We start from the raw sequence: 230,686 nt of genomic DNA on the forward strand, positions 1-230,686 counted from the left end.
CTACCCCCTTTGCCTTTATTCGGCTTTTCGTCTTTTATACTCATTTTTCTGTTTTGAAAAACTTTCTTATGTAAACTCTTTTCAGGAACGGACAATCTTTAACTTATCAAGCTCAATTGACCGATTAATGTTATTACTTTGTAACAAAAATCTGTTTAAATGAATAAAGTTACGCCTAAGATCGATCAGGATATTAAAGTCACAGTTGATGCTATTGTTTTTGGATACAATCAGGAAAACGGTATTTCTGTACTGCTGATCAAGCGTAAAATTGAGCCCTTTCTTAACGAGTGGGCACTTCCAGGTGGTTTTGTACTGAATCATGAAACATTGGAAGAAGCTGTGGAAAGAGAATTACTTGAAGAAGCAGGAGTCTCTATAAATTATCTGGAACAACTCTTTACTTTTGGTAAGCCATCCCGTGATCCACGGATGCGTATTATTTCGGTAGCTTATTTTGGGCTGGTTAAGTCTTCAGACTTCAGTTTGTTTGCTTCCACAGATGCGTCCGAAGCGGCCTGGTTTAATATCTATGACCTTCCACCATTAGCTTTTGACCATAAAGAAGTGGTTGAAAAAGCTATTGCCCGTTTAAGAGCAAAAATTACCTATGAGCCAATCGGCTTTGAACTGCTTGATCCTAAATTTCTTTTCTCTAACCTGGAACAATTATATATGGAATTGTTAGGCCATGATATTGACCGCCGCAATTTTAAACGTAAAGTGATGTCTTTAGGCCTGGTTATTGAACTGGATGAAAAGGCTCCGGCTTTAAGTGCCGGACGGCCAGGAAAACTATACTCTTTTGACAAAGAAAAATATAAGCAGCTTAAAGTTAATGGTTTCGATCTTAATAAACTCCTTTAATACAGTTGTTTATGAATTTTAAATTTAATTTGTGTTAAAATAACGCAAATTAAATTTGCATAAGAAATAATAAAGACTTTAATTTGTGTCATTATAACGCAAATAGATATGAAAGTATTAAATTTATCAACCGGATTTAAACCCTTCAATTCCTCTTTAGAGGAAATAGATGCTAAAAGCTTTTTATTTAGCGGTGGGGAAGTACACATTAAGTTACAGGGCAAGGCAGAAGAAGTGATGATTTCTGCAAGACTAAATGATTCAAATGACGTCATGAAGTTGTTGCTGGCTGTAGACGCATTACGCCGCAACGGCAGTAAAAATATCAGCGTATTGATTCCCTATTTACCTTATGCCCGTCAGGATAGGGTGATGGTAGGAGGTGAGCCCTTATCAATTAAGGTAATGTGTAACCTGATTAACAGCTGCGGCTTTGATAAGGTATATATCTTCGATGTACATTCAGAAGTATCACTTGCTTTACTGGACAATTGTGAACTGATCACTAACTCAAGTCTGGCTAAACAAGTACTCCATGACCAAACTGATTACCTGTTGGTTTCTCCTGATGCTGGTGCGTTGAAAAAAATATATAAACTAGCCGAAGCTTTACAATATACCAGTGATATCGTTTTATGTAATAAGGTGAGAGATGTCAGCAACGGAAAAATCAAACAGATTACAGTTGATCAGGATGACCTGGAAGGTAAAGATTGTTTTATTATAGATGATATCTGTGATGGTGGTGCAACCTTTATAGGAGTCGCTAAAGAATTAAAAAAACGTAATGCTGGTAAAGTCAGCCTGATTGTTTCACACGGCATTATGTCTCATGGAGAAACAGAGCTTGCGGAGTGGATAGATCATATCTATACGACAGACTCTATTAAAGATAGTGAATCAACATTGATCAGCAGGATTCCACTGGCTGATCTGATCGAATTATAACTTAAAGAAATTAAAGATGAATAATATCCTCTTACAAACAGATGTTTACAAAATGGGTCATATGGAGCAATATGCTCCCGGATGTAATAAAGTATATTCTTATTTGACTGCAAGAAGTGACAAGAATTTTAATGAAACCGTATTTTTTGGACTTCAATATTATATCAAACAATACCTGTCAGCACCAATCACCAAAGAAATGGGTGAAGAATTTCTGACTTACCGCAAACTGATTTTAGGAAGTAACTCTCCCGAAGTAGAAGATAAAATCAGAGCACTTTGTGCGTTAGGTTATTTGCCAATAGAAATTAAAGCCGTTGAAGAAGGTACAATTATGCCTGTTCAAAATGTGTTGATGACAATTACTAATACACATCCTGATTTTTATTGGGTAGTCGGGTTTATGGAAAGTCTACTGCTAAAATTATGGTACACGATTACCGTAGCTACTTGCAGCCATCAGTACCGTAAAATTGTAACGCGTTATTTCAATGAAACCGATGAGGTTGAAATGGAAGGTGCAAAAGATTTCCAGGTGCATGATTTTGGATACCGTGGAGACGCTTCTGAAGAAGGTGCAGCAATTAGTGGGGTTGCGCATTTATTATCATTCCTGGGCAGTGATAATGTACCTGCTTTGCCTTGTGCGGTTGAATATTATAACGCTGATATCAAAGGAGCTCCAATTATGCTTTCTGTACCAGCCAGTGAACACAGTGTAATGTGCTCTTTTGGCAGAGAAGATGAAATCGGTGCTTTCCGTCATATGCTGGAGTTATATCCTACAGGAATTGTATCTATTGTTTCTGACACTTTTGATGTCTATAAAGTATTAACAGAGTTTGCTGAAATCCTGAAAGAAGATATTCTGAAAAGAGATGGTAAGGTTGTTTTCAGACCAGATAGTGGAAATCCTGAATATATTATTTGTGGAAATCCTGAGGCAGAACCCGGAACTAATGAGTGGAAAGGTGCCATTCGTTTACTGGATGAAAAGTTTGGATCTTCTTTGAACAGCAAAGGATACAAAGTATTGAATCCAAAAGTAGGGTTGATCTATGGAGACGGGATGTACCTGGAAAGATATATCAGAACGCTCGATCGTTTGAAAGAGATGGGCTATGCGGCCAGCAACCTGGTTATTGGAGTTGGGGGTATTTTAAGAAACCATAGCCGTGATACTTTAGGTTTCGCTATCAAAGCAACTTATGTTGAAGTTAACGGAGAACCAAGAGAAATTGAGAAAGATCCGATAACTGACCATAAAAAGAAATCATTGAAAGGAATGCTTTGCCTGAAAAGAGAAGGAAATGAATACCTGACTAAAGATCAATGCAGTGTGGCTGAAGAAGCTGATTCTTTATTGCAGGTGGTCTACAGGGATGGGGAATTAGTGAAAGAAACCAGCTTATTGGCTATAAGAGCGTTAATTAAAGCACAGGAAGAGGTTTTAACCGGCCAGTTATAATTCTGTATATAAAAAAGAGCAAATAACTTCTTCAGCTATTTGCTCTTTTTTATAACGTCCCATTAACTCAATGGGATGTTTTTATTTCAATATCTCGCTCAAACGCTCAGTCTGATGATCTGCAAGTTTCTTTAAAGGCCCCGCAGCCAGCATTTTCATCATCATATTCAGATCTGCTGAAATGATATGTGTAGCTGTTGTTGTACCATCACCATTATCCGCTACTGTCCATTTCAATTCTAAATCGAAAGGAGCTTTCTCAGAAGGAATTGCAATCAACTCCTGGTTTTCCACTCTGCTGGAAATCTTAATCGCCAGTTTAGCCATATTCTGGATGGTAAAACTAGCATCATCGGTTGTAGAAGACCAGTTGTAAATGTTTTCAGGCATTAACTGCTGATGATTGTTCATATCGGCTAAAAAAGCGTAAACTTTAGCTACCGGTTGGTTTACTGTGGTGGCACTTTCAATAACGGTCATTTTATACTGGGTTTTGGTCAAAATTCTGTCCCCACTCTGATGGGTTTCTGCGCCATTGGTTAAGAATATCTACATCACTTTGTGCAATAAAGCTATTCTCGGCTGCGTACTGTATCAAAGTATTGTAGTTAGATAACGTTGCAAAACGACATTTAGCCTCTTTAAAGTTTTCTTCAGCTATATCAAAGCCATAGGTGAAGATAGAAACTAAACCTGCAACAGACAAACCAGCATTTTTTAATGCATGTACCGCCTGTAAACTACTTTTACCAGTAGAAACCAAATCTTCTACCACAACTACGCGCTGACCTTCAATGATTTCTCCTTCAATCAGGCTACCCGTTCCATGTTCTTTAGCTTTTGCTCTTACATAAACAAATGGTAATCCTAATTCCTGAGCAACTAATACACCCTGAGGAATACCAGCAGTTGCAACTCCGGCAATTACATCAACAGAACCAAATTCTTCCTGTATCAACTGCGTAAGTTTCTGTCTGATGTATGTTCGAACTGACGGATGGGAGAGCGTTATCCTATTATCACAATAAATTGGAGATTTCCAACCTGAGGCCCAAGTAAAAGGGTTATTCGGCTGTAATTTTATTGCTTTAATTTGAAGTAAAAATTCAGCTACCTTTAATTCAATATCACTTTTATTATACATGCTCCAAAATTACTCAAAATAATACCTTTATTACACAAAGGATTTGTCCTTTTTTTGCCACCGATTGATAATCAATGCGATAATTAGAAACAAGGGTGGTTTAAACTAAATAATATTCGATTCCTCTTTGTATCGTACATAATTTTTATACTTTTATTTCATAAACAAGCATACCCAACCAGCTTTTGAAAGCTGACATACTAACGATCATACCAATGAAAACTTACACCATTTACATCAACGACAATACACTGCTCATCGCGAACAAAGAGCCATCACACACGGAACCTGTTGAGCTGGTGGAGGAAAACGGATTTAACTTTGAAGCTTTCTATGAAGGCTTAAGTAAACTATCCGCAAAACAGTACGTATTAATTACTGCTGACCCAAAGTCACTTTTTAAACAAATGAAAGCAGGCTTAACTGTTATCAAAGCAGCTGGTGGCCTGGTGATGAATGCAAAAGACGAATACCTGTTTATTTTTAGAAATAAAAAGTGGGACTTGCCAAAAGGTAAAGTTGAAAAAGGAGAGGGCATTAAAGATGCGGGAAGGCGCGAAGTGGAAGAAGAATGCGGCGTAAAAATCAATACAAACGATGAAAGGTTATGCAAAACCTATCATGTTTATGAGATGGGGGCAAAGTTAGTCCTGAAAAGAACCAACTGGTATAGCATGACTGTTAAAGGAAGCCCTAAATTGATTCCACAGAAAGAAGAAGGGATTACTAAAGCAGAATGGCTTACAGCAGCTGACCTCAAGCCAGTGCTGAAAAATACTTACCCTTCTATCATTGACGTATTGAAAGCAGGCAAACTGATCAAAGAGAAAGTTTCTAAAGAAAAAATAAAGCTTCCTTAGGAAGAAAAGGCGTTACATCACCATGGTTACGGAGAATATCCCGTACTATGGTGGAGCTAATGGCCGAATATTCAGGTTTACTCAAAATAAAGATGGTCTCCATTTCTGGCATCATCGTCTGGTTAATCTGCGCGATTGCCCTTTCATATTCAAAATCACCCACAGAGCGGATCCCGCGGATCATATAAGAAGCATTGATCTTTCTGCAAAAATCAACCGTCAGACCTTCGTAAGATTGAACTTCAATATTATCATAACCTGCAAATACCGCTTTAACGATTTCTTCGCGCACTTGTCCGGATAAAAAGCTTTGTTTAGAGCTGTTAAGCCCTATACCCACAATTACTTTGTCAAATAATGGCAAAGCACGCTTCAAGATATCAGCATGTGCGATGGTTAATGGGTCAAACGAACCCGGGAACAGGGCTATTTTCATAGTCTACGGCGTATAGTTAAAAAAGCTGAAAGAAGAATTACCATAACGGCGGGTTTCTTTATAGCCTGGCTGATCTTTTAATTTTAATAAAGAAGGGTGTTCTACCACTAGTAATCCATTTTCAGTCAGTAACTTGTTTTTCGCTACCAATTGCGGGATCAGTGGAATATTTGTCAAATCATAAGGCGGATCTGCAAATATAATCTGATAACTTTTGGTATGTTGTTCCAGGAATTTAAATACATCTGCTTTTTGCAGCGTGATTTCATTCAGCTCATATTTTTCAATAACTGATTTGAGCCAGAAAATACAACCAGAATGTTTATCTACAGCAGTCACTTCTTTTATCCCGCGTGAAGCGAATTCAATACTGATATTACCGGTGCCACTGAATAAATCAAGTACACTGCAGCTGTCAAAATCGTAGGTATTGTATAAAATATTGAAAAGGGCCTCTTTGGCCATATCTGTAGTAGGTCTTACAGGAAGACTGGCAGGCGCATTCATGCGGATACCTTTTAATTTACCGCCAATTATACGCATAAGTCCAGGGCTAATAAGCTGCTGTAATAGTGAGCAGGCATATCATCTAAGATAGCGTGATCAATATCACTGGCAGGAGGAAGGTTAAAATGGATGTGATTGAAATATTTATGCAGACAGGTATGATAACCATCGTTCTGATGAATAATCCCACTGATTAATACAGGTGTTTTTGCCGGATCTAATTTTAATTCCTGAATTAATAAAACCAGGTAATAATTAAATTCGTCCGGATTCTCCATCTGATAGGTATTCTGGAAGCGCATTTTGCCCTCATCCAGTAATAAGGCATTAAAAGAACCAACCGTAAAGTCCAGTAATAAAGCATTGCCTTCCACACTTGTTGCCAATGCCAAAACTGGCGCATTCTGCTCATAACGTGCAGCACTGGCCAGGAAAGTGTTTAAAGTCTGCGCTGTGAATTTCTCCAGGTTGAATACAGAAGTAAAGCCAAAGCGCGCAAATGCACGCGTATATAAAGTTTCTGATTGGTCTTCGCTGAAAAAGTTGGCGTAGGCATTCAGATCTTGTTTACAGAAAAATTCATTGGGAACTGCAATAGTATTCGGCGTATACACAGAAACCTTGATCTCCCTGAATGGTAACTTAAGATAACTGTCATTTTTTAAAATAGTGGCCAGGTCAGTACTGATATCATCACACTCCTGCTGATCAAACACGGCTTTTAACTGCTTGCTGTTTTTATCAATTATGGCATATGAAAAACTATCGCCAGTAATTTTTAACAACAAATTACAGGCTGAGGCAGTATTAGGATCAAATTCCGGATCCACTAATAAAATGCTGTTTTTACTATTGTTCATCTTAGCAAAATTAATTCTTTTTTCTATAACAACACCATTGCATATTTGTAAAATGGATAAAGCCTCAATAATTGCCCAGTCTTACCAATTTCAACCCACTGCTGAACAGTTTGTTTTTTGCCAGCAAATGGCTGATTTTTTGTCTGGAGAGCTGAATAACAGGTGTTTCATCCTTAGAGGATATGCGGGTACAGGTAAAACTACTTCCGTTGCTGCACTGGTAAAGGTTTTACCGAAATTCAGGCTAAGATCTGTTTTACTCGCTCCAACAGGCCGCGCTGCGAAGGTGATGACCAGTTATTCGGGCAGAACAGCCTTAACTATTCACAAAAAAATATATAGAAAAAGGTCTGCCGTAAGTCTTGATATGTCATTTCAGCTGGCGCCAAACCTTGCAGAAAACACTTTATTTATTATTGACGAGGCATCAATGATTGCCGATGAGTGGAATACCCAGAATGGATCTTCTTTTTTGAAGGATGTGATGGAGTTTATCTACAATGGTAAAAATTGTGCTGTACTATTTGTTGGTGATACTGCCCAGCTGCCACCGGTAGGCAGTCTGGATTCTCCAGCATTGAATAAAGATTATGTTGCTCAGAATTTCGGATTAAGAGTCACAGAAACAGAATTGAGAGAAGTTGTCCGTCAAGGCAGAGAATCTGGGATATTAGCCAATGCTTCCATGCTGCGGGATCTGATCAATACCCATATTGAAAATATAGCAGAAGGAAATGGAGAGGAAAAAGTAGCCTTACCACAGTTTTTCACTAAAGGGTACAAAGATATTTTCAGAATGACAGGTGTAAAACTTGTCGAAGGACTGGAATATGCTTACAGGAAGTTTGACATTGAAAATTCTCTGGTGGTTTGCCGTTCTAACAAATCTGCAAATGTCTATAACCAGCAAATCAGAGCGAGATTATTATATCGGGAAGAAGAGCTGACAGGCGGAGATCAGATTATGGTGGTCCGGAATAATTATTTTTGGTTGCCAGACAATGAATCGACATCTTTTATCGCCAATGGTGATATGGCCAGGATTGTCAGGGTAAGAAATGAAGAGGAGCGGTATGGTTTCAGGTTTTCTGAGGTACAGCTTGAATTTTTGGATTACCCGGAAGCAGGTCAGGTCACTTGTAAAGTTATGCTGGATACCTTACAGGCAGAAACACCTAATTTACCTTATGAAGACAGCAAAAAGTTATTCGAGGGCTTAGTCGAAGATTACGAGCATATTTCGAATAAACGGGAGCGGATGCTGGCGATTAAAGAAGACCCTTATTACAATGCATTGCAGATTAAGTTTGCTTATGCAGTGACCTGCCATAAAGCACAGGGTGGTCAATGGGATGCGGTATTTGTAGATCAGGGATATCTGACCGACGAAATGGTAGATCTGGAGTTTCTGCGCTGGTTATATACTGCCATTACCAGGGCTAAACAGGAATTATTCCTGGTTAACTTTGCGCAGAACTTATTTAGAGATCCATCCGAAGAGCAGTACTAAATATCAGCAAACAGCTTAGTGTTTTGCGTCTTCAGTATGAGCAGCTTTTCTAAGAAAAGAAAAGTAAATTGCAGTGGTTGCTATAATTACGCATAAAGCAAGAACTATGAAAGTAACTTCTGCCGTTCCTAAACGTTCCGTATGTGCTGAAATCTCGTGATTTTCTAAAACTGTGGAAATAGTCATATTGTTTTTTTTTGTGAAGGTAATAAATATAAATTATTACCCCGTCATAAATAATGCAATATGGGTATCGCAGAGAACAGAATGGGTAATAAAATCAACGGTATATGGTTGATTACGATCTAGTTCACTATACCCAATTTTTCCTCTATTGCTTTCCCAATTGGCGCAATTGGTAAGGTTACTGACTTATTTGTCTGAAGCAAAACCTTCCATTCTCCGGTGTATCTTCTCCTTGTAATCTCAAATGAGCCCTTTGGATGTACGATTTTGTAAAGATTGATGGTTGATATTGGGTGTAATATACTGTAGACATCGTCTTCGATATTGATTTTTAGACTTCTCATAAGTAATTGTTAATAAATTGGTTCCCATTGATATACGCAGGAACCTTGCCATGATCAGATTTCTTAATATGACTGCTACAGAATATTAGTATTAATTTACGCATTTTTGTTACAAGTATTTTTAAGCTACAATGATTTAGCTGCTTATTGAAATCAAACCGCGCAAATCATTTATAAAACTATAAAGATAAATTGGAATTTTATCAAATGTGATCAACCTATGAATAAGAAACTATACTTTCTCCTTTTACTTTTATCAAACCTTGTTTTTATCCAGGGTTACGCACAAAATCAAAAATATTTTAAAGTTATCCCATTAGGTACCAAGGGCGGACTGGACGAAAGTAATTTGTCAGCTTACCTGGTTGCACCAATAGGCAGCGATAACTTTATTGCAGCAGATGCCGGAACACTAAGACATGGAATAGATGTAGCAATCAGCAATCAATTATTGAAAGGGCCTGCTGACGAGGTTTTGAAAAATAACATTAAAGGTTACCTGGTTTCCCATGCACACCTGGATCATGTGGCAGGATTAATCATGAACTCTCCCGATGATTCCAAAAAAAATATTTATGCCTTTCCATCTGTTATTGAGGTCTTGAGGGACAAATACTTTACCTGGAAAGCCTGGGCTAATTTTGCAAATGAAGGGGAGATGCCAAGGTTGAATAAATATACTTATGTACCGCTTGAAGCGCAGGTAAAGAAAGAATTAACCGGCACAGAAATGCAGGTCACGGCTTTTCCTCTGAGTCACGGGCCTGGTTATGAAAGTACTGCTTTTCTAATCAGCCATCAGGAGAATTCTTTGTTATACCTGGGAGACACAGGAGCAGACGAAATAGAAAAAAATACGCAATTAGAGAAACTTTGGAAACAAGTAGCTCCACTGATCATAAAGAACCAGCTAAAAGCAATATTCATAGAAACATCTTTTTCTGATAAACAACCGGAGAATCAATTATTCGGGCATTTAACTCCGCGTTTGCTCATGGTAGAATTAAGCAAGCTGAATAAATTAACAGGAATTGAGGCTTTGCAAAAAGTTTCCATTGTAATAACGCACATCAAGGCATGGGATAAAGAAGAAGCATACCTGGTTAATGAACTGAAACAGAAAAATCAACTGGGTTTGAAGCTTGTTTTCCCGGAACAGGGGAAATACCTGGAGTTTTAATTGATCCGAATGGCAATTGTTATTGAATAAAAAAAGATAAAGCGGCCAAATCATAGCCGCTTTATCCTTCTTATGCTGTCCCGGCAGCAAAAAAACGGGAAGAGCTATGAATTAAAGTTTTTCTAAACGTGATAAAGAAGAGATTCCTTCCAGTTTCAAACCTCTGGTTACCGCAGAAGTTGACGGGTTATATTGGTAGATGTAATATCCATCTGCCGTTTGTGCTGCAATAGAAACTATTCCATTTTCAACCAGTACATTTTCTATAAAACTACCGCTGATACTTTTTGGGATGTTTAACTTGGTTTTAGTTTGGTTCACAACGTCTACTACATAGTAATCTGCGATAAATCCAACACTATAAGATTTATAGTCGGTAATCTGAGTTTTATCGATGAATTTTACGATAGCTTTTCCATTACCAATGTAGAATAATCCCATTGCTTCCTCTTTATTTCTATCTGTTATTTCATAGAAATAATCAGGATCAATTTGTGAAGCTCCATTTTTTACACGGTAAATACCGAAGGGCTTATTTTTATTTGAAGTTGTCCAGATATTTGGAGATGCGATAAAGTAAGAGTTGCCATTTTCTACAAATGAGTTTGGCATATTTAAAGAATAATGTTCAGGTAAAGTGAATCTTATATCTTTTGTTACCCTCACGTTATTCATTGCAGGATAATCAAATGTAGCCAGGTAAGTTGTATCTACTGATAGGTTGTCACCAGCATTTGCATTTTGTGTATAGGTAAGATTTACTTTGTTGTCAGTAATCGTGGCTGCATATCCCCAAAAATAGTGATCCTTAAGTAAGCCAGGGACATTTATTTTACCACTGCCAGTAAAGGTCATCGTCTCTACATTAAGAATGGCATATTCAAATTGAACCGATCCATTCGAACTGAACAGGACAAGCGTTTTATCATCTTTCCATTTGTAGAAACTAGCATAATATGCCCAGCTGATTTGAGTAAAAGGAATTTCCTTAACAACAGTATTGATCTTATTGTTAGAGGTGTACTTAACCAGGTTACCTGCATCGTTCAATCCGTAATAAAATCCGTTTCTGGCGGTTATCGTAGTCAAAGTTGTCGCTACTCCAGTTCCTACCAGGGTTGCGGTACCACTTGTTAAAGAGCCTGTTTGTAAAATATATTCAGCAGCAGGTGATCCGGAAGATACCCTTAAACTGTAAGTACTTTGAACTACTGGAGGTATTTCATCCGTTGTTTTGCTTTCATTTTTTTTACAAGCGGAGAGTCCTGAGATAAGTACGACTGATGCAAGTAATGGGAGAAATTTATTAACTGTTTTTAACATGATATTGAGTTGGTTTTAAGAATAAAATGGTGTTTGTTTATTGATTATTTAATGAAGTAGCGCAGTTTTACATAAAATGATCTGCCTGGTTTTTGCAATCTGAAATTATCGTAAGCAATTACATTGGTTACATTAAAAGACTCGGCAGAAATATTATACTTGCCATTTTTAAATGAATAAGCCAGGCTTGCATTGTGCGTTAACTGACCCGGTATTTTATTATTGGACTCCTTGCTGCCCAGTGATTCCCAGGTCAGGTAAAACCAATGTACATACTGAGTTGACCAGTTAAATTGCAGGCGTGAATCTTTGCCCAGCAGATCATTTTTACCAATGCCGATATTGGCATTTCCATATACCCAGGGTTGGTTAGGTATTTTATCTCTGTAAGTGATATCCTTGATAGTCGTGCTACCGGCCTGAAATTCCTGGTTATTTCTTGCATTCTGATAAGTTGCATTCACAGAAACCTCTAATAGCTGACGGTAGTTATAGCTCACTTCTCCTTCTACTCCACTAATTTCTGCTTTGCCTACATTCAGATAGTTAGAATATCTGCCAGCAGGTACAGCCATATAAATAAAGTCTTTAGCATTTCTATAGAAATAAGAAGCATCAAAAGCAATTCTATGATCATTCAGCTGATAATGATAATATAAGCCGACATTGATATTATCACTTTTCTCAGGCTTTAAGGCCGTATTTGAAACCACATTTATACCATCACCAAATAGCTCATCAGGCTCCTGCAGACGATAAGCGTGTTCAAAAGAAGCCTTGATCCCTGCATTTTCATTGAGCTTGAATCTGGAAGCTACTCCATAACCGAAATTATCCTGATGCGTCCGGCTGTCTGCATTTTCCCATCCGTTGGAACCCCCTAAAGAAACTGCATTGGGTACAAAAGCACCATAGCCATAGTATTTTGCAAAAGGTGTAATGGTCAGTTTGTCGTTCCATAAAGTACGCTGATAAGCCAGGCCCACTATGTTTTTTGTGATCGTATTCGGAGTAGCGAATGGATTATCTTTTAGTCTGCCCAGCTCTTCCTTAGCGGAACGGCTGAAATGGCTATAACTATAATTTAGATTAATACTTTGCTGGTCATCAATCTTATAGGCCATATTTATTCTTCCGATAGCCGTATTGTTCTTATAGCGGTAAATAGTTTTTACACCTCCGATTTCGCCCGCAATCTCTTCTGGTTTTACAATTCCTCCCCATCCATATTTATAACCCGAAGTGTCTGTTACGTGTGATTTTGTAGTGGAATAAGAGGCTGTTGCATTTACTGACAAGCCCTTTAACAGAAAATCATTTTTCTTGTATTTAAGGCTCGGCATGAAGAATTGCTCATTATTAGTAGCCCCGCCGTAAACAATATTCTGACTTGCACCTGTTTGTATCTCTTTATATAAAGAAGAATAAAGGAAGCCAAGAGACAATTGGTCAGCCCATGATTTATTAACTACACCCACGTCCATTTGCCCCATTGCAGACTTATAAGCGTCATGGAAACGATAGGCATCTTTCTGTACAACAACGCCACCTTCATTAACTTGTATTGGTGCACCATACTCCGGATTATTACGCATTAAATAATCATTGTCAGAATAATTATGGTACCCACTGAAGTTGAAGATAATCCCGCTTTTATCCGTCGTAAATCTACCTGCAAGTGCAGCCCGGCTCGTATTGAAAGAACCATAACTATAACTCGCGTCCAGAAACTTTTTGGTATGCTGATCGGTGACGATATTTATAGCACCTCCCAGCGCATCAGAACCCAGCTCTACAGGTACTACACCTTTATAAACTTCAATTCTTTCAGCAAGATTAACCGGTATATTATTGAGTGACATAGCGCTTCCGAAGGTTTCCATTGGAATACCATCCAGAAAGAATTTAACTTGTTTACCAGAAAGGCCATTCATTGTGAATTTGAAATCAGAACCTAATCCGCCCTGCTCTCTGATTTTAATACCAGCACTTCTGTTCAGCACCTGGTTAAGATCAGCGGTGGTATTTGCGAACTTTTTAAGATCGATCGCATTTACAGCAAAACCAGATTCCTTGATTTCCTGACTTTTTGTTTTCCCGGTAATAGCAACATTATCAAGTTCCTGAAAATTCTTTTTTAAGGTAAATGATAAGGTGAATTGCTGACCAGGCCTTAATAATACTTGCCTGGAGCTGGATACATAGCCCATGTAAGAAGCGATAATCGTATAATTACCTGGCGATACTCCTTTAAGCTCATAGTATCCGTCACTGCCAGTAACAGCTCCGGTTTTCGTGTTCTTTAAGAGCAGGGTTGCACCTGCAATTACCGAAGTGCTGTCTTTGACATATCCAGAAATTGTAGCTGAGTTTTGTGCATAAGTTGCGAAGGATAACGCACTTATGGCTAATAAAAGTAGAATTTTTCGAAATGACATTATTTTAATATGGGTGTGTTTATACTGTTAGTAGCATAAGAACTACTTTTCCGAAGGTGTAACAGTAAAAAAATATTAAAATAAATTAAGGGACTAATTGAGTTTGTCTGCCCTCATGATAAAATCTGTGTCCCCTGCTAATTGAAGTCCCTTTTTAAGCGTTCCATTACTGATATTATAGCTCCAGATATAATTGCCATTTAAGGTAGAGTTTACTGCGATATAAGCTAGATTATCTTTAACAATTACGCATTCTCTTCTAGTTCCTTTATCCAAAGGAAGATCAAGTTTTTTTATATCCTTTTTTAACAGATCGAGTATATAAAATTCAAAATGTGCTGTACTGTAATGATCACTTAAACCTTTAAATAAGTCCTTTCTTTCACTTCTGATAATAGCTTTATGATGACCAAGATACCAGATACCATAAGCATGGTTTTTGATTACAGATCCGGAAATATCAAAAAAGTATGATTTATCTATAGTTTCCCGGGCCGCATTGATCCGGAATATTCCTGTAGGTAATTCCGGGCGGTTACCTAGTGCAATTCCAGGACAGGACATAAAATAGTAGTTTCCCTGTTCATCATTGAAAGCATACGACTGTATCGTATTGGTGCCTCCCGGAGAAGTGGAGCGGGTATCTTTATCCGTTTTGATTAACTGCATTCCGGGATATTTGATCACAGCTACATAAGTGGTGTCACTTGTACTATAATTTGAAGAACTCAATTGCTCATTGTAAGTATAACCCAATAGCATTTTACCTTTTCTTAGTTCAGCGAAGCCAATGGAGACCGAAGTGAACTTTCCGGAAGGACGGGGGATATTAATTTCACCTGCTGATGTCTGCTGCATCTTGTCCGTATTCAAACTGATATATTTGACTTGTGTATAATCAGCTTTGTTCAGGCCAGTCAGTAATAAAGTGTCGTTAGCAATCCAATTGTAATTCTCTATAGAAAAGTCTTTCAAAGGCATAGCAGCCAAAAGAGTCAATGTACTGCCATTCAGTTTGTATTTTTCAAAGGATGCTTTTTTCCGGCTTAAATGATAGTAATATCCTTGGTGTACAATGACATCCCGGTCCATTACATCCCCGTCCAGTAAAGCACCTTCCTCCTCTGGCCGCACCGACCCACTGTTTAAAGAATCCGTTTCCAGTAAATATTCTTTCCCATCTTTACCGAGTATATATAGGCTGTATTTTTTCTTTGACGGACTTAAATCCTGGTGGTTATTTTGATTGCAGGAGGTGCAAAAGAACAGGACCAATAAGCAAGACAGCAGAAAAGTTTTTACCGGATGATGCATTATATTTATTAGAAAAGAATTAGATACTAAACTTATTCATAAGTTGTTTTTGAAGTACCGGTGGAAGATCCATCAGGTTTCTTTGATTGATCAGGATAAACCTGTCATATCCTGATTTACCATTCATCGCGATGTAGGTTTGTCCTGTTTTAAAGGTCATTTTCCCTTCGCTTCCGCCAATGCTTAATTCAATATCTTTTTTGGGCGAGATGATAATACTTCCGGAGAAATCGATATTCCCTGTCTGGTAGTTAATTTTTGCAGTGGATTCTGGTGCCAGCGAAATACAATAAGCTCTGGAATCAATATGTCTTACTTTTAGTAAAGAAGTATTATTTACGGAGACTAAACCTAATGGATCCTGAGGAGTATAGTATAAATGATAGCTGATCAGTGAAGAAAGCCCTACAACTAAAACAGCTGCTATCATTTTTGTCCATTGGGTCAATTTGAAAGATTTGGTAAGGATAACTGCAGGTTCTTCTTTAACTGTATTTAATCCGGTTGGGAGGATCTGCTGAATTTCTTCCCACATTTGTGCCTTGAGTTCAGCCTTGTTTTCTTGTACAGGAAGTTGCAATTCCTGATCAGTTTCTTCAGAAAACAGCCATTCCTCCACGAATTTGCTTTCTTGCAGATCGCATTCGCCAAGGTGATATTTTTCGATAAGTTCTTTACTTATTTTCATACAGGCCATTCTTACTACAAACTTAGACAAAATATAAGAGCCTGTTTAAATTAATTAGTGTAATTGGCAAGATTGAGTTTAAGCATAGTGGTCGCTTTAGAGATGTGATACTCCACAGCTCTTTCTGAGATCAGCAGGTTAGAAGCAATTTCTTTGTTGCCTAAACCATCCTCTCTGCTCATTTTATAAACTCTTTTGCACTGACATGGCAGCCGATCGACCAGCAGGTTTACTTTCTCTTTTAAGCTATTGAAAAGGATATGTTCTTCGGTACAATTTGTGGACATTGTACAGCTTTGCATTTTCATGCCGATATGTTTTTCTCTGCTGACCTTATTTCTGATGTATTCAAAAGTCTTGAACTTTGCGGAACGAACAAGATAGTGCTCCGCTTTTTCAAGTTCGAGGTTTTCTCTTCTTTCCCAAAGTGATTTGAAGATATCCTGAACCATCTCTTTTGCAGGTTCCATTTCGCGAATGTTGTTGTAACAGATCGCATAAACTTTTTCCCAATAAAGCGTGTAAATCCATTCGAAAGTTTCCTTGTCGATATGAAGCGTACCGGATGAATTTATATCTTTTATTGTTGCCAAGTCAGGATTGGATAATGTCTGCCAAATATAGATTATTTATAATGATTATAAATAAATTAGTTAAATTATCTTGCCTGATGGCAGATGCGATTTATAGCACATTCATCTTTAACGAATTACGGGAATATTTGCAAAATCCTGAAGCCTAGTTATTAACAATAATTAACATTCAGGTTAAAAAGTGTTAATTATTGAAGGTGTTTTTTTTCTTCTGCCTATTTTTAGTGGATGAAATTAATTCTCGTTCAAATCTTATCGGCCTTTTTCGTAATAATATTCTTTTTGCCTGCGGAAGGCCTGGCCCAGCAAATGGTGAAAGGGGTTATATTTGAAGAAGGCACCAGGACAAGAGTAGCAGGAGCCTCAGTTCATAATCAAAGAACTGGCTATACGAATTCAACTAATAACTTTGGTTTATTCGATATTGTGGTACAAGAAGGGGATACACTTCAGATTTCTCTGGATGGATATTTGGATAAGCAAATTGAGGTAAGTAATTTGAAAGATCTGATTATCTATCTCAGAGCCTCATCGACCCAGTTAAAGGAAGTGAAAATAACCGGACAATCCAGGTTACAGGGGCTGCGTGAGGCTCAGGCTGATTTCAAAGCCAAAGGAATTTTTAATAATGGTAAACCATCAGCAGGAATGTTGTCGCCGCTGGGTGGTAGTCCGCTAACTTATTTATATGAAACTTTTAGTCAGGATGGTAAGCGTGCCAGAAGATTAGGGAAATTCATCGCACGCGAATCTGATTATACCGAAGTAGCCAGCAGGTTCAATAAGGAGAAAATTAAATCGCTTGTTCCTATCAAGGACGAGGATCTGGAAGAGTTTAAGTCAGCTTACTGGCCAAATAATGAAGATATCCGGAAATGGGGGGATTACGATCTTCATAATTATATTAAAAAATCTTTCGAAGAATTTAAAAAAACTAAGGGCTATATGTAATTACATTCACAGCCCGCACTTCAAAATAAGAAAATATAAGCTTCAATTTGAAGAAGCTTATATTCATTTCATATTATTTGTGGCCCGCTAAAAACTGCTGATAATTCTTTTCGTTCGCAAAGTAGGCTACACTACCTTCCTCATTGAGCAATACAATATAAGCCTCAGTTTTATCTACCTTTTTACCAGTTTGCGGATCAGTGGCCATGCGTACCGTTTTATCTTTTGGAATACGATCCACACACATCTCACAGCATCCATAATAAATTTTACCTTGATAAGGAACTTCGATTTGTTTTTTGCCCATATAAGCATCATTCACCATACAAACTTCCTGGGCCGGGACACGATCACCTACTTTGAAATCTTTTTTAGCTGCGGAAACAGGTTCTTCTTTTTTAACAGGCTTTATCGCTGGTGGCGCTGTCACTGGTGTTACTGTTGCTACTGCAGAAATTGATTCAGCAGGCTTACCTGATCCTGATAATTGTTCTGATGGCTGACTTGCAGAGTTACAAGCCGTAAAGAGTACCACGGATAATACCGCAATACAGAATAACTGATTGAATAATTTCATTGTGTTTTTATTTAACGGTTTTTAATTTTAATTGGAGTTTCGTCTTTGTTGAGCTAACAAATGAAATCTGGTGCTTACTGATGACGATAAACCTGTGAAAATTTTAAAAGACGATTGTCTATATCCGGTAAACGCAATGCATGAGGTAGAGTGGGGGATGCCAGACAGGCGTAGAAAAAAAGAATTGATCGGTTTGGAGCTTAATTAATGAAGTACTATACTCAAAAACGGCTCCTGAATAGCGATTTAAAAGAACCTCACCTGAAAATTTGAATGTGCTGTTTTTAAATGAGCTTTCTTGAACTTTTCCAGTAAGTTTTAGGTGTTCTGTTTTGTATTTACAGCAAGAATCTTTTTTATGCTGCTGATTATTCCGGTTTCCACAGATCGGGCATACCTCATGCTGATCTTTCATCAATAAACTTGTTTCCTGTTGTTTACCCTTGCAGAAATGTGTATTGACTGTAAACCCAACGGATACAATCAGGAGCAAAAGGGAAATAAACAGTGTAAACAGTCTTTTCATTTGAATAGACAAAGATGATCCTTCACTTAAAAAAATGGCTTACAGAATTTTGAAAATGTTTTATATAATTCGGAGACTAAGAAAAACTTTTGATTACGTCAGAAAAAAAATAGTATGGAATGGATTTATTAAAAACAATTTGCTGCTAATATTCTTATAGGGTTAGTTCGCGATTTGGTAAAGTGATTTTTTTAGTAAAGCTATTCCAGAAAGCGTTATGTATACTTTAAAATACTATTACTTGCTAGTCGATTACAGGTGACCCGATCCTTTTCTGCGAAGATATAGACTATTCAAAAAAACAGGCATAATAAGTCCTGCATTCTGCATTACCAGTAGCTTATGAACCTGGTAATTAATCTTAGAACATCCCTTCTCATTTTACAGTGCTCGCAATGACATGCTCATTAGCCTGCGTGTTGATCCTTTTTAGTGCCTGAAAACCAATTAATTATTCTCTTATAATTCTCACCAATCATTCAAAATAATATGAAGAAGTTCTCTAAAATCGAATTTGCCATTTTGACAATGACAATCATTGTCATTTTCTTATCTGAATACTATTTCATGGTGTTAAAAGACCACGATCGGGCAATATTTATTGGATTATGGCCTCCAACAATGATAGGCTTATTAATATATTTTAACATGAAAAAACCAAACTAAAATGGAAAACCTAGATCTGATTGTCCTGACAGCCATTGTATCAATTCTATATATCGGTTTTGCAATTACATTATTCTTTGCTCAAAACAGGCAGCAACATCATGATAAATAATTTAACAAGTTATCAATTAAAAAAATTAAGATAGTAAACCTGGACTAACCTAATCAAATCCAATGATTAACCTTTCTAATATTGCACAGCTCTTAATAGCATTGTCAATCAGCTTTGTCTGGATTGTCCGCTTTGATAACATTGTTAAAGAATTTAAGCAGTATGGCATTCCTGATCTTGTCAGGAATATGGTGGGAGCTAGTAAAATTGCTTTGTCCACCCTTTTAGTTGTGGGGATATGGTACGAGCCCCCCGTGGTCATATCCGCGTTATTGATGTCTTTATTGATGTTTTGCGCCCAAATTGCTCATTTTAAGATTAAAAATCCGTGGCGAAAATTCGTTCCATCGCTTATTTTGTTAATTCTTTCAATATTTGTCGCATTAGTTCATTCTGGTTATTTATTAAAATGTTATTGATCATTTTAACTATCATTTCAAGCTTCTCATTTCTTTATTATGGGATTATATTCTTTTTGAATGCTGGAATGAAAAATGAATTTGAGCGGTATGGATTGAGGAGATTCAGAAATTTGACAGGCGGTTTACAGCTCCTTGGAGGCATAGGTTTATTAGTCGGATTTGTATGGCAGCCAATCTCATTAATATCTTCTGGAGGACTTACGTTATTGATGTTATCAGGCTTAATTGTGCGCATTAAAATGAAGGACGGATTTTTACTTTCGCTTCCTTCATTTGGTTTTATGATTATAAATGGAGTTATCTTTCTGGTTAGTTTACTGGAAAATAAAAGATGATTAAGGAGATATAGGTTTGGTTTTTGGGTATTATTCTCTGTTAACCAGGCAATGTTATACACTTAAAGGAATAACTCTCCCTGGTGTGCAAACATTTTCGGCAGATTTTAGTTATATGATGATTCCATTATTTAATTCTAAACCGATTGGCTGCAGCACAACATCAAAATGTCGTTAAGGGATTTAACGCCACCAAATTATTACTAATCCTCGGCCTGGGTCTGCTTTTGGCTGGCGAAGGCTATTTTGGTTTCCGCTTGCATACACTTTCGAATCAGCAGGAAGAAATCAAAGAAGATTATTCCGATATCAATAATATCACTTTTGGGTTGTTTTCAGTAGATCAATGGCACGACAAGGTAGCGGGGATTATTAACCACCAGGTCCGCCATTTTACCATGACCCCGAAACAAAAAAAACAACTTAAGGTGGAAGTTGAACAAATCATTCTGGCATTGATCAACAAAGCAGAAGCGATGGTCAATAAACCACAGAAATCGATAGGTGGGAAAATAAAGAAACTGGCCATCAAAACGTTTGTAAATACTGATAAAATAAAAGCTCAGGTTCCTGATTTTGCTAAAACTATAATAGCAAAGATAGATAACCCGAAAAGTAAGAAGCAGTTGAGTGCAATGGCTATGGGGAAATTTACAGCTATTGAGAAAACAGACAGTACGACCAAGGCAAATAACATGGCGATCAGTAAGATGTACCGCAAGTATCATGTTTCTTCCCGTGATGAATTTAACGATAAACTTACTGCGTCGCTAGACAGCATCCGGACGGTTACTTATAATTATTCTTTTGGGATGTTAGGCTGCATTGTGATTGTGTTATCGTTATGGTGGATATTCCGTAAAAGAGTAGAGCTTCACGCTATTCTTTTTGTCATGTCGCTCATGTTTGCCTTTGTTCTTCTGGCAGTGGGTTTAACCGCATCAATGATCGAAGTTGACGCACGTATCAAATCGCTCGACTGTGTTTTGTTAGGAGAACACGTGATCTTCAAAAACCAGGTATTATTTTTTCAAAGTAAAAGTATCCTTGATGTAGTAGAAGTTTTGGTGAAGCAGCCTGCTATTGATTCGATATTAGTCGGCATTTTAATCCTTGTTTTTAGTATCCTGTTTCCGATCATGAAATTAAGCTCTACCGGGATTCATTTATTAAGTAAAAGGAAGCTGGCTGAAAATAAATTCATCAAATACTTTGCCTTTCAATCCGGGAAATGGAGTATGGCAGACGTCATTGTTATTGCCATATTGATGACCTATATAGGTTTAAATGGTTTATTAGAAAGTCAATTGTCAAGTCTGAACATTCAAAGTGATTTTTTAACCATCCTTACAACCAATAATACGGCTTTGCAGCCTGGCTATATCATATTTATCAGCTTTGTGTTATACGGACTTATTTTGTCTACCATTTTGAAGTTTATAACACCGTATGATTCGCACTAAATGCTATCAAATTCATAGATCATATTATAATCTAATTAATTAATACATTGATAACTCAGCAAAAAAATACATCGGTTAAAAAATTTGGCCTGCCCAATCTGATACTCATTCTTGGATTGAGTATACTGCTTTGTGGCGAAGCTTATTTCGGTTACCGCCTGCATAAAGATTCAATGGAGCAGGAGCAGATTAAAGAAGACTATAGCATGTCGAATAATATCACATTCGGACTGTTTTCTGTTGATCAGTGGCGTGATAGGATGACAGAAGTTATCAATCACCAGGTACGCGATTTTACGATGACGCGCGAACAAAAGAAGGACTTGCAGGAACAAGTTGAAGAAGAGCTTCACGGTCTCATTGCCAAGGCAGTTGCAGAGATTAACAAACCACAAAAGACTTTAGGTGGTAAGCTGAAAAAACTCGCATTCAATAGCTTTGTGGACGCTGATGATATACAAAAACAAGTGCCCTCATTTGCAAAAACAATCATTGATAAGGTGAATAGCCCCGCAAGTCACAAGAGGCTAAAGAGTATTGCTACCAGTAAAATTGACCAGCTTGCAGACGAAACTTATGATAGTACTGCTGTTGCTAATACTGCTGTTACCAGACATCTGTACAAGAAATATCACGTTGCTAACCCAACTGAATTTAATAAAGAGATTAATTCCCGTTTAGCAGCCATTCGCACTGTGACTTACAATTATGCTTATGCTATGCTGGGCTGCGTTTTGGTTGCACTTGGCTTATGGTGGCTTATGAGAAAGCAGGTGCAGCTGCAAACCACGCTTTTTGTCATGTCGCTATTATTTGCCTTTATCCTGTTAGCGGTAGGTATAACCGCCTCTATTATAGAAGTAGATGCACGCATCGAGACCTTGAACTTTATGCTGCTGGGCGAGAAAGTTACTTTTGAGAACCAGGTGTTATTCTTCCAGAGTAAAAGTATATTGGACATCATTGAAGTATTAGTGAAACAACCTAAGCCTGACGCTATTGTAGTAGGTGTATTAATGCTTGTATTCATTATTATTCTCCCTGTATTAAGAATAACTGCTAAGGGTATCCACCTCTTAAGCAGTAAAAAACTGGCGGAAAATAAAGTGGTAAAATATTTGACATTTGAGTCCGGTAAATGGGATATGGCCGATGTGATGGTAGTGGGTATCCTGATGACTTACATTGGTTTGAACGGAATTCTAAAAAGCCAGTTGTCTAACTTGAACATCCATAACAGTTTATTGACCACTACAACGGTCAATGATACCTCTTTGCAACCTGGATATTTCATATTTGTGGTTTACGTAGTCTTTGAAACTTTGTTGTCATACATTTTAAAACGAATGACAAATGATGAGGTGACCGATCAGGAGGGGGATCCTCTCAGTTAAATTGGCTTAAAGCATTGAATCAGCAGCTTGACTAAACTGCTGATTCAATGAAATGTGTTTTAAATCGCCTTTTTTTCCTTTTCAGCTTTTAGTGTGCGTTAGTTTTTGAAAAAACATTCATTACAATAACTCCGGTAATGATTAATAAAATACCAAGAATAGCAGGTAAATCGAGTGTCTGTTTAAAAATCACAACTGAAACTGCAGCTGTTAATACAATTCCTAATCCCGCCCAGATCGCATAAGCAATACCCAGTGGAATGGATTTTAATGCTTGAGAAAAGAAGAAGAAACAGCCAACAAGTGCAATAAATGTTATGATGGATGGTAGTAATTTAGAGAAACCATCAGATGCTTTTAAAAAGCTGGAACCTATAACTTCCAATGTAATAGCCAGTCCTAAAAATAAATACTTCATGTTGTTTAAAAATTATAATGCAAAGGAGGTATTTATTATGAGCCATTTTTTTGATGTATGTCAAAATCGACTATAGTTTTTTGATACTGCTTAACGTTTTCTGATCCTGCTTAACGTTTCCTGATCCTGCTTAACGTTTCCTGATTCTGCTTAACGTTTCCTGATCCTGCTTAACGTTTCCTGATTATGCTTAACGTTTTCTGATCCTGCTTAACGTTTCCTGATTATGCTTAACGTTTTCTGATTCTGCTTAACGTTTCCTGAGTTATGCCAAGGTAGGAGGCAATATGTCCCAGATTTACTCTTTGTAAAAGTCCCGGAAAAGAAGTGATCAGGGAATGGTAACGCTCTTCAGCAGATTCAGTATGTAAAGAAGTAATTCTTTCTTCCAGAATAACACAAAGTTCCTCGGCCATTTTTCTGCCAATAAGATTCAGTTCCGGAAATATCTTATAAAGTTCATTCAAATCTGTTACGGAAATAGAATATATAGTGGAATCTTCCAAAAACTGGATATTTTCAAAAGAAGGCTTTTCTGTATATAAGGGCAGTATCGAGCCTGTAATCATGTTTTCCAGACCAAACCATGTATTAACCTCTTTATCTTTCCTGATAAAATATGCCCGTACTAATCCTTTGTCCAGCATAAAAAGAGTTGACATTACCTGTCCTTGCCTTAATAAAAAGTCATCTTTCCGTTTCTGAAAACACCTGGTTCTTTTGTTCACTTCTTGCTCTGCTTCGGGAGAGAGGTCTCCATACTGTCGCAATCTATCTATTAGTGGATTCATTTTAAGCGCTTTTCTTTATGCTTTCTGGCTGTAATATACAAAACGTTTGTTTTGTGAAGAGTAAAGATAAAATACCAAAAATATGTTCTGGAATAACATACAATAGCAGTTTTTTCTGCTATTGTATGTTGGTTTACAATTTTATTTTCTAAGGATTATAAATCTCTTAAACCACCGTCCAACAATAGTTCAGTACCCAGCATAAATGCAGAATCGTCAGAAGCCAGGTAAAGTGCTGCGGCTGCCAGCTCTTCAGCGGTTCCTACACGTTTAACCGGAGTAAAACCAGCAAACGATTCCTTCATCGCTTTTGCCTCCTCTGCATTAGCCGTAACTGTATTGAATACAGGGGTGTCAACCGGGCCAGGAGTTAAGGCGTTTACACGAATTTTACGTTCAAGCAGGTCAGCAGAAAAGCTTCTGGCCAGTGAGCGTACGGCAGCTTTCGTTGCTGAGTAGGCAGCATGATTGGGGATACCTTTTCCATTTACAGTTGAAGATATCAATACAACTGAAGCACCGTCTTTTAGTACTGGAAGCGCCTTTTGAACAGAGAAGAATGCGCCTTTGAAATTAATGTCGCTCACGCTATCGAATTGCTCCTCAGTAAAGTCTGCCAATGGGCCAAGCACGTATACACCAGCATTAACAATCAGTACATCTACTTTTCCAAATTTCTCTTCCACTTATCATGATTTTTGATCACCCTTATGAATCAAATTGCTCATAATGATCAGTCATACGGCCAATAGCTTGGACTAATACCTGGTCTATATTGTCATTTGTTCTCCAGCCGATCTTGCGCGTAATCACCAGTAGGAGATGAAATCCAGTGACCTGGCCAGGATTTTCCAACGGTTCAAGATCTTCGTTGCGACTAGGTTTGGTTTTATAAGCATAATTAAAGTATTTAGTCTCCAAAACTACTATTTTAAAAAAAAGTATAAAACTAAATGAGTTAGTATTTTATCGTTTTATTACATCACTTTTCTTGTCTATACAGAGAATCCTTTACAATGTATGACATTGTAAAAACTCTTCTTATTACGCTTTATTACGCTCGGTAATTTAGCGCCATGCCGTAATTAAATTTTAAGATAAGTGGTGATGATACTGAACTAAAAAAACTTTAGCTAATACCAGCAAAGTAGTAGCTCAAGCAGGTGCATAGGCATCTAAAGAGGTCAGTAAAGGTGTTGATGGGGAAACTAAATCAAGGCAGAAGGCTGTAAAGGTAACTGAGGACCAGTCCAAATCCTCAAAGGTTGTTGTTAATGCAATTATTACATCAATAAAAGTCTATTTGATTTTTTAGCAAATATCAGCGCCAAATAATTATCATGTATAGAATTACCAGATTATGGACAGCATAATAAAAAGGCCTCTCAGATTTCCGAGAGGCCTTTTTATTATGGAGCTGAGGATGATTTAAACGAACCCTTTGTAAGGCTTTTAATTCTTATTAGGGCGGTTAATGCGGAAAATGTTTTGGTGAATCAGCCTAACGTAGAAATTGAAGTTTGAGTAGTTTAAGGAGGTGGGCGGGGCTGTGTCGAACTCTTTTTTGCGCTAAATATTAAAACTCTCACCAGTGGTGAGAGTTTTAATATTTATTTAGCTGTAAGCCAATGAAATGTATTTATAGATTGATAATTTATTCCAATAGCTTTTTTCTTTCAATTCTCTCCTTCGCATCGATTAAAATATTATGTATCTTCTTTTCAAGCTCTTTTTTACTAGGTAGCTCTGTCCAATATTCCGCGACCATAATACCGTCTTTGTGCATTTCTAAAAGTTCTACCTGCTCCCGGCTACTTTCAGCGCATAATATTAGTCCTACAGGAGATAATTCTCCTTCCTTTTTTTCATATTTATCCAACCATTTTAAATACAATTCCATCTGCCCTTTATGTTTAGCTTCGAACTTGCCTAATTTTAATTCAATAGCTACTAATCGTCTTAAATTTCTGTGATAGAATAAAAGGTCTAAATGAAAGTCCTGTCCATCAATAATCATCCTTTTCTGACGCTCTACAAATGCAAAGCCTTTACCTAATTCCAGAATGAAGGTCTCCAGTTCTCTAAGTATGGCTTCTTCTAAATCTCTTTCTAGATAAGTATCCTGAAGCCCAAGGAAATCTAAAAAATAAGGGTCTTTGAAATTGTCATGAATACCTGGGTGACTACTAGTATTTTGCAGATTGGCTATTGCTGTTCTTTCAAATTCCTTTTTGGCAATCTTTTTACGTAACTCCCTAACGCCTATTGTTTGAGCTGATACGGATTTTGCATAGAATAATTTTGCTTCTGCATTTTTTATAGGTAGCAACACAAGAAAATGTGACCAACTCAATTGTCGTGACAGCGTAACGACAATTTTCTCATCATTGAATTGATCTGCAAATTGTAACATTCGCCTAAGATTTTTTTCATCAAAACTCCGTCCATACTTATCCTTCATTTGTCGTGACAGCGTAACGACTATCTGCTTTCCATACTCTGCTCGTTTATTTTGAAGAATACTTTGATTAATACGGCTTCCGATATGCCAAAATAGCATTGTAAGAGAACTGTTTACCTGTGCCATAACTTCCTGTTGACTTTGTTCAATCAGCAGAGAAAGTTCATTGAATAATGATTGCTCAGGTGATAAAATGTCTTTATTTTTAGCCATTCGAATTATATAAATAAATATTTTCTAAACTATCGGCACATATGACTATTAGCTTGTGCAATAGTGACTAATAGTTCTTCTTTTTTCGTTTAACAAAAATAGCTAAATTTTCTCACCCGCATAAGATTTATGACATTGCTGGTTTGATAGAATGGATGAATTTAGGAAAGATATTATAGGGATATAATTTTACTAGAATTCAAAATAAAGGCAATGCTTCGCAGTCATTAGTACTTAAAGTTGATCAATTTAAGAGATACCACTTTTATGAAGAGTGGTAAAATATTCAAAAAAAGGCCCTTGAGAGTATCTCAAAGGCCTCTGTGGAGCCGAAGGGGTTCGAACCCTTGTCCAGTTGCGTGGCAAATTATGCCTTCTACATGCTTATTTTCCACTCTATTTTCGGGATCAGACGGGCCGGAAACCTACCTTGCCTTTCTCCTTAGGTATTTTATCTTACAACTGTACCATACCTTACAATTGCCAGCGTAATTATTTCGATGCCCCTGATTCCGGCCTAAAAACGCGGCAGCCAGAGGGACAAAAGCTATTTAATTCTAAATTAAGCAGCTAAGGCGTAGTTATTTTCGCCAATCAAAGTGTGAACGTTCACTTTAAAGTGCTCCCCGTACAACGCACTGCATGCTAACATACGTACCTCCGCCCTGTCAAATCCAAAACGGCCCCAATACGTACAAATATTTGTGGTTAACTACTCCTTTTCAAATATCCATTACAAATTTACGAAATATTATGCCAATTTCTATATAAAAGAGTCATTTAAGCCATTAATCGGGAATCCGGTTAATAATCAGTAGCTTACATTATAGACTTAAACTATTCGGTATAGAGATAATTGATTGTGATTATTTCATCCAATATCATAAATTTATACTGCTTTGCAATTACCGGGGCATAAGAAAGTACTTGATACCTAAACTTATATACATATGGAAAGAGAGTCAAATGACATCAGTAAATGCCCATTTCATAATGGGACTATGAAGCATAATGTTGGGGGTGGTGGCACCCGAAATAACGATTGGTGGCCTAACCAGTTAAAGCTGAGTATTCTGCGTCAGCATTCCTCTTTATCAAACCCATTGGGTGAAGATTTTAATTATGCCGAAGCTTTTAAAAGCCTCGATCTTGCAGCAGTGAAAAAAGACCTTCATGCGCTAATGACAGATTCGCAAGACTGGTGGCCGGCAGATTTTGGTCATTATGGTGGTTTATTCATTCGCATGGCCTGGCACAGCGCAGGAACCTATCGTGTTGGCGACGGACGCGGCGGTGCTGGTGCAGGGCTGCAACGTTTCGCACCTCTTAACAGTTGGCCTGATAACGTAAGTCTCGATAAAGCGCGCAGACTACTTTGGCCGATTAAACAAAAATATGGCAATAAGATTTCGTGGGCTGACCTGATGATCCTTACCGGTAATATCGCACTGGAATCAATGGGATTTAAAACCTTTGGTTACGCAGGTGGACGTGAAGATGTATGGGAAGCAGATGAATCTGTTTATTGGGGATCTGAAACTACCTGGCTGGGTGGTGACCTGCGTTATGCACATGGTTCATCCGGTGTGGAAGAGGGACATGGTGTATTAGTTTCAGACGATGATGCCGATGGTGATATTCACTCCCGTAACCTGGAAAAACCACTTGCAGCAGTACAAATGGGACTGATCTATGTGAATCCAGAAGGCCCTGACGGTAATCCTGATCCTGTGGCTGCGGCTAAAGATATCCGTGATACATTTGGCAGAATGGCCATGAACGATGAAGAAACAGTCGCACTCATAGCAGGCGGTCATAGCTTTGGAAAAACACATGGTGCTGCATCTGCTGATCATGTGGGTAAAGAGCCCGAAGCTGTAGATACTGAAATGCAAGGCTTAGGCTGGAGCAACAGTTACGGTTCTGGTAAAGGTGCCGACACAATTACCAGTGGGCTGGAGGTAACGTGGACTACCACGCCAACTCAATGGAGCAATAACTTTTTTGAAAACCTGTTTGGCTTTGAATGGCAATTGTCTAAAAGCCCTGCAGGTGCACACCAATGGGTAGCTAAAAACGCAGAAGCTATTATTCCGGATGCGTTTGATAGTTCAAAAAAACATTTGCCAACTATGCTTACTACCGATCTTGCTTTAAGACTTGATCCAGCTTATGAGAAGATATCACGACGCTTCTTCGAAAACCCGGATCAATTTGCAGATGCTTTTTCACGTGCATGGTATAAATTAACGCACCGCGATATGGGCCCGCTTACTCGTTATCTTGGCCCTGATGTGCCACAAGAAGAATTGCTTTGGCAGGATCCTATTCCAGCAGTTGACCACGTATTAATCGATGAAAGTGATATTGCAGCCTTGAAAGCAAAAGTCCTGGAATCAGGTCTGAACGTATCTGAATTAGTTTCTACAGCATGGGCATCGGCTTCTACGTTCCGTGGTTCTGATAAACGAGGGGGGGCAAATGGTAGTCGTATCCGTCTTGCTCCACAAAAATACTGGCAAGTGAATAATCCTTCACAATTGCAAAAAGTATTGGATATATTAGAAGGCATTCAAAAGGAATTTAACGGTGCTCAGGCAGACGGTAAAAAAGTTTCGCTGGCAGATTTGATTGTACTGGCCGGTTGTGCAGGCGTTGAGAAAGCAGCTGCGGAAAATGGCACTAAAGTTCCTTTTACACCTGGCCGTACAGATGCCTCACAGGAGCAAACTGATGTAGAGTCATTCGGTTATCTGGAACCTGCTGCTGACGGTTTCCGTAATTACCGCAAGACGAAAGTTCCTGTATCTACTGAAGAATTGCTGATTGATAAAGCTCATTTGCTTACACTTACAGCACCAGAGTTAACAGTGCTGGTAGGTGGTTTGCGTGCATTAAATACAAATTTTGATGGTTCTGACTATGGTGTCTTTACATCACGCCCAGGGCAGCTTACTAACGATTTCTTTGTAAACTTGCTCGACATGAATACGGTGTGGAAAGCAGCATCAGCAGATAAAGAAGCTTATGAAGGTCGTGATCGTTCAACAGGTGAAGTTAAGTGGAAAGCTAGCCGTGCAGACCTTGTTTTCGGCTCTAATTCGGAATTAAGAGCAGTTGCTGAAATTTACGGAAGTGCTGATGCTCAGGCCAAATTTACCAAAGACTTTGTAGCCGCCTGGAATAAAGTGATGAATCTGGACAGGTTCGATTTAAAATAATTATGTGATATTCTAAAAGTAAAAATGCCCCCAGAAAGTGTCTGACTTTTTGGGGGCATTGTATTTTATGATACAGGCTCTTTGTTGTTAAAAATGGAATCAGACTAGCAGAATTTTTTCAATATGGCAGATTTAAACTTCAGCCTGTCATTTTTGATTATAATATTTTAATGGTGTCGTGGGTAGAATGACAATATCCATACTTAGATTAGGAAGCACTTTTTTCATGGCAGCAAGATCTTTGTTTACAGCTGTTGCAAATAACCAGTTTTTTCCTCCGTCTGCTGATATAGCTATCAACGTAGAAGAATAGAAGCCTCTTTTTTTACCAAATACCATATTAACACGCTGTTGCAACGTACATTGAAGCTCATTATTCGTTTTTATAATTTTACCAGGATTACTGATCAGAAAACCAGCTATAAATGCACCTTGTTGTTTCAAAGTTTTATTAAGCTCAACAATAGATTTTATCATTTCACCTTTTCCACCTACTCCTTTGATGACAGATGGGTGCGTATATTTACAAAACGTGTCATAATCACTTCTCATTAAGGCATTACCCATTAAATTAGCTTGTGCTAATAACTGCTTCTTATATGGGTTTTCTGATGAAGAAGTACGCTGTGCGTAACAGATCACGGTAGCAAATACCAACAGATTAAATAGAATGATGAATCTTCTTATCATAAGTGTTTTCTGATGCTTTATTTTGTTATTAATATTATTATGCTTGGTGGTAATTTAAACCTTATCCCGCCTTCTCCACATATCCCTTCAAAGACTTGCCAATAATCTCGTTCCATCCACCAGCAAAACTTTCTTTAGCAAAAGAAGGATTATCTTGAGGAAATGTTTCCAACCCTTCATGAGTAAGCTTTAACCTGGTTTTTTCACCCTCTGGAAACAACTCAAAAGTAACCACAGAATCACCTGGATAATCTCTATATCTCCAGCTATAGCTGAGTTTCTGATCGGGTAAAGCCTCAATCACTTTACAGATATGAGTGTACAAAATATTCTTATCGCCCGCATCGAATGTAAACTCAAAACCTTTTTCCGGATTAAATTCTTCCAGATCAAAATACCATTGCTTCATCTCATTTTTATCCGTAATGGCTCGCCATACTTTTTCTACGGCTGCATTATAAGTTCTTTCAATTTCAAATGGTTGATTTTTCATGCTATTGGTTTTTAGATTTATTTTTAAGTGCTTCAAAAGCAGCAGGGCAGGGGCTTTAAAACCGCAAGCACTAATTTCAAAATTTCTATCCACAAATAGCAAATAAATATATTAATATATAAAAGATTCAAGATATCTAAGTATCAATACATCATAACAAGTCAGCTTACTATCAGTTAACAACTTATGATGATATTTTAATGATTATTTGATACTCAATCTCTATTTATTTTTCTTATGTTGCTATAAGAACCAACCTATGAACAGACAAACTGACCTATCCGCAACCGAACAACTAACTGATAAAAATCAGGAATCACCTAAGATCTCAAAGCAAAGGCTGAAAGCTATATTTGGAGGCTCCGTGGGGAATCTGGTAGAATGGTACGACTGGTACGCTTATTCTGCTTTCTCCATCTACTTTTCTTCCTCCTTTTTTCCCTCAGGTAATTTGACAGCCCAGTTAATGAATACTACGGGGATTTTTGCACTTGGCTTTTTGATGCGGCCAATTGGCGGATGGATGTTTGGCCGTATCGCCGATAAAGTAGGACGTAAACAGAGTATGACGCTATCCGTTTTACTGATGTCCATGGGGTCATTATTAATTGCATTAACCCCTACTTACAAAACAATAGGATTGGTAGCTCCGGTACTGCTGCTAACCGCCAGATTATTACAAGGACTTAGTGTTGGAGGTGAATACGGAGTTTCTGCTACCTATTTAAGCGAAATGGCAACCAAAAACAGGCGGGGTTTTTATTCCAGCTTTCAATATGTTACACTAATCGGAGGCCAGCTGATCGCATTAGGTATACAGATTATACTTCAAAGAGTCCTCACAGAAGACCAGCTGGTTTCCTGGGGATGGCGCATTCCTTTCGTCATCGGAGCTATACTGTCTGTTGTAGCCCTTTATCTTCGTAAAAGTCTGCATGAAACAAAGGCCTTTGAAGCTCAGAAAAGCAAAAAAGATAGTGGAACAATCAGAGAATTACTTAAACATCCCAGAGCTATACTTACTGTAGTAGGGATGACCTTGGGAGGAACCCTGGCATTTTATACGTACACTACATATATGCAGAAATTCCTGATCAATACCGTTCATTTATCGAAAGGGGATGCCACATTGCTATCTTTCTTCTCCCTGTTAATTTTCGCCTTATTACAACCAGTTTTCGGTACCCTTTCTGACCGTATCGGTCGTAAACCACTACTCATTGGTTTTGGCGTACTAGGAGCTATTTTTACCGTTCCGCTGCTCACCACCTTAAGTAATACAACTTCACAATGGAGTGCATTTTTTCTTTTACTGGCAGGTTTGATTATTGTGAGTGGATATACCAGTATTAATGCAATTGTAAAAGCAGAATTATTTCCGGCACAGATCAGGGCATTAGGTGTTGGTTTACCCTATGGAATCACGGTAGCTATATTTGGAGGAACTGTCGAATACCTGGCCCTATGGTTCAAAAAGATAGGACATGAACCTTATTTCTACTGGTATATTACTACCTGTATATTTCTCTCCCTGGTCGTTTACGTATTCATGAGGGAATCTAAAGAGACTTCAAAATTGAATGAAGACCCGGAGAACTAAAACAAAAAGAGGGACTAGCTATAAAGGCAGCCCCTCTTCCCGAATAAAAAAAATCAGAACTTATAAGTTACCCCAGCTCCAAAAATCTGTTTGACCTGTAGTGCCTTTTTGTCCCTGTTTACGCCATTATCAACGTATTGTATTTTAGTTTTATCATCATAAATCAACTGTATACCCGCATTTACGGTCACAAACCTGTTCACCTTCATGAAAAGATTAGCCGTATAATCGGTATAAATATTCCCTGGTTTATCCAGGTAATCAGAATATAGCTTTAAAGTGTTTTCCAAGCTGATATTCTCTACCAGGTTTACTTTATAGTAAGCATCTAACGAAGCACCAAACTGAAATTTACTCTTTTTACCAGGATCAACACCGAAAGCACCTTGAGCAGAAAGCGTATCATTTTGAACAATAATAATACGTGCAGCAGCAGGAGAAATATTAATCCTGAAATTATCGGAACGCTTATAGGCAAAACCAGGTCCGAAGGTCAGGTAGGCAGGTGAAAGAAAAGTTGAGATTAATTTTTGTGGAGTCGCCGAATAATTATAACCCTTTGCAAATTGCGTCTGGAAATTCGCATAGAAAGTATATAACCAATATTGAGACGCTTTACGGCCCAATAAACTGTTTAAAATAATCCTGTCATCATTTTTACGGGTACCGGCATCTTGCTGCTTACTTAACCCGTAACCTAAAATCACTTTATTATCCCAGCTCCAAACATCCTTCTTATAATTGAAATCATAATTAAACAGGATATTTCCTGCAACTGAATTTACACCACCAGATGACCAGTTGGAGAAAGAACTTTGATTAATTAACAATGTGTTTTCCCCATGAATAGTCCACCTTTTTGTCGTGTCGGCTTTTGGAGTGACCTGTGCATAGCCAATCAGGCTAATTGCGGTCAATGATAAGGAAAGAATAAGTGTTTTCATAAGTACATTTTATATATATAGATATACCCAATATCATCATTTAATACTATTTATCCCAATCAGGCCCCATCCTGAACAAGTTGCACGGCATATTTATCAAAGTTTCGTTAAAAAACGTTAAATTAACTGAAGCAAAGTGGCAGAAAGATACAGTCAATCCAAATTATGCTTATTTTTGTTATACTTTAAATTTAAGGTCATGAAAAGGAATTTAGTCATTATTTCAAGCCTGTTGTTCTGTGCTCTTTACGCTGGAACAGCAAGCGCACAACAGTCAGGTTTAGCTCCGGATCAAAACCCGCGGTATAAAGAAAGCCAGGAAAAATATTTTAAGGTTGCAGACTCGCTGACTAGTCAGCAGGGAACTACTGTTCAGAATACCTACAAAGCTTACGACTGGTATGAAGCCAAACTGGAACGTCGTCGTCAGCGCCGTGAATGGAGACATGAAGAAAGAATGAATGGTTACTACGGTGACTTTTATCCTTCATTAAGTTTCGGCAGCAGTTATTATCCTTATGGAGGATATAACTATGGAGGCTACTACGGCGGGCGTAGTAATTTCTGGTTCGGCTGGTAACAAATTTCCGGAAATACGATCTAACAATTATAAAAAAACAGAATAACACAGATGAAATTCAATAGATTATTAACGGTTACAGCGCTTGCCGCTTCAGGAATGATGATTGCGTCATGCTCATCCAGACAAGTAACACGTGTGAGTACAGATCAAACCATAGACATTAGCGGATCATGGAATAACAGTGATTCCAGAATGGTAGCAGATGAACTGACTAAGAACATTCTGACTGCAAACTGGCTAGGTACGCATCAGGATGAACATCAAGGCAAAAAACCAGTAGTAATTGTTGGATTTGTTCAGAATAAAAGTCATGAACATATCGATGCAGAGACCTTTGTAAAAGACATCGAAAGCTCTTTCATTCAGACACAAAGAGTACGTTTGGTACAGGGTGGTAAAAAACGCGAGGAATTACGTGCAGAAAAAGCAGATCAGCAAACAAACTCTTCTAACTCTACGATCAAAAAGTTCGGTTTAGAGAACGGTGCTGATTATATCCTTCAGGGATCAATTAACTCTATTGTAGATGCACACAAACGCCAAAAAGTGGTTTATTACCAGGTAAATCTTGAACTGACCAACATTCAGACTAATGAAGTGGTTTGGATCGGTGAGAAGAAAATAGCCAAATACGTTAAAAACTAATCCCGTAATTTCTCCTTGTCCTGAAGATCATATAACTGATGTTCAGGACAATTTATAACTCATATGACAACCATTCGTACGTATACTCTTCGGGCATCAGTTGTAGGATTGATGCTTTTTTTATTTGGTTGCGCAAGTTATAACGACCGTATTACCCCGTATTATAAAAACATTTCTACAGGGAATTACAAAGAGGCACAAATTGAACTCGACAAGAACAGCCTGATTCAGAAACCAAGAAATAAACTGCTTTTTTTGATGGAGAAAGGAAGAGTAAGTCATTTACTTGGAGATTATGAAAACAGTAACCGGTATTTTAACGAAGCCGATCAAATGCTGGAAATAGGGTTGACAGGTACGCTGGATGCAACTGTTGGCGTATTGGTAAATCCAATGACACAACGTTATAAGGGAGAGGATTTCGAGAAATTCATGATCCATTACTATAAAGCACTTAACTATTTGTATCTGCATAACACAGATGAAGCAGTCGTAGAAGCCAGACGGATCACCCTTCAGGCACAAGAACAAGGAGATAAATTCAATAATAAAGATAAACGTTACGCTCAGGATGCTTTTTCATTAATGCTGCAAGGCATGATTTACGAGAGCAATAAAGATGTCAATAATGCCTTTATTTCTTATAGAAATGCTGTTGAAATCTATCAAAAAAGCCCGGATAAAACCTATTACGGTACAAAAATGCCTTTAGGACTTCAACAAGATGTAATCAGAACCGCTTATTTAAACGGATTTACTTCAGAAGCTGTACAATTTGAAACTGCATTTGGCATTAAATATAAACCAGAGAAAGCACCAGAAGGCGGTGAACTGATCTTCTTTTGGGAAAATGGCCTGGCACCTGTTAAAAAACAAGAAGACTTATTCTTTACTTTAACCAGAGGTGATGGTGGAAATCTTTTTTTCAGCAACGCAGCTGGCGGATTACTTATTCCATTTGTATATAGCGGCGATCGCGATAAACTAAATATTAAAGCCGTAGAAAGCTTAAGAGCTTCCTTCCCTAAATATGTAGCACAACCTTCCTATTACGCTTCTGCAGTAATCAAGAATACGCAGGGCGATGTAACACTGGAAAAAGCAGAAAATATCAATGAACTTGCTTTCAGGACACTGCAACAGCGCACACTGAATGAAATGAGTAAGGTACTTTCAAGATTGGCAGTTAAGAAATTAGCAGAATATGCTTTACGCGAAAGTGCAAAAAGAGAAGGTCAGAAAAATAATACCTTACTGGAAGGTCTTGGCTATGGCATGCAGCTGTATAGCTTGCTGTCTGAGAAGGCCGATACCCGTAACTGGCAATCCTTACCGAGCAGCATTTCTTATGCCCGTATACCCTTAAAAACAGGTGAAAACGAAATTACGTTAACACTTAAAAATGCGCAGGGAGCAGATGAAACCAAAACCATTAAAGTGAATGGCAATGGTGGAATTCAATTCTATAACTATGCTACACTACGTTAAGTAGTTGATATACTGAATATTTTTGTCCGGAATACTTATATTTGTCAGGTATGATGAATATAAGTATTCCGGCTTTTATAACGAAGGTATCCCGTTGGATGCTTGTCGTTTTAATGTTGATTAGTGTATTCATCATCTCCAGCAGATCCGGACGCAGCCCGATAGCTATTTCAAAATTTACAACAAGTAAACTAGCGGGACAGACCTCTGCTGTACGTAGCAATCATATTTTTTATCGAAGCTTTATTCAGAAAATACGGACTGTAAATTTTCAGCGTATCTTTTTGTCTTGTTCCGGCAGCTTGTTGCTAATCATCAAGGACAGGCTGATACGCATACAGGCGGGCACAAATCTGATAAGCGTATTACATATCCTTCCTATAGGATGTTTTTTGTTCAGAAGAGTTATTGATTATACTCCTGAACAAGCTGAATCCTTTCTCTATTCAGCTTAAAAGTAACACCAAAAAAATTCATTCCTTTTTATTTTAATATGAAACGCATCAAGAAAGTATTGCGCTTTGCCGGTATGGTCATGCTGATTAGCTTAGCCTGTTTTGGATTGGGAATTAGCGGGCCTGCGCCAGTCTCTTCAGGCAGAGAAAAACATCCCTCAGAAAATGTAGAAACTAAAGAAGAGAAAGATCAGGAACTAAAACCTTGATTCAAGGGCATATTTCTCCTTTTCAGCTGTAACAATAAACGATTCGGGCATCTAAACCTGAGTCGCTCTTCACATTTTGTTAATTTTGATATGATGACAGGTTTATATAAAATAGAGAGTCCAAACGAATCTGAGTTCTTTGCAATGGGTGAATTATGGGAGGCTTCTGTTCGCGCTACCCATCATTTTTTAAATGAACAGGACATTACGTTCTTTAAATCATTGTTATTAAGTGAATACCTGAAGCTGGTTGAACTATTTTGCATCAGGGATACCAATGGGGCTATCCTCGGGTTTATGGGGATAGAGAGCGATAAACTGGAAATGCTGTTTGTGCATCCGCAGGCTATGGGGAAGGGGATAGGGAAAGCATTGCTGGAACATGCCGTGCAAACCCTTCAAGTGAATAAAGTCGATGTCAATGAAGATAACCAGCAGGCAGCAGGATTTTACTTGAAAATGGGATTTAAAACAATCAGCCGTTCAGCTTTAGACGGGATGGGAAAACCTTTTCCAATACTACATATGACCTTATAAAATATATCCCTGTAAAAGAAGAGTCCTGCAAATCAAATTTGCAGGACTCTTCTTTTACAGGGATATATTCTTAGTTCGTTTTACCAGGATATTGTTTCAACGCTAACGTTAAGCAATCCATTGCTTTGTTTAAATCATCAATATTTAATACATAAGCCATTCTCACTTCATCTTTACCTGAGCCAGGGCTGGAGTAAAAACCAGTTGCAGGAGCCATCATAACTGTTTCGCCATTGTTGTCAAAACTTTCCAGTATCCATTGGCAAAATACATCTGCATCATCAATAGGGAATTTGGCAACTACATAGAAAGCGCCACCCGGATTAGGGCAGAAAACACCATCAATAGCATTTAATCTGGATACTAAAGTATCTCTGCGTAAAGTATATTCCTTATTTACTTCTTCAAAATAACTATCAGGAGTATCAACAGCAGCAGTTCCAGCAATTTGTTCTACCATTCCAGGGCTTAATCTTGCTTGTGCAAACTTCAATCCTGACTTAATTACTTCCTTGTTTTTAGTGATTAAACATCCTAAACGCGCACCACAAGCACTGTATCTTTTAGAAACAGTATCCATGATCACTACATTTTCCTCTAAACCATCCAGGTGCATCGGAGAAATGAATTCTCTGCCATCATAGCAGAACTCACGGTAAGCCTCATCAGAGAATAAGAACAAATCATACTTTAAGCATAATTCTTTCAATGCCTGAAGCTCTTCTCTTGAATAAAGATAGCCTGTCGGATTATTTGGGTTACAGATAATAATCGCTTTAGTTTTATCAGTGATCAGCTTTTCGAATTCTGCAATCGCTGGTAAAGCAAAACCATTCTCAATATAAGACAGGATTGGTTTTACAACTACATTACTCATACAAGCAAATCCATTATAATTGGCGTAAAAAGGCTCAGGAATGATAATTTCGTCACCTTCATTCACGCAGGTCTGCATAGCGATTGTGATAGCCTCAGAACCACCTACAGTCACTAAGATATCCTCAGGAGTGATATTGTACCCCAGTTTATTGTAATATTCAGTAAGTTTTGTTCTATAGCTTAATGTTCCTTCAGAAGGCGTATAAGCCCAAACATCGAAATCAATATTTTTAATTGCATTTAACATGCCCTCTGGTGTGGCAATGTCTGGCTGGCCGATATTTAAATGATAAACTTTCTTACCGTCCTTCTTTGCCTGATCTGCAAATGGAGTTAGTTTTCTAATAGGCGATGCGGGCATTTGTATCCCTTTTTCTGAAATATGTGGCATGGGTCAAAAATAAAAAACCTCGTTGATTTAACGAGGTTTTATTGATAATAATATTTTTCTGCGGATTATTTTCCTGCTACTGTTTCTCCTTTAATGTATAACACTTTAGTAGGTGTTTTTGCATTAGAGTTGATCGTGATGCTTTTGCTGAAAGGCAATGGTGAACCTGCAGGCGTATAAGTAACTTTAATTAGGCCAGCTTCTCCTTTTTTAATAGGTGTTTGTGTGTAAGTTGGTACAGTACAACCGCAAGTAGTCTCTACTTTTGTCAAAATCAGAGGCTCATCACCGACGTTTACAAACTTAAATTCTACAGAAACAGGGCTTGTCAATGGAATTTTTCCAAAATCATGCGTCTCTTTTTCAAATTTAAATTCAGCTGGTTTGCTTTGTGCAAATGAAGTAACGGTAACACCTAAAACAAAGGTTAATAGTATAATTAGCTTTTTCATCAGTTATTTTTTTTTAAATGGTTATGAATCTTACATGAACCTGATAATCTAATGCAGTGAATTGTAGGCTCATGCAGGTTTCATATTTAAATCTTTTGAACAAATTTAATGTTTTCATTAACATTTCAAAGTCAAAAGCTAATATATATATTACACTTGGGTAAGGGACGGAAAATAGAAAATACGTATCTTTGCCCAATAAACTTTTGTGCTTATGATGCTAAATAACAAACTTACGACGAACCCCATCGATGCCTCAGAATTAAGTTTTGACGACTTCAAGACTATAGTAATCGATGATTACAGGATTGCATTCGAGAGCAGACAGGCTAGTTTACTAGGCCGTAAAGAGGTTTTAACAGGTAAGGCTAAGTTTGGCATTTTTGGCGACGGAAAAGAACTTCCACAAATTGCAATGGCTAAAGCCTTTAAAAATGGTGATTGGCGTTCTGGTTATTACCGCGATCAGACCTTTGCTTTTGCGACAGGTATTTGTACCATTAAGGAGTTTTTTGCTCAATTATACGCTAATCCAAGCGTAGAAGCAGACCCTGCATCTGCAGGCCGTCAAATGAACTGCCATTTTTCCACCCGTTCACTTAACGAAGACGGTTCATGGAAAAACTTAACAGAAATGAAGAATTCTTCTTCTGATATTGCACCAACAGGCGGCCAGATGGCACGTTTAGTAGGTTTGGCTTATGCTTCCAAATTATACAGACAAAATCCGGAATTAAATTACCTGAAAAACTTCTCCGTTAATGGAAATGAAGTTGGCTTTGGTACTATAGGAAATGCTTCTACTTCTGAAGGCGTGTTTTTTGAAGCGATCAATGCAGCAGGGGTTTTACAAATTCCAATGGCGATGTCTGTTTGGGATGACGCTTACGGAATTTCTGTTCCGGCTAAATATCAGACTACTAAAGAGGATATCTCAGAGATATTAAAAGGTTTCCAGCGTGATGAAAATAACGCAGGTTACGAAATATATAAAGTAAGAGGCTGGGATTATCCTGCCCTTTGTGAAACCTATCAGCAGGCTATTCAGATCTGCCGCGATGAACATGTGCCTGTTTTAATCCATGTAACTGAAGTTACGCAGCCTCAGGGACACTCTACTTCAGGATCTCATGAACGTTATAAAGACAAAGCAAGATTAGAGTGGGAAAAGGAATTTGACTGTATCCGTCAAATGCGTCTCTGGATGCTTGAATCTGCTATCGTGACCGAAGAGGAATTAGCTGTATTAGAAGATACGGCTAAAAAACTGGTTCGTGAAGCGCAGAAAGAAGCCTGGAATGAATTCCTTGGGGACATCAAAACAGAAAAAGATCAGGTGATCAGTTTGATCAATAACCTTTCTGATTCAAACCAGGCTTTATCAAAAATTGCAGGTACGCTGGGCGGAACACCGGATGCACAGCGTAAAGAAGTTATTTCTTCTGCTAGAAAAGCACTTCGCTTAACGTTAAACCAACCTTCTGAAGAAAGAAACCAGTTATTAAGCTGGTACCAGAAAGAAAAAGAAAACAACGAAGAACGCTATAACTCCAAGCTGTTTACAGACGGTAAGGAAAGCCCTTCTTTAGTGAATATCGTGCCAGCCTCTTACCAGGACAATAGCAAAATGGTCGATGGCCGCGAATTATTGAATGCTTGTTTTGATGCTAACTTTGCACGTGATCAGCGTTTAGTAGCATTTGGTGAAGACTTAGGAAATATCGGTGATGTGAACCAGGGCTTTGCAGGCTTGCAGGCTAAATATGGTGAATTAAGGATTACCGATACCGGTATCAGAGAAATGACTATTGCAGGTCAGGGTATCGGATTGGCATTGCGTGGTTTAAGACCAATCGCAGAGATTCAATACCTGGATTACCTGTTATATGCACTGAATGTTTTGAGTGATGACCTGGCTAGTTTGTCTTACCGTACCAAAGGCGGACAAAAAGCACCGGTAATTATCAGGACCCGCGGACACCGTTTAGAAGGCGTATGGCATTCAGGATCACCAATTGGTATGATCCTGGGCTCTTTGCGGGGTTTACACCTGTGTGTGCCCCGTAATATGACGCAGGCTGCGGGAATGTACAATACTTTATTCAGAGCGGATGAACCAGCTTTAATGATTGAATGTCTGAACGGTTATCGCTTAAAAGAGATGTTGCCTGATAACGTTGGGGAGTATACAGTACCTTTAGGAAAAGCTGAAATTGTAAGAGAAGGAACAGATATTACTGTGGTATCTTATGGCTCCACTTTAAGAATCGTAGAAGAAGCAGCTGAAGAACTGGCAGCTTACGGAGTTTCAGTAGAGATCATTGACCCTCAGACTTTACTTCCTTTCGATACAGATCATTTATGCGCGTCTTCTTTACAGAAAACGAATAAATTATTAGTGGTAGACGAAGATGTTCCGGGTGGCGGAACGGCTTATATCCTGCAACAGATTTTAGAGAATCAGGGTGGATATTACCATTTAGATGCACAACCACAAACTTTATCTGCAAAAGCTCACCGTCCTCCATATGGATCTGACGGAGATTATTTCACTAAACCATCAGTAGATGATGTAGTAGAGACAATTTACCAGATGATGAATGCACATAACGAAGCAAAATATCCTGCAATTTTCTAATTCAGAATTCGATATTTGAAATTTATTTTTTCAAGAAAAAGCCTGGTTCCCCTGTTGAAATTACAGGGAAGGACCAGGCTTTGTTGTTGATAGCGTTTTTAAGGCTGGACAGCCTTTAAAACATTGATTGGGCCATAGCCCAGTTTAGGATCTTTATTGGGATATAATTTAGCAGATTCTACCATTCTTTGTAATACCTGTTTATCATTCCATGATGGATGTGCAGACCAAACCAGTGCTGCGATACCCGCATTGATTGCTGTAGCTGCCGAAGAAGAGCCTGAGAAACCATATTGACCTGGTGTATCATGATAAACTGCTACGGCGTTATTTACGCCTGCTGAAGTTGCCGTAGTGGTCGTAAAATAAACTTTATCACCTTCATGACACTCCTTACAACTCACCAGGCTTCCCGTTGTGCTATAATCAGTACCCGTAACCGCAACAGTTTCACTCATTGAAGCCGGGAATATTACACCTACACTTTTAGGAATATCAATCACGAAAAATCCAAGATTGATTGGTTTAATAGAAGTTCCGGCAGCAGCAAAGATCAGCTTACCCTTGCTTTTAGCATATTTTACTGCGTCAGCTAAAACCGATACATTAAAGATCCAGCCATTGGACATGGATATCACTTTTACATTGTTATCATCAGCTAACTTAGTTAAAGCACTGGCTACACCTTGTTGCTGTTTAGAACTCCACAAAGCTACAAAATCAGTTGCCCTGTAGCTCACCAGGTTACAGTTATAGGCAATCCCGACAGGCAGGTTTACTTTTTTAGGTGCAGCAATCAATGAAGCCATACCCGTACCATGATCTGCGCTCATATCGTCTTTGTTTGCGTATACGTCATTTGCCCCCTTAAAAGTGCCAAAAAGTGTAATCGTTCTTCCAGCACCAAATTCTTGTGAACTAAATGCGGTTTGAGCTTGATAAACCCCATTATCAATTAAGCCGATAGTGATACCTTTTCCAGTACTTACTTTCCATGCATCCGGGATTTTCTGATCTCCGTAACTTTTAGGAATTAAAGGCTCACCGCTGCCTTGAATAAACCAGCCCGGAAGTTCAGCAGGATCCCCACCGCCACCAGAACTCAGACTTTCTGTAGCAATAGCTGACCTGCTTTTTAACAAGAACTTATTGTAATCAGCAGGTTCCAAATAACGGATAGCCTTAGATTTACGTAACTCCTGAAGCGTACTTAAATTTCCTATTTTAACCACCATATTGGTCAGTACAGGGCTTTCATATTGCAATACGTTCTCTTTGGCCTCAGCAGTTTTTACCTGCTGTAAAATGCCGCTTTTAATGCCATCGATATTTACTCCTGCTTTTTTTGCTTCTGATACACTGATGTTTGCCATTTGAGCTTCAGCATTCAAACTCTCGGTGACCGTATTGGACGATTGTGGATTTCCATACCCCACAGACAGCAAGCTATCCCCATGGATAACAGCACTATATAGCAATTCATCGCTTTGCTCATTCCATTTAAAATCGCCGGTTTTCTGCAAACTGGACTGAATTACGTTATTAATTTCCTGTACGGAATAGAGTTTGCCTTTTGGATGGAGCGCATCCTGACTGTTGGTGGTCAGGTTATCCTTTCGGCAGGATATCAAAACGACTAAAAATACGGCGCACAAAATTGCCGCCTTGTTTTTGTTTTTCATAATAGATTGTTTTTATAGGTTAGATGGTATTCAATAGATGTAGGTAAAGTAGAAATAATTATTCATTTAATTTAAATTAAAATAGTCTTAGTGAAAGATTTAACACAAAAAAAACGCCCTGTTATTTTTTAGATAACAGGGCGTCCGGATAAACAGGTTTTTAACTTATAACCTGCTTGATTTATTTCTTAATAATTGATCGGCAAGAACTAAAGCTGCCATCGCCTCAACGATCACAACTGCTCTTGGCACCACACAAGGATCATGTCTGCCTTTTCCTTTAATCTCTGCGGCCTCACCAGCAGCATTTACCGTTTGCTGATTATGCATAATGGTCGCTACAGGTTTAAAAGCTACTGTAAAGTTGATTTCCATTCCATTAGAAATTCCTCCTTGTATACCACCAGAGAAATTAGTCAGTGTTTTTGGTGCATGTGCTCCATCGGTCAGGAAGATATCATTGTGTGCTGATCCCCTCATCTCACTTCCTGAAAATCCTGAGCCATATTCAAAACCATGTACCGCATTAATGCTTAACATCGCTTTGCCTAAATCGGCATGCAGCTTATCAAAAACAGGCTCTCCTAATCCCGGAGGGCAATTGTGAATGATACAACTGATTTTTCCACCAACAGTATCTCCATCTTTTCTGACGCTGTCGATAAATTCGATCATTTCATTTGCTGTTGCCGGATCTGCGCAGCGCACGATATTTTCTTCGCGCTGTGCTAACAATTCAGCAATAGGCAAGGTTTGTAAATTAGGTGCATTGATGGTTCCTACAGCAGAAACATGTGCAAAAATACCGATCCCATAATGTTGAAGTAATAACTTGGCAATAGCACCTGCTGCTACCCGGGCAGCCGTTTCTCTCGCAGATGAACGTCCGCCACCACGGTGATCACGGATACCATATTTAGCATCATAAGTATAATCAGCATGCGAAGGACGATAAACAGTCTTATTGTGTTCATAATCTTTGGAACGGTGATCCTCATTCGGAATCAAAAGCGCAATTGGTGTACCTGTACTTTGTCCTTCGAAAATACCCGATAAGATTTGTACCGTATCGCTCTCTTTACGTTGTGTGGTTATCTTTGATTGTCCCGGACGGCGTTTATCTAACTCTGACTGGATAAACTCCAGATCAATAGGCAATCCTGCAGGGCAGCCATCTACAATAACGCCAATAGCCTCGCCATGTGATTCTCCAAAAGTTGAAATCCTGAATAAGTGTCCGAAGGTATTCCCTGCCATGTTTTTAATTTAAATTTGTAAGTTATTCTAATTATCAGGCTAATTCCTGAACCGTGAAACCTGCTTTTTGCAAATGTTTCCAGAAATCAGGATATGACTTCTCTACCACCTGGAAATCTTCAATTTCTACTTCTTTAATCAGCAAACTTAAAGGCGCAAAGGCCATAGCCATCCGGTGATCATCATAAGTAGCGAAAGTTACCTTTTCCGGGAAGTTTAACCTATCACAGTTTAAGGTATACACCTCATTCTCTTCATTTAAAGTAACGCCAATTTTAGCCAGCTCATTTTGTAAGGCCAGAATTCTGTTGGTTTCTTTAATTTTAAGCGTTTCCAGGCCAGTAAAAGCAAGGTTTAATCCCTTAGCAGCAGCACAAACAATAATAGTTTGCGCCAGATCAGGGCAGTCTTTTAAATTTAGAATAGCTGTAGTCTGTGGTTCGTTTTTATTGGCTTTTAAAGCTATACCATTTGTGGTTCTTTGTGTATTTACACCAAGGCCAATCATGATTTCCTGGATTTTACTATCTCCCTGCAAGCTTTCCTCTTTCAAGTTAGGCAGTTCAATAGCCGCCTGGTCAGCCAGTGCAGCTATGCTGTACCAGTAAGACGCAGCGCTCCAGTCAGGCTCAACAGTCAGTGTTGCCGCCTGATACTGCTGCGGGCCTATATAGATATTATCGCCTTTCCAGCTATGTGAAACCCCGGCTGAAGCTAATAAAGCCAGCGTCATTTCTACATATGGTCTGGAAGTTAATCCACCCTCAATATTCAGCGAAAGACCAGCAAGCAATTTTGGCGCAATAATCAGCAAGGCTGATAAATACTGACTGCTTACATTTCCTTTGATAGAAACCTCAGCACGTACATTATTTAAACCTCCATTGATGGACAAAGGAGGGAAGCCCTCATTTTTAGCATAAGATATATCCGCACCCAGACTTTTTAAAGCGTCCACTAAGATACCAATCGGGCGTTCCTGCATTCTGGCAGATCCAGTAAGTAGAAATTGCTGTGGAATTGTAGCTAAATAAGCTGTTAAAAAGCGCATTGCAGTGCCAGCATGTCCAACATCCACCGTTCTTCTTTCTTCAGTTTCAGTTGTACTCAGTTCCGTCAAAATCCTGTTCAAAGTCACTGTATCAGCAGCATCAGAAAGGTTATTTACCTTGACTAATCCTTTACTGATTGCAGCAATAATCAATGCCCTGTTGCTCTCACTTTTTGAACCCGTGAGGTTTATCGTCGCCTGGATATCTTTTTGTCCCTTAAAGGAAACAAGTGCATTCTTCTTCATTGGAGCATTCGTGTTAATATTTTGTATTCAGAATTTTCGGAAGCTTTTCCTAATCTGTGACTAAGAAAAGCTTTTGAAAATTCAGATGATTATGCTTTTGAAGCAGCAGAAGCTTCAACGATTTCTTCTTCAGTTTTGCCTTCGTTCATGATTGCAGTTTGTTTTCTGATAGACTCACCGTGAACTAATTCTAAGAACTTCTCTGTAAAACCAAGGTCTAATTTAAGTGCTTTAGCAAAAGCAGTTCCTTTTTTAAGGATTTCATCCCAACGGTTAACTTGTAAGATGGTTACTTTGCTATCTCTTTTGTATTGACCGATTTTTTCAACGATAGCCATACGCTCACTTAATTTCTGAAGCAGAACATCATCGATTTTATCAATTTGCTTACGTAATTCAGCTAATTTATCAGCAAAGGCTTCGTTATTAGACTCAGGATCACGTAAACTTAATTTAGCAATCAGTTCTTCTAAAGCAGCAGGGGTAACCTGTTGTTTGGCGTCAGTCCATGCTACAGAAGGATCAATATGTGACTCAATCATTAATCCCTGCATGTCAAGATCTAGTGCTTTTTGAGAGATGTAAGGGATTAATTCGCGATTTCCGCAGATATGTGAAGGATCATTAATGATTGGTAATTCAGGACAAAGCGTTTTCAACTGAATCGCAAGTTCCCACATGGGTTCGTTACGGAAAGAGCTTTTCTCGTAAGAAGAGAAACCACGGTGAATTGCACCTAATTTAGTGATACCTGCATTGTTGATACGCTCTAAAGCACCAATCCATAGAGAAATATCAGGATTTACAGGGTTTTTAATTAATACTGGGATGTCAACACCTTTTAAAGCGTCAGCAATTTCCTGTACTGTGAAAGGGTTTGCAGTTGATCTCGCGCCGATCCATAAGATATCTACGCCCGCTGCCAATGCTTCTTCCACATGTTTAGCGTTTGCTACTTCTACAGCTGTAGGTAATCCAGTTTCAGCTTTAGCTTTTTTCAACCACTCCAGACCGATACTTCCGATTCCTTCGAATTCTCCCGGACGGGTACGTGGTTTCCAGATTCCAGCTCTTAATACAGATACTTTACCAGTTGCAGCTAATAAATGTGCAGTAGATAACAATTGATCTTCAGTTTCTGCGCTACATGGTCCAGAGATGATAAGCGGCTCGTTTTTGACATTGATCCAGCTCGATAATGGCTGAATGTTTAAGTTTAATTTCATGATGAGGGGGATTTAATGTGTGTGTGGTATGTGTTAAATATTTTAAATACTGATTTGTGTGGTGTTAAACGATATCGTTCTTTAGATATTCGCCCATTATATTAAAATTTACTGTGTATTTCAGTGCTTTACGGATTGCGATATCATATTTTTCGCTTTCTGTCCATTCCATATCGACATAGAAATAATACTCACTTCTTTTACCTAAAACAGGCATAGACTGGATCTTGCTTAAATTCACATTTTGCTCTGCGAAGATGTTCAGCACTTTGGAAAGTGCACCTACATGGTTACCAACCTGGAAACAGATGGAGGATTTATTTATTTCAGTCAAATCTTCAGTTTTATCGTTTTGAAGGATCAGGAAACGGGTGTAATTCTTTTTATTCGATTCAATTCTTCTTTCTATAATGTTCAGGCCATAAAGCTCGGCAGCCAGTGTGTTTGCAATAGCAACAGTATCAGTCAATTGCTCGTCTCTGATTTTTTTTGCGCAAGCGGCTGTATCTACACTTTCCACTACTTTTAAGTGTGGAAATTCGTCAAAGAAATCAATGCACTGACGAATAGCAATAGGGTGGGAGGTTACATATTTTACGTCTTCCAATTTCACTCCTGGCAGGGCCATTAAATGTAATTGTATAGGAAGATAAACCTCTCCGGTCACTGCAAAATTATATTCTCTGATCAGCGTGTAATTTGGTAAAAGGCTACCAGCAATAGAGTTTTCAATAGCCATCACCACATAGTCAACCTCCCGTGCTTCAAGCACTTCGCATGTTTGTTTAAAGGAATTGCATTCGACAGTTTTAATGTCATTACCAAAGAATTTGAAAGCAGCTTCTTCATGAAAGGAGGCTTTAATACCTTGTATTGCTACTCTTGTTACTTTTTTCATTTTTATAATCTCCTGCGTTAATTTTTGCTTTAAACAAAAAAAGTCCCGGCAGGATGCCGGGACTTTTCATATACAATTTATGTTGATTTTTTTGATTGCATATCAGTCCCGGCTCTTACTAAAATAGTAGAAGTAGCTAAACCAATATGTAGTGATGTTTCTCATTTTTTTCTTTGGTGGCCTCTGCAAACAGAACCCTGTATTTTTAATCTTTGTTTTTTCAAATGTAGCAACAAAATTTAATTTGTCAAATTTAATTTAAAAAAAATTATTTATGGTGGCTTAACGGTGTTGAATGGGCATACGAAACAATATGAAGGCTTAGTTTTAAGGAGGATTTTTAGTTTTTTAAGCGTAAAGTTGAATTGTTATAGCAATAATTGTCTTTAATTAAAGCCTTAAATTCAGGAGTTTCCGTCTTGATAAAGTTAAAATTGTAATATACTTCCTCTTCTTCAGATTCAAATTCATTGGCATTTCCAATACAAATTTGAAAATGCAATAAGTGTTTTTATAACAATTCAAATCCTTCAAAATCATCATCAACCTCAATGCTATATAATTTATCTAAAAATGCATTAAGGCTATTGGATACTGGGCTCTATAACATATAACTCGAATTCGTTTTCAATATCCGGGTTTACTATCTGATCATCCTCAATTATAAATCTTTCTTCATGATTCCAAAATACTATTTGTGGATTTTTTGTATCAATTCTGTAATCAAAGCATATATAATTTCCTCCTGGATCAGCAGCAAAAGGAAAAACATCAGGTGGAAGCTGGTTCTTAATCGCTTTGTACTCAACTAATACATTATCCTTGTTTTCCAGGTTAAAGTTTAACAGTTCTCCAAAACTCTTACCTACTGAAAACTCTGTATCAAATGCTGTCTTTTCTGGAACGCCGGAGTTATAGTTTATGACCAGCTCAATAAAAGTCTCCGGAAGTTTTATACCCCATTCTTTTTCAACTAAAAGAATAGATGACTTGTCTTTTAAGGGCTTTACGAACTTCCAGGTTTTGTTTTTATAAGTCATTTCGCCAGGTATATCTTAGAAATTACTATTAGGACAGGATAGCTACTTTTTAAATGTTTCTATTTTATGACTTATAACAGCATCATTTGATGGAGTGTTTAAATGAACAATAAGGTCAGGCAAAGCCCCATCTTCAGGAGTTCCATCTTTCTTTGTCATTCCAGGTTCTTTTTTCCAGTCTATAATATCAATACTTACCAGATAAATATTTTGCGCTGTTTCAACTTCAGCTATAGGAGACTCATTTATAGTTTCTTCGATATATTCTATTCCGCTAACATTAAGAATTCCATCAGATTCGATCAAATAATTGTTGGACGTGTTTAAGAGATATTTAGCTTCTCTTTCACTCCATGTTTTTTGTGGTGCTATTCGAATAATGAATTCTAAAGCTCCATTATTTTGCAAATTAATTGGAACAAAGAGCTTTTCCTTTATAAGTTCTAAAAGAGAATCGTCCTCATAAAATTTTTCTTCCCAATCTTCATATGAATTTACTCCCTTTGCAATTTTTGGATTCCAGATACACCACATACCTGATCTGGTATCTAACACTTTTTTGATTTCTTTCATAGGTTTTTGAGTATTAATTACTCCAATAAATATAGAAAGGATTCAAAGGATTGGGCAATAAAATAAGTGTTCTCATCTTCATAAGATTGGTCAAAAGCAAACGCATGATCATAAAAATAAACACCATCGTTTTCTCCATCAAAAATCAAAAGAATAAACGCTCCACCCGGATCCCTACCTATTAATAGTGAGTTTTCTGGAATTTCATCTCCATACTCCTGATTCCAAAATTCAAGATTGAGTGCTTTTTTCTCCAGTTTTGTTCCAAAAAAAATATGTAGAAGTATATCTTCATCTAATGCCTTAACGTGAAAAATTCCATCATTAACTCTTGCCCCATTATTTTTGATCAGAAAATTTTTATAATCGTATGGAAGTTTAATATCTGATTTCTCTTCAAGTTCTTCAATGGTTTTAATATCTCCTTCTCCAAACCTTTCTATTTCCATTATTATCTATTTGTTTTAATCAGGTAATTTCATTTCTGTTTTTATCAATAAGTGAAAGACCTACTCTTTTTCTTCGCTCGTTAACTGAAGCGAGCTCATCCGCATATAATTCTGGCTGTTCTTCTTCCTCCTCGTCTTCTTGTCTGAGATATAAGTTATTAATAAACTCTTCAAATGAGTTTGCTATCAATGACTTATCCGCATTGATGTCTCCCTCATGATGCCAATAGTATATTTTTCCTTTTGTTTCTGGTTCCAGAGAATAAAATATGATATCTCCGGGATATCCCTCGAATAGAGGGAAAAACTTCCAATTCAATTGCTCTTCTATAAAGTAAGTATCGATAGCATCTTTTACGTTATCTGTTTCATCTCCAAAACCAAAGATCAATCCCAATTCGATCTCTCCACTAGATAAAAAAGAAGATTTCTCAATTGGCTTTATCATCACATAATTCTTGAAAGTAGAGAACCCATATTCCTTGATAAAATCTATCACCCGTTGTTCGGGTAAAGCATCCATCACACTTTTGATAAATTCTAAAGTGTAATGGGCATTATGTCTTTCTCTTTCTTCCCGAAAAATAATATCTCCTAGGCTTTTTATCTTTTGATGAATATCAATCATTTGAAAGGTATATCTAAGAAATTACTACTAATCTCATATCTAAGACTTTTTTGCTTTTTTTCATTGTTGCCACTTCATTATCATTAGATATTCTATATCTTATTAAATCTAATCTAGAATAATGCGATACCTAATCGTAAAAGCTATTTAGGAAATCAGTGAAGCTATTCGATACTTTATAATATTTTTTGTCTTCCACATTCAAAAATTCAGATTCAATGAGATATATAGTACCATAATCCTCATTGTCCAGAGATATTAAATAAATATTATCACCGTTATCAAACGCAAAAGGCATTTTTTTTCCGAAAGTAATACCACTTTTTTTATAGTCAGAAATAGTTTCTTCAATCGGTACTAAACCATATTTGATTGGTATAAAGCCATTTATTGTAAATTCATGATTTATTCCTTTGACATGTTCAAATGGAGGATAGCCACCATTATATTTTAAATAATGGCTCTTGAAGTCTTCAGGTAATGACAAATTTAACTCTACTTCAAAATCTTTTAAATCTTCAGCGGAAAGGTTTTGTGCTGTTTGTTCAAATTCCATATAACGTTTTATTACCAGGTTTTAAAAATATAAGAATTACCAGTTGCTTCTTTATACTGCGAGCAGCCGCCCACATGAGAAACACCTCTATGAGCTTCCACTTTTACAAGTTGCATTGTACCAGAATTAGTTTTAGGATTGTAATCATCAAGATGATGCCATACATATCCTTTAGGTGTACTTTTCTGGCCGAGAGCTTTGGAACTTGCTTTTTCAAAATCCTCTGCATAATTACCAGTATATTTTATTTTTACTATGTTTTTCTGCCCCTCTTTTATAGGGTACAAAGCATCACTTTTTGCATAATTAAGGCCTCCATTGGAAGTTGGTTTTACTCCTTTGAATCCCCGATCTTTTATCTTTTGTAATTCTGTTGGACTAGCATACCCATTATGTACCAATACCCCATCTTCGGTAACAAAGTAATTCTCATTGTCTAAAACATCGAAATTATAAACCACAGCACTTTTGCTGATCAACCCGATATTCTTAATCCTTACCCTTTCCCCGTCAATTCCTTCCAGTTCATCCAGCGCAGTAATCGACTGGATCTCGCGCCACTCATTTTCCACCAGGAAACGATGCTCCGGTGTTACTTCAAATATAGTTCCATTTCCCAATTCAACAACCATCATACTCAATGTTGTGCGGCGATGTGTTGCTGTAATCGGTTTCAGCTCTCTTTGTCCGTTTTCTTCATTCAGCGTCCATACTAATGTCCCAACAGCGATGTCCTCAATAGCCATCACCCCATTTCCTGTATGTACCGGAGTACCTGCAGGGAAACAAACCAGTGAAGCTCCTTTGGCTGCAAAAATTGCTAAGACCAGTTCCTGACCACTCGCCAATAACTTATCCGTAACACTCATCTCATCGTTCGTCCAGATATCAGCCTGGCCCTTATAAGCGCCGAACATACCGAATCCCCGCATTCCCCTGCAAAACCAGCTCATCTTACCAAACAAAGAAGCCGGGTTGAACATGGACCCCATTTCAGTACGCGCAACAGTTAAAAACTCTGCACCAGCAGCTCTGATACCTTGTGTACCTAACGTTCCCGCCATGCTGCCCAATCCTCTGCCCGCTAAAAATCCAAAAGCAAAGTTTGCAATATGCCCCACATTATTCATTGTGGTACTCATCATCGCTTCCCAGAAAGTAGCTTTAATATCAATCATCGCGCCTTCCGGAGGGCAACTCAGCTGACTTTGACCAACAACAAGCCCTTCATGATGATGTATCACCAAATTAGGAGAGGAATTGACCCAAATCCTTGCTGCTGCATTTGTTTTACACTTCATATAACCAGCACCTATAGCAAGTAATAAGGCACCGCCGATAATTAAAGCCAATGCCCAGCCTGCTACTGGTACAGCAAGTAATGCTAAAGCAGCAACTAGCAAACCTGCAATTGCCCCCGCCATAAATGCCATACTACCCAAACAGATAAATACATTGCCAATCATCTTATCCTCTGTTGTTGCTGCAAGATTGCCACTAAAAGTAACCTGCTTTTGACTGGTTACTTTCATCTGTTTGAACATTGCACCTTTAGGGCAAACTAAATAATGCTTTTCCGTTAACCATTGTAATTCCTCGTCAGCCATAACTTATACGCTTTCCAGATTTAGATATAAATCTGATTTATAGTCATTATTTATTTGCTCGAATACCTTCATTTCCGCGGATTGTAATACCCCCATATGGTCATAATTGAAACTGGCCTGTGTATAATGTTTCATATCAAATTCCTTTTGGCCAGTTACTTTTGATATCATCTGCTTATCAATTTTACCTTTCTCATCTAAAGAAGACTCCACATGAATGGTATACCCATTATCCGTCGTTTCAGAAGTATAAGTCTGATTCACCGGAATTAAAAAACCAATGCCCATCCGATCTCTTTCCTCCTTTTTCTGTTCATAAACAACCCCATCGGCGGTATAATTAAATGCATATAAAAACAAATGCATAAAATGTGTATTCTCCAGATTTTCAATTAATTCCGGAGGATTGGCCAGTTCACGTTCTTTATGCCTGATAATTTCAAAAGCAGCAATAGGATTGGTCTGCATGAGCTCCTTTTTAAGCTTATCCCATTTCGTTTTGATTTCAGGCATATTCAATAACCCTTTGATTACCCCACCGCTGTTGATACAGATATGCTGCCTGCTGTAGATATAAGCTAACTTATTTACATATTCTATCAGTTGATAAGTATTGGGATCATAATACTCCGTTAACTTGACGTCCCGCTCTTCCAGTACATATTCCTGCAGGTCAGGCTTAAATGCATTTTTTCCATAATGTGAAAGCACATAAGTTCCGGTTGTAGAAAAGCTATCCATCATGGTCAGCATTTTTACATTTCCCCTGACAACCAACTGATAACTCTTTTCTGATAGTTTATCCATAAAATTAAGAGTTGATTTTTACTGGTGAACCATCAATAACTGTATTGCTGCCAACTATGCTTACATTTTCACCATTTACATTGATTTTGCTTTCTCCGCTCATCGATAATTCATTTTTTGATGAGATTGATAACTTAGTCTCGAACTCCATACTTCCGTTCTTCGCAGGAGCACCATCACCAGTAAGCTTGAAATCATCAGCTGCACGTATTTCTATATTCTTTGCTTGTATGATAATTTTATCAGCGGCTTTATCCATAATGATCATTACATTACCTGTCTGCAGTTTGACTGTATTGTCAGAAGTAACTGTGATTGCATTATTACCATCAATCAAAACATGGTTTAAGCCCGTTTTGTCTTTCATCAGCATGCCACCTCCATCATCCAGGGTAATCGTATGCCCGCTTTTAGAAGTCAGGCTTTTGGTATTATTACTTCCACTACCTCCACTGCCGCTTTTACCATGGAATACACTGCCCATGACAATTGGACGCGCAATATTTCCTTCTTCAAAAGCAATCACTACCTGGTCACCAATTTCAGGGATAAATACAAAACCTCTGTTTTTGCTGACCTTTTCAGAACTTCCTGCATCTGGCGTTAATACCCTGAGCCACTCAGTGACATCATTACAACCACATTCCCATTTAAATTTAACCTTGATTCTACCATTGCCAGCGGGGTCATTGTTTTCTACTACATTAGCCAATTGTATATCTGGTTGTGGTTTCGTCGAATCCTTTACAGGAACACGATCTGTATCTGCAGATATCGCTTCAAAAGAATTCTGATAATGACCAACGCCATCTACATGGTGATAAACGGAGGTAACCAGGAATTTCCCGAAATCTTCAACTGCAAAATCATTTAACTTTCTGGTGCTCATGCTGATATCAGCTATGCAGCCTAAACTTACCTGTGGATTGTCACCAGTGCCATTGATATGCAAAAGACCAGCGATCAGTGAGTCCTGTTCATTTTTTACAAAAGTATCAATCTCCATTTTGTTATCAACGCGGGTAACCAATGGCTGATTAAAAGCTTTGCTGTAGACATTATTGGACGCGGCAATTGCATGGGCCATATCCGGCGGTCCGGCACTCTGACCTTCGCCACTGGCAGCTAATAACTCATCTTGTTTAGGGTTATAAGAGAACTTTTTATACTTCAGCGGGGCAATTTGTATCCCATATTGAATATTGCTGATATCCCGTCCGTAAATCAATTTTACTTGTTTTAAATCGTCTGGCTTTCCAAAAACCAGTGTTGTCCCATCGTAGAAAAACCACTCATGATATTGAGCAGCAAGCCTGTTGATGAATTCAAAATCACTTTCCCGGTATTGAATCAAATAATCAATAGGAGAGGTGCGGCTTGGCTTGACCTTCATATTCAGATCATTGACAGGGACTTCTTTTGTTGCCTGATCAATGATTGATTTAAGGTCTTTATTCAGGTAAGACCCCAGATCAGGGCCACGGTCAATCAAGATAGTCGGACTAAATCCTGAAAGGATAATATCGCCCATTAAGCCATGTGACTGCGCAATTTCAACCTTAGTAATAATCCCTGAAAAACGGTTTCCTGTACCCGGTATAGTGCCAAACTCTATCGCTATATTCTTACCTATAAAATCTTTGGAACGGTTCAGCGAAACTGAGCCAGGTAATTCAATCTGATCCTGATTAAAGCGAAGTTCGAACGTATGATGCTCATTAAACTTCTGATATAAATTGAAACTCGAAAAGGTCGGTATAGGTGTACCTTCAATATTGATTTCTACTTTTACTTTATTCTCCATGGTAGTAATTTGTAAATGCTTTATAAATATTTTAGTTTTTTACACTTACCCGGTAAATGGCAATTTTGAATAGGCCTGGATAAAAATGTACTTCAAATGGTGGTCTTGCAATGCTCCTTGTTAAACTAACCGGGATCATTCGTTCTGTATAGCTATGCACTTCAATAGTGTTCCCTTTTTTCAGATAACCATTACCAATCATCGTATCAATATCAAGTGGTTTGACATGGATACAACCATGAGATTCTGCCAATTTTATTTGGGAGCCTCTATTGATACTAGTCAAGTACTCATCGGGTGGGGTGGTATGAATAAAATCGCCAAGGACCTGTTCTTTGCCGTCGAGCTTCCAATTGTGATTGGTGTCTTTGAAATATTTAACTGAGGTATGGCCAAAATCATTGAAGATCCAGCGGTTTGGAAAGGCTTTGCTATTAGCAATTGCTGTGTATTGCTGCCGGATGTATTCGGTAACTTGTTTTTGCTGGGTTTTATATTTGCCCCATTGTGCATTAACGTCTGTTAGCCTCACCCACGCACCTCCATTCTTGACCATGGTAATGTCCCCATCCAAACGCATTTCTGTACCCCATGCCACACCTGACCAATACGCATATTTGCCGTAACTTACATGTTTACCAATACTATTGATCACATAACGGCCTTCGCGGGTAGCGGTTTTTGCATGACCATCTCCACCTGGTTTTTCGCTGGATGGACCGCCATGCGCATCATATTCATTTATTTTTGTAATGGAGTAAGAAGCCATAAATATTCCTCCGGTTATTTAGATCTGACTATTTTAATGGATGAAATTTGATTAGTGGGTGATTCCGGGTTATCAGAAGCTTGTATATTCAGAAATACATGGTTCTTTTGATTGGGAAAATGTTTTTTTAGTTCAATAATAACCGGAAAAGGCATTTTTGGGGCAGGAAACATCGTATCTCTTGCTGTTACCGGGCCAAAATGTGCAATCAGCTGTTTAAAGGAAAGTTTTGTTCCTATGTTTTCTGGTATAGAAAGATTGACGAAATCATGCTGGTCAACAGCAGAACTTATATTGATATCGGCAGCTATACTGCTGTCTGGTAATGAATTATCCCCTTTATATATGCCTGCTGGAAAGTAGCTGGAGAAACTATCAGTAAGTAGCTTTAGCTGCGTTGCATTAAATTTTTGACTATCAAATTTACTTGCGATACTATCTATGTAGATAATTACCTGATCATTTACCGGAAGTTTAACAGCTGTTGTCAGTTGGCTGGCTTTTACATTTTTAGATTCAGGCTGTTTACAGGCCAGACTCTGGCCTATAATTAAAATAACCACAAGCATTTTTATGCATGGGTATTTGATAACGCGATTTTTATCTGTTTGATCATCCATGTTTTTAGGTTGTTAATAGCCTGCAATTATTAATAGGGGGTTGCTTGCTCAATACGGTAATTTCACCCTTAGCAAAATGCTATTGATGCCGACCAATTAATTTTTTGGTAAGAACCGGAAACAGGACCAGTCAATCTGCTGGTATGGATGTTAATTGTGCTTTGAAAGCCATAATTTTAAGATTAATTGTTAAATAATTCAGAGAATATTCTTTACTCCTGAACTCTAATCTACAAATATAAAGCCAATAATGATCTATTTATCAGTTAGATAAGTCGTTTTATTTGTGTGATGTGGAAAAATAATGTTGTAAATAGCGATTTGGTATCGATTAAGGCATTATATAATAATTATTAATGTGAACTTTTTTTTAATCAATAAATAGCTGCTGATAGCTTCTGGAAAAATATACGGGATTGTCTGGTCAAACTGTATAAATATTGGACAATTAATAAAAAATAAAGCCGCTGTAAATGAAATTACAGCGGCTTTATTTTTCTATTATCAGCGTCAGGTAGCCTAAGCTTTAATCAGCTTTTCGCGTTCTTCAGCTTCTTTTAATTCTTGTTGCATCACTTTCGCGACTTGTGTACTTCCATCATGGCTCCATCCCGGAGGATTAAACATATACCCGAGTTTATTTTTAAATCCCGGAGCACGTTTCACATCTGCTGTCATGGCTTTAAACTCATGAAAAACGATGTTAACCGGGCCTGTATCCTCTGGTTGGTGTGTCAGTCCGTAGACAACTTCATCGTCAGGAAGTTCCTCCTGGAAGGTTCCGAACATCCTGTCCCAGATAATCAAGACCATGCCCATATTTTTATCCAGATAACGGATATTGCTGGCATGGTGTACCCGGTGATGAGACGGCGTAACCAGGAAATATTCTATGATCGGATGTAATTTTCCTACTGCCTGCGTATGCACCATATTTCCATACAATTGCGTAACCAGGTAGGCAAAAAGGATATCTATTGCTGAGAAACCCATAAATGCCAGTGGCAAATAAAAGAACACCCGGTACAGTGGTTCAAAAACCGTGGACCGGAATCCTGTAGTCAGGTTAAATAGGGGAGATGAGTGATGTGTCACATGCATCGCCCAGAAAAACCTGATATAATGACCTGAAGTATGTAATACCCAATACAACAGGTCTTGTGCAAGTACCAGCACTACCCAGTAAACAAAAATATTTTTGATTTCGAACAGGCGGAACTGATAACAGTAATTCAATAAAAAGAACGTGGCAGTTTTAGTCGATATATTGATTAAAAAGGCCAGTCCCATCAGGTATACGTTTGTCCACGTATCCCTTTTAGCATATAACTTCCTGTCGTGCATGTAACTGATGTACATTTCCACTATAGAAATCACAATCAGTAAGCCGAACAACAGGGAGAGCGTTATATTTCTAGGATCATTTAGCATAAGTTAAATTGTAATATTCCAAACTTTCGACGATGTCGCTTTCTGAAACTCTACAGTTGTAAGTACATTTTCCAATGCTTTGCAATAATGAAAACAGTACATTACCATGTTCATTTTTCTTATCGCTCTGCATTAATACAGAAAGTTGGGCGAACGATTTTTCTTTAATTTTATAAGCAGGATAAACTTTGGAGATATACTGACGTATTTCTTGCAGTTCTTCTGCGCTCAGGGTACTGTTTTTATGAGAAAGATAGGCTTCACATATCATGCCGATAGCAATTGCTTCTCCATGGGTAAGTGGCTTTTTATCTTTGCTCAATGAATAACTTTCCACAGCATGACCAATGGTATGACCAAAGTTTAAGATCTTGCGTAAGCCCTTTTCCTGCGGATCAGCGGTTACCACCTCATTTTTAATCTCTACCGAACGGTGTATAGCTGCAGTTGTTATGTTTTTATAGTCAGCAGCTTTTAATTGATGATAATATTCCTGATCTACAATTAATCCGTGTTTAATCATTTCTGCGAATCCTGAAAGCAATTCCCTTTGTGGTACTGTTTTCAAGAATTCTGCTTCAATAAATACGGCTTGTGGTAAACTGAAAGTACCGACCATGTTTTTCACATTATCGATGTCAATACCAGTTTTCCCGCCAACAGAAGCATCAACCTGCGAAAGTAATGTCGTAGGGATATTGATAAAATCGACCCCGCGTTTATACGTAGAGGCTACAAAGCCACCCATATCCGTAATTACACCACCGCCAAGGTTAATAACCAGGCATTTGCGGTCTGCGCCAAAATCAAGTAAAGTTTTCCAGATACCGATACAAAAATCAATGTTCTTGTTCTCTTCTCCCGGATCAGTCTCGATCAGGTCAAACCCACTGAAATCATCCAGCATCTCTCTGAATACAGGTAAACAGAGTTCAGCTGTATTCCGGTCTGCGAAAACAAATACATTACTGTATTTCCCGTTTTCAATGATTTCTGCCAATGGTGCTAACCTGGTATCAAAATATATGTTGTGACCAGCACTTTCCAGTTTATTCATTATACTATTTTAATTTGGTTACCCATAAAATCAACAACATCACCGATACGTACTTTTAAACGCTTGCGGTAATCTACATTGCCGTTATACTTCACCAGACCATCTTCTACTACTGTTTGCGCTTCGCCGCCACTTTGAACAAGTCCGGTCGCTTTTAGCAAAGAAATAAGGGGAATAAATTCGCCTTCTAATTTAAATTCTATCATTGTACTGCAAATTTACAATTATTTATAAAGGGTTTTGCAAATGATAGTCCCGGAATTTATATTTTTGCGTCCGTTTGACTAATACATCAATCCAAATGCAAGTATCCCCAGGGAAAAAACTAAATTTTGACAATACGGAGATAGCTTTTCGTAATAAATCAAAATCAGAACTAAACAGCGCGTACTGGTTATTCAAAATAATGAGTAGCAATTTTTTGACTCAGGTGGGCCCGCCTGTGACAAATTTATTTTTAAACATCGGATTACCGATTCAGGGTATTATCAAATCTACCATCTTCAAGCAATTTTGCGGTGGAGAGACTATCGCAGAGTGTGAGCGTACAATCGGTCTGTTAGCTGATGGAAAAGTAGGTACGATCCTGGATTATTCTGTAGAGGGTGAAGAAGAGGAGCACGTATTTGATTTTACCTGTGCAGAGATTATCAGAACGATAGACCGGGCTGCGGGAGATAAACGCGTACCTATTACTGTTTTTAAAGTGACGGGTATCGGACGTTTTGGTTTATTGGAGAAACTGGACGCTAAAGCTGAACTTTCAACTGAAGAGAAAGCTGAGTTTGAAAAAGTAAAGCACCGTTGTGAGCGGATTTGCAGAACAGCATTTGAAAAAGATGTACCTGTAATGATTGACGCGGAAGAAACCTGGATTCAGGACACGATCGATGCACTGGCTTTAGATATGATGATCTTATTCAACAAAGAGAAACTGATCGTTTATAATACTTATCAATTATACCGTCATGATAAACTTGCGCATTTAAAAGCTGATCATCTGGTTGCTAAAGAAGCTGGGTTTATTTTAGGTGCTAAAATTGTTCGTGGTGCTTACATGGAAAAAGAGCGTAAAAGAGCAGCCGAAAAAGGTTATTCTTCTCCGATTCAGCCAGATAAAGAAACTACAGACAGAGATTATAATGCGGCTATCACTTACTGTGCAGATCATGTAGAGCAGATTGGTGTAGTTTGCGGAACGCATAATGAAGCCAGCTGCAGAGTATTGGCAGAATTGCTTGATGCGCATCAAATTAATCATAACCACCCACATGTTTATTTCGCACAGTTATTGGGAATGAGCGATAACCTAAGTTTCAATTTATCTGACGCAGGTTATAATGTGGCTAAATATGTCCCTTATGGACCTGTTAAAGCTGTTATGCCGTATTTATTCAGACGTGCACAAGAGAATACTTCGGTTGCCGGACAAACCAGCAGAGAACTTGATTTAATTGCAAGAGAAAAACAAAGAAGAAACGGGTAATTCCTGAAATTATAAATGAAAACCGCCTTATATTAATTTATAAGGCGGTTTTTGCTGTTTAGAGGTTTTTGTCTGAATGTATTTAAAGTGTCAAGTAATTTCAGTATAAGACCTTGGTCCTATTAGCTTGTATAGCAGGTTGATAGCAATTCTTTAAACACTAAAAACCCCTGCTCACGTGAAGTAAACAGGGGTTTGGAAAAGGAACTAATTGGTGTGTTTTGGTGATAAATTTTGGTTTAATGCTTTTGTTGCTGCATAGCTTGACTAGCGTCAATGCCTAATCCGCTTGCAATAGCCATTCCTAAGCCTATATCAGCTCTGAACCAATGGCATAGCTGCAAGTTGATAATTTGATCCTTTCTAGGGCCGCTAATGCCGCTCATCGCACCAACAATGTTGCTGATTAAATTTTTACGGTCAGCATCACTCATTACTTTACGGTATAAATCGCCTGGCTGTGTATAATGGTCATTATCACCTGGACCTTCATTTCTATCAAACCAGTCTGCTACGTTAGATTCTAATTCCCAGGCTGGTTCTTTATAACTTTCATCAGGAATTACATCACCAAAGCTATTCGGATAGTAATTAGGTTCCTCATTTCCGTTATCATCTACACGCATTTGTCCGTCACGGTGATAGTTATTAACCATGAACGGGCAGGCGTTTACAGGTATTTGCTCGTAATTTACGCCTAAACGGTGACGGTGTGCATCCGCATATGATAATATACGACCCTGTAACATCTTGTCAGGAGAGAAACCAATTCCGTCAATCAGATTAGAAGGAGCGAACGCTGCTTGTTCCACATGTGCGAAATAGTTTCTTGGAACTTGATTCAATTCAATTTCACCTACTTCGATTAGTGGGAATTCTCCATGTGGCCATACTTTAGAAAGGTCGAATGGATTCCATCTGAAGGTTTTTGCTTCTTCTTCTGTCATCACCTGGATTTTCATGGTCCATTTTGGGAATTCTTTGTTGTCGATTGCTTCTACTAAATCACGTTGCGAGTGATCCATATCCTGTGTACGCATCGCATCTGCTTCGGGGCCTGTAAAGTTTTTGATCCCTTGCTGAGTTTTAAAGTGGAATTTAACCCATACGCGTTCGTTGTCAGCATTGATCATCGAATAAGTATGGCTACCAAATCCATCCATATGACGATAAGAGAATGGCGTACCTCTGTCGGACATCAGGATCATTACCTGGTGCAGACTTTCAGGGTTCAGCGACCAGAAATCCCACATCATTGTAGGGCTTTTCAGGTTTGTTCTTGGCTCACGTTTCTGCGTATGAATGAAGTCACTGAATTTTTTAGGGTCTTTGATAAAGAAAACAGGAGTATTGTTCCCTACTAAATCCCAGTTACCATCTTCTGTGTAAAATTTAAGTGCAAAGCCACGTGGATCTCTTTCAGAGTCAGCACTTCCTTTTTCGCCACCTACGGTAGAGAAACGTAAAAACATTTTACAGGTATTGCCAATCTGATTGAAAATCTTTGCCTTTGTATATTTTGATATATCATGGGTGATCGTCAAGGTACCGTACGCGCCTGTTCCTTTGGCATGTACCACTCTTTCAGGGATACGTTCACGGTTAAAGTGGGCCATTTTTTCATGTAAGACAAAGTCTTGTAATAATAAAGGGCCTCTTCTGCCTACAGACTGACTATTTTCATGTTCAGCATAAGGTCTGCCGGATGCAGTAGTTAATTTGCGCGTTGGTTTGTTCGTTTCTTCCATGGTTATTTCGTTTTGCTTGGCTAAAAGTAGCTAGTATTCTCCCGGTATCCCAACACCTAATTTCTATACTGATATAGAGTTTGTCTATTAAGATTTATAAGTGTTATCAATATCAGCTATTTAACTTTGAAGGGCTGCCTGCCCATCATTAAATCACCGAATAATAAAAAATCACTTGCCAGGCTAAATAAGGGATACTTAAAGGTAGCAGGTTTGTTTTTCTCAAAAAAGAAATGTCCTGCCCACGCAAAGCCGTAGCCGACAACTGGTATCAATGCGAAGAAGGTGAAAGCGTGGAAAAGCATGGCTGTAATAAAGCAGAGGCCAATAAGTGCTGTCCCTATAAAGTGTAATATCCTGTTTGTGGTATTCTGATGTTCCTGCAGGTAAAACGGGTAAAATTCTTTTAACGTTTTGTATTTATGATCGGGCATTTGTTGATTATTGTTCATCTATATTAATATACCATTACTTTTTAAGAATGCGCCCAGGTTTTCTGGTTTTTCTGTCATCAGTAAGGTTTGTAATCCTGCTTTCTTCGCACCTTCAAGGTGACCGGGAGTATCGTCTATAAATAACGTCTCTGCGGGATTAAGATTATTTTCTTTAATAACCTGTTCAAATATTTCTACATGTGGCTTACGAAATTTCATCAGCTGAGAGTAATAGGCTTTCTCAAACAGGTGATCATTGTTAGGTACATGATGTTCTTTTTGAAGATAATCCATAATATAGTCGTAATGGATCTGGTTCGTGTTGCTCAATAGAAATGTCCGGTAGTTTTTCTTTGCTTCGAGTAGTACTTTATGCGTTTCAGGGAGTACACCTATCAATAAACTGTTCCATGCAGCGTCAATTTGTTGGTCGGTTAGTTCAGAATTTTGTGCAATTTCTCTGATTCCGTCTCTAAATTGAGCAGGAGTGATGGCTCCGGTCTCTAATTCGTTAAATATTTTATGGTGTCCTGAATGCCCGAAAAAAGTTTCTATATTTGGTATACCGATTTGTGCCAGAGAGCTTTGTGTGATTCTAAAGTCAATTTCAAAGATCACATTTCCATAATCAAAGATTATATTCTTAATTTTTTGCATAAAGTATTTTTAAAATTCGATACAAATATGTAACATTGCACTCGCAAAATCTAATAGATTTTACGCGGGCCATTAGCTCAGTTGGTTAGAGTAGAAGACTCATAATCTTTTGGTCGATGGTTCGAGCCCATCATGGCCCACTGCTTAAAAAGCCGTTTTTCTTTATAGGAAAGCGGCTTTTTTCGTGTTTGTGAGCAAATGTTGGTACACAACAATGATACTGAAAGTTGTTTGGAAGTTAAGTTCAGCAGGAATTCTTGTTGAACTATACGTAAAACTGTTACGCAACTGTTACGGAAAAATAGGTGTAAAACAATTCTTTTTTTATAAAATAGCTAATATGAACGAATCTCTTTAAAACAATAAGAAGAGTTCTCAAAGGTTCAATCTATTTCTTTTTCGGCAGCCCAAGTTCTATAGATAAGAAATCAGATTATAATTTGAATAACAAGAAATTGGTTTCCCCATTTTACGAAGGCGGACTTTTTCTTTTGTATAACGCTTTATAGAACCAATTATGGGTATTATGGATAACCCATTGACAAAATCATCTACAGCCTTATGAGCTTTTTCTGGATTATCACTATTCTCAGCGCCAAATCTCAATTCTACAACAGTTATTTCAGAAATAAAGAAGTTCTTTCTTCCCTTCTCACGTATGATAGAAGCAAGATCAAGTTTACCTCTTAAATAGAATACGCAGGTACTAGTATCTAAGAGATATTGCATTAGAATTTAAGGTCTTTATCTCTGAAAGTTCTGGATGCTTTGATTTCTTCGTTAATCGCTTCAGCAGATTTGCCTTCGGGGAATGCGCCAAAAGATTTAAAAAATGCTTTTTCCTTAGTGTCCTTTTCCTTCTTTAGTGATCTTGAGAGACGTTCTATTAGTTCCAGTTTGGTAAATGAATCCAAACCCTCAAATAAGGAAGAATATGTATCAATAATATTTTTTGTCGCAACTGTCATAACTTTTAGTTTAACAAGCATGTTAACAGAAAACTGCTCTACACAAAAATAACAATAAAAATCTATAACCTTAAAATTTGATTAGGAAGATTAGAGGAAGTAGAAGAGAAAGTACTGTCAAGATATTATACGGCCTGGTAAATTTTCAAAGGGAATCCTGGGCGGTTTCATTTTTAAAGCAGCAGTTTGGAGTACTGGTTGTTTCAAAAGTTCTGTACCGGGCATAATGAAACAATCAATGGAAACCGAAAAAGGCATCAGAGAACTTTCGTAAAAGTAGCAAGCCTGTAAAAATCAGGATCTTTCCTCTCCCTAAGAATTCCGCTGAAGCGTTGGCCGATCTCTTATCAAAGTAATCAGGGTGTTTAATAATGATATATTGAACTATAAAATCAGGAAGTAATTAGCTTATTAAAGAATCGTAACCATCTGCTTTGAACTAAGAAAATATCAAACCCAAAACTTGAAATTTAATCCCTAATCCACAAGTTTATGACTTGATCCTATTATAGGGGATCAATACCAAAACTTGTAGAGCAATCGATAAAAGTATAGTTTTGTATTTTTATACAGTTTTATATTATAGTTTTTATTGGAGCTCTTAAAGAAATTTAGTTATATTTCATTATCATTGGCTGGAGTTGCTACCTTTGAGTAGACATTAAGTTAAGAGTTTTATATACCTTAACAGAAATTATGTCACGAGAAATAAAGTCGTATCCGAAGGAGTTCAAGTTGATGAGCGTTGAACTGAGTAAGACCAGATCTGATTTACCAGCTTTGGCCAAAGAATTAGATATTTCTCCCCAGATATTATACCGCTGGCGGAAAGAATTTACGGCAAAGCAAGGAAGTAGTTTTCCTGGGAATGGAAAAGTTATACTAACAGAAACAGAGCAGAAGTTAGCCCGATTGGAAAAAGAACTCCGTGAAACCCAGATGGAACGCGATATACTAAAGAAGGCTGTCGGCATCTTCTCCAAGAGCGACAACAAATATTCAGGTTCATAAAGAACCACTTGAAAATATTTCCAGTCGAGCAGATGTGTTCGGTATTTAGAGTAAGCAGAGGTGGTTTTTATACTTGGATGAAGCGTATTCCTTCTAACAGAAGTATTGAAAATCAAATGCTTGAGATTGAAATATTGGAAGCTTTTGTTAATAGTAAGAAGATTTATGGTAGCCCTCGAATTACCCATGAACTACATAAAAAAGACATCAAAGTATCCAAGCCCAGAGTGGCCAGAATGATGAAAAGGGCAAAACTGAGAAGTATCGTGAAGAAAAAATTTAAAGTCACCACCGACTCCACTCATAAATTCCCTGTACCGGAAAATATATTGGACCGAGACTTTAAACCAGGTGTATTAGGAGCGGTTTGGGTATCTGATATTACTTACATCAGGACTAAAAAAGGCTGGCTTTTCCTCACCACAGTGATTGATCTTGGTGACCGAAAAATTATAGGATGTGCATTGAGCGTAACGATGAGAGCAATTGATACAGTGATACTTGCATTTAAAATGGCTCGAAAAAAACGACCAATAACACAGCAATTGATCTTCCATTCTGATCGTTGAGTACAGTATGCCTGCAATGAATTCAGGTGTTTACTGGAAAAAAATCCATTGATCATCAGAAGTATGAGTAGAAAGGGAAATTGCTGGGACAATGCAGTAGCTGAAAGCTTCTTCAAATCACTTAAAGCTGAGTGCGTATACCAACATAAGTTTTCAGATAAAGAGCAGGCAGCACTCATTGTTTTTGAATACATAGAGACCTGGTACAACCGTAAAAGACTACATTCTGCACTGGGGTACATGTCCCCGGAGGAATTTGGAAGAAACTTAAATAAACAAAATATTGCAGCTTAACTAAATGTCCATTTTATTGTTGCAATTCCATATTGTGCTATGTATAGTCTTGTTTTTAATTGCTGTGATGCCCTCCCTCCATAAAACGGTGTTGCATTATAGTAAGTGTATGTTTATTTTGGTGCTTCACAGATAGCGCTGATCCTGGGCTATAGATTAGGTTTTCGCGTAAGTAACGGCTAAGAATTGAAAAACCAGATAGATTGGCGGCGTGTTTTATCGTTGTTTTCTGAACTTTTCATTTAACAAGCTATCGTTTAAAATTATATTTTTTGAAGGATCACCTTTATATAATTTGAAATCACCATCCATTATTTTATAGTTCTTTGTTTTTGCATAATTGGTTTGTTGTATTGCTTGAATATCTTTTGCTGCATCTTTATTGAAAATAAGCATTTTCAAATTAAAAGTCTGCTTAGTTTCTGTGTCTTTACCTGACATGGCCAAAATCGAGATACCTTTAGAATAATCAATCTGAATATAACGGTCTTTAGTGGTCCATTCATAAAAAACATCTTCAGTAGTTGCTGGCCTGAAACCAGGCGTTCCATATTGTTTGGTTAATTGTTTAACCAGATCATTGTATACCGTATCTGATTTAATTTCGGCATCGGCCAGAATAGCCACTGTTTTATTTTTATGCGTTAAAAAAGCTATTCTATTGAAATTTATGTACTGATAATAAGCGATGCTGTCTATTATTTTGCTGTAGTAAGCCTTTCCATAAAATGAATCTTTACCATTCCAGGAATCAAACTTATACCCAGCAGGGTAATCAAAGGGTGCAGAATAACCCTTTTTAACATATTCTTCCTGATCATTCACACTACTATCTATTTTCAATTTTAAAATTTCTAAAGGATTTTCGTGGAAATCAACCTTTTCTAAATCTAAACCCGCTTTATTTTGAAAAACAGCTGAACTCACTTTCTTTTGAGAACAAGAAAACATAAATATACTCAGCAACAAAAAGCAATAATTTTTCATAGTATTTCCGTTTAAAAACTAAATTTAGAATTTAAGATACCTAATAATTTCAATACATTCTCCGGGTATCGTCAATGTGCCCCTCCTGTACAGGTAGATTCTGAAGACTCATTATCTTTTGGTTGATGGTTCGAGCTTATCATCAAACTAACAGGACGAAACAATAACCAAATAGCTTAAATAAAAAATGATATTTTTGAAGTGAGGCAGAGGATAGCTTAAACTATGGAAATTTATATTAACAGAGAACATTTATTGAAGGAGATTGAATATCCAAACCGCTACTTTCCAGGTAATCTGCTCAAAAATTCGGCTGTTATCTTTAGTGTTATTCTACTGTTTCTTTTATTATTTAAGCCCTTCGGCGTGTCTGCACCAGAACAAAAGATAAACTATTTCTTTATATGTAGTTTCCATGCATTGTCACCGGCAATCATCATTTATATTTATTTTGGAACACTTAATTATTTAAGAAGGCGGTCACAATCAAAAGGCTGGACTTTACTTCAGGAATACAAGCATATTGGAATTGTTCTCCTGTTAACAGGAACAGCCGGCTTTTTTATGCGCGACATAATTTATCATAACGCCGATAATTTGTCATGGTATTATTTGTGGGAAGAATTAAGGAATAGTTTAGTGGCAGGTAGCTTCTTTTATCTTATTTTTCGAGTCGCCAATTTCTATTTTCAATCTAAAAAAGGGGCTCCATTTGTTCTTCAATTTATTCCATTAACTGTTGAACAGCCGAAAATGGTTATTCAATCTCCGGTCTTTATCAAAACACAAGTTAAACAAGACGATTTTAGTTTGTATTTAAGCGATTTGCTTTTCGCTAAAGCGGAAGGCAATTATATTGAACTCACCAGTTATAAAGATGCTCAGATCAGTACCGAACTCAAAAGGATTTCCCTTACACAGTTTGGTTCACAAATTTCCAGTCACCCAGACTTCTTTCGATGCCATAGGGCTTACTTAGTGAATATGCTCCGGATCGAAAATGTATCGGGTAATGCTCAGGGCTACTTACTTGCTTTCAAAGATAGTGAAACAAAGGTTCCTGTCTCAAGGGCACAGTTAGACAGTTTTAACAGTCTGTACGAACAGCTCAAGCAGAAGTATATCACTTAAGCTTGTTATTCATCACAAAGACTTGTTATCCGTAACAAGTGCTTAGGAAGGTGTTTTTTGTTGTGGTAGTTTTGCCGTCAGTAACAGTTTAACCTATCAATTTTAAACAAAAACCGACCATGTCATTGTCAACAACGCCAACTCCATCTCACCAGTTAAATAAGCTATTTTACATCGATAATATTAAAATACTGCTAACTGTTCTTGTGGTGCTCCATCACACATTTATTGCATACAGCTCTTCCACTGGCTGGTATTATACGCAAAAAACAACCCATGTTGGTGCGCTTGTTCCCATGACGATGTTTGTGAGTATAAACCAATCTTTTTTTATGGGCTTTTTCTTTCTGCTCTCGGCTTACTTTACAGCCCCCTCTTATGATAGGAAAGGATCAGGCCAGTTTATTATTGACCGTTTGCTGAGACTGGGTATTCCTTTGCTGTTCTATTCTTTTGTGTTTTCACCCTTTATCAGTTATTTGGTTTATTATTTCGCTAAGGGGCATCATATAACTTACCTGCAATACTTGTCAGGGTATAATACCTGGATAGATTTTGGTGTACTGTGGTTTGTTGCAGCTTTATTGATTTTTACCCTGATTTACCTGGCAGGACGGAGCCTGATCAATATTACATTCAAAAAGCCGCTGCCTGCGCCGGGTCCCGTTACCATCTTGCTTTTCGGTGTTTCATTGGGGGTGATAAGCTTTTTGACCAGAATATTATTTCCCGGAGGATGGGTGCTTAAGCCGTTGGGTTTTCAATTAGGACATTTCCCGCAATACATCGCATTATTTATTATTGGCTTACTGGCCTGTCGAAACAAATGGTTTGACGGTTTATCCCGACGCACTGGGAAATGTCTCAAATGGTCTGCATGGTTATGTTTATTGTTTTTCCCGGTATTTTTTATTATCCGGATCAAATTGAATATGCCGGTTTCCTGGTACACTGGTGGCTTTCACTGGCAGTCGTTATTATATGCTGTATGGGAGCAATGGATCGGGATGTCTATCCTGACCGCAATGCTAAGTTGGGCAAAGGAGTCGTGGAATACTTCATCACCACTGCTTAATGGATTATCCCGTTGTTCTTTTGCAGTTTATATTTTTCACCCACTAGTAATAGTTTCGCTAACCCTTGAGGTAAGAAACTGGGCGGTTGATCCCTCAATTAAGCTGCTGTTGGTAGCCCCTTTAGCCTTGCTGGGCAGCTTTATGCTCGGTAAATTTATTTTATTGATTCCGGGAGTGAAAAGGATTATTTAGACTCAAAAATCGTCAGGCTATACTGGAACAAGTCCTGTTTTTCTATACTTATCTAATTAATTTTTAGCGTAAAAAGAATAGACTTTAGGAAAGTCAGGTCTTTTTAAAAAGAGTTATTGACAAAATCACCTTTTTCTAAAACTATCTGGTTTCCCCAGCTGGTAATTGTTTCCAGGACTGGTATAAATGTTTTTCCAAAACCTGTTAGACTATAAACAACTTTAATAGGAGGTTTTTTGCCATATACTTTCCTGAATACTAAACCGTCCTTTTCTAATTGTTTTAATTGTAAGCTCAATGTCATTTCGGTAATATTTGGTATTTCTTTGCGAAGCTCGCTATACCGTTTTTCGGCATCTTTTAAATGATAAAGAATTACCGCTTTCCATTTGCCACCTATCAGATCCATCGCGAGACTTATCGTGCATGGATAAACTTTTCCCATTAGTTTTACGTAATCGCCAATACATTCTGTTTTCATCCTGCATTTTTTTTAACCTATCTGTTTGGATAGTTATTGCAAATGTAGTGGGCTAAAAATACTTTTGCAACTATAATATTTATAGTATAAGGTTTCACTTAAATAATAAAAGAATGGTATCGGATTTAAAAGTAAATAGAGCATTGAAACAAGAAGATAAACCGCTGATTACCATAGTCGGTGTTTTGGGTAAACAAGGACGCAGTGCTGCGCATACTTTATTACAGAGCGGGTGTTATCGGGTACGCGGAATTACCCGGCGCATTGATTCACCAGAGGCGATCTGTTTGGCCGGACAGGGAGCTGAACTTCTAAGTTTACCACTTAACCTGGGTTATCAAAAAGAATTTGTTGAAGCATTTCGTGGCTCGGATGGTATTTTCATGATGACGCCAAGTATTGTCCCTCCGCAAACTCACGAGATAGAGTTGGGTAAACAGTTAGCAGACGCAGCGGTTGAAGCAGGCGTACAGCATATCATTTTTAGCAGTTTGGAAAATGTAGACAAAATTACGCAAGGGAAAAAGTTTGCTCCTCATTTTACAGATAAGGCTATGATTGAAGAATATATCTGCACGCTTCCAATTACAAGCTCATTTATCTGCATGGCTTTTTTTTATACTAATTTTATGGAGTTTTACACTCCTGTTATAGAAGGGGATACACTTGTATTTCCTATTTATTTACCAAAGGATTTTCATGCACCATTTGTTGATCCCCTTACTGCCACAGGGCCAGCCGTTTTGGAGATTTTTTCTAATCCAGATCAATATGCCGGTAAGTCATTGCCAGTAATTGGCGATATTATTTCACCTCAGCAAATGGTAGACACTTTTGTTCGGGTCACGGGCAAGAAAGCTATTTATAGTTCTGCCTTCACACGGGATAATATGCTTCATTATTTTCCTGATTTTGCCTCAAATGAGCTTTTAGTGCGTGAGATTCTGGGTATGGCAGAGTACGCAGTTGAATATGGTTATTTCGGTAAAGACCGTGACTTGCTATGGAGTCGTAAAATAAATCAGCATAGCCTTAATTGGGAACAGTTTCTTCGCAGTACTGGTTGGAAAGGTGAACAAATTACCTGTTAATCGGTTTTAAAAAGCCATTTTTTTGTAACAGAAGAACGGCTTTTTAAAACCAATTGATGGGATAATTTTAAGATACTTAAATAGCCTTAGCCATGACCAAATTTCCAAAGTAAACCATTGCATCCGAGCTGTAATCGAAAGGCGCACTCAGGTAAAAATATTTTATGGTTCCCTTTTTAAACATACGGGTGTCCACCACTTTTGATTTATTGATATAGACCCGCATGTTTTCCCCTTCTACGGCTATGGCAACATGGATCAGTGCATTGGCATAATTGTTTAAAGGAAAGCTAAGCTGATTCGAAATTTTGGTGTCGCTGCTTGAATTATTAACTTCCTTATTCCAGAAATGAAGTTGCGATTCGGTAATAGCATTGCTATTGTAAGCATCTGAAATATACTCTCTATTGGAATTATCCTTCGCAAAGCCAAACTGCATAGCTCCAATATCCTTTACTTCGGTACTTCTGGTAATCAGGTCAAACTCGATTGTGAAATTACCCGGCATAGCAAGCAAATTTTCTAAACGATAAGTTGTTCTGGGAGAAAGGGCAAGCCATTTTCCTGGAACATCCGAAATAGTGGTTACGCTGCCTGTTCCGCTTGTTTTCCAGTGGCTGGCCATCCGTCCTGCAGGATCAGAAGAGAAGTTATCAGCAAAAAATACGTTGCTTGCAGGAGTAAATGAATAAACTTCTTCGATATTGGGTAATTTACTCCCTGAATTACCTGTTTGAGAACTACTAGTGCTGGAGGTTTTTGTATTTGTACCTGTATTGCCATTGATCACATCGTCTACTTTTTTATCTACTTTATCCTGAATCTTCTGCTGTATCTTTTTAAAAAACTGGGCATGTGATTGCTGTGTAATTAATGTAGAAGCGATCAGTACACTGTATATTAATATTTTATGTTTCATGTTTTATTGTAAGCCTGGTAAGAGATTACTCAAATTTACGTAGTACGAAACTAGAAAGACATCAGCATATCAAGCCGATTTGTATCCGGGGCGATCCGTTTTGAATTTAACAAAGCTGGCATTGTAATTGGCTTTCCAAGTACTATAAATTATTTAAGTAACTCATTAAACTTATCTTTTTGTGTTGAGATACCGGAATTTCTAAATCACCTTCCAGCATCAGGAAGTTGTTCTTCTTTTTGAACGTCCTTATAAATTGGAGATTGATCAGGTAAGACTGGTGCACGCGCATAAATCCCAGTGGAGTAAGCTGATTATCGTATTCTTTGATGGGCTGCGAAACCAGGATGCAAGCTCCGTTTTGCAATCTGAAGCGGGTATAACTGTTATCTGCCTCCAGGGCCAGAATATCTGCAATCTGGATTACGAAGATTTCTTCAAGGGTCTTCAAAACGATTTTCTTTGCTTGTTTTACCTGCTGATTGTGATTATAGAAAAAGGTTTCCAGCTGCTTATGGTACTGGCTGTTATTAATGTCTCTGAGCGCTCTATCTATTGCAACGATCAAATCGGCTGGTAGGTAGGGTTTTAATAAAAAATCTATCGCACTGAACCGGAAAGCCTGTACGGCATACCCTGCAAAGGCGGTAATAAAAATTACACTGAATTTCACAGTTGTTTCTTCTGTAATTGCCTTCAGCCAGTCAAAACAATTACCATCGGGTAAATTTACATCGAGAATAAATAGTGTTTGCTGCTGTTGTTTAAAGGACAAATCTGCCTCCGCAAGATTTTTGCATGGATATATATCCAGTTCAGGATAGTTTATTTTCATGGTTTGCTTTATGAAATCAAGTGCAGCAGGATCATCCTCCAGTAACAGGCAGGAAATTCCCATGGTTTGTATAATGCTCATTTTAGTTATTGAATTTGAAATGTACTGATGTGCCCGGGTAATCTACAGCTGTCGAGCCTGGGTGTTGTATGGATAACTGAATGCATTGCCGCCGCTCTTTATTGAGTTCCGTTATGCGCTGTTCCAAAATTGTCATGCCCATTGAGCGGTGAAGGGAATTGTTGCTATAGTCGGGTATTTCTTGAAAATTGTTTCCGTTATCCTTGATCCAGATATGCAGGCTCTGTTGTTGCAATTCAAAACGTATCAGAATTTTCCCCTGAGGATGATTTTTAACCCCATGTACCACCGCATTTTCTACAAAAGGCTGCAATAGCATGACTGGAATCTCCATCATTTCAGGTTCAATACCTGGTCCTGTTTCTATCCGGTAGCTGAAGGATGAATCCTTTGCCAACTGCTGAAGATGCAGGTAATGTTCCAGCATTTCAATTTCCTGAGCTAAAGGAATAAGATCCCTGTCAGAATTTTCAAGGATTAGCCTGATTAGCCGGCTAAAGCTTTCCAGGTAGTCCATAGAATGTTGCTGGTCTTTGCTGTGGATAAAATGTTGTACAGACTGGAGCGCATTGAAAATAAAATGAGGATTAAGCTGCAGCAAGAGCATCTGCCGTTTAAGCTGTGATTTTTCGAGTGCTTCTTTTACATTGTGATTTTTTATCCGCATATAAAGCAGTATCGAAATGAAAAGCGCAATGATTACTGCCGCCAGAATAAGGTAAGTTTGCTCACGCAACTGTAGTTTCTGTAGTATATTTTCCTTTTGAAGTGCATTGATTTTCCCTTCTTTTTGAGCAGATTCATAGGATGCAGTCAGCTCAGCCACCTTATTATCATAATTTAAACGGGTAAGAGAATCGCTGATACTGTTATACTGCTCCATGTACTTCAAAGCTGCGGGAAGCTCATGTATAGCTTTAGAGGCATTGTAAAGATTAAAATAGAGTTGCTTTTTTTCCAGCGGGTTAGCTGCAGGTAATGCAGTCTGATAATAACTGATCGCTGCTGTATTTTTACCGGTTTGCGCCAATGTATATCCCAGGTTATTCAGTGTAATAACCGAAACGGGTTGTTTGAGCTGAGTTCTTATAAGAATACTTCTTTTACTGGCATTTATAGCTTTTGTCCATTGCTTTTTTTTAAGGAAGTAATTACCCAGGTTAGTTTGTAGTACAGCCTCCATGGGTAGATCAGCTAGTTTTTCGGCAAGCTTAATGGCCGCGCTGAAACTTTTCAGAGCATTGTTATCTTCGGCTAATTCTACATATACACCAGCAATATTTGATAATGTTTTTAGATGATCTGAATTACCTTCTTTGTTGATTGATAGGGACTTGAGGTAGTATTCTTTTCCTTTAGGCAGATTCTTCAAAATAGCATACAGGGTTCCTATATTCGTATAAACTTTACTGATCGCTAATGGATTCTGAATGGAATCCAGGTTGTCAAGGCTTAAAAAATATTCTTGCAGTGCTTTATCAATATTTCGCTGACTCAGATTTAAATTACCAGAGGTAGCGTAAAGTTTGGCTATAAGTTCCTTGTTTTTAGTTTTTCTGTTTTTAGAAATGAGCTGATCAAGCAGGGTACTGGCAGCCTTGAAGTTTTTCTCACCAATCAGTTTATTTACCGCATTAATCTCTGGATACTCCTGAGGTACTTTAGCTTTTGAAAATGCGGGTTCAGCAAAAAGCAAAAGTAATGTAAAGAAAAATTGTAAAGTCCTGGATAACATAGCCGTTTTTTATAATTCAAACCTAATCTAAAAAAACTAATAGCCAAAACTGACAGGCTGCAAGAGGATTTCAGGGGCTCGTCTGTACCTGTAAAAAGGGGGCATATGGTCAGAAATACAACAAAGCTGCCTTTTAAAACAGCTTTGTTGCGAGAAAGAATTATTTGTATTTAATAAACGTTGCCCGGATTTTCTTTTCTTTTATATCGGTAGTAGTGTTAGATGAAAAACCCGTTGCTTTATTCTCCTTTTTTGTACTTACAGTCCCGCTACCGGAGCTGGTTGTAGCAACAACTTCATCATCCATTGTAAAGATTACACCATCAGCACCTTTCTTTTTCGCCAGTTCGATTATTTTTGCCTGGGTCTTTTCCAACGAACGAAAACCTTTATCGAGTTCAGTTTTTCCCATAACGGTATATCCCTTTGTTACGTCAGCAATTGCATAGAACTCATCTACAGTTTGTGTTGGTGTAAACGTTTTTCCGAAATACTTTTGTGCATATGTATTACTCAAAAAAAACATTCCAAATAATAAGATTAAAATTGACTTCTTCATATTTCTAAGATTAGATTTTTAATTATAATACAAAGGTGCATTGTTCCCCGATTGAGAAAAGTCAGTTTTCAGTTGAAGCGATTAAATTTGAGGGTGAAGTGTCAGATTGCCAATTTAAACTGATCAGGCAGCACAACTCACAAGGGAAGTGGTTCGAAAAGCATTCAACTGAACCTGATGTTTAAAAAGGCACTTTTCTTTTAAGAAAAGTGCCTTTTCTTGTAATAATAAATTACTGAAGAGTAAGAGAAAGGCATTTGCCGCTTTCTCTTATCCGGTATTGAATAATGATATCAGAACCTATTTTGTTGCATAGTTAAGGTAACCGCCATCTACAACGATCTCTGTTCCTGTAATGAAACTCGCAGCATCAGAAGCCAGGAATAACACTGTTTTTGCAATTTCATCTGGGTCACCAATTCTTTGCAGCGCTGTAGCACCGGCCAAAAACTCTTTAGCTTCTACGGGAACGGCATTTTCTAAACCAGGGGTTAAAATAGGCCCTGGGCTAACAATGTTTACACGGATTTTTCTTCCCGCCAGCTCATTTGCTGCAATTTGGGCAATTTTATTCAATGCTCCTTTGGTCGCAGAATATACGCTGGCTCCCGAATTTGCAGCTGTGGCAACCGTTGAAGAGGTGAATACTACTGCTGCTCCATCTGCCAGGTATGGAAGTAATTTTTGCAAGGTGAAGAAATGACCTTTTACATTGGTATTGAATTGTGCATCAAAATTTGCCTCAGTTACTTTTTCTATTGGCTCAAATGTTGCAATTCCCGCGTTCAGGAAAAGGACATTTAATTTGTTTCCACTTTCTGCAACTGCTTTTTCGAGGATCGAAATGTCTTCGGGTTTTGAAGTGTCTGATACTACGGTAAATAATTTGGGGTTGTTTATTTCTGTGGCTGCCTTTTGTAGATTTTCTGCGTTTCTTCCTGTAATCCACACGTTTGCGCCTGCGCTGATAAATGCTTTTGCTGTTGCCAAGCCTATTCCGGTAGTTCCACCTGTAATAACGACGTTTTTATTTGTAAAGTCCATGATTAGATTTTTAAATATTTATAGTGCAAAGTTAGAACAGGTTAATTTATTTAGGTTACTTTGTAACGAAAAGTAACAGTAACTTTTGGGTAACAAAGTAACTTATGACTGAAAACGAATGCCAATTAGGGCACAAAAGAGAGATTATGGCTGTCCACGATGCGATGGACATTTTGTATGGGAAATGGAAAATCTCCATCATTTCTTCCATTTGCTATTATAACAAAAGAAGATTTTCTGACATTCTGAATGATGTAGAAGGAATATCAAACAAAATGTTGAGTAAAGAATTAAAGGAGCTGGAGATCAATAAATTGATAACACGAACTGTGTTAAATACTCAGCCGATAGCTGTTCAATATCAATTAACAGAATATGGCATGACGTTAAAGACGATCATCAATAACCTGGCAGAGTGGGGAATAGAGCATCGTAAAGTAATTACGGGTAGATAAATCCTGAAGGAAATTGATAACCTGAAAAGCTATTTAGACTTATTCCATATGAAAATTTATATTTGCCCTGTTTATAGGTAAGAAACTGATTTGTGAAATTTCTAAGAGCTAATAAGGATTATAAATTACTGAACTTAGATCTCATTTTTTTATGCGTTTTCTTATCCTGCTCAATGATGGATTTGTTATACCTAAAAAAGAGGAAATGTGGTAGGAGGGAATACGCTCTACGATATTTGGGTGTTCTTCCAGTAGCCTCAGGTATCGTTCCTCATGGGAGAAAAAGACAAATTCCTCAGTGCGTGTCTGCGCATAAGAAAAAAACAGTTCGGCCAGAAGCCTGCCGAATTTTGCCCAATTTGAGTTCGCTTCTTCGGCAATGTCCTTATCTGTCATAGCAGCAAAATTCCGCAGATGCTGGGTTATGATTTCATTTTTGTCATTCATGATAGGGTTATTAATAATACAAAACTGCCTTTTGTTAAAGGTAGCATTTGGCAAACACGTCAAATTTCAGCAATCAATTCCGATAGGATTTTAACTTAAGTTAATTTTTAACCTTAATGCTTCAGTTTCAAGATTGCAATTTGCAAAAAGAAGTGGGATTAACTTGATATTTCATCAAGCTATACAGATTCGAAGTGCCATAACTCCCACAGAGAATCAGACGCCCCGTGTCGCTGCTGAATTTATCTGATTGCTTAACCGGCAATTTCCAGTTGATCTGCCATTACAAACCATAGTGCTTAAGAAACCTGCTGATTATGCGAATCGTATCGCAGTGCATATTAACCATTTGAATACAGCTATTCAAAAAGTTACTGGTAAATCGACAACAACACATATTAATGAGCGACTGTTTGCAGAGACTAAATCACTACCTGGGTTACACAGATTATACGGTAGCCGAGATAGCATCTGGTCTTGGCTATGAATACCAAAGTTATTTCAGCCGGTTTTTTAAGAAGTATGCTGGAATTACGCCATCCGTCCTTCAATTTAATTACTAGTCTTCTGACCAGTGGTGATAGTTTCCAGATTAATTGACTGTTTTAATAATTTTGATACCCTGGATATTTACTATGAATACGTTTATTTGCAATTCATTTTAGCTTTGCGTTATAAATAAATGTAATTATGGTAAATATCCAGGTACCAGAAATTTTAACAAGTCACCAGCAGTTGGCCACAAAAGATGTTTCTTTTGTGTATTTTAACGAATTTACGCCTGTTGGAAGAAACTTGATCACCTTTAATAAATGCGCTATAAGTTTTATTCTAAGTGGGCAAAAAGAACTTTATCGTGGTGCTGAATGTACCTTTGTTAGTGAACAGGAAGGAATATTAATTCCAAATGGAAATGCGATTATAGCCGAAAGACAACTAAACACAGAAAAGTATAGTAGTTTAGTTGTATTCTTTCCTGCACAACTGGCACAAACATTTATAGAAAAATACCTGACCAACAGGCTGGATGCTCAATATCTGGATGAAGCATACGAAAAAGGTGCTTTTTTAAAGTTTCAGCAAACACCTTATATTACAGTATATCTCGATGGGTTAATTCAATTGATAAAGATGGGGGTGTCTGTGCCGTCAGCTTTGTTATTGCACAAATTAGAAGAACTTTTTATTCTCCTTATGGAAAGCTTTTCAGCACAACTTTACCAGATTTTCAGGCCGGTGGTATCGGACAATGGGAATAGACTCAGAGAAATTGTGGAGGCCAATATCATAAAAAATCTGACCCTGATTGAATTGGCATTTCTTGCCAATCGCAGTCTTGCTACGTTTAAACGTGATTTTGAAAAGGAGTATCATGTTTCACCTGGAAAGTATATTAGGGAGAGGAAGCTGGATGTTGCCCAACATCAATTGAAAGGAGGGACTTCTGTAAATGAAATCTACCTTCAATTGGGATACGATAACGTGTCAAATTTTGCGGCGGCTTTTAAAAAGAGATTCGGTTTGTCTCCTGTTATTTATCAGGCCAAAATGAAAAATTGAGCTAAAAACACTATATTTTGAACTCAATTCACTAGGGTATATCTTGATCATAGCAGATTTTTGTACTAGGATGAACAAGAATATAATAACAACAATATACCTGATATCAGGCTCCTGCCAGGTTTTTTACAATCAATACTCGTTTACAGCAAAAGATAATTAGTATGGAAAATATCAAAGAACAATTCGACAGTATATCCAGACAGTATGACGAACAAAGAAAACACCTGATTCCCTGTTTTCATGATTTTTATACCAGCTGCCTACCCATTATCGATACATTATCCACAGCAAAAACTGTTTTGGATATCGGGGCAGGAACCGGCCTTTTCTCTCAGTTTATCTATGAGCAAAGAAATGATCTGCATTTCACCTTAATTGATATTTCTACGGAAATGCTGTCTGTTGCAAAAGAACGCTTTAATGGATTGAATAATTTTGAGTTCCTGGAACATGATTTTTCAGTCGGGCCGATTTCTGAAAAATATGATCTCATCATTTCGGCATTGGCTATCCACCATCTGGAAGATGAACAGAAAGCAACACTTTATCAAACTGTTTTTAATGCTCTTAATACCGGAGGGATATTCATCAATGCGGATCAGGTTGAAGGACATACACCATGGTTTGACAACTATTATAAATCAAACTGGAAAGAGACTGTGCTCAATTCTGGTCTTGATCAGCAGGCTATAGACCGCGCTTTTGAAAGAATCAAACTGGATAAATTTGCCAAACTTGAAACACAATTGCAAATGCTTGAAAATGCAGGATTTTCACAAACAGATTGTATTTACAAGTACAATAATTTTGTGGTGATGTCTGCGATAAAAACGGTCTGAGAAAGTATTTGAAGACTAATGTGGTTTGAATTAGCTAAGTAAATAAGCATAGATCTGAATTAACGAAAATTTGCAGAATGAAAAGCCGCTTTTATTTATAGAAAAGCGGCTTTTCATTCTGCTATCTTACTACAGTAGCTTCCAGTTCAACCGTCAGCGTTGCAAAAAGACCTTTAACTTCTAGTAGGGTGGTGGCTTGTTTTATACCATACTTCTGTAAAAACTCCTGATATACAGCTGTACATGTACTGAAAAAATCTTGTACAGAGGTCGTATAAACATTCAAACGAACGATGCCGGCACAATCATATCCAGCGCTCTGTATTAGTTCTTCCAGGTTATGAATAGTAAGGATAAGTTGAGTTCTCATATCTGCCGTGCTTGGTTGTCCGTTCACATCTATTGCTGCTTGTCCTGAGCAATAAAGCGTACTCTCCACATTTTTGACCTCAACTGCTTGTACTGAATTCGTGTATTCTCCCCATTTCCACGGGTCAATTGATCTTTTTTCCATTGTTTTTGATTTAAGTATTGTTTATTTCTACAAACCTAAACCCTGGTAGTGACAACCGTTTGTCACACTAAAAAGCCTTATTGTTTTTTATTCGCATATGCTATGGTTTTTATGCACATATGCTATAATTACTTGTATTTAATAATCGTTGTGACATACTGTTGTCACTGGTATCCCTAAATTTGTTAATATCAAAACCGATCGTTCCAATAAATACCTGAGGCAATAGCTATGGAAAACAAATCAACGATATATCCAGCAGATAATAAGCAATGGCGGGAATGGCTTGCATTAAACCATTTAGAATGTAAAGGCGTTTGGCTAATTTATAATAAGAAGATTAAAGGAAAGGAATTACCGGGACTATCCTGGAGCGAAGCTGTAGATACAGCGCTTTGTTTTGGTTGGATAGATAGTAAAAAACTGCCTGTCGATGAAAAGACATTTATGCAGTTTTTCTCCAAAAGGAAGCCTAAAAGTGGTTGGTCGAGGATTAATAAGGAAAAGGTTAGAAATTTAATTGATCTTGGACTAATGACTGATGCCGGCTTGAAAACTATTAAAGCGGCAAAACAGGATGGATCCTGGAAAGCGCTGGATGCTGTAGAAAGACTTACTGTACCTAAAGACCTGGCTTTAATGCTGGAAGCGCACAGCAATTGCAATTTTTTTTTTACTTCACTTAGTAATTCGGTTAAAAAAGCTATTTTTTATTGGCTCTTGTCTGCCAAAAAGGAGGAAACAAGAAATCGGCGGGTTGCTGAAATCATCAGGTTTACAAGCGAAGGCAAACTGCCTGAACAGTTTTCATAATGAAGAAGGATGGATAACATAAAAAAATTTGAGAGGATAGTTCATATATTTTTTCTGCTTCAATCGAGGTCTGTCATACCAATCGAAGAATTGATGGAGAAATTTCAGGTAACCAAGAGAACGATATATAGGGATCTAAGTATGCTTGAGCGTGTGGGAATTCCAATGGTTCATAACCCTGGAGCTGGTTATTCAATCGTTGATAGTTTCAGACTGCCTCCAGCCAGGTTTACCGAAGGAGAAGTCTTGAGTGTAATGATTGCAGAAAAAATTATGCGCAATCATGAAACTGAATCCGTCCGAAGAAATTTCGAGCAGGTTCTGACTAAGATCAAGAGCTCATTCCATAACTACCAGAAAAGTGAAATTCTGCATCTACAGGATAAACTCCTCATTAAGGAGAAATTTGATTCAAAAGACTATGTTCCCAATATCATGGACACTTTACTTAAAAGTTCTGTCCAGAAGAAGCTAACCGGGATTTTATATAGAAATGCAAAAGGTGATCAACCAAGTTTCAGGACGGTAGAGCCAATTGGTGTTTTCAATGAAAATGGCAATTGGTACCTTTTAGCCTTTTGCCATTCCAGATGCGATTATAGGAATTTCAGATTGGATAGAATACAAAAATTAGATGTTCTGGAGAAATATTTTGAGAAAGAGCACCTTTCAGTAAGCGAATTAAATAAACGCTATCACTCCCAGTACTTTACAGAAATTACAGTTAGTATTGATAAAAAATACGCGCATTTTTTATCATCTGAACGAGATAACTTTGGTTACGTTAAAGAAACTATAATTGGTGAAACTGTAGTCCTGAATTTTAATTGCAAAACTCATCCGACATCGTTCGTAAGGTGGTTCTTAAGATTTATCGATGTCGGGGAGATTATAGAGCCAGCCTATCTTAAAGAAGAACTATTTGTCATATTGAAGGCGGGTACAGTGAGGATGGATAAGTATCATGTGTGAAAATATTCTCCTGATTATAATGATGGTACTCTTTGGGGTAAAAAGATTCTGAATGTAAATGTGTCTACATGCTGCAATTGTATTTATTTCTGATATTAATTAACATTATGATTCAACTGAGGGTACCTGTTTTTCTGGAAATATTAATGAAGCAATTACAGATATGACTAGTATTCCACCCACAATACCTAAAGAAATTGGAGAGGAGATATGAAGCCATGGTGATATTAACATCTTTACTCCAATAAATGTCAATACTACAGATAGCCCATAAGGGAGTTTACTGAACATATGGATAAAATTCGACAACAAAAAGTATAAGGAACGTAAACCAAGGATGGCAAAAATATTAGAGGTATACAGAATGAATGGGTCTTTAGAAATTGCAAAAATCGCCGGAATAGAATCGACAGCAAATAAAACATCAGTAAACTCAATTACAGCAACGACAACTAACAAAGGAGTAGCTATTTTTATACCCTTTTGAATGGTGAAAAACTTGTCTCCATCATAATTATCACTCACTTTAAATAGTCTTTTAACCAATTTTGCTCCAGCGGAATTATTGAAATCCTGTTCTTCACCGTCATCTCCACCGCCCCATGATTTTATCCCAGCGTAGATTAAAAAGAAGCCAAATAAAGTCAATACAATATTTAACTCAACTAACTTCCCAAATATTTTCATTTCAGGCAGAAAGGTTAAGTTTATAATTCCAACGCCAGCAAATATGAATAACGCTCTGAAAACCAATGCACCTAATATTCCCCAGAATAAGACCTTATGATGTAAAGCCCTGGATACTTTGAAGTACGAAAATACAAGGATAAACACGAATAAATTGTCAACAGATAGTGCTTTTTCTATCCAGTAAGCTGCTTGGAATTGAGTGAACTTTTCAATTGCTAAATCATGTCCGCCGGCATCCTGGTTAAATACCCAATAAATAATCCCCGAAAAAGCCATGGACAGCGATATCCAGACGATAGTCCATATGGTCGCTTCTTTTGAAGTAACTGCCTGGCTTTTTTTATTGAATACCCCAAGGTCTAATAGGAGCATAAACACTATCGTTATCATGAAACCCCAAACCAGTCCGGGATGTAATTCTAAAATACTTGTTTTCATTTTTGCTTTACTTTATAATTTATAGATTAGCTATTGAGATGACGGCCACCCGTCCATTTTCTTCTTTTGAGAGTACTAGCTGCTTGCCATTGGTTAATTCGACCATAGAGCCGATAGGTACTTCTTTGTCTTCTGTTTTATCTTTCAACGTTTTGAGGTTCTGATTAACAAAAAGCCACTTTCCATTATGAAAGGAAAAGTAGCCCACAGGTTTTTTATCCACCTCAGTCAATCTCTCATTTCTTATAATAGACCTGTTGGCGTGCCAATTGTGGAGCGTTGAATTGTTGTAAACAACTAAACGCTGGTTTTCAGGCTTCCAGACATTTGGTTTGAATTGATAGTAGAAATCCAGCACTGGAATAGCATGTTTGTACTTTGTACCGCAAAATGGACAACAGGTGTTATTGGTATTGTTGTAAATGAACCACTTTTGTTCACAGGATAAATTACTGCATTCTAATTTTAAGTCATTTGTCTTAATCAATGCTTGTTCCCAGGCCTCTGCTGGTGGGCGTTCCATAGGTTGATGTAAACCTTTTATGAATGCTTGTTCAAATAATTCTTTAAGGTAAGGTCCTGTGATTGTATAAGGTGTTTTTTGCAGGTCAGTCCAGGGAGCGAATTTTTGTAAGTTATCACCGTATTCTCGTTTGAAATTTCGGTTTTTAGGGTCTGTAGGGTTCTCTACAAACAATGCTTTCGCACCCATAAGCAGATCTTCCTCTTTTTCTGTCTCCATCGCCCCGAAATAATTACCGCCCCTTAAAGGGTGCCGGTACAATAGATACATGTAAATCAGTACAGCAAGGGCATGAAGGTCTGTAAGACGATTCGGTAATTTCCTATCTGGATCATTCTTACCCAGATGTTTTGTAGCTAGTACCTCTGGAGCTATAAAATCAGCTGTGCCAATTACATCAGGAGGAAATAATCCAGGAACAACTAATCCGTCAATATCAATAATTGCAGCAGTTTTACTTACAGGGTCGATAAGAACATTTTTGTAAGATAGATCCGAGTGTGCCAGACCCGCTGCATGTAAACGCTTTACGCCTCTTGCGATATGAACACAAACCTGAAAATAACTTAACCAATTTCCCAGTTCAGAAGGATCTAATTTTGTTCGTGATTGATCAGCTCTAAATTTAGCACTGGCAAACCATTTCCCTTCCTTTTCTCCTCCTTTAAGAATGTCATTGTTTGAATATCCCTTTTTAAAGAAGAAATTTTTATTGTAAAAAGGTACAATTATACCTGTTCTTTCTCCTTCAACAACTACATCAGTGGGCCAGGAGAAAAGTTCTTTATAGAAAGCTCCGCTAACAGGTTCTTTAATAAAAAAGCTATCAAAATATTGAGTCGCAATTCTTTTCAATCGTTCTTTTGAATTGAAGTCTTGCGGATCTCTATAAAATGCCACCACATATTTTTTGTCTGGACTGAAGTAAACATCCTTCATTCCACCCTGCTTTGGCTGTCCATTATCCAGGTATTGATAAGTTTTTCCAGGAGTAATGATAGATTGTACTTTTTTGGTACTCATGATTTTAGTTTAAAAGATGATTGCCATTGTTCTGTCATCGTGGTTTCCTGCACTCCAGAAATCCATCCACGCTGAAAATTGACGCGCTATTTCTCCATTTTCTGAAGAAAGTCTGACTTTGATCTCATCCTCATTTTTTCCTTCAAGATCCCTTATGAAGTCTATCCATTTTTCATGTTTTTCCAAATTGGCTTCCACAACAAACTTGGGATCGTAAATACCATCGGTCATGAGGAACAGATAACTAAAATCTGGTATTATTTTAAAGTTAAATCTTGAGGCCATTGGATGTTCTTTGGAATGGAAAATATCTGCTTGGGTTACAAACCTTGTGCCTCCACCAAATTCACCTACATCCAACCAATTCAATAAACTCGTTTCGGTTTGCTCTTTATTCATCAAGGCTATTGGGCAGTCTCCAACTCCGAAAGTCATAATCACATAGCCAAAGGCAAACTTTTTGAACAAAGCAAAAATCAAGGTCGAATGAAAGTATTCTATTGGACCTTTGGCTTTACGATTATTGAACAATTCAGGGTTTGATTTTTGGGTCTCTTCGGCTAAGTCTTTGATTTGATGATGTGCGAATAATACAGCTCTGTAAAGATTCTGTTTTGAAAGCACCTCAATTTCTTTTAACAAATTCTCATCTTTAGATTTGTTATATTCCATAAGTTGGTTTTCGAATTCAAGAAATGAATCTTTTTCCAACTGGTTTTCGAAATAATCTATAACTGATAAACAAGCCAGTTGAGAGCCTTGTCTGGAGAGTGGATAACTACCTGCTCCATCTGAAACAGCAACAATAGACCAGCCGATAGCTTCTATGTGTTTGAAAGAAAAGTCATCATCCCGGAAAGAACCTGCGTTTTCATGTGAGCGTCCTCTTTTTGAAGCTACTACGATATGTTTTTCGCCAATTTTCCCTGAGGTCTCTATATCATCTTCTTTCCAGAATATAGCCTCTTTATTACTTGGTATATCCTTCCAAAGCGTTTTTGGATCGGCATTTATAATTAAAGGGATATTCTTTTCATTTATTTCCGAATCTTCAGTCTGTCCGTCGATCTTAAAAATCAGTTTAAAATTTAACTCTCCGCTTTGAATAGGTGTGCCTTCAATACTATGGAGTTCTTTATTGAACGCCAATCCTATTTCTTCAAGACCTTGCCATTCTTCGGTAATTAAATCATCAACACCAAGTTGTTTAAAGTTTATCTTAGCTTGATATGGTTTACCTGCGGTGGCATTTGGAAGAGGTATTTTTAAGGTAATAATATCGGCAATTCGATTTTTAATCCTCCATTTGTCTACTAAATACTTTTGCTGCGCTGTTATTATTTTCACAGCGTCTGCATTAGCTTCATCTTGTGCAAATTCATCAAATAATTGTTGTTTGGTATTGTCAATCATTACTGCTTTGGCTGTAAAAAGATTTTCTATATAGGATTTTGTTTCTGTCATATCTTTTAATGAATAATTACCAATGTTTGATTAAGATCAGCTGACTAAATGTACTTCTGATGGGGGCGGAGGTAAGGTTAGGTTAGCCGTTGTTCCTATGCTTTTGCTTCCTTGCTCAATTGTATCCGAAACCCATTTGAAAAACTGTTTTAAGGTAGAGCTGTCTGCAGTGTCTAAATGAACCACATCATTTGTAAGTGCTAAGAGTTTTTGATCATCAGCGGTATTACCTGCTGCACAAGCCACGATAGTACCGAAGTTTAAGGATTTGATTTTTGGAACCATTTGTGCGTACAACTGCAAATCCGAGGGTTTCCCATCTGTAAAAATAAATAGGAGAGGTCTCCAATCACCTTTTTGTGTGGGTGAACCTCTCCTGATTTCCTTGTTTGCTTTATCATATAAAACCTCTAATGCCATCCCGGTAAAGGTGGGCCCGCTTGGAGGACAGATAATTTCGGGTAGCTGAAAGGACTCTAGTGCTGTTAAAGGAACAACTTCCTTAACTTCTCTGTCAAATGTGATCATACTAATCCATAGTGTTTCTGCAGCTTGTGCATCAGCACGCAAATTATTAATCATGCCACTTAAAGCATTATTGAGCGCTTGAATAGGCTCACCAGTCATTGAACCGGAGGTATCTAATAAAAAATAAACGGGTAATCTTCTCATCCTATTTTTTTCCGAATAACATTTTTGAAAACAGACTTCCTATTTTTCTCTCCATCCCTTGTTTCGTCGTTGGTATTCCTGTGTTTCTGGCAAAACTTTGTCTCGCTGAGGTTATGCCAAGGGCTCTTTTCCAGGAAAAAGAGAGGCCATACATTTTAAATGCCATAGTTGATTGAATTAACTCAGACTACGATGTTCAATTCTGATGGGGGAGGTGGCAGTTCATTTAAGCCGGTGGCCTCTTTTCCGGAATCCTCAACTTTAGTAGAGGAGACCCCGATAGATGCCGTAACCCAAGCAAAGAATTTGGCGATACTTTGGCTATCAGCTGTATCCAGGCTTACTACATTCTCTGTAATCTGTTTTAATACTTCAGTATCGGCACCAGCTCCTGCAGCACAAGCTATAGTATAAGCTGTTTTGCGCTTCTGAAATTCTCTTAATCCACTTTGCCAGTCATCGGTAGGAATACCATCTGTCATGATAAAGACTAATGGTTTCCAGTCACCTTTGGTTTCTGCAGTTGTTTTGGCTACCTCATTGTCTATACAATTGCTTACTACTTTCAAAGCGTCGCCAAGTGCAGTGGTGCCTGAGGCTCTGATGTCTAACATTTGGAAAGCTCCTAAATCTGTTAACGGGATGATTTGTCTTGCTGTGCTATCAAAAGTAATTATACTTATAAAAGCCGTTTCGATAGCCTGTGGGTTTTGGCGCAATGAACTAATCATTACCTGAACACCATTTTTTACAGCTTCAATAGGTTCTCCGCTCATTGAACCTGAGGTGTCTAATAAAAGATATACGGGTAGTCTTCTCATGTTACAGGTAATTTTGTGCTACAGTTTTTATAGTTTCTTCTAATCCTTTATCTTTGGTAGGTTCTCCAATGGCATTGAATTTCCATTCGTTATTCTTTATATATAATGTGCCAAGAACCATGGACACATGCCCTGCAAATCCTTCCCCCTTTACAATATCATAACCAGCGAAAACTTCATTTACTTTTGTTGGTGTGCCTTCGTAAATACGGATAGTGGCAAAGGGGATTTTTCCGAAATCGTGTCCTCTAAAGCTATTTAAGACAAAAGCAACGTAACTGACGTTTGTATTTAATTTGTTGAAATTTACAGTGATGATCTCATTGTCTAACCCGTCATCCCCATCCATATCACCTGTTAGATCATCACCGCTATGTTTGATCGCACCGTCTTTTGAATTTAAACTTCCAAAATAAATTGTATCGATTCTGTTTTTTGAACTGTCAAATAGCACGCAGCTTGCATCTAAATCCACAGCTTCTTTCGTTGTTCCACCTAACCAGCTTTTGTTTTCGATGGCCCCCCAATTTATACCAACGCAGATATTCTGAATTTTGGTTCCATTGTTTTTCTGGAGATTTATCCTTTGACCTTTTTGTAAGTTAATTGCCATATGCTCTTAATTATACTTGTTTGAATAATCTTGTAATCCACCCTTCATCCCCATTCCAACAGCTTCGAATTTCCAGGCACCACCTTTTCTGTATATTCTCCCAAATTCGACTGCGGTTTCAATAGAAAAGTCTTCGTCTAATTCAAATCTCAATACTTCTTCGCTGGTCAATGTATCTACTATCCTAATAAAGGAATTTCTCACCTGACCAAAGTTCTGTCCTCTGGTTTCTGCATCGTGAATGGTCACCACAATATTTATCTCAGATGCTTCTGCTTCGATCTTCGACAAATCAACTATCACTTGCTCATCGTCGCCATCGCCGTCACCAGTTAGATTATCCCCTGTGTGTTCCACTGCATTATTCGGGCTTTTCAGGTTGTTGTAGAATATAAAATGTTCATCAGATAATGTTTTCTTATTTTCTCCTAAAATGAATACCGACACATCCAGATCATATGAATTTCCGGTAGCTGAACCATTGATGTCCCAGCCTAATCCAATAATGAATTTTTGTGCGTTAATTGTTTCTCTTTGACCTTTTTGCAGATTAATAGACATAATTTATAATTTTATAATAAAGTTTATATTTGAAGTTCTTGAGGTGATTTATGTTTGTTTATTTTGCGCCGGAAGTCCATTTCATTCCCCAGTTGTAACTCTTATCGCAATCACCATGTGAATTATGAAAAGTTGTTAGTTTTTTTACTTTGATCGAAGTAGAAGTAAATAATATCTCGGCTATTGCACAAAATTTGTGTTGGCTGGATTGCCTTCCCATTTCGACTTCGATTGCTGGACTTCCTGGTACTTCTATATTTACAATAGCGTTAGTCTCCTCCCATTTAGCAACACCGTCATAAATGAAGCAGTAAATAACAATTCTTTTTAAATCATGAATTCCTTTTGGGTTAATTAAAATGTTCTCCCCGGATCCAGCACTTTGTCCTCTGTCATCACCTGTATGCCAAACCCATGGTGTATCTGTGTATCTTCCCTGTAGTGTTAATTTATCCTTTGAACCACCTCTTCTTTTTGAAAATTGGAGCCCGTCTATCACGTTTTTTTGACCATCGTTTAACTCATAGAAACAACCTAAGTCGAGGTCGACCTCTGCGTTATTATTGAAAAGATTGGAAAAGAAACTCTTCTTGTTTCCTTGAGACCAGTTTAGATTAATGGTGATTTCTTTTAAAATTGAATCTCCTTTTTTGGAGAGGTCGATTGAATGGCTGTCACCTTGTTTTTTAAGTGTAATCTTTTGTAAATTGATTGACATAAATAATTATTTGATGATTTGACCTTTATAATATTTTGATAGGAAAAATGAAAGATCTTCTTTGTAGCCAATTCCTGATGCTTCAAATTTCCATTGCCCGTTTCGTTTGTAGAGACGACCGAACTCAATTGCTGTTTCAATAGAAAAATCTTCGCCAAGTTCGTATTTTGCGACTTCCTGACCGTTGCTGTCATCTACAATACGGATGTAGGAGTTGCGTACTTGTCCGTAATTTTGTTTACGTTCAGAAGCATCATGAATAGTCACCACAAAGAGGATTTCTTGAATGCGAGAATCAATTTTTAACAGATCAACTTGAATGCTTTCGTCATCTCCATCGACACTGTTGCCACCAGTAGGGTCATCGCCTGTATGGCGTAAAGCTCCATCTGGCGAATCTGTATTACCATAAAAAATAAAGAACGGTTCTGTTGGGATTAGCCTGTTTTCGTCAATCATGAAAGCTGATGCATCCAAATCAAAGTCAAATCCAGTCCCTTCATTAGGATCCCATCCTAATCCAATAGTCATTTTGCTAAGGCCAATGTCTATTTTCTGACCTTTTTGTAAATTAATTGCCATACCTGATTTTGTTTTATAAATTTTATTCTTGCTCTTAAGTTGTTTTGATGAATCTTTCAGCAATCTCATCTTCAGTAAGTATCTGATGATTTGGTAGCATTATCATTTTGCGCTTGTCAATTGGACTTTCAAGAAGATGGAAGCCATTTCTACAATTTAGAAAACGATATTTGAGTGCTAATAATCCTTTAAAAAGACCTTTGTTTTGTGTTGTCCGATATACATGCTGAGAGCAGCTTATTCTGAATATACACCTGCGTCTTTTACTTTTAGGGATAACAGCCCAGTAAATTTTAATGAGTAGAATGAGCAGGATCTTCATAACTAACTCCTACTAAAAACAATCATTTGGTAAGATGCGATATAACCTGGTTTTCCGCCAATTCCGAAACACCCGGTTTCAGGTTGTACATAGGTTGAAACACTTTCTAATCTGACATATTCCCAACCTTGATTGGTGGCATCTTTAATTAGATTTTCTAATTGATCAGCAACAGCTTTTGTTGTTTCCTTTTGCTGGTTCAGCGTTGCGAAAAAAGGAACTACTTTATATTCCATAGCATTTGTTATTATTGATTTGATTCTCCAAAATTAGATCGGTTTTATGGCTTATTTTTACGGAAAACCGTAAGCGGGCTAACTATTTCAAGAAGTTCTCAGTTAATGCTATTTATAGTTGATAAATAGGTGTTTAATGGTATTAATGCTGATCACATTGACTGTACTGTGTTATTAAACATCCAAATGAAATAAGAAAATTGGTTGTGGAATATGTAGTTTCTAAAACGCTGACAGCTGTGAAAGAAGTGCTGTACTGATTTCATAACAAAAATTATGGAACATTAGAATGTTATTGGAGAAATTTCCTTTCTGAGAAAAGCAAAAACATACAAATGGACAGTTTTTCCAGAAATGGGATTGCTTTATTATATGAGCTGATATTAAAACATAAAAAGCCATTTCTAACTTGTAGAAATGGCTTTTTAAGCTTGTTATGGCAAATGAATTTCAGCTTTTCTTTTATGCTTATTTTAAAATTTGATCTTTAATAAAAGTGCAGCTTTGTGTAATGGAACCAATCATGTCTGGCTTATAATTTGTTTCATGTTCCACAAAGAAGTATTTCATGCCGGAGAGCTTCGCATGTTTGAAAATATCTTTATAATCGATAGTTCCTGAACCAACTTCTGCATTCAAATGCGGATCTGATTTATCCATATCTTTAATATGCCACATGACGAATCTTCCTGGATTGGCCTTAAATAGTGTATATGGCTGAATACCTGAACGGATCACCCAATAGATATCCATTTCAAAGTTGACTAATTTTTTATCTGTATTCTTTAGAAGGATGTCCATTCCTGTTTCATTGCCATATTTGATAAACTCAAAATCATGGTTATGATAAGCCAATTTCAGTCCTGCATTTTTGCAAAGCTGACCTATATAGTTAAGCCTTTTAGCGGTAGTTCTATAATCTGCGGCACTGGTTCTGACATCTGGGTTTAGCCATGGAATAGTAACATATTTCAATCCAAGAATTTTAGCAGCAGCGATTGCAGCCTTAAGTTCTGCCTGTTCACCTGTCTTAAAATAGGGAGTCATATTAAAATGACCGCTGATTGGCTTCAAATGATTTCTATCAAGAATGTTTTTGAGTTCAACGGGTTTCAAACCCCAAAATTGATCCTTGATGCTAAAGCCATAAAGTTCGACTTCTGTGTAACCTGCAGTGGAAACTTTTTGCAAGGTTCCCTGAACATCTTTTGACATCAGTTCACGTAGCGAGTAGAGTTGCAGGCCAACGTCTTTTCTTTTTTGTGCATTCGATGTTGCTATCCCCGTAAAGAACAGGATCACAACAAGTAATATTCCTGATAGTTTTTTCTGTGATTTATACATATAGATTTTTTTTTATATTAATTATTTTAAAAAAGGATACCGGGGAAAGATAATGTTTATTAAACTGGATCCCCGGCCCCTTCAACTATTAACCAAAAGTCTTCATAGTAACCCTATTATTTCTATTGCAGATGTTTCCACAGTATAATTGTTTCTAATTAATATTGGTTTTCCTGAATGCATAACTCAGGGCGACGCTTAAAAGCAATATTCCAGTAAAGGTCAGCGCTGCGGTCAGGGAAAAGTGGTAGGCGATAAATCCAAGAAGCGCAGGGCCGGCGAGCTGGCCCGCATAGCCCATAGTGCTTATTGCAGGAATAGCGGCTGAAGCTGGTATTCCTTTAAGTCTGCCGCCTTCACTAAAGAATATAGGTACTATGTTTGCTGCACCTATTCCCAAAAGTACAAAGCCCAGAAGGGTAGTCGGAATCCATGGGGTAGACACAGCAATGAAAATCCCCAGGGCGGCGATCAGGCCACCACCAACCACTACTGTTTTTCCACTAAAACGCTCTACTATACGATCTCCTAAAAGGCGCATGGCTGCCATTGCAATCGAAAAGGTAGCATAGCCAACTCCCGCAAGTTCTGCATCTATTCCTCTGCTTTCCTTCAAAAAAAGGGCACTCCAATCGAGCATAGCTCCTTCGGACAGAAATACAGCAAAACATGCTGCACCAAGAAAAATTACCCTGGGATTAAGCCATCCTGATTTGGTCTTTACTTTATTTTCCTTAGATGTATTGTTTTCTGGCATGTTGCTTTCCTGCTCTTTGGAGAACAATAATTGGTGTTTCCATAGCAGGATGACTATGAGTAGTATCGAAATTGAAATTGCTGCAGTTAAAGGATTGAGCCCTGCCCTCATTAATAATCCCAGCCCAAGAGAGCCACATAGGCCACCTACGCTAAAAAGACCATGAAGGGATGACATTATAGGTCGTCCATACCGGTTTTGAACATGGATGCCATGGGAATTCATTGCTACGTCAATAACACCGATTCCCCCTCCAAAAACAAAAAGTGCGGCTCCCATCATCCAGGGCGTTGGCATCAATAACAATATGGGCAGGAAGATGGCAGCGACCAGCCCCGAAATCAATATAACAATCCGGGTACCATACCGCTTAGAAAGATACCCGCTTAAGGGCATCATTGAAATTGCCCCAGTCCCAAATAGCAGTAGAAGCAGCCCAAGATTACCATCATTTAAGTGCAGTCTTTCTTTTGCGAAGGGTACCATGGGTGCCCAGCTGGAAAGGGCAAATCCGCAAACCAGGAATATGTATTGTGTGGCTTTCCTGGCTTTTGTTGTTATCTGATTATTGTCCATTGCACAAATTAATGCAAATATTTGCAAATTTGCAAATATTTGCGAATCACACCGGTTGAAAAATTGATTGTTATTTCAATACACTACCTGGTTAATTAACGAGATAAGGATTTTATGCAACGGGCTGAAAGAATTATATTTGTTGGGAAATGATCAAAGAAAAACGGTTCGAGCATATAATCTCCAGATTGAAGAATACAGGTACGGTCACCTATAGCCAAATGTCTGTAGACTTGTCAGTTTCTGAGGATACCATCCGCAGGGATATTGATTATCTGGATGAGAACGGCCTTTTGTCAAAAGTCAGAGGAGGAGCGATATCGCGTGATAAGAATCCTCTTTCCTTTCAAGACCGCGCTGATTTTCAGTCTACTGAAAAGGAGATCATTGGGATGAAGGTCCAACCTCTACTAAAGGCTGGGATGAGCATTTTTATGGATGGTGGAACTACAGTATGTGCGGTTGCTGAATGTTTACCAACTAATGCCTCATTGAGGGTTATTACGAATAATATAGCATTGGTTCCTTTATTGGCGCAGTTCCGGAATATAGAGGTCATTGTTCTTGGCGGGAATTATAACAGAGATACACAAACAAATACGGGCGCAAGAACATGTGATGAGGCTGCTGAGTTCGTCGTTGACCTATACCTGATGGGTACCTGTGCAATTTCGAAGGATTTTGGAATAACTTCGGCAATAAGAGAGGATGGGGCTGTAAAGAAGGCAATGCTCAAAGGTTCGAAGATGGTGGTTGTGCTTAGCAATAGTAAAAAGGTAGGAACCAACGAACCTTTCGTAGTCTGTGGCTTGCAAGAAATTAATGTGCTGGTAACTGAACTTCCTAGTGATGATTCCAAACTGGACGAGTTGCGTTTTAAAAAGCTTAAGATTGTCTGATTTTTTGTTTTAGGCTTTCTTTATTTTGATATTTTTAAACGCGATTCCTTTGTTCCAATCCTGTAGGGCTATACGTCCTTTCAGCTGTTTCCCGAATTCTGGAAAATTCTTGAAATTGGAATTGGCAACTGCCTTTTTCCAGTGAATGGAATTAAAGTCTTCTTTAGCAGTTATTATGCCGTTTAGCATAAATTCAATCTTCCCATTTTGTTGTTTGATTACTGAATGATTCCATTCATTTGGCAGTTTGACCTCAGCTGAGTTTAACTGAGGGGAGAAGTTATAGAGGCAACCGGCACGCTTCATTTCCTTATCATAATCATGATGTGATTTCTCCAGTAGTTGATATTCCGGACCCGAAGCCCAGGCAGTAGGGATATCGGGACGCTCAAGTACATTAATAAATACTCCGCTATTTCCTTCTTTGGATATCTTCCAGTCGAAGCTAAGTTCGTAATTTTCAAAATCCTGATCGGTTACGAGATCTCCGTGTCTGGCATCTGTACCGGGAAGGCATCTGAGTTCTCCGTCGCTGGCTACCCATCCTGAAGAAACGTTACCCTGATTGTAAAGGTGCCAGCCATTTAAAGTTTTGCCATCGAACAATAATTGATAGCCTTGCTCTTTCTCCTGCCCGGAGAGTTCGTTGTCTTTAAGCTTCGGAGAATTGCATGAAGTGATAATGGCAACAGTGAGTGCGGTGGCTGTGATTAATGTGATGAACTTTTTCATAAAAGAAATTACAGGATAATTATTTAAAATGGATATGCTTATTGCGAACATAAGCAAAATTGCATTTATTTGCAACAAGAAAATAGTATGAAAATCAAAAATATAATACCCGATTTCAGAGATGTTCTGCTGGTCTGGAAATAAGACCCGCATCACCAGTAATCAGAATTTTATTATTTGATAGTTTCGACCTTGTTTAGTTTATAACTATGGACTGTAGATTTATTACTAAATGTAATTGAAAATCTGATAAATTTCTCTTAATGAAATAAAATTATAAAAAAGCAATTTTTCTATACAGAAAAATTGCTTTTTTAGTTTACCCTCAATAGCTAAATTAAATCGGTCGGATTTAGGCACCATTCCAACACAGCACACGCACTGTGTAATTTATTCCCAGCTTGCTTGAAAGCGATACTTCTGGGACCGTCCAGAACTGAAGCATCAACTTCTTCATCCCTGTGTGCGGGTAAATCATGCATAAATATTGCATTAGGATATTTGTCCAGTAATTTTTGAGAAACTTTAAAAGGCTCAAATATCTCCTTCCAATTTAAATCTGTTTTAGTTGTGCCGGTAGTTTGCCATCTGGTAGTATAAATTACATCAATATTTTCAGGAAGATTTTTCATGTCATGTTGCTGCACTACAGTAGATTCGTGTATTTCAGCTTGTTTTTGTGCAGCTAACAGCGTTTCTTCGGGGATGCCATATCCTGGGGGGGTGCGAAAAAATAACTGTGTTCCAGGAAATCTGGGAACAGCTAAAGCTAGAGCAGTTGCGGTATTATTTCCTTCACCCATGTATAAAATACGCAAGCCTGAAAGGTTGCCGAAATGCTGTAGCATTGTGGTGAGGTCAGCCAAAGCTTGTGTTGGATGTTCATTTTCTGTCATTGCGTTAATAACTGCCATATTCTCATGTGAAGCAATTATTTCCATCTCTTTTTGGGTGCCTGCAGTTCTTGCAACTACGCCGTCCAGCATCATTGAAAGGACTTGTGCTGTATCTTGAAGCGTTTCACCAGTGTTTTCCTGTAAATCGTTTGGACCATAAGATATGATCTGAGCACCTAAGCGCAAGGCGGCAGAAGAGAATGAAGTTCTTGTACGGGTGGATGTCTTGCGGAAATATATTCCGACGATTAACCCTTGCAAAGGAAAGTGGTTTTTTATAACACCATTTGCATAAGATAACCCCCGATGAACCAATTGAGAAAGCTCTTGGTCAGAAAGGGTATTTAATGAAATAAGGTGTCGTCTGGTTGTTGTCATGCTGTGTTTATTTTGTAGGTGAAATCAAATTAATGAAACTTTTTTCTATTATAAAGATATATGATTGCATTTATATATAAAAATAACAAATTGATAGTATTTTATTTTTTATTATTAACAATAATAAATATATATTCGCCGATCAGTTTTTGTATTTTAAACGAAATTAATATCAAGTCTTCTGTTTGTTTTTCTATCACGAATTCTTATCAGTGTGACTTAGAATAGCAGAGCTGTATCTGAATGTCAAATACTCAAATTCCCGACCCTGAATAATAATTATAATGGCTTGCAAACTGTAATGGATGGTAGGTCTTATTTGCTAAATTGTAGCTATGAAAATGTTTTTTTTATTTGTTCGGATAAGATTTATTTTAGTCGTTTAATATATTTATATAGTCTGAAATACAGTATGTTTACTGTAAATATTATTCGAATAAAACAACTTGTTGCACTCCAATTGTTAAATCTTTTCTTCCGGAAATTATTTAACGAAATAACGTGTTATCTTTTTGTTATCATACTGTGTTTATTATGTTAATTAATACGTCTTGTCTTCAATATTAATCCTTATCTTTTATTGAATTCATAAAAAATAAGGAGTGAAAGAACTTAACTGAATTTAATTGGATAATGAAATTTATTTATATTTTAATGACATATGATTGTGTTAATAAATAAAATGAAAATTTGATAATGTTTTTATTTTATTTGATAATAATAAATGTATATTCGATATTACATTTATGTAGTGTGAACGAAAATATTATTAAGACATTCTGCTTGTTTTTCTACCAAGAATTTCTATCAGTGTGACTTAGAATAGCATAGCTATATCTAAAAATCAAACAACACATTTTCCTAAAATAAATAATAACTATAATGGCTGGTATGTATTATATATCAAGTTGCGGTATGAAAGAAAAGTTCATGATTTACTCAATGAAGCCTCGTTGGAATCATTTTTACCATTAATAGAGTCTGAAAGACAATGGAGTGATCGTAAAAAAAGTATACTAAAGCCACTTTTTCCTTCCCACTATTCCATAGCTTCCTAGCTTTTTTGTAGATAACGCTTCCTCTCTAATCTTTTTCTTCCTCTTTTTGAATAGTCTATCTTAAAACAGACGTAAAATCTTGATTAATAAGAATACAATTCACGTGGAAATTATTTTCGCGCCTGATATCGTATTTCGATAGCTGTTTAAACTTTACCATCTATAGCGTTCTAAACGCTTAAATTATAAAACTGAAACCACATCACTTATGAAAAATAATACTTATGATAAATAATATCTTAGATAAAGTTGGTAATACTCCTCTGATAGCACTTAGAAATGAGGAAGAGTCGAATTTGAATGTCTTTGCAAAGTTGGAGTTTTACAATCCTACAGGTAGTGTTAAGGATCGCGCTGCTATTTACATTCTGAATAGTTTATTAAATAGAGGATTGATAGACCAGGATACAACTATTATAGAATCTTCGTCTGGTAACTTTGGAGTTGCTTTATCGGCCTATACAAAGCAGAAAGGCTTGAAGTTTATTTGTGTCATTGATAAAACCACCCTTCCCGTAAATGAGATGTTAATCAGATTGCAGGGAGCAGAAGTGATTTGTATTACAGAACCTGATGAGCGTGGAGGATATTTACTAAACAGATTAAAAAAAGTAAATGAAATAATTCAGAAATCCGAAAATATCTATTGGATTAATCAGTATGAAAATCCTTTAAATGCTGAGGCATATTATAATTCACTTGGAAATGAAATTTGTTTTGAAATTCCAAGACAGCAGTTGGATTATTTATTTATGGGAGTGAGTTCTGGAGGAACAATCACAGGCGTATCGCAAAAAGTAAAAGAAAAATATCCAAATGCGAAGATCATTGCAGTTGATGTCGAAGGGTCTGTAATATTCGGTGGTGAATCCCGTAAACGATTTATTCCGGGAATAGGATCAAGCATAAGGCCAGCTATACTCGGTTCAGCAAAGATTGATGATGTGGTAACTGTAGATGAATATGAGACTATGGATTCTTGCAGAGAATTACTTGAAAAACATAATTTATTTGTTGGTGGATCATCAGGATCTGTTCATGCTGCTGTAAGGAAATATTTTAAAGCAAATGCGGTTGATAAACCGGTTAATATAATGTGCGTGTTTGCAGACAAAGGGGAGAGGTATATAAGTACAATATATAATGACGACTGGAGAAAAATGGTAACGGCATACCATTCAGAATCCGTATCAATTTAATAACTATTCTAAAATCTGGCAGACTACAAGATGATATATTTGAATGACGAAATAGTAAAAAAACTAAACGTAAGCTGGGATAATAATATCCAGGTGATAATTGATGCCATAGCGTGTTTACGTTTAAATAGTACAGTACAACCTATAAAACCATACTTACGTTATGGTGATGTTAAAAATAGAATTATTGCTATGCCTGCATTTGTAGGTGGAAACATTAACAAGGCTGGCATTAAATGGATAGCAAGTTTTCCAGATAATATACATAAAGGATTGGCAAGAGCGCATAGCGTAATTGTATTGAATGAAGCAGATACAGGTGTACCAGTTGGTATTATAAATAGTGGATCTATTTCTGCAATCAGAACAGCTTCAGTAAGTGGGTTTATAATTAAGCAGTTTACGGAGCAAAGAAAATCTACAAATTTAAAAATAGGGATTATTGGTTTTGGACCTATAGGTCAGCATCATTTGAGTATGTGTAATCAGTTACTGGGGGATCGTATTGAAAAAGTTTTATTATATGATAAAACACCTGTTCAGAAAGAATCAATTCCTGGCGATATGAGTGAAAAGGTAATTATCACTGAGGGTTGGGAACAAGCTTATTCTGAAGCAGATATATTTATTACTTGTACAGCTTCGAAAGAATGTTACATAGATAAAAAGCCCAAAGACGGTTCTCTTCATTTAAATGTTTCATTACGTGATTATAAGCCTGATGTATTTCCGTGGTTTGCCAAGACTATGATTGTTGATAATTGGGAAGAAGTATGCCGGGAAAATACGGACATAGAAGTATTTCATAAAGTTAATGGATTACAAAAAGCTGATGTTAAAGAGATTCAGGATGTTTTTACAAAGGATTTTTTTGCTTCTTTAAATGAAAATCAGCCAGTCATGTTTAACCCAATGGGGATGGCTGTTTTTGATATTGCAATGGCCGATAACTTTCTAAAGTTAGCTCAGGAAGCTAATGCCGGTCTCTTACTTGAAGATTAAGTTTTTACAATAGCTAGTTAAGCTAAAATTACACTGTGTACCAGAAGATTTTATCTGGTATGCTTTAGTGCGCTCATCTAAAAAAAAATATATAAATAATTCTAAACAATTTAAAATGGAAAATGCTGTTTTTAAGATTCATGTTTTAGGAATAATTATCGCTTTTATAGGCGTTACTTATTCAGTAGTTGCGTTTACCCAACTTTTACGAAAGAAGCGAAAAAAGGATTTTTCTTCGAAAAACTTCTATAATTATTTTCTGGGGTTTTTGGCTGTAACTCCTTTATTTATTGCCTTATATTTTCTTCCAATTGCATTATACAATGAAAATTTTTGGTCAATTAAGTCACCAAATTATGAAGTAGTACAAAATTCTGTCATTCAATTAGGCTTGCTAATTACCATTTTTTATTTTATTACAAGAACCACAATTTTTTTTCCGCATGTAAATAAATTCCATAACATCATTTCATCTTTAATTCTTGTCTCTTTTATTCCAGGAATAGCGAACTCATTTATTGTGAGTATTGTGAGCCAGTTTGTTAATGGTGGCATGGATGTCAGATATTCATTAATTTTCTTTGCCTTAGCTACCTATTCATATGTAGTAACCATAAGGATCAGTAAAAGAAAAACAGCGTATTTAGGAGCTGAAATGGCGCAGGAGTTTAATATGATGGTATTTAATAAAGTCTTCAAGTTCTCTTATAGAAAATTTGAGAATATTAAAAGCGGCAGGATTTACACTATTTTAAATGATGATATAGGATCGATATTCTTTTTCTCACAAGTGGCAATTCACATTTTTACAAATGTAGTTACAGCAACTTTAGTATTCGTCTATCTTTTTTCATTAAACCTGTACAGTACTTTAACACTTTTAGGATCGATAGGATTCATATTTGTGCTTTATAGTTTCATGGGAGGCCCGTTAACCAGAGCCTGGAATTTCTCGAGAACAAAAAGAGAAGAGTTCACAAACCTGGTTGTAGGTTTAATTAATGGTTTTAAAGAATTAGTCCTGCATCAAGTACAACGTGAAGAATATGGTAAAGACATGGAAGAAAGAAGTGCTACATTTTATCAGGCTCAACTTAAAGCTACCTATATAGATGTAAACAAGACGCTTTTATCTGAGATCTCATTTACTGTAGCTATCGGCATTTCTTGTTTGGTTCTTCCTTTTATTCTTCACTTTGAAAAACAGCTCATTACCACTTATGTGATTGCGACCCTGTTTTTGTGGGGTCCTTTCAGCAATATTATCGCGGGAATACCAAGAATAATTAACGCAAAGATTTCATGGAAGAGAATACAGAATTTTCTTGGTGAAGCGGATACAAAGGAGGAGCTTTATTTAGAAAGCAATGAGAATATAAGGGTATCAACTGTTGATAAATTGCAGATAAAAGATGTTTATTACAATTATCAGGTCAATGGAAATGTGGACGACATATCTTATGGTATCGGCCCTATCAATTTCGAAGTTAATCAAGGGGATATTGTTTTTATAATAGGGGGGAATGGTAGTGGTAAAACAACTTTTCTAAAGCTGCTGACTGGCCTTTATGCCCCTGATTCAGGACATATCTTAATTAATGGTAGAAAGACGGACTCAAATATATTAGGCGAGTATTTCTCTGTTATTTTCAGTGACTTTTATTTATTCAAAAAAATCTATGGTATTAATCCTGAGCGGTTAAGTCAGGTTTACGAGTGGTTGGATATGTTTGGTTTATCAAACAAAGTTCAAATCAAAGATGGTGCTTACACTACAATAGATCTTTCCAAAGGCCAGCGTAAACGATTGGCTATTTTGAAATCGTATTTAGAAGATCGTCCGATCTACTTTTTTGATGAGTGTGCAGCCGATCTGGATCCTGATTTCAAAGATTTCTTTTATAACCAGTTGTTAAAGAAAATGAGAGATGAAGGAAAGCTGTTGATCGTTATTACACATGATGATAAGTATTTTGATATGGCCAACAAGGTTTATAAAATGGAGATGGGTACAATATCAGAGTACAACTATTCAGGAGTAGTATCCGAATCATAATATCTTTCAATTGAGTGAAAACATATCAAAAATAACTATTGTAACTATGGAGAATAAAATTAAACCAATTGCTATTGTTGGAATTGGATGTAGGTTTCCTGGCTTGAGTTCATCTCCCGACAAGTTTTGGGAAATGTTGGTTAATAAGACAGACACTATTCGTGATGTCCCTGTTGAAAGATGGGATAATAGAAAATTTTATAGTAAAAATGATGCCAGACCAGGAAAAATAAGAGCTAAACAGGGCGGTTTTCTTAGTGAAAGCGTGCTGGAGTTTGATTCTTTATTTTTTAATATGTCACCACGGGAATCTGAATCTCTGGATCCTCAGCAGCGTATGTTATTAGAAATTGTGTACGAAGCTATGGAAGATTCTGGAATGACATTAGAAGCATTCAAAGGGAGTAACACGAGTGTTTTTATCGGTGGCTTTATACTGGATAATTTGTTGACTCAGGCTTCTGGTGAAAATAAGTATAATATAAATTCACATACTGTTGCTGGTGCGGCTTTAACCATGTTATCAAATAGGATATCCTATGTCTATGATTTAAAAGGACCATCACTCTCTATTGATACAGCATGTTCATCATCCTTAGTTGCAACTCACTATGCTTGTCAAAGTATCTGGAGCGGAGAATCCTCTATGGCTTTAGTTGGCGGTGCTAATTATATGTCTTCTCCTGAAAGCACTATTCTTGTAAGTAAAGGGAAGTTCCTTTCAACTCATAGTCGTTGTAAGACATTCGATAGTGACGCAGGTGGGTATGTTAGAGGTGAGGGCGCAGGTATTGTGCTTTTAAAACCTCTTGAGCAGGCATTAAAAGATAATGATAGAATTTATGCAACTATAGTTGGTACAGGTGTAAACCAGGACGGTCAAACTAATGGAATTACAGTTCCTAATGGAGATGCACAGCTGAAATTAATACGAAAAATACATAAGGACTATAATATAAATAAAGAAAGTATCCATTATATGGAGGCTCATGGTACTGGAACTCCGGTTGGTGATCCTATCGAGTTTAAGTCTCTTAACGAGGTTGTTTCTTCTTCTGTAATCCGGGAATCAAAATGTTTGGTAGGATCTGTAAAAACTAATATAGGTCACCTCGAAGCTGCTTCTGGTATAGCAGGATTGATTAAAACGGCACTGTGCCTTAAACATAATGCAGTTCCGGCTAACTTGCATTTTAATAATCCTAACCCGGCATTAGGATACGAGACTAGTAATCTTAAAGTACCAACAAGTTTGGAAAGGTTACCGGAAGATGAAGACTCTTTAGCTTCCATTAACTCTTTTGGTTTTGGAGGAACAAATGCACACATTGTTTTGAAACAGTACAATTCAAGCCATGTGGATGTGCATGCTACCCCATTAAAAAGTGATCATTTTATACTTCCGGTTTCTGCAAAAAGTATTCCTGCACTAAAGGAAATGGCCGCGAAATTCAGGAAGCATATTCAGGAGAATGGTGATCAATTTGAACAAATACTTAGTAATGCAATTTATAGAAAAAGCAGTTTATCCCAACGGTTAGCCATTTTTGCTACATCCAGGGAAGATATCATTGAAAAATTAGAGGCGTATGAAGAGAATCTTTTACTAAAAGGCGTAAATCAAGGAGAGGCTATGACCCAGAAGCCTAAGATCGTATTTGTATATACTGGTATGGGGCCACAATGGTGGAAAATGGGCAGGGGATTAATGGAAACAGAAATTGTTTTCAATAGGGCAGTTAAGGAATGTGATGATGATTTCAAAGAGATCTCCGGCTGGTCAATTTATGAAGAATTGAGTAAACCAATGGAGACTTCGAGAGTTAAGGATGCTAATATAGCACAACCCGCAAACTTTGTCATCCAGGTTGCGCTGACCAGGTTAATGGAATATTATGGAATTACTCCGGATGCGGTTGTTGGGCATAGTGTTGGAGAGGTAGCATCTACTTACATTTCAGGGGCATTATCATTAAAAGAAGCACTTTATGTGAGTTATCATAGAAGCAGGCTGCAACATTCAACTGCTGGTAAAGGGGCAATGCTGGCAGTAGGACTTTTAGAAGATGAGGTATTGGAAATGATAAAGCCCTATAAAGATGTTTCTATTGCGGCAATTAACAGTCCAAAAGCATTAACGCTATCGGGTGATTCGGAGTCATTGAAAGAGCTGTTGGAAAAGATTGAATCTGCAGGAGCATTTTGCAGGTTATTGGATGTAACTGTACCCTACCACAGTCCAATAATGAGCTTGATTAAAGATGAGCTATTAGATTCGCTTGAAAATATTAAAGGTGCTGAAACCAAAATAGATCTTTATTCTACAGTAACAGGAGCTAAAATTTCCGGACATGAAATCAATAATGATTACTGGTGGAAAAATGTCAGAGAACCTGTTTTGTTTTCAAAAGCTATAGACACGATAGCCGGGGATGATTATAAGATCTTTATTGAAATCGGTCCTCATCCGGTTTTGAGAAACTCCATGATGGAATGTGTCAACAATAGTAAGGATTTTTACTTCTTACAAACTTTAAATCATAAAGAAGCAGAACAAACAAATTTCTTTGACAATGTTTCGAAACTGTTTACGCTGGGATATCCAATAAAATGGGACAGGTGGATTGAAAAATCTCCTTATATGCCATTACCAACTTATCCATGGCAAAAAGAATATCTGTGGAGAGAATCAAAAGAAGCCTTAACAAATAGAAAGGAAAATAAAAGCCTGTTTTTTAATTCGAAAGTTGATAGTCCGTTAGCGGCTTATGAATTTGAATTGAATGAATTCTTTTTCCCTTTTCTGAATGATCATACTGTACATGGGAAGGTTATTTTTCCCGGCGCCGGATATATTGGTTTAGCAATTGCCATGTATCAATTGGAGATTAACCAAAAACTGCCGTTAAAATTAGAAAACATAAGATTTCTTCGGGTGCTGCCTGTTTTTGATGATGAAATTCAAAAATTGCACATCACCTCTAATCCTAAAAGCGGTCAATATAGTATTCAATGTAAGAGTGGGACAGCTGATTCTAACTGGATGGAGATGTCGACAGGGAAATTTGCTGTTGGAAATTTTGACGTGAATTCTCCATTAATAGATTTGGAGGAAATAGATTCCCGTCTGCAAACTGTTTTAAGCGCAAAAGTAATCTATGAGCGATTAAGACAAGCTAAACTTGATTACGGACCATTTTTTAGCTGTATAAAAGAGATAAAAGCGGGGAACAAAGAGTTGGTAGCCAAGATTAGTATTCATCCGGATATGATAGAAAATATGGGTGATTATTTTATTCATCCAACGTTATTGGATTCTTGTTTTCAGGCCACTATTATTCTTGCTGCCGGAGAATTTGTTCCTGTATCAATTGGAAAAATTCATTGTTATTCGCCTCCTGGAAATGACATTATATGTTATTCAAAATTGAGATTTGCAGATGAAAATTGCGTGATAGCTGATCTAACTATTTGTAACGAAATGGGCGAAGTGCTGATGCGATTAGAAAACTTTAAATGCCAGCAACTTGTGAAAGATGTCTCTAAATCCAATGATGCTTTAAAGGGTAATTTATTTCAAACCAAATGGATAGAGAAACAATTGGAAGTAGATTCCGGTAAACCAGCGGAAGATTCGGTAAATTATATCATTACAAATAACTATAGTTCTTGTTTGCTTTTGGGGGAATTGCTGAAAGATTCTATTATCATAGAACCTGGGGACCAACATGAGCAGTTGAACGAGAATCATTATCAAATAGACTTTAAAAATAAAAAAAGCATCGATAGCTTATGGCGAAATAATTACAATGAGATAAATATAATTTTAGTTTTTCCTTTAAATGTAATTGGTCATCCGGATGAACTTCTGACAAGTGAAAAGTGCTTAAATCAGATAGCTCCGCTTTTAAATCTTGTCAAAAGTTTCTCTGAAAGTGCAGGAAGCAGGTTTAGATTGAATTTGATAACCAAAGGAAGTCAGGTGGTTACTGAAAATGATATTATTTCTTCTTTGGAATATAGTGCTATTCATGGGTTAGCGCGATCAATCGTAAATGAATTGTCTGATTGCCAGGTTCGCTTAATCGATTTGGAAGAGGGGGCAATGGATGAGGATCGTGAGCATATATGGAAGAAGGTTGCGGCTATTATAAATACAGGAGATGTCTTTTACGAAGAGCTTGCGCTCCGGAATGGTAGTGTCTTTCAGAAGAAAATAATTGAACGGGAAATAGATAAGGATTTGACATTGAAGACGGTCGATTTTCAGAGTGAAGCATTACAACTGACTATTGCTCAAACAGCCGGCCCGGAAGGTTTTTATTTTGAGAGTACGGATCGTATTGACCCCATGTCTAACGAGATTGAGATCATGATCAGTAATACTTCAATTAATTACAATGATTATCTGAGATTGTCTCATCAGGTTACTGATGACACGGCGGAAGGGGCATTTTCTGATAAAAGTTTGGGTTATGAATGCGTTGGAACGGTTACCCGAACAGGTTCTGATGTTTCCAGGTTTAAAGAAGGGGATAAAGTATTAGCATTAGCTCCAGGTACGTTACGAACATTTACGAACACTTCAGAACTTCTGGCTGTTAAATGTCCATCTAATTTAACTATAGCTGAGTCGAACGTAATCATCAATTATATTACGGCTATTTATTGCTTAAGAGATAAAGCAAATTTGCGTAAAGGTGATAAAGTATTGATTCATAATGCTGCGGGAGGAATAGGTTTAGCAGCAGTTTATTATGCGAAATATGCTGAAGCAGAAATTTTTGCTACTGCTGAATCAGATGAAGGCAGGACTTATTTAAAAGCTATAGGAATTAATCATGTATTTAACTCTGAAAACCTTGATTTTTCAACTGAGATTGGGGAAATAACCAATGGAAAAGGAGTTGATGTGATATTAAGTGCGCTGTCTGGTGAAATGCTATATCAAAATTTTTCTTGTTTAGCACCATATGGCGCTTATTTAGATATCAGTAAGAAAGATACTGCTGGAAATTCTTCGTTGGATAAAGCTCTTTTTAATCATAACCTTTCTCACATAGCTGTTGATATCGATCGGATGTTAATTGAAAAACAAGAAACGATAGCTTATTTGCTTAATGATCTGGCTGATTATATAGAATCAGGCTGTTTACCTCCATTACCTGTACAGGTTTTTCCTGGTAATAAAATTTCAGAAGCAATTCAATTGATTGATGAAAACAAGGTATTCAATAACGTTGTAATTGATTTTTCAAATCGTGCTGTCGAAATTGTAAACAATAAAAACAATACCATAAAGACCGAAGGAACCTACTTAATCACAGGTGGAACGAAGGGATTGGGATTAGAGGTTGGCAAGTGGCTGGTCAGGAATGGAGCTAAAAATTTAGCATTGCTTAGCAGGAGCGGACTGGAGGATGCCAGGACCAAAGCAGAAGTTGAGCTCATGGAAAAGAAAGGTGTAAAAGTTAAGGTTTACGCTGCTGATGTTTCGAAGTTTGATGAGTTGCAGCTTGTTTTTAACAAGATAAAAGAAGAGTTGCCAGAACTTGCTGGGATCTTTCATGGGGCAATGGTTTTAGACGATGGTTTCCTTATAGATATGACTGAAGAAAGATTCAGGAATGTGCTTAGGCCTAAGGTAGATGGTGCAATGAATCTTCATGAGTTGAGTAAGGGGGCAAATCTTGATTGTTTTGTGCTGTTCTCCTCTATCTCTTCCTGGATCGGCAATATAGCTCAGGCAAATTATGTAGCAGCTAATGCATTTTTAGACTCGTTTGCATTTTGGCGAAAAGGTATGGGACTAGCTGCCACAACAATTAACCTGGGTGCTTTAGCAGAGTCAGGAGTTGTAGCAAGAAGTGGAAATCTGGAAACAATCCTTGAAGGATCAGGAATTAATAGTTTTACAAATGTACAAGTATTGCAGGGGCTGGATTTTATCCTAAAAGAAAGACCATTAGAGGTTGGTTTTTTTAATCTCAATTGGAGTGCATTCTTCAAGAATGCAGGAAAAAGTGCACTATCGTTATTCAGTGAACTGAATGCTATAAATATAGATGCTGTAGAAGAGCAGTTGACTGAAAAACAGCTCGGTAACAGGAACGTGTTGCTGAGCTTGGATACAAATCTTCAACATGAATTCGTAGCGGCGCTTTTACAGGAACAATTAGGGAAAATTTTGAAAATATCAACTGATCATATTCAAATGGATAAAGGGATAAATTTACTAGGTGTTGATTCCATTTTAACGATAGAATTAATGGTTGTGATCAGAAATAACTTCGCAGTAGAAATACCACCTATAGAATTTTTAACAGGTCCTTCTTTAAAGAATTTATCTGCTAAAATTATTAATAATATGTTTCAGGCTGTGTTAGCTTAATTTTTAAATAGTAATAAAACATGATAGAATTGTCAACAATACAAGAGATTTTTCGGGCAAATATAGAATCTGGTAATCAGGCTGGGATTACCTTTATAGAAAGTGAGAATAAAGAAGAGTATATGTCTTATAAAAAGCTCTACATGGAGGCGAGATATATGCTATATGATCTGCAACAGAAAAACCTTCAGCCTGGTGATGAATTAGTGTTTCAGTTTTTATCAAATAAAAACTTTCTGATCACATTCTGGGCATGTATTTTTGGGAAAATCATACCTGTTCCGATTGTATTTGGGATAACTATTGATACCGTAAATAAGGTTAGTAAAGTATGGGAAAGGCTCAAAAATCCATATTTAATAACTGATCTGCCTACCTTAAAAAATACCTGGAAAGAACATTTAAAGGATAAAGCTGAAGTTTCTGTTGATATAGATAACAGATTCTTATTATATGAGGATAGTACCTATTCAAAACAGGCAACCCCGGTTCCTGCTGATTCTTCAGATCTGGTTTTTATTCAATTTTCTTCTGGATCAACTGGATATCCTAAAGGGGTTGAAAACAAACAGGATAGTATTATCTATAATGTGAATACAACGTCTTATCACCTGGATATACAAGCTTCGGATAAGCTTCTTGGATGGATGCCACTGACGCATGACTTAGGCCTGGTTCTTTTTCATTTATTTCCCTTGTTAAAGAATGTACCTCAATTCCTGATGCCACCAATGGTATTTTATACCTATCCAAATTTATGGCTTAAAAGTTTGGCAAGCCATGGTATTACAATTTCCGGCTCTCCAAACTTCGGATTCAGACATGCGATTGACAACTTTAAGGCCAGCGAACTTCAAGGATTATCATTGAATAAATTAAGAGCACTGACAAATGGCGCAGAGCCAGTATCTGTTGCTGTTTGCCGGGACTTTGAAAAGATGCTTTTACCTTATGGCGCTGCAAAAGGCGTGATCATTCCTGGGTTTGGAATGGCGGAGGCAGTATTAGGAGTGTCCTTTTTCTCTCAAAAAGAAGGTATAACAAGGGAGTGTCTGCTAAACCGGCATAAACTGAAAGTAGGGGACAGGGTAGAATTTGCAGAGGCCGGTTCTCCTGATGCAGTTTCCTTTGCCAATTTGGGATTGTATACGCATACCGAAATTAAGATCACAGATAAGGCTATGCAATCACTTCCGGAAAATTCACTTGGGTTAATCCATCTAAGAAGTAAAGCAATTACTTCAGGATTTTATAATGATCCTGAAACGACCCGGAAAACTATCTCTGAAGATGGTTGGCTGAATACTGGTGATTTGGGATTCATTCATGACCAGCATCTTATTATAACTGGAAGAGATAAGGAGATGATTTTGATCAATGGTCAAAATTATTTTCCGCATGATATTGATAATTTGATGGAAGAACTCCCGGAAATACAATTTCAACAAGCGGTAGCATGTAATGTATTTAATGAAGAAAAATATCAGGATGATATCCTGGTTTTTGTGATTTATAATGGGACAACTCAAGACTTTATTGTGTTGGAGAATTTAATTAAAAAGCATATTGGAGAAAGAACTGGTTTATCCGTCAAAAAAGTTATAGCAGTTGACAAAATTTTAAAAACCACAAGCGGAAAAATTCAACGGTTTTTATTAGTGGAAGAATATTTACAAGGAAAATATGATGACTTCATTAAAAAAATAGAGTCTGAAAATGATGGGATAAAATTAGAATTCAAAAAACTTTCTAAAAGACAGATAGAAGAAGAAATTCTAAAATTGGTGCGTAATCTATTCGATATACAAGATTTTGCGGTTACTAGTAATTTCTTTGATTTTGGATTGACTTCCATACAATTAACTCATCTTAAAGTCAATATTGAATCCTTCTTATTTGATGAATTAGATGAGGTTATACTTTTTAAGTATACTAATGTAAAAGATTTGTCGGAGTATCTTTATAAAGATATACTCAATATCAATACCGTAAATAATGCGGAACAAATAGACAGGTCACTCTCTAAAAATAGAATGAGACGACTTATTCAACCTTCCTAAGCATATCCTTTGCTTTTAGATGTCTTGATGTGACATCAAACCAAACAAGTTTAAAAAATACACTTGTCAAAGAAAATTTGGCCATTAATTTCTTGTGGGTATCTTTTAATATGAAAAGATAAATTTTAATTAGATTTTTTATTTCCTTAATGTTTCAATAAATGAAAGACAATAACTATACTGGATTCGAGATTGCTGTTGTTGGAATGTCTTGCAGGTTTCCTGGAGCTTCTAACGTTGATGAGTTTTGGGAGAATCTCAAAGGTGGTGTGGATTCAATTTCAAGATTTTCTGATGATGAACTCAGACAATATGGTATATCTGAAGAAGATTTATCAGATCCTAACTATGTAAAGGCTAAGGGAATTATAGAAAATGCGAATTTCTTTGATGCATCATTTTTCGGACTCACTCCAACTGAAGCGAATACACTTGACCCTCAGATACGGATTTTTTTGCAGTGTGCCTACCATGCTCTAGAAGATGCTGGTTATCATTTTGGAAAGGAAAAAAATAATGTTGGGGTTTTTGTTGGAGCGACTCCAAGTATATACTGGCAGGCAGATCATTTGCGAAAAACCGGACACCAGTTTTCCGAACGATTTTCATCAATGTTGTTAACAGATAAGGATTTTATAAATTCGAGGGTTTCTTATTTGATGAATTTACATGGACCAAGCAGCTCTATCTATACTGCATGTTCTACTTCATTGGTAACTATAGATACAGCGCTGCAAAGTTTGTTAACGGGTAAGTGTGACATTGCATTGGCAGGTGGGGTTTCTCTTTCCTTACCTTATAAATCTGGATATACCTATAATTCTGCAATGATGATGTCTAAAGAGGGGAGTATTTTCCCATTTGACTCAGAGGCAACTGGTACTGTTTGGGGTGATGGGGCAGGGGTTGTGATCTTGAAACGCCTGGAGGATGCTTTGAAAGAAGGTGACAATATCCATGCAGTTATTAAAGGAATTGCCACAAATAACGATGGAAACAGAAAAGTAGGATTTACCGCATATAGTGCTAAAGGACAAGTTGAGGTGATTCGAAATGCACATTCGATGGCAGAAGTTACACCCGGAAGTATCAGCTATATTGAAGGGCATGGAAGTGCTACACCGTTAGGAGACAAAATTGAGATAGGTGCTTTAATGGAAGTTTTTCAGGGCGCTGGGGAAGATTACAGTTGTGCATTAGGTAGTGTAAAGGCTAATTTAAGCAACCTTAATGTCGCATCTGGCATGGCAGGTTTAATAAAAGTTTGCTTGATGCTAAAGCATGCTCAAATCCCACCTAGCGTAAATTTTAAATCTCCAAATTCAAAATTAGCAGAATCAGGTAACCTTTTTCGCGTACATGAAAAGTTAACCCCCTGGGAAAATACTGAATTTCCGCTTCGGGCAGGAATTAGTTCTTTTGGAATTGGAGGAACTAATGTTCACATGGTAGTGGAAAAAGCCCCATTCAATCAAAAAACTTTTTTTGATGACAGGAATCAACTGATTTGCCTTTCAGCAAAAACACCATCAGGATTAAATAGACTTTCGCATAATTTGTCGGACTTCATCGCAAAAAATGAATCGGAATTGGATATCGATAGTTTGGCTTTTACCTTACAAACAGGAAGAGAACATTTTCAGCACAGAAGATTTTTAGTTGCTGAAGAACTTGAAAAATTAACACAGGATCTTGCTAAAGAATACGAGTCTGATATGATCAGAGATTCTTTTCCAATTATTGCGGTGTTTTCTGGGATAAAAAATCTGCACCTCAATTTTGCAAAAGATCTGTATAGCCATGAGGTATATTTTAGAGATGCACTGGACAATTGTTTCCGAATTTTAAATGAGTTTACCGGCAGGGATTTTAAATCAATTATTTATGGTGAAAATGAGTCTGTGCTTTTGCAGGATTCTCAAATTCTTCAAGGTCTGGATTTTTCGTTTCAATATGCTTTGGGAACGCTGCTTAATTCTTTGGAGATCAAACCAGATTATATGGTCGGTTATGGAATTGGAGAATATGTAGCTGCATGCTTTGCAGGTGTTTTTAGTCTTAAAGATGCACTTGAAATATTAATAGAAAGAGATCGTCTGCTTAATTCTTCTGTTGCAGATTTGGAAGTGGCTTTGCCTGTATTATCTGATGAAATAGGAGCGCCCTTAAAAGGAAATGAAGCAGGATTGTCATTTGATTTGTCTTCGAAGATGGAACAGGTTAGCGAACAATTTAAAGAAATACTTTCCAGGTATGATTTAAAGAAAGCTAATACCCCTATGGTATCAGGCCATACAGGAACATGGTGTGAAGAATTCGTTTATCAGCCTGAGTATTGGGTTAAACATTTATCGGAAACGATAAGGCCAGCAGAAAGTCTGGATACTTTGACGGCTAGTAGCCCAAATGCTGTATTTCTTAATATAGGAACTGGAGATCATCTTAGCTTGTATGAACAACAGCTTAATGATTCAAAGGATCATTTAAAGTTTATTGAAGTTTTAAAAAACGAAAGTTCGGCTTTAATCACGCATACCTTTTTCCTTAGGGCCATCGGAATGCTTTGGAGTTATGGAGGGATTGTTGACTGGAACGCTTACCATTATAGCAATCCTAAGCAGAAAGCCTCCTTACCAACCTATCCATTTGAAGAAAGCTCTTTTAGTCTCCAAATAAGTAAATCGAAAGAAAACCCTTTTAATACAACGAATTTTTTAAGGAATGATGAGCTATCTTCCTGGTTTTACATTCCGTCGTGGAAAAGAATCCCTCAAATAATAAGTACTGATAATCTTAAACAGAAAACTCAAAATCTACTGATTTTTGGTGGCGAAGAGTTTGAGGCTGTGCAGAATTTTTTGGACCCTTATTTTGACACTGTAATCGTTGTTTCTTACGCGGAGCATTTTGAACGAATTAATGCAAATCAATATGAACTTAATTATGATGATAAGGATGATTTACTGAAATTATTCTGGCATTTAAGAACTGAAAAAATCGGTATAGATGCAATCTTTGATTTGACTGATTTTCACGTTGAAGTTGCTGTTGACGATAAAAAGCTGATCCGGACTGTTAACTTGGTTCAAGCTGTTTATGAAACTGGTTTTGATCAAACTCAAATTGAATATGTGGCGGTATGTAGTCAGATGTTTTCTATTTTCGGTGAAGAAAGAACGGACTTGTTTGGCGGGGGGATCCTTTCTGCTATCCATAGTATTCCTAAAGAGTATCCCAATATCAATTGTCGTTTAATTGAAGTAGATGATAAGGCCTATGGAACAAATACCCAGCTTTTTTTTAAACAAATAATTAAGGAATTTAAGGCTGGTTCCAAAGATAAAATAGTTGCTTATCGTGGATTAAACAGATGGGCCCAAACTGTAGAATCTTATCCGATTCTTTTGCAGGATTCGGGTGAATCGCGTATAAAAGACTGGGGTACTTATCTAGTTATTGATGGTGCCGGTGAAGCAGGTTTTACAATTGCGGAAGGTTTATTAAAAAGTAACAGATTAAATATCATACTGGTTGGGTTTTCGGATATACCTGAGCAGGAAGAATGGGCAGATTGGTTGGAGAATTATGGGCCTGAACATGCGATCAGCAAGAAAATAACCAAAATTTCTAAGTTGAGAAAAGAGGAAGGTAACTTATTGATCATTCATGCAGATATAACCTCAAAAACTCAAATGTCAGCTGTTTTTGAAAAAGTTAAATTAGATTTTGAGCAGATTAATGGTGTTTTTTATGTGAATGATCAAATCACGAAACGTGATCAGACCACTAAATGTGAGCTGGTCAGTAAGCGTGATCAGGGCCTGATCAGTGACAAAACACAGAATCAATTAAATGATGAGATTTTACTGAAAACTGAAGAATTGTTTCATTTACAGCAACTTGTAAAGAATGAGTTGGTAGAATTTGTGATAGTGGTATCTTCTTTTACTACAGTTTTGGGAGGACCTGGTATGGTCAGCGAAATGGCAATCAAGCATTTCATTGATTCATTAGTGCTGGACGAAAATAAACGAATGGACAATCCTGCTAAGTGGATGACTTTAAATTTGAGTTATGATACAGTAGAAAAGGTCAGTTTCCAAGAGAACTCACTATTAACGTCATCTGCATTAAAAAGTGGAATTCTAAACAGTTTTATTACTGGTGATGAGGGGGATGAAGTCTTTAAAAGAATATTATTGGTGAATAATGAGGAAAGTCATATTATGATTTCTCCTGTTGATTTGCCATCTCTTATAGAAGAGTCTGTAAATCCATATCATGAGGATATTGCGGAAGAATTACAGCTTACTGTAAAAAATACCCGGCCTGTTTTAGCAACACCATATGTAGCACCAGGTTCAGATTTAGAACAAAAATTAGTAGAAATATGGGAAGAAATACTCGGATATACCCCAATTGGCATTCGGGACGATTTTTTCCAGCTTGGCGGAGACTCGTTAAGTATGATCAGATTGATTTCCAGAATTCATAAATTTTTGCGTGTGCAAATCTGTTTGCAAGACGCTTTTGAAAATAAAAATATCAGTATGCAGGCGGCGCTTATATTGGCTGCTCCAAAAGTAAGTTTTGTTCATATAAAATCCGCTCCGGTAAAGGTTTATTATCCGCAATCCAGTATCCAAAGGAGGATATTTATTTTGGATCAAATGAATCCTGGAATGACTGCTTATAATGTTCCTATAGTTTTTAAGGTTATAGGAGAGCTTAATATTGAATTATGCGAAAATGTTTTTAAGGAAATAATTAACAGGCATGAAACTTTAAGAACCTCATTTCATTTGTTAAATGAAGAGCCAGTTCAAAGGATTCATAAGCATGTTAACTTTAAAGTAGAATACATCCAAAATGAGACAGAAAGTTTAGACCAGCTAATTAATGGTTTCATTCGGGGCTTTGACCTGAGTACACCCGCTTTAATCAGAGTGGGATTGAAAACAGAGGAAGAAGGAATGGCTCACATGATCATAGATATGCATCATATTGTTACTGATGGAGTTTCTTATGTGAATATAATTCAGGAGTTTATGGCACTTTGCAATAATCAAAAATTGGAACCTTTAAAGGTCCAATATAAAGATTATGTAGAATGGCAGCAGAATGGGGAAAGAGAAAGTCAATTGAAAGAGCAAGAGGCATTTTGGCTTAATCAGTTTGAAAGTATCCCGGATATCCCGAATATCCCAACCGATTTTTCGAGACCTCAGCTTAATAGTTTTCAGGGTGCTACAGTAACTTTTGATTTCAACGCGCAGGAAAGTGAAGAGTTAAGAAAAGTTTGTGAAAAACAAGAGGTTACCATGTACACGTTGTTACTGAGTGCTTTGAATGTACTGGTTTCAAAATTATCTGGTCAGGAAGATATCACAATTGGTACTTCTACAGCTGGTCGTCAGCATATGGATATTGAAAGATTGATAGGCGTCTTTATTAATACGCTGGCGCTTCGGAATGCTCCGAAAGGTGAGCAGAGCTTTGTAGAATTCCTTAATCAGGTGAAAGATAATGTGCTGCAATGTTTTGCTAATCAAGATTATTCTTATGAGCAGCTGATAGGAGAATTGGATTTGAAACAAGATTTAAGTCATAATCCTCTATTCGATATCATGTTCGAATACTATAATTTTAATTTGTCGGAATTCGAATCTGAAGACATGCATTTGTCACATGTTGAACATGCAAATACGAGTTCGAAATTAGATTTGTCATTCCGTGTTCTGGAGAAAGAAAACAATTATGTTTTTCATCTGGATTATAGAACAGATCTGTTTAAAAAAGAAACTATTGAAAGATTCGTAGCCTACTATAAGAATATTTTGAAAGCAGTAGTACAAAATATTGAAGTTGGCCTATGTGATATTGATATTCTGACTGTTAAAGAAAAAGAGCTGTTAATGAATCAGTATAATGATACTGCATTACCCTATTTAAGAGACACAAATCTGATCGCTCTATTTGAACATGAAGTGAAATTACATCCAGACCGGATCGCTGTAAGTGATGGGAAGAAAGAACTTACTTATAAGGAGTTAAATGAACAAGCTAATAAAGTAGCCAATTATCTGATCGCTGAGCGTATTGTGCCTGGAAATATAGTAGGCTTGCTGTTTGAGCGTTCGTTAAATATGATTGTGAGTATTCTAGGCGTATTAAAAGCAGGCGGTGGTTATTTACCAATAGATCCAAGCCTTCCTGAACAACGCATCAGCTATATGTTGAATCATAGCAGGGCTGCTTTCTTGCTATCGCAAAATGAATTCTTGGAAATGCATACTGCCTACCTTCCAACTCAAGCAATTGATTCATCTAAAATAGAGCTTCAAAGTGTCGCAAATTCCGGGATTGAAATTCAGCCTGCTGATCTGGCTTATTGCATATTTACTTCGGGTTCCAGCGGTAATCCAAAAGGGGTGATGATGAATCATCGGAGTGTAATCAATTTGGTGAAGGGACTGGAAGAAAAAGTTTATAGGGCTTATGAAGATAAGATTTTAAAAGTTGCGCTATTGGCTTCATTTTCTTTTGATGCCTCGGTACAACAAATCTATGGTAGTTTATTGCAAGGACATAGTTTGTACATTGCTGATGACGAAAGCCGTCGTGATGGGGCGAAATTAAGATCCTTCTATGAAAGAAATAATATTGATATCTCTGATGGTACTCCGACTCATCTCCGGCTGTTGCTTGATGCTTTAGGTGAAAATACTTCAGTGGGTAATTTTTCATCATGGATATTAGCAGGAGAGACCTTACCAAAAGAATTTGTTAAAGAATTTTATAGCAAGGTAGGCGATAAAGTACAACTGTATAATTTTTATGGTCCGACTGAGACCTGTGTCGATTCAACAAGTTACAAAGTTGATAGAGATTGTCTGGAAGATTATCCTTTTATACCTATAGGAAAGCCTTTGCCAAATGAACGCATCTATATTACAGATACTCACGGTGGTTTGGTGCCAACAGGTGTGATCGGTGAGTTATGTATTGCTGGAGATGGCCTTGCAAAAGGTTATGTCGGGGACCAAACAACTAGTTCAGAAAAATTCCGTAGCGGATGGGTTATAGGCGAAGAGAGAGTCTATCGTACAGGTGATATGGCCAGATGGCTGCCAGATGGAAATCTGGAATATCGCGGCAGGATAGATAATCAGGTGAAATTAAGGGGGTATCGTATAGAATTATCGGAGATAGAGCATCACTTAAGCACACATGCCGAAATCAATCATTGTGTGGTAGAATTTAAAGCCTATGAACATGAAAAATGTTTAGTCGCTTACTATGAGTCGGCTGCCGAGTTACAGGTTTCTGATCTTCGGTATCATTTAGCTCAGCGTCTGCCAGATTACATGATACCATCTTATTATATGCAGATGGATCAATTACCTTTTACTGCCAACGGCAAGATAGATCGGAATGCACTGCCTGACTATGAGTTAAAAGTTGCAGGTAATTATACTCCTCCTACTACTGAAACCGAAGAAAAGCTGGTTAAGATTTGGGCAGATGTGCTCAAACGAGATGTCGCTACGATTGGCATCAATAATAACTTTTTTGATTTAGGCGGGCAGTCTTTAAAATTGGTGTTTTTAGCAAACAGAATACGCGAAACATTTAAACTATCCATAAGTTTAATCAAACTTACCTCTCTGAAAGATATCCAGGAGTTGGCAAAAGAAATAAATTCTGGTATTGAGGGTGATTATTTTAAGATTCAAAAAGCAGGTGAAATGGATTTTTATCCGCTGTCTTCTGCTCAGAAACAGTTTTATTTTTTAAATCAGCTCAATAAAAATTCAACTGTCTATAATCAACCTCAGGCCTTTACAATTAATGGCCTGCTGGAAAGGGAAAAAATCAGGGATATTTTCCATCAGATAATTGAGCGTCATGAGATTTTCAGGACACGCATTCAATTAGTAAATGATTTGCCGGTACAATATGTTTTAGAAGAAGCGACTTTTGAATTGGAATATTTTAATTCTTCCTTAGAAAAGAGTGCGGAAATCATTAAAGAATTTATTCGCCCATTTGATTTGCATACGGCTCCGCTATTACGGGCCGGCCTTATTCGTATTGATGAAGAAAGACATATTTTAATCACTGACAGACATCATATCGTTTCAGATGGAGTTAGTTTGGGAATCTTTCTTCGTGATTTTATTTCTCTATACCAGGGAAAGGAACTTTCTCCGATTGAATTGCAATATAGAGATTATGCTGCATGGCAGGAAAGTGAAATCTATCAAAAGAATCTGGCAAGCCAAAAACATTTCTGGAATGGTGTGTTTGCAACACCGCCTTCAATACTTGCTTTACAAACAGATTACGAACGTCCGGTTATACCTACCTATCATGGTGCTCAAATTGATTTTGTTTTTGAGTTAGCACAAACCAAAATATTAAACAATTTGGCAAAGTCCCTGGGGGTTACCTTATTTTCTGTAGTTCTTGGGATTTTTAAGATCCTTCTATATAAAGTTACAGGGCAAAAAGATTTAATCATAGGTACTCCTGTTTCGGGTCGGAGGGATACGGAGATTGAAGATATTATGGGGGTTTTTATTAACATGTTAGCCCTGAGAAATGATGTTGAAGATCATGGCAATTTATACGATTTTCTAAAACAAGTTCATCAAAGCGTTATCCTGGGCTTAGAACATCAGGATTATCCTTATGAAAAGTTAATCAATGACCTGGGTATTGCGAGAGATTTTAATCGCAATAGCCTGTTCGATGTGATGTTTGTATACAAAAATGAAGAGCCACTAGAACTAAAATTGCAGGATCTTGAACTTAAAACATATGTGCTTGATTCGAACACTTCACAAATGGATTTGATTTTGCATGTGAATGCTACTGAAAACGAGATCCAATTAGGTTTTCAATATGCAACGGATTTGTTCCAGCGATCGACCGTTGAAAATTTTGTTAAATATTTTAAGCAGATAACTGATCAGGTAATTTTAAATATCCCTATTGCAGCTATAAGCCTGCTGGGAGTTGACGAAATCAATCAATTAAGAAGGTTCAATACCTCTGAAATCTCGTTTGAGATCAAAGAGAATATTGTGGAATCATTTGAAAAACAGGTTCTGATGTTTCCGGACAGATACGCAGTGGTATACAATGGATTAAATCTAAGTTATAAAGAGCTGAATGAACAGAGCAATAAACTTGCTGCATATCTTGTGAATCAAGGTGTAGTAAAGGGGGATATTGTAGGCCTGTTGCTGGATAGGTCTTCAGATATAATCATAGGGATATTGGGAATACTGAAAAGTGGTGCGGCTTATTTGCCTATTGATTTCAAGTTGCCTTTTGAAAGGATTAACTATATGCTGGAATCCTGCAATTCCAAATTGTTATTGGGACATAAAGAACATCTGGATAGATTTAAGGAGGTAATAGCCATACATGATATTAATGATTCTTCCATTAAAGTACAGGAGAATTATAATTTAAGTATTCAGCGCAATTCGTCTGATCTGGCCTATTGTATTTTTACTTCAGGTTCAACAGGGGCTCCCAAAGGCGTGTTAATGGAAGATGGCAGTGTAGTGAATTTAGCAGAAGGATTATCAGCTACTGTCTATAAAGGCCTTGATTCTGGACTAAGTGTGGGATTAATAGCTGCTTATAGCTTTGATGCTTCATGTCAGCAAATATTCGGTGCATTATTGAATGGTCATAGCCTGTATATCTGTCAGGAAAATGAACGGATGGATGGAAACGAGTTGTATAACTTTTATAAAAAACACAGGATTAATGTAAGTGATGGTACTCCAACACATTTTAGTATGTTTCTGAGAAGTCTTAAAGGGAAGATAGAATTGCCAGATTTTAGAGTTTGGTTATTAGCAGGAGAAGCTTTACCAAAGGAGCTTGTGCAGGAATTCTATACCTGCTCACTGACAGAAAACATGACATTGTATAATTTGTACGGACCTACTGAAACCTGTGTGGATTCTACTTATTATCGGATAGACCCTGCAGATTTAGATAAATTTAAAGCAATACCAATTGGCCGCCCATTGCCAAATGAAAGGATCTACATAGTCGATGAGTTGGGTAATTCTGTTCCGCAAGGTGTTATTGGTGAACTTTGTATAGCTGGAGCTGGTCTTGCCCGTGGTTATGTAGGGAATGGCATTGAGAACAGGAAGTTTATAGCAAACTGGATAGAGGGAGAAGAGCGGGTTTATAGAAGTGGAGATTTGGCATATTGGCTTCCAGATGGTAATATAGCTTATAAAGGCCGGATTGATAACCAGATTAAACTGCGCGGATATCGCATTGAGCCTGGGGAAATTGAATATGCACTATCATCTCACGAAGCTGTATTAGAGGGAGTTGTTTCCTTGAAAAATATAGAAGGAGAAAGTTATTTATCAGCATATTATCTAGCTGAACAAAAATTAGATGGTGAGTTGCTCAGAGAATATCTAAGCCGTATTCTTCCTGAATACATGGTTCCTTCATTTTATGTCCAGTTAGAAAAGATGCCTTTAACAACTAATGGCAAGCTGGACAAAGATGCATTACCAATTCCAGACAGGGTGAATAAGGAGCTGTATGTAGGTGCATCTTCCAAAACAGAAAGAGAAGTAATCGGGATTTGGGCAGAGGTATTGAAGATTGACCCATCAGCTATTAGTATTACGCAAAGTTTTTTACAGTTAGGAGGAAATTCGCTTATGGCAATTCAAATAGCCAATAAAATAAAAAGAGAATTTAACATAGAAATAAAACTCGTAGAGATTTTTCAAAAAAATACAGTTGTACAACAGGCAAATTTTATTGATGCGTCTGTATGGATAAATGAAGCAGATCCATTACCAAAAATGGGTAACAGGGAAATTAATATTTAATGCTGATTTCCTTAACACAGTCCAATTTTTAATCTAATTAATATTGTTAATATGACCTATAATTCTAACATAATTGCTGAACTATCATTACAACAGGCCCGGTATTTAAAACGTGATAAAGGAGTAGCGCTTTTTATGAGAGTTGAGTTAGAAATGAATAATGCTGATGTCGCTGCATTAGAAAAAGCCGTAGCATTTTTTGTAAAAAGACATGAAAGCCTGAGGACTATTTTTCCATTGATTGATGGTGAATTAAAACAAGTAATTCTCCCAGCTGATGAGAGATTCGCTTTAGAATTTATTGATACTAATACATTGCATAAATCTTATGAAGAAATCAGGGCTGAGTATTTTGAAAATGCAGGAGTATGGTTTGTTGATAAGCAAAAAGATCCGCTAACCAAGTTTTTCTTGTTTAAGTTAGAAGGGGAGAAATATATGTTTCTTTTTTTAGTGGACCACATTAGTTGTGATGACTGGTCAATGGAAAAGATCATCAAGAAAGAACTCATGATGTTCTATCAATGCTATAGCGGTGGAGGTGAGCCAGATATTCAGCCATTGAAGGCGCAATTAAGAGACTATGCCGAACAGCGGAAAACGTGGATCAGTGAAAAAGGAGAAGAATTAAAAAGATATTGGAAAGCCAAAACATCAGGCTATGATTATATTTTTAATATAAGTGATTTTTATGATGGGTATTTTTTAAGAAATAAGCAGAGATTATTAGCAGAAAAAACAATTGAGAAAGTAGAGACTCAAAAGGAATTATTCGCAATATATGATCATCCCCAGGCGCTTTTATACACAACTAAAATTTCTGGTCAGCACTTTAATGCCATCACAGCATTTGCAAAAAATAATAACTGTACCATATCAGCTATTATCTATGCAAGTTTGTCCATTTTATTACATTCTTATACTGGTAAACGTAAAATATTGATTGCAGCTATTATCGCTGACAGATTTGTTTCTGAAAACCAGCTGATCATAGGGAATTTACTTGGCGAAGCTTATTTCACAGGAGATTTTTCTGACCGTTTGGTTATTAATGATGTGATCGACCAAACATTTTATGATATACTTACCAATTGCCAAAACCTGATTATCAATTATGACTATCTGGATTTGGATAGGGCAGAGCTTCGGGCGAGTTGCGATATGGTGGTAAATTATATTAAATATTATGAAAACCTGCCAGACATTACAGCGATACAGGAAAGGCATATTGATACAGATATTAACCATTATCCTTTAAAAAATACGGCGTGCGAATATGACAACGGTTTTATTTTGTACTGGAAGTATAACAAGCTTCTGTTTGATAAAGAACTAATAGAAGATATCATAGAATGCCATCAAAATATTCTTCATTTTATGATTAAGAATGATGATAGAACGATAGGAGAGCTAAAGAACTATCTGAAGGCGAAAGCCACTATTACCATATAATTTTTAGATAACAAGATCTTGCTATCTATCGCTTACAGCTGTTTTTCTACTAGAGAAAAAAAAAGCTGAAAAAGAAATCCAAAAGAACCACATTTCAAAATATACTGATTTTCAATCTACATTCCTATACCTATGCAACAAAGCCTGGAAGAACTGTTATTAAAACTTAAAAAGCTTGATATAAGCATTAAAATTGTTGACGAGAACCTGAAAATAACGGTTCCTGAAGATTTTGACAATCCTGATGTTATTTTAGAATTGAAAAACAAAAAGAGTCTTATAATCGATTATTTAAATAATTCAAGGGAATCAAATAGGACCACAGCACAGATACCAAAAGCTATTGATAAAGAATATTACCCATTAGCTTCCTCCCAGTTAAGATTATTTCTGTTAAACCAGATAGATAAGTCTTCTTTAGCTTATAATCAAACCGGGGTTTTAAAGATAGATGGCGCAGTGAGTTATGAAAAACTTACTCATGTTTTTAAATCGCTAATAGAGCGGCACGAATGTTTCCGAACGAGTTTTAGCTTAGATCAATATAATAAACCACATCTGAAAGTGATGACCGATGTCCATTTTGAGATTGAACATCTTATAATGGAGTCTGATATGGAATCCCTCATCCATAAATTCATCAGAACTTTTGATTTAAAGAATCCACCTTTACTTCGGGTTGGAGTAGTTCAGGTGAACGATACACATTTCATTTTGCTAGACATGCACCATATTGCTTCTGATGGTATGTCTCTGCAAATATTAATGAAGGAATTTTCTCAGCTCTACAGAGGGAATAAATTACCGGCATTAAAAAGGCAATATAAAGATTATTCTGAGTGGCTCTCAAGCAATGAATACCAAATTTCTGTGCAAAGCCAAAAGGAATTCTGGATCCGGGAGTTTGCTATAGATTATAGTCCTTTAGAGTTGCCTTATGATTTCCCAAGACCAAAAGAAAAGACATTTGAGGGGCGCGTAGCAAAATTTAATATGTCTGATAAAGAAAGGCTTGCGTTAAATGAAATCAGCAAGAAATATAATACAACTCTCTATAGCATATTATTAGGGGTTTATGGTATACTATTATCAAAACTTAGTGGAAATGCTGATATAGTTATTGGTACGTTGGTGGCTGGAAGAAAGCATGATGATCTGGAAGGTATAGTGGGAATGTTTGCTAAAACATTGGCGTTGCCGATAAGTCTGAATGATGATTCGGGATTTAACATTTATATACAACAACTGCACGAAAGATTGCTCAATTGTCTTGATAACGATGATTATCCATATGAAGAGTTAATAAACGATTTACGTATAGAGCGTGACCGTAGTCGTAATCCATTATTTGATTGTTTATTTGTATTACAGAATATCAGACAAGAGTCTTTTGAAATTGAAGATACAAATATCGAAAGATTCCAGTTTGAGTCAACAACTGCTAAGTTTGATCTTACCTTAGAAGCAACTGAAGATGCTGCTGGATTAAGCTTTGACCTGGAATATTCTACTGATCTTTTTACAGCTGCTACGATTGAAAGATTTATTGGTTTCTACAAAGTGTTGTTGCAACAAGTTATAGAAAACCAGGAAATATCTTTATCTGGCCTATCATTGCTTTCAAAATCGGAGGGAAATGATATTATAAAACTTAATAATGTTGAAGAAATTTCATATCCAAAGGATTGTACTGTTGTTGATCTATTTGAAAGACAAGTACAAAAAAGTCCGGATTCGATTGCGGTTGTTTATGAAGGAGATAGTCTGACCTATGCTGAGCTAAATAATCTGTCAAATATTCTGGCCAATGAATTACGGTCAAAGGGTATAGGCAGAGATGATATTGTAGGTCTTTTTACAGATAAAAATCTGTACACGGTTGTGGGTATGTTAGGGATATTGAAATCTGGGGGGTGTTATTTACCTCTGGATCCAAGCTATCCTGAAGGCCGGATAAATTATATGCTGGAGGACAGTAAAATAACGATCCTGGTTACTGATGCAAAACATGAAGCTACCCTGGCGAATAACATTCGAAAGATCTTATTAGAAGATATTACAGGAGCAGCTCAGGAAGTACCGGATCCAGCCAGGATCAATGCGCCTGCAGACTTATGTTATATCATTTATACCTCTGGAACTACAGGTAATCCTAAAGGGGTTATGATTGAGCATGAGAACGTAGTACGGTTACTATATAACGATGGATTTCAGTTTGATTTCGGAGAAAATGATGTCTGGACTATGTTTCATAGTCATTGCTTTGATTTTAGTGTATGGGAAATGTATGGCGCATTATTATATGGTGGTAAAGTGATCGTCATTCCACAATCCGTTGCAAGAGACCCTGCTCAATATATACAGGTGCTTAAACAGCACAAGGTGACGGTATTAAACCAAACCCCGACATCGTTCAATAACCTGATAGAAGAAATTGGCAGGAAAGACGTAGAATTAAAAGATTTGCGCTATGTTATTTTTGGAGGAGAAGCTTTGGTTCCTTCGAAGTTGAAATCCTGGCAACAGCAGTACCCTGACGTGCTATTGGTCAATATGTACGGAATTACTGAAGTGACTGTCCATGCCACTTATAAAGAGATAGGAAAAAAGGAGATCGACGATAATATATGTGATATTGGTAAACCGATTCCAACCACATCATTGTATGTATTGGACAAAAATAAAAAGCTGGTTCCACAAGGTATAACTGGTGAGATCTATGTAGGAGGAGCGGGAATAAGCAGGGGATACCTGAATAATGAGGCATTAACCCGAACCCGCTTTTTTGATAATCCTTATCGTAAAGGAGAGCGCTTTTATCGTTCTGGAGATTTAGGCCGGTTATTGGAAAATGGCGATCTGGAATATCTGGGAAGAATAGATGACCAGGTACAGTTAAAGGGTTTTAGAATAGAATTGAAAGAAATAGAGCATCAGCTGCTTCGACACGAATCTATCAGTAATGCTTTAGTGATCAAGCGGGATTCAGAGGATGGGCATCCTTATTTATGTGCTTACTATATAGCAGATGAGATTTTGGAGATCTCTGTTCTTCGCTCACATCTGGGAGAACATTTGCCGAATTATATGATTCCGTCCTATTTTATTAAAATGGATGAATTTCCATCGACTGTTAACAACAAAATAGCGATTTCAAAATTACCTGCACCAGATAAGGAATTGTCAGCAGGAAGTTATGTGGCTCCGAGTACAGACGAAGAATCTTTAATGGCCAAAATTTGGGAAGAAGTATTGGGCATGAAACCAATTGGTATCCGGGATAATTATTTTAGTTTGGGAGGGGACTCCCTCAAGGCGATCGGATTAATTTTCAATATCAATAACGAGCTGCATACCTCATTGACCATCGCAGATCTGTATTCTTATCAAACCATAGAGGATTTGGCTGTAAGAGTAACAGATTCGAAAAAAGATGAGGAAAGCGAGCGGATATTTGAAGCAGCACGACAAGAACTTCAGTTGTTCCAGGAGACCTATAAACGGGAATACAATTTTCTGGATTCGTATGCACAAGTGTACCCAATGAACGGGGTGGAAAAAGGGATGGTTTTCCTCTCTTTAAAAGCTAAAGCCCGTAATATTCATGAAATTGTTTATCACGAGCAAAATATATATGATTGTCCGGTTAAGGATTTTGATTTCGGCCTGTTTAAAAATGCTGTGGATTTAATGATTGCAAAACATACAACCTTACGTAAGGTCTATGATTTGGAACACTTTGCTCATATCATTATGAAGGAGGCGGATCCTGAAGTTAATTTTATAGATATCCGTCACCTTGATAAGAAAGATCAGGAGTTGTTTGTAGAGAATAAACTGTTGGAAGAAAAGATGAGAATGACTAACCTTTCATTTTCGTTATTGTGGCGTATAAACATGATAAAGGTTAGGGATGATTTTCAGTATTTACTGTTCGATTTTCATCATTCCCTATTCGATGGCTGGAGTTTATCATCATTCCTGACGGAATTATTAAATATATATTCCATTTTATCTAAAGATAAGGCCTTTGTTCCACAACCTTTACAAAGCACTTATGAAGATCAGATTATTGGAGAATTAGCAGCCGCAAAGCGTGAAGCTTCTATTCAATATTGGAAAGAAGAGCTGGATGGTTATACCCGTTTTGAATTGCCATCTACCGGAGCAGCACATGAATTCAGAAAAGAGTGGTCTGATTTTGGGAAAGATTTTAGAATTGAATTGGAGCAAGTGGCATTACAATATAATACAAGCTTTAAGCACTTGTGTTTTGCCGCTTATATTTACACTTTGAACATGCTAAGTTATGAGGACGACATCACAGTTGGTGTAGTCACCAATAACAGACCATTGACTCCTGATGGGGACAGAATACTGGGGTGCTTTTTAAATACCATTCCTTTCAGAGCAAAGATTGCAGAGGGCTTAACCTGGGGAGGCTATATTGACTATATAGAGAACAAACTCAGAAAATTAAAATATCACGAAAAAGTTCCTTTTTATAAAATATTAGAACTTACAGATGAACCATCAGGTCAGAATAATCCTGTTTTTGATGTTGCTTTTAATTACACAGATTTTAGAATTTATGAGGAGATAGAAGAAGTCGAATCATTAATAAAACCAGAAGAATTTAAAGCATCGGGTTTTTATCTGAATAATAATACAAGTATAGATTTTCATATCTATGCCGATAACAATGATTTTCACCTGACCCTGACACATTCGGCCGCTGTTTTTAACGAAGAGCAGATAGGTAAACTTGCTGGTTATTTTAAATCAGTCCTGAACCAGTTTGTAAATAATGCCGATAAAACGCTGGACAAAAATTCAATATTGCCAGAAGCAGATAAAGCAAAATTACTAGAGGCAACTTCACTTATTGATATTGCTTATCCAAAGGATTGTACGATTGTTGATTTATTTGAAAGACAGGTGAAAAATCGTCCGGATTCAATTGCGGTTGTTTATGAAGGAGATAGTCTAACCTATGCTGAGCTAAATAATCTGTCAAATATTCTGGCCAATGAACTACGGTCAAAGGGCATAGGCAGAGATGATATTGTGGGGCTTTTTACAGACAAAAATCTGTACACAATTGTTGGTATGTTAGGAATATTGAAATCCGGGGGCTGTTATTTGCCTTTGGATCCAAGTTATCCTGAAGGCCGGATAAATTATATGCTGGAGGACAGTAAAATAACGATCCTGGTTACTGATACTAAACATGAGACTGCCCTGGCGAACACCATTCAAAAAATATTATTAGAAGATATTACAGGAGCAGCTCAGGAAGTACCGGATCCAGCCAGGATCAATGCGCCTGCAGACTTATGTTACATCATTTATACCTCTGGAACTACAGGTAATCCTAAAGGAGTTATGATTGAGCATGAGAACGTAGTAAGGCTGCTGTGTAATGATGCGTTTCAATATAATTTCGGAGAAAATGATGTCTGGACTATGTTCCATAGTCACTGCTTTGATGTGAGTGTATGGGAAATGTATGGCGCGTTATTCTATGGCGGTAAAGTGGTCATCATTCCACAATCCGTTGCAAGAGACCCTGCTCAATATATAGAGGTGCTTAAGCAGCATAAGGTGACTGTATTAAACCAAACTCCAACAGCATTCAATAGCCTGATGGAGGAGATAGGCCGGAAAGATGTAGAATTACGCGATTTGCGCTATGTTATTTTTGCAGGAGAGGCGCTAACTCCATTAAAATTGAAGTCGTGGCAACAGCAGTACCCTGATGTGATATTGGTCAATATGTATGGAATCACTGAAGTGACTGTTCATACCACTTATAAAGAGATCGGGAAAAAGGAGATCGACGAAAACATAAGTGTTATCGGTAAGCCTATTCCAACAACATCATTGTATATATTGGACAAAAATAAAAAGCTGGTTCCACAAGGTATAACTGGTGAGATCTACGTAGGAGGAGTGGGGATAGGCAGGGGGTATCTGAATAATGAGGTGTTAACAAAAAGCCGTTTTTCTGAAAATCCTTACCGCGAAGGAGGACGTTTTTATCGTTCCGGAGATCTGGGTCGTTTACTGGAAAATGGAGAGCTGGAATATTTAGGACGAATAGATAATCAGGTGCAATTAAAGGGCTTCAGGATCGAATTAAGGGAAATAGAGCATCAGCTGCTTCGCTACGAATCCATCAGTAATGCTTTAGTGATCAAGCGGGATTCAGAGGATGGACATCCTTATTTATGTGCTTATTATATAGCAGATGAGGCTTTGGAGGTCTCTGTTCTTCGCTCACATCTGGGAGAACATTTACCAGCTTATATGATTCCATCCTATTTTATAAAAATGGAAGAATTTCCATCGACCGTTAACAATAAAATAGCGATTTCAAAATTACCTGCACCAGACAAGGAGTTATCTGGAGGAAACTATGTGGCTCCAGTCACAGAAGATGAGTCGTTAATGTCCCAGATCTGGGAAGAAGTATTGGGCATGAAACCAATTGGTATCCGGGATAATTATTTTAGTCTGGGAGGGGATTCCCTCAAGGCGATCGGATTAATTTTTAATATCAATAATAAGCTCAATACCTCGCTGACCATTGCAGATTTGTATTCCTATCAAACGGTAGAAGAGTTGACACTGAGAGTGCTGGATTCGAAAAAAGATGAGGAAAGCGAGCGGATATTTGAAGCGGCACGGCAAGAGCTTCAGCTATTTCAGGAGACCTATAAACTGGAACACAATTTTCTGGATTCTTATGAACAAGTCTACCCGATGAACGGAGTAGAAAAAGGGATGGTTTTTGAATACCTGAAAACTACTCCAGAAAATATTCATGAAATTATCTATCATGAGCAGAATATGTATGATTATCCTGCTAAGGATTTTGATTTTGGATTGTTTGAAAACGCTATGGATTTAATGATCGCAAAACATACGACCTTGCGTAAGGTATATGATTTAGATTGCTTCGCTCATGTTATTATGAAGGAGATAGACCCTGAAATTAATTTTATCGATATACGCCATCTGGATAAGAAAGATCAGGAACTCTTTATAGCGAATAAAATGCTGGAAGAGAAGATGAGAATGACGAGTATGTCATTTTCGTTATTGTGGCGTATAAATATCATAAAGATTAGGGATGATTTTCAATATTTGCTATTTGATTTTCATCATTCCCTGTTCGACGGCTGGAGTTTATCATCATTCCTGACCGAATTATTAAATATGTACACGATTTTATCTAAAGACAGGACTTTCGTGCCACAACGTTTACAAAGCACTTATGAAGATCAGATTGTCGGAGAATTGGCTGCGGCGAAACATGAAGCATCCATTCAATATTGGAAAGAAGAGCTGGATGGTTACACCCGGTTTGAATTGCCATCTACCGGAGCAACACATGAGTTTATAACTGATGTATTTGAATTAGGTCTTGCCTATAGAAATGAATTGGAGGAAGTGGCATCAAGATATAATACGAGTTTTAAACATTTGTGTTTTGCCGCATATATTTACACGCTGAACATGCTAAGTTATGAGGATGACATCACGGTCGGTGTAGTCACTAATAATAGGCCTTTGACTCCTGATGGAGAAAAATTACTCGGTTGTTTTTTAAATACCATTCCTTTCAGAGCAAAGATTCCAGAAGGCTTAACCTGGGGAGGCTATATTGACTTTATAGAAAACAAACTCAGAAAACTAAAGTACCACGAAAGAGTTCCTTTTTATAAGATATTAGAGCTTACAGAAGAACCATCAGGTCAGAATAATCCAGTTTTTGATGTTGTTTTTAACTATTTGGACTTTAAAATATTTGAAGAGCGTGATGACTATGATGCGACTATAGATTTAGAAGAAGACTCAATGTCTGAATTTTATCTTAATGAACATTTTCCTATTGGCTTCCACATTGAAGCGCATGAGCTTAAGCAAGGACGCGGAAGTGTTTATAATAAAAGTTTCAGGTTGTTGTTAAGATACTCAAAAGCCATCTTTAGTGAAAAACAAACAAAGAGAATGGCAGATCATTTTAAAGCGATTCTGGATCAGTTTTTACATCACGAAGCAGAACTGGTAGCTAAAGAGACAATAACGCTGATCGAACACGAGGACTATGCATTATTAAGAGAATTTAATGCAACAGATGTAACCTATGAAAGTGCTAAAACAGTATTAGATTTATTCTCAGAACAGGTTCATCGTACTCCAGAAAATATTGCAGCTGTTTTTGAGGATAAAAAACTAAATTATAGTGAATTAGATCACATTTCAAATCAGTTGTCACATCTTTTGATAGAAAAAGGGGTTGTAAGTGATTCTTTAGTTCCGATATGTTTAGATCAGTCAATCGAAATGATTATTGGGATTTTAGGAATTTTGAAAGCCGGCGGCGCCTATGTTCCTATAGATCCAAAGTATCCGCAAAACCGGATAAATTATGTATTGGAAGATACAAAACCAGTAGTTGTACTTACTTCAAGCAACTATCAACATTTGTTTAACGATATAGCCGCTGTAAATCTTGATGATACATCTATATATGAGCAATGGCCTGCATCTTCTGCGAATGTAAGTATACCAGAAGAATCTCTGGCCTATGTTATTTATACTTCTGGTACTACTGGTATTCCCAAAGGAGTGATGAACCAGCACGATGGTATTTATAACCGGTTGTTGTGGATGCGGAGTTATTTAAATGTAACAACGGCCGATGTTATCTTACAAAAAACAACTTTTTGTTTTGATGTCTCTGTATGGGAATTACTGCTTCCTTTAATCACTGGATCCAGAATGGTATTTATAATACCTGAAGGCAATAAAGACCCGGCTTATTTATGGAATTTAATTTGTACCGAAAACATCTCTATAACACATTTCGTACCTTCCATGTTATCGGCATTTCTATCAACTTTTAAAGCTGCTGAAAGCAATAGCTTGCGCGCAGTTGTAGCGAGTGGAGAAGAATTGAAATTAGCCGTGGTCAAAGATTTTAAGGCTATTTTCCCAGACGTTAAACTGTATAATTTATACGGACCTACAGAGGCTGCGATAGATGTCACAGCAGTAGAGCTTAGCGCTTATGAAGCAAGGGTTACTATAGGAAAGCCTGTAGCAAACACGCAAATCTATTTCGTTGACAATAAGAATAATATTCAGGCTACCGGAGTTTGTGGTGAGCTGTTAATTGGCGGCGTTCAAGTATCCAGGGGATATTTGAATAAATCAGAATTGACATCACAAAAGTTTATAGATAATCCATTTGATAAAAATGATAAGTATAAGCTGTATAAAACAGGAGATATAGGCCGCTGGCTTTCTGACGGAAGTATAGAGTTGTTAGGTAGAATAGATGATCAGATAAAGATCAGGGGATTCAGGGTGGAGCTTGGAGAAATTCAGAATCAGTTGCTCAATTACCCCGGCATTAGCGAATCAATCGTATTATATCAACAGAGCAAAGGAAATCATTTTCTGGTAGGATATTATGTTTCAAAATTCGAACTAAGTGCTTTAGAATTGCAGAATCACTTAAGAAAATATTTACCGGATTATATGGTGCCATCAGCATATCTGCGTTTAGATGTTCTTCCTTTAACTGCGAATGGAAAAGTCAATAAGGCTAACCTTCCGCTACCTGAATTACTAGCAGAACGTGAGTTCATTGCTCCTTCAAATGACTTAGAAGAAACCCTGGCAGCAATTTGGTCTGAGGTACTCGGTTTGGAAAAAGAAAAGATCAGTGTTAATAGTAGCTTTTTTGATTTAGGTGGCCATTCCCTGCTTGCGGTGCTTTTGGTGAATAAGATAAATCAGGTATTTGATATGAATATATCATTCCGGACTTTCTTTAAAGATCCATACATACAAGGAGTAGCGTCATACATAGCATCAGTGAAAGTAGAAAGTATCAACGAAGTATAACTTATAAAATTTAATCTGCAATGACCAAAATCAAACTATTCTGTTTCCCCTATGCCGGTGGATCAGCTCAGGTATATCACCACTGGATAAAGAGTTTAAACCCAGCGATAGAAGTATTACCTATTGAGTTGTCTGGCCGGGGAACAAGATTTAATGAACCTTTGTATAAAGATTTTGAGGAACTCGTGAATGACGTTTTCCATCAAATATATAATGATGTAGTCCATACTCCATATGCATTTTTCGGACATAGTCTTGGTGCATTAATCGCTTTCGAACTCGTTCAGAAAATAGGAATTAATAACCTTCCGGATCCAAAACATGTATTCTACTCTGGGAAAAGTGCACCACATATAGAGAATAAAAAGAAAGTTGTCTATCATTTATTGGATACCGAGGATTTTAAGAAGGAAATAATACAACTGGGAGGGACCCCGGCCGGAATTTTCGAACATATAGAATTTGAGAAATTATTTCTTCCGCTATTAAGGAATGATTTCAAATTGGCGGAAACTTATGATTTTAAGAAAGATAAAAGACTCTATAATGGAGAAATAACCGTTTTACTGGGAAAAAAGGATGATTTGACTGCTCAACAATGTCATGAATGGAGTAAAACCACTACAAACATTTGTAATATTATATATTTCAATGGAGGTCATTTTTTTATTCACAATGAAAATGAAAAGATTTTTGATATTATTAACCATACCTTAATTCAATAGCTTCTAAGGTTGAATTTTTTATCTCCATCACCTGATTATGTGCAATATTTAGCTGGATTTAAAGGAGGAATACATCTGGTTTCTATGTTCCTCCAAACCCAATATTCAATTGAAGGTAGTAGCGTTTAAGTCTGTATAATTGATGACTTAATCTTAGTGAAAAATTATTCTCCCGGTATTTGTATTGTTAAAAAAAATAAGTCAAATATTTTGACTTTTATTGTAACCATATCCACTTTGATATTGTCTATTTAAATATGTCCATGGACGAAGAACATAAAATTATAATGCGTATAATCAAAGGAGATGCTAACGCATTTTCACGATTAGTGGATAAATATCAGAATTTGATTTTTCATATTACTAAAAAGATCGTCCCAGAACAGATGGACGCAGAAGATGTGTGTCAGGAAGTGTTCGTGAAAATTCATAAAAGTATTGGGACTTTTAAGTATGAATCAAAATTGTCTACATGGATCGCAAGAATAACGTATTTTACAGCCCTCAATTATTTAAAGAAAAGTAAAAGAGATTTTACTGAAGACTATCCTGAGAATTTTTGGAATCTTGAAACAGATCAGGACGACCCGGAGGAATTATTAGTTAAAAAAAGTACTGCAGAATATGTTAACAAGCTGATCGATCAGTTACCGGAAAATTACCGGGTGGTATTGACATTATATCATTTAGAAGAATTTTCAATTGAAGAAATTAATGAAACTACAGGCATGCCGCATGGCACTATAAAAAATTACTTATTTCGGGCGCGTAAGATGCTCAAGGATAAAATTACACATCAATTAAAAGAGGATTATGAAGAAAGATGAAGATTTTAGAATTCAGGAAATTCTTGACAAAAAAATGAGAGGGATAGACGACGGTTCCTGTGAAATGCTGAATGTAGAAGATTTAAAGGCTTATGAATTAATTTATGACCAATTAGCTAAGGAGCCCGTTGAGCATCTTTCTATTTCATTTAAGGCAAATGTCTTAAGACGTATCGAAATGGAAAAGAAAAAAACGAGTGATATTATGTTTTATTGGCTATTGGGGGTTGTCTCTTTGATTGGTGTTCTGACCATGTTTTCAATTTTCTTTGTTTTTAAAGATGCCTTTGCACCCGCTTGGAATATTATTGACAGGTTCAAAGGATTTATTGTTCTTGGAATAGTGGGTATAATTGCATTTAATCTGGTAGAGAGAAAGTTAAATAAGATCAATATTTAAACGTGTCCGATTTACTTTTGTAATTGCTCCTGTTTTTGATATATTATTTGAAATTTATTAATAAAAAAAACGCAAATCATATGATTTGCGTTTTTTTTATGACCTTATCTGAGATGACCTGCACCAATAAATCAAAGTTTATTTAACCTGCTTTTTTCTTCTTCTGCACTACCGCCATTTTTATCGGTTGATTTTAGTTTGATATTCCCGAATTTGTATGATATGCTCAAGCGAACAACTCTGCTATCATAATTCCTGTCAAACGTATAACTATTATTAGGTAGGTTACTAAAACTTGTTCTTTTACCAATCGTTTTGAAGACATCATTTACCGCCAGTTTAACACTCATCTTATTAGAGAGAAATGCCCGTCTTAGTCCAAGGTCAATTCCATAATAGGATTTTATATTAAATACACCATAAACATTTGGAGAAACATATTTTCCACTCAGCTCTGCTGAGGTCTTGTTATCAATTGTAAAGGTGTGGTTCGAACTAGCCTGCCACGCCAGCTTTTCAAGTTGAAGTTGTGCTCCCTCAATTACATCTGAATTGTATTGATTATAAAAAAGTGTGACATTATTATAACTGCGCCACCAGTTGGTAAACGTGACAGGAGCATTAATATTCAATGAATAAGAGTTAATCGAATTTAGATTTGCATCTGTTTGGGCGATCGTCTTTGTTTTAGTATCTGGTACAAATATAACAGCGATTCCATCTTTAGTCCTGCTATAACTTAAGTCTACTGTATACTTGTTCTTAAATCTATATCCAATCTTATAAGAATTGGTGTACTGGGGCTTTAGGAAGGGATTTCCGTAACGAAGTGTATATTGATCTACGTAATAGACAAAAGGATTTAAAGATGCGTAATCCGGCCTGCCAACTCTTCTTCCATAACTAGCAGTAATCGCATTTGAATTATCTATTTTTTTCTGAAGGAATAATGTTGGAAATAGATCTGTATATGATTTTTCTACAATACTTCCACCTGTTACCAGGTTCCCCCTTGATGAAGTTCTTTCTACTCGAAGTCCGGCCTGGATTGAATAGGATCCTATTTGGGTATTGTAGTTTGCATATGCAGCTCCGATTTTTTCATCGTAAATAAACTGATTGCTTCGTCTTTCATCATTCAGGTAACTGCCATCATTTTGAAGTATATCATATTTAAGCACGTTATCAATTGTTATTGCACTGTATTTGAATCCGGCATCAAGTCTTGAAGATTTGCTGAAAGGGTGTCTGAAGTCTGCTTTACCAACATAAATATCTATTTTTTGCGGAGCCAGATTTCTAAAATTATAGTCTGGTCTGTATTCATTTTGGTTTTCATCTAAAAATTGATTGTTAAAATAAAAGGCTTCCTTCCTTGTTGAAGTGGAATAATCACCACTAAATGTTAACTCTGTGCCAATTGTGTCTAATCGCAATTTGTAATTTACATCATAATTGAAATAATTAGCCGGAAATGAGCCAGTATTCAATGCTACAATACTGGAATCCACAATTCCTCGTTGTGGGCCAACCATAGTCGTACCAGCCAATCTGGAGTCTCCATACCAAAGGTATCCATCAACAACAAATCCCAGTACGCTTCTTGGAGATATATTTATATCTCCGCCCACCTTAAAACTATGGTTCTTGTAACGGAATTTCTCTAGAGATGAGGACTGGAAAAAAGTTGAGGTTCCTGAAGATATTACAGATCTGTTGACGTCTATTGAACTAAAATCTTCGCGGTCTGAATAATTATAATTCGCGAAAATATTGAGAATTTTGCTTCTGTGGTTTATAGTTATCCCCCCGTTGGTTTTTCTGTATATTCCCTGGCCATAGCTAAGATTTACATCCGCATTGGTTCCAAAACTATCATTTTTTTTAATTTTAATATTGATAATCCCAGCATTTCCGGCAGCGTCATATTGTGCGGAAGGATTTGTCATGAGCTCAATAGATTGAATCGTATTTGATTGCAAAGAGTTTAACAGATCTTTTAGCTGCTCTGTTGAGAGATAAGTTTGCTTGTCGTTAATTAAGACCATCACGTTGCTTTTACCGATCAAACTAATCACTCCGTTGTCTATAGTTACACCAGGTGCTTTTTGTAAAATGTCCATAGCTGTATTACCTGTAGCCAATATACTATTCTCAACATTCATTACGACCTTGTCCATTTTGCTTTCAATCAATGGTTTTTGAGCGGTGACCGTTACAGTTTGCAGTTGTTTATTTTCCGTTTGCAATTGAATAATGCCTAATGCTTTTTTTTCTTCTGGAGCAAGCGTGAATATTTCAGACTTGTAGGTTTTGTATCCCAATACACTCCCGGAAATATAGTAATTCCCTGGGATCACATTTCCAATAATAAATGCTCCGGAACCATCGGTTACAGCTCCTTTGACAAGTTTTGAATCAGTTGCATTGAATAGCATCAAACTTGCAAAGGGTAAAGCTTCATTAGTAATGGTTGTTATTTTACCACTTATTTCTGTTGATGGCTGTGATTGTGCAGCTACTTTTATAGCACAAAATGACAAGTAACAAAATAATATGGCCGAAATAAGAGAATATCCGAGTATTTTCATGGTAGATTTTTGATGTTGTATTTAATTGGAAATTTCTTTTTAAGAATCTTTGCGGCTTTTTGAAAGATGCTCGTTTAGAAGATAATTTAATATGAGGCCAATAGACAAGAATATTACGATTACACCATAAGGCAGTACTGATTCTTCCATACTGTAAGGCAGGAATTCCTGGGCAATTAAACCCATTCCGCCAAACAATGTCAGAAAGATCCATTTTAGCAAGTTTTGTTGTCTTTCTTTATGTCCCTGGGTGTCTTCTAATATAGCCTTAATAAGACTTTGATCAACCAATCTGGCATCGACTATCTTTCTTTTGATCCGATATTTTAATAATTGAATGATTGCCATTGAAGTTATCCAGGTGGTCATTATAATCATTACGAAGGGTGCAATTTTATATAACATAGTGTAAGGGTTTTTCTAAGTAGACAATTGCTGTTAAGTTTAGGTTGCAGGAAAAAGCAAAAAAATAGAGTCTATTTAGATTTTATTCAATAATAGTTTCTTAACGGATGGCAACTTAACTTTTCTCCGTAGAATATTTCTTCGGCTTTAAACCAATATGCGCTTCGGATAATCTTGTGAAATGACTAAGGTTTGAAAAGCCTGAATGATAACCTGCTGCTGAAACTGATAAGGTTTCTTTTTTAATTTCACTTGACTAGATAGTATTGATAGCAAATCGCAGAGAGGATGGTAAGTTGAAATCGATAACGTGGGATATTAGTTAAATGTTGATATTCATCTAGTTACGCTATACGACTGAAATATATTGGAAAAATGGAAGGAAATTACCAATATAATAAATGATGAAGCTTTGCTGATCAGACCTGATGATTTTGTTGCAGCAAAATTAACAGCAGGTAATTTATTGATTGTGATCCAATCCATTTTAAGTAAATAAGATTTATGGGGATAATGGTTTTGGTAACTATATTCGCAGTCTTCTTGATCCGGATCTTTGTATTCCTTTTGAGAAGATATATCCAGTTAAATATTTAAGTAAAAGCACAACTTATGAATACTGAAAATTTATTCTCGTACGGAACCTTGCAGAACGAAAATGTACAAGTAAAAAACTATGGTAGATTGCTGGAAGGAAAATGGGATAAGTTATATGGATATGCATTGTCAATGATTGAAATTACTGACGCAGAGGTAGTATCCTTAAGCGGGGCTTCACACCATCCTATGGTGAAATATACAGGTCGTATTACCGATGTGGTAGATGGGATGGTTTTTGAAATTTCAGCAGATGAGCTCAAACGGACAGATGAATACGAAGTTGACGATTATAAGAGAGTACAGGTTAGCTTAGAATCTGGGAAAAAGGCCTGGGTATATATAAATGCATAGATACTTCAGCTACACTGCCGGAATTTATAAAGTTACGATTAACCAAATCGCGAACCATTAAGGCTCAGAAAATCTAGTAATAACAACAATATATAATATGAAGAAGCTAATTTTAATAGCGTGTTTATGGGGCTGTTTAACTATTGCCAAAGCCCAGCAATTGAAGTCTCCAGATGGAAAACTGACCATGACTTTTGTATTGGAAGATGGTGGTAAACCGAGTTACAGCCTGGTCTGCAAAAATAAAGATGTAATTAAGCCAAGTAAGCTCGGACTGGAGCTTAAAGATGATAAAAAATCTTTACTATCAGATTTTACTATAGCAGATACTAAAACTTCTTCTTTTGATGAAAGTTGGAAACCAGTATGGGGTGAGGTAAAAACTATCCGTAACCACTACAATGAACTGGCTGTTACTCTGAATCAGAAAGAAACAAACAGGATAATGATTATCCGTTTTAGAATGTTTGACGAAGGTTTGGGATTCCGTTATGAATTCCCGGCGCAGAAAAATCTGACTTACTTTGTAATCAAAGAAGAGAAAACCCAGTTTGCAATGGCGGGTGACCATACTGCATTCTGGATCGCTGGAGATTATGATACACAGGAATATGATTATACGACTTCAAAACTTTCTGAAATAAGACAACTGGCTGCAAAAAACAGAACAGAAAATCTTTCTCAGACTTCTTTTTCTCCAACTGGTGTACAGACTTCTTTAATGATGAAAACCAGCAATGGACTATATATCAATTTGCATGAAGCTGCATTGATTAATTATGCTTGTATGCACCTGAATCTGGATGATAAAAACATGATTTTTGAATCATGGCTTACACCAGACGTTAAAGGAGATAAGGGATATATGCAGGCACCATCTAATTCGCCTTGGCGTACGGTTATGGTAAGTGATGATGCCCGTGATATTCTGGCTTCAAAAATGACTTATAACCTGAATGATCCGGGTAAGATAGAGGATACATCATGGATTAAACCAATCAAATATGTTGGTGTATGGTGGGAAATGATTACCGGAAAGTCTAGCTGGGCTTATACAGATGAATATCCTTCCGTACAGCTTGGCATTACTGATTATTCAAAAGCTAAACCAAATGGCAAACATGGGGCAAACACGGCTAATGTAAAACGATACATTGATTTTGCTGCTAAAAATGGTTTTGGTGGTGTACTGGTTGAAGGCTGGAATGAAGGTTGGGAAGACTGGTATGGTCATTCAAAGGATTATGTATTTGACTTTGTTACCCCTTATCCAGATTTTAATGTATCTGAAATCAGAGACTACGCGAAGTCTAAAGGTGTAAAAATGATTATGCACCATGAAACATCAGGTTCAGTACGTAATTATGAACGTCACATTGATACAGCTTATAAATATATGAAAGCCAATGGTTATGACGCAGTTAAAAGTGGTTATGTAGGTAATATCCTGCCAAGAGGTGAAAATCATTATAGCCAGTGGATTGTAAACCATTATCAGTATGCAGTGGAAAAAGCTGCTCAATATAAGATCATGGTTAATGCACACGAGGCGGTCCGCCCAACAGGTATTGCACGTACTTATCCTAACCTGATTGGCAATGAATCTGCAAGAGGTACAGAATATCAGGCTTTTGGTGGATCTAAACCAAATCATGTTACCGTACTTCCATTTACACGTTTAATCGGTGGACCAATGGATTATACACCTGGAATTTTTGAGATGGACATCAGCAAGCTCAACCCAGCTAATCATTCTCATGTAAATAGTACGATTGCGAATCAACTTGCACTTTATTTAACCATGTACAGTCCGTTGCAGATGGCAGCAGATTTACCGGAGAATTATGAAAGATTCCCTGATGCTTTCCAGTTTATTAAAGATGTAGCAGTGGATTGGGATGATAGTAAATATCTGGAAGCAGAACCCGGCCAGTATGTAACTGTTGCGCGTATGGCAAAGGGAACCGGACAATGGTTTGCAGGAAGTGTAAATGGGGATAATTCACGTGTATCCAATATCTCTTTCAGATTTTTAACACCTGGTAAAACTTATGAGGCTACTATTTATGCCGATGCAAAAGATGCGCACTATAAAACTAATCCTCAGGCTTATACTGTCCGTAAGGTCTTGGTAACCAATAAATCAAAACTGGCTCAGCTTTGTGCTCCGGGTGGTGGTTATGCGATCAGCTTTAAAATAGCTGACCAGGCAACTGCTAAAGGATTGAAAAAACTGTAGTTATCAGATAGTCGTTTAACGCATCGCTTTACTTGTAATTGTACAACTAATTTTAAATATCATTTAGTATACTTTGCAAGTAAAGCGATGATTTCTGATTTATCAGCTAAATACCGGTCACACAAAAATACGCCGCCCCGTCTTGTTACAGGATTGAAAAAAAGGAAAGAACTCACTCCGGGATCATCGCCATCATGACCAATAGTACCGTTAGTATAGAGGTTCCAGAATATACCCTTATTTCGATTAACCAAACTAATGCCTTTAGGCGGATTGTCTTTTGAAAATTGTGGTGTAAACATCGTTTGGTAAGACTCTTTCCTTAAAAGACTTTGGTTACCATGATAACCATTAATCAGGGCTATCAGATATTTGCTCAGATCTGTTGTGCTGGTTCGCAGGCCACCGTCCGGATAAGTGATGCATTCATAAAATGGAAATGATTGCTCAAGATCATAATAATGTCTGGCGTATTGATTTAACTTTTGAGCATTTAGAAACCAACTTGAATTCTCCATTTTAAGTGGCTTTAAAATATATTTTTCTGTAAAATCAGCATAAGTCATTCCTGATTTTATCTCGATCAGATAGGCTGCAAGGGCAGATCCGATATTGCTGTAATGAGATGAACTGCCAGGTTCGCTGTCAGCAAAGTTGCTTTTGTTATAATATTTTCCATTGCTCGAAAGGTAGTCCTGTAAGAACGCTTTGAGTGAAGTGCCGTTAACCTTTTTACGATAGCCCATATCTTGTAATACTTTGTATGCCGGGGTATCATATGCCGCAAATCCTTCATTAAATTGGTAGGTGTCAGGAAAAATTGCAGGATTATCCAGGATACTGGAGGAGTGGTTACTTAATTCTCTTATCGTAATACCAATCATTGGATAACCAGGATTCTCTACTTTGAAAGGCAGTATCCCATTGATTTTGGTTTCTAAGTTGAAATAGCCTAACTCCATTGCTTTCATTAAGGCAATCGCAAGAAAAGTTTTACTTACAGAACCAATAACCTGTATAGTTTGCGCTGAGTATTTGGTTTTTTTTGCGACATCAGCATAGCCAAAATTCTGTTCGTATATGATTTTCTTTGAATTAACCAATACAACAGACATACCAGTTAAACTTTCTTTTTTGACTATTTGAGCTAGTGATGTGGTAAGCGAATCAAATCTGGACTGTCCATAAGCAATCTGCGTACAAACGCAAAGTAACGTACTTCCAATAATCAGCTGTTTCCATTTTTTCATTCTGATTAATCTAGTTAGCTCATTAAATTAGCTGAGAGCAAGTTACTCTAATTACGAAGATTCTTGCAAAGAAAACTTTATTCATTATGGATTGTAGTATTTCTATTGATTTATAAATTATAGCAAACATTCAGACTTATCAGATGGAACTCTTAATTAAAGAACTTAAAAAAGTATTGATCGGTGGTGGTGCTCATGTTGGAGTAAAAGATGCCACAGCAGCTATCCCTTTTGATTTGCTTGGCGAAAAGCCACATGGTTTACCTTATAGTATCTGGCAGCTTGTTGAACACATCAGAATTGCTCAGTGGGATATGCTGGAATTTAGTAAAGATGGAAATCATAAATCGCCCGCTTGGCCCGATGAATACTGGCCAAAAGAAAATGCCCCAGCAGATAAAAATAGTTGGGATAAAACTTTGAAACAGATTGACGATGATTTAGAGGCATTTATTGAACTGGTGGAACAACGTGATTTATATGAGCCCATTCCACACGGAAGTGGGCAAAGCATTTTGCGCGAAGCGCTTCAAATTGCCGATCATACGGCCTATCATACTGCTGAAATTGTAGTTATCAGGCGTTTACTGGGGATCTGGAAATAAACTCTTTGGGATTTAAATCAACCAGCTATCCAGATCATAAGGAAGATGAACGCAGCTGAAGTCGTTGCTGAGAAGAGCACGTATGATATCCTCTACATGGAAAAAATTACCTTCGACCCTAAGTATCTTATCTTCATCACCCAGATCGAATGAAATTGTAAATCCTGGATATTTACTTAACAGCTCATCCATGAGTTGTTTTGCAGCAACAGGGTATTTAACATTTGTTTTAAAGATCTCTATCATGACTAATTATTATGATTTCCTTCATGTTTCTTTCCTAAAATAGAAAAGGGATTAAACGATAAACCAATGTTAAAGTAGAAAGTGGGATCTGGCGTAATTTTATATACGGGATCTGCAAATGATTCTTGCTTTTTAAATAATCTGCCGGAAGGTATATATCTCGCCCCACTTTTTGCAGTGAGCATAAAATATTTACCAATCGCATGTTCGTAGGTCAGACCTGAATTGATGTCGAGTTGCCGGTATTCATACTTTTGATTAGTACCGTCCAGGTTGTAAAGGTAAAATGAAGTCCTATCTAATTCTGAGCCTACTGAAATTCTCCCATTACTTTTAAATACCATTTTTCTTAAATACAGACTTCTGGGGAGCACCAGGTCTGCAATCAGGCCATTATTGAATTTGTGCTCATAGGAAAAAGTGGGAAGAAACGGAGTCTGCGCACTTGGATCAATACTAACCAAAATTCCGGCAGTCATTTTTGTATGTTGGTTGGCTTTCAATACCATTGTACCTGTAAATATCCCTCTTACTCTTTCCAAAGATTTATTGCTGCCATCTGCTATTAAACTGGAATTGTAAATCATTCGTTTTCCGAATAAAGAGGAGAAATAGGTGAGGTTAAGGGATGAAAAAAGATACTGAAAATCAGTAGCGATTTCTTTCTCCTTATCAGGTTGTACAATTTGAGCATCTGTTGAAATATATCTATAACCGAGAGTTGTACTTAAAAGCCAGTTTTTGCTTCGGAGAAGATTGATATTCGCACTTATTTTAGCCTGTTGAAAACTTTTTATTCTGTTTCCGGGTAATATATTTCCATTGCTTTCTGACTTAAAATTATAAGGGGCAGTGTAGGTAAATTCGATGTTTATTGGACGGGTAACCGCAAATTTGTCCGCTGTAAAAGACGTGAATTTTTTAAGAAATTTAAAGCTGTCTGGTTTACTTTTCGGGATGCTATCTGTAATTTGGGAGAAGCAATTGATTGCTAAAAGCAGCATACTCAATGTTGTAACCGTACTTTTTATCCTATTCATGTGACAAAGAAATGCATAATACGAATGCACATTTCTGTTATTATACCAGATCCTCTGAATAATATACCAGATGAGCTACATCCAATACCAAACAATAAATCTGGATTTGGTATATTACAGAGGCCATTTGGTATAATTTTGCCATATAGGGTAGATGTTTAGTCTATCTTCGCTGCCATTAGGAAATCAAGATGAAACAAGAACTGGAACTGAAGAATACAAATCTCCAGCAACTGATTGTCGATGACAAATACAGACTTTTACGCCACTTCATACTTTTATTGGCTGTGCTGATTGTGATTTTTTATTCCAGCTGGCTGTCAGAATATACCGGGGCATATAAGTATTACAGATTGTCATGTGTTTACGGAGGATTGATTACCATGTGTTATGTAAATATGCTTGTATTAGTCCCCGTATTCTTTTTTACAGGCAGATATATATTGTATATTATATTTCTTCTGCTACTAGCGTTCCTTGGTTTAACCGCTATGAGCTACTTATTGCACGCTTACCAGCTATCGGCACCTTTGCCGGGTGGCCAATATTACAAGAAAGATGACCGTGGGTTGTATGAAGGCTTTATTATACTCATACCGATTATACTGGTAACCACCATGATCAAGTTATTTCAACGTTGGACCAGGGACAATAAACGACTTGCCGAGTTAAACAACATTACCTTGATGATGGAACTTAACGAATTGAAAAATCAGATCAGCCCGCATTTTCTTTTCAACATGCTCAATGGTATAAAAGCATTGATACGCAGTAATCCTGGAAAAGCAACGCATGTGATTATGGAGCTGTCTGAATTCCTGCGCTACCAGATTTATGAGAATAATGAAGAACAAACGCTGCTAAAATCAGAAGTCGCTTTTTTATCTAATTTCCTGAACCTGGAAATGCTCAGAAGGGACAAACTTTCCATTGAGATTAGTCTGCCAGATACCCCAGAAATATTAAATGGGATTATGGTGCCGCCTAATTTGTTCACCACCTTTGTAGAGAACGCAGTTAAGCACAGTGTAGATGTAAGTGGGGGGGAGCCTTATATCAAAATTGAATTTATTGTCGTTGCAGATCAACTTCATTTCTCGTGTACCAATTCCAAAGATCCACTATTTACTCCCAGAGATCAAAAAAACAGTGGATTAGGACTTGTAAATATTAAGCGCAGACTTGAATTACTCTATCAGGAAAATTATTCTTTAACCGTAGATTCCATAGAATATCAATTTTCAATTCTATTAAAATTGCCTTTATGAACTGTATCATTGTAGATGATGAGCCTCTTGCCAGAGCGGAAATGGAGGCATTGATCAACGAAGTGTCTGCTGTAGAAATACTGGGGAGTTTTTCAAATGCCTGGACAGCTCTTGACTTTCTGAAATCAAATCAGGTCGACCTGATTTTCCTGGATATCGAAATGCCAATGGTCAATGGGCTTGATTTTGCGTTACAATTATCCGGGTCTACACTGATCATCTTCACCACAGCTTACCCTCAGTATGCATTAAAAAGCTATGAACTTGACGCTATCGATTATTTGCTTAAGCCTATAGACAAGAACAGACTGGACAAAGCCATCAGAAAAGCAGAAGCCTACCAAAACCTTCTATTGGATAGTCCTGAAAAAAACACCATTGAAGGAAATACGAAAGACTTTTTGCTGGTTAAATCAGACCGTAGATTTCACCGGATAAAATTTGATGACATTAGATTTATTGAAGGACTGAAGGATTATGTCGTGATCCATTTAGCCGGTCAAAAGTTGATTACCGCAATGAATTTAAAAACGTTTCACCAAAAAATTCCGAAAGACATCTTCTTGCGTGTCAGTAAATCCTACGTGGTGAATAAAAACTATATTGAATCTTTCGACCACCACACCATTTATATTGGAGGCAGTGAGGTACCCTTAGGTGAGGTTTATAAAAGAGAATTTTTTGCTATATATTCAGGAGGATCAATCTCGCCCGAGCATTGAAACAACCTGGTTTATACCAATGCTGTTCAGTGCTTCTATATGGACTATCTCAACAATTCCAATATTTTCAGAAACAATACTTGGTAATTTGCTGGACGTGATGCAGTCCACTTTAAGTAAATAGCGCTAAAGATCAATGCTAACCAGATAATACTTGTCTTGTGATGCTCAAATCGTAAATTTACCCCAGCTACTAATTACGGACCTTAATCAAAAATTATTATGGAAATTATTGCCGCCCGACTGGAAGATATTGATCAGATTTTGCACATTATTGAGCAGGCGAAACATATCATGCGGGCAAATGGTAATCAAACACAATGGATCAATGGATATCCATCAAAGGAAATCATAGCAACTGATATTCATGATCAGCATGCTTTTGTGTGTCTGGTCAATATGGAAATAGCAGGCTATTTTTGTTTGATCATAGGAAATGATCCTGAGCCGAATTATAAGGTCATTAAGGAGGGAGCATGGCTCAACAATGCTCCTTACGGAGTAATACATCGATTGGCTTCATCAGGGACAGCCAAAGGGATTGCAAGAAAAGCATTTGAGTTTGCATTTAGCCGCGTTAATAATGTTAGAGTTGATACGAATCATGACAATATTCCAATGCAGAATTTTTTGAAGAACAGCGGCTTCACCTATTGTGGGATTATTTATGTAAGTGACGGAACTCCAAGAGATGCTTTTCAGAAAATAATAGCTAACCATCAGACTTAAACCAATGAAAAGGAGTAGAATGAAAAGAGTGTTAATGATTGCATTCACTTGTATATTTTCTTATATAACCGGATTCATTGTATTTCCCTATTCCTATTGGAAAGACTATTTTGGTATGCCAGTTTCCAGGATCATCATGGATATGGTGGTAAACTTGTTGTTTTATACCGCCATTGTAGAATTGAGTCTCTTCATAGAAAAGAGATTGAATAAAAGAATTTCATGGATGGTGCGTCCCTTAAAACGTTTATTGATCCAGGCATTATATCAAATCCTGGGGGTATTGTTTATCATCATTTGCATGGCATCTATTTATCTGATATTTGCGGATTTTGTCGGTAAGCCATCCCCTTATATTGGTCTGAGAGAAGTATTTTATACCCTTATTTTAGTGATGTTCTGGGGAATGATGATCAGTGCGGTGAACACGGGAGATTTTCTATTGAAGAATTGGAAAACTGAAGCTTTAAAGGTAGCTGAATTTGAGATAAAGGAAGCTCAAAACAAGCAATTGGCAGCTGAAATAGAGTTGCAGGCACTTAAATTACAACTTGACCCACATTTTGTTTTCAATAACTTAAGTGTGCTTTCAGAATTGATATTGAAGGACCAGCAATTAGGTTATGAATACACGGAGAATTTTGCGAAAGTTTACCGGTATTTGTTAATCAATTCCAAAAAGAAACTGATTACGCTGCGTGAAGAACTCAAATTTCTTGACGCCTATCTTTTTCTGATCAAGAATCGGATGGGAGGCGGAAGTATCTTTCATATTGACATTCAGGAATCAAAGCTTGATATGCTGATCCCGCCTGTTACATTGCAATTATTCATTGAAAATGCCGTAAAATATAACCGTACAGAAGAAGAAAATCCTTTGGTTGTCAGTATCTATTCAAATGGAGAAGATGAATTGGTCGTATCCAATGCATTATTACCTTTGATAAAAATGCCAGATTCCACAGGATTGGGCTTGAAAAATATCATCAGCCGGTATGCTTTATTAAGCGACAGAAAGCCTGTTATAGAGAAAGACGATAAAGCTTTTACCATAAAAGTACCCCTTATCAAATGAATGTAATAAAGAAAATATTGATTTTGGAAGATGAAAAGCCCAATTCAGATAGAATACAGCGGCTAATGCTCAAAATCAGACCTGATATTGAGATTCTTGATGTTTTGCCGAGTGTTAAAAAGACTGTGGATTGGTTCTCGAAAAATCAAAGTCCGGACCTGATGCTAATGGACATACAATTGGCAGATGGAGTAAGTTTTGATGTCTTTAGCCTGGCAGATGTGAAATGTCCGGTGATTTTTACAACGGCTTATGATGAATATGCAGTTAAGGCATTTAAATATAATAGTATAGATTACTTGCTCAAGCCAGTTGAAAAGGATGAACTGGAAGCTGCTATTATAAAATTTGAAACTTCAATACACCGATCGTACCAGCAATCTCCTTTGATTGAAGAATTGCTCAGCCAGATGCGGCCTAAAGAATATAGAACACGATTCTTTCTTCCCTACCGGGATAGTTATAGAAAGATCAATATGGAGGATATTGCTTTTTTTTATTCCCACATGAATATCTGCCAGGCAAATTTGTTTAGTGGTGAACAAATTGTAGTACCACAAACTCTGGAAACCCTGGAGCAGGAACTCGAACCCAAAAATTTCTTCAGGGTAAACCGGCAGTACATCGTGCATGTGAATTCCATAGAAAAAGTGCATAATTTTTTCAATGGCAAGTTGAAGCTTAAAATAAAAAATCAGCAGGAGGAGGATATTATTGTTAGTAGAACAAAAGCACCTTTATTTAAAACGTGGTTAGACTACTAGTCTCAAAATCATTTCAATATATGCTACCGGCAATTCACTAAACGTTTTCGTTGTTTCACTCAGAAAGCCAGCTTGAGATCTTTTGTTCGTTATAATTTTGTGCCATCAAGTCATAATAAATAACATATAAAAATGAAAAACACAAACGCAAGGACATTGTTGATTCTTTTTATTCTGGTGGTATCCACACTACATGTTTCGGCCCAGAAAACAGTAGTACTGGATGCTTTTTCCAAACACAATATTGATGCTGGTATCCTCAATCCAGCCAATCTTCAGGAACCAGATGATTACGCCTTCGACCTCAAGCAAACTACAATAGCTGCAGGCAAAACAAATATTACCATAGCCAAATTTGACCCATCTCGTCCAAAAGAAGAACAATGGACTGTAGTTTCTGTGGATGGGAAATCTCCTTCGAAGGGAGATGTCAATTCCTTTCGAAAAAATAAAGTTAAACAACAGTCATCAGAACAGAGCGATGACGCGAGCTACAAGATTGAAAAAGAATCAGCAGACTATCTGGTCATTAGTTATAAGCCTGATGCTACAACTGTTCCAAAGGATGCTGCTTTTATGAAAGACTGCAGATTGTACATGACTATTAACTTAAAAACCTGTAAACTGGAACAAGTACAAGCCCAGAATGAAAAGCCAGTGAAAATTAAAATCCTTAATGTTGAAAAGTTTGACCTGGTAATGAAATATAATCAGAATGATGCGAAACGTTATTTTCCGGTAAACGAAGATCTTAATATACAAGCTAAGTTTATCGGACAGCCTGTAACTGTAAAGACGCTTACAGAACGCTCAAATTTTGTTAAGAAGTAATGCGTGTATTTGACTCCGTATTATAATCTTTTTATTACTTAAAAAGGCCGCTTGTCTAGTCTCAAAAGATAAGCGGCCTTTTTTTAAGACTTGATCTCTGGATCAGATATAAACCAGCGAGTGGCAGCCTCTTGAAGATCCCTATAATCTTCCGGGCTTTTGTCAGTGGCCCAAGCTATAATCCCATCGGGCCGTATCAGGACAGCGCTCAGTGATAACTGCTCTTTTACATTGCCTGAAATATATTTGATTTGGTTGGGATATTCATTTGCTAAAGCTTTAAGTGAAGCATTCTCATCAAAATCCAGCAGTATCCCCAGTCCATCGCGCATTAACTCGCCAATTGTTGCATGGTCTTTGAATTCGAAGTTAGGAACACTATAACCAGTTAACGGATGGTCACTACTTAGCTTATAATGTGTATGGATACCCCATACTCGCCCTGCAAAGTAAGTAGCACCATCTCTTCTATCTATAAGGTCTCGTATAATAGCATTCAGCGCACGAGCTGCTGGGTCTGGTTTCATGATGGCAACCTGTGCGCGGGACCAATCCAGCACCTGTGCTCCAATTGAATGTCTTTCGGTTTGATAACTATCCAGCAAGCCTTCAGGAGCTTTATCATGGATGGTTGCAGCAAGCTTCCAGCCCAGGTTCATTGCATCTCCTAAACCAAGATTGAGCCCCTGTCCACCCAATGGTGAGTGAATGTGTGCGGCATCGCCTGCTAAAAGTACCCTTCCATTGCGGTAAGTTGTAGCCTGCCGCGACCGGTCAGTCCAGGTGGTTGCAACATGCAACGTATTGATCGTAACATCAGTATTCGAAATACGGCGTAGCACTTCTTGTACGTGTTCCAATGTAATTGGCTTTCCTGAATTATGAAAAGCACCGGCATCAAAATCCTGGATTAATACATAACCCGGCTGGGATTGCATGTACATCCCTTTTGATGTTACATTTCGGCCTGGACTAAGCTTCTCCGGGTCGGTAATATCAAGCTGAGTCGTGTAGCCGGTAAATTCTGGCTCTGTACCAGCAAATTCAAAACCGCCCGCTTTACGAACAGCACTACGGCTTCCATCGCAACCTACCAGCCATTTGCTTTGAAAAGATTGGTCGCCTGACTGAACAGCTACCCCATCCACAGTTTGATGAAAGCCAGTAATGGCAAGCCCACGCCTGATCTCTACACCCAGCGATGTTGCGCGGCGATTGAGAACCTTTTCAAGTTCGTCCATTTCGGAAATTAAACTGGTGTCGGTGGAGCTTGACAGGCGATATTTCCACTGTGAAGTATCAATATTGCCTTCAAGAAATGGAATTCCGGCAAAGTGTCCTACCTGACGATTTGGCCCCTGGACAGGGGCTGAGGTTTTATGCGGGTTTTTAATGCGTTTATGTAATTCCAGTTCTTTTAGTAAATCACGGCGGTAAAGTGCTTCAATAGTAGGTGCCGAGAGTCCCCGGATACCAAAGGGAAGCTGTTTTAAAGGAGAGTCTGGAAATGTTGCCTTTTCTAGTATCAGGACTGAACATTTGGCCAGTGCGAGCTCACAAGCAAGAAACAGACCTACCGGACCTGCGCCTGAAATGATCACATCGTGGATAGAATTATTTTGAGCTGATTGATTGTTTTCACTTATAGTTTTCATATCGAATTATTGAAATACAAAATTCTATAATGCTCCTGTATCAGGCTTGTAAAAATGCGACAAAATCGCTGCTTATAAATTGTTTCCCTTGTTTTGCTTTGCGTGCGAATGCTGCTGGTGTAGAACCACTATAACGCTTGAATTCCCTGCTTAGGTGAGATTGGTCCGTATAACCCAGTTCATGCGCTAAACCTGCAATATTGGAATCCGGATAATGCCATAGTTGGTTTCGTACCTGCTCAAAACGCATCAGACCAGATACGTCTTTAACCGTATAGCCAGAAGATTGCTTGAAATTCCTTTCGAGCGTGCGCACTGTTGCATGAGCCGCAGCCGCTACCTGGCTTACCGGCATAGTGCCATTTGCTTCCCTCATTGCAATTCCCGCTTTAAATAACATACTATCAGCAGGTATCCGTGACTTTGCATCCAGGAAATACTGTTTGACCACAGCCAGCACTTTATCTATTCTTTCAGCAAGGATCCACTTATTCAATAGCGGCTGAAGCTGGGCGATAGGGTGCTCAATTATACGTAAGCCATCTTGACCAGATGGCAATCCGAGTAAATCAAACACCGTCCATGGGAAACACCTGATACCAATGATTTCTAAACGGTTTTTAGTGTGAAAAGAGACAGGCTGATTAAGCAGGCCCATTATAAAAGGTGATGGCAATGGCTGCAGGCCCTCATCGTAAGAAATGCTTGAAATACTTCCAAAATAAAAAATAATTTCAGCATAGCCATCAGGCAATACCTCAAAACTCGATTCCAGCTCTCCATAGTCTTTTTTATTGTACCAAAAGCACTTTATCGTATCCTTTAGCTCTTCCGGAGGTTCAAATTCTTGATGCTGCATTTTTAAAGATAAGGAAACCTATTTGATTTGGGAGATTAGAAGTTCAATGCAAATGAGTATGATTATGTTCCAATAACTTCCTTACGATGTGTAAGTCTCCAAGTCCAAATTACGTAAAAGGTAAAGAGGTTGGAAAAACTAAACAGCTTGTAAACTAAGCTATAGTTTACAAGCTGTTTAGTTTATTTTTTATTGACTCCGGTGAGGTTTTTGATGAATTCAACTTCATCCTTGTGATATGGAGTGCCATCTTTGTGAAAAATTTCATGGAACCAAAGAGGTGGCTCAGCACCATCCGTCATTGGTTTATCCCAGGTATATTTTGTATTGGTCTTTCCATCAACTAAGCCCCAGTTATAGGCCGCAATGTTTTCTTTTTTCAAAAGTGGCATAATTGTACTGAACAGGCTGTTTCTTGACCTGGCCATATACTCTGTACAAACCAAAGGGCGTTTGGTAACACTTCTTAACGTATCAATAGCATGTTGATGTTCTTTTGCACCATCATAATTGTGGTAAGTGATCACGTCAGAGTTTTTAAGTTGATAATCAGTCAGTTCTTTTAACTTAAAATCCCAGACTCCTGCAGATAATGGCTGAATGGGGTTAATGGTACGGGCCCATTCAAATGCTTTCTTCAATAGGGGCAAGCTTTTATTGCCATTTTTAGAATTCCCAGGTTCATTATAAAGATCCCAAAGTACAATACGCTTGTCGTCTTTAAATGTAGTTAAGATATCCTTAACATAAGATTCCAATACTTTTACAAGTTCAGGATCCTCTTGATAAAGCGGCCCTGGATCTCTTACCCAACCCGAATTATGTATTCCTGGTTTCGGAGCAGGTTGTAATCCTGTGGTATAAGTTGGATTCCAGCAGTCGTCAAAAAACACAAACAGGGTAGAGATATGATGCTTTTCTGCAATGTCAAGGTAAGCATGCATCCTCTTTTTAAATCCTTCTTTGTCCTGTTGCCAGGCTGCATGGTGCAAATATACGCGCATAGAGTTCATCCCAATTGCTTCTGCCCAGCCGAGTTCCCTGTTGATAGTTTCCGGGTCAAAGGTTTCTTTTTGCCACATCTCTAATTGATTGATAGCTGTGCTGGGTGTAAAATTACTTCCTCTTAACCAGCCCCATTTTTTCTGCCATTGTTGAGCTTGTGCTACAGACCAGATCTTTCTTGGTGATGAATTGTTCTTTTCGTTCTTTTGTTGTGCAATGGACTGAAATGTAAAGGTTAGTAAAAACAGTGCCAGGCAAATTTTTAAATTTTTCATATGAGTTTCGCAATTTGTTCATTAGCGGTATAGGCCATATAGTAACTTTATTTATATTTAAATACCTGAGGTGCCCAAAAACCTGTTGTCCCAAAAGATTTTCCCTTCAGTAAGGCATATCCATTTGTTTTTCCAACCGGCCCAGTCCATGATTTCAGATCTGTTTCCGATTTGTTCGCTTAGGCATTGGTAACCGCAATAACGGTATTATCTTTCAAAACACATAAATTACTTTATACGCAGGATTTAGCTGCTGTGATGAGGAATGGAGTGGATTATAACTGGAATTTTTAGCTGAACTATTGCCAACCACTATGCTAAAATTATTGATCAGATATTGACGGCTGGCCCTGAAAAAAATATCAGGATCTAATTGTTCAAGAGCGGGAAAATTGTGTTTGAGATGATTAAATCTTAATTTTTGAACAAAACCTGGGGATAAAACAAAATCGTATTCATATTATTGCATTCCTATAAATAAAATAATATGGCTTCAGGTATTTTTGCGATTTTGGATGATATAGCGGCTTTAATGGACGATGTTGCAGTTACAGCTAAAATAGCGGCCAGAAAAACTGCTGGTATTTTAGGTGATGATTTAGCCGTGAACGCGGAAAAAGCCACTGGTTTTCTGGCTTCCCGTGAATTACCTGTCCTTTGGGCAATCACTAAAGGATCATTAGTTAACAAGCTTATAATTGTTCCTATCGCGCTATTGCTAAATGCATTTTTTCCGATTGCTATTAAAGTCATCCTGGTTTTAGGTGGATTTTATCTGGCTTATGAGGGAGTTGAGAAGATAAATGAATACTTTTTTCATCGCTCAAAATCTGGCCATGAAGTACCAGCCACAACTAAACAAGAAGATAGTGATCCTGAAAAAGCAAAGATCAGATCTGCGGTAACAACCGATTTTATTCTATCTGTAGAGATTGTAATTATTGCACTGGGTACTGTTTTACAAGAAAATATAACAGTACAGATTCTAACGGTTTCAATTGTCGCATTATTGGCAACAATAGGAGTATATGGTATAGTTGCACTTATTGTAAGAATGGATGATGTTGGCTATAAACTAATCAGGAGTTCCAATGAAAAAGGTTTCGTTGCAAGTTTGGGGCTTTTGCTGGTTAAGTCTCTCCCTATGATAATCAGGATTCTGGCTGTAGTTGGAACAATTGCTTTAATCTTGGTTTCTGGTGGTATTTTCGTTCATAATATTGAATATATACACCATTTACTTCCCTCAATAGCACCGATAATTAAGGAGTTTGTTATTGGTTTAATAGCAGGAATAGTTGCGGTTGCAATTATTACAGGCAGTAAAAAAGTAGTTTCACTGTTTAAACATTAATTTAACTGCTATTATTAATGCTCCCGCGGAAACTGGACATTCATTGCTTTGCCTGATGGTACAACCAGAGTCAATGTAAAAGAAAATAGGGCTGGTCGAAGCACTTTCTGGTAAATTTCAAACTGTGCTGGATACTTCATTGGATAAATGCCTTATGGCTTTAAAAACAGTGGGCTGAAAAATGAGTAACGATAAATACAAGTCTCGTTTTCTTACAATTTTTAGCGCCTGAACTATTTTAGTTTTGATTAACAAATCAGAAATAATTAAAATTTGAAGTCCATGGAATTACATACTATTTTAGGTGCCACTGGTACCATCGCTACAGAGCTGATACCAGTTTTAAAATCACACCAACTGAACATCAGACTGGTGTCCAGAACACCAAAACAAATAGAAGGAACAACATCAGTAGTGGCCGATATGCTGCACTACGATCAGGTACTAAAAGCCATAACGGGATCAGCAGTCGTTTATCTGATTATTGGTATTGCGTATAATGCCGGGATATGGAAAAAAGAATGGCCAGTGATTATGCGAAATGTTATTGATGCGTGTATAGCGACGGGAGCTAAGCTGATCTTTTTTGATAACGTATATATGTACGGCAGAGTAAATGGGATCATGACTGAAAACACACCTTATTTTCCGTCAAGTAAAAAGGGGCGGGTACGTATTGAAATTGCCCGTATGTTATTACAGGAAATGGCTGCAGGAACAATTAAGGCTGCCATAGCCAGAGCCGTAGACTTTTACGGCCCTGGGGTTACGGACAAAAGTGCTGCCGGTACATTGGTCTTTAACAATATGAAAAAAGGGAAAACCGCTCAATGGCCTATAAATGCAGACGTACCACGCTCCTATAACTATACTCCCGATGCTGCCGAGGCTCTTTATATTCTCGCAACCCACGAAGAATCGTTTGGGCAGGTTTGGCATCTGCCCTCGGTAAGCCCACTTACCGGAAGACAATTTATTAAGCTGGCAGCGAAATATATGAACAGTTCTGACCAGGTAACTGTACTACCCAAATGGTTGTTAAAGGTAATCGGCTTTTTCAATCCCTTTATGAAAGAAGCATACGAAATGAATTACCAGGATGAATTTCCATTTCAGTTCAGTTCGGCCAAATTTGAGAAAGCTTTCAATTATACCCCAACATCTTATGAAGAGGCAGTTAAAGCTACTGCAGAATGGTTTCTGGAAAATTAAGTTTCCGATTGCAACTGAAAATCCCTCTTTATCAATCGTAAAGAGGGATTTTAGATAAGCAGGTGGTTAATGCTCCATAAGTTAAAATCTAATTTTATCGTATAAGCACGGTTACATTAGCTACCATTTGCGGCCACAATGAATGAAAATTCATCATTTATCTGCAGTGCTGAGTATTTGAATTTTCATAAAAATTAAGAGTTGTTATTTGATCAATAAACTATAAATTTAGTTATACAATTAAACAGGCTAATTTTTGAAAATGAAATTTAAGTATTTAGGATCAGTTGCAATTTTAATTTTTATAAATATTCACGCTTATGCTCAGGGTAAATTAGTTGATTACCAGAACGCAGAAACTCTGAACGGGTTCATGCAGAAAAAGACTTACTACACTCCTGAAAATATTCAGTGGCTAGCTGACTTGCAAAAATTCTTTTATTCCAGAAGAACACCACAAGGACTCGAATTCCTGTTTGTTGATACAAAAGAACAGCATAAAAGTCCGGCTTTTGATCGGGAAAAGTTTGCTGTAGCACTTTCCGGGGTATCAAAAGATAAAATTAGTGCAACCGACCCGCCAATCACAAGGCTTATTATGAGTAGTAACGGAAAAGAACTTCGTTTCACTTATAAAAGAGCTTCCTGGATTTGTGAACTTAGTACCTATACTTGTAAACTAAATATTGATGCCCCACAGCATACCGATTCCGGGAGAACCAAATCTCCAGATCAAAAGTGGGTTAGCTATATCAAAAAATTTAATCTCTATATTAGTCCGGCTGCCGACCAAACAAAGGAATATCAACTGAGTACAGATGGATCAGAAGAAAACTCTTATTCACCATATATGGCCTGGTCCCCTGATTCAAAAAAGATTGCGGCCTACAAAGTAAATATAGCTAAACAGAGATTAGCTTACCTCATTGAATCTTCGCCGGCAGATCAATTGCAGCCGAAATTACGACAAAGAGCCTATCCAAAACCCGGTGATACACTTGACCAGTATACACCTTGTTTATTTCTTGTTGACGCTAAGAAGCAGATCCCTGTTAATAATTCTGCAATTACTGAACAGTTCAGCTTAACCGAACCAGTATGGCGCAATGACAGCAGGGCTTTCACCTATGAATACAATAAAAGGGGACACCAGAAATATATGGTGATGGAAGTCAATAGTACAGGAGAAACAAAGGAACTCATCCACGAGCAAAGCAATACATTTTTCAATTATAGCCGTAAAAAATACCGGTACGATCTGGCTGATGGAAAAGAAATTATTTGGGCATCTGAAAGAGACGGATGGAATCATCTCTACTTATTTGACGGAAACGGGAAATTGAAAAACCAGATTACCAAAGGTAATTGGGTGGTGAGAAGGGTAATTAAGGTCAATGAAAAAGAGCGGAATATAATCTTCGAGGGAAGTGGGATGGAGAAAGATCAGGATCCCTATTTTATTCAATACTATCAAATTAATCTGGACGGTACAGGCTTAAAGAAACTGACCTGGGAGAATGGGAATCATTCTGCTACTTTTAACGAAGACTATTCCATGTTTATTGATATTTATTCAAGAATCGATGAGCCTGCCACTACAATACTTAGAGCTGTTAAAACTGGCAAAGTGATCAATGAATTGGAGAAAGCTGATATCAGTGCACTCTTAAAAACTGGATGGGTATTTCCAGAGGTTTTTAGCGCAAAAGGACGGGATGGAGAAACAGCTATCTGGGGAATGATCATCAGACCACGAAATTTCGATCCTGCTAAAAAATATCCTGTTATAGAATATATTTATGCTGGCCCTCATGATTCTTTTGTACCAAAGAATTTTGCTGCCGACAATATACTTGGATTGCATGAACTCGCAGAACTTGGATTTATTGTAGTGCAGTGTGATGGAATGGGAACTTCTAATCGTTCCAAAAAATTTCATGACGTATGCTGGAAAAACCTAAAAGATGGAGGCTTTCCTGATCGTATTGCTTTTATCAAGGCTGCTGCAAAAAAATATGCTTATATGGATACCAGCAGAGTAGGGATCTTTGGTAGCTCTGCAGGGGGGCAAAGTTCTATGGGCGCACTGCTTTTTCATCCTGAATTTTATAAAGTTGCTGTGTCCTCCTCAGGCTGTCACGACAACCGGATGGATAAACTTTGGTGGAATGAACAATGGATGGGATATCCGGTTGGGCCGCAATATGCCGAATCCTCCAATGTAGAACATGCAGCCAATCTTCAGGGAAAGTTATTATTAATTCTGGGAGAGCTTGACGAGAATGTTGATCCATCTTCCACCATGCAGGTGGTCAATAAATTAATCAAGGCTAATAAGAACTTCGATTTCTTACTAGTTCCAGGAATGGGACACTCTTTAGGTGGTGATTATGGAGAGCACAAGCGGCGCGATTTCTTTGTCAAACACTTACTAGGTGTTGAGCCACCAGAGTGGAATTGGGTTCAAAATATTACTGTTCCCAAATCATAAATTAAAGCCTTCTACAAGTTGCAGTTCCCCATAAAGTATCTAACTTTTGGGGAACTGCAACTTGTAGAAGGCTTATATTACTTCTTTGCGACTCTGTAAAATCTGCCACTATCAGTGATGGCGTATAACGCACCATCTTTACCCACAGCAACTGCTCTAAAACGTTCTCCTTCACTTTTCAATAACCGCTCTTCACCAACAACTTTATTGTTTTTAATTACTAATCTGGCAATATGCATGCTGCTCAGACCGCTTACAAACAAATTACCTTTCCACTCAGGAATCACATTGCTATTGTAAAAAGCAATTCCTGCTGGTGAAACTACAGGATCCCAATAATAAACAGGTTGCTGAGTACCTGCTTTCTGCTGAATGCCAGCCCCCACTTTTTCACCGCTGTATTCGATGCCATAAGTAACTACAGGCCATCCGTAATTTTTTCCAGGACGAATAATGTTGATTTCATCACCTCCTCTTGGTCCGAATTCTGACTCCCATAACTCGCCGGTTACAGGATTTATTGCTAAACCTTCAGGGTTACGAAGACCGTAGGCATAAATTTCAGGTCTTGCATTGGGTGTTTTGGCAAATGGCCCGCCTGGAACAGCTTTTCCATTTTTTGTAATGTGAATGATCTTTCCAATAGACGCATTCAGCGACTGCGCCTGCATACGGATATCAGCTCCGGAACGTTCACCAGTACTTACAAATAGGTTTCCGTTTTTATCAAATACGATACGGGAGCCGAATTGAAGACTTCCTTTATAGACTGGTGTAGCACGATATATCACCTCAATATTTTCTATTTTACTCTCATCCGCTGCTAATTTTCCTTTGGCAATAGCCAGTAAACTGCCACCCTGAGCCTGCTCTGAATAAGCCCAGTAAACCATTTTATTGGTAGAAAACTGTGGATCAATGTTTACATCAAGTAAACCACCTTGTCCATCTGGCACTACAGCAGGTAAACCAGTTATTTTCTTCACTACTTTCCCAGCGGTTGTGACAATAGACATTGTCCCCATTTTTTCAGAGATTAAAAAGCGCCCATCAGGTAATAGACAGATTCCCCAGGGATGTTCTAATGTTTTATTTAATAACGAGACAGTGAAAGGTGTTTTGGTTTTTACACCAGCAATTCGCGTCTGTCCGGTAAAAGCAGGCTTGTACTTTGAATTGGCTGGCTGTGTTTCAACAGGCGGAAGCAGACTACCTGCAGGTTTGCCTTTTACGGCTTGCGCAAAACTGCTGTTACAAACAAACAGGACTGGCAGCAGAATAGCACAAACAGCAGGAATTCTTTTATAAGAAGATTGCATCATGAAAATAAATGTTAAGTGTGTAAACTACTTAAATCTACAATTTTTTTTAGCGTAGATAAAATAAACTGTTAGTTGTTCGATAGTCAGTTCCCCTTCTCCTTCAATTCTCTTGCTACTCCTTTAATAAATAAGTAATTGACAGTTCCTCCAATCACACCGCCTACCACTGGTACCAATCTGCGGCTTGCTTTAGAACCTAATCCCATCAGGATTTTCTCTGCAACTTCCTCCATTACATTTTTACTGATAGCCAGTTTCGTATCCGCTTTAACAGATGATGCTACGATTTTAAAAAAATGGTCAAAACTGATTTTATAGCTACCTGTATGATGATAAGAAATGGCCAGAGTTACTCTGAACTGCTGAGCAATGATGTTGATCACATCTAAAGGAGTGCCGATCAACATCGTTCCAATCCCACCCACGCCAGTGATCAAACCAGAACCAGCTGCCAGTAACGCACATTGATTGATGAATTTGTCAATTCCCATGCTATCTACACCTTTCTTAATATTCAATTGATCAATCTGGTTGAAAATCTGCTTAAACCCGCCTTCGGCAAGATTATTAAAGCCTTTCCTTGCATCTTTTTTTACTTTTCTAAAACTGATATCCTTCAACGATGGTAATTTCATTGTTTTTGATTTGATAGCAATGTATACACCACTTTCATGCCAGAGCACAGATCAGAACAAAGTATCTGGTGTTTTTTTACAATGCTTCAAGGAAGGAAATATATGCTGCTGCACTTTTCTCTATCCTTTCTGTAGTAGCTTGATGTTCTGTTCCATAGAAAGCGAAGGGTGGTCTGTAATCGGCCTTTATATAACCAAAGGTAATCTCAAATGGCGCGGTCAATTGTTCCAATGTGTATTTGTACCTTCCAGAAGCATGATAATCTTCTTCATTTATACCAACCGAGATGCTTAAAGCAATCTTTTTTCCGGTTAGCTTATAAGTACTGCCTGTACCATATGCCCAACCATGAGTTAATACTACATCCAGCCATTTCTTGAAAAGTGGCGGGCAATTGAACCAGTAAAAAGGAAACTGGAAGATAATCTGGTCATGAGCTTCTAACAATCGCTGTTCTTCTTTAATATCAATATGTTCATCCGGATATAAACTATGGAGATCATGCAGAGTGTATTTTTCAGGATATTTTTTTAATTCTTCCACCCATCGTTTGTTGACCACTGAATTTTCAGGATCTGGATGGATGACAATGACCAGAGTTTTCATCTTAAAATTTTTATGTTAACTTATTTAAATTTGCCGGGACAAAAGTGAACTATATAAAGGAGCTCATCAATAAGAGACTAATTAATCATTCAGTGATCAATTAATCACTATCCTTTGAACTCTCTATTTGTTTACTTTTATGGCGTTAAAAATCTTATTAAGCCGATGTATCAAAAAAAAATTCCAATCGATTATGAATGTGGCCTCAGTGTAGCTATGGAAGTGGTAGGTTCTAAATGGAAATTTTGTTTACTTGATGAAATTGCAAAAGGGACAACACGTCCCCGGGATCTGGTCAATGTCATAAAAGGTATTACTAAACGAGTTCTTCAGAAACAGTTAAGTGAATTGGAATTACATGGGATTCTGGGAAAAACTATTTATGCAGAAGTTCCGTTAAGAGTGGAATACTTTTTAACCGAATCTGGAAAATCTATATTACCATTAGTCTCGGCTGTCGATAAATGGGGATTAGGATTTGCACCGCAATTAAAAAGTATAATAGAAAGAGAAGATTTATGAATTTTTAACTTCTGGACTAAATCTGGAGATTTATTTGTTCGCAAAAATATCCGAGCTAATGCGCTTTATAAAAAACCGGTAACAGTTTTTGGTTATATTTATAAGTAACAGTTTTAAGTAGAAAAATCATGGAAATTAAACGTAGCGGCTCCCAGCCTTCAGGTAAAGGCCCCGCGGAATATTTTACAGGATCAGTTAGAATCGACCCATTGATCAGTCCACCAGAACCATCCCGTGTGGCTATGGCATTGGTGACTTTTGAACCAGGCGCACGTACAGCATGGCATACCCATCCCTTTGGACAGACGTTAATCGTGACTTCAGGATCAGGTTGGGTGCAACGTGATGGTGGTACGAGAGAGGATATTCATCCAGGTGATGTGGTTTACTTTTTTCCAGCTGAAAAACATTGGCATGGAGCTACTGATACTACTGCAATGAGCCATATAGCCATCCAGGAAAAGTTAGATGGTTCACCAGTTGATTGGATGGAGCAGGTAACCGACGATCAATACAATCAGTAGAATTTAATGACTGATTTTTTTCGACTAATTTCAACTGGAAATAGCTGACCGATTTCTTCTTTTGTTAAGTCTGACAGAGTTTTGTTCTTCATTCTTTAAATATAAAAATGGAGTTCGGATTTCAGTCATTGTATTGACTTTTATTTTTAAATCCCGGCACTATCATTGTTCATTTATATTCAGCAAAAGTGTTTGATGACTATGGGTAAATTAATCGAAGGTGAACCGGTTGAGGTCAATCCGGAAAACAAACAACAATTACGGCAACACAAAGGTGACCGGCTATCTTTATTCATCACAAATACTTTCGGGAGTATAAGCTTCTTGTTTATATGTGCAGTTTTTTTTGCGGTTTGGATCTGCTGGAATTTAGGCTTATTAAAACCACTGAGAATTTTTGATCCCTTTCCTTTTCCAGCTTTGGAAATGGTAGTGTCTATTTTTGCAATTATACTTTCTGTCTCTGTTTTAATTAGTCAGAAAAGACAGGCAAGAATGGAAAGCATCAGGCAGGAGGTAGAGTTTGAAGTTAATATCCATGCAGAAAAGGAAATTACCAAAATGCTTGAAATGCTCCACGATATTCATAAAGCACTGAAAATTGAAAATCAAGACGATGAACTGGAAGGTATGAAGCAAGAACTGGACATCAATAAGCTTCATGAAAAAGCCCGGAAAAATGGAGAAAGTTAACCTCTCTACGAAATTCTTTTCAAAATAAAAAGCCGCTTAATTAAGCGGCTTTTTATTATAAATATAGAGCCTAGCTCATTGCTTTAGCTGCATCGCGAAGAACCTTAATTGCATCATGTGCAGATTTAATATCTCCAGCTTGTCTGGTCACAGTTTCTAAGGCCTCAGCACTTAATTCTCCCTCTTCCAATGCCAGTTTGTAAGCTGCCTTAATTGCGTCTTCACCTCGTTCAGCTTCTGAAAGGATACTCGCACGGTCACTACCGCCAAATAAAGACTTTACGTCAATCCATGCGCGGTGTAAAGTACCTGATACACTATTACCAGTTTCTACATCTTCTCCATAACCTGCTACAATTGCAGTAAGTTCCTGGCTGAATTTGCGGCTTTGCTCGCTGTACTTTAAGAATACTGCTTTCAAGTCTATATTTTCATCCTTGATATCTGCAATTGCTTTTTCAAATCCCGCTACACGGTCATTGTTAATTTCTGTAAGATCGTTTAATGTTGCTATTGTTTTTTCTGATACGCTCATAGTAGTATTTGTTTTTGAATTAGAAGAACAACGTAATGCTGTGTTAGTTTTAAAAAAAATCGATTAACTTTTTTACGGATCGAAATAATCCAGGTGATCTGGTTAAGAAGCTCTATTGATTACTTTGAGTATAATTGCGATTACAGCAATCACTAAAAGCACATGTATTAAGCCACCTGCACCTGGCCCAAAACCGTTAAAAAAGAATCCAAAAATCCATAATAAAATTAATATTACGGCGACGAGGTAAAGTAGATTTCCCATAAGTTTGTTTAATAAGTTTATTCCGTTTTGACGCTTTCAGTTCTTTTATTCCGATAAAGAAAGTGGACGGATTGATTAAACAGGAGGGGGCACTAAATGTTTTACATTTTTGCTTTGGGCGATTATATTAATAAATAGCTAAGATTAAATTAACAAGCTAAATGCCTGATTCACGGTTGAAATCGCCGTATTAATCCCTGATCTTCTGGCTTAGTGATGCCGGTTGAAATATATTTGAATCAGGATTTTAATTAAAAATGATGAAAAAGCAAATAGAGATTACTTTGAGAATTGCGATTATTTTATTGGTCATCTTACTAATTTACCTGGAACTAGTTTCAGATGCGAAGTGCTGGGTGAGTTAGTTATTGAACAGGTAACGTAAACCAGAAAGTGCTGCCTTTGCCTAATTCACTTTCAGCACCAATTTGTCCATGATGTTTTTTGATAATTTCCGAGCAAATATAAAGACCAAGCCCCAGGCCTGTATAATGGCTTCCCGAACTTTCTGCACGGTAATAACGGTCAAAAACATAGCGGAGTTTTTCAGGAGGTATACCAGGGCCCTGGTCTATTACAGAAACTTTGACTATACCATCTTTTTTGTCAATGCAGATGCGGATTTCCTTTGAATCAGGCGCGTATTTTATCGCATTATTAATGAAATTAACCACGATCTGCTCTATTCTCACATGATCAGCAAATACCTTAACCTGCAAGTCTCCTTCAACACTAACCGTGTATAAACCATCCTTGATTGTATCCTGATAACAGTCTTTAATAACTTCAGAAAGATTGAAATGATGTTGACGGATATGAAGCTGACCCTGATTCGCCATACTTGAATTCAGCAGATCTTCGATAAGTGTATTTACTTTTTCCAGACCTCTGTTTGCTTGTACAATAAGCTTAGACAGTGCGCCTGAGGGAGGATTATCCTTGATTCTGTCTAAAAGCTGAAGCGAACCCTTTAAACTGGTTATCGGCGTTTTAAGCTCGTGACTCGCAATAATAATAAAATCGTCTTTATATTGTTGCAGTAACCTGAGTTCCTGTATATCGGTGGCTGTACCTACCCAAAGCTGCATTAGGCCTTGTTGATCCATGATCGGCATTAAACGGATCAGATGCCATCTGTAAAGCTTATCTGCCCGTTTTACACGAATTTGAAATTCACCACCATTACCAGTTTTAAGAATAGAACTGAACTGGTCAAAGCCAATCTTCAGGTCATCAGGATGGACTACTGCCTTAAATCCCAGAGCCCTTGTTTGCTGGTCATTGAACCCAGTATAATCATACCAACGCTGGTTGTAGAAAACGACTTCTCCCTTAATTGTATTTGTCCAGGCAATCTGGGGAATAGTCTCCATCATACTTCTGAACCGGCTTTCACTTTCTGCTAATGCTTCAGTACGCCTTGCAACCCTTGCTTCCAGCTCCTGGTTCAGCTCTAATAGCTCCTGATTGATAACTTTTAACTTTTCATCAGTGATTAACTTTTCTTTACGGGCCTGCATGTCATTTAATGCCCTGTTAATCTTTGTAGATAATGTAAATAACTTACTTTTAGAGATATAATCTGTCGCTCCAGCTTTAATCAGCTCCACCGCATTCTCCTCCCCAATTGTACCAGAAATGATAATAAATGGAATATGAGGATAGATATGCTGTTTGATTTGGAAAGCCTCAGCCGCATCAAAAGATGGAAGTGAATAATCCGACAAGATCAGATCGGGATTAAAATTGTTCAGTGCGTTTTCAAATGTTGTACGAGTCTGTACAATTTCAGCCGTAAAATTCAATCCTGATTTTTTTAACTCGCGTTTAAGCAAATCAGCATCACTTTCGTTGTCTTCAAGAATAAGTATTTTAAGATTTGGCGCCATTATAAATACGACATAAAATTAGATGGAGAGAATTAATTCAGACGATGTTAATGCGCTTGCTGGCTTAAGACCATCCAGTATAAACCGATCTCTTTTACTGCGTTGAAAAAATTGTCGCTATCAACAGGCTTTACGATATAACTATTTGCACCCAATGCGAAACATTTTTCAATATCCGGACCTTCATTCGACGAAGTTAACATCACAATAGGAATAGATTTAAGATTAGGATCTGCTTTTAATTTTTCCAATACTTGTAAACCAGATACCTTTGGCATTTTTAAATCCAACAAGATTAGTTTAGGAAATTCTTTATCGCTTCTATCAGCATACGCACCTTTGCAATAAATAAAATCCAATGCCTCTGCTCCATTAATAACGTGGTGCAATTTATTCGTAAAACCACTTTTTTTAAGTGCACGAATAGTTAAGGCTGCATCATCGGCACTGTCTTCAACAAATAAAATTTCAACGTTATGGTAGCTCATTTCTTTTCTTGATTTAAATTAATAGGTTATGCCAGCAGGCTAAAAGAAAAACATGAGCCTTCATCTACTTTTGATTCAGCCCAGACTGTTCCATTATGCCGCTGCACGATCTTTTGAACTATGGCCAGACCTATGCCCGTGCCCTCAAACTCTTCCTGAGAATGCAATCTTTGAAAAACTCCGAAAAGCTTATCATAATATTGCATGTCAAATCCAGCTCCGTAATCTTTAACATAGTATACAATCAGATTGTCTTTGGTATAAGCCCCGATTTCTATGTTAGTTTGTGCTTTATTTCTGGAATATTTAACAGCATTTGAAATCAGGTTAATCCATACTTGCTTAATCAGGGATTTATCTCCTTTAGCATTTGGGAGTATACCCATTTCAAACTCAGGTATATTTTCATCCCCTTCAAATAGTAATTCTTCCCGGACTATATTCACAAGACCAGTCATGTCAATTTCAGAAACAGTAACCTGTTTTCTTCCAAGTTTTGAAAAGGCAAGTAAATCATCAATCAATTCACCCATCTTTTTGGAATTGCTGATGATAGATTGAAGGATTTTTACTCCATCTGCATCGAATGCCTCTGCATAATCTTCCTTCAGAATTTTCGTATACCCATTAATCGCCCTGATCGGTGCACGTAAATCGTGCGAAACAGAATAAGAAAAGGACTCTAATTCTTTGTTCACAGATTCTAACTGTTCAGTACGCTCAATTACTTTTTGTTCTAATTCGTCATTTAATTTACGAATGTCATCTTCTGCATTTTTAAGTTCCCTGTTCGCGATGCTTAGCTCTTCAGCCCTTTTTTCTTTCTCTTCATTCTGAAAAGCAAGCTCCTTATTGGCGATGATGAGTTCTGCTGCCCGGTTCTCTTTTTCTTCGTTCTGAAAAGCAAGCTCCTTATTGGCGATGATGAGTTCTGCTGCCCGGTTCTCTTTCTCCTCATTCTGAAAAGCAAGCTCCTTATTGGCGATAATGAGTTCTGCTGCCCTGTTCTCTTTCTCCTCATTCTGAAAAGCAAGCTCCTTATTGGCGATAATGAGTTCTGCTGCCCTGTTCTCTTTCTCTTCGTTCTGAAAAGCAAGCTCCTTATTGGCGATAATAAGTTCTGCTGCCCTGTTTTCTTTCTCCTCATTTTGAAAAAGTAATTCTTTATTCGCAATGACGAGCTCTGCTGCCCGGCTTTCTATCTCCTGGTTTTGAAGAACGATCTCTCTGTTCGCAATGATTAATTCATCAGAATCGTTTTTTTTCAAATGCATAACTTAATAGATCGTATTTAAAAATGTGGTAGAATAAAGTATGGTGCAACTATGTAATTCGGGCAGGAAGGAAAAACCCTTTTATAAGTTTCTAAAGCTACCACAATATTAGCCGGTATTTGTGTAAAACAACATATATATGTTTTAAGCACAGCTTAAACTAAGATCATCGCCGTATATGATCATCTCGGCTCCTGTGATGGAATTTCAGGACAGCGCACCGGAAAATTATAGCTGGAAAAGATCCGTCCGGCCTGTAAACTATTTTTATCTGTTTTCAAGCCAGCTTAAAAAAACACTGGTTTTTTCCTTACCGATCAGTAACTTATCAGGACTTGGAATAACCAGGTTAACAAATAATTTCCTGTCAAAATAATGCTCTACTTCTTTAATTGCACTAAAATTAATAAGATACTGCCTGTTTAACCTGAAAAACTGTTTGGAAGAAAGCAAACTCTGTACCTGATCCATAGACTGTGTAATCGTATATTCCTGACCTTGGAAAGTCATTAGCGTAGCAGAATCATTCCTGATATAAATAAAGGCAATGAGCTCTGTTTGTATATTGATATATTTATTATTCTTAAAAACAAGGAAGCTTTTCTTTCCCTCATCCATGCCGATTTTCTTTAATAACTCCTCTAAATCAGGTTGCGTATTTTGTTGAAAAAAGTTTTTAAAACTCTCTACCTTTTCAAAAGCCGTATTCAGCTCTTCCTTAGAAAAGGGCTTAAGTAGATAATCAATTCCATTCGCCTTGATCGCGTCCATCGAATACTCACCATAGGCAGTACAAAAGATAATTGGACACTGAATCTTAACTGATTTTAAGATTTCGAAAGACAGACCATCAGAAAGCTGGATATCCATAAAAATAAGATCAGGCTGTTCCTGTTCAGAAAAATAGCTGACTGCACTTTCAATACTTTGGAGTTGAGCAATAACTACAGCGGCAGGTCTTAATTTGGAAATCATATTAGCCAATGATTTTGCCGCTTTAAGCTCGTCTTCAATGATGATTATTTTCATAGATAATAGGGAGTTTGATACTGAATAATGTTTCACTGACCTGTATTTCGATGGCCTTATTTAAAAGGTGCATATAACGCTGATTGATATTCTCCAATCCCAGTCCTGTGGAAATCTCGCGGGTAGTTTTCAGCTGTAGTCTATTTTCAACTATCAGCATATCTTTTTCTGAGAATAATTGGATTTTTAGTGGTTTATCTAAAGATACCACATTGTGTTTAATACAATTTTCAACCAGAAGCTGCAGTGTAAATGGAGGGATAAGAGATTGATTGAAATCCGGATCAATGTCGATAGAAAGATCAATTCCTTCTTCGAAGCGCGCCTTCAGCAAAAATACATAAGCATCTAGTATTTCCAATTCTTCTGAAAGTCTGATCAGGTCAAGCTTGCGGCTTTCCAGGGTAAACCTGTAAAAATTGGAAAGTTTCAGGATAAAATCTACACTATGTTCATCCTCACTCTCCACCATGTATTTTAAGGTATTCAGGCTATTAAACAAGAAATGCGGATTTACCTGTTGCTTAAGCAGCTCATACTGTGCGCCAAGATTATCTGCTTTAGTTCTTTCCAATTCTATACCTACCTGTTGATTTTGATAACTCTGGTGTAAAAGATGAAGAAACATATAAAAAGCAATGTTAACCAGGATACCTCTCACTTCAAACATTAACATCACCGGCCCAAAGTTCAGATGTGACAATAAATATTGCTGAATACAAGCCAGGATAAACATCACCGCGATTCCGAAGAACAAACCCTTAACCAGACGTATAACTGAAAAACCATTACTAACATCCTTTGAAGAATAGACAGGAAGCGTAAGTATATTATAATACCAGATCAGCACAGCAAACAGAAAAGTAACAGTGGAGTCAACCAGTGCTTCATATGGATTGAAATGATGTTCAGCAATTTTTGGAACAGACGTCAGTATGCCTAACAGAAGAGAGCTCAGCCATATTATTTTGTTCGAAATCTTAAATGTTTTCTTATTCATATCGCCACATCAAATATAGTATTTAGAGCGAAAATATGATTTGGGGAGAGATTTATAATTTATAAACCAGCTGGAACAGGCAATATTGATCTTATAATTGGCATCGGTTAGTCTGAGGCTCCGGATAGCCTTTTAAAGATTATTTACCTAAGATCATTAGTTCTACCTCCAACATGTCCATTTCAGCGTTCAATTCGACTGATTCAACTGAATAGCGCAAACTGCGAACTTCCTGAGCGGATACTTTTATAAAAAAAACAAACCACATGAAATTTTCCAGGCGACACAAAATCATAGTAGCAATCCTCACAGTATTTTTAGGGGGAATCGTAATGGTATCTCTAACTAACGTTCAGTCTATATCCAATCCTCCGGTTACTGGCGAAATTCAGGTTCCACCCAAAGTAAAGCAAATCTTTGAGCGCGCCTGCTACAATTGCCACGCTAATGAAACTCAGCTGCAATGGTTCGATAAACTACCAATGATCTCCTCTGTAGTAGCCCGGGATATTACAGAAGCCAGAAAGCATCTTAATTTTTCAGCATGGAACAACTTGTCTCCAGCCGATCAGAAAGGTACACTTTGGGAAATCTATACTATGGTGAATGCAGATAAAATGCCACTAAAATTTTACACCGTTTTACACCCATCAGCAAAAGTTTCAGTCGGAGAACTTTATGTTTTAAAAAGTTATCTCCAAACTTTGAAAATCAGACCTGTAGCAGATAGCAGTAGAATAAATAGTGCAAATATTCAATACCGTCAATGGCAAAAGAAAAAAACTGTTCAAGATAAAGTTCCGGTTTCTGTAAACGGAATCAAGCACATGCCAGAGTACAGGAACTGGCAGGTGATGAGTACAACCTCCCGTTTTGATAATGGAACAATGCGTGTGATGTACGCAAATCCGATCGCTGCTCAGGCTATCAAAGATAAAAATATCAATCCCTGGCCAGAAGGTGCTGTGATTGTAAAAGTAGTCTGGGAAAAACTAGAAGATAAACAAGGGAATATCCACCCCGGTAAATTTATCAATATCCAGTATATGGTGAGAGACAAGGAAAAATTCAGTGCTACAGAAGGGTGGGGCTTTGCCAGATTCGATACACCAGAATTGAGGCCTTACGGTACTCTGGCAAGCTTTAAAAAATGCATCGCTTGTCACCAGGCCGTTAAACCAACCGGGTTCGTATTTGACTTGTCCACTAAAAACTAAACAGATAAAAATTAAACTTTAAATATCATTATATATGAAAACCTATCTAATCTATTTATTGACCGGATTAATGTTGATCAGCAATGGTTGCACACCGGCAGCAAATAAAAAGGTTACCATCAGAGCGCTCGAATTCAACAGTGGGAAGCTAAAAGTTGTGACAACCTATGTCAATGAAAAACTTAACATCATGTCTACGCTTTATGGTAACGAACCGGCAATAAAGTATAGTCGCAAAGAAAAACCTCAACATGTAGCTGGTGAGGTTTTTAAACTCGTCACTTTTGAGCAGCAAGATCATGAATTTTGGTATGGCAGTAAAATTAATGGAGCATTGCTCCAGGTTGAAACTGTCCGGACTGAACAACGGAAAGATGGTATAATACCTGTATACACTATTAAATATTACGGTAAATCCAAGCCTGAGCAACAGGATAAAAATGCCAGAATTAAATTTATTCTTGAACAAAAACCTTCTTTATTCCCATAAATAAAAATATTTTCTATTCATCTGTTTTTTAGTTAGTTACTTATATATGCCCTTTTTCTTATTATTTAACCATAAATGGTGATTAATTAGTAATTAAATAATGATGATACTTTTGTAACATAAAAATGACGTGTTTTTATATTGGAAAAAAATTAATATTTTAGATCAACAGAATTATATTTTTTAACCTAAAATCATTACAAAATGAAAAAAATTAAATTAAATTCAGAAAGACTGCGCTTGAAAAAAGAAAAAGTTGCTTCTTTGACTACGGATCAAATGGGTAAAGTTTATGGTGGAATACCAGTTACTACAGCTACAAGGATATTCTGCTGCGACTGGTCAGAGGCGATTTGTCCTGAAGTAGTCTAAGCTTACGTCCAGGACGTAAAGTTGAGAACTAACTAAACAAACTTGTTTTTTTAACCTAAAATCATTGTAAAATGAAAAAAATTAAATTAAACACCGAAAAGCTGCGCTTGAAAAAAGAAAAAGTTGCTTCGCTGACTACGGATCAAATGGGTAAAGTTTATGGTGGATTGCCAATTACTACCGCTACCAGACAATTTTGCTGTCACGTAACAGATCCGGTAATGTGCTCTCTTGAGCCTTAGACTTTAAGGTAAACCGCATCAAGTTGAAATTCTAATTAAAAAAAATTATTTTATTTAACCTAAAATCGTTGCCAAATGAAAAAAATTAAATTGAACTCAGAAAGATTACGTTTGAAAAAAGAAAAAGTTGCTTCATTGACCACGGAGCAAATGGGAAAAGTTTATGGTGGAATACCAGTGACTACTATTACCAGAAGATTCTGCTGTGACCTGTCAGATTCAATCTGTCCTGTTGAACCATAGTCTTTCACTTTTAAATACGTACCGTTAAAATTTTAATTGGACGTAATTATTTTATTTAACCTACAATCATTGTAAAATGAAAAAAATTAAATTGAATTCAGAAAGACTGCGTTTGAAAAAGGAAAAGATTGCTTCTTTGACCACAGATCAAATGGGTAAGGTTTATGGTGGAGCACCAGTTACGACTGATACCAGAAGATTCTGCTGCCTCCTGACTATTGAAGCAGTTTGTGCTTAAACCTTATGCTTTGCATTTAAGCAATCACTTTTAAATCTTAACAAAACAAAACTATTTTATTTAACCTAAAATCATTATCAAATGAAAAAAATTAAATTGAATTCAGAAAGACTACGCTTGAAAAAGGAAAAAGTTGCTTCATTGACCACGGAGCAAATGGGAAAAGTTTATGGTGGAATACCATTGACAGCTGCTACCGGAAGATTCTGCTGCGACTTTAGCGATGTGCAAGTTTGCGTTATTTAGCATTAGTTTTTCAGTTTTAAACACGTAAAATTAAAGAATAGCCAGCTTATAAACTGGCTATTCTTCCATAGTAAACAGGTGACCGATATTTTTATATGAAAGAAGAAATTCAAACTATACTTGATAAAATATATTTATCACTCAAAAGCCGTGATTATTATCAACCGTCTCTCCTTGACGGGGAAGCTGGATACTGTCTTTTTGATCAATCCTATATCAGCTATGCTGGTATACATGCGGTAGACCATGTTGATAACATGGAGCATTTCGAAAACAATCTCCAAACACTTTCTGAAGATTCAATTGGTTGTCAAAGTGCTTTTTTTTCCTCTGGTAAAGCAGGGGTCAACTGGTTTTTTTCCTATTTGAAGGCTAAAAATATATTAGACGAAGAGAACTGGGAAATACTATGCGATGATGACCCTGAGTTATTTGAGCAGGCTATCCATTATCTGAAAGATGGAAATTATGATTTTCTTCATGGTTCCATTGGAATAGCCTATCACTCTTTATATGAACAGACAAATCAATACACCGCATTTCAAGAAACATTCTTTCAGCTATTGTATAAGCATGCTTATCAATCAGCAGACAAAATGTTTATTGCCCATTATGATTTAACCAATCTGCTACCTGTACCTAATAAAATTAACCTGGGTATGGCACATGGTTTAACGAGTGTTTTAAAATTCTGTCTGCAATGTTATCAAAATAATATCTGTTCAGCTGAGGCTAAAAAACTGGCGCTCGATATCGCCGGTTTGTTTAAATCAACTATCAATAGAAATACCAACAACAGTCTGTTTCCTAATATATTGACTTTCGGTGAGCCAACAAATGGATACAGTCGGGTAGGATGGTGCTATGGAGATTTAACTATTGGTTTTGTACTCTACCAGGCCGGTATTGTCTTTGAAGATCCTGCCCTGAAAGAACTGGGTACAGAAATATTGATACATACCTCTAAAAGAAGAAGCGAAGAACAAACTATGGTCAAAGATGCCGGGATTTGTCACGGCAGTGCTGGTATAGCCCATGTTTACAATAAAATGTGGCATTACACCAAAAATCCCGTTTTCAAAGAAGCCTGTGATTTCTGGATACAACAAACGATAGACTTTTCCAGTCATCCCGACGGCTATGCAGGTTTCAAATCCTATTCACCAGATGCCAGCGGAAAATATACAAACTCTTATGGATTATTAAATGGGATAAGTGGGGTTGGATTGGTGCTTCTTAGTTACCTCACAGGAGATTTTAGCTGGGATTACTCCATAATGCTTAATGATTAAATATATGATTAAAAGTTATTCCTTTGTTTTACTGCGTGCTCCATTGCAGAGCCTGAACTTAGCCAATGACTTTTCAGCAGACAGACAAACTTTACTTCAGGAGGGTATCTATTTATCCTCTCCGGAATTCTGGAAAGAGCTGTTGAAAGAGAATGATCTTACCGCGAAAGAAAAGGAAAAACTGGAGTTGTCATTTGCCAAGTACTGGCTGCGCAGCTGTAGCAGATGTACGCCATACGGTACATTGGCGGGCGTTAAACTGGTAGCCATTAAAGCAGAAGAAACTAACCTTCAGCTGGAACATCCAGATCAGCATATCCGTAGTGTCCGGTTGGATATGAACTATCTTAATGAAATTATCACTTACCTGAACACTGTTCCTGAAATTGTCAGACAGCTTAAGTTCTTTACGAATAATAGCTTATACGAACTCCCTGACAGTTATCGCTATGCAACTTATTCTTTGATAGATACGCAGCGCGTTTACGAGCTGACCTCTATAGGAAAGACAAATTATATAACAGACATTCTTTTAGCAGCCCAAAAAGGAGCTACACTGGAAAGCCTGGCTCAAATACTTAAAAACCATGAAAATATAAGTCTGGAAGAGGCTGCTGGATTTATTGCCGATATGGTTGATTCTCAACTTATCTTATCAGATTTAGAGCCCTGTGTGACCGGTAAAGATCCCTTGGATGTGCTAATTGAACAGTTAGAAACACTTCAGCATGTCGATGATTTACTCCTGAAATTGAAGGAAGTTCAACAGCTGATTAAAAATCCACTGGCAGGAGTAGGCTACTATGAAAAAATAGAAGCTCAATTAAAAGCACTGGATTTTCCGATACAAATTCCAGCTAATCTATTGCAGACTGACCTTTTCTTTGCAGCAAAAGCGCAGACAATCGATCAAAGTATCATTGACCGTATCCTTAAACAAACTGAAGACTTATACGCTTTAAGTTTATCAGGAGAAGGCAGGGATCTTAATCAATTTAAAAACAAGTTCTCGGCGCGTTATGAATTTGAAGAAATCCCGCTAGCATTAGCATTAGATGCAGAACTAGGTATTGGCTATGCTGGAAGTGACCAATCATCAGCAGGCGAAAACAGGCTGGTTGAAAATCTGATTTTGAAAGACCCCGCTGCTGCAAAAACTATGAACTTTGACTACATACAAGAATTTGTACTGAACAAACACAACGACTATCTTCAACATCAAAAAACAGCTATTGAAATTACTGAAGAAGAGTTGAAAGCATTTAAACCGAAGGTTGCAAATTATAAATTTTCGAACAGCTTACACCTGATGGGAAGTTTGCTTAAATCTGACGGCAAACTGGATGCTGAAAATTTCATTTTTGAGCTCTTTAGTTTTGGAGGGACTTCTTCAGGTAATCTTCTTTCCAGATTTGCACACGGAGATCAGCAGCTTTGTGACTTCACAAAAGATATCCTTAAAGAAGAAGAAAAAGAATTTCCAGATCATATTTACGCAGATATTGTCCATCTCCCGCAAGCCAGAGTTGGCAATGTACTGCTCAGGCCTTTATTGCGCAATTATGAGATACCTTATATCGGTAAATCTGGTTTAGCAGCAGAAAACCAAATACCTGTAGCAGACATTATGGTTTGTGTTAAAAACAGTAAAGTGCTTTTAAGAAGTAAAAAACATAATAAATATATTATTCCCAGACTTACTTCTGCTCATAATTTTTCGACCAGAAGCTTACCTGTTTATAAGTTCTTATGTGACCTGCAAACACAAGGGCAAGCACAACCAGATGCCTGGAATTGGGGCGTATTATCTTCGCTGACTTATTTGCCAAGAGTAGTTTATAAAAATATAATTGTTAGAAAAGCACGATGGATTCTTAAAAAAGAAGACCTGAAAGCCATCCCGAAAGAGAAAAATGAATATTTAAACTACTGTCAGGCATTGAGAACTCAATACCAGATTCCGCAGAAAGTTGCTTATGTTGAACACGACAATAAGCTTTTAATTGACCTGGAGCAGCAAACTGGTGCTGATTTGTTCGTCCATTATCTGAAGCGCTATGAAAGTGTACAACTCGAAGAATTCCTCTTTACCGATGAAAATTGTATCGTATACGATGCAAATGGGAATCCACATACCAATGAATTGATTATCCCATTAAAGAGAGTACAGGAGACCCCGGATAGAGGTTTGACAAAGCGTGCTGTGAAAGGTGAAATTACCTCTCCAAACATGGAAACATTGGTTAAAAGAAAGTTTTCTCCATTGAGTGAGTGGTTATATTTCAAAATTTACTGCGGACCAACAGTCGCCGAAAAAATACTGAAAAACGAACTGCTGGAATTTGTGGAAAATGGTATCCGGCAAAATTTATTTGAGAAATTTCATTTCATTCGCTATATCGATGAATCTTTTCATATCCGGCTCAGATTTTATAATTCAGACTTAACAAAGCAATTGAACGTTCACCAGCAATTCATGGAAACGCTGGAACCTTTACTTGCAAATAACCTGATCAGTAAAGTGGTATTAGATACCTATTCAAGAGAACTCGAACGTTATGGCGCTTTCATCATAGAAGAAGTAGAATCTCTGTTTTTTAATGATAGCCTGGCAGTACTCAAATTTGCCAAACTGCTGGACAGTCCTGAATTAGAAGAATACAGGTTTTTATTTGCACTTAGGGGAGCAGACATGCTTTTAACCGATTTTGGCTATACAACTCTTGCGAAAAAAGAGCTGTTAAAAAGGCTTCAATCAGGTTATTTCAGAGAATTTGGTAGTGATCCTAACCTGCAAAAACAACTGAATGAGAAATACCGTCAGAAGCAAAAAAGTATTTTTTCGCATATGAATGCTGATCTAGATGAATTAAATGAGATCGAAGAAGCCGTAGCTGTTTATCAAAAAAGGTCAGCTATGAACACTTTAATCGAGCAAGCTATTTTGTTGAAATCGGGTAATCAGATGCCGTCCGATGAACTTATGGAAAGCCTGTTACACATGTACCTGAATCGCTTGCTGGTTAATAATCCCAGGAAACATGAATTAGTTATTTATCATTTTCTGGAGAAATATTACAGTTCACAAGTAGCTATCTCAACTCACGTACCTAAATTAGCTGTTACTCAACTATAAATAAAACCAATTACAAAGCGATTAATGAGTTTTCCTTTCTATAAACAATTCGATCTGATGGACTGTGGTCCCACTTGCCTTCGCATGATAGCTAAGCATTATGGGCGTAGTTTTAAAGTACAAACATTAAGGCACTATTGTGAAATCAACAGGGAAGGAGTGTCTTTACTAGGTATTCACAATGCTGCAAAACAGATTGGATTTGACTCTGATGCGATCCAAACCAATCTGGATGGACTGGGAGAAGCAGAATTGCCAGCCATCCTGCACTGGAGACAGAATCACTTTGTAGTACTTTATAAAATAAAGAATAATAAATACTTCATTGTTGACCCTGGAAATGGGCATGTCAAACTTAATTCGGAAGACTTTTCCCGCAACTGGATAGACAATGATGGCTCTGGTGAAGGTATAGCTTTAACATTAACCCCAACACCTCAGTTTTATGCACAGGAGAATGAGATTGGCAGCGAAGTCCGCTGGTCATTTCTGTTTGGCTATTTTATGGCTTACCGCAAACTGGTTATTCAACTCTTTTTTGGTCTTGCTGCGGGGAGTATATTACAACTGATTGCCCCATTTTTAACTCAATCCATTGTTGATGTCGGAATTAATACCCGGAATCTTAACTTTATCTATATCATTCTTATCGCGCAGGGTGCACTGATCATTGGGCGTATCAGCGTAGACTTTATCAGGTCATGGATCTTATTGCATATCAGTATCCGGGTTAATATTTCTATCCTGACAGATTTCATTATCAAATTAATGAAGCTTCCAATGGTGTTTTTTGATACCAAAATGACCGGTGATATTATGCAGCGGATGAATGATCAGAAAAAGATAGAAACCTTTTTAACAGGAACTGCATTAACTACCCTGTTTTCTATCTTTAACTTACTGATTTTCTCAGTCGTTATCGCATATTATAATCTTACTATCTTTTTTGTTTTTTTGATCAGCAGTATCTTGTACATGGGCTGGATTGTTCTGTTTTTAAATCGCCGGAAATTACTCAACTATAAGAGTTTTGAAATATCTGCAAAAAATCAGAGTAATGTGGTGCAGCTGGTTACCGGTATGCAAGAGATTAAACTTAACAACTGTGAACAGCAGAAACGATGGGAATGGGAAGATATCCAGGCCAGCTTATTTAATGTTAATGTTAAAAACCTGGCACTGAGTCAGTACCAACAAGGCGGATCAACTTTAATTAATGAGGGTAAAAACCTGTTGATTGCATTTTTAAGTGCTAAAGCAGTGATAGACGGAGATATGACGCTGGGTGCCATGGTTGCAGTACAATATATTATTGGACAGCTGAACGGGCCCGTTGAACAAATGCTCGGTTTCATCCAGGGCTTTCAGGATGCCAGGATCAGTCTGGAACGTTTAAATGAAATTTATCAGATGGATGATGAAGAGCAGCCAGATAAAGAATGGAACGATACGCTTCCTGCTCAGAAAGATATTAGTCTAGAGCAGTTATCATTTCGTTATCCCGGCACAGGGAACCTTCCGGTACTCCGAAACATTGATCTGAAAATTCCACAAGGTAAAACAACTGCAATTGTGGGAATGAGTGGTAGCGGAAAAACTACGATCCTGAAGTTATTGTTGAGATTTTATCAACCCGATAAAGGCGAAATCAACATTGGAGCAGAACCATTGAACAGTATCAGTTACAAAGCATGGCGCGAAGAATGCGGCGTAGTCATGCAGGATGGCTTTGTCTTTTCTGATACTATTGAACGTAATATTGCTGTAGGGGAAATCCCGGCCGATCCCGTAAAGTTGAATCATGCGATTAAAGTGGCTAATATCCAGGATTATATTGATGGTCTTCCAAGAGGTTTAAATACAATGATCGGTGCAGAAGGCAATGGGGTAAGCCAGGGACAACTTCAGCGCATGCTGATTGCCCGTGCCGTATACAAAGATCCGGAGTATATCTTTTTTGATGAAGCGACTAACTCATTGGATGCGAATAACGAGTGGACAATCATGAATAACCTCAAAGAATTTTTCACAGGAAGAACCGTAATTATTGTAGCACACCGGTTAAGCACAGTCAGGGACGCAGATAATATCATTGTACTTGATAAAGGCAGTATTATTGAACAAGGAACACATCAGGAATTAACCCAGTTGAAAGGCGCGTATTATCTGCTTGTCAAAAATCAGCTGGAGCTGGGAACATAATATTTTGAATCAGGAATTTAATCAACATTTAAAATGCCGTCCTTAAAAAAACAAAAAAGCCAGCAGGTAGTCCATAGTCCTGCAATCCAAGAAATTATTACCACAGTTCCTTCCTGGTTATTGCGCTGGGGTATCTTCATGTTTTTTGTACTCTTAATTTTAATCGCCGGACTTTCTGCTTTCATCAAATATCCCGATCTTGTAATCACAACACTGAAAATTGATACCTCAGCAGATCATAAATTTTATGGAGAAATGGCTGTTCCTCAAAATATGCTGACCAAAGTTAAGGAAGGGCAGCAAGTGCTGATTAAATTAAGAAGATATCCTTATCAAACCTATGGGACGATCAGAGGTACTATTAAATATATAGACCCTATTCCCCAGCAGAACAGTATTTTTATCTCACGGGTTGATTTTAATAATGACTTATCTGCATTACCAGGTCGTATCCTGTTAAAAGATAAAATGATGGCTGATGCAGAAATCATTACGCAGGATGTCACTATCTTGCAGCGATTAAGCCGGAGTATATTTAAAAATGATAATTAGTAGTATGTTTCAGTAGAACAAGTTAATTCATAAAGATGTCCGAACAAATCACAACACTGGATCATTACCATTTAAGCTGTGACCAGCTTGCAAAAGCGGATGCAGATCTTGGCAGGATTATCACTGCTTATGGCTATCCGCCGCTGTGGACCAGACCTAACACGTTTGAAAGTTTAGTGCATATTATCCTGGAGCAGCAGGTTTCTCTCGCCTCCGCCTTATCGGCTTTAAACAAGTTAAAAGAGCGTTTACCGGAGTTTACGGCTGCAAATATATTGTCTTTGACCGATCAGGAACTTCGGGAATGTTACCTCAGCCGGCAAAAGGCCATTTACACCAGATCATTAGCAGAAGCCATGTTAAGCGGGCAAATTGACCTCGAAGAGTTTAATCAGCTGGATAATGAGGCGGTGCGAGATGCTTTAACCAAATTAAAAGGCATTGGTAACTGGACTGCAGATGTATACCTGATGTTTGTGCTGAGCCGTGCAGATATCTTTCCTATTGGCGATCTGGCTGCGGTGAATGCCTTGAAAAGAATTAAATCACTTCCAGCGGCTATTACTAAGGATGAAATACTGGACATTACTGAAAAATGGAAACCTTACCGGACAGTTGCGAGTATGATCCTCTGGCATTACTACTTAAGCCAGAAAACACGTTAACCAACCTGTTCAGGCCAATTTTTTCTCTGATTTAAATTCACTAAAGCCCTGATATTACGCAGATAACAACTCTTTGGCTGGTAAATTGTTAGGTTGATTCGTTGACTATTCAAATCTAATCAGGGAAAATGGAGTATTTAAAAGGAATCAGTGAAGAGAGTACTCATACCGGACAACCAACCAGGAGGGAGCTTTTAGAAGAGATTGCTATACTTCAGTCTGTTCTGGAAAGCACAAGTGCCAGTATTTTCGCTTTCGATAAAAACTTTAATTATATAGCCTTTAATAAATCTCATCAGCAGACGGTGAGGACAGGAAGAGGGATAGACCTTAAAATAGGTGATAACTATCTGGAAATAGCCAGAATGAATGGTGGTACGGATGGGGATAAAACCCAGAAGATATTCAAGCGGGTGATGGCTGGCGAAACTATCGAAGTTATCGAAGAATTTGGTGATCTGGCATTACACAGGGCATCTTTCAGTATGATCTGTAATCCAATGTATGACCATGAAGGACAGGTAAACGGTATGACCGTATTTTGTCAGGATGTTTCAGAAAGAGTAGCCCTGGAAAAAGAAGTAGAAGAGAAAAGTCACTTATTAAATGGGGTACTGGATAATTTGCCTGTCATTACTTATGAAGTTGATGCTGAAGGAATATTCACAAAATCTGTAGGTTCGGGATTGCAAGCTGTAGGTTTGCAAAACGATGAACTTGTTGGCAAAAATGCTTTTGAGTCCTTTCCTGCTGCTGCAGTTGAATTGCAAAAAGCTTTAGCTGGAAAGTCTGGTCAATTTGTGAGCAAACTTGACTGGGATGGTCAGGAATATGTTTATCAAAACAATGTTTTTCCCAGCCCCGATCAGCAAGGAAGTATCACTGGCTTCGCTTTAAATATTACCCAGCAACATCAGGCAGAAATTGCACTGCTCAAGGCCAAAGAAAAAGCTGAACAAGCCATGTTGGCTAAGCAACAATTTCTTACCAATATGAGTCACGAAATCCGTACACCAATGAATGCAGTAATTGGTATGACGCATTTGCTGTTACAGGAAGACCCGAAACCAGATCAGCTCGAAAATCTGAATATATTGAAATTTTCAAGTGAAAGTTTACTCAGTCTTATCAATGATATATTAGATTATAGTAAAATTGAATTGGGTAAAGTTACGCTTGAAAAGATAGATTTTAATTTAATTGAACTGATCAATAGTATAAAACAAGCTCATAATCTGCACGCAGAAGGGAAGGAGGTCTTTTTTAATATCAATATAGACCCAAAACTGCCTGAAATTTTAATTGGAGATCCGGTCAGATTAACTCAGATATTAAATAATCTGATTAGCAATGCCTTGAAATTTACTAATGAAGGCTATGTGATTGTAGACCTCTCGATGAAGAAAATAGTAGATGATCTGGTCGACGTCAGCTTCACAATTACTGATACGGGGATTGGTATTGAGCCTGCACTGAAAGATTATATTTTCGAAAGCTTTACACAGGCGAGCGCAGATATCTCGCGGCGCTTTGGAGGAACAGGACTTGGCCTGGCGATCACCAAGAGGCTAATAGAATTGAAAGGCGGCAAAATTTATGTGGATAGCACTTTGGGTAAAGGATCCAGCTTCTTTTTTGATTTGCAGTTTAAAAAGAGCAATAAAAAATCAGGTTATACTATGCCGGCCTTGGTTTTTGAGAGCCTTGCCGGTTTTAAGGTATTGCTTGTGGAAGATAATGAGATCAATACCATAGTGGCGGGTAAATTTATGAAGAAATGGGATCTGGATATCGATTACGCAATTCATGGAATTGAGGCGCTGGAAAAGGTAAAGAAAAATGAATATGATGTAGTATTGATGGATTTGCAGATGCCAAAAATGGATGGCTATGAAGCAAGTACAGCGATCAGGAATTTATCAGGAAAGAGATTTAAGGAATTGCCTATAATTGCATTAACGGCCTCTGTATTAGCGGAAATTAATAATCAGGTAATGGATGCAGGGATGAATGATTATATTTCTAAACCCTTTAATCCAATGGAGCTTTATTCTAAAATTGCTAAATACGTGCGGAAAAGATAATGCGTTGTAAATGAAAGCGGTATCCGGAAAACTTATAAATGATAATGTAATTGAATAGCTGCAATACCTAAGCACGCCGCTATTCAATTATACATTTAGCTACCATTTATATAAATGAAGCACTATTTACACGTCGTATTCCTTTTCTACGACCGATAGAATCAATTCTTTCACAGTGATGCCTCTTTGTGCGCCTAATATTTTTAAAGCCTTTAAAGAGCTCTTTTTAAGCCTTAAAGGGTAAGTCACTATTTCTTCATCAGGCTGAACAGCTTGTTTCTCCTCTTTCAGAGTGTTCTCTTTTGACGGAGAATTAAATAAAGCAGAGACCCCTCCTAAGTTCTTGTTATTATCTTCTATATCACCTAAGTTCTTCTTTGCCATATGTTTATATTTTAGCTATAATTTCATCTGTCAGATTTGCATAATCCGTTGCAGCATTTGATAAAGGAGCATATTCAAAAATGTCTATTCCTTTCAACTGTGCTTCTACCAATGCTACATTTATACGGATAGAGGTAGCAAATAACTTATCATTAAAATATTTCTTGATGCTCTCCGTAATCTGCTCCGTAATAATTCTTCTTGGATTTATTTTAGTAATAAACACACCACCAATCGTCAGGTTTTCATTATAGTGTTTTCTGACATCAGAAATAATAGAAACCAGGCGGTCGATTCCTCTATAAGCAAAATATTCTGCTTCTAATGGGATCATCACCGTATCTGCCGCAACCAGTGCATTGACAGTCAGCATTCCTAAAGCAGGAGCACAGTCGATGAGTATATAATCATACTTTCCTTCCACAGATTTCAGCAATCTTTTCAGAATAGTTTCTCTTCCAAGTCTTGAAACCAATTCAATTTCGGCACCCAATAAATCTAAAGAAGAGGGAATGATATCCAGATATTCCGAAATGGTTTCAATAGGTAATGCAGTATCATCTTTTATACTATCATAAATAGAAACCTTAACATCCCTCAGGCCTAAACCCTCTGTTAAATTTGATTGAGGATCAATATCAATCAATAAAGTTTTCTTCTTTGCACGTGCTAAACCCGCGCCAATATTCAGTGTAGAGGTAGTTTTTCCTGTACCACCTTTATGGTTTATAATCGCTATAATCTTCATGTGAATGTGTCTTTATACAAAGAGGCAATGATACAAAGATGTACTGATATCTAAATATATTTATGATTGTTTTTTTTGGCAAAACATTGTTTTGTGGCTAATTACTTATAAATGAGGTAGAAATAAATCACTAGTGGTATTTTAGAATTATGCGTTCCCTTAGGGTAAAATAAAAAAAAGCATTAATTATTAATTTGCCGCCTTGATGCGGGTAATTCTATATACGCTTAGTGAAAAGAGCATGAAGAATAACAATACCAGAATTACCAAAATGGAAGCTATACAATTCTTTGAGGTCTGAATTTCTTTTGCAGATAATCAGAAAGAATAATCATAATAACTGCGATCAGGATCAATAACATGCCTAGTACAAGATTTTGAGTAATGGCCTCTTTAAATGCGATCACCCCTACTGCAACAGCGACCAGAGGCTCTAAAGCCCCAAGAATTGCAGTTACTGTAGAACCCACATACTGTAAGGCGAATATCATGGCAACACATGATATTGCTGTGGTGGGTAAAGCCAGCATAACTAGTTCTACAACCGATCTGGTATCTGGTAAAGGCTGTAAACCAGCAGTCAGCTGTGCTTTAAACAGAAAAAAAACGGCGCTGGAAGCCATCACATATAAAGTAAGCTTATAGCCCGACATGAATTGTATTCTCGACTTGTTAACTGCTACGATATAAACTGAATAGGCAAGAGCTGCAATTAAAATTGCACCAAGGCCTAATAAATTCAGCGTCATGCCGTTTTCTCCCTTATACAATAAAGAAACACCTAAAAAGGCAATTGCAATAGCTGCCATAGTAATCAAGCTTACTTTTTCTCTAAAAAATACCGCCATTAAAATGGCGACAAATACCGGGTATATAAATAAAATAGTAGAAGCAGTACCTACGCCCAGATAATCATAACCCACCAGTAAATATTGCGCCGATAAAGCATATAGTATACCTAAAATAGCCATCGGGACAATTTCCCTTTTTGCGATTCTGAAGGATTCCTTTTTAAATAACATAAAGAGCGCAAGCAACAAAGAAGCACAAGCAAAACGATAGCACAAAAGCGAATCATGAGGAATTCCTTTGCGCATTAAGGGTAAAGCAAACAGCGGTATCAGGCCAAAAGTTGCGGATGAAATACATCCCCAAAAATAGCCCTTGACTTTAGTATTCATTCAAATGTCAGGTTAGAATTTATTGGTGCCGGATTGACGACGAAAGATATAATAATTTTCTGATTATCTTTTCTGCATCATGGCAATAAAACTTCTTCAGCAAGTAATAAAACCTCCTTCATCAAAACATCAAATAAAAAATTAATTGGAACAATCGTTCTAATTATATATTTTTGCCTTTAATGGCACGTAATAAAGAATTCGACCCGACAGAGAAATTAGAAAAGGCCCGTGATCTGTTCTGGGAAAAGGGTTATCATGCTACCTCTATGCAAGACCTGGTGGGACAGATGAAAATTAACCGGGGAAGTATGTATGATACTTATGGGGATAAGCACAAGCTATTTATGGAAAGCCTGGAAAGTTATGCACTGGAAACTTACAGCGAATATAAAAAGGCCGCTCTTGGACAAAAATCTCCATTTAAAGCTATGGAGCAAATTGTGAAAAAAGCACTGGAGAGATCTTTTGACGAAGGTAAAGTCTGTATGGTTGTTAAATCATCTTTTGAAATGGCCCGGCTGGATGCGGAGATCAGGGAGCTTTTAAAACAGTTGACCAATGCACTGATCTTAATTTTTGAAGACTTAATCCTGAAAGCACAAAAAGCAGGGGAAATAGACGAGAAAAAGAATGCAAGGCAAGCAGCACAGTTTATTGCAGGCTCATTTGCAGGATTATGGCACATGCAGTCTTTATACGATGACAGAGCAATGGTAGAACAAATGGCAAAAAATATTATCGACAGTTTAAGATAATATTTTTTTGACTTATAATAGAACGATCGTTCTATTAATGTACTTTAACAATTAAACAAACAAATATGGAATTAGGCATAAGTATGTTCGGCGATTTACATGTCGACCCGGCAACAGGTAAAATACAATCCACACAAAAAAGACTGGCAGAACTGATGGAAGAAATCAAGCTTGCTGACGAAGTTGGTTTGGATATTTTGGGCGTAGGAGAACATCATCGGCCTGAGTATGCTATACCAAGCCCTGAGATTATACTGGCGGCAGCCGCTACGGTAACCAAAAATATTAAGCTGACCAGTTCTGTGACTGTGCTCAGTTCTTCAGATCCAGTTAAGCTTTATCAGAACTTTGCTATGGTAGACTTACTTTCTAAAGGCAGGGCAGAAATTATGGCTGGAAGAGGAAGTTTTACTGAATCATTTCCATTATTTGGTTATGACTTACAAGATTATAGTGCATTATATGAGGAGAAGTTAGCCCTGTTACTCCAAATCAATGCAGCGCAAAAGATAAACTGGAATGGTCGTTTTCGCCCGTCTCTGGTGAACCAGGAGATATTCCCCAGGGCTGCAAATGACAACCTCACCGTGTGGGTTGCTGCAGGTGGTACACCCGAGTCAGTATTTCGGGCAGGGCGTTTAGGCTTGCCATTGATTTTTGCTATTGTCGCTGGTACACCACTTGAAAGATTTAAACCCTTATTTGAGCTCTATAAAAATACTTATCAGCAATTTGGACATGATATGGCCGGATTTAAAGTCGGTATGTTTTCACATGCCTTATTTGGCGAAGACTCCAAAACAATCGGAGATTATTATTATCCGCTTTACTCCAAACAGATGGATAGAATTGGGCTGAGCCGGGGCTGGTCGCTTTTTCAAAGGCACCAATACGATTACGGGCGTTCCAAAGCAGGAGCTATGTTTGTCGGAGATGCAGCAGAGACTATAGATAAAATCCTATATGCAAAAGACCTCTATGGAATAACCCGTTTTATGGCTCACCTGGATGTTGGTGCACCCTCTCACAGCCATTTAATGAAAGCTATAGAAATCTATGGAACTCAGATTGCCCCTAAAGTGCGTGAATCCACTTGCAACGTATAACGCAATCACGTTTAACCCTCAAATACGCAAAGAAACTATTTAAATTTATTTGATCTTTTAATAGCTCAAATGGATATAAGTTTACATTTTTGTTGGAATTTAACATAGCGTACCTAATTAACTCTCATTTACAATCAGATTAATTCCATAAAATTGAAACAACTTAACGAAAAACCTGACGATAATAAGCTCAAAAGAGGCTTGCAAAACAGGCATATCCAATTAATTGCACTCGGTGGCGCGATAGGAACAGGCTTGTTTTTAGGAATAGGCCCTGCTGCGGTACTCGCAGGCCCTTCCGTAATTTTAGGTTATGCCGTAGCTGGTATCATCGCCTTTTTTATTATGCGCCAACTCGGTGAAATGGTCGTAGAAGAACCTGTATCAGGAAGCTTTAGTCATTTCGCTTATAAATATTGGGGCTCATTCGCAGGCTTTGCATCTGGCTGGAATTACTGGGTACTTTATATCCTGGTGAGTATGTCAGAATTAACCGCTATTGGAATTTATGTTCACTTCTGGTGGCCTTCTATTCCTTTGTGGACGTCAAGTCTATTCTTTTTTCTAACCATTAATGCCCTTAACCTCACCTCGGTTAAAGTTTATGGCGAGGTAGAATTCTGGTTTTCCATTGTTAAAGTTGTAGCCATTATTGCAATGATCTTTTTTGGCTGTTACCTATTGGTTAGCGGATCTGGCGGTGAACAAGCCACAGTACAAAATCTTTGGAATGACGGTGGCTTTTTTGCTAAAGGATTGTTAAGCTCTGATGGGAAGGGTGGCTATCAGGGGCTACTCTCTGCAATCGCACTGATTATGTTCTCATTTGGTGGATTAGAACTCATTGGAATTACAGCTGCTGAAGCCGAAAATCCCGAAAAAACTATTCCTAAAGCAACAAACCAGGTTATTTACCGTATCCTTATTTTCTATGTAGGGGCACTCGTTATTCTTTTCTCTTTATCACCGTGGAAAAATATTACCACAGACAGCAGCCCATTCGTCATGGTCTTTGAAAGCTTAAAAGGCTTCCAGTTTAACCTTTTTGGTCAAACTATTTTCTTTACGAGCGTCATTGCAAATGTGTTGAATATGATTGTGCTGACAGCAGCACTATCTGTGTATAACAGCTGTGTATACAGCAACAGCCGGATGCTTTTTGGACTAGCTGAACAAGGTAATGCACCAGCTTTTTTATCAAAGCTGAATAAAAACCATGTGCCCTTAAAAGCTATCCTGGTTTCAGGACTGTTTGTAGCAATCAGTATTGTCATCAATAAACTGATGCCAGAAAAAGCATTGGGTATTTTGATGTCTTTAGTTGTTTCCTCGTTAATGATTAACTGGTTGATGATTAGTATCACGCATTTAAAATTCAGAAAACAAAAGCAAGCTGAACACCTGAAAACCAAATTCCCTTCTTTTATTTACCCACTATCCAATTACATTTGCCTGATCTTTTTGGTCGGTATTTTAGTCATTATGTGGATTACAGGGATGAAACTTCCGGTTGAACTAATACCTGGATGGCTGGTGCTTTTGTATCTCTGCTACCTGTTGGTTAAGCGGAAAAAACAACAACAAGTTTAAATATCAAAAAGGGGTTCTGAAAAATATTCAGAACCCCTTTTTGATGAGCTAAGGAAATGAAAAGCCTTTAGTTCGTTACAAATACATATAAACTTTCCAGCGTGTTTCCATACTGATCTACAATCCAAATGTACTGTGAGCCTCTTAAATTACTGAAGCTGGAACCATATATTTCAATATCAGCACTACCGTCTGCCTCAGGGAATACCAGGTATTGTTCTCCCTGTATAGTATTTCCGCAGATCAACGTATTTCCATGATCAGAAATAGGAAGTCCAGATGCCTTAAACAAGTAAGGCCCACCACTTGCACTAATAATAGCAGGCCCGCTAAACCCGAAAAATAAAGTGCTTACACTTTTTGAATGTACTGGTTTTAACAAACTGTGTTTTGCAGGACTAAAGCTGGAAAGTGAAAGCGCCAGCAAACAGGCAGAAAACGTAAATACAATTTTTCTCATAATAATATGATTAATAATTAAGAATGATAAGTTAACTAAAAGTTAGTTTAATTTGTCTCATTTCCAACTCATTCAGGTTGATAAATTGCAATTGCCATGCAGAAGTAATAAAAGATCGTATACTTGTTTTTATAATACCAATCGGTATATATTTGTCCTATGAATAAGTCATACACCAAAGCTGACCGTACCCGGAAATTTATCATCGAAAGCACCGCGGTGATTTTTAATAAAAAGGGGTTTGCAGGAACCTCCTTATCCGACCTGACCAAAGCAACCGGTCTGACTAAAGGGAGTATCTATGGCAATTTCGAAAATAAAGAAGAAGTTGCAGTGGCAGTCTTTGATTATAACTGTTCCAGAGTTGCTAATTTGACAAGCCAGGAAGTTAACCAGGCCACTACCTGTTATGATAAACTAATGGCCTATGTGCGGGTTTATCAGACGATTATAAAAGAAACCATGAATAGGGGAGGTTGTCCTATGCTCAATACCGCAACAGAAGCAGATGATACTAATGGGTTGTTGAGGAAACGAGCTGCAAACGTAGTATTGAACTGGGAAGGTGATTTGACAGCAATCATCAAAAAAGGTGTACTCGAAGGTGAGTTCAAAACCAATATTGATCCCCGTAAAACAGCCTTATCCATCATTGCACTCATCGAAGGAGGAATTATGATTTCCAAAGTTACCGGTGATTTGAGTTGTATGGGGCTTATACTCAATACCGTAGAAACGCTTATTGACCAAATTGAGCGTTAATTTTTTTTTACCCTAAAATATACCAATCAGTATAATATGAGCCCTTTAAAACGTCAGATTCTGTTAATCACTGTAATTGCAGCAGCAATAATGGAATTAATTGACACCTCTATAGTGAATGTAGCCTTGAATTATATGAGCGGAAATTTAGGGGCAACCTTAGAAGATATCTCCTGGGTAATTACTTCTTATGCGATCGCTAACGTGATTATTATTCCCATGACCAGCTTTTTGGTCAATAACCTGGGCAGAAGAAACTACTATATAGGCTCTATTATCCTTTTCACTTTTTGCTCTTTTATGTGTGGTAATGCAACCGGCATCTGGGAACTGGTTACCTTCCGCTTCCTGCAGGGCTTGGGCGGAGGAGCTTTACTCTCTGTTTCCGCTGTGGTTGTTTATGAGCTATTTCCGAAAGAAAAACAAGCCACTGCGAGTGCATTATTCGGTATAGGTATTTTTATCGGGCCAACCATCGGGCCCACTTTAGGAGGTTTCATTACCGAAAATTTTTCCTGGCCATGGATTTTTTATATTAATATCCCGATTGGTATAGCAGCAGCGATATCCTGTATGTTTCTTTTAGGAGAATCACCTATCAAACAACAGTTAAAAAAGATAGACTGGACCGGTATATTTCTGCTGATAGCCGGAGTTGGATCATTGCAAACCGTACTGGAAAGGGGGGAGACCGATGACTGGTTTGCAGCAGGCTATATTATTGTCCTTTCCATTATTGCGGCTCTTTCAATAATCGGATTTATAGTATGGGAATTAAGTATTGAAAACCCTATCGTTAACCTTAGAATATTAAAATACAGATCCTTGAGTGTAGCCGCTGTCCTGACTTTTATTACAGGAATGGGCATGTATACCTCTATTTATTTAACGCCCGTAGTTGCACAGCGCTTGCTTGGATTTACACCAACTCAATCTGGCTTATTGCTCTTGCCCGGATCAATTGTAGCCGTTCTGGCACTGATCATTACCGGTAAACTCCTGCAAAAAGGAGTTGCCCCGGCTTTCATGATCCTGTTAGGCTTTCTTTGCTTTATTTACTTCAACTGGTCGATGTCCAGAATCAATCTGGAAACCCCGGCCATCGCTATCACGGTGAATTTAATATTCAGAGCTATAGGAATGGCCTTGCTTACTGTTCCTTTATCAACACTTGCTGTATCCTCACTGGAAGCCAAAGACATGCCTCAGGGAACAGCGCTGAATAACATGATGCGTCAGCTGGGAGGCTCTTTTGGGATCTCCATCATTAACACCTATGTAGCCAGGCGCGTAGCTTTACACCGGATGGACCTGATTACTCACATTAAATTGGAAAATCCGGTGGCTGTAGAAAGAATTAATACCTATACCCATTTATTTCAACAGAAAGGCTTTGGACTGCTTGACGCCAAACAAAAGGCTATGCAGCTGATTGAAAATGTGGTTGTTAAACAATCCTTCTTTTCCAGTTACCTCGATGCTTATTTATTGATCGGGCTGTTTTTTGCCATCGTGCTGCCCCTGCTCATTTTTGTCGCTAAACGCGATAAGGCTAAACCCATAGTTATCCCTTCTTCAGATCATTAATCAAAAAATAATTAACATATAAACATAAAAAAAGATGAAATCAACAAATAATACTATTCTGATTGCCGGTGGAACTGCTGGTATCGGATTTGAAATCGCTAAACTATTAACAGAAAAAGGTAATCACGTGATCATAACTGGTCGTGATCAAAAACGCCTGGACACAGCAGTGGCTAAATTAACTAACGTGACAGGAATTTTATTTGATACCACTCAAGAAATAGAAGCCGACCGTTTGGTAAGCAAAATAGCCGCTGATTTTCCTACGTTAAATGTAGTAATCAATAACGCTGGCCTTGCTTATGCTTACGATGTACTTGCCGGAGAAAAATCCTGGGAAAAAGCAGCCGATGAAATGAATACCAATTATATTTCCCTGATCCGTCTGACTGAAAAATTATTGCCACAATTGCTTAAACAAGAAGAAGCTGCACTGGTTAATGTCAGCTCTATCGTAGCTATTGCGCCAGGACTTCGTTTGTTAACTTATAGTGCAAGTAAAGCCGCAGTTCATTCCTATACTCAAGGGTTACGTCTGGCTTTAAAAGCTACCAATGTTAAGGTATTTGAACTGATGCCACCTTTAGTAAATACTGATTTTTCTAAAGAAATCGGTGGAGCGGAAAATGGCATTCCACCTTTACAAGTAGCTACAGAATTTTTCGAAGCTTTTGAAAATGATACTTATGAAATACACGTAGGCGGAACCGCACAAGTCTATGAATTGGCACGTACTTCACCTCTGGTAGCTTTAAATGCCGTAAATGGGATAGAAGCATAAAGTTATGATATAATGAACAAAGGCCGTTTCAATCCAACGAAACGGCCTTTGTATTTTAAAAAGAACTATTTATTTACCCTCCTTATTAAACTTAAGCCTGATTCCTGCATTAACGAAAAAGTTTCCGCCTAACTTATTGATTTGTCCATTGGTAAATAAGTTCTTGATGCCACCTTCTTTAAGATCATAATTTCTTAAAATCATGTAACCACCACCCAGTATAAAATCAAAATGTTTACTCTTAAACTTGGTTTCCAGACCAGCAGGTAATTCCGTATAGTTTAGATAACGTCTATTAGGCTCAACCGTGTTCTCGGTATCAAAGCTTGTATTTTTAAACCTTACCGCTAACTTAACTTCCATCTTTTTGGTGACCTCACGCGCAACGCTGACCTCGGTAGGTATATCAATATTGAATTTAAATCTGCCTTCTGTTTCCAAATGCATCATCAAACCGGGTAAAACTATAGGTGCATTAAGTGCATTCACTACAAAAGCTCCAAATCCATAAGAGAAGCCTGGACGGGGAGTTTTGATGAAAAGTACGCCGCCACTGATAAATATATCATGATAATCTACTGCTTTAAGATCTGTATTCACACCGGCAGTTAACAGGCTGACCATCGCCCAGTTATTTCGCATAGTGCGTAAATAAGTTACCCCTAACATCGTATTTAATAATTTCTCCGGCATTAAATCCTGGCTATTGGCTTTACCAGACATTTCAGTGTAACCACCACTTACTATACCCGTCCATTTTTCTAACTTTTTGGTAGCAGGATTGAATTTAGTTGAAATCGGAAAGCTATAATTCAGATCAATTCTTTTTTGAGTTTTCTCTAAATTTTCTACCTGCCCGTTTTTCTGCTTGTATTTACTTTGAGGGATGTAGATCGCATTAACGTCCAGTGTATTTTCCGGGCCGAATTGGGCCATTGCATTTGTGCCTGTTAGAAGAAGAAAAGCGATAAGCAATCTTTGGAAGAACTGATTTTTCTTAAACATAAATTTAAACGAATGAGGTATTGAATATTTGTTGAACATTTTTTCCTGTTTAGTCATAGGACAACCTCTTTGCATTCTACCCTTACGCTACATTAAAAATTAAATATTCTGCCTTTAAATCAGGCCAGAATGCTGTTGCATCTTCCTACAAGCTGTAGAGAATGTCTACAATTGAAAACAAGAAGCTAATTCTAAATGACTTGAAACGAGGTTTTTAATCCCATTTTAATCTGTGGAGCGAAAATTGCTATTGTGCATCTTTAATAACTTGCCCATTACTTAAAGATTAGTGTATTCAGATGAAAAGAAGCCCATTACCGTACCTCGTATGCTTACTCGCCATGGTATTCAGCACCCACTTTGCACAGGGAGCTGCCCATAGAAAAGACCTGTCAAGTTTCAGGACAGTATTATTCCAAACCGACACCATTCCTAAGGATTCTGTGAAAAAAGATTCCATCAAAAAGGATACTGCAAAACGTGCCGTAATCCCGGTGATTAAAGTTGTTCAGGATACTACCCGTAAAAAAGTAGCTCAGGACACGACAGTTAAAAAAACTGCACAGGATACTACCGTTAAAAAGGTAGCTCAGGATACAACTGTTAAAACGATTATTCCGTATACTGCAGCTAAAAAGGCTGTTCAGGATACGGCCGTTAAAACAGCTGTACAGGATACCGCTGGTAGTAAAGCCGTTCAGGACTCCATTAGTGGTAAAGTCTCTGACGCTGGCGGACCATTAATTGGTGTAGTGATCACCGTTAAAGGTGGAAAAGATAAATCCCTTACCGATAGCAAAGGGCAATTCAGGATTGCCGCCGGCGAAAATGCAATTCTTGTATTCGCCTATATGGGGTATAAGACTAAACAAGAACCCGTCAATAAGCGCAAGACCCTGAATGTGGTCATGGCAACAGAATCAAAAGTACTAAGTGAAGTACAAGTAGTTGCAACCGGATATGGAACTGTCAACCGTTCAAAACTGACCAGTTCAGTTTCCAGTATCCAATCTGACCAGATTAAAAACGATGTGATGCCGACTATTACCCAGGCAATTCAGGGTAAAGCAGGAGGGGTACAGGTTACCCAGAAATCAGGATCACCAGGTGGTGGTTTAAATATCAGGATCAGGGGTACTACCTCGATCAATGCTGGTTCTGACCCATTGTATGTAGTAGATGGTATTCCAGTGAACAGTACAACGAATTTTACAGGCGGAAGTAACTTCAACTTTGGTGGTGGTACGCAGGGAATTAATATCCTGGCTTCTATCAACCCTTCTGATGTACAATCTGTAGAAATTTTAAAAGATGCAGCTTCTTCTTCAATCTATGGAGCAAGAGCAGCAAATGGTGTCGTACTGATCACTACTAAAAAAGGTCAGCCAGGTACCAGTACCTTCAGCTTTAACGCTTACGAAGGATTCTCAGAAGTTCCCAACGAGAGAAAATATAAAATGATGAATACTGGTGAATACCAGGATTACATGAAAGACTATTACAAATACTTGCTGGATGCCAACGGTAATCCTACTCCGGTTCCGGCACAAGTATCAGGTAACCCGAACATCAACACAGATTGGCAAAAACAGATTTTCAGAACAGCGCCAACGCGTAACTATGAATTGTCTGCACGCGGAGGGTCTGAAAAAACACAATACTATACATCCATTGGCTATATGCGTCAGGGAGGTGTTATTCAAAACTCTGATTTCAGCCGTTTAAGTGCCAGAATCAACCTGGATCACCAACACAGTGATAAATTGAAATTCTCTGCCCGTGTGAATCTGACCAGAGCATTGAATGACCGTGTTCAGGAAGAAAACTCTAAAGAAGGGTCTACAAAAACAGGTATTTTTGCACCGCCAAACCTTCCTGTTTATAACCCTGACGGAAGTTATGCTTACGACCAGGTCAACACTAGTCGCGAGAATCCATTAGCCATGTTATTGCTGCCAGTTAATAAATCAGAAACATTCAGAGTATTGGCAAGTGGTTCAGCAGAATACAAATTTATGCCTGAACTGACGTTGAAAACCAGTTTTGGTGCTGACTTAAGCTATATCGATGAAACCTTCTTTATGCCACCAAACGGTATTCGTTCATTTGCATCGCAAGGCGGAATAGGTGCACAAAGAAACACAAGAGATCAATTGTGGATCAATGAAACAACACTGAGCTATCAGAAATCATTTGGTGAGCATCATATCGATGCACTTGCCGGAGCTTCAGTTCAACAATCCCGTGTACAATTTGTAAGCGCAAGCCGTTCTAACTTTCCATCTAATGATATCGAGTATATTTCTGCCGGTGGTTTAATTACCGGTGCAGACTCTTTCCCTGAAGAATGGAGTATCGCTTCTGGTTTTTCAAGAGTGAACTATGACTATAAAGGAAAATACCTTTTAACAGCAAATTTCAGAGTAGATGGTTCCTCACGTTTCGGAACAAACAGCCGTTACGCTACTTTCCCCTCATTTGGTGCTGCATGGCGCGCGTCTGATGAAGATTTCCTGAAGACTAACAAAGTGATTAGCAACTTGAAATTAAGAGCAAGCTGGGGTGTTACAGGAAACCAGAACATTCCTAACTATGCGAGTTATTCTTTATATAGTGGAAGTAATAATTACCTGGGTAATCCTGGTTATTTACCAAACGTATTAGGTGATAAAGATCTGAAATGGGAAACAACCAAACAATTGGATTTTGGAGTAGACGTAGGATTGTTTAACAACCGTATCTCGATCCTTGCCGATTATTATATTAAAAATACTTCTGACCTTTTGGTTGGTGTGGTTGTACCGACAAGTTCAGGTTTTGCAAACCGTTTTACCAATGTAGGTAAGATTCAGAACAGAGGTTTTGAATTTGAATTAACTACACAAAATCTGGTTGGTGCATTGAAATGGAGCACTTCATTAAATATGTCATTTAACAGGAACAAAGTTGTTTCTTTACCAGGCGGAGAATTAAGTGGTGGTGTTGGTGGATTGAATATTGCCAGAGAGGGCTTACCTCTTGGTTCATTCTATGGATGGAAAATGTCTGGTGTAAATCCTCAGACTGGTATGATTGATTATATCAAACAAGACGGTAGCCTTGGTGCACCAAATGATCCGAAAGATCGTGGAATCATTGGTAACCCAAATCCTGATTTCTATGGAGGTATCACCAATACATTTACCTATAAAAACTTTGACTTGAGTATTATGGGGCAGTTTTCTTATGGAAACGATGTCTTCAACTATAACCTGGCTTCAGGATTGGATGGAAGTAATAAAACAAGCAATGGTTTTGTAGACTGGAATAGACGCTGGAGAAATCCGGGAGATATTACAGATATCCCAAGACCAACACCTGGAAACTTTGATAACACCGCAATCTCTGACCGTTTTGTACAAGATGGTTCGTTCTTCAGATTGAGAAATATCACGTTTGGCTACACCCTAAGTGATAAAGTTTCGGAGAAATTGAAGATCAAAAGCTTGCGTGTTTACACTACCGTACAAAATGCTTTCGTATTTACTAAATACAAAGGTTATGATCCAGAAGTTAGCTCTAGCCATGGCGGTGCCAATGCTGGTTTAACATACGGTTATGATTACGGTAGTTATCCGCAGCCAAGAATCTTTACTGCGGGTATCAATTTAACTTTCTAAGAACAACTCTATAAATAGCACATGAAGACGATTTCAAAATATATTTTACTAGCTGCCGTGTCCTTAAGCTTTACGTCTTGTAAAAAATTCCTGGACAGGGAACCTATTGCACAGATTACACCTGATAATATTTTTAATTCACAACAAGGTGCCCAATCGGCTGTAATGGGGATGTACAGAACACAATTAGGAGCGAACTCTTACGGACAATCCCTGATTATTGTTCCTGAATTCTCAGCCAGACACGTTAATCACGTGTCCAGCTTTCCTGAATATGTGGACTTTAAAACGAATACAATCCGTATCGATAATCCATGGGTACAGAATATCTGGACAGCAGGTTATGCCGCTATCAATGCAGCGAATAATATTGTGGTGAAAGTAGCTGCAATGCCAGAAGCTGCAATTGCGACCGATAAAAGACAGCAATTTATCAGAGAAGCACAATTTATCAGAGCTTTGACTTATTTTAACCTGGTGAGAGCATTTGGAGATGTTCCTTTGATTGTCACACCGACCGGAGAAAACGATAACCTGAAAGTTCCACGTAACACCGTAGCTGAAGTTTATGCGAAAATCATTGCAGACTTGATAGAGGCTTCTAATTTGCCGAATGCTTATGCGAACATTGCAGAAACTAAAGGCAGAGTAACTGGTAACGCAGCTAAAGCTTTACTTGCTAAAGTTTATTTATACAATGGAAGCGTAACCAATACTTATGCAGAAGCAGTAAGATTAGCGAAGGATGTAATCGCGACAAGTGGTGCATCAATGCCAGTTGACTTTGGTTCAGTCTGGACTACAAAAAACACTTCAGAATCAATTTTTGAATTGCAGTTTGATGCACAGGCGACTAATCCACTGGCGACGGTAAGTAATCCGAATGCTTCTGCTTTATTTTATGCAGAAGGAAAATCGATTGCTGATTTATATGAAGCAGGAGATAAAAGAAGAGACTTCACCGTTTACCAGAATACCCCGGCAGATCCAAGATTTTATATCGGTAAATACAGAATCTTCAATCCGGCTATTCAAAACGTACCGGTGATCCGTATTGCAGAAATCTATCTGATCCACGCAGAAGCTCAGGCTCGTGTAGATGGAGGAGTAAGTGCCGCAGCATACGATTCTTATAAAAAGGTACGTGACAGAGCTGGAATCACTACTCCCGATATTTCTACTTTTACAACGCTTGCAGCTTTCATCACTGCCGTACAAAAAGAGAAAAGAAATGAGATGATGTTTGAAGGAGAAGCATGGTTTGACTATTGCAGAACCGGTTTAGCATTAACCGATATGATGACTAAACCAGATCCTAATTACTATTTATACCCTATTCCTGATGCAGAGCGCAGAAATAATCCAACTTTAACCCAAAACAAAGGGTATTAGGTTGATTCACAGGTTTATAAAATGAAAAGAGAGGTTTTTACCTCTCTTTTCATTTAAAAGGGAAATTACTATTGGCCTGAAAACTATGTCATTAGACTTTTATGCCCCACAGCTAAACTCATAGAATTGTAACTCTTTTAGGATGTTATTGCTGTTTAAATAGATTAAATGCATATTTAAGAAAGAATTAGCCATTATACTATGTTAGGAGAATTAATCGAAAAGGAGTCAATAGACGTAAGTGAAATTATAGCAGCAGATCAGAACCACATCGAGGAATTAAAAGATAAGCTCAGTGGCGCTCAGCGTTTAGGTAATGAATTCAAATCAAAAGCAGACATTACTTTTAATACAAAATTCGGCCCAAAGACTGTGAATACGACAGTATGGTCAGTTACAGAGAAATATATTCAGCTGAAAAACGGAATTCATATTCCTTTGACCAGCCTGATTGATATAGATTTTTAAGCGATGTCCTGAGTGTATTGTTTTCCGCAGTAAACACTTTTGGAAACAGCATCACTCAGGACATCTTTAAATACCAGGAATACTTCGTAAGTTTTATTCTTCATATGTGCAGGATGCATTTGGAAAGTGTCTTTTAATTCACTTCTGCTTGCGCCACTGTAACAGGTATGAAAACGTCTGTCTGCTTTATTATACAGCAGGATCATCGTTCTGTCGTTGGGAGAACCTATGTCCGTCTGATCTTTGTCCCATTCAAAATTAAGCGCGTTTTTAGTGATAGTTACCTTTATATTTTCAGGTTTCACCAGGTCCCCATCCGCCACCACCACTGTATGTTTATGGCTTATTTCTGATGCTGTTTTTCGTTTATCACAAAAAAGATGGAACTTAAAGCCTTAACCAGCTGATACTAAATAGTTGGAATCGTTCCTCCGTCAATCACATATTCTGTTCCTGATAAGTAACTTGCGCGGGGTGAGACCAGGAAACCTACTAATTCTGCAACTTCTTCTGGTTTGGCTGGTCTTCCCATTGGGATACCTCCCAATGCATCCATAACCTGTTGAACTGTGTTTTCTATAGTATCTCCTGAATTCTCTGCTAAACGTTCCATCATTCTGGTCGCTGCTTCGGTTTGAATCCATCCCGGCGATACGGTTAATACCCGCACTCCTTTTGGAGAGACCTCTTTTGATAATCCTTTGCTGTAATTTATTAAACCGGCTTTAGCAGTTGCATAAGGTAAAGTGGACTCATGTAATGGCAATCTGCCCTGTATCGACGCAATATGTATAATAACTCCAGAGCCCTTTGCAAGCATAGCAGGCAGCAAGCCTCTGTCGATCCTTACAGGAGCCAGAAGATTAGTTTGAAGTGATGCAGACCAGTGTTGATCTGATAGTGCCGCAAATCCACCGCCAGGAGTTTCTGAACCACCCAGATTGTTGATCAGGATATCTATTCCGCCATATTCCGATAAAATAGCTGCGGTTACTTTTTCTGTCCCTTCAGGTTTGCTTAAATCTGCAGCAATGAAATGAAAATCGGGATTGGTATCCTCTGGTTTATTTCTGGCAGTGATGATTACTTTTGCTCCGGCAAGAGCCAGCCTTGTCGCAATTGCTTTCCCAGTTCCTTTTGTCCCGCCTGTGACCAGTGCTATTTGACCAGCTAATTCATTTTCTATATTCATATCATTAATATTTGTTGATGTGTCAAATGTCGGGTGGATAAGCATTGGATACAATTACGGATAAACGAATCGGATAGGGTTAAATTTATCCGTATTGACAGGTTTTAGGCAATACGCTATCTTTAGCACATGTATCAGAAAAAGATAGTGCAGCACTATGATTGCGGTCTTGATTTAGTAGGGGAAGTCTTATATGGGAAATGGAAAATAAGATTACTTTATTTCATTAATGAAGGACATATCCGTCCCAGTCAGCTGCAAAGAAAAATTCCGGGAGCTTCGCGACGGGTTTTAAATGTCCAGTTAAATGAACTGGAAAAACACGAACTGATTTCGAAGGTTATCTTTCCTGTACTTCCGCCTAAAGTAGAATATAGTCTCACTCCGTTGGGTCAGAGTTTAATTCCACTAATTCATTCCATAGGGTTATGGGGCGATGAACATGAAGAGAAGTTAAGGGGAATACTTACAAAAAAATAGTTTATGGATTTATCTGTTTCGAAACATCATCTGGTTATGATAAAAGTTTTTAGTACGCTGGCCTTTCTGATTTTATCACTTCATTTATGAGCCAGCTGTAAATGCTATCTTAACAAGTCCAAAGTGGGTGCCTGGTATTGAAAATGGTAAAGCTGTTGTTTCAACTTATCAAATAGATGTCTCCTTTAAAATTGAAGATTAACTAAAATAGCTTTTCATTTTGGTTATGCATATCCTTGATTTGGTTAGGATTGCCTGATGATGATTGCACAATTTTGTTCAATCATTAATCATAATCTTATGGCAAATCAGATTGAATCATCAACAAATGACAAACCCGTTGCGCTGGTCACAGGTGCCAATCAGGGCGTAGGTTTTCAAATCGCTAAAGCACTTGCAGACAACGGCTATATTGTTTATGCCGGTTCGCGTAACCTGAGCAACGGTGAAAAGGCTGCTGCTGAGATCGGCATTACAGTACATGCGGTACAGTTGGATGTAACCCAGCAATCCACCATTAATGCAGTGGTGGAACGTATAGAAAAAGAATCCGGTCGTCTGGATCTGCTGGTAAATAATGCAGCAATATCCCATGCCGGTAAGGCTGGCAGGACATTGGAAGAGACAACGGAGGACGGCAAAGCTATTACCGCATCGCTTGACGAGGTACGGACGGTTTGGGAAACTAATGTCTTTGGAGTTATTGCCGTTACACAGGCAGCACTGCCTTTACTTCGCAAATCAACAGCCGCCCGTATTGTTAACGTGTCAAGCGGACTGGGTTCTTTAACCTGGATAGCTGATCCGGCTTGCTGGGCGAGGGAACATTTCGGCGTTGTTTATGCCGCTTCCAAAACGGCACTTAATGCCGTAACTCTAGCCTTTGCCATAGAACTGGAAAAGGAAAATATCAAGGTGAATGCAGTTAGCCCTGGTTTTACGGCTACAGCACTGAATAACTTTCAGGGTACCGATACAGTTGAAGTTGGTTCGCGTGAACCGATCCGCGTAGCACTGCAAACGGATGGCCCAACCGCAACTTTTACAGGCCCGGATGGAGCACTGCCTTGGTAATGGCAAGTTAATACGCAATTCAAGCCTTATTTATAACCGGTGGCCTAAGTTGTGACCGGTTATAATTATTATATTTAAATATGAAAACTGAAATGCCGAAAGTCAGTAAATTTGAGTCTATATCGGAAATACACCGTATGCTAGGGCTTCCGGGGCCTGTTCATCCCTTAATCAGCTTAATGGATGCTACTAACGGGCAGATTGACTTATGCCAGCTGCCGGCCACTTACGTGACAAGTTTTTATAAGATCTCCTTCATTACCAAATTAGGTGGAAAATTCAAATATGGTCAGGGTTATTACGATTTTGATGAAGGGAGCTTATTATTCACTGCGCCTAATCAACTTATAGGCGGTGCTGAAAAATATGAAGATAGCGCAGGTTATTCGCTGCTTATCCATCGGGATTTTCTGCAAGGTTATCCATTGGCAGGGAAAATCAAAAACTATGGATTCTTCTCTTACGCCAGCAACGAAGCATTGCACCTTTCCCAGCAGGAGAGAGTAACAGTATTGTCCATACTTACCATCCTTCAAAAGGAGCTGAACAGCCGTATAGATGATTTCAGCCATGAGGTTATTATCGCGCAGATCGAATTGTTATTGAGTTATGCCAAACGCTTTTATAAGCGTCAGTTCCTCACGCGGCAGGTGATTAACAACGAGTTGCTTCAGGAATTGGAAGAACTGCTGAATACCTGTTTTAATGAAGAATTGCCAGTCAATAAAGGCATACCAACTGTTCAATATCTGGCGGGCCAGTTGAATTATACACCCAATTATTTAAGTGATATGTTGCGTTCGCTTACCGGGCTGAATGCGCAACAACATATCCACCAGAAGCTGATCGAAAGGTCAAAAGAATTACTGTCTTCTACTAATTTGACTATCAGTGAGGTGGCTTACAAATTAGGGTTCGAACACCCGCAATCTTTCAGCAGGCTGTTCAAAATAAAAACAAGTATTTCTCCTGTTCAATTCAGATCGGCTTTCAATTGATTACGTAAATGTCTATTAACTCTGGAATCCCTGCCTAAAGGAAACTGGTGACTGACCGGTCTTCTGCTTGAACAACTTGCTGAATGAAGGCAAGTGTTCAAACCCAAAACTATAAGCAATTTCGCTGACGGTCAGGTTTGTTGCCGATAACTTCTGTTTTGCTGCTTCCACCAGCTTTTCATGAATGTGCTGCTGTGTATTCGATCCTGTCAGGGTCTTGAGCAGCCCACTTAAATAATTAGTGGAAACGTTGAGCTTTTCAGCGACATAGGCTACACTGGGAATGCCATGGCTAAGACTTTCTCCGCTATCGAAATAATCTTCAAGCAACTTTTCCAGCTTGCTCAAAATCATATGACTACTGATGGTACGGGTAATGAACTGCCTGTTATAGAAGCGATCTGCATTACCCAGCAATGCTTCCAGATGGGCAATGATGATGCCCTGAGAAAACCTATCGGTATAGGCAAGGCATTCTTCGCTGATATGGCCTATAATTTCATTAATCCTTTTCTCTTCCCTTTCCGAGAGAAACAGTGCCTCGTTTGCCGAATACCCGAAATAGCCATACTGACGGATTGTTGTGGCCAGGTTCGTATTCCGAAAGAAATCAGGATGGATCAAAAGTAACCAGCCGGATGGCTCGGAAAAACTATCATTTTCCATCTCTACACGCAATACCTGTCCAGGGGCGAGAAAGTACATGATGCCCTCATCAAAATCGTAAGACTGCTGACCGTAGATCATCTTAAAATTCAGGCCCCGCTTTATCGAGATCGAATAGAAATCAAATACAGCACTGATCCCCTGATGTCCGCTGGGAATCCGGACCTGAGCATAGTCGACCAGGCTGATCAGCGGATGTAAGGGGCCGGCAATGCCGGTAAGCCTGTGAAACTCGGTAATGGTCTTTATTCTACGTGGTTCGCTTCCTGCCATATTACAAAGTTAAATTTTGGCCTTTGCTTTTTGCAGGGTCTTTTCCATGAAATTCAGCACGGTTTCTGGCGCTACTCTGCTCATTAGCTTAAGAATTTTGGATACACCCGGTTTGATTTCGTAAGTATCGTTTAGTATTCCTTTAATAGCGACTTTTACCATTTTATTAACTCCCATATTCTGGCTGGGATTGGTCATTCCCTCAAAAGCATCAATAAGTGGTGTTTCGGTGGCTGGCGGTGCCAGTTCAAATACCTTGATGCTGGTTTGTTTCAATTGTAGACGCAAGATTCGCGTATAAGCATGCAACCCAGCTTTTGCTGCACTATAAACAGGAGAAATCGGGAATGGAATGAAGGCCAGTCCAGAGGAAACATTAACAATGGCAGCACCTGGTCTTTGTAACAGATGTGGCAAAAACGTCTGTACCATTTTGATACTGCCCGATAAGCTGATGTCAATCTCTGATGTGATCTCGTCTACAGATAAGTCGGTATCCAGCAGGTCTAAATTGCGCATGATACCTGCATTGTTGATAATGATATTGAGCTCTGGAAATTGGCTGGTAACGTCTATAAATAATTGAGCGATTGCAGCTGTATCGCTGACATCACTTTGAAAAGTATGCACTTGAGGGAATTGTTTTTTGACCTGTTCCAGGCGGGAGCTGTTTCTTCCGGTGATAATAATTGCTTTGGCCTGTTGGGCAATGAGTTGTCCGGCTAGTTCAAGGCCGATACCGCTGCTTCCACCGGTAATAAGTATAGTGCTGTTTTTAAGTTCCATGATTTAATAGATTTGATGTAACAAAACTCAGGTTAAGTTGCAGCATATGTTTAGCCGAACGCATCATAGGTTTAGCCAAAATCAATAGTATTGGATATTTGAAATAAATATACCCTAAATATCCAGTTTCCGGTAGGGCTATACCTTGCAATCAAATTGTTATATTTGATTAAATCAAATCCAATGAAAGAAGCTACTATTCAGACACTCCATCCTGATCCGGATAAGACCAACAAGAAGATTTCCTTAGAGAAATATGAACTCATCAAAAAAGAAATCCTGACTATTTTGTCGGATGGTCAACCAACGCATACAGAATTGATGGAATTGTTGTACCAAAGCGTGAAAGATACTTTCAACGGTGGTGTACAGTGGTATGGCGAGACGGTCAAGCTTGATCTGGAGGCAAGGGGGATGATTGACAGGATCAAGACTAAGCCGGAAAAATATAGGCTCGTCACATAACGATTGATTCAGGTTTTTTCCTGAAATCTGAAGGGTTTATTCCTCTGTTCTTTTTGAAGATCCGGCTCAGGTGACTCTTATCCGTGAATCCAAATTCATCTGCTATTTCACTGATTCTCTGATTAGAATGGAGTAAACGGTTTTCAATCAAAGCCAATTTGTAATTGATAATATACTGCTGAATACCTTCATTCACATGTTTCTTGAAATATCTGCTCAGGTAAGTTTCTGAAATGCCAAATGTTTGACTGAGGTGCCCTATTCTTAAATGCTCAGGACTGCAAATATTGGTTTGTATATACTGAAGAATACCTACCGCTTTTCCCTCACTGTTTTGTGCGATGCTTTCCGGCATATACTGACTGATATTCCTGGCCACAATAGTCAAAAGGGTGCGGATATAAGAAGTTATCAGTTCTTTATGAAAAAGATCGTTCCCATTGTGTTCTCTGATCAGCGCCTCCATCATTGGTTTTAACACCAGTTTGTCGGATTGATTTTTTATAATACAGCCAGGATCATTAGCTGCATTTCTTAAGATCATCTCTAATTGCTGTACCAGCTCGCTTTGTTTGCTTTGAGATTGGATATAGCTGTTATTGAACCGGATGAAGAAAAATTGAGTAGATGTATCAATTTTAAACTCATGCGCATCTCCCGGAGCCAGCAGAAACAGATGATTCGGTAAATAATTGAACTTTACTCCATTGATGGACTGTTTTCCTGAGCCCGAAACAATATAGACCAGTTCAAAAAAACTATGCTCATGCGGCCCGCGTGGACACTCAGTAAGTTCTTCTTTTAAAACCAGCTGGAAAGGTTCATGTAAATTAGCTCTGATCATTGGTCTAAAGGTACCCTTAAAAGACATATAAGTACAACATATTAATCTCATTTGTTGTACAAATTTGTACTATAGAAATGAAAGCAAAAAAAATATCATGTCAACACAAAATAATACAACAATGAAAGCACTGGTTCTTGAAAATTACGGATCACCCTATGTGCTCAAAGAAATTAAGCGTCCGGTTGCAGTAAAAGGAGAGGTACTGGTACAAATCAAGGCCAGTGGTGTTAATCCGCTTGATCTGAAAATTAAAGCAGGGCAGGCAGCTCATGCGCAAACTAAACTTCCCGCGATATCAGGCGTAGATATGGCTGGAATTGTGGTAGAAATTGGAGAAGGTGTAACACGTTTTAAAGCAGGGGATGAGGTGTATGGTTTGACTGGCGGGATCGCTGGTATTCAAGGATCTTTAGCAGAATATGCGGCTGTTGATGCTGATTTACTCGCTGTGAAACCAACTAACTTGTCTATGAAAGAAGCAGCTGCGATACCATTGTCATTTATCACTGCCTGGGAGGGTTTGGTTGACCGGGCAAAAGTGGACAAAGGCAAGACAGTGCTGATACAAGGTGGATCTGGAGGTGTGGGACACATCGCTGTACAACTGGCCGTTGCCAGGGGAGCAAAAGTATATGTGACAGACCGTGCAGCCAGAAAATTGATAATTGAATCTTATGGTGCAACAGCAATTGATTTCACTAGTTTATCTGTAGAGGAATATGTAAAAATACATACGGACAATGAAGGCTTTGATATCGTTTTTGATACTGTTGGCGGTGAAACGCTGGATGCATCCTTCAAAGCAGTGAAAACATACTGTGGACATGTAGTCAGTATATTAGGCTGGGGAACGCATAGCCTGGCCCCTTTATCTTTTCGGGCAGCAACTTATTCAGGTGTATTTACACTGCTTCCATTGATAACGGGTAAGAACAGGTCACACCATGGTGCTATTTTAAAAGAAGCAGCCCTTTTAGCTGAGGCTGGTCAACTCAAACCCGTAGTTGACGCGAAAAGGTATACGCTGGAAACAATTGCTGATGCTTATCAATCAATAGAAGCGCGTTTGAATACCGGTAAAGTAGTTATTGACTTAGAATAATAGTAAAGTAGTCATTAATTGACTTAGCGTAGTCGTAAATTAGTCATTAACTTATGCTAATAGTAAATAGTATTCAATTATAACTGATTTAAATATAACTGATTAAACCTTTTGCGCATTTTTTTCTTCAATCCATAAGGACATATACTTTGTACTATTTGCAGTATGATGCAGCAAAATCTGTCCGAAGAAATTACGCTTTCTATGCGCCGTTAAATTCAGTGACAAAGTTTGGAGGAATTCAATAAATGGCTGCGTAAACGTTGATTTTCCATAGCGTTCATTAATAATCCGTACCCCATTTTGTTGTGCCCGGAACCACCAGACTTTGTCCTGATATAACTGGACTGCCCGGTTGATAAAAAGAAAAGGATCGTCTGCAATCACCCCGTTCCATTCCAGGTTTCCTCTCATTGCTTCAGCGCCTATGGAAGTGGTCACAGCAGGAGTGCCTGCTTGCATCGCATCAATAAATTTCCCTTTAACACCTGCGCCAAACTGAATAGGTGCCAGTAATATTTTATGCTTTGCAATTGCTTTCCTGGCATCTTTTGCACGGCCATGCACGTAGAATTTGTCTTTTTCATTGTGCAGTTGCATCACCTTTTGCGAAGCGTAAGCACCGTAAATATGGAGTTTAGCTTGTGGAAGCTTTTTTCTGAGCTCAGGCCACACTTTTGTCTTTAGTATTTGAACAGTATTCCAGTTAGGCTCATGAAGGAAATTGCCAATAAACATAAATCCTTCGCGTTCTTCAAATGGTTTCCATTCCTGAATATCTTTTGCAGTGAGTTCTTCTTCTAAAAATGGCAGATAGTACATTAAAGATGGATCTATGCGGAATTGCTCTTGCAGAATCTCTATCTCTGATTCCGAAATCATTAAAGATAAATCACAACGTAATATAGCGGCAATCTCTCTTTTAGCCAGATCAGTAAAAAGTTCCAGAGGACTGTGTGTTTTCATGGCCTGCTGACGCGCATGTCGTAAACAGTGCAGATCTTCTGTATCGAGTATCCTGAGCGCATCCGGACATTCCTGCTGTACTCTCCACCCATATTGCTCCTCGACCATAAAGCGGTCAAAAAGTATAACATCGGGATTGGTTTCCTGCAGAAAAGTATTAAAACTGCTATCATTTAATTTGATCTCCCGCTCAGTTACACCGATAGCAGGTAAATCAAAGCTAAATTCACTTTTTGAAGCGCCACAAGCAAATATTGCTGTATAACCCTGAGAAAGAAATAGATTGACTAACTGAATTATTCTTGTACCTGCTGCCGATGAAGTAGGTTCAGGCCATACCAATCCAATAATCAATACACTCTTTTTAGACATTCTTTTAAAATTTATGCAAAAATAGAGGTTTTTAACGCAGATTCTCTAAACAGACCATTAAACAATATGATTATTCGTAATTTTGCCAGCGAAGAATTTTATTAATAACCTCATGCTTGGATTAAAATTATTAACAGACCCGCGCTGGGCAAATATTGCTGAATCAAATTTAGAAGAGATATTAACTGATCACGCCTGGTGTGAACAGAAAGCAGCAACAAATGCCATTACGCTGATCGCTAATAATTCTGAGCACATGGATTTAGTGGAAGAATTAACGGCTATTGCGATCGAAGAAATGCAGCATTTCCAGATGGTGGTAGAAATTATCAAACAACGTGGTTATACTCTTGGCCGGGAACGTAAGGATGACTATGTGGGCCGTTTAGTGAAATTCAGCCGCAGGGACGGAAGCCGGAACAATGCGTTTATTGATAGGTTGTTATTTGCTGCAATGATAGAAGCCAGAAGTTGTGAGCGTTTCAGGGTATTATCATTAAATATTAAAGACCAGGAATTAGCGAAGTTTTACCATGATTTAATGATCTCTGAAGCTGGCCATTATACGACGTTTCTAAACTTCGCCCGAAAATATACAATTGATGTAGATGTCGATAAAAGATGGAAAGAATGGCTGGAATTCGAAGGCGAACTGATCCAGAGTTTTGGAAACAAAGAGGCTATTCACGGGTAGCCTCTTTGTTCAGCATATACTTCATCAGGAGCTAAAGCTGTATCATGAATTCATCATACGGCTTTTTAAAACTTATGCTTTTGGCTTAGCGCCACCTTGTGCATTCAATGTTTTTAATTTGCTCAGCTGATCTGGAGTCAGGATAGTTTTATACTGCTCTTGACGGTACTGGGCAATTTCTTTAGACCCACCAGCTTTTTTCTGATCAGCACCTTTTAATGCATCTTTTCTGGTGATACACTCAGTATTCACCGCTAAGATTTTCGCATACTGATCCGCATTCAACCCCAGTTTTGTTTGTAATTCTTTAGTATATGGAATTGCACGTTGTGCTGCGGGAATTGTTGACGCGGCTTTTTGAGCTTTAACTGCAGCCTGCGGTTTAACTACAGCCTGCGATTTCGCTGCTGCAACTGGTGTAGCCTGGTTAGCCATTTGTGCAGACGCAGTTAGTCCTGCAGCAGCAAAGGCAAATGCTAATAGTAACTTTTTCATAGGTTTTGTTTTTTTATATAATAATAATCATTATTAACGAGTAATTTAAGCCTGTCAATATGTGCTGTAAATAATTAATACGGACAGCAAAATTGCAAGCCTGTTAAAAACCTAACCACCCTAAACAGTATGAAAAAAATAATCTTATCCCTGCTTTTAATCACGTCCTGTGTGTTTGCAAAAGCCCAGGAAACTGCATCTAAAGAAGAAACTGAAGTTGCCGCAGTTGTAGAGAAATTAAGAGAAGCTATGATTAGCGGGAACAAATCTGACCTGGAAAGTGTAGTGTCTGCAGATTTAACCTATGGACATTCCGGAGGTAAAATTCAGAACAAGGCAGCCTTTGTAGATGATATTACCTCGAAAAGATCAGATTTTAAAACGATTGAACTCACTAAACAATCCATTACGATTCAGAACAATGTAGCCATTGTACGCCACGTTTTAATCGCAGATACCAATGATGGAGGTAAGCCTGCGCACATTAGTCTGGGGATAGTTTTAGTGCTGAAAAAAGAGAAAAAAGACTGGAAGATTATCGCGAGACGCGCATTCCACGTGGACTAACTATTTTGGACTAACTGTGGTGAACGAACTATTTTGGACTAACTATATTGAACTAACTATGTCGGAATAGCTATAGTGGACTAACCATAGTGAACTAACTATGGTAAACTAACTATGGCAGAATAAACTAATGATCACGGAATAAACTAACTATTGCGGATCGATAAGCTTGTATCCAGTATTTTCTTTTCGAAGTCATGAACCGGATACTTGCTTTCTATTAAATTCAGCAGCATATCAGTCGCAATCTGTCCCATTTCAAAAGCCGGCTGACGAACCGAGGTCAGCGTTGGACACATCAGATCAAGCACATCAGAATTACAAAATCCGGCGATAACCATCTCTTGCGGAACTTTGATTTTCAACTCCTTAAACACCACCAGCGCCCCAATACTCAACCGGTCACTGGCCACAAAAATTCCATCAGGCTTTTCCCTCAGATTCATCAATTCTCTGATCGCAATATCAGTTTCTTCCTGAAACATTCCTCCATGTGCACAATACTTGATATAAGCCTCATCAAATGGGAGATTATATTTTGCTAAAGCCTGTTTATAGCCATTTAAACGCTCTACACTAATGGACAAATGATCTGAACTTGTTAAATGGGCAATACGCCTGCAACCTTGCTTAATCAGGTATTCGGTCGCTTCAAATGCGCCTTTTACATTGTTTGCAATAATCTGATGAGTATTGATCTGATCGGTTACCCGGTCAAAAAATACCATAGGCAGACCCCGCTGATGTAAATTCTGAAGATAAGAAGTATCAGTAGTTTCGGCAGACAAAGAAACCAGTAAACCATCAACAGATCTGGAAGCTAAATGCTGTATGTTTACCTTTTCGCGTTCATAAAACTCATGTGTCTGCGTAATAATAACATGATAACCACGGTCGTAAGCAATAGACTCAATACCATTGACTACCTGTGCGAAATACTGATTCGCAACCTCACTTAAAGAAACCCCGATAGACTTACTTCTGCGCTCTTTTAAACTTAATGCAATAGGATTTGGGCGGTAATTGATTTTCTGTGCATAGTCCAGAACAAGTTTCTTAGTTTCCGGACTAATTTCATGCGTATCACGCAGTGCTCTTGAAACAGTGGAAGTAGAAAGGCCTAATGCCTTAGCGATATCTTTTAAAGTAAAAGGCTCAAACATGATTCCGTTGCGGATATTGTAAATCATACAAGTCTACAAATAATTTCTGGTTGTGCCGGGAACGATTGCACAATAATTTATGCCTTTTTGTTTCATTCTGCGCCTAAAACTATGTAGACTTGTTAGTTGTTGCAAACGAAATATAAACCAGATATTTATGAATAAATTCCATTTGATAGTTTCCAGTGTCCTCGTTTTTACCGCTCTGAACGGTCAAGCACAAAGTAAAAAGACTGTAATGCTTGATTCCTATTTCAACAACGAAACTAAAAAAGATAAAGATGGGAAGCTCGTTTCATGGCATTATAAATGGGATGAGCAAACCAATGGCGGTTTCTCTCTTTGGGGAGCCGAATTCAACAAAGCCGGGTTTAAAACCTCTACACTCTATGCAGCCCCAACTGCACAAAATCTAAAAGGTTCTGCAGTTTATATCATTGTTGACCCGGATACGGAAAAGGAAAGCAGTGACCCTAAATTTATTCAGTCAACGGATGTTAAAACGATTTCAGAATGGGTGAAAAAAGGCGGTGTACTCGTGCTGATGGGCAATGATATCGGTAACGCAGAGCTAGACCATTTTAATACGCTGGCTAAAGTCTTCGGCGTTCAGTTTAATCCGGACAGTCAGGGAAAAGTAACTGGTGACCAATTTGATATGGGGAAAATCATGGTGCCTGCCGGAGATCCTGTTTTCAAAACAGCAAAGCAACTGTTTATCAAAGAATTCAGTAGTTTAGCAATTAGCGCTCCTGCAAAATCTATCCTGAAAGATAAAGACGGTTATGAAGTGATTGCTTTATCAAAATATGGTAAAGGATCGGTGATCATCATTGGTGATCCATGGTTATACAATGAATATGTGGATGGGAAAAAACTTCCCGCTGCCTATGATAACCTTAAGGCCGGGACTGATTTGATTCACTGGATTTCAAGCTTGATTCCAGCAGCGAAAAAATAGAATAAACGGGCCTTAAAAAGCCTGATCACAGCTTAAAATATTACAATGAAGGATATGAAAGTGTTACATGCGGTGCATCCGGATGATTTTAAAACATACGATACTGAAAAAATAAGATCAAGATTTTTGCTAACTGATCTGAAAGAAGAGAACAAGGCTAATTTCGCCTATACACATTACGACAGAATGATTGTAGGCCTGGTACATCCGGTTGGTGAAACCGTTGTTTTAGGAAATTATTCAAATCTGCGTGCTGACTATTTTCTGGAAAGAAGAGAAATCGGGATAATCAATGTTGGCGGTTCAGGTTCAATCGAAGCAGATGGAAAAATATTTGAAGTCAATAAACTGGATGCTTTATACCTTGGAAAAGGAGTGAAGGAAGTGAAATTCAAAAGTGCGGATGCTGCAAATCCAGCAGTATTCTACTGCTTGTCTACACCAGCACATCAGGCATATCCTGTAACTTTATTAGTTCATGCAGATGCGATTTCTACAGAATTGGGTAGCTTAAACACCGCAAATGAACGCAGGATTATTAAATATATTCACAGAGATGGAATTCAAAGCAGTCAACTGGTGATGGGCTTAACGATTCTTGCTAATGGAAGTGTTTGGAATACCATGCCAGCACATACCCATGACAGAAGAATGGAAGCTTATTTCTATTTTGATGTAGCTGCAGATCAGCGTGTGTTCCATTTAATGGGCCAGCCGCAAGAAACCCGTCATGTTTTAATGGGTAACCATGATGCTATTGTTTCCCCGCCTTGGAGTATCCATTCGGGAAGTGGTACACAAAATTATAGTTTTATCTGGGGCATGGGAGGTGAAAACCTTGATTATGCAGATATGGACCCTGTTGCAATTCAAGACATACGTTAATGGAAAATACATTCTCCTTAAAAGGAAAAGTTATCATAGTAACCGGAGGTACCGGTATTTTAGGTGGTGCATTTGTAGATGCAGTAGTTGAAGCAGGTGCTTCGGTAGGTATCCTGGGCAGAAATGCACAGGTAGCTAACGAACGTGCAGATGCGATAAACCAGGCTGGTGGCCAGGCTATAGCTTTAGTAGCCGATGTAATGGACGAAAGTCAATTACTGGAATGCAGAGCGCAAGTATTGGAAAAATTCGGCCGGATTGATGGTTTAGTAAACGCTGCTGGTGGAAATCAGCCTGAAGGTGTTTTACAGCCCGAAGAAGATATCTTCAAAATGAATCTCGATGGAATGAAAAAAGTAATGGACTTAAATTTATGGGGAACAGTTATTCCTACGCAGGTTTTCGGAGAATCCATTGCTGCCAGCGGTAAAGGGAGCATCGTAAATATCTCTTCCATGAATTCTAAAAGAGTTATCACTAAAGTATTAGGCTATAATTTAGGGAAAGCTGGTGTTGATTATTATAACCAATGGTTTGCAGTAGAATTAGCAAACCGTTATGGCGGAGCAATCCGGATGAATGCAATTGCACCAGGATTTTTCCTGACTGAGCAAAACCGCACACTGTTAACCAATCCTGATGGCAGTTATACCGACCGCGGAGGATTAGCAATCAAGCAAACGCCATTTAAACGTTTCGGACATCCGGATGAATTAAAAGGGGCTTTGATTTGGTTGCTGAGTGATGCTTCTCAATTTGTAACCGGAGCTATGATTTGTGTGGACGGCGGTTTCTCTGTATTTGGCGGGGTTTAAAGCATGGGGAAGGTACTGAACTTCGGAGAGTTGTTATTGCGGATTTGTCCGGATGTAGAAGGAAACTGGTTGAAGGAAAATAACCTGCCTTTTTTTGTTGGTGGTGCAGAATTAAATGTTGCTACTGCACTGGCTTTGTGGGATATACCTTCAGCCTATTTGACCGCATTACCAGATAATTCCTTAACAGAGCAATTGGTAAACTATGTAAAAGGATTACATATCGACACGACTGCAATTCAATATACTGGCGAACGGGTAGGTTTATACTATCTGCACCAGGGTAAAGATCTTAAAAATGCAGGAGTGATTTATGACCGCAGCGGTTCGTCTTTTGCGACTTTGCAAACAGGGACTATCAACTGGGACGTCGTTTTGAAAGATGTTTCCTGGTTCCATTTTAGTGCGATCTGTCCTGCAGTAAGTTTAGCAGCGGCTGAAGTTTGCCTGGAGGCGCTAAAAGAAGCTTCGGCCAGGAATATTACGATCTCGGTCGATCTCAATTACAGAGCTAAACTCTGGAAATATGGCAAAGAGCCTATTGATATTTTGCCAGAGCTGGTGCAGTACTGTGATGTGGTAATGGGGAATTTATGGGCTGCCGAAAAAATGCTGGGTATTCCTGTCCCTGAAGGACTGGCTGAAGCAGATCAGAAAGAACTTTATTTAGAACAAGCAGCAGTAAGTTCCAGCGCACTGATCGCCAGATTTCCTGAATGTAAGGTTGTTGCCAATACTTTCCGCTTTGATGAACAAGAAGGCGTAAAGTATTATTCCACGTTATTTTCGGAGGACGAGTTATTGGTTTCAAAGCAATACTCGGCGAAAAATATTATCAATAAAGTAGGCAGTGGTGACTGTTATATGGCGGGCTTGATTTATGGTTTTTACCAGGATCAGCCGGCAGAAGAAATATTAGAGTTTGCAACGGCAGCTGCATTTTCCAAGCTCTTTGTGGCAGGAGATGCAACAACGATCGAAGCGAGTCAGATTAAAGAAAAAGTAAGAAATTATGAAGACTAAAGAGAGTTCTTTAAAAGCTATAACAGAACAAGGTTTATTGCCTTTGTTTTTTTACGAAGATGCAGAAGTAAGTTTAGAAATTATCAGGACGCTGTATAAATCCGGAATCCGGGTATTGGAGTATACTAACAGAGGTATTGCGGCGCTGGCGAACTTCAGTTTCCTGATTGAAGCTGTTGGAATCGAAATGAAAGATCTGCATCTGGGAATTGGAACCATTAAAAATACAGACGAAGCCAGAGCTTTTATTAAAGCGGGCGCGCATTTTATTGTTTGTCCGGTTGTAGATGCTGAAGTAGGAAAACTGGCTCATGATGCAGGTTTATTGTGGATTCCAGGTTGTTTCACACCAACAGAGATTAATATCGCACACCAGTTAAATGCAGGGATTATTAAACTTTTCCCGGCAAATGTACTAGGCCCTGTTTATGTGTCTTCTGTGAAAGAGGTATTTCCAGGACAGCTTTTTATTCCAACAGGTGGTGTAGAAATTGAAGAAGAAAACATGACTAAATGGTTTAAATCAGGAGTTTGTGCGGTAGGTATGGGAAGTAAACTGATCAGTAAAGATATTTTGGAAGCCAGAGCTTATGATGAATTAGCTATACGTACAAAAAAGACTATTGAAATGGTGAAAGCCACGAGATAGGCTGGTGAAAGCCACGAAATAAAATGGTGGAAGCGATTTGATGAAAGGGTAAAAACCATTTTTATCAAATGGTAAAACCGACCGATAAAATCAACCAAACCAACCAAAACCAAATATAATGAAAGAAGCCCGAATGAGCAATTACCGTTGGACGGTCTGTGCCCTGTTGTTTTTTGCTACGACAGTGAATTATCTTGACCGTCAGGTACTTAGTCTGCTGCATTCGCGGTTAGAAGCAGAGTTTAACTGGACAAACAGTGACTATGCAAATATTACTTCAGCCTTTCAGTTGGTGTATGCGATTTCTATGCTTTTTGCCGGCAGGATTGTAGACCGTTTGGGAACCAAATGGGGATATGCAGTCGCTCTGATTGTCTGGTCATTAGGCGCTATTTTACACGCTAAAGCTATTCCGGTTGGTCATGGACTGGCCACGATGTTAGGCTTCATTGGAATCACTGGTGTTTCTGTTTCTGTGCTGGGATTTATCTTTTCCAGGGCAGTTTTAGGCTTTGGTGAATCGGGTAATTTTCCTGCTGCAATAAAAGCTACTGCAGAATATTTTCCTAAAAAAGAACGTTCTCTGGCAACAGGGATTTTTAATTCGGGGGCCAATGTAGGTGCGGTATTAGCGCCACTTACCGTGCCATGGATTGCACATACCTGGGGCTGGGAATCGGCCTTTCTGATTATTGGTGCGGTAGGGTTTTTATGGCTGATCTTCTGGTTTATCTTTTATGAAAAACCGGAAAAGCAAAAACGTTTATCGAAGGCTGAACTGGATTATATTTTATGTGACCCCGATCAGCAGGCTATTGTGCCGTCTTCTACAACTGAGACTGCAGAAAAAGTGTCCTGGGTTAAACTCTTAAAATACAGGCAAACCTGGGCTTTCAGCTTAGGCAAGTTTATGACAGATGGGGTATGGTGGTTCTTCTTGTTCTGGTTGCCTTCTTATTTAAAAGTTCAGTACGGTATGGGCGAAACAGCGATCATGATCCCTTTAGCAGTGTTATATAGCATGACGATGATTGGAAGTGTCGGTGGGGGCTGGTTTCCGATGTACTTTATGAAAAAAGGTTATGCGCCTTATGATGGCAGGATGAAAGCGATGCTGATTATTGCGTTATTTCCTTTAGTTGTACTGGCTGCACAGCCTTTAGGGCATTTCAGTGTATGGATTCCAGTGATCCTGATTGGAATTGGGGCTTCAGCACATCAGGCATGGTCGGCCAATATATTTACGACGGTTTCGGACATGTTCCCCAAAAAAGCGATAGGCTCGGTGATTGGAATTGGTGGGATGGCAGGAGGTTTAGGGGGTGTATTTATGTCTAAACTCGGCGGTTCACTTTTTGATCATTACAAGGCTTTAGGCCACACGCAAACTGGATATACGATTATGTTTACCATTTGTGCAGTTGCTTATATCCTGGCCTGGATTGTGATGAAAATGCTGGTTCCAAAATACAGACCGATCAATGATTTGTAAAATCATTGATCATTAATTTAAAAATTATATTAAAAATCATTTATATGCACGTGTATTTGTGATAGATCATAAAAGAAACTCTATTATGAAAAAATAAGCAGAAAAAAAGTAATAGCGTTTGGAAAAACATTGGGTATAAATCTAAAGTTCGATAAATCATTGGATAAATATTCTATGATTCTTCCGCCAAAAATGGAAGAGACTGATAAATATTGGCTAATTCTACTTTTAGTCATCTGTTTGTTTATCTTCTTCTAAATAAGAAAGCACTATATTCCTGATCTTATATAGTCAGTCGGGCTGATCCCAAATTGCTTTTTAAACTCCAGACTAAAGTATTTCCGGTCATTAAAACCTACGCTGTAAGCGATCTCCGAAATAGATAAACCACCTGCCTTAAGTAATCTTGCGGCTTGTTTAAGCCGGAAAGATTTGATAAAGTCATTCACAGACTGATCAGTTAACGATCTGATTTTCTTATAAAGTACAGGCTGGCTCATTCCTATTTCGGCCGCAAGTGCAGGTACACCAAAATCGGTATCGCTGATATGTTTTTCAATAATCCTGATCAGGTTCGCAAGAAACTGCTGTTCGGTAGTGTTGATGATCAGATTTTTGGGTTCGAGCGTAATTGTCTGTCCATATTTTGATTTTAATACCTCCCTTGCATTCAACAGGTTCTCCAGCGTTAACTGCAATAGTTTGATATTGAACGGCTTGTTGATATAAGCATCCGCTCCGGTTTCCAAACCGTTGACCTGGTGGATATAGGCAGATCTTGCGGTTAACAGAATGACAGGAATATGGCTGGTTCTTTCATCAGTCTTAATTCTTCGGCAAAACTCCAGGCCATCCATATTTGGCATCATCACATCACTGATAATCAGATCTGGAATTAAATCTGGTGCAGTTTCCCATCCGGCCATTCCGTCTTCACATTCGTGAACCTGGTAGGTAACCGAGAGCGCATCGCTGAGAAATCTTCTGATTTCTGCATTGTCTTCCGCTAATAGAATGGAGTGTTTTTTTGCAGGTTGAAATTGCAAATCCTCGGCAGGAATCGTGTTTTCTATGGGAACTATTGCAGGATCAGGTTGAATCAAATGTTCATGGTAATGCGTATTAGAATCTGCTTCTTTATTATAATTTATAGCATCATCGTAATAAATATAATCTGAGATCAGCTCTGCTGGTTTAAAGTGATTTTTGCCCATTGGCAGCGCTACAGTAAAACAGGTGTGCCCATTTATCCCCTTCACATCTGGTGTACTTTCGAAATAAATTTTTCCATGATGCAGTTCCGTGATACTCTTTGAAAAGGAAAGTCCTAAGCCTGTACCGATATTTCCGGCCGGTGCCACCTGGTAAAAGCTGTTAAACAACTCTCCCTGGTTTTCCAGCGGAATACCTTTTCCACTATTCTTGATTTCAATTTGAACAAGGTCAGCTTCAGTTTGAAGGTGAACACTGATTTTTCCGTTTTCCGGGGTAAATTTGAAAGCATTAGACAGCAGGTTAAACAACACCTTTTCTAATTGTACTTTATCAAAGTATAACTGGATGTCTTCTTGCGCTGCAGAAAAATTATAATCAAGCTGCTGACTGTCTGCGGGATTTTGAAACACCAGGAATATTTCATGGCAGAATTTAACCACATTACCCGGGCTAACCTGTAATACCATTTTTCCACTCTCGGCCTTTCTGAAGTCGAGCAATTCTGTGGTCAGGCGCATCAGCCGGTCTGCATTGTTTTTAATTAAGGAGAGCTCCTGATGCAACTCCGGTTGTGCAATGGTCTGGTCTATGATCTTTTCTAACGGGCCTACAATTAATGTTAATGGCGTTCTGATTTCGTGAGATATATTGGTGAAGAATTCCAGTTTATGTGCATTGGTCTCTTTCTCATTTCTAAGTACTGCCCTGATCAGTAAATAGCGTAACAGCAAGACTATGATTCCCGTGGCCAGGCAACCATAACATAAATAAGCCCACCAGGTTAAATAGAAAGGAGGAAGGATGCTGATTTTTAACGTTTTAGTATTTAAGCTTGGTATGCCGTCATTGTTCGTCCCTTTTACCTGGAAAACATAATCGCCCGGTGGCAGATTGGTATAGGTAGCTGTAGGGGTATTGACAGCATTCCAGTTTTTCTCAAAACCCAGCAGTTTGTAACTGTATTTATTCTTTTCTGGTTTAACGTAATTGAGCAGGGCAAAATCAAGCGTGATCGTGTTTTGGTTATGGTGCAGCGTAACTTCATCGGTCAGGAAGATATTCTGCTTTAAAAGCCCGTCCTTTCCATTAATTTCTACAGTTTGATTGTCTAGTTTCAGGGCTGTCAGTACAATTTCTGAAGGCTTGGTATTGATCTGTATCTTGTGAGTTGAAAAACCTGTAAAGCCATTGTAACCACCAAAAAACAGTTCCCCAGCTGTACTTTTCAAATAAGCATTTTTATTAAACTCATTTCCAGGTAATCCATCACTTGAATTATAATTCTTAAAGGTTTTAAGTACCGGATTAAACATGGATACGCCATTACTCGTACTTACCCACAAATTACCTCCATCATCTTCCAGGATGCCGAATACATTGTTATTTGGTAAACCGTTTTCCTGGGTATAATTTACAAAGCGGTTATGCTGCTGATCATAATAACTCAGTCCACCATAATAAGTACCAATCCATATTTCACCGTTTTTGCGCTGGGTAATGCAATTGATATTACTGGATTTCAAACTTTGCGGTAAGCCCATTTTGAAAGTAACCAGCAAGTTCTGTGCTTTATTTAACAAGAACAATCCATCTGATGTTCCAATCCAGGTATCCTGAGCCTGATCTCTGAATAATACATAAATCGATCTGTCTTTCAGCTTTTGATTAACAACAGGAAGATCAAGTGGTTTAAATATGGTCTTTTGAAGATTTGAAAAAAGGATACCGTTCTTTTGTGTACCCACCCATAAACGATCCTGCTGGTCTTCGGTAAAAGTATTCATCTCATCAATCAGCGGATTCTTTGGATCATACAGAAAACGCTGGAAGCTTTGTGTAACAGGGTTGAAGCGATTTAATCCACCGCCATGCGTACCTGCCCAGATCGTTCCTTTTTTATCTTCATAGATAGATTTAACGAGGTTTGAACCTAAACTGGAAGGAGAGGAAGTATTCAGGTAAGCTTTATACTGACCCATTTTACGATTATAATAATTCAGGCCGCCTCCTTCAGTGCCTATCCACAGGTTTTTCTGCCTGTCTTCTACGATTGAACTTACCACGTTATTACTAATACTGGATTCGTATTTATTTTTCTGGTATCCAACGAAATGTGTAATGTAGGGATACGCAATATTAACTCCGCCAAAGTAAGTACCGATCCAGATGGACTCATTTTTGTCCTTAAACAGACTATAAACTGAGTTCTGGCTCAAGCTCTTTTTATTCTCAGAAGCATTTTGGTAAGAAACACAAGCATATGTTTTCGGATCCATAATACTGATTCCTTCCAAACTTCCAATCCATAGGTTTCCGGACTGATCTGTGATGATTTTCCGGACTACATTACTTATCGGACTTCTGGGGTCATGGGTATGCTTAAAAGCGATGAATTTGCGCGTTGAGCGGTCATAACGGTTTATGCCGCCGTTTTGGGTACCGATCCATAGATTTTTTCCTTTGTCTTCAATGATACTGGTGATAAAGTTGTCGCTGATCTCTCCCTGTTGCCCATTGTTTTTAAAGTTTTCAAAATGAAAAATGCCTTTGCGAAGCGTAAGGCGGCACAAGCCATTAGAAGTACCGATCCATATCATCCCTAAATGATCCTGATAAATAGTTTTAATATTATTGGATGGGAGCTGGCCTTTAACTGCGTAAAACGTGCGTGCATAGACCCGGTTATTTTTACTGGCCAGGAATTTCAAGCCATATTCTGTTCCTACCCATAAATTACCCGATTTGTCCTCTTCCACGCAGGTTACCTTTTTTCCTTCGGGATTGCGCATTTTACCTGAATCACGCACCATTTCAAAAGACTCTTTTTGGCTGTTATATTTTTGAAGGCCGGCATCTGTCCCTATCCATAAAGAACCTTTATGATCCTTATACAAGGCATTGATATAATCATTTCTCAACGAGTTGCTATCTGCAGGATTGTTCAGGTATATTTTAAACCGGTAGCCGTCATAGCGGTTTAAACCACGCCGGGTACCCAGCCAGATAAAGCCATTGCGGTCTTGTGCAATAGAAAGTACAGCATTCTGAGAGAGCCCTTTTTCAATATTTAAATGGTCAAATAAGATAGGCTGTTGCGCACTAAGCTGACTACAAATGAAACAAAAAAACAACGCTGGGAAAAGGAAGTAATTTGGTTTGAAGCGCATGTTTTGGTTTTTTCAGTAAAATAGGTGACAAACAGCCTGATTACGCAATTATAAGCTAAATTATTAGAAAATCACCCCTATAAATTTATAAAATTACCCCCTCCGGATCCCCCTTTGCCTATAAGTTTGCTATAGGATGTTACCACCTCTGATGGCTGGAAATACTCCTGGAAAAACCTAACCAAATAAAACTCAATTATGAAGAAATTATACCTTAATGTAATGAGGTGTAGCTTAATGTTTACGGTACTTTTATGTAGCGCGTTAACTTTTGTCTCACCTTTATCTTTATTTGCGCAAAGCAAAGTAATTTCAGGAACTATTACCGATGAACAGCAGTTGCCAATACCTGGTGTTTCTATCCAGGCCAAAGGAACCTCAAAATCTACCCAATCAGATTCCAACGGAAAGTATAAAATACAGGCAGACGGAAATGCTGAAATTGTATTTACAGCGATTGGTTTTACCACACAAACTTTAGCTGCCGGTGGTAACGCAGTTTTAAATGTAAATCTGCACGCGACCAGTACCGGTTTAAATGAAGTGGTGGTGGTAGGATATGGTACACAAAAGAAAGTAAATGTAATCGGTTCCATTGCCACAATTAGTGCAAAATCTTTAGAGAACCGTCCAATCACCAATCTTTCTTCTGGCCTTGCGGGTTTAAGTGCGGGTATTGCAGTTAACCAGAGTTCCGGTAAGCCAGGCAGTGACGGTGCAACGATCAGGATCAGGGGAGCGGGTACTTTAAATAACAATAATCCATTAGTGATTATCGATGGGATAGCAGGTACAATGGATGCGGTTAACCCGAATGATGTAGAAAGTATGTCTTTATTGAAGGATGCTGCGGCAGCCTCAATTTATGGCTCACTGGCTGCAAATGGTGTAATTCTGATCACCACTAAAAAGGGAACCAGGAATAAACTCAGTGTCAATTATACCAGTATGTTTTCAGTTGCAACACCTGCCAGCATGCCGAAATTCGTGACTGATTATATTACCCATATGAACCTGGTGAATGAAGGCTACCGGAACCTTGGCCAGACTCCAGTTTATACAGATGCAACTAAAGCCCTCTGGGCAGCTGCAAATGCTGATCCGGATGGACTAACTGCACAGGGAATTCCAAACAGGGTTGCTTATCCGAATACAGATTGGGCAAAAGCTATTTTTGAACATAACCTGGTTCAGCAGCATAATATTTCACTGAATGGCGGAACAGAAAACACACAATATCTGCTTTCTGCGGGTTATTTAAATAATCCGGGGACAATGGCCAATACCGGGACTGATCGTTTTCAGTTAAGGATTAACTTACAGACTAAGGTCAATAAGTTCCTGACCTTAGGTACACAGACTTTTGCTTCCCTGCAAAATTTTGGAATGGCCAGTACAGTAAATGCTTTTAATTTCCTTCGTCAAACTACGCCAGGAGTATATCCGGTTTACAATGGTTTGTATGGTTTTCCGGCCGCTGCTGAAGAGTCTGCTACGGCGAATAACATTTCTACTTATTTATATAGCACAGGTGGTAAGGATCAGGAATCGAGGTTTAATACTACTGTATTTGCAAACTTCGACATCTACAAAGGACTAAGTTTCGAAACCCGTTTCAATTACCAGACGCGTTTTGAAGAGAAAAACTCTTTTAGCAACACCTTCGAAAAATGGAATTTTGCGACCAATACTTTAAAGGTGGCAGCCACTACTCCCGATCAGTTGAGTACGTCATATTATTTCAATAAGAATTACAGTACCACCATTGATAACGTTTTAAGATACAATACAACGGTTGCTGAAAAGCATGATATCGGTGTTTTATTAGGCTACAACCAGAATTACTTCAATTATTACAATTGGGATGCGACCAAGACTGGGTTGATCGATGCCTCTATCACCACCTTAGGTTCTGCAACTACAATGACCGCTATCAATGGGGATGCTTATGATTATTCGATCCGGTCATTCTTTGGTCGTTTAAACTATGCTTATCAGAGCAAGTATCTGTTGGAAGGTGTATTTCGTTATGATGGATCTTCCAAATTTGCTCCCGATAACAGGTGGGGTTTCTTTCCTGCTTTTTCTGCGGGGTGGCGTATCTCTCAGGAGCCATTCATGAAAAATATGAATGCTTATGTAAGTAACCTGAAGTTACGTGCATCCTGGGGTAAAACAGGTAATAACGTGATGAATGCCGATGCGTCATTGGGTAATTACGATTATAAAGCTGTTTATGGTTCTACACCTTATTCTTTTAATGGGCTGCCGGTTAACGGGCTGATTCAATCGAAATTCGCCAATGGAGATTTGAGATGGGAAACGACTACGGTAACCAATCTGGGTTTAGACGGATCACTTTTTAAAGGGGCGGTTAATTTTGAAGTGGATTTGTATAACAAGTTTACAGAAGGGATTTTATATGTGCCAACGATCCCTTTAACGGTAGGGACTGCGACAGCGGCCACCAAAAATATAGCAGAGATTTCTAATAAAGGGGTAGAGCTGACTTTGGGCTATAATGGTAAATCAGGTGATTTTAAATATGGGGTGTCTGGAAATTTCGCCTATAATTTTAACCGGGTTAAGAAATATAAAGGTGCTTTACAGCAAGGTTATACGACTGATGCAAACGGTAACCAAGTGTATTCTTCAAATTTGGGCAGTGTATCCAATGGTACAATAACGCGTATTCTGGAAGGACAGCAGGCCAATCAGTATTATCTGTACAATGTTTATAAGGGAAATGGTTCTTATAACAATGCTGATGGAAGTTTAAATATCAAAGGAGGACCTAAGGATGGAATGATCCGCACTCCTCAGGATCTGGCCTGGTTACAAAGTATGGTCAGTGCTGGTTATACTTTTCAGCCAACAGGAGGGGCAGCAGGCAAAACGAATATCACTTATGGAGACCTGATTTATGCAGATAACAACGGGGACGGCATTTATGGAAATACTTATGACCAGACTTTCTCTAATGTATCGGCAACGCCAAAATATAACTTCGGTCTGCAGCTTAATTTTGCTTACAAAGGTTTCGACCTGTCAATGTTATGGGCAGGTAGTGCAGGCATGAAATACTACTGGAATGCTGCTGGTTACAACAGTTCAATTGTATCGTTGGGTAATGCAGTGAGCACATTAATTGCCAATGACCACTATTATTACAATGCAGCAAATCCGGCAGATCCGGCAAATAATATCAATGCCCATTATCCAAGACTTAAAAACACAACCGATGTTCAGAACTCGGGTGTAGCCAGTGATTTCTATCTGTATAATGCTTCTTATGTGAAACTGAAAAACTTGCAGCTGGGTTATACGCTGTCCTCAGATATTTCAAAGAAGGCAGGGATGAACAGGGTCAGGTTATATGTTTCGGGAGAGAACTTGTTTACAATCACCAAATTTCCTGGACTTGATCCTGAGCTTGGTGTTTCTGGTGGACAGTATGCAGGTGTAGCTTATCCAACGATGCGTCAGTACACATTAGGTTTAAATGTTACTTTTTAAGGAGAAAGAAATGAAAAAGATTTTATCAATTATACTAACGCTGGTGGTTCTATCAGGGTGTAAAAAAAACTTACTGGAAACTGCACCTTATTCTGCGGTAGATGCAGAAAAGATGTGGACAACTGATAACCTGACCGATTTGGGAATTACAGGTGTTTACAATGCGCTGCGCTTAGGTATTAATACTTCTGGTGCATCGGGCCTGGAACTTTATCAGTTGGATCGTTTTGGCTTTACCGGGCAAACCAGTGGTTCGGAAGTATTGATGGCAGGAACAATTACCACGGGGAATTCTATGTTTAGTGATACCTGGAAAAATATGTACGAGGGGATTCAGCGCGCCAATGATGCCATTAAAAACATTCCGCTAAAGTCTCCATCTGCCGATGCGAAAAAGAGCAGATATATAGCGGAAGCCAAATTTTTAAGAGCTTATTATTATTTCAGGTTAAATCAACTGTACAAGGGCGTTCCTGTTTATCTGGAGCCATTTTTAGCAGATGAAGCAGTTAAGGGACGTGCTACAGAAGAAGAAGTCTGGACCCAGGTTATCGCTGATTTGACCGCTTGTATTGCAGAGCCAAATCTTCCGGACAGGTATACTGCAGGGAATGCTTCTTATGGTCATATTACAAAAGGTGCAGCTTATGCATTACGCGGTAAGGCTTACTTATATCAGCAGAAATGGGCGTTGGCTGCGGCGGATTTTAGTAAGGTTAAAGATGCGGGTTATGGGTTATTCAACAATTACACCACCTTGTTCAAAACGGCTAATGAGCAAAGTAATGAGATGATTTTCTCTATTCAGAACATTGGTCAGGCGAATGCGGGTTCTACAACACAGTTCTTCTGTGGTACTAGATCTTCTTTTGGGTCTTGCTGGAATACTTACCATGTTTCGCCAAACCTGGTTGATTTATACGAAAATGCGGATGGTTCAAAGTTTAACTGGGAGGCTGTTTTGCCGGGTTATTCTGCCTTGACTGTAGCGCAAAGAGAGGTCTACTTTTTAAGGAATAACCTGACTGCTGCCGAAATTGCTGCGGCAACAACCAGAGGTGCCAAAATGAGTCTTTATTTACCAACGGGTAATGAGGCACGTATTTTACAGGTTTATACGAATCGTGATCCAAGATTAGCAGCAAATGTAATTACTCCTTATTCTACTTATGTGGGTGTATATAGCGGGATCAATGCAACGGTAACTTCGAGATGGCCATACCGTTCAGAGGCGGCTTTAAATGGTGATTTACGGACGGATACACAGAGTTATTTCTACTATTTGTACCGCAAATTTGTGTATGAAGGTGCTTCAGAGACATTGAACAGGTCTTATGGGCCTACAGATTTTCCTATTTTAAGGTATGCTGATGTACTGTTGATGTGGGCAGAAGCATTGAATCAACTGGGGTCTGCTGGTGATGCAATTGCAAAAGTGAATGAGGTGAGAGCTAGAGCAGGTGCGGCTTTGTTGCAAATGGGAAATGGTGGATTGCCGACTTATGTAAGTAGTCAGAGTGACTTAACAGAACGTATCCGGAATGAACGCCGGGTAGAATTCCCGAATGAAGGGATCAATTACTTTGATGAGTTACGCTGGAAGAGTTGGAAAGACAAAGTTTTTTATACGGATAATGGGGTTAAACAGATCTGGGGAAATACGGTTTATCCTTATTCTTTTAAAGGTGATTATATTTATAACTGGCCAGTACCTCAGGTAGAAATAGAGCGGAACCCGAATTTGAAACAAAATACTGGCTGGATTAATTAGATGAAGGGATATCAATTAGTTGTCTTGTTGCTGCTGGGTATAAACCTGGCAGCAAACGGCCAGGAAGTTCCTGTTCCTTACCGGACTATTATGGGAAGGATCAATGCCGATTTGCAAAGCGGTTCTTCGGATACGAAGGCGCTGTCTGCTATCGCTGCTTTAAAAGAAGATGGCAGCTGGCCGGATCTCAATTATGCGAATCCGGATTATGACCCTTTGCAAAGAATTAAAGGGATCGCTATTGCTTATAGTGGGGCAAATCAATTGTATGGTGATACAAATGCTTATAATGCGGTTGTTAAATCTCTTCAGCATTGGCTGAAACTGAACCCTAAAAACAAAAACTGGTGGTACAATGATATCTTTTATCCAAAGATGATTGGTGAAATACTGATTCTGATGCGCTACGGAAAAATACCTTTGCCAGCGGGTATGGAACAGTCTTTAATTGCCAGGATGATCCGGAAATTAAAGACCGGAGATGGCGCGAATACTTCGGATGAGGCTTTGCATTATTTGTACCGGGCTTGCTTAACGGAGCGCAAATCTACCCTGGACTCTGCTTCAACGTATTTATTTGAACCTGTTTCGATTACCGATGGGAAGGAAGGTGTACAAGTGGATAACAGTTATTTTCAACATGGAAAACAGCAGGCAATTGGTAGTTATGGGGCTGTATTTGCCAGTAATTCTGTGAATGCTGCTTTCTATTTAAGAGGTACTGCTTATGCAATGCCTGCTGGTCAGCTGAATATACTCATGACTTATCTGAAGGGTACTTTTTTCAAGACTATCCGTGGTAGTTTCTTTGATTTAAATGTACGTGGCCGGGGAATTAGCAGAAGGGATTCTTTAAAGGGTGCTTTTGGAGGATTAATCACTAAGATTAAAATTTTGAACCCGGAAAATACGGCTTATTGGGATGCTGCTGCCAAACGTATGGCGCTTAAAGAACCTGCTTCTTATGGGATTACACCCGGCAACAGGGTGTATTGGAAAAGTGGGTACACTTTACATATCCGGCCTGCATATACTTTTAGCGTGCAGACTGCTTCGTCCAGAACATTGAGAACGGAAAGGGGAAATAATGAAAATATACTGGGTAAGTTTCTGGCAGATGGTGCAACAAATATCCAGGTACGTGGTGATGAATATGCGAATGTAATGCCTGTTTGGGAATGGGATAAAATTCCAGGGACAACCAGCAGGGATTATTCCAATGATGAAGGAGCTACGATTAAGCATGATTGGGGGATTCCTGGAACAACTGCTTTTGTTGGTGGAGTGAGTAATGGTTTATATGGTCTTTCTGTTTATGCGCAGGATATTGATGGCGTACAGGCCAAAAAGGCGTGGTTCTTTTTTGACAAAGAGATTGTGTGTTTAGGGGCAGGAATCAAAGCTGGGGCCGGGGAAGAAGTAAAGACCACTTTAAATCAGAGCTGGTTAAAAGGGGAGGTTGTTTTGGATAAAGCGCATGCAACACCCGGATGGGTATGGCATGATCATATTGGCTATTTCCTTCCTGAAGGAGGTGCTTTTATTGTGAGCAATCATTTACAAAAAGGCAACTGGTACCGGATCAATCAGTCTCAGTCAAAAGAAGAAATAAGCGGGAAAGTGTTTCAGCTTTCTTTAAGTCATGGGGTTAAACCTTCGGATGGACATTACGAATATATAGTGGTTCCGGGTTTAAAGGATGCAAAGATGATGCGGAACTATAATTTATCAATGCTCAGGATTTTAAGCAATACAGCAGATTTACAGGTTGTAGAACATAAGGGGTTGGATCTTTTACAGTTGGTTTTTTATAAAGGTGGGGTGTTTTTAGGAGGAGATTTCAGTGTTAAAGCAGATAAGGCTTGTACGATTTTGATTGAGGGTTTACATACAGAAAACCCGATTATCAATGTTGCAGATCCTGCGCAGGAGAATACGGCTATACAGCTTGAAGTAAAATTACCAGGGTTAAAAGAAGTGAAGAAATTGAATTGTGTTTTACCGGCAGGCGCACAAAAGGGGGCTACGGCTAGTTGCCGTTTAAACCCTGGACATAATTAAGGATAAAGCTTGAAGTGAAAAGGGATAAGGCTTGAAGTGAAAAGGGATGAACCGAATAAGGCGTAAAAATATTAAAACACCAATATTGGCACAAATGATTAAGTAAAAACAAAAAATAAGATGAAGAAGAAAATCAATTTAATTGCAGGACTACTCTTACTGGCGGGATCTGCCTCTTTTGCGCAGAAATCAGGAACACAATTACAAAGCATGAAGCAATTAATTGATGAACAGTTTAATTTTGCTGTACAACAATATAAAGTTCTGGACAAGAATATCCCTGCTGGTTTAACGCCACAGAGTTATGATGCTAAAAACAATAAACTGGTTGCCTATGATATCAAGTGGTGGTGCAGTGGTTTTTATAGTGGTTCATTATGGTATATCTACGAGCAGACTAAAGATGCAGCAGTGAAAAAGACGGCAGAAAAAGCATTAAAAGTCATTGAACCAAATCAGGATTATAGTGGTAACCATGACCTTGGGTTTATGATGTTCTGCAGTTTTGGGAATGCATACCGGCTCACTAAAGATCCTGCTTATAAAACAATTATTGAAAGATCGGCAGCCTCACTCGCTAAACGTTATCGTCCTGCAATTGAATCCATCCAGTCGTGGGATAAAAATAAATACTGGAAATGTCCGGTAATCATAGACAATATGATGAACCTGGAAATGCTGAATTGGGTGAGTGATAACGGCGGAGATGCAAAGTATAAGGAGATTGCTGTTAAGCATGCCAATACGGCTTTAAAGAATCATTTCAGACCCGATTTTAGTTCTTATCATGTTGTAGATTATGACTTGACAACTGGAAAAGTTAACCGCAAAGCAACCTGGCAGGGAGCTGCTGATTGTTCTGCATGGGCACGTGGACAGGCCTGGGCATTATATGGCTACACGATGATGTACCGGGATACCAAAGATCAAAAGTATCTGTATCAGGCAAAGGGAATTGCTCATTTTATCCTGAATCATCCAAATCTGCCTGCTGATAAAATTCCTTTCTGGGATTTTGATGCGCCAAAAATCCCTTACGCGGAACGTGATGCTTCTGCGGGGGCGATAGCTGCGTCAGCTTTACTGGAACTCGCTCAGTACACAGCAGAAGGTAAAGAGAAAACGGAATTTCTATCTTCGGCAGAAACGATGATCAGGTCTTTGGCAACTCCGGCTTACCGTGCTAAATTGGGCGAAAATGGAGGTTTCCTGTTATTACATAGTACAGGTGCACTTCCTTTGAACAGTGAAATTGATGTACCTTTAGTGTATGCAGATTATTACTTCCTGGAGGCTTTAGGAAGATATAAAAAATGGTATTTATAAATGATTAACCTATATAACCTTATGACTTCTTTCCGTACAAAAGTAATACTATTCTTGTCTTTCCCGATTGTTTTTTCGGCTTCTGCACAGCAGCAGGAGAAGAGCAAACCTACTACAGGTACACAAGACAGACAAGTTTGGGTCAAAGCATTATACAAGATTTCTTATCCTGTGGTTTATAACCTGGCTAATGAAACATTGAAAAAGAAGATGCCTTTGGAAACGGGGCCTAAATATGCTTTGAATCTTAAAAGTGTGACTTATCTGGAAGCAGTAGGCAGAACAATGGCAGGTATAGCACCGTGGCTGGCTCTTCCTGATGACCGTACTGAAGAAGGAAAAATGCGTAAAGAAATGCGTACACTACTTTTAAAAGGTCTAAAGAATGCAGTAAATCCTAAAAGTCCTGATTATTTGAATTTCAGGACTGAAGGTCAGCCGATTGTAGATGCGGCTTATGTGGCTCAGGCTTTTATTCGTGCACCAAAGGCGTTGTGGGAACCTTTAGATAAGGAAACTAAAGCACGCTTTGTGGAAGAGTTTAAGTCACTCAGAGACAGGAGTGGGGCTTACAATAACTGGCTTTTGTTCTCAGGTTTGACAGAAGGTTTTTTATTAAGTATTGGTGAGCAGTATGACCCTGCAAGGGTTCAGTTTGCGGTTAATAAAATGAAGGAATGGTACGTAGGTGACAGTTGGTATAGTGATGGGGAAAAATTCAGTATGGATTATTATAATTCTTATGTGATTCATACAATGCTGGTTGATCTTGAAAAGATTCTGGCTGACCATAAAAAAGCTCCGGTGAGTGATTATGATCAGGCGTTAAAAAGAATGGTCAGATATTCGGAGTATCTGGAAAGGGTTATTTCTCCTGAAGGTACTTATCCGGCTTATGGACGTTCTGTGACTTACCGGACAGCGGCATTTCAGGCGCTGGCCCAGACTGCGTTATTGGAAAAACTTCCAGCTTACGTGAAGCCCGCGCAGGTTCGTTGTGGTTTAACCAAAGTGATCCAGAATATGTTTGATGGAAATCAGAACTTTGATGATAAGGGCTGGCTGGTCTTAGGCTTCAATGGCCATCAGCCCGCGATTGCAGATTATTATACTTCTACAGGAAGTTTGTATATGGCAACTTTAGGTTTTTTAACGCTTGGACTTCCGGCAGATAATGAATTCTGGACCGGGCCTGCAGCTCCCTGGACTTCTTTAAAAGCATGGACCGGACAAGAGGTGGTCAAAGATTACAAAGTAGAATATTAGTAGATTATAGCGTAGCATATTTTGTGTGAAAAAGCCCGGATTGAAGTGCCCCAATAAGTGTCTGACTTTTTTGATACTTCAATCCGGGCTTTTTTATAGTTAGGGCTTGTAAAGCAGCTCAATTAACTGGGTGTCTTTATCTT

The 230,686-nt window shown here is 38.0% G+C and carries 202 protein-coding genes, 1 tRNA gene, 1 other RNA gene and 1 pseudogene (1 of these 205 cut by a window edge); 99 read left to right on the top strand and 106 right to left on the bottom strand.

All coding sequences use genetic code 11. The features are described from left to right. Nucleotides 1–159 precede the first annotated feature (159 nt). From ABIB30_RS17105 to ABIB30_RS17115, 3 genes are all read left to right on the top strand, one after another. The gene (locus ABIB30_RS17105; protein ID WP_183867529.1) at nucleotides 160–867 is read left to right on the top strand and encodes an NUDIX hydrolase; all 708 of its coding nucleotides are present in this window, start codon (nucleotides 160–162) and stop codon (nucleotides 865–867) included. Nucleotides 868–975: 108 nt separating this feature from the next. Beyond that, on the top strand, nucleotides 976–1,815 hold the full coding sequence (gene prs, locus ABIB30_RS17110) for a ribose-phosphate diphosphokinase (RefSeq protein ID WP_354304084.1): 840 nt from the start codon (nucleotides 976–978) through the stop codon (nucleotides 1,813–1,815). 16 nt (nucleotides 1,816–1,831) lie between these two features. After that, nucleotides 1,832–3,283, top strand: coding sequence for a nicotinate phosphoribosyltransferase (locus ABIB30_RS17115; protein ID WP_354304085.1), 1,452 nt, complete (start codon nucleotides 1,832–1,834; stop codon nucleotides 3,281–3,283). A gap of 81 nt (nucleotides 3,284–3,364) precedes the next feature. On the opposite strand, the gene ABIB30_RS17120 is transcribed toward ABIB30_RS17115, so the two are convergent. After that, complete coding sequence (locus tag ABIB30_RS17120) at nucleotides 3,365–3,763, bottom strand: SRPBCC family protein (RefSeq protein WP_068402453.1); 399 nt, start codon at nucleotides 3,761–3,763, stop codon at nucleotides 3,365–3,367. A 1-nt stretch (nucleotide 3,764) separates the two neighbouring features. Next, nucleotides 3,765–4,427: an orotate phosphoribosyltransferase gene (gene pyrE / locus ABIB30_RS17125; protein WP_111632118.1), complete on the bottom strand. Its 663-nt coding sequence runs from the start codon at nucleotides 4,425–4,427 to the stop codon at nucleotides 3,765–3,767. Nucleotides 4,428–4,642: 215 nt separating this feature from the next. Here pyrE and ABIB30_RS17130 point away from each other — a divergent pair, with 215 nt between their 5' ends. Continuing rightward, on the top strand, nucleotides 4,643–5,287 hold the full coding sequence (locus ABIB30_RS17130; protein ID WP_354304088.1) for an NUDIX hydrolase: 645 nt from the start codon (nucleotides 4,643–4,645) through the stop codon (nucleotides 5,285–5,287). On the opposite strand, the gene coaD is transcribed toward ABIB30_RS17130, so the two are convergent. The 3 genes from coaD to ABIB30_RS17145 are packed head-to-tail and all read right to left on the bottom strand — an operon-like array spanning nucleotide 5,262 to nucleotide 7,090. Continuing rightward, nucleotides 5,262–5,723, bottom strand: a complete 462-nt coding sequence (gene coaD, locus ABIB30_RS17135; RefSeq protein ID WP_354304090.1) for a pantetheine-phosphate adenylyltransferase — start codon at nucleotides 5,721–5,723, stop codon at nucleotides 5,262–5,264. The genes ABIB30_RS17130 and coaD overlap by 26 nt on opposite strands. Before the next feature lie 3 nt (nucleotides 5,724–5,726). After that, on the bottom strand, nucleotides 5,727–6,266 hold the full coding sequence (locus ABIB30_RS17140; protein ID WP_068402444.1) for an RsmD family RNA methyltransferase: 540 nt from the start codon (nucleotides 6,264–6,266) through the stop codon (nucleotides 5,727–5,729). Next, nucleotides 6,257–7,090 carry a DUF3822 family protein gene (locus ABIB30_RS17145; RefSeq protein ID WP_354304092.1) on the bottom strand — a complete coding sequence of 278 codons (834 nt, stop codon included), beginning with the start codon at nucleotides 7,088–7,090 and terminating at the stop codon, nucleotides 6,257–6,259. The genes ABIB30_RS17140 and ABIB30_RS17145 overlap by 10 nt, the downstream gene beginning before the upstream one ends. Nucleotides 7,091–7,142: 52 nt before the next feature. Between ABIB30_RS17145 and ABIB30_RS17150 the strand changes: the two genes are divergently transcribed. After that, nucleotides 7,143–8,600, top strand: coding sequence for an ATP-dependent DNA helicase (locus ABIB30_RS17150; RefSeq protein ID WP_354304094.1), 1,458 nt, complete (start codon nucleotides 7,143–7,145; stop codon nucleotides 8,598–8,600). A gap of 15 nt (nucleotides 8,601–8,615) precedes the next feature. Here the strand turns inward: ABIB30_RS17150 and ABIB30_RS17155 are convergent, their stop codons facing one another. Beyond that, nucleotides 8,616–8,786, bottom strand: a complete 171-nt coding sequence (locus ABIB30_RS17155; protein WP_157287946.1) for a hypothetical protein — start codon at nucleotides 8,784–8,786, stop codon at nucleotides 8,616–8,618. A 119-nt stretch (nucleotides 8,787–8,905) separates the two neighbouring features. Then, entirely contained in the window at nucleotides 8,906–9,130 is a 225-nt protein-coding gene (locus ABIB30_RS17160; protein WP_354304096.1) for a hypothetical protein, read from the bottom strand. 220 nt (nucleotides 9,131–9,350) lie between these two features. Between ABIB30_RS17160 and ABIB30_RS17165 the strand changes: the two genes are divergently transcribed. Next, nucleotides 9,351–10,310: an MBL fold metallo-hydrolase gene (locus tag ABIB30_RS17165; RefSeq protein WP_354304098.1), complete on the top strand. Its 960-nt coding sequence runs from the start codon at nucleotides 9,351–9,353 to the stop codon at nucleotides 10,308–10,310. A gap of 111 nt (nucleotides 10,311–10,421) precedes the next feature. Here ABIB30_RS17165 and ABIB30_RS17170 read toward each other — a convergent pair whose 3' ends face one another. The 5 genes from ABIB30_RS17170 to ABIB30_RS17190 all read right to left on the bottom strand — a co-directional run bounded on the left by ABIB30_RS17170 (nucleotide 10,422) and on the right by ABIB30_RS17190 (nucleotide 16,666). After that, nucleotides 10,422–11,633, bottom strand: coding sequence for a DUF4374 domain-containing protein (locus tag ABIB30_RS17170; protein ID WP_354304100.1), 1,212 nt, complete (start codon nucleotides 11,631–11,633; stop codon nucleotides 10,422–10,424). Between the two features lie 44 nt (nucleotides 11,634–11,677). Then, nucleotides 11,678–14,071 carry a TonB-dependent receptor gene (locus tag ABIB30_RS17175; RefSeq protein WP_354304102.1) on the bottom strand — a complete coding sequence of 798 codons (2,394 nt, stop codon included), beginning with the start codon at nucleotides 14,069–14,071 and terminating at the stop codon, nucleotides 11,678–11,680. Between the two features lie 93 nt (nucleotides 14,072–14,164). Further along, the gene (locus ABIB30_RS17180; protein WP_354304104.1) at nucleotides 14,165–15,385 is read right to left on the bottom strand and encodes a DUF4374 domain-containing protein; all 1,221 of its coding nucleotides are present in this window, start codon (nucleotides 15,383–15,385) and stop codon (nucleotides 14,165–14,167) included. 19 nt (nucleotides 15,386–15,404) lie between these two features. Continuing rightward, nucleotides 15,405–16,073 carry a hypothetical protein gene (locus ABIB30_RS17185; protein ID WP_354304106.1) on the bottom strand — a complete coding sequence of 223 codons (669 nt, stop codon included), beginning with the start codon at nucleotides 16,071–16,073 and terminating at the stop codon, nucleotides 15,405–15,407. 50 nt (nucleotides 16,074–16,123) lie between these two features. Beyond that, the gene (locus ABIB30_RS17190) at nucleotides 16,124–16,666 is read right to left on the bottom strand and encodes a sigma-70 family RNA polymerase sigma factor (RefSeq protein WP_354304108.1); all 543 of its coding nucleotides are present in this window, start codon (nucleotides 16,664–16,666) and stop codon (nucleotides 16,124–16,126) included. A 228-nt stretch (nucleotides 16,667–16,894) separates the two neighbouring features. Between ABIB30_RS17190 and ABIB30_RS17195 the strand changes: the two genes are divergently transcribed. After that, nucleotides 16,895–17,617 carry a carboxypeptidase-like regulatory domain-containing protein gene (locus tag ABIB30_RS17195; protein WP_354304110.1) on the top strand — a complete coding sequence of 241 codons (723 nt, stop codon included), beginning with the start codon at nucleotides 16,895–16,897 and terminating at the stop codon, nucleotides 17,615–17,617. A 73-nt stretch (nucleotides 17,618–17,690) separates the two neighbouring features. Here the strand turns inward: ABIB30_RS17195 and ABIB30_RS17200 are convergent, their stop codons facing one another. Together ABIB30_RS17200 and ABIB30_RS17205 are read right to left on the bottom strand one after the other, a co-directional pair. Next, entirely contained in the window at nucleotides 17,691–18,194 is a 504-nt protein-coding gene (locus tag ABIB30_RS17200; RefSeq protein ID WP_354304111.1) for a hypothetical protein, read from the bottom strand. 118 nt (nucleotides 18,195–18,312) lie between these two features. Continuing rightward, nucleotides 18,313–18,720, bottom strand: a complete 408-nt coding sequence (locus ABIB30_RS17205) for an HYC_CC_PP family protein (RefSeq protein WP_354304113.1) — start codon at nucleotides 18,718–18,720, stop codon at nucleotides 18,313–18,315. Nucleotides 18,721–19,560: 840 nt separating this feature from the next. Here ABIB30_RS17205 and ABIB30_RS17210 point away from each other — a divergent pair. From ABIB30_RS17210 to ABIB30_RS17225, 4 genes are all read left to right on the top strand, one after another. After that, entirely contained in the window at nucleotides 19,561–19,917 is a 357-nt protein-coding gene (locus tag ABIB30_RS17210) for a DoxX family protein (RefSeq protein WP_354304115.1), read from the top strand. Then, nucleotides 19,908–20,255 (top strand): DoxX family protein, encoded by a 348-nt coding sequence (locus ABIB30_RS17215; protein ID WP_354304116.1) that lies wholly within the window; start codon nucleotides 19,908–19,910, stop codon nucleotides 20,253–20,255. Before ABIB30_RS17210 ends, ABIB30_RS17215 begins: the two co-directional genes overlap by 10 nt. A gap of 146 nt (nucleotides 20,256–20,401) precedes the next feature. After that, nucleotides 20,402–21,718, top strand: coding sequence for a paraquat-inducible protein A (locus ABIB30_RS17220; RefSeq protein WP_354304117.1), 1,317 nt, complete (start codon nucleotides 20,402–20,404; stop codon nucleotides 21,716–21,718). A gap of 47 nt (nucleotides 21,719–21,765) precedes the next feature. Next, nucleotides 21,766–23,112 carry a paraquat-inducible protein A gene (locus ABIB30_RS17225; RefSeq protein ID WP_354304119.1) on the top strand — a complete coding sequence of 449 codons (1,347 nt, stop codon included), beginning with the start codon at nucleotides 21,766–21,768 and terminating at the stop codon, nucleotides 23,110–23,112. A gap of 88 nt (nucleotides 23,113–23,200) precedes the next feature. On the opposite strand, the gene ABIB30_RS17230 is transcribed toward ABIB30_RS17225, so the two are convergent. From ABIB30_RS17230 to ssrA, 6 genes are all read right to left on the bottom strand, one after another. Continuing rightward, entirely contained in the window at nucleotides 23,201–23,530 is a 330-nt protein-coding gene (locus tag ABIB30_RS17230) for a DMT family transporter (protein WP_354304120.1), read from the bottom strand. A gap of 230 nt (nucleotides 23,531–23,760) precedes the next feature. Continuing rightward, on the bottom strand, nucleotides 23,761–24,321 hold the full coding sequence (locus ABIB30_RS17235; protein ID WP_354304122.1) for a Crp/Fnr family transcriptional regulator: 561 nt from the start codon (nucleotides 24,319–24,321) through the stop codon (nucleotides 23,761–23,763). Between the two features lie 155 nt (nucleotides 24,322–24,476). Beyond that, nucleotides 24,477–25,007, bottom strand: a complete 531-nt coding sequence (locus tag ABIB30_RS17240; protein ID WP_354304124.1) for an SDR family oxidoreductase — start codon at nucleotides 25,005–25,007, stop codon at nucleotides 24,477–24,479. A 22-nt stretch (nucleotides 25,008–25,029) separates the two neighbouring features. After that, on the bottom strand, nucleotides 25,030–25,242 hold the full coding sequence (locus ABIB30_RS17245) for a hypothetical protein (RefSeq protein ID WP_354304126.1): 213 nt from the start codon (nucleotides 25,240–25,242) through the stop codon (nucleotides 25,030–25,032). A gap of 733 nt (nucleotides 25,243–25,975) precedes the next feature. Beyond that, nucleotides 25,976–26,995 carry a PDDEXK nuclease domain-containing protein gene (locus ABIB30_RS17250; protein ID WP_354304128.1) on the bottom strand — a complete coding sequence of 340 codons (1,020 nt, stop codon included), beginning with the start codon at nucleotides 26,993–26,995 and terminating at the stop codon, nucleotides 25,976–25,978. A gap of 321 nt (nucleotides 26,996–27,316) precedes the next feature. Beyond that, nucleotides 27,317–27,682: a transfer-messenger RNA gene (gene ssrA, locus ABIB30_RS17255) on the bottom strand. 263 nt (nucleotides 27,683–27,945) lie between these two features. Between ssrA and katG the strand changes: the two genes are divergently transcribed. After that, the gene (katG, locus tag ABIB30_RS17260; RefSeq protein WP_354304130.1) at nucleotides 27,946–30,216 is read left to right on the top strand and encodes a catalase/peroxidase HPI; all 2,271 of its coding nucleotides are present in this window, start codon (nucleotides 27,946–27,948) and stop codon (nucleotides 30,214–30,216) included. A 147-nt stretch (nucleotides 30,217–30,363) separates the two neighbouring features. Here katG and ABIB30_RS17265 read toward each other — a convergent pair whose 3' ends face one another. Together ABIB30_RS17265 and ABIB30_RS17270 are read right to left on the bottom strand one after the other, a co-directional pair. Continuing rightward, nucleotides 30,364–30,906, bottom strand: coding sequence for a hypothetical protein (locus ABIB30_RS17265; protein ID WP_354304132.1), 543 nt, complete (start codon nucleotides 30,904–30,906; stop codon nucleotides 30,364–30,366). 61 nt (nucleotides 30,907–30,967) lie between these two features. After that, the gene (locus ABIB30_RS17270; RefSeq protein ID WP_354304133.1) at nucleotides 30,968–31,399 is read right to left on the bottom strand and encodes an SRPBCC family protein; all 432 of its coding nucleotides are present in this window, start codon (nucleotides 31,397–31,399) and stop codon (nucleotides 30,968–30,970) included. A 259-nt stretch (nucleotides 31,400–31,658) separates the two neighbouring features. Between ABIB30_RS17270 and ABIB30_RS17275 the strand changes: the two genes are divergently transcribed. Beyond that, nucleotides 31,659–32,999 carry an MFS transporter gene (locus ABIB30_RS17275; protein WP_354304135.1) on the top strand — a complete coding sequence of 447 codons (1,341 nt, stop codon included), beginning with the start codon at nucleotides 31,659–31,661 and terminating at the stop codon, nucleotides 32,997–32,999. 53 nt (nucleotides 33,000–33,052) lie between these two features. On the opposite strand, the gene ABIB30_RS17280 is transcribed toward ABIB30_RS17275, so the two are convergent. Next, on the bottom strand, nucleotides 33,053–33,943 hold the full coding sequence (locus ABIB30_RS17280) for a DUF3078 domain-containing protein (protein ID WP_354304137.1): 891 nt from the start codon (nucleotides 33,941–33,943) through the stop codon (nucleotides 33,053–33,055). A 199-nt stretch (nucleotides 33,944–34,142) separates the two neighbouring features. Between ABIB30_RS17280 and ABIB30_RS17285 the strand changes: the two genes are divergently transcribed. The 5 genes from ABIB30_RS17285 to ABIB30_RS17305 all read left to right on the top strand — a co-directional run bounded on the left by ABIB30_RS17285 (nucleotide 34,143) and on the right by ABIB30_RS17305 (nucleotide 37,860). Beyond that, on the top strand, nucleotides 34,143–34,523 hold the full coding sequence (locus tag ABIB30_RS17285) for a hypothetical protein (RefSeq protein ID WP_354304139.1): 381 nt from the start codon (nucleotides 34,143–34,145) through the stop codon (nucleotides 34,521–34,523). A 51-nt stretch (nucleotides 34,524–34,574) separates the two neighbouring features. Next, a complete protein-coding gene (locus ABIB30_RS17290; RefSeq protein ID WP_354304140.1) occupies nucleotides 34,575–35,171 on the top strand; it encodes a penicillin-binding protein activator LpoB in 597 nt (198 codons plus the stop codon). Nucleotides 35,172–35,234: 63 nt separating this feature from the next. Further along, the gene (locus ABIB30_RS17295; protein ID WP_354304142.1) at nucleotides 35,235–36,659 is read left to right on the top strand and encodes a COG3014 family protein; all 1,425 of its coding nucleotides are present in this window, start codon (nucleotides 35,235–35,237) and stop codon (nucleotides 36,657–36,659) included. A gap of 493 nt (nucleotides 36,660–37,152) precedes the next feature. After that, nucleotides 37,153–37,323, top strand: coding sequence for a hypothetical protein (locus tag ABIB30_RS17300; RefSeq protein ID WP_354304144.1), 171 nt, complete (start codon nucleotides 37,153–37,155; stop codon nucleotides 37,321–37,323). A 90-nt stretch (nucleotides 37,324–37,413) separates the two neighbouring features. Further along, nucleotides 37,414–37,860 carry a GNAT family N-acetyltransferase gene (locus ABIB30_RS17305; RefSeq protein WP_354304145.1) on the top strand — a complete coding sequence of 149 codons (447 nt, stop codon included), beginning with the start codon at nucleotides 37,414–37,416 and terminating at the stop codon, nucleotides 37,858–37,860. A gap of 70 nt (nucleotides 37,861–37,930) precedes the next feature. On the opposite strand, the gene ABIB30_RS17310 is transcribed toward ABIB30_RS17305, so the two are convergent. After that, entirely contained in the window at nucleotides 37,931–39,130 is a 1,200-nt protein-coding gene (locus ABIB30_RS17310) for a pyridoxal phosphate-dependent aminotransferase (RefSeq protein ID WP_354304147.1), read from the bottom strand. 65 nt (nucleotides 39,131–39,195) lie between these two features. After that, nucleotides 39,196–39,582 (bottom strand): DUF1573 domain-containing protein, encoded by a 387-nt coding sequence (locus ABIB30_RS17315; protein ID WP_111632080.1) that lies wholly within the window; start codon nucleotides 39,580–39,582, stop codon nucleotides 39,196–39,198. Between the two features lie 214 nt (nucleotides 39,583–39,796). On the opposite strand from ABIB30_RS17315, the gene ABIB30_RS17320 reads away from it, so the two are divergent. Then, nucleotides 39,797–42,220: an alpha-ketoacid dehydrogenase subunit alpha/beta gene (locus tag ABIB30_RS17320; RefSeq protein WP_354304150.1), complete on the top strand. Its 2,424-nt coding sequence runs from the start codon at nucleotides 39,797–39,799 to the stop codon at nucleotides 42,218–42,220. A gap of 98 nt (nucleotides 42,221–42,318) precedes the next feature. Here ABIB30_RS17320 and ABIB30_RS17325 read toward each other — a convergent pair whose 3' ends face one another. The 18 genes from ABIB30_RS17325 to ABIB30_RS17410 all read right to left on the bottom strand — a co-directional run bounded on the left by ABIB30_RS17325 (nucleotide 42,319) and on the right by ABIB30_RS17410 (nucleotide 60,127). After that, nucleotides 42,319–43,902 carry a S8/S53 family peptidase gene (locus ABIB30_RS17325; protein ID WP_354304152.1) on the bottom strand — a complete coding sequence of 528 codons (1,584 nt, stop codon included), beginning with the start codon at nucleotides 43,900–43,902 and terminating at the stop codon, nucleotides 42,319–42,321. 165 nt (nucleotides 43,903–44,067) lie between these two features. After that, nucleotides 44,068–45,159 (bottom strand): chorismate synthase, encoded by a 1,092-nt coding sequence (gene aroC / locus ABIB30_RS17330; RefSeq protein ID WP_354304154.1) that lies wholly within the window; start codon nucleotides 45,157–45,159, stop codon nucleotides 44,068–44,070. 34 nt (nucleotides 45,160–45,193) lie between these two features. Next, nucleotides 45,194–46,456, bottom strand: a complete 1,263-nt coding sequence (gene aroA, locus ABIB30_RS17335; RefSeq protein ID WP_354304156.1) for a 3-phosphoshikimate 1-carboxyvinyltransferase — start codon at nucleotides 46,454–46,456, stop codon at nucleotides 45,194–45,196. Between the two features lie 89 nt (nucleotides 46,457–46,545). Next, nucleotides 46,546–47,682 carry a chorismate mutase gene (locus ABIB30_RS17340; RefSeq protein ID WP_354304158.1) on the bottom strand — a complete coding sequence of 379 codons (1,137 nt, stop codon included), beginning with the start codon at nucleotides 47,680–47,682 and terminating at the stop codon, nucleotides 46,546–46,548. Between the two features lie 64 nt (nucleotides 47,683–47,746). Then, nucleotides 47,747–48,580 (bottom strand): prephenate dehydratase, encoded by an 834-nt coding sequence (locus ABIB30_RS17345; protein WP_068407569.1) that lies wholly within the window; start codon nucleotides 48,578–48,580, stop codon nucleotides 47,747–47,749. Nucleotides 48,581–49,164: 584 nt separating this feature from the next. Further along, entirely contained in the window at nucleotides 49,165–49,620 is a 456-nt protein-coding gene (locus ABIB30_RS17350; RefSeq protein WP_354304161.1) for an SMI1/KNR4 family protein, read from the bottom strand. A gap of 42 nt (nucleotides 49,621–49,662) precedes the next feature. After that, nucleotides 49,663–50,193 carry a hypothetical protein gene (locus ABIB30_RS17355; RefSeq protein ID WP_354304163.1) on the bottom strand — a complete coding sequence of 177 codons (531 nt, stop codon included), beginning with the start codon at nucleotides 50,191–50,193 and terminating at the stop codon, nucleotides 49,663–49,665. Between the two features lie 17 nt (nucleotides 50,194–50,210). After that, the gene (locus tag ABIB30_RS17360; RefSeq protein WP_354304165.1) at nucleotides 50,211–50,642 is read right to left on the bottom strand and encodes an SMI1/KNR4 family protein; all 432 of its coding nucleotides are present in this window, start codon (nucleotides 50,640–50,642) and stop codon (nucleotides 50,211–50,213) included. Between the two features lie 19 nt (nucleotides 50,643–50,661). Then, nucleotides 50,662–51,270 (bottom strand): SMI1/KNR4 family protein, encoded by a 609-nt coding sequence (locus ABIB30_RS17365; RefSeq protein WP_354304167.1) that lies wholly within the window; start codon nucleotides 51,268–51,270, stop codon nucleotides 50,662–50,664. 130 nt (nucleotides 51,271–51,400) lie between these two features. Further along, the gene (locus ABIB30_RS17370) at nucleotides 51,401–51,826 is read right to left on the bottom strand and encodes an SMI1/KNR4 family protein (RefSeq protein WP_354304169.1); all 426 of its coding nucleotides are present in this window, start codon (nucleotides 51,824–51,826) and stop codon (nucleotides 51,401–51,403) included. An 11-nt stretch (nucleotides 51,827–51,837) separates the two neighbouring features. Next, nucleotides 51,838–53,433 (bottom strand): HNH endonuclease, encoded by a 1,596-nt coding sequence (locus ABIB30_RS17375; protein WP_354304171.1) that lies wholly within the window; start codon nucleotides 53,431–53,433, stop codon nucleotides 51,838–51,840. Nucleotides 53,434–53,436: 3 nt separating this feature from the next. Then, a complete protein-coding gene (locus ABIB30_RS17380) occupies nucleotides 53,437–54,240 on the bottom strand; it encodes a hypothetical protein (RefSeq protein ID WP_354304173.1) in 804 nt (267 codons plus the stop codon). Between the two features lie 4 nt (nucleotides 54,241–54,244). Continuing rightward, nucleotides 54,245–56,044, bottom strand: coding sequence for a type VI secretion system Vgr family protein (locus tag ABIB30_RS17385; protein ID WP_354304175.1), 1,800 nt, complete (start codon nucleotides 56,042–56,044; stop codon nucleotides 54,245–54,247). A gap of 31 nt (nucleotides 56,045–56,075) precedes the next feature. Further along, nucleotides 56,076–56,813, bottom strand: coding sequence for a hypothetical protein (locus tag ABIB30_RS17390; RefSeq protein WP_354304177.1), 738 nt, complete (start codon nucleotides 56,811–56,813; stop codon nucleotides 56,076–56,078). Between the two features lie 14 nt (nucleotides 56,814–56,827). Beyond that, the gene (locus ABIB30_RS17395) at nucleotides 56,828–57,433 is read right to left on the bottom strand and encodes a hypothetical protein (RefSeq protein ID WP_354304179.1); all 606 of its coding nucleotides are present in this window, start codon (nucleotides 57,431–57,433) and stop codon (nucleotides 56,828–56,830) included. A 519-nt stretch (nucleotides 57,434–57,952) separates the two neighbouring features. Continuing rightward, nucleotides 57,953–58,864: a sterol desaturase family protein gene (locus ABIB30_RS17400; RefSeq protein ID WP_354304181.1), complete on the bottom strand. Its 912-nt coding sequence runs from the start codon at nucleotides 58,862–58,864 to the stop codon at nucleotides 57,953–57,955. Next, nucleotides 58,854–59,921: a 3-dehydroquinate synthase gene (aroB, locus tag ABIB30_RS17405; protein ID WP_354304183.1), complete on the bottom strand. Its 1,068-nt coding sequence runs from the start codon at nucleotides 59,919–59,921 to the stop codon at nucleotides 58,854–58,856. The genes ABIB30_RS17400 and aroB overlap by 11 nt, the downstream gene beginning before the upstream one ends. Next, nucleotides 59,921–60,127, bottom strand: coding sequence for an RNA-binding S4 domain-containing protein (locus ABIB30_RS17410; RefSeq protein ID WP_068402357.1), 207 nt, complete (start codon nucleotides 60,125–60,127; stop codon nucleotides 59,921–59,923). The genes aroB and ABIB30_RS17410 overlap by 1 nt, the downstream gene beginning before the upstream one ends. 95 nt (nucleotides 60,128–60,222) lie before the next feature. Here ABIB30_RS17410 and ABIB30_RS17415 point away from each other — a divergent pair, with 95 nt between their 5' ends. Beyond that, entirely contained in the window at nucleotides 60,223–61,407 is a 1,185-nt protein-coding gene (locus tag ABIB30_RS17415) for a proline dehydrogenase family protein (protein WP_354304185.1), read from the top strand. 239 nt (nucleotides 61,408–61,646) lie between these two features. Here the strand turns inward: ABIB30_RS17415 and ABIB30_RS17420 are convergent, their stop codons facing one another. The 3 genes from ABIB30_RS17420 to ABIB30_RS17430 form a co-directional block, all read right to left on the bottom strand. Beyond that, on the bottom strand, nucleotides 61,647–63,155 hold the full coding sequence (locus tag ABIB30_RS17420; RefSeq protein WP_354304187.1) for a catalase: 1,509 nt from the start codon (nucleotides 63,153–63,155) through the stop codon (nucleotides 61,647–61,649). Nucleotides 63,156–63,271: 116 nt separating this feature from the next. Further along, nucleotides 63,272–63,607, bottom strand: a complete 336-nt coding sequence (locus tag ABIB30_RS17425) for an Mpo1-like protein (protein ID WP_354304189.1) — start codon at nucleotides 63,605–63,607, stop codon at nucleotides 63,272–63,274. Beyond that, entirely contained in the window at nucleotides 63,608–64,246 is a 639-nt protein-coding gene (locus ABIB30_RS17430; RefSeq protein WP_354304191.1) for an HAD family hydrolase, read from the bottom strand. A 66-nt stretch (nucleotides 64,247–64,312) separates the two neighbouring features. On the opposite strand from ABIB30_RS17430, the gene ABIB30_RS17435 reads away from it, so the two are divergent. Further along, nucleotides 64,313–64,386: transfer RNA gene (locus tag ABIB30_RS17435), tRNA-Ile, on the top strand. 274 nt (nucleotides 64,387–64,660) lie between these two features. Here the strand turns inward: ABIB30_RS17435 and ABIB30_RS17440 are convergent. Then, complete coding sequence (locus ABIB30_RS17440) at nucleotides 64,661–64,975, bottom strand: PIN domain-containing protein (protein WP_354304193.1); 315 nt, start codon at nucleotides 64,973–64,975, stop codon at nucleotides 64,661–64,663. Next, nucleotides 64,975–65,214 (bottom strand): hypothetical protein, encoded by a 240-nt coding sequence (locus tag ABIB30_RS17445; protein ID WP_354304194.1) that lies wholly within the window; start codon nucleotides 65,212–65,214, stop codon nucleotides 64,975–64,977. Before ABIB30_RS17445 ends, ABIB30_RS17440 begins: the two co-directional genes overlap by 1 nt. Nucleotides 65,215–65,910: 696 nt before the next feature. Here ABIB30_RS17445 and ABIB30_RS17450 point away from each other — a divergent pair. Next, nucleotides 65,911–67,088: pseudogene (locus ABIB30_RS17450) on the top strand (IS3 family transposase). A gap of 216 nt (nucleotides 67,089–67,304) precedes the next feature. Here ABIB30_RS17450 and ABIB30_RS17455 read toward each other — a convergent pair. Next, complete coding sequence (locus ABIB30_RS17455; protein WP_354304196.1) at nucleotides 67,305–68,075, bottom strand: hypothetical protein; 771 nt, start codon at nucleotides 68,073–68,075, stop codon at nucleotides 67,305–67,307. A gap of 225 nt (nucleotides 68,076–68,300) precedes the next feature. Between ABIB30_RS17455 and ABIB30_RS17460 the strand changes: the two genes are divergently transcribed. Both ABIB30_RS17460 and ABIB30_RS17465 read left to right on the top strand, forming a co-directional pair. Next, the gene (locus ABIB30_RS17460; RefSeq protein ID WP_354304198.1) at nucleotides 68,301–69,206 is read left to right on the top strand and encodes a LytTR family DNA-binding domain-containing protein; all 906 of its coding nucleotides are present in this window, start codon (nucleotides 68,301–68,303) and stop codon (nucleotides 69,204–69,206) included. 119 nt (nucleotides 69,207–69,325) lie between these two features. Next, a complete protein-coding gene (locus ABIB30_RS17465) occupies nucleotides 69,326–70,474 on the top strand; it encodes an acyltransferase family protein (protein WP_354304202.1) in 1,149 nt (382 codons plus the stop codon). Nucleotides 70,475–70,577: 103 nt separating this feature from the next. Here ABIB30_RS17465 and ABIB30_RS17470 read toward each other — a convergent pair whose 3' ends face one another. Then, a complete protein-coding gene (locus ABIB30_RS17470; protein ID WP_354304204.1) occupies nucleotides 70,578–70,955 on the bottom strand; it encodes a winged helix-turn-helix transcriptional regulator in 378 nt (125 codons plus the stop codon). 113 nt (nucleotides 70,956–71,068) lie between these two features. Between ABIB30_RS17470 and ABIB30_RS17475 the strand changes: the two genes are divergently transcribed. Then, entirely contained in the window at nucleotides 71,069–72,046 is a 978-nt protein-coding gene (locus ABIB30_RS17475; protein WP_354304206.1) for an NmrA/HSCARG family protein, read from the top strand. Between the two features lie 76 nt (nucleotides 72,047–72,122). On the opposite strand, the gene ABIB30_RS17480 is transcribed toward ABIB30_RS17475, so the two are convergent. From ABIB30_RS17480 to ABIB30_RS17500, 5 genes are all read right to left on the bottom strand, one after another. Further along, nucleotides 72,123–72,965 carry a hypothetical protein gene (locus ABIB30_RS17480; RefSeq protein WP_354304208.1) on the bottom strand — a complete coding sequence of 281 codons (843 nt, stop codon included), beginning with the start codon at nucleotides 72,963–72,965 and terminating at the stop codon, nucleotides 72,123–72,125. A 142-nt stretch (nucleotides 72,966–73,107) separates the two neighbouring features. After that, nucleotides 73,108–73,881: a LytR/AlgR family response regulator transcription factor gene (locus tag ABIB30_RS17485; RefSeq protein ID WP_354304210.1), complete on the bottom strand. Its 774-nt coding sequence runs from the start codon at nucleotides 73,879–73,881 to the stop codon at nucleotides 73,108–73,110. A gap of 1 nt (nucleotide 73,882) precedes the next feature. Beyond that, entirely contained in the window at nucleotides 73,883–75,616 is a 1,734-nt protein-coding gene (locus ABIB30_RS17490) for a tetratricopeptide repeat-containing sensor histidine kinase (protein WP_354304212.1), read from the bottom strand. Between the two features lie 160 nt (nucleotides 75,617–75,776). Further along, nucleotides 75,777–76,175 (bottom strand): hypothetical protein, encoded by a 399-nt coding sequence (locus ABIB30_RS17495; RefSeq protein WP_354304214.1) that lies wholly within the window; start codon nucleotides 76,173–76,175, stop codon nucleotides 75,777–75,779. Nucleotides 76,176–76,475: 300 nt separating this feature from the next. After that, nucleotides 76,476–77,219 carry an SDR family oxidoreductase gene (locus tag ABIB30_RS17500; RefSeq protein WP_354304216.1) on the bottom strand — a complete coding sequence of 248 codons (744 nt, stop codon included), beginning with the start codon at nucleotides 77,217–77,219 and terminating at the stop codon, nucleotides 76,476–76,478. Nucleotides 77,220–77,323: 104 nt separating this feature from the next. Here ABIB30_RS17500 and ABIB30_RS17505 point away from each other — a divergent pair, with 104 nt between their 5' ends. Further along, a complete protein-coding gene (locus ABIB30_RS17505; protein ID WP_354304218.1) occupies nucleotides 77,324–77,674 on the top strand; it encodes a winged helix-turn-helix transcriptional regulator in 351 nt (116 codons plus the stop codon). Between the two features lie 141 nt (nucleotides 77,675–77,815). Here ABIB30_RS17505 and ABIB30_RS17510 read toward each other — a convergent pair whose 3' ends face one another. Next, nucleotides 77,816–78,121, bottom strand: a complete 306-nt coding sequence (locus ABIB30_RS17510) for a cyclic nucleotide-binding domain-containing protein (RefSeq protein WP_354304220.1) — start codon at nucleotides 78,119–78,121, stop codon at nucleotides 77,816–77,818. A 401-nt stretch (nucleotides 78,122–78,522) separates the two neighbouring features. Here ABIB30_RS17510 and ABIB30_RS17515 point away from each other — a divergent pair, with 401 nt between their 5' ends. The 3 genes from ABIB30_RS17515 to ABIB30_RS17525 all read left to right on the top strand — a co-directional run bounded on the left by ABIB30_RS17515 (nucleotide 78,523) and on the right by ABIB30_RS17525 (nucleotide 80,523). Further along, entirely contained in the window at nucleotides 78,523–78,684 is a 162-nt protein-coding gene (locus ABIB30_RS17515; RefSeq protein WP_354304222.1) for a helix-turn-helix domain-containing protein, read from the top strand. Nucleotides 78,685–78,811: 127 nt separating this feature from the next. Next, on the top strand, nucleotides 78,812–79,681 hold the full coding sequence (locus ABIB30_RS17520; RefSeq protein ID WP_354304223.1) for a helix-turn-helix domain-containing protein: 870 nt from the start codon (nucleotides 78,812–78,814) through the stop codon (nucleotides 79,679–79,681). A gap of 164 nt (nucleotides 79,682–79,845) precedes the next feature. Then, complete coding sequence (locus ABIB30_RS17525; protein WP_354304225.1) at nucleotides 79,846–80,523, top strand: class I SAM-dependent methyltransferase; 678 nt, start codon at nucleotides 79,846–79,848, stop codon at nucleotides 80,521–80,523. A gap of 121 nt (nucleotides 80,524–80,644) precedes the next feature. Here the strand turns inward: ABIB30_RS17525 and ABIB30_RS17530 are convergent, their stop codons facing one another. Then, a complete protein-coding gene (locus tag ABIB30_RS17530; RefSeq protein ID WP_354304227.1) occupies nucleotides 80,645–81,037 on the bottom strand; it encodes a RidA family protein in 393 nt (130 codons plus the stop codon). A 231-nt stretch (nucleotides 81,038–81,268) separates the two neighbouring features. On the opposite strand from ABIB30_RS17530, the gene ABIB30_RS17535 reads away from it, so the two are divergent. After that, nucleotides 81,269–81,850: a YdeI/OmpD-associated family protein gene (locus tag ABIB30_RS17535; protein WP_354304229.1), complete on the top strand. Its 582-nt coding sequence runs from the start codon at nucleotides 81,269–81,271 to the stop codon at nucleotides 81,848–81,850. Between the two features lie 9 nt (nucleotides 81,851–81,859). Further along, nucleotides 81,860–82,822: a helix-turn-helix transcriptional regulator gene (locus tag ABIB30_RS17540; RefSeq protein ID WP_354304231.1), complete on the top strand. Its 963-nt coding sequence runs from the start codon at nucleotides 81,860–81,862 to the stop codon at nucleotides 82,820–82,822. Nucleotides 82,823–82,927: 105 nt separating this feature from the next. Here ABIB30_RS17540 and ABIB30_RS17545 read toward each other — a convergent pair whose 3' ends face one another. The 14 genes from ABIB30_RS17545 to ABIB30_RS17610 all read right to left on the bottom strand — a co-directional run bounded on the left by ABIB30_RS17545 (nucleotide 82,928) and on the right by ABIB30_RS17610 (nucleotide 94,162). Next, nucleotides 82,928–83,950 carry a TerC/Alx family metal homeostasis membrane protein gene (locus ABIB30_RS17545; protein WP_354304233.1) on the bottom strand — a complete coding sequence of 341 codons (1,023 nt, stop codon included), beginning with the start codon at nucleotides 83,948–83,950 and terminating at the stop codon, nucleotides 82,928–82,930. A gap of 19 nt (nucleotides 83,951–83,969) precedes the next feature. Beyond that, nucleotides 83,970–85,496 carry a helix-hairpin-helix domain-containing protein gene (locus ABIB30_RS17550; RefSeq protein WP_354304235.1) on the bottom strand — a complete coding sequence of 509 codons (1,527 nt, stop codon included), beginning with the start codon at nucleotides 85,494–85,496 and terminating at the stop codon, nucleotides 83,970–83,972. A 9-nt stretch (nucleotides 85,497–85,505) separates the two neighbouring features. Continuing rightward, nucleotides 85,506–86,960: a PP2C family serine/threonine-protein phosphatase gene (locus ABIB30_RS17555; RefSeq protein ID WP_354304237.1), complete on the bottom strand. Its 1,455-nt coding sequence runs from the start codon at nucleotides 86,958–86,960 to the stop codon at nucleotides 85,506–85,508. Between the two features lie 36 nt (nucleotides 86,961–86,996). Beyond that, a complete protein-coding gene (locus tag ABIB30_RS17560; protein ID WP_354304239.1) occupies nucleotides 86,997–87,632 on the bottom strand; it encodes a vWA domain-containing protein in 636 nt (211 codons plus the stop codon). Nucleotide 87,633: 1 nt separating this feature from the next. Continuing rightward, nucleotides 87,634–87,798 (bottom strand): hypothetical protein, encoded by a 165-nt coding sequence (locus tag ABIB30_RS17565; RefSeq protein WP_354304241.1) that lies wholly within the window; start codon nucleotides 87,796–87,798, stop codon nucleotides 87,634–87,636. A 16-nt stretch (nucleotides 87,799–87,814) separates the two neighbouring features. After that, nucleotides 87,815–88,453: a vWA domain-containing protein gene (locus ABIB30_RS17570; protein ID WP_354304243.1), complete on the bottom strand. Its 639-nt coding sequence runs from the start codon at nucleotides 88,451–88,453 to the stop codon at nucleotides 87,815–87,817. Between the two features lies 1 nt (nucleotide 88,454). Further along, on the bottom strand, nucleotides 88,455–89,066 hold the full coding sequence (locus tag ABIB30_RS17575; protein WP_354304245.1) for a TerD family protein: 612 nt from the start codon (nucleotides 89,064–89,066) through the stop codon (nucleotides 88,455–88,457). 6 nt (nucleotides 89,067–89,072) lie between these two features. After that, nucleotides 89,073–89,627 carry a TerD family protein gene (locus ABIB30_RS17580; protein ID WP_502931093.1) on the bottom strand — a complete coding sequence of 185 codons (555 nt, stop codon included), beginning with the start codon at nucleotides 89,625–89,627 and terminating at the stop codon, nucleotides 89,073–89,075. 58 nt (nucleotides 89,628–89,685) lie between these two features. Further along, the gene (locus ABIB30_RS17585) at nucleotides 89,686–90,345 is read right to left on the bottom strand and encodes a stress protein (RefSeq protein ID WP_354304247.1); all 660 of its coding nucleotides are present in this window, start codon (nucleotides 90,343–90,345) and stop codon (nucleotides 89,686–89,688) included. 6 nt (nucleotides 90,346–90,351) lie between these two features. Next, the gene (locus tag ABIB30_RS17590; protein ID WP_354304423.1) at nucleotides 90,352–90,927 is read right to left on the bottom strand and encodes a TerD family protein; all 576 of its coding nucleotides are present in this window, start codon (nucleotides 90,925–90,927) and stop codon (nucleotides 90,352–90,354) included. A 34-nt stretch (nucleotides 90,928–90,961) separates the two neighbouring features. Beyond that, nucleotides 90,962–91,249: a membrane protein insertion efficiency factor YidD gene (gene yidD / locus ABIB30_RS17595; protein ID WP_354304249.1), complete on the bottom strand. Its 288-nt coding sequence runs from the start codon at nucleotides 91,247–91,249 to the stop codon at nucleotides 90,962–90,964. 2 nt (nucleotides 91,250–91,251) lie between these two features. Beyond that, nucleotides 91,252–91,485 (bottom strand): hypothetical protein, encoded by a 234-nt coding sequence (locus ABIB30_RS17600; RefSeq protein ID WP_354304251.1) that lies wholly within the window; start codon nucleotides 91,483–91,485, stop codon nucleotides 91,252–91,254. 468 nt (nucleotides 91,486–91,953) lie between these two features. Beyond that, nucleotides 91,954–92,829: a sugar phosphate isomerase/epimerase family protein gene (locus ABIB30_RS17605; RefSeq protein WP_354304253.1), complete on the bottom strand. Its 876-nt coding sequence runs from the start codon at nucleotides 92,827–92,829 to the stop codon at nucleotides 91,954–91,956. A gap of 154 nt (nucleotides 92,830–92,983) precedes the next feature. Next, on the bottom strand, nucleotides 92,984–94,162 hold the full coding sequence (locus ABIB30_RS17610; RefSeq protein WP_354304255.1) for an MFS transporter: 1,179 nt from the start codon (nucleotides 94,160–94,162) through the stop codon (nucleotides 92,984–92,986). A gap of 149 nt (nucleotides 94,163–94,311) precedes the next feature. On the opposite strand from ABIB30_RS17610, the gene ABIB30_RS17615 reads away from it, so the two are divergent. After that, nucleotides 94,312–95,061 carry a DeoR/GlpR family DNA-binding transcription regulator gene (locus ABIB30_RS17615; protein ID WP_354304257.1) on the top strand — a complete coding sequence of 250 codons (750 nt, stop codon included), beginning with the start codon at nucleotides 94,312–94,314 and terminating at the stop codon, nucleotides 95,059–95,061. Nucleotides 95,062–95,070: 9 nt separating this feature from the next. Here the strand turns inward: ABIB30_RS17615 and ABIB30_RS17620 are convergent, their stop codons facing one another. Together ABIB30_RS17620 and ABIB30_RS17625 are read right to left on the bottom strand one after the other, a co-directional pair. Continuing rightward, the gene (locus ABIB30_RS17620) at nucleotides 95,071–95,793 is read right to left on the bottom strand and encodes a 3-keto-disaccharide hydrolase (RefSeq protein ID WP_354304259.1); all 723 of its coding nucleotides are present in this window, start codon (nucleotides 95,791–95,793) and stop codon (nucleotides 95,071–95,073) included. A gap of 332 nt (nucleotides 95,794–96,125) precedes the next feature. Next, on the bottom strand, nucleotides 96,126–97,067 hold the full coding sequence (locus ABIB30_RS17625; RefSeq protein ID WP_354304261.1) for an ornithine carbamoyltransferase: 942 nt from the start codon (nucleotides 97,065–97,067) through the stop codon (nucleotides 96,126–96,128). Between the two features lie 866 nt (nucleotides 97,068–97,933). On the opposite strand from ABIB30_RS17625, the gene ABIB30_RS17630 reads away from it, so the two are divergent. The 12 genes from ABIB30_RS17630 to ABIB30_RS17685 all read left to right on the top strand — a co-directional run bounded on the left by ABIB30_RS17630 (nucleotide 97,934) and on the right by ABIB30_RS17685 (nucleotide 135,047). Then, nucleotides 97,934–98,125 (top strand): transcription termination/antitermination NusG family protein, encoded by a 192-nt coding sequence (locus ABIB30_RS17630; RefSeq protein WP_354304425.1) that lies wholly within the window; start codon nucleotides 97,934–97,936, stop codon nucleotides 98,123–98,125. Between the two features lie 224 nt (nucleotides 98,126–98,349). Next, nucleotides 98,350–99,324 (top strand): 2,3-diaminopropionate biosynthesis protein SbnA, encoded by a 975-nt coding sequence (gene sbnA, locus ABIB30_RS17635; RefSeq protein WP_354304265.1) that lies wholly within the window; start codon nucleotides 98,350–98,352, stop codon nucleotides 99,322–99,324. Nucleotides 99,325–99,363: 39 nt separating this feature from the next. Next, nucleotides 99,364–100,326: a hypothetical protein gene (locus tag ABIB30_RS17640; RefSeq protein WP_354304267.1), complete on the top strand. Its 963-nt coding sequence runs from the start codon at nucleotides 99,364–99,366 to the stop codon at nucleotides 100,324–100,326. 115 nt (nucleotides 100,327–100,441) lie between these two features. Next, a complete protein-coding gene (locus ABIB30_RS17645; RefSeq protein WP_354304269.1) occupies nucleotides 100,442–102,382 on the top strand; it encodes a cyclic peptide export ABC transporter in 1,941 nt (646 codons plus the stop codon). Between the two features lie 46 nt (nucleotides 102,383–102,428). Continuing rightward, nucleotides 102,429–108,773, top strand: coding sequence for an SDR family NAD(P)-dependent oxidoreductase (locus ABIB30_RS17650; protein ID WP_354304271.1), 6,345 nt, complete (start codon nucleotides 102,429–102,431; stop codon nucleotides 108,771–108,773). A 20-nt stretch (nucleotides 108,774–108,793) separates the two neighbouring features. After that, nucleotides 108,794–110,833: a non-ribosomal peptide synthetase gene (locus ABIB30_RS17655; RefSeq protein ID WP_354304273.1), complete on the top strand. Its 2,040-nt coding sequence runs from the start codon at nucleotides 108,794–108,796 to the stop codon at nucleotides 110,831–110,833. A 161-nt stretch (nucleotides 110,834–110,994) separates the two neighbouring features. Then, the gene (locus ABIB30_RS17660; protein ID WP_354304275.1) at nucleotides 110,995–121,722 is read left to right on the top strand and encodes a type I polyketide synthase; all 10,728 of its coding nucleotides are present in this window, start codon (nucleotides 110,995–110,997) and stop codon (nucleotides 121,720–121,722) included. 51 nt (nucleotides 121,723–121,773) lie between these two features. Further along, a complete protein-coding gene (locus tag ABIB30_RS17665; protein ID WP_354304277.1) occupies nucleotides 121,774–123,174 on the top strand; it encodes a condensation domain-containing protein in 1,401 nt (466 codons plus the stop codon). Nucleotides 123,175–123,306: 132 nt separating this feature from the next. After that, nucleotides 123,307–133,095, top strand: a complete 9,789-nt coding sequence (locus ABIB30_RS17670; protein ID WP_354304278.1) for a non-ribosomal peptide synthetase — start codon at nucleotides 123,307–123,309, stop codon at nucleotides 133,093–133,095. Nucleotides 133,096–133,115: 20 nt separating this feature from the next. Further along, a complete protein-coding gene (locus ABIB30_RS17675; RefSeq protein ID WP_354304279.1) occupies nucleotides 133,116–133,820 on the top strand; it encodes a thioesterase II family protein in 705 nt (234 codons plus the stop codon). 263 nt (nucleotides 133,821–134,083) lie between these two features. Next, the gene (locus ABIB30_RS17680; RefSeq protein ID WP_354304281.1) at nucleotides 134,084–134,647 is read left to right on the top strand and encodes an RNA polymerase sigma factor; all 564 of its coding nucleotides are present in this window, start codon (nucleotides 134,084–134,086) and stop codon (nucleotides 134,645–134,647) included. After that, nucleotides 134,634–135,047, top strand: a complete 414-nt coding sequence (locus ABIB30_RS17685; RefSeq protein WP_354304282.1) for a hypothetical protein — start codon at nucleotides 134,634–134,636, stop codon at nucleotides 135,045–135,047. The genes ABIB30_RS17680 and ABIB30_RS17685 overlap by 14 nt, the downstream gene beginning before the upstream one ends. A 131-nt stretch (nucleotides 135,048–135,178) precedes the next feature. Here ABIB30_RS17685 and ABIB30_RS17690 read toward each other — a convergent pair whose 3' ends face one another. Beyond that, nucleotides 135,179–137,638 (bottom strand): TonB-dependent receptor, encoded by a 2,460-nt coding sequence (locus ABIB30_RS17690; RefSeq protein ID WP_354304284.1) that lies wholly within the window; start codon nucleotides 137,636–137,638, stop codon nucleotides 135,179–135,181. 39 nt (nucleotides 137,639–137,677) lie between these two features. Beyond that, nucleotides 137,678–138,043, bottom strand: a complete 366-nt coding sequence (locus ABIB30_RS17695) for a DUF6249 domain-containing protein (protein ID WP_354304286.1) — start codon at nucleotides 138,041–138,043, stop codon at nucleotides 137,678–137,680. 612 nt (nucleotides 138,044–138,655) lie between these two features. Here ABIB30_RS17695 and ABIB30_RS17700 point away from each other — a divergent pair. Both ABIB30_RS17700 and ABIB30_RS17705 read left to right on the top strand, forming a co-directional pair. Then, nucleotides 138,656–138,994, top strand: a complete 339-nt coding sequence (locus tag ABIB30_RS17700; RefSeq protein ID WP_354304287.1) for a gamma-glutamylcyclotransferase family protein — start codon at nucleotides 138,656–138,658, stop codon at nucleotides 138,992–138,994. Nucleotides 138,995–139,091: 97 nt separating this feature from the next. Beyond that, entirely contained in the window at nucleotides 139,092–141,233 is a 2,142-nt protein-coding gene (locus ABIB30_RS17705; protein WP_354304288.1) for a glycoside hydrolase family 97 protein, read from the top strand. 59 nt (nucleotides 141,234–141,292) lie between these two features. On the opposite strand, the gene ABIB30_RS17710 is transcribed toward ABIB30_RS17705, so the two are convergent. Then, nucleotides 141,293–142,483, bottom strand: a complete 1,191-nt coding sequence (locus tag ABIB30_RS17710) for a serine hydrolase domain-containing protein (RefSeq protein ID WP_354304290.1) — start codon at nucleotides 142,481–142,483, stop codon at nucleotides 141,293–141,295. Between the two features lie 143 nt (nucleotides 142,484–142,626). On the opposite strand from ABIB30_RS17710, the gene ABIB30_RS17715 reads away from it, so the two are divergent. Further along, nucleotides 142,627–143,088 carry a DinB family protein gene (locus ABIB30_RS17715; RefSeq protein ID WP_354304291.1) on the top strand — a complete coding sequence of 154 codons (462 nt, stop codon included), beginning with the start codon at nucleotides 142,627–142,629 and terminating at the stop codon, nucleotides 143,086–143,088. A gap of 12 nt (nucleotides 143,089–143,100) precedes the next feature. On the opposite strand, the gene ABIB30_RS17720 is transcribed toward ABIB30_RS17715, so the two are convergent. Both ABIB30_RS17720 and ABIB30_RS17725 read right to left on the bottom strand, forming a co-directional pair. Beyond that, nucleotides 143,101–143,334 carry a hypothetical protein gene (locus ABIB30_RS17720; RefSeq protein ID WP_354304293.1) on the bottom strand — a complete coding sequence of 78 codons (234 nt, stop codon included), beginning with the start codon at nucleotides 143,332–143,334 and terminating at the stop codon, nucleotides 143,101–143,103. A 2-nt stretch (nucleotides 143,335–143,336) separates the two neighbouring features. After that, complete coding sequence (locus tag ABIB30_RS17725) at nucleotides 143,337–144,374, bottom strand: hypothetical protein (RefSeq protein WP_354304295.1); 1,038 nt, start codon at nucleotides 144,372–144,374, stop codon at nucleotides 143,337–143,339. A gap of 191 nt (nucleotides 144,375–144,565) precedes the next feature. Between ABIB30_RS17725 and ABIB30_RS17730 the strand changes: the two genes are divergently transcribed. From ABIB30_RS17730 to ABIB30_RS17755, 6 genes are all read left to right on the top strand, one after another. Then, the gene (locus ABIB30_RS17730) at nucleotides 144,566–145,642 is read left to right on the top strand and encodes a sensor histidine kinase (RefSeq protein WP_354304297.1); all 1,077 of its coding nucleotides are present in this window, start codon (nucleotides 144,566–144,568) and stop codon (nucleotides 145,640–145,642) included. Next, nucleotides 145,639–146,364, top strand: coding sequence for a LytR/AlgR family response regulator transcription factor (locus ABIB30_RS17735; protein WP_354304299.1), 726 nt, complete (start codon nucleotides 145,639–145,641; stop codon nucleotides 146,362–146,364). The genes ABIB30_RS17730 and ABIB30_RS17735 overlap by 4 nt, the downstream gene beginning before the upstream one ends. Nucleotides 146,365–146,586: 222 nt before the next feature. Further along, nucleotides 146,587–147,093 carry a GNAT family N-acetyltransferase gene (locus tag ABIB30_RS17740; protein WP_354304300.1) on the top strand — a complete coding sequence of 169 codons (507 nt, stop codon included), beginning with the start codon at nucleotides 146,587–146,589 and terminating at the stop codon, nucleotides 147,091–147,093. Between the two features lie 4 nt (nucleotides 147,094–147,097). Next, entirely contained in the window at nucleotides 147,098–148,168 is a 1,071-nt protein-coding gene (locus ABIB30_RS17745) for a sensor histidine kinase (protein WP_354304302.1), read from the top strand. Beyond that, a complete protein-coding gene (locus ABIB30_RS17750; RefSeq protein ID WP_354304303.1) occupies nucleotides 148,165–148,932 on the top strand; it encodes a LytR/AlgR family response regulator transcription factor in 768 nt (255 codons plus the stop codon). The genes ABIB30_RS17745 and ABIB30_RS17750 overlap by 4 nt, the downstream gene beginning before the upstream one ends. Before the next feature lie 132 nt (nucleotides 148,933–149,064). After that, complete coding sequence (locus tag ABIB30_RS17755) at nucleotides 149,065–149,763, top strand: hypothetical protein (RefSeq protein WP_354304304.1); 699 nt, start codon at nucleotides 149,065–149,067, stop codon at nucleotides 149,761–149,763. Nucleotides 149,764–149,846: 83 nt separating this feature from the next. Here the strand turns inward: ABIB30_RS17755 and ABIB30_RS17760 are convergent, their stop codons facing one another. The 3 genes from ABIB30_RS17760 to ABIB30_RS17770 form a co-directional block, all read right to left on the bottom strand. Continuing rightward, nucleotides 149,847–151,364, bottom strand: a complete 1,518-nt coding sequence (locus tag ABIB30_RS17760; protein ID WP_354304306.1) for an FAD-dependent monooxygenase — start codon at nucleotides 151,362–151,364, stop codon at nucleotides 149,847–149,849. Between the two features lie 94 nt (nucleotides 151,365–151,458). Next, the gene (locus tag ABIB30_RS17765) at nucleotides 151,459–152,277 is read right to left on the bottom strand and encodes an AraC family transcriptional regulator (protein WP_354304308.1); all 819 of its coding nucleotides are present in this window, start codon (nucleotides 152,275–152,277) and stop codon (nucleotides 151,459–151,461) included. A gap of 182 nt (nucleotides 152,278–152,459) precedes the next feature. Beyond that, nucleotides 152,460–153,557 carry a cellulase family glycosylhydrolase gene (locus tag ABIB30_RS17770; RefSeq protein ID WP_354304310.1) on the bottom strand — a complete coding sequence of 366 codons (1,098 nt, stop codon included), beginning with the start codon at nucleotides 153,555–153,557 and terminating at the stop codon, nucleotides 152,460–152,462. A 487-nt stretch (nucleotides 153,558–154,044) separates the two neighbouring features. Here ABIB30_RS17770 and ABIB30_RS17775 point away from each other — a divergent pair, with 487 nt between their 5' ends. The 3 genes from ABIB30_RS17775 to ABIB30_RS17785 all read left to right on the top strand — a co-directional run bounded on the left by ABIB30_RS17775 (nucleotide 154,045) and on the right by ABIB30_RS17785 (nucleotide 158,614). After that, the gene (locus ABIB30_RS17775) at nucleotides 154,045–154,911 is read left to right on the top strand and encodes a DUF808 domain-containing protein (RefSeq protein WP_354304312.1); all 867 of its coding nucleotides are present in this window, start codon (nucleotides 154,045–154,047) and stop codon (nucleotides 154,909–154,911) included. A gap of 282 nt (nucleotides 154,912–155,193) precedes the next feature. Then, nucleotides 155,194–156,123: an NAD-dependent epimerase/dehydratase family protein gene (locus tag ABIB30_RS17780; RefSeq protein ID WP_354304314.1), complete on the top strand. Its 930-nt coding sequence runs from the start codon at nucleotides 155,194–155,196 to the stop codon at nucleotides 156,121–156,123. Nucleotides 156,124–156,385: 262 nt separating this feature from the next. After that, nucleotides 156,386–158,614 carry a S9 family peptidase gene (locus ABIB30_RS17785; RefSeq protein WP_354304316.1) on the top strand — a complete coding sequence of 743 codons (2,229 nt, stop codon included), beginning with the start codon at nucleotides 156,386–156,388 and terminating at the stop codon, nucleotides 158,612–158,614. Between the two features lie 77 nt (nucleotides 158,615–158,691). On the opposite strand, the gene ABIB30_RS17790 is transcribed toward ABIB30_RS17785, so the two are convergent. The 3 genes from ABIB30_RS17790 to ABIB30_RS17800 all read right to left on the bottom strand — a co-directional run bounded on the left by ABIB30_RS17790 (nucleotide 158,692) and on the right by ABIB30_RS17800 (nucleotide 161,178). After that, the gene (locus ABIB30_RS17790) at nucleotides 158,692–159,936 is read right to left on the bottom strand and encodes a PQQ-dependent sugar dehydrogenase (RefSeq protein WP_354304318.1); all 1,245 of its coding nucleotides are present in this window, start codon (nucleotides 159,934–159,936) and stop codon (nucleotides 158,692–158,694) included. Nucleotides 159,937–160,019: 83 nt separating this feature from the next. Then, nucleotides 160,020–160,571 (bottom strand): hypothetical protein, encoded by a 552-nt coding sequence (locus ABIB30_RS17795; protein ID WP_354304320.1) that lies wholly within the window; start codon nucleotides 160,569–160,571, stop codon nucleotides 160,020–160,022. A 76-nt stretch (nucleotides 160,572–160,647) separates the two neighbouring features. Beyond that, entirely contained in the window at nucleotides 160,648–161,178 is a 531-nt protein-coding gene (locus ABIB30_RS17800) for an NAD(P)H-dependent oxidoreductase (RefSeq protein ID WP_354304321.1), read from the bottom strand. 114 nt (nucleotides 161,179–161,292) lie between these two features. Between ABIB30_RS17800 and ABIB30_RS17805 the strand changes: the two genes are divergently transcribed. The 3 genes from ABIB30_RS17805 (at nucleotide 161,293) to ABIB30_RS17815 (ending at nucleotide 162,917) form a co-directional block, all read left to right on the top strand. After that, nucleotides 161,293–161,700 (top strand): winged helix-turn-helix transcriptional regulator, encoded by a 408-nt coding sequence (locus ABIB30_RS17805; protein WP_354304323.1) that lies wholly within the window; start codon nucleotides 161,293–161,295, stop codon nucleotides 161,698–161,700. A 128-nt stretch (nucleotides 161,701–161,828) separates the two neighbouring features. Continuing rightward, nucleotides 161,829–162,224 carry a (R)-mandelonitrile lyase gene (locus ABIB30_RS17810; RefSeq protein WP_354304324.1) on the top strand — a complete coding sequence of 132 codons (396 nt, stop codon included), beginning with the start codon at nucleotides 161,829–161,831 and terminating at the stop codon, nucleotides 162,222–162,224. Nucleotides 162,225–162,425: 201 nt separating this feature from the next. Further along, nucleotides 162,426–162,917 carry a DUF1003 domain-containing protein gene (locus ABIB30_RS17815; protein ID WP_354304326.1) on the top strand — a complete coding sequence of 164 codons (492 nt, stop codon included), beginning with the start codon at nucleotides 162,426–162,428 and terminating at the stop codon, nucleotides 162,915–162,917. A 70-nt stretch (nucleotides 162,918–162,987) separates the two neighbouring features. On the opposite strand, the gene ABIB30_RS17820 is transcribed toward ABIB30_RS17815, so the two are convergent. The 7 genes from ABIB30_RS17820 to ABIB30_RS17850 all read right to left on the bottom strand — a co-directional run bounded on the left by ABIB30_RS17820 (nucleotide 162,988) and on the right by ABIB30_RS17850 (nucleotide 169,396). Further along, on the bottom strand, nucleotides 162,988–163,452 hold the full coding sequence (locus ABIB30_RS17820; RefSeq protein ID WP_354304328.1) for a ferritin-like domain-containing protein: 465 nt from the start codon (nucleotides 163,450–163,452) through the stop codon (nucleotides 162,988–162,990). A gap of 102 nt (nucleotides 163,453–163,554) precedes the next feature. Next, nucleotides 163,555–163,716, bottom strand: a complete 162-nt coding sequence (locus ABIB30_RS17825; RefSeq protein ID WP_157287919.1) for a lmo0937 family membrane protein — start codon at nucleotides 163,714–163,716, stop codon at nucleotides 163,555–163,557. A gap of 365 nt (nucleotides 163,717–164,081) precedes the next feature. Beyond that, entirely contained in the window at nucleotides 164,082–165,605 is a 1,524-nt protein-coding gene (locus ABIB30_RS17830) for an ATP-binding response regulator (RefSeq protein WP_354304330.1), read from the bottom strand. 47 nt (nucleotides 165,606–165,652) lie between these two features. Then, nucleotides 165,653–166,093 (bottom strand): response regulator, encoded by a 441-nt coding sequence (locus tag ABIB30_RS17835; protein WP_354304332.1) that lies wholly within the window; start codon nucleotides 166,091–166,093, stop codon nucleotides 165,653–165,655. A gap of 26 nt (nucleotides 166,094–166,119) precedes the next feature. Continuing rightward, nucleotides 166,120–167,361, bottom strand: a complete 1,242-nt coding sequence (locus tag ABIB30_RS17840; protein ID WP_354304334.1) for a sensor histidine kinase — start codon at nucleotides 167,359–167,361, stop codon at nucleotides 166,120–166,122. 273 nt (nucleotides 167,362–167,634) lie between these two features. Continuing rightward, entirely contained in the window at nucleotides 167,635–168,396 is a 762-nt protein-coding gene (locus ABIB30_RS17845; RefSeq protein ID WP_354304335.1) for a LytR/AlgR family response regulator transcription factor, read from the bottom strand. Then, nucleotides 168,377–169,396: a sensor histidine kinase gene (locus tag ABIB30_RS17850; RefSeq protein WP_354304337.1), complete on the bottom strand. Its 1,020-nt coding sequence runs from the start codon at nucleotides 169,394–169,396 to the stop codon at nucleotides 168,377–168,379. The genes ABIB30_RS17845 and ABIB30_RS17850 overlap by 20 nt, the downstream gene beginning before the upstream one ends. 266 nt (nucleotides 169,397–169,662) lie before the next feature. On the opposite strand from ABIB30_RS17850, the gene ABIB30_RS17855 reads away from it, so the two are divergent. The 13 genes from ABIB30_RS17855 (at nucleotide 169,663) to ABIB30_RS17915 (ending at nucleotide 182,375) form a co-directional block, all read left to right on the top strand. Continuing rightward, on the top strand, nucleotides 169,663–170,613 hold the full coding sequence (locus ABIB30_RS17855; protein WP_354304339.1) for a heme-binding domain-containing protein: 951 nt from the start codon (nucleotides 169,663–169,665) through the stop codon (nucleotides 170,611–170,613). Between the two features lie 34 nt (nucleotides 170,614–170,647). Further along, the gene (locus ABIB30_RS17860; protein ID WP_354304340.1) at nucleotides 170,648–171,103 is read left to right on the top strand and encodes a hypothetical protein; all 456 of its coding nucleotides are present in this window, start codon (nucleotides 170,648–170,650) and stop codon (nucleotides 171,101–171,103) included. 204 nt (nucleotides 171,104–171,307) lie between these two features. Continuing rightward, on the top strand, nucleotides 171,308–171,475 hold the full coding sequence (locus ABIB30_RS17865) for a class I lanthipeptide (RefSeq protein WP_354304342.1): 168 nt from the start codon (nucleotides 171,308–171,310) through the stop codon (nucleotides 171,473–171,475). A 71-nt stretch (nucleotides 171,476–171,546) separates the two neighbouring features. Continuing rightward, complete coding sequence (locus tag ABIB30_RS17870; RefSeq protein WP_354304344.1) at nucleotides 171,547–171,717, top strand: class I lanthipeptide; 171 nt, start codon at nucleotides 171,547–171,549, stop codon at nucleotides 171,715–171,717. A gap of 75 nt (nucleotides 171,718–171,792) precedes the next feature. Further along, nucleotides 171,793–171,960: a class I lanthipeptide gene (locus ABIB30_RS17875; RefSeq protein WP_157287913.1), complete on the top strand. Its 168-nt coding sequence runs from the start codon at nucleotides 171,793–171,795 to the stop codon at nucleotides 171,958–171,960. A gap of 76 nt (nucleotides 171,961–172,036) precedes the next feature. Next, nucleotides 172,037–172,198: a class I lanthipeptide gene (locus tag ABIB30_RS17880; RefSeq protein ID WP_354304345.1), complete on the top strand. Its 162-nt coding sequence runs from the start codon at nucleotides 172,037–172,039 to the stop codon at nucleotides 172,196–172,198. Nucleotides 172,199–172,279: 81 nt separating this feature from the next. Next, nucleotides 172,280–172,444, top strand: coding sequence for a class I lanthipeptide (locus ABIB30_RS17885; protein ID WP_354304346.1), 165 nt, complete (start codon nucleotides 172,280–172,282; stop codon nucleotides 172,442–172,444). 95 nt (nucleotides 172,445–172,539) lie between these two features. After that, nucleotides 172,540–173,736 carry a lanthionine synthetase LanC family protein gene (locus ABIB30_RS17890; RefSeq protein ID WP_354304348.1) on the top strand — a complete coding sequence of 399 codons (1,197 nt, stop codon included), beginning with the start codon at nucleotides 172,540–172,542 and terminating at the stop codon, nucleotides 173,734–173,736. Between the two features lie 4 nt (nucleotides 173,737–173,740). Next, nucleotides 173,741–176,872 carry a lantibiotic dehydratase gene (locus ABIB30_RS17895; RefSeq protein ID WP_354304350.1) on the top strand — a complete coding sequence of 1,044 codons (3,132 nt, stop codon included), beginning with the start codon at nucleotides 173,741–173,743 and terminating at the stop codon, nucleotides 176,870–176,872. Nucleotides 176,873–176,896: 24 nt separating this feature from the next. Continuing rightward, entirely contained in the window at nucleotides 176,897–179,074 is a 2,178-nt protein-coding gene (locus ABIB30_RS17900; protein WP_354304351.1) for a peptidase domain-containing ABC transporter, read from the top strand. A 33-nt stretch (nucleotides 179,075–179,107) separates the two neighbouring features. Beyond that, the gene (locus ABIB30_RS17905; protein ID WP_354304353.1) at nucleotides 179,108–179,626 is read left to right on the top strand and encodes an HlyD family secretion protein; all 519 of its coding nucleotides are present in this window, start codon (nucleotides 179,108–179,110) and stop codon (nucleotides 179,624–179,626) included. Between the two features lie 35 nt (nucleotides 179,627–179,661). Beyond that, nucleotides 179,662–180,291, top strand: a complete 630-nt coding sequence (locus ABIB30_RS17910; protein ID WP_354304354.1) for a DNA-3-methyladenine glycosylase family protein — start codon at nucleotides 179,662–179,664, stop codon at nucleotides 180,289–180,291. Between the two features lie 128 nt (nucleotides 180,292–180,419). Further along, on the top strand, nucleotides 180,420–182,375 hold the full coding sequence (locus ABIB30_RS17915) for an ATP-binding protein (RefSeq protein ID WP_354304355.1): 1,956 nt from the start codon (nucleotides 180,420–180,422) through the stop codon (nucleotides 182,373–182,375). 126 nt (nucleotides 182,376–182,501) lie between these two features. Here ABIB30_RS17915 and ABIB30_RS17920 read toward each other — a convergent pair whose 3' ends face one another. The 3 genes from ABIB30_RS17920 to ABIB30_RS17930 form a co-directional block, all read right to left on the bottom strand. Then, entirely contained in the window at nucleotides 182,502–182,759 is a 258-nt protein-coding gene (locus ABIB30_RS17920) for a hypothetical protein (RefSeq protein ID WP_354304356.1), read from the bottom strand. Nucleotides 182,760–182,763: 4 nt separating this feature from the next. Next, the gene (locus tag ABIB30_RS17925) at nucleotides 182,764–183,507 is read right to left on the bottom strand and encodes a ParA family protein (RefSeq protein WP_354304357.1); all 744 of its coding nucleotides are present in this window, start codon (nucleotides 183,505–183,507) and stop codon (nucleotides 182,764–182,766) included. A 278-nt stretch (nucleotides 183,508–183,785) separates the two neighbouring features. Beyond that, complete coding sequence (locus ABIB30_RS17930) at nucleotides 183,786–184,688, bottom strand: DMT family transporter (RefSeq protein WP_354304358.1); 903 nt, start codon at nucleotides 184,686–184,688, stop codon at nucleotides 183,786–183,788. Nucleotides 184,689–184,870: 182 nt separating this feature from the next. On the opposite strand from ABIB30_RS17930, the gene ABIB30_RS17935 reads away from it, so the two are divergent. The 3 genes from ABIB30_RS17935 to ABIB30_RS17945 all read left to right on the top strand — a co-directional run bounded on the left by ABIB30_RS17935 (nucleotide 184,871) and on the right by ABIB30_RS17945 (nucleotide 188,142). Next, on the top strand, nucleotides 184,871–185,446 hold the full coding sequence (locus ABIB30_RS17935) for a TetR/AcrR family transcriptional regulator (RefSeq protein ID WP_354304359.1): 576 nt from the start codon (nucleotides 184,871–184,873) through the stop codon (nucleotides 185,444–185,446). Between the two features lie 65 nt (nucleotides 185,447–185,511). Next, nucleotides 185,512–186,552 carry an LLM class flavin-dependent oxidoreductase gene (locus ABIB30_RS17940; RefSeq protein WP_354304361.1) on the top strand — a complete coding sequence of 347 codons (1,041 nt, stop codon included), beginning with the start codon at nucleotides 185,512–185,514 and terminating at the stop codon, nucleotides 186,550–186,552. 153 nt (nucleotides 186,553–186,705) lie between these two features. Continuing rightward, on the top strand, nucleotides 186,706–188,142 hold the full coding sequence (locus tag ABIB30_RS17945) for an amino acid permease (protein WP_354304362.1): 1,437 nt from the start codon (nucleotides 186,706–186,708) through the stop codon (nucleotides 188,140–188,142). A 67-nt stretch (nucleotides 188,143–188,209) separates the two neighbouring features. Here the strand turns inward: ABIB30_RS17945 and ABIB30_RS17950 are convergent, their stop codons facing one another. Beyond that, nucleotides 188,210–188,602 (bottom strand): hypothetical protein, encoded by a 393-nt coding sequence (locus ABIB30_RS17950; protein WP_354304363.1) that lies wholly within the window; start codon nucleotides 188,600–188,602, stop codon nucleotides 188,210–188,212. Nucleotides 188,603–188,761: 159 nt separating this feature from the next. On the opposite strand from ABIB30_RS17950, the gene ABIB30_RS17955 reads away from it, so the two are divergent. From ABIB30_RS17955 to ABIB30_RS17965, 3 genes are read left to right on the top strand one after another with little or no spacing between them, the layout of a single operon-like run. Then, nucleotides 188,762–189,364, top strand: coding sequence for a TetR/AcrR family transcriptional regulator (locus tag ABIB30_RS17955; RefSeq protein WP_354304364.1), 603 nt, complete (start codon nucleotides 188,762–188,764; stop codon nucleotides 189,362–189,364). Between the two features lie 36 nt (nucleotides 189,365–189,400). Next, nucleotides 189,401–190,951, top strand: coding sequence for a DHA2 family efflux MFS transporter permease subunit (locus ABIB30_RS17960; RefSeq protein ID WP_354304366.1), 1,551 nt, complete (start codon nucleotides 189,401–189,403; stop codon nucleotides 190,949–190,951). Between the two features lie 34 nt (nucleotides 190,952–190,985). Then, nucleotides 190,986–191,732: an SDR family oxidoreductase gene (locus ABIB30_RS17965; protein WP_354304367.1), complete on the top strand. Its 747-nt coding sequence runs from the start codon at nucleotides 190,986–190,988 to the stop codon at nucleotides 191,730–191,732. Nucleotides 191,733–191,801: 69 nt separating this feature from the next. Here ABIB30_RS17965 and ABIB30_RS17970 read toward each other — a convergent pair whose 3' ends face one another. Beyond that, nucleotides 191,802–192,737 (bottom strand): DUF6268 family outer membrane beta-barrel protein, encoded by a 936-nt coding sequence (locus ABIB30_RS17970; RefSeq protein WP_354304369.1) that lies wholly within the window; start codon nucleotides 192,735–192,737, stop codon nucleotides 191,802–191,804. Nucleotides 192,738–193,036: 299 nt separating this feature from the next. Here ABIB30_RS17970 and ABIB30_RS17975 point away from each other — a divergent pair, with 299 nt between their 5' ends. The 3 genes from ABIB30_RS17975 (at nucleotide 193,037) to ABIB30_RS17985 (ending at nucleotide 198,256) form a co-directional block, all read left to right on the top strand. Next, entirely contained in the window at nucleotides 193,037–196,396 is a 3,360-nt protein-coding gene (locus ABIB30_RS17975; RefSeq protein ID WP_354304371.1) for a SusC/RagA family TonB-linked outer membrane protein, read from the top strand. Between the two features lie 21 nt (nucleotides 196,397–196,417). Then, entirely contained in the window at nucleotides 196,418–197,788 is a 1,371-nt protein-coding gene (locus tag ABIB30_RS17980; protein ID WP_354304373.1) for a RagB/SusD family nutrient uptake outer membrane protein, read from the top strand. A 201-nt stretch (nucleotides 197,789–197,989) separates the two neighbouring features. After that, complete coding sequence (locus ABIB30_RS17985; protein WP_111631991.1) at nucleotides 197,990–198,256, top strand: hypothetical protein; 267 nt, start codon at nucleotides 197,990–197,992, stop codon at nucleotides 198,254–198,256. Here the strand turns inward: ABIB30_RS17985 and ABIB30_RS17990 are convergent. After that, nucleotides 198,253–198,579, bottom strand: a complete 327-nt coding sequence (locus tag ABIB30_RS17990; protein ID WP_354304374.1) for a DUF6266 family protein — start codon at nucleotides 198,577–198,579, stop codon at nucleotides 198,253–198,255. The two genes, ABIB30_RS17985 and ABIB30_RS17990, sit on opposite strands and share 4 nt — an antisense overlap. A gap of 86 nt (nucleotides 198,580–198,665) precedes the next feature. Then, nucleotides 198,666–199,448: an SDR family oxidoreductase gene (locus ABIB30_RS17995; protein ID WP_354304376.1), complete on the bottom strand. Its 783-nt coding sequence runs from the start codon at nucleotides 199,446–199,448 to the stop codon at nucleotides 198,666–198,668. Nucleotides 199,449–199,577: 129 nt separating this feature from the next. Here ABIB30_RS17995 and ABIB30_RS18000 point away from each other — a divergent pair, with 129 nt between their 5' ends. From ABIB30_RS18000 to ABIB30_RS18010, 3 genes are all read left to right on the top strand, one after another. Then, on the top strand, nucleotides 199,578–199,928 hold the full coding sequence (locus ABIB30_RS18000) for a winged helix-turn-helix transcriptional regulator (protein ID WP_354304378.1): 351 nt from the start codon (nucleotides 199,578–199,580) through the stop codon (nucleotides 199,926–199,928). A 300-nt stretch (nucleotides 199,929–200,228) separates the two neighbouring features. Next, nucleotides 200,229–201,002, top strand: coding sequence for an SDR family NAD(P)-dependent oxidoreductase (locus ABIB30_RS18005; protein WP_354304379.1), 774 nt, complete (start codon nucleotides 200,229–200,231; stop codon nucleotides 201,000–201,002). A gap of 80 nt (nucleotides 201,003–201,082) precedes the next feature. Beyond that, a complete protein-coding gene (locus tag ABIB30_RS18010; RefSeq protein ID WP_354304381.1) occupies nucleotides 201,083–202,000 on the top strand; it encodes a helix-turn-helix domain-containing protein in 918 nt (305 codons plus the stop codon). 15 nt (nucleotides 202,001–202,015) lie between these two features. On the opposite strand, the gene ABIB30_RS18015 is transcribed toward ABIB30_RS18010, so the two are convergent. Further along, complete coding sequence (locus tag ABIB30_RS18015; protein WP_354304383.1) at nucleotides 202,016–202,939, bottom strand: helix-turn-helix domain-containing protein; 924 nt, start codon at nucleotides 202,937–202,939, stop codon at nucleotides 202,016–202,018. A gap of 9 nt (nucleotides 202,940–202,948) precedes the next feature. Next, on the bottom strand, nucleotides 202,949–203,725 hold the full coding sequence (locus tag ABIB30_RS18020; protein ID WP_354304385.1) for an SDR family oxidoreductase: 777 nt from the start codon (nucleotides 203,723–203,725) through the stop codon (nucleotides 202,949–202,951). Between the two features lie 183 nt (nucleotides 203,726–203,908). Here ABIB30_RS18020 and ABIB30_RS18025 point away from each other — a divergent pair, with 183 nt between their 5' ends. Beyond that, complete coding sequence (locus ABIB30_RS18025) at nucleotides 203,909–204,190, top strand: DUF6958 family protein (protein ID WP_354304387.1); 282 nt, start codon at nucleotides 203,909–203,911, stop codon at nucleotides 204,188–204,190. Here the strand turns inward: ABIB30_RS18025 and ABIB30_RS18030 are convergent. Further along, nucleotides 204,183–205,085, bottom strand: a complete 903-nt coding sequence (locus ABIB30_RS18030; protein ID WP_354304389.1) for an AraC family transcriptional regulator — start codon at nucleotides 205,083–205,085, stop codon at nucleotides 204,183–204,185. The genes ABIB30_RS18025 and ABIB30_RS18030 overlap by 8 nt on opposite strands. Before the next feature lie 46 nt (nucleotides 205,086–205,131). Between ABIB30_RS18030 and ABIB30_RS18035 the strand changes: the two genes are divergently transcribed. Next, nucleotides 205,132–206,139 carry a zinc-dependent alcohol dehydrogenase family protein gene (locus ABIB30_RS18035; protein ID WP_354304390.1) on the top strand — a complete coding sequence of 336 codons (1,008 nt, stop codon included), beginning with the start codon at nucleotides 205,132–205,134 and terminating at the stop codon, nucleotides 206,137–206,139. A gap of 102 nt (nucleotides 206,140–206,241) precedes the next feature. On the opposite strand, the gene ABIB30_RS18040 is transcribed toward ABIB30_RS18035, so the two are convergent. After that, the gene (locus ABIB30_RS18040) at nucleotides 206,242–207,477 is read right to left on the bottom strand and encodes a glycosyltransferase (RefSeq protein WP_354304391.1); all 1,236 of its coding nucleotides are present in this window, start codon (nucleotides 207,475–207,477) and stop codon (nucleotides 206,242–206,244) included. A 112-nt stretch (nucleotides 207,478–207,589) separates the two neighbouring features. Between ABIB30_RS18040 and ABIB30_RS18045 the strand changes: the two genes are divergently transcribed. Beyond that, nucleotides 207,590–208,171 carry a MiaE family protein gene (locus ABIB30_RS18045; RefSeq protein WP_111631988.1) on the top strand — a complete coding sequence of 194 codons (582 nt, stop codon included), beginning with the start codon at nucleotides 207,590–207,592 and terminating at the stop codon, nucleotides 208,169–208,171. Nucleotides 208,172–208,243: 72 nt separating this feature from the next. On the opposite strand, the gene ABIB30_RS18050 is transcribed toward ABIB30_RS18045, so the two are convergent. Then, nucleotides 208,244–208,666, bottom strand: coding sequence for a hypothetical protein (locus ABIB30_RS18050; protein ID WP_354304392.1), 423 nt, complete (start codon nucleotides 208,664–208,666; stop codon nucleotides 208,244–208,246). Nucleotides 208,667–208,795: 129 nt separating this feature from the next. Between ABIB30_RS18050 and ABIB30_RS18055 the strand changes: the two genes are divergently transcribed. Further along, nucleotides 208,796–209,233, top strand: coding sequence for a nuclear transport factor 2 family protein (locus tag ABIB30_RS18055; protein ID WP_354304393.1), 438 nt, complete (start codon nucleotides 208,796–208,798; stop codon nucleotides 209,231–209,233). 146 nt (nucleotides 209,234–209,379) lie between these two features. Here the strand turns inward: ABIB30_RS18055 and ABIB30_RS18060 are convergent, their stop codons facing one another. Then, a complete protein-coding gene (locus tag ABIB30_RS18060) occupies nucleotides 209,380–210,423 on the bottom strand; it encodes a LacI family DNA-binding transcriptional regulator (protein WP_502931094.1) in 1,044 nt (347 codons plus the stop codon). A 130-nt stretch (nucleotides 210,424–210,553) separates the two neighbouring features. Here ABIB30_RS18060 and ABIB30_RS18065 point away from each other — a divergent pair, with 130 nt between their 5' ends. From ABIB30_RS18065 to ABIB30_RS18090, 6 genes are all read left to right on the top strand, one after another. Further along, complete coding sequence (locus ABIB30_RS18065; protein WP_354304395.1) at nucleotides 210,554–211,357, top strand: hypothetical protein; 804 nt, start codon at nucleotides 210,554–210,556, stop codon at nucleotides 211,355–211,357. A 45-nt stretch (nucleotides 211,358–211,402) separates the two neighbouring features. Next, nucleotides 211,403–212,242: a 5-dehydro-4-deoxy-D-glucuronate isomerase gene (gene kduI / locus ABIB30_RS18070; protein ID WP_354304397.1), complete on the top strand. Its 840-nt coding sequence runs from the start codon at nucleotides 211,403–211,405 to the stop codon at nucleotides 212,240–212,242. Continuing rightward, entirely contained in the window at nucleotides 212,242–213,057 is an 816-nt protein-coding gene (locus ABIB30_RS18075) for an SDR family oxidoreductase (protein WP_354304399.1), read from the top strand. Before kduI ends, ABIB30_RS18075 begins: the two co-directional genes overlap by 1 nt. A gap of 3 nt (nucleotides 213,058–213,060) precedes the next feature. Next, nucleotides 213,061–214,080, top strand: a complete 1,020-nt coding sequence (locus tag ABIB30_RS18080) for a PfkB family carbohydrate kinase (RefSeq protein WP_354304400.1) — start codon at nucleotides 213,061–213,063, stop codon at nucleotides 214,078–214,080. Continuing rightward, nucleotides 214,070–214,729, top strand: coding sequence for a bifunctional 4-hydroxy-2-oxoglutarate aldolase/2-dehydro-3-deoxy-phosphogluconate aldolase (locus ABIB30_RS18085; RefSeq protein ID WP_354304402.1), 660 nt, complete (start codon nucleotides 214,070–214,072; stop codon nucleotides 214,727–214,729). The genes ABIB30_RS18080 and ABIB30_RS18085 overlap by 11 nt, the downstream gene beginning before the upstream one ends. Nucleotides 214,730–214,847: 118 nt before the next feature. Next, a complete protein-coding gene (locus ABIB30_RS18090) occupies nucleotides 214,848–216,221 on the top strand; it encodes an MFS transporter (protein ID WP_354304404.1) in 1,374 nt (457 codons plus the stop codon). 269 nt (nucleotides 216,222–216,490) lie between these two features. Here the strand turns inward: ABIB30_RS18090 and ABIB30_RS18095 are convergent, their stop codons facing one another. Beyond that, complete coding sequence (locus ABIB30_RS18095) at nucleotides 216,491–220,603, bottom strand: hybrid sensor histidine kinase/response regulator transcription factor (RefSeq protein ID WP_354304406.1); 4,113 nt, start codon at nucleotides 220,601–220,603, stop codon at nucleotides 216,491–216,493. Nucleotides 220,604–220,801: 198 nt separating this feature from the next. On the opposite strand from ABIB30_RS18095, the gene ABIB30_RS18100 reads away from it, so the two are divergent. The 5 genes from ABIB30_RS18100 to ABIB30_RS18120 all read left to right on the top strand — a co-directional run bounded on the left by ABIB30_RS18100 (nucleotide 220,802) and on the right by ABIB30_RS18120 (nucleotide 230,543). Next, a complete protein-coding gene (locus ABIB30_RS18100; RefSeq protein WP_354304408.1) occupies nucleotides 220,802–224,119 on the top strand; it encodes a SusC/RagA family TonB-linked outer membrane protein in 3,318 nt (1,105 codons plus the stop codon). Between the two features lie 10 nt (nucleotides 224,120–224,129). Beyond that, on the top strand, nucleotides 224,130–225,890 hold the full coding sequence (locus ABIB30_RS18105; RefSeq protein WP_354304410.1) for a RagB/SusD family nutrient uptake outer membrane protein: 1,761 nt from the start codon (nucleotides 224,130–224,132) through the stop codon (nucleotides 225,888–225,890). Continuing rightward, nucleotides 225,891–227,951 (top strand): polysaccharide lyase family 8 super-sandwich domain-containing protein, encoded by a 2,061-nt coding sequence (locus ABIB30_RS18110; protein WP_354304412.1) that lies wholly within the window; start codon nucleotides 225,891–225,893, stop codon nucleotides 227,949–227,951. A 120-nt stretch (nucleotides 227,952–228,071) separates the two neighbouring features. Further along, nucleotides 228,072–229,277 carry a glycoside hydrolase family 88 protein gene (locus tag ABIB30_RS18115; protein ID WP_354304413.1) on the top strand — a complete coding sequence of 402 codons (1,206 nt, stop codon included), beginning with the start codon at nucleotides 228,072–228,074 and terminating at the stop codon, nucleotides 229,275–229,277. Beyond that, nucleotides 229,278–230,543 (top strand): DUF2264 domain-containing protein, encoded by a 1,266-nt coding sequence (locus tag ABIB30_RS18120; RefSeq protein WP_354304415.1) that lies wholly within the window; start codon nucleotides 229,278–229,280, stop codon nucleotides 230,541–230,543. 99 nt (nucleotides 230,544–230,642) lie between these two features. Here the strand turns inward: ABIB30_RS18120 and ABIB30_RS18125 are convergent, their stop codons facing one another. Continuing rightward, a protein-coding gene (locus tag ABIB30_RS18125; RefSeq protein ID WP_354304417.1) for an alginate lyase family protein crosses the window boundary here: on the bottom strand, nucleotides 230,643–230,686 show its 3' portion. Its footprint extends 1,153 nt past the window's final position; the window shows 44 of its 1,197 coding nt (coding positions 1,154–1,197); its start codon lies beyond the right edge, outside the window — the gene reads right to left on this strand; the stop codon is at nucleotides 230,643–230,645.

Origin of the sequence: Pedobacter sp. UYP1 (genome assembly GCF_040547305.1) — a bacterium.
Taxonomy (GTDB): Bacteria; Bacteroidota; Bacteroidia; order Sphingobacteriales; family Sphingobacteriaceae; genus Pedobacter.

What these genes read in the sequence shown, in the direction of transcription:
- ABIB30_RS17725 (WP_354304295.1), bottom strand. Translation starts at nt 144,374, where the DNA reads ATGAATAGGATAAAAAGTACGGTTACAACATTGAGTATGCTGCTTTTA.
- ABIB30_RS17735 (WP_354304299.1), top strand. Translation starts at nt 145,639, where the DNA reads ATGAACTGTATCATTGTAGATGATGAGCCTCTTGCCAGAGCGGAAATG.
- ABIB30_RS17920 (WP_354304356.1), bottom strand. Translation starts at nt 182,759, where the DNA reads ATGGCAAAGAAGAACTTAGGTGATATAGAAGATAATAACAAGAACTTA.
- ABIB30_RS17325 (WP_354304152.1), bottom strand. Translation starts at nt 43,902, where the DNA reads ATGAAAAACAAAAACAAGGCGGCAATTTTGTGCGCCGTATTTTTAGTC.
- ABIB30_RS17815 (WP_354304326.1), top strand. Translation starts at nt 162,426, where the DNA reads ATGGGTAAATTAATCGAAGGTGAACCGGTTGAGGTCAATCCGGAAAAC.
- ABIB30_RS17275 (WP_354304135.1), top strand. Translation starts at nt 31,659, where the DNA reads ATGAACAGACAAACTGACCTATCCGCAACCGAACAACTAACTGATAAA.
- ABIB30_RS17875 (WP_157287913.1), top strand. Translation starts at nt 171,793, where the DNA reads ATGAAAAAAATTAAATTGAACTCAGAAAGATTACGTTTGAAAAAAGAA.
- ABIB30_RS17850 (WP_354304337.1), bottom strand. Translation starts at nt 169,396, where the DNA reads ATGAATAAGAAAACATTTAAGATTTCGAACAAAATAATATGGCTGAGC.
- ABIB30_RS18000 (WP_354304378.1), top strand. Translation starts at nt 199,578, where the DNA reads ATGTATCAGAAAAAGATAGTGCAGCACTATGATTGCGGTCTTGATTTA.
- ABIB30_RS17655 (WP_354304273.1), top strand. Translation starts at nt 108,794, where the DNA reads ATGATAGAATTGTCAACAATACAAGAGATTTTTCGGGCAAATATAGAA.
- ABIB30_RS17780 (WP_354304314.1), top strand. Translation starts at nt 155,194, where the DNA reads ATGGAATTACATACTATTTTAGGTGCCACTGGTACCATCGCTACAGAG.
- sbnA (WP_354304265.1), top strand. Translation starts at nt 98,350, where the DNA reads ATGATAAATAATATCTTAGATAAAGTTGGTAATACTCCTCTGATAGCA.
- ABIB30_RS17460 (WP_354304198.1), top strand. Translation starts at nt 68,301, where the DNA reads ATGGAAATTTATATTAACAGAGAACATTTATTGAAGGAGATTGAATAT.
- ABIB30_RS17320 (WP_354304150.1), top strand. Translation starts at nt 39,797, where the DNA reads ATGATGCTAAATAACAAACTTACGACGAACCCCATCGATGCCTCAGAA.
- ABIB30_RS17560 (WP_354304239.1), bottom strand. Translation starts at nt 87,632, where the DNA reads ATGAGAAGATTACCCGTTTATTTTTTATTAGATACCTCCGGTTCAATG.
- ABIB30_RS17685 (WP_354304282.1), top strand. Translation starts at nt 134,634, where the DNA reads ATGAAGAAAGATGAAGATTTTAGAATTCAGGAAATTCTTGACAAAAAA.
- ABIB30_RS17120 (WP_068402453.1), bottom strand. Translation starts at nt 3,763, where the DNA reads ATGACCGTTATTGAAAGTGCCACCACAGTAAACCAACCGGTAGCTAAA.
- ABIB30_RS17510 (WP_354304220.1), bottom strand. Translation starts at nt 78,121, where the DNA reads ATGAATGACAAAAATGAAATCATAACCCAGCATCTGCGGAATTTTGCT.
- ABIB30_RS17690 (WP_354304284.1), bottom strand. Translation starts at nt 137,638, where the DNA reads ATGAAAATACTCGGATATTCTCTTATTTCGGCCATATTATTTTGTTAC.
- ABIB30_RS17720 (WP_354304293.1), bottom strand. Translation starts at nt 143,334, where the DNA reads ATGATAGAGATCTTTAAAACAAATGTTAAATACCCTGTTGCTGCAAAA.
- ABIB30_RS17705 (WP_354304288.1), top strand. Translation starts at nt 139,092, where the DNA reads ATGAAGAAGCTAATTTTAATAGCGTGTTTATGGGGCTGTTTAACTATT.
- ABIB30_RS18110 (WP_354304412.1), top strand. Translation starts at nt 225,891, where the DNA reads ATGAAGGGATATCAATTAGTTGTCTTGTTGCTGCTGGGTATAAACCTG.
- ABIB30_RS17395 (WP_354304179.1), bottom strand. Translation starts at nt 57,433, where the DNA reads ATGGATGATCAAACAGATAAAAATCGCGTTATCAAATACCCATGCATA.
- ABIB30_RS17165 (WP_354304098.1), top strand. Translation starts at nt 9,351, where the DNA reads ATGAATAAGAAACTATACTTTCTCCTTTTACTTTTATCAAACCTTGTT.
- ABIB30_RS17765 (WP_354304308.1), bottom strand. Translation starts at nt 152,277, where the DNA reads ATGCAGCATCAAGAATTTGAACCTCCGGAAGAGCTAAAGGATACGATA.
- ABIB30_RS18030 (WP_354304389.1), bottom strand. Translation starts at nt 205,085, where the DNA reads ATGAGATTAATATGTTGTACTTATATGTCTTTTAAGGGTACCTTTAGA.
- ABIB30_RS17290 (WP_354304140.1), top strand. Translation starts at nt 34,575, where the DNA reads ATGAAATTCAATAGATTATTAACGGTTACAGCGCTTGCCGCTTCAGGA.
- ABIB30_RS17915 (WP_354304355.1), top strand. Translation starts at nt 180,420, where the DNA reads ATGGAGTATTTAAAAGGAATCAGTGAAGAGAGTACTCATACCGGACAA.
- yidD (WP_354304249.1), bottom strand. Translation starts at nt 91,249, where the DNA reads ATGAAGATCCTGCTCATTCTACTCATTAAAATTTACTGGGCTGTTATC.
- ABIB30_RS17350 (WP_354304161.1), bottom strand. Translation starts at nt 49,620, where the DNA reads ATGACTTATAAAAACAAAACCTGGAAGTTCGTAAAGCCCTTAAAAGAC.
- ABIB30_RS17865 (WP_354304342.1), top strand. Translation starts at nt 171,308, where the DNA reads ATGAAAAAAATTAAATTAAATTCAGAAAGACTGCGCTTGAAAAAAGAA.
- ABIB30_RS17270 (WP_354304133.1), bottom strand. Translation starts at nt 31,399, where the DNA reads ATGAAAAATCAACCATTTGAAATTGAAAGAACTTATAATGCAGCCGTA.
- ABIB30_RS18075 (WP_354304399.1), top strand. Translation starts at nt 212,242, where the DNA reads ATGGAAAATACATTCTCCTTAAAAGGAAAAGTTATCATAGTAACCGGA.
- ABIB30_RS17925 (WP_354304357.1), bottom strand. Translation starts at nt 183,507, where the DNA reads ATGAAGATTATAGCGATTATAAACCATAAAGGTGGTACAGGAAAAACT.
- ABIB30_RS17770 (WP_354304310.1), bottom strand. Translation starts at nt 153,557, where the DNA reads ATGAAAAATTTAAAAATTTGCCTGGCACTGTTTTTACTAACCTTTACA.
- ABIB30_RS17155 (WP_157287946.1), bottom strand. Translation starts at nt 8,786, where the DNA reads ATGACTATTTCCACAGTTTTAGAAAATCACGAGATTTCAGCACATACG.
- ABIB30_RS17360 (WP_354304165.1), bottom strand. Translation starts at nt 50,642, where the DNA reads ATGGAAATAGAAAGGTTTGGAGAAGGAGATATTAAAACCATTGAAGAA.
- ABIB30_RS17390 (WP_354304177.1), bottom strand. Translation starts at nt 56,813, where the DNA reads ATGGCTTCTTACTCCATTACAAAAATAAATGAATATGATGCGCATGGC.
- ABIB30_RS17545 (WP_354304233.1), bottom strand. Translation starts at nt 83,950, where the DNA reads ATGAAAACAAGTATTTTAGAATTACATCCCGGACTGGTTTGGGGTTTC.
- ABIB30_RS18050 (WP_354304392.1), bottom strand. Translation starts at nt 208,666, where the DNA reads ATGAAAAAGTTACTATTAGCATTTGCCTTTGCTGCTGCAGGACTAACT.
- ABIB30_RS17980 (WP_354304373.1), top strand. Translation starts at nt 196,418, where the DNA reads ATGAAGACGATTTCAAAATATATTTTACTAGCTGCCGTGTCCTTAAGC.
- ABIB30_RS17680 (WP_354304281.1), top strand. Translation starts at nt 134,084, where the DNA reads ATGGACGAAGAACATAAAATTATAATGCGTATAATCAAAGGAGATGCT.
- ABIB30_RS17740 (WP_354304300.1), top strand. Translation starts at nt 146,587, where the DNA reads ATGGAAATTATTGCCGCCCGACTGGAAGATATTGATCAGATTTTGCAC.
- ABIB30_RS17515 (WP_354304222.1), top strand. Translation starts at nt 78,523, where the DNA reads ATGAGCGACTGTTTGCAGAGACTAAATCACTACCTGGGTTACACAGAT.
- ABIB30_RS17500 (WP_354304216.1), bottom strand. Translation starts at nt 77,219, where the DNA reads ATGGACTTTACAAATAAAAACGTCGTTATTACAGGTGGAACTACCGGA.
- ABIB30_RS17285 (WP_354304139.1), top strand. Translation starts at nt 34,143, where the DNA reads ATGAAAAGGAATTTAGTCATTATTTCAAGCCTGTTGTTCTGTGCTCTT.
- ABIB30_RS18090 (WP_354304404.1), top strand. Translation starts at nt 214,848, where the DNA reads ATGAAAGAAGCCCGAATGAGCAATTACCGTTGGACGGTCTGTGCCCTG.
- aroC (WP_354304154.1), bottom strand. Translation starts at nt 45,159, where the DNA reads ATGGCAGGGAATACCTTCGGACACTTATTCAGGATTTCAACTTTTGGA.
- ABIB30_RS17455 (WP_354304196.1), bottom strand. Translation starts at nt 68,075, where the DNA reads ATGAAAAATTATTGCTTTTTGTTGCTGAGTATATTTATGTTTTCTTGT.
- ABIB30_RS17830 (WP_354304330.1), bottom strand. Translation starts at nt 165,605, where the DNA reads ATGGCGCCAAATCTTAAAATACTTATTCTTGAAGACAACGAAAGTGAT.
- ABIB30_RS17235 (WP_354304122.1), bottom strand. Translation starts at nt 24,321, where the DNA reads ATGAATCCACTAATAGATAGATTGCGACAGTATGGAGACCTCTCTCCC.
- ABIB30_RS18120 (WP_354304415.1), top strand. Translation starts at nt 229,278, where the DNA reads ATGATTAACCTATATAACCTTATGACTTCTTTCCGTACAAAAGTAATA.
- ABIB30_RS17650 (WP_354304271.1), top strand. Translation starts at nt 102,429, where the DNA reads ATGGAGAATAAAATTAAACCAATTGCTATTGTTGGAATTGGATGTAGG.
- ABIB30_RS17665 (WP_354304277.1), top strand. Translation starts at nt 121,774, where the DNA reads ATGACCTATAATTCTAACATAATTGCTGAACTATCATTACAACAGGCC.
- ABIB30_RS17610 (WP_354304255.1), bottom strand. Translation starts at nt 94,162, where the DNA reads ATGGACAATAATCAGATAACAACAAAAGCCAGGAAAGCCACACAATAC.
- ABIB30_RS18095 (WP_354304406.1), bottom strand. Translation starts at nt 220,603, where the DNA reads ATGCGCTTCAAACCAAATTACTTCCTTTTCCCAGCGTTGTTTTTTTGT.
- ABIB30_RS18105 (WP_354304410.1), top strand. Translation starts at nt 224,130, where the DNA reads ATGAAAAAGATTTTATCAATTATACTAACGCTGGTGGTTCTATCAGGG.
- ABIB30_RS17890 (WP_354304348.1), top strand. Translation starts at nt 172,540, where the DNA reads ATGAAAGAAGAAATTCAAACTATACTTGATAAAATATATTTATCACTC.
- ABIB30_RS17605 (WP_354304253.1), bottom strand. Translation starts at nt 92,829, where the DNA reads ATGTATAAATCACAGAAAAAACTATCAGGAATATTACTTGTTGTGATC.
- coaD (WP_354304090.1), bottom strand. Translation starts at nt 5,723, where the DNA reads ATGAAAATAGCCCTGTTCCCGGGTTCGTTTGACCCATTAACCATCGCA.
- ABIB30_RS17625 (WP_354304261.1), bottom strand. Translation starts at nt 97,067, where the DNA reads ATGACAACAACCAGACGACACCTTATTTCATTAAATACCCTTTCTGAC.
- ABIB30_RS17180 (WP_354304104.1), bottom strand. Translation starts at nt 15,385, where the DNA reads ATGCATCATCCGGTAAAAACTTTTCTGCTGTCTTGCTTATTGGTCCTG.
- ABIB30_RS17775 (WP_354304312.1), top strand. Translation starts at nt 154,045, where the DNA reads ATGGCTTCAGGTATTTTTGCGATTTTGGATGATATAGCGGCTTTAATG.
- ABIB30_RS17800 (WP_354304321.1), bottom strand. Translation starts at nt 161,178, where the DNA reads ATGAAAACTCTGGTCATTGTCATCCATCCAGATCCTGAAAATTCAGTG.
- ABIB30_RS17485 (WP_354304210.1), bottom strand. Translation starts at nt 73,881, where the DNA reads ATGAGCATTATACAAACCATGGGAATTTCCTGCCTGTTACTGGAGGAT.
- ABIB30_RS18045 (WP_111631988.1), top strand. Translation starts at nt 207,590, where the DNA reads ATGCTTGGATTAAAATTATTAACAGACCCGCGCTGGGCAAATATTGCT.
- ABIB30_RS18085 (WP_354304402.1), top strand. Translation starts at nt 214,070, where the DNA reads ATGAAGACTAAAGAGAGTTCTTTAAAAGCTATAACAGAACAAGGTTTA.
- ABIB30_RS17230 (WP_354304120.1), bottom strand. Translation starts at nt 23,530, where the DNA reads ATGAAGTATTTATTTTTAGGACTGGCTATTACATTGGAAGTTATAGGT.
- ABIB30_RS17955 (WP_354304364.1), top strand. Translation starts at nt 188,762, where the DNA reads ATGAATAAGTCATACACCAAAGCTGACCGTACCCGGAAATTTATCATC.
- ABIB30_RS17525 (WP_354304225.1), top strand. Translation starts at nt 79,846, where the DNA reads ATGGAAAATATCAAAGAACAATTCGACAGTATATCCAGACAGTATGAC.
- ABIB30_RS17795 (WP_354304320.1), bottom strand. Translation starts at nt 160,571, where the DNA reads ATGAAATTACCATCGTTGAAGGATATCAGTTTTAGAAAAGTAAAAAAA.
- ABIB30_RS17280 (WP_354304137.1), bottom strand. Translation starts at nt 33,943, where the DNA reads ATGAAAACACTTATTCTTTCCTTATCATTGACCGCAATTAGCCTGATT.
- kduI (WP_354304397.1), top strand. Translation starts at nt 211,403, where the DNA reads ATGAAGGATATGAAAGTGTTACATGCGGTGCATCCGGATGATTTTAAA.
- prs (WP_354304084.1), top strand. Translation starts at nt 976, where the DNA reads ATGAAAGTATTAAATTTATCAACCGGATTTAAACCCTTCAATTCCTCT.
- ABIB30_RS17950 (WP_354304363.1), bottom strand. Translation starts at nt 188,602, where the DNA reads ATGAGAAAAATTGTATTTACGTTTTCTGCCTGTTTGCTGGCGCTTTCA.
- ABIB30_RS17590 (WP_354304423.1), bottom strand. Translation starts at nt 90,927, where the DNA reads ATGGCAATTAATTTACAAAAAGGTCAGAAAATAGACATTGGCCTTAGC.
- katG (WP_354304130.1), top strand. Translation starts at nt 27,946, where the DNA reads ATGGAAAGAGAGTCAAATGACATCAGTAAATGCCCATTTCATAATGGG.
- ABIB30_RS18060 (WP_502931094.1), bottom strand. Translation starts at nt 210,423, where the DNA reads ATGATTTACAATATCCGCAACGGAATCATGTTTGAGCCTTTTACTTTA.
- ABIB30_RS17580 (WP_502931093.1), bottom strand. Translation starts at nt 89,627, where the DNA reads ATGTCTATTAATCTGCAAAAAGGTCAAAGAGAAACAATTAACGCACAA.
- ABIB30_RS17940 (WP_354304361.1), top strand. Translation starts at nt 185,512, where the DNA reads ATGGAATTAGGCATAAGTATGTTCGGCGATTTACATGTCGACCCGGCA.
- ABIB30_RS18020 (WP_354304385.1), bottom strand. Translation starts at nt 203,725, where the DNA reads ATGGAACTTAAAAACAGCACTATACTTATTACCGGTGGAAGCAGCGGT.
- ABIB30_RS17905 (WP_354304353.1), top strand. Translation starts at nt 179,108, where the DNA reads ATGCCGTCCTTAAAAAAACAAAAAAGCCAGCAGGTAGTCCATAGTCCT.
- ABIB30_RS17185 (WP_354304106.1), bottom strand. Translation starts at nt 16,073, where the DNA reads ATGAAAATAAGTAAAGAACTTATCGAAAAATATCACCTTGGCGAATGC.
- aroB (WP_354304183.1), bottom strand. Translation starts at nt 59,921, where the DNA reads ATGAATAAACTGGAAAGTGCTGGTCACAACATATATTTTGATACCAGG.
- ABIB30_RS17715 (WP_354304291.1), top strand. Translation starts at nt 142,627, where the DNA reads ATGGAACTCTTAATTAAAGAACTTAAAAAAGTATTGATCGGTGGTGGT.
- aroA (WP_354304156.1), bottom strand. Translation starts at nt 46,456, where the DNA reads ATGAAGAAGAATGCACTTGTTTCCTTTAAGGGACAAAAAGATATCCAG.
- ABIB30_RS17520 (WP_354304223.1), top strand. Translation starts at nt 78,812, where the DNA reads ATGGTAAATATCCAGGTACCAGAAATTTTAACAAGTCACCAGCAGTTG.
- ABIB30_RS17670 (WP_354304278.1), top strand. Translation starts at nt 123,307, where the DNA reads ATGCAACAAAGCCTGGAAGAACTGTTATTAAAACTTAAAAAGCTTGAT.
- ABIB30_RS17465 (WP_354304202.1), top strand. Translation starts at nt 69,326, where the DNA reads ATGTCATTGTCAACAACGCCAACTCCATCTCACCAGTTAAATAAGCTA.
- ABIB30_RS17900 (WP_354304351.1), top strand. Translation starts at nt 176,897, where the DNA reads ATGAGTTTTCCTTTCTATAAACAATTCGATCTGATGGACTGTGGTCCC.
- ABIB30_RS17970 (WP_354304369.1), bottom strand. Translation starts at nt 192,737, where the DNA reads ATGTTTAAGAAAAATCAGTTCTTCCAAAGATTGCTTATCGCTTTTCTT.
- ABIB30_RS17675 (WP_354304279.1), top strand. Translation starts at nt 133,116, where the DNA reads ATGACCAAAATCAAACTATTCTGTTTCCCCTATGCCGGTGGATCAGCT.
- ABIB30_RS17105 (WP_183867529.1), top strand. Translation starts at nt 160, where the DNA reads ATGAATAAAGTTACGCCTAAGATCGATCAGGATATTAAAGTCACAGTT.
- ABIB30_RS17495 (WP_354304214.1), bottom strand. Translation starts at nt 76,175, where the DNA reads ATGAAGAAGTCAATTTTAATCTTATTATTTGGAATGTTTTTTTTGAGT.
- ABIB30_RS17140 (WP_068402444.1), bottom strand. Translation starts at nt 6,266, where the DNA reads ATGCGTATAATTGGCGGTAAATTAAAAGGTATCCGCATGAATGCGCCT.
- ABIB30_RS17820 (WP_354304328.1), bottom strand. Translation starts at nt 163,452, where the DNA reads ATGAGCGTATCAGAAAAAACAATAGCAACATTAAACGATCTTACAGAA.
- ABIB30_RS17315 (WP_111632080.1), bottom strand. Translation starts at nt 39,582, where the DNA reads ATGAAAAAGCTAATTATACTATTAACCTTTGTTTTAGGTGTTACCGTT.
- ABIB30_RS17710 (WP_354304290.1), bottom strand. Translation starts at nt 142,483, where the DNA reads ATGAAAAAATGGAAACAGCTGATTATTGGAAGTACGTTACTTTGCGTT.
- ABIB30_RS18010 (WP_354304381.1), top strand. Translation starts at nt 201,083, where the DNA reads ATGAAAACTGAAATGCCGAAAGTCAGTAAATTTGAGTCTATATCGGAA.
- ABIB30_RS17130 (WP_354304088.1), top strand. Translation starts at nt 4,643, where the DNA reads ATGAAAACTTACACCATTTACATCAACGACAATACACTGCTCATCGCG.
- ABIB30_RS17985 (WP_111631991.1), top strand. Translation starts at nt 197,990, where the DNA reads ATGTTAGGAGAATTAATCGAAAAGGAGTCAATAGACGTAAGTGAAATT.
- ABIB30_RS17880 (WP_354304345.1), top strand. Translation starts at nt 172,037, where the DNA reads ATGAAAAAAATTAAATTGAATTCAGAAAGACTGCGTTTGAAAAAGGAA.
- ABIB30_RS17585 (WP_354304247.1), bottom strand. Translation starts at nt 90,345, where the DNA reads ATGTCAATCAATTTACAAAAGATTACACTTAAAAAACAAGGTGACAGC.
- ABIB30_RS17700 (WP_354304287.1), top strand. Translation starts at nt 138,656, where the DNA reads ATGAATACTGAAAATTTATTCTCGTACGGAACCTTGCAGAACGAAAAT.
- ABIB30_RS17385 (WP_354304175.1), bottom strand. Translation starts at nt 56,044, where the DNA reads ATGGAGAATAAAGTAAAAGTAGAAATCAATATTGAAGGTACACCTATA.
- ABIB30_RS17310 (WP_354304147.1), bottom strand. Translation starts at nt 39,130, where the DNA reads ATGCCACATATTTCAGAAAAAGGGATACAAATGCCCGCATCGCCTATT.
- ABIB30_RS17505 (WP_354304218.1), top strand. Translation starts at nt 77,324, where the DNA reads ATGACTGAAAACGAATGCCAATTAGGGCACAAAAGAGAGATTATGGCT.
- ABIB30_RS17415 (WP_354304185.1), top strand. Translation starts at nt 60,223, where the DNA reads ATGCAAGTATCCCCAGGGAAAAAACTAAATTTTGACAATACGGAGATA.
- ABIB30_RS18035 (WP_354304390.1), top strand. Translation starts at nt 205,132, where the DNA reads ATGTCAACACAAAATAATACAACAATGAAAGCACTGGTTCTTGAAAAT.
- ABIB30_RS17145 (WP_354304092.1), bottom strand. Translation starts at nt 7,090, where the DNA reads ATGAACAATAGTAAAAACAGCATTTTATTAGTGGATCCGGAATTTGAT.
- ABIB30_RS17215 (WP_354304116.1), top strand. Translation starts at nt 19,908, where the DNA reads ATGTTATTGATCATTTTAACTATCATTTCAAGCTTCTCATTTCTTTAT.
- ABIB30_RS18065 (WP_354304395.1), top strand. Translation starts at nt 210,554, where the DNA reads ATGAATAAATTCCATTTGATAGTTTCCAGTGTCCTCGTTTTTACCGCT.
- ABIB30_RS17790 (WP_354304318.1), bottom strand. Translation starts at nt 159,936, where the DNA reads ATGATGCAATCTTCTTATAAAAGAATTCCTGCTGTTTGTGCTATTCTG.
- ABIB30_RS17375 (WP_354304171.1), bottom strand. Translation starts at nt 53,433, where the DNA reads ATGGCTGACGAGGAATTACAATGGTTAACGGAAAAGCATTATTTAGTT.
- ABIB30_RS17170 (WP_354304100.1), bottom strand. Translation starts at nt 11,633, where the DNA reads ATGTTAAAAACAGTTAATAAATTTCTCCCATTACTTGCATCAGTCGTA.
- ABIB30_RS17340 (WP_354304158.1), bottom strand. Translation starts at nt 47,682, where the DNA reads ATGAAATTAAACTTAAACATTCAGCCATTATCGAGCTGGATCAATGTC.
- ABIB30_RS17960 (WP_354304366.1), top strand. Translation starts at nt 189,401, where the DNA reads ATGAGCCCTTTAAAACGTCAGATTCTGTTAATCACTGTAATTGCAGCA.
- ABIB30_RS17205 (WP_354304113.1), bottom strand. Translation starts at nt 18,720, where the DNA reads ATGAAAAGACTGTTTACACTGTTTATTTCCCTTTTGCTCCTGATTGTA.
- ABIB30_RS18040 (WP_354304391.1), bottom strand. Translation starts at nt 207,477, where the DNA reads ATGTCTAAAAAGAGTGTATTGATTATTGGATTGGTATGGCCTGAACCT.
- ABIB30_RS17355 (WP_354304163.1), bottom strand. Translation starts at nt 50,193, where the DNA reads ATGAAAGAAATCAAAAAAGTGTTAGATACCAGATCAGGTATGTGGTGT.
- ABIB30_RS17930 (WP_354304358.1), bottom strand. Translation starts at nt 184,688, where the DNA reads ATGAATACTAAAGTCAAGGGCTATTTTTGGGGATGTATTTCATCCGCA.
- ABIB30_RS17910 (WP_354304354.1), top strand. Translation starts at nt 179,662, where the DNA reads ATGTCCGAACAAATCACAACACTGGATCATTACCATTTAAGCTGTGAC.
- ABIB30_RS17660 (WP_354304275.1), top strand. Translation starts at nt 110,995, where the DNA reads ATGAAAGACAATAACTATACTGGATTCGAGATTGCTGTTGTTGGAATG.
- ABIB30_RS17345 (WP_068407569.1), bottom strand. Translation starts at nt 48,580, where the DNA reads ATGAAAAAAGTAACAAGAGTAGCAATACAAGGTATTAAAGCCTCCTTT.
- ABIB30_RS17540 (WP_354304231.1), top strand. Translation starts at nt 81,860, where the DNA reads ATGGATAACATAAAAAAATTTGAGAGGATAGTTCATATATTTTTTCTG.
- ABIB30_RS17575 (WP_354304245.1), bottom strand. Translation starts at nt 89,066, where the DNA reads ATGGCAATTAACTTACAAAAAGGTCAAAGGATAAATCTCCAGAAAAAC.
- ABIB30_RS17440 (WP_354304193.1), bottom strand. Translation starts at nt 64,975, where the DNA reads ATGCAATATCTCTTAGATACTAGTACCTGCGTATTCTATTTAAGAGGT.
- ABIB30_RS17785 (WP_354304316.1), top strand. Translation starts at nt 156,386, where the DNA reads ATGAAATTTAAGTATTTAGGATCAGTTGCAATTTTAATTTTTATAAAT.
- ABIB30_RS17995 (WP_354304376.1), bottom strand. Translation starts at nt 199,448, where the DNA reads ATGAATATAGAAAATGAATTAGCTGGTCAAATAGCACTGGTCACAGGC.
- ABIB30_RS17380 (WP_354304173.1), bottom strand. Translation starts at nt 54,240, where the DNA reads ATGGATAAACTATCAGAAAAGAGTTATCAGTTGGTTGTCAGGGGAAAT.
- ABIB30_RS17410 (WP_068402357.1), bottom strand. Translation starts at nt 60,127, where the DNA reads ATGATAGAATTTAAATTAGAAGGCGAATTTATTCCCCTTATTTCTTTG.
- ABIB30_RS17400 (WP_354304181.1), bottom strand. Translation starts at nt 58,864, where the DNA reads ATGCTAAATGATCCTAGAAATATAACGCTCTCCCTGTTGTTCGGCTTA.
- ABIB30_RS17935 (WP_354304359.1), top strand. Translation starts at nt 184,871, where the DNA reads ATGGCACGTAATAAAGAATTCGACCCGACAGAGAAATTAGAAAAGGCC.
- ABIB30_RS17975 (WP_354304371.1), top strand. Translation starts at nt 193,037, where the DNA reads ATGAAAAGAAGCCCATTACCGTACCTCGTATGCTTACTCGCCATGGTA.
- ABIB30_RS17305 (WP_354304145.1), top strand. Translation starts at nt 37,414, where the DNA reads ATGATGACAGGTTTATATAAAATAGAGAGTCCAAACGAATCTGAGTTC.
- ABIB30_RS17300 (WP_354304144.1), top strand. Translation starts at nt 37,153, where the DNA reads ATGAAACGCATCAAGAAAGTATTGCGCTTTGCCGGTATGGTCATGCTG.
- ABIB30_RS17570 (WP_354304243.1), bottom strand. Translation starts at nt 88,453, where the DNA reads ATGAGAAGACTACCCGTATATCTTTTATTAGACACCTCAGGTTCAATG.
- ABIB30_RS17745 (WP_354304302.1), top strand. Translation starts at nt 147,098, where the DNA reads ATGAAAAGGAGTAGAATGAAAAGAGTGTTAATGATTGCATTCACTTGT.
- ABIB30_RS17870 (WP_354304344.1), top strand. Translation starts at nt 171,547, where the DNA reads ATGAAAAAAATTAAATTAAACACCGAAAAGCTGCGCTTGAAAAAAGAA.
- ABIB30_RS17555 (WP_354304237.1), bottom strand. Translation starts at nt 86,960, where the DNA reads ATGACAGAAACAAAATCCTATATAGAAAATCTTTTTACAGCCAAAGCA.
- ABIB30_RS17250 (WP_354304128.1), bottom strand. Translation starts at nt 26,995, where the DNA reads ATGGCTAAAAATAAAGACATTTTATCACCTGAGCAATCATTATTCAAT.
- ABIB30_RS17695 (WP_354304286.1), bottom strand. Translation starts at nt 138,043, where the DNA reads ATGTTATATAAAATTGCACCCTTCGTAATGATTATAATGACCACCTGG.
- ABIB30_RS17810 (WP_354304324.1), top strand. Translation starts at nt 161,829, where the DNA reads ATGGAAATTAAACGTAGCGGCTCCCAGCCTTCAGGTAAAGGCCCCGCG.
- ABIB30_RS17860 (WP_354304340.1), top strand. Translation starts at nt 170,648, where the DNA reads ATGAAAACCTATCTAATCTATTTATTGACCGGATTAATGTTGATCAGC.
- ABIB30_RS17430 (WP_354304191.1), bottom strand. Translation starts at nt 64,246, where the DNA reads ATGCAAAAAATTAAGAATATAATCTTTGATTATGGAAATGTGATCTTT.
- ABIB30_RS17845 (WP_354304335.1), bottom strand. Translation starts at nt 168,396, where the DNA reads ATGAAAATAATCATCATTGAAGACGAGCTTAAAGCGGCAAAATCATTG.
- ABIB30_RS17730 (WP_354304297.1), top strand. Translation starts at nt 144,566, where the DNA reads ATGAAACAAGAACTGGAACTGAAGAATACAAATCTCCAGCAACTGATT.
- ABIB30_RS17265 (WP_354304132.1), bottom strand. Translation starts at nt 30,906, where the DNA reads ATGATAAGAAGATTCATCATTCTATTTAATCTGTTGGTATTTGCTACC.
- ABIB30_RS17470 (WP_354304204.1), bottom strand. Translation starts at nt 70,955, where the DNA reads ATGAAAACAGAATGTATTGGCGATTACGTAAAACTAATGGGAAAAGTT.
- ABIB30_RS17825 (WP_157287919.1), bottom strand. Translation starts at nt 163,716, where the DNA reads ATGGGAAATCTACTTTACCTCGTCGCCGTAATATTAATTTTATTATGG.
- ABIB30_RS17475 (WP_354304206.1), top strand. Translation starts at nt 71,069, where the DNA reads ATGGTATCGGATTTAAAAGTAAATAGAGCATTGAAACAAGAAGATAAA.
- ABIB30_RS17490 (WP_354304212.1), bottom strand. Translation starts at nt 75,616, where the DNA reads ATGTTATCCAGGACTTTACAATTTTTCTTTACATTACTTTTGCTTTTT.
- ABIB30_RS17210 (WP_354304115.1), top strand. Translation starts at nt 19,561, where the DNA reads ATGATTAACCTTTCTAATATTGCACAGCTCTTAATAGCATTGTCAATC.
- ABIB30_RS17480 (WP_354304208.1), bottom strand. Translation starts at nt 72,965, where the DNA reads ATGAAACATAAAATATTAATATACAGTGTACTGATCGCTTCTACATTA.
- ABIB30_RS18100 (WP_354304408.1), top strand. Translation starts at nt 220,802, where the DNA reads ATGAAGAAATTATACCTTAATGTAATGAGGTGTAGCTTAATGTTTACG.
- ABIB30_RS17160 (WP_354304096.1), bottom strand. Translation starts at nt 9,130, where the DNA reads ATGAGAAGTCTAAAAATCAATATCGAAGACGATGTCTACAGTATATTA.
- ABIB30_RS17535 (WP_354304229.1), top strand. Translation starts at nt 81,269, where the DNA reads ATGGAAAACAAATCAACGATATATCCAGCAGATAATAAGCAATGGCGG.
- ABIB30_RS17425 (WP_354304189.1), bottom strand. Translation starts at nt 63,607, where the DNA reads ATGAACAATAATCAACAAATGCCCGATCATAAATACAAAACGTTAAAA.
- ABIB30_RS17755 (WP_354304304.1), top strand. Translation starts at nt 149,065, where the DNA reads ATGAAAAACACAAACGCAAGGACATTGTTGATTCTTTTTATTCTGGTG.
- ABIB30_RS17895 (WP_354304350.1), top strand. Translation starts at nt 173,741, where the DNA reads ATGATTAAAAGTTATTCCTTTGTTTTACTGCGTGCTCCATTGCAGAGC.
- ABIB30_RS17615 (WP_354304257.1), top strand. Translation starts at nt 94,312, where the DNA reads ATGATCAAAGAAAAACGGTTCGAGCATATAATCTCCAGATTGAAGAAT.
- ABIB30_RS17965 (WP_354304367.1), top strand. Translation starts at nt 190,986, where the DNA reads ATGAAATCAACAAATAATACTATTCTGATTGCCGGTGGAACTGCTGGT.
- ABIB30_RS17530 (WP_354304227.1), bottom strand. Translation starts at nt 81,037, where the DNA reads ATGGAAAAAAGATCAATTGACCCGTGGAAATGGGGAGAATACACGAAT.
- ABIB30_RS18080 (WP_354304400.1), top strand. Translation starts at nt 213,061, where the DNA reads ATGGGGAAGGTACTGAACTTCGGAGAGTTGTTATTGCGGATTTGTCCG.
- ABIB30_RS17365 (WP_354304167.1), bottom strand. Translation starts at nt 51,270, where the DNA reads ATGATTGATATTCATCAAAAGATAAAAAGCCTAGGAGATATTATTTTT.
- pyrE (WP_111632118.1), bottom strand. Translation starts at nt 4,427, where the DNA reads ATGTATAATAAAAGTGATATTGAATTAAAGGTAGCTGAATTTTTACTT.
- ABIB30_RS17175 (WP_354304102.1), bottom strand. Translation starts at nt 14,071, where the DNA reads ATGTCATTTCGAAAAATTCTACTTTTATTAGCCATAAGTGCGTTATCC.
- ABIB30_RS17200 (WP_354304111.1), bottom strand. Translation starts at nt 18,194, where the DNA reads ATGAAATTATTCAATCAGTTATTCTGTATTGCGGTATTATCCGTGGTA.
- ABIB30_RS17295 (WP_354304142.1), top strand. Translation starts at nt 35,235, where the DNA reads ATGACAACCATTCGTACGTATACTCTTCGGGCATCAGTTGTAGGATTG.
- ABIB30_RS18115 (WP_354304413.1), top strand. Translation starts at nt 228,072, where the DNA reads ATGAAGAAGAAAATCAATTTAATTGCAGGACTACTCTTACTGGCGGGA.
- ABIB30_RS17370 (WP_354304169.1), bottom strand. Translation starts at nt 51,826, where the DNA reads ATGGAATTTGAACAAACAGCACAAAACCTTTCCGCTGAAGATTTAAAA.
- ABIB30_RS17150 (WP_354304094.1), top strand. Translation starts at nt 7,143, where the DNA reads ATGGATAAAGCCTCAATAATTGCCCAGTCTTACCAATTTCAACCCACT.
- ABIB30_RS17645 (WP_354304269.1), top strand. Translation starts at nt 100,442, where the DNA reads ATGGAAAATGCTGTTTTTAAGATTCATGTTTTAGGAATAATTATCGCT.
- ABIB30_RS17550 (WP_354304235.1), bottom strand. Translation starts at nt 85,496, where the DNA reads ATGAGTACCAAAAAAGTACAATCTATCATTACTCCTGGAAAAACTTAT.
- ABIB30_RS17835 (WP_354304332.1), bottom strand. Translation starts at nt 166,093, where the DNA reads ATGAGCTACCATAACGTTGAAATTTTATTTGTTGAAGACAGTGCCGAT.
- ABIB30_RS18055 (WP_354304393.1), top strand. Translation starts at nt 208,796, where the DNA reads ATGAAAAAAATAATCTTATCCCTGCTTTTAATCACGTCCTGTGTGTTT.
- ABIB30_RS17195 (WP_354304110.1), top strand. Translation starts at nt 16,895, where the DNA reads ATGAAATTAATTCTCGTTCAAATCTTATCGGCCTTTTTCGTAATAATA.
- ABIB30_RS17115 (WP_354304085.1), top strand. Translation starts at nt 1,832, where the DNA reads ATGAATAATATCCTCTTACAAACAGATGTTTACAAAATGGGTCATATG.
- ABIB30_RS17600 (WP_354304251.1), bottom strand. Translation starts at nt 91,485, where the DNA reads ATGGAATATAAAGTAGTTCCTTTTTTCGCAACGCTGAACCAGCAAAAG.
- ABIB30_RS17420 (WP_354304187.1), bottom strand. Translation starts at nt 63,155, where the DNA reads ATGGAAGAAACGAACAAACCAACGCGCAAATTAACTACTGCATCCGGC.
- ABIB30_RS18005 (WP_354304379.1), top strand. Translation starts at nt 200,229, where the DNA reads ATGGCAAATCAGATTGAATCATCAACAAATGACAAACCCGTTGCGCTG.
- ABIB30_RS17750 (WP_354304303.1), top strand. Translation starts at nt 148,165, where the DNA reads ATGAATGTAATAAAGAAAATATTGATTTTGGAAGATGAAAAGCCCAAT.
- ABIB30_RS18025 (WP_354304387.1), top strand. Translation starts at nt 203,909, where the DNA reads ATGAAAGAAGCTACTATTCAGACACTCCATCCTGATCCGGATAAGACC.
- ABIB30_RS18015 (WP_354304383.1), bottom strand. Translation starts at nt 202,939, where the DNA reads ATGGCAGGAAGCGAACCACGTAGAATAAAGACCATTACCGAGTTTCAC.
- ABIB30_RS17445 (WP_354304194.1), bottom strand. Translation starts at nt 65,214, where the DNA reads ATGACAGTTGCGACAAAAAATATTATTGATACATATTCTTCCTTATTT.
- ABIB30_RS17620 (WP_354304259.1), bottom strand. Translation starts at nt 95,793, where the DNA reads ATGAAAAAGTTCATCACATTAATCACAGCCACCGCACTCACTGTTGCC.
- ABIB30_RS17885 (WP_354304346.1), top strand. Translation starts at nt 172,280, where the DNA reads ATGAAAAAAATTAAATTGAATTCAGAAAGACTACGCTTGAAAAAGGAA.
- ABIB30_RS17855 (WP_354304339.1), top strand. Translation starts at nt 169,663, where the DNA reads ATGAAATTTTCCAGGCGACACAAAATCATAGTAGCAATCCTCACAGTA.
- ABIB30_RS17565 (WP_354304241.1), bottom strand. Translation starts at nt 87,798, where the DNA reads ATGGCATTTAAAATGTATGGCCTCTCTTTTTCCTGGAAAAGAGCCCTT.